Genomic DNA, 226,478 nt, shown 5'->3' on the forward strand with positions numbered 1-226,478 from the left:
TCCTGCGCGAAACGCCATCCGTCTCCACCGCATCAGTCGATTCGGCACCGCTCTGGTCATTTCTATCGACCATATCCAAGTCACAATATCATAGTATAAAAATATTACCGAAAGAGAGTATATTGAAGTGGCGACGGTTCGAGTACGAGAGTAGCTGACAGTAGCCGGGCGCAGTGGAAGACACGGTTGGATGGGAGAAGGCGACGAGACGAAGTGAGATCGGAGTCGCTCCAACGGCGTACGGTTCTAGCCGTGACCGGCACGATGGGCCGAATGAGGCCGATAAATGACACCGTAGCCGGTCGCAAGGGGACGGTACCGAGACCGAGCCCCGATGCGCGCTCCGTACCGGCACCATAACAACACACTCACGGGACCGCTGAACGGACGATGTGGCCCTGGGAACACGTCCTCGTCGGGTATCTCGCCTACTCGCTGTTATCTCACCTGTGGTGGCGCGACCGGCCGGGCGGGACCGAGACGGTGGCCGTCGCCGTCGGCGCGCTCCTGCCGGACCTCGTCGACAAGCCGCTGGCCTGGGAGTTCGGCGTCTTCGAGTCGGGGTACGCGCTCGGCCACTCGCTCCTCTTCGCCCTCCCGCTCTCGATCGTCGCCGGGGTGGTGGCGGGGCGCCTCGGACGAGTGCGAGCCGGAGTCGCCCTCGCAGTCGGCTACCTATTGCACCTCCCGGGAGACCTCCTCTACGGGTACGTCCAGGAAGGCGTGGTCCACACGAGCAGCCTGCTCTGGCCGATCGAGCGCGGTCCGAACCCGGCCACGCCGCCCGGCTTCCGGGAGCAGGTCGCGTACTTCCTCGGTGAGTACCGCGACGAACTCGCGAGCGGCGACCTCTCGACGTACGTCCTGATACAATTCGGACTGGCAGGACTCGTCGTGGTCCTCTGGCTCTACGACGGTGCACCAGTCCTTCGCGAGTTCTTCCGCGCCGCAAAGCGCCTGGGCCACCGGTTTCTGACGGTCATTGGGTGACGTCGGAACGGGAGGAGACGTAGCATCCGCAACCGCCAGTGCGGGCAGTGCCTGCGGAGGCGGCTGTTTCCTCGAAGTGTTTCGTCGAGGAAGTTCGGGCCAGCGGCCTGCAACTGAATGCCGTGGCGGCGTCGCCGCCACGCGGGTCGCGCGGAGCACGATCCCGTTCACGCAAACCGTTCGTCGTTAGTCGTCCGGGTACATCTCCTCGATACGATCTTCGAAGCGATCCGAGATCGTGCGACGTTTCTTCTTCATCGTCGGCGTCATGAGGTCGTTTGCTTCGGTGAACTCCGTCCCGACGAGGCGGAATTTCTTGATGGTCTCGTAGTCCTCGAAGTGCTCGTTGACGCGGTCGACCTCGTCCTGGACGTAGTCGCGAACGCGGTCGTGGGTGCACGCGGCCTCCGGATCGTCGGGCAGGTCGATGCCCTCCTCGACGGCCCACTCGCGGACGTGTTCCATGTTGGGAACGACCAGCGCGGAGACGAACTTGCGGCCGTCGCCGACGACCATGCACTGTTCGACGACGGAACTCGCGGCGAAGCGGTCCTCGATGGGCCCGGGTGCGACGTTCTTGCCCGTCGAGAGGACGAGGATCTCCTTCGCGCGCTCGCGGAACTCGATGTAGCCGTCGGGGCGCCGGTGGACGATGTCGCCGGTGCGGAACCACCGGCCCGCACGCTCCGGGTCGTCGAGTTCGCCCTGGATCTCGCCTGGCGCCTCGTCGACGAACGCGCGCTCGGTCGCGCCGGGTTTGTGCCAGTAGCCGTCGCTGACGTTCGGGCCGCGGACGACGAGTTCGCCGACCTCGCCGGGGTCGTCGGCGAACGCCTCGTCGTCGACGACGCTCTCGTCGACGGCCGTCTGGATGTCGACGACCGGCGGGCCGATCGTCCCCACCTTCGGGAAGCCCGGCGGGTTGACCGAGACGACGGGCGCCGTCTCCGTGAGACCGTAGCCTTCGTAAATCGGCAGGCCCATCGCGTGGTAGAGTGCACAGAGTTCGGCCGAGAGGCTGCCACCGCCGCTGATGAGCATCTCGATGTTTCCGCCCAGGGCCTCGCGAACGGTCGAGAAGACGAGTTTGTCCGCAAGTTTGCGTTTGACGTCGAGTATCGGGCCCGGCGAGTCGGTCTCCTGGTACTGGACGCCGACGTCGACCGCCCACTCGAAGATGCGCTCTTTGACCGCCGACTCGCTCGCTTGCTCGCGGATCGCGTCGTAGATCTTCTCGTAGACCCGCGGGACGCTCGTCGCGCTCGTCGGTCCGACGGCGGCGAAGTCCGCCTGGAGCGTGTCGGGTGACTCCGCGTAGGCGACGCTGGCGCCGCTCCCGAACATCAGGAAGTGACCGGAGGTTCGCTCGAAGACGTGCGCGAGCGGGAGGTACGAGACGACGCGCGTCTCCTCGTCGATCGACGGGACGTCGGCCGGGGTGTCCGGTTTGCGCGCCACGCGCTTGCGGATCTGGGTGACGTTCGACCGGAAGTTGCGGTGGGTGAGCTGGACGCCCTTCGGCTTGCCCGTCGTCCCGCTGGTGTAGATCAGGCTCGCCAGGTCGTCCACGTCGGGTTCGTCGAGCCACTCGCGGTAGGCGTCGGGGTCGAAGACCTCCTGGCCGCGGTCGTAGACCTCCGCCAGGGTGTAGATATCGTCACGCGTGTGGGTCGCGTCGACGACGTCCATCGTGACGACGACGGAGAGATCGAGTTCGTCCTCGACTTCGAGGACGCGTTCGAGCATGTCCTCGTTCTCGACGACGACGGCGTCCGCCTCGGCGTCGCCGAGGAGGTAGGATACCTTCGACGACGACGAACCGGCGTAGACGGTCGAGACAACCGCGCCAGTCGACAGCAGCGCGAAGTCGGTCTGGGCCCACTCCATGCGCGTGTTGGCGAAGATACCGACCCGATCGCCGACGTCGATGCCCAGGTCGCGAAAGCCGGCGGCGAGTTTACGAACGACGTCGCGCATTTCCCCGTAGGTGATCGTCTCCCACTCACCGGGATCGGGACGGGGGAGGATCTCCCCCGTCATCGTCCGGTCGTAGATCCCGCCCTTGTAGAGCTGGGCGGGTCGATCCGGGTAGCGCTCTGCGGCGTCCTCGAACAACCGCCCGAGGGTCGTCTCCCGGGTCACCTCGTCCTCGTACTCGCGTTCCGTCGCCAGGAGGTCCATACTCCCGTGAGAGTGTCTCACGCATGATAAAGCCTGAGGATCCGGTTCCCCATTTATCGACGTTTATTCGCCGCCTTCGGGCGATCGGGCTGAGGGAAAATCTGACGCGGTCCGAAACTACTGCCCGACCGCGCTCACCGGTCCAGGTACCCGAGGACGCCGCGGACGTTCATCGAGACCTCGCCGCGGGCTTTCTCCGTGCCCCAGACGCGGTCGAGATCGGTCGCGTCCGCGAAGTGCTCGATCACGGCCTCGTCGTCGCCCAGTTCCGCTCGTTTCTCTCGGACCGACTCGACCCAGTCTGAGAGCGTGTCCGCGTAGGCGTCTACGGCGTCGCCGGTTTCCCGCGGACCGAAGTGGGCGAAACAGAGTGTCGAGGGATCGAGCGCCCGAATCGTCTCCACGTCGTCGAGGCACTGGTCCAGATCGAACTGCGGCGGCGGCGAGGTCGGTCGGACCTCGCCGATGGCGGGTACCCAGATGCCGGCGCCGTCGGCAGTGAAGACGACGTCGTTCGCTGGGTCCTCGAAGACGAAGTGGTGCGGGGCGTGGCCCGGCGCGGCGTGGGCGCGCAACTCGTGCGTCCCGAGGTCGATCACGTCGCCGTCCTCGTAGGGCTCCAGTCGGTCTTCGGACACCGGCTTCGGTTCGACGTAGTAGCGCCACTGGTCGCCGACGGCGGCCTCCGTCCCCGCGACGAGTCGCGACGGATCGATCACGTGGCGCGCGCCATTGTGCGGCGCGTACACCGTCGCGTTCGGACACGCCTCGGCGAGGAAACCCGCCCCGCCGGCGTGATCGAGGTGGACGTGCGTCAGCACGATCGCCGCGAGGTCGTCGTGATCGATCCCCACCGCCGTCAGCGCGTCGAGGATGCGCTCGTAGTTCGTCCCGATCCCCGAGTCGACGATCGCCGGCCGCTCGTCGTCGACGAGGTAGACCGAACCGTACTCGGCCGTGTCGTACATTCCCGTGTCGACGTAGTGGAGGTCCGTGCAGTCCCCGACCGTCACCCGGGTCACGTCGCCGATTCCCATACGCCGACTGCGGCGCCGCGAGGCAAAAAGACTGGTTTCTCGGTCGGCGGCGCGAACGGCCCCGCTTCGGCGAAAGACTGATGTATGGTACCGTCGAACAGTGTGGTAATCGTGTACACGACCGACGTCCGCGAGGAGCCCGATCGAGGACGGACGGCCACGGGACCGCTCGACGGCGAAGGATGCGATCACGAGCGCACGGTGTACGTCGAGTCCGACGCCGGGGGGTCGTTGTCCTGCCAGGAGTGTGGGACCGTGATCCCCGCCGCCGACGAACGTGGCGACGCCGAACCGGGGATCTCGGCGTCCTGCCGCTGGGTGCTCACCCGCGTCGGCGGGCGATACTGACGAACCGCCGACTCGCTCTCGTTTCGGCTCGTTCACTCGCAAACGCACTCGAACTCTCGTTCTCGTCCACCTCGGGTTCGGTTACCACGTTCTCGTCCACATCGGTCACGAATCCACCTCAGTCACGCGTCCACAGCCGGGTCGTCCTCTCCCGGTCACGCGTCCGCCCCTGGGTCCCCCTCCCCCGGTCACGCGACCAGCCGAACGACGCTCTCGGGACCAGTAGTCTCATGTCGTCCATCTGCGAACGTACGGGCGACCGTGTCGTCAGCATCCGTCCTCGGCCGGCTCGAGACGGCCGCAATCGTCGCCGTCGGCGCCTTCGCAGGGGCGAACCTCCGGTTCGTCGCGGGAGACGCCGTCGGCTCGCTCGGCGGAACGCTCGCGGTGAACGTCCTCGCGAGCCTGCTGCTCGGGTTTCTCGTCTACGAGGCGCGGTATACGGGTCTAGTCGACCGGAAGTCGAGGCTGCTCTTTACCACCGGCTTCCTCTCGTCGCTGTCGACCTACAGCGCGTTCGTCCTGGAGACGGCGACGGCGGGTGGATCGGCGGGAAACGGACTGGCGCTCGCTGATCCGAGGGTCGCGATCGGCTACGTCGGAGTGACCTACGTGCTCGGCTTTGCAGCGGTGCTCGTCGGTAGATGGTTCGCGGGCGTCGTCAGGAACGGCCGCGAGGACGCGCCGGCGGGAGGTGCGTCGGCGTGAGCGGGTATCGGGGTGACGACGCGTGATCGAGGGTCTCCTCGGGTACGAGCCCGCGCCCGCCCACCTCGTGGGGACCGGTGCGGCGGTCGGCGCGCTCCTGCGTCACTGGATCTATACCGAGATCCCCGGCGACGAGTTCCCGTGGCCGACACTGGCCGTCAACGTCCTCGGGAGTTTCGCGCTGGGCCTCCTGGCGTTCGGCGGGGTCGACGCGGCCGCGACGCAACTCCTCGGCGTCGGGCTCTGTGGCGCGTTCACCACGTTCTCGACGTTCTCCGTCGAAACCGTCGGGCTGTGGGAGCGTGGCGAACGACGGGCGGCGACGGCGAACGCCGTCGGCAACCTGGTTTGCTCACTGGCCGGGATGGGGCTTGCAGCCGTGCTCGTTGGATGAAGGGAGTCACCGTCACCCGCCAGACGGCCACCCAGCGACCGAGTGCTGGCCGGTGACCGCCGCAGAGAGCGAGGGATATTTGGGCCGTCTGGCCCTCGATTCGGGTATGAACCTCACGCAACGCCCTCGCCGGCTCCGGAGCGACCCCGTCCGGGAGCTCGTCGGCGAGACGACGCTCTCGGCGTCGGACCTGATCGCCCCCATCTTCGTCGACGCGACGACGGACGAGCGCGTCCCTATCGAGTCGATGCCGGGTCACGATCGCGTCCCCGTCGACGAGAGTGTCACCCGCGTCGAGGAGGTGCTCGCGACCGGCGTCCAGGCCGTCATCGTGTTCGGCATCCCGCGCTCGAAGGACGGCGTCGGGACCCGCGCCTGGGCCGAGGACGGCGTCGTTCAGGACGCCGTCCGCCGCATCACCGCCGAGACCGACGCGACCGTCTTCACGGACGTCTGTCTCTGCGAGTACACCGATCACGGCCACTGTGGACCCCTCGAAGACGGGGTGGAAGGCGACGGATCCAGCACCACGGCCGCCGGTGGAAACACCGCGGCGGGCGACGAAGCGGCGACCGGGCACGAGGTGCCGGGCGCCCGCCACGGACAGACGCTCACCGTCGACAACGACGCGGCCATCGAGTCGCTCGCGCAGATCGCCGTCTCGCACGCCGAGGCCGGCGCGCACGTCGTCGCACCCAGCGCGTCGATGGACGGCATGGTCGGTGCGATTCGCGAGGGGCTCGACCGCGAGGGCTTCGAATCGGTGCCGATCATGTCCTACGCGGCGAAGTACCGGAGTGCCTTCTACGGTCCGTTCCGCGACGCCGCCGACGGCGCACCGTCCTTCGGCGACCGACGACACTATCAGATGGATCCCGGGAACGCCCGCGAAGCCCGTCGGGAGGTCGCCCTCGACGTCGAACAGGGCGCAGACGTGCTCATGGTCAAACCCGCGCTCCCGTACCTCGACGTGATCGCCGACGTCCGCCGCAAATTCGACCATCCCGTCGCGGCGTACAACGTCTCCGGCGAGTACGCCATGCTCCACGCGGCCGCGGAGAACGGCTGGCTCGATCTCGAAGAAACGGCGTACGAGTCGCTCCTGTCGATCAAACGCGCCGGGGCGGATCTGATTCTTACCTACTTCGCGGAGGACGTCGCCGAGCGCCTCTGAGCGGACGGCGACGGTACTCCTCTCACTCTCCGCACCACGCTTCCAGCCCCGCCGACCGACGCGAACGGCACGTCTCAGTCGTCCGGGGTACGTACGGGGTCGGCGGCGTCGTCCACCCCGTAGCGCGCAGCGAGCGAGCGAAGCGCCTGGCGTTTGACGAGGGCGAAACCGGCGAGAACGACGACGAAGCCGACGACCGTCGTCGGTTCGATCCCCTCGTTCAGAACGAGCCAGCCGGTCAACGCGGCGACGACGGGGCTGACGTAGTTCACGAGCGTGAGCTCGACCGAGCCGACCGCGTCGAGCAGGTAGAAGAAGAGCAGGTAGCCGACGACGCCGGCGACGAGGACGAGGAAGGCGAACGCGATCGCGACCCGAGGCGTCCACGCGACGGTCTGAGACTCGCCGAGGCCGAGGCTGGCGGCGTGCATCACCGCGGCGCCGGCGACCATCATCCACCCCTGGAGGGCGGTGACGGGCAGGTCGCTCCGCGTCGACTGGGTGAAGACGGTCCCCAGCGCCATGGCCAGCGCCGATGCGAGCAGGATAGCGACCCCGAGCGCGCGGGATCCGGACAGCGTCGCATCGGTGGGGCGGGCCACGATAGCCGCCCCCAGAAAGCCGAGCGCGAGGCCGACGCCGCCGAGGACGGAGAGGCGCTCGTCCGGGAGGACGAAGCGCGAGAGGCCGGCCGCCAGGATCGGGACGGTGGCGAGGACGACGGCGCCGACGGCACTCGTGACGTACTGCTGGCCGAGGAACCACAAGAGGTTGTGGACGCCGATCACCAGGACGCCGCCAGCGGCGATGCTCGCCAGGTCCGTCCGGCGGGGCCGGACACGGCCGCCGCCGAGGACGGCGACCGCGAGGACGACGAGGGCGATCCCGTCGAAGCGAAGCGCGGCGAACAGAACCGGTGGCGCCGTCTCCAGGCCGATCCTGGCGGCCGGGAACGAACTGCCCCAGACGAGCGCCAGCACGAGAAACGCCAGCGCGTTTCGCCGACTCATGGCCGCCCTTCGTCACGCGATGCCTTACCAATTACCATCGTGTTGATAGTTCTCACCACGGTCAGGACCGATCGTTCGTGTCGAACACCGACGCGGTGAGTTGACGACTCGACGCCTGAGAACGACCGAACTCTTGACGACTCGACGCTTGAGACCGACCGAGCGGCGGACGATCGACCGCCGACGGTCGAACCTCGATACACCTTTGCCGCCCGAGAAACTAGCCGCGCGTATGAAGCACGATCGCTCGCGCACGCTGTACGATCGGGCGCTCTCCGTCATGCCGGGCGGCGTCAACTCCGCCGTCCGCGCGGCGGTGGAACCGTACCCGTTCTTCGTCCGCAAGGGCGACGGCGGGCACGTCATCGACGCCGACGACAACCGCTACGTCGACTGGGTGATGGGCCTCGGACCGCTACTGCTGGGCCACGACATGCCCGAGGAGGTGCGCGCGGCGATCCAGCGGAAGGCGAGTGAGGGGCCGATGTACGGCGCGCCGACGGCGGTCGAGGTCGACCTCGCGGAGTTCGTCACGCGCCACGTCCCGAGCGTCGAGCAGATTCGCTTCGTCAACTCCGGAACGGAGGCGACCGTCTCGGCCGTCCGCCTCGCCCGCGGTCACACCGGCCGGAACAAGATCGTCGTCATGCAGGGCGGCTACCACGGCGCCCAGGAGTCGACGCTCGTCGAGGGCGACGCCGACCACCCACGGCCCTCCTCGGCGGGCATCCCGCAGTCGTTCGCCGAGCACACCCTGCCGGTTCCGTTCAACGACGAAGCGGCGATGCGGGACGTCTTCGAGACGCACGGCGAGGACATCGCCGCAGTCCTCACCGAGCCCATCCTCGGTAACTACGGCATCGTCCACCCGCGCGAGGGCTACCACGAGTTCCTCCGCGAGCTCACCGAGGAACACGGCGCCCTCCTCATCTTCGACGAGGTCATCACCGGCTTCCGCGTCGGCGGACTGGGCTGCGCGCAGGGGAGATTCGATATCACGCCCGACCTCACCACCTTCGGCAAGATCGTCGGCGGCGGCTTCCCCGTCGGCGCCGTCGGCGGGCGCGCAGAGATCATGGAGGACCTCGCACCCGCCGGCGACGTCTTCCAGGCCGGGACGTTCTCCGGGCACCCGGTCACGATGGCCGCCGGCCTGGAGACACTCAAGTACGCCGCCGAACACGACGTCTACGACCACGTCGACGACCTCGGCGAGCGACTGCGAAGCGGCCTCGCCGACATCGTCGCCGATCAGGCACCCGAGTACACCGTCGCCGGGACGGCGAGCATGTTCAAGGTCATCTTCACCCGAAACGGTGCGGAACCGACGTGCGCCGCCGACGTAAAACGCGCCGAAACCGACCGGTGGCGACGCATCTTCTGGGAGTCGATGCTCGAAGAGAACGTCTTCCTCTCACAGAACCAGTTCGAGTGCCAGTTCGTCAGCGCCGCCCACACCGAAGACGACGTCGAGCGAACGCTCGAAGCGTACAAAGAAGCGCTGTGAACCGGCCAGTGGGCCGGTCGTCGAGCGCGCGGTGTCTCTATCTCGGGCGGCCGCCGACACGGTGACAACGGTTCGGTAGGAGGAAGCGGTTTCGAGCGGCCGGACGGGGACCGACTGCGTCACTCCTCGTCCGAGGCGTTCCGCTGTGACCCCTCGTCGACTTCGGACGCACTGTCGGTCGCCATCCCCATCCCGACAGACGACCCGTCCGAGAGACGAACCGAGATGGATGCGTCGTTCGGCGGGTCGCCGGTCGTCGTCACCCGGACGACGCAGCCGACGGCCGTGATGGCCTGCGTGCACACGTCACCAGCGTCGTCGGGTTTCATCACGTGGGCCGAGACGGAGATGGTACCGTCGTCTAACGAGACGTCGTCGACGGCGAGCTCGTGACAGCCGTCCGGGGAGAACGCCTCGATCACGAGCGCGCGTTCGGTCTCGTAGTCGGTCTCGGTCAGGGTCGTCCCGGCCGGACTCTCCGGCTGGATCGGCGACGATTCGATCCAGGAGCGGGCGTCGTCCGCGTCGGTGAACAGGGACGCGTCCGCGTCGTCGGGCGGCTGCGGGTGGCTGTACTGGACGAACCCGGCAAATTCGATCCCCTCCGATGCGTCGATCGACGACAGCGAGTCCGCGCTCGCCCCACCGCCGTCCGAGCCGCCGGCGGCCGGTGAGTCGGCGTCGCCTCCGTCGCCGATGGCACCGCCATCGTTCAGACACCCGGCGCTCACCGCGACGAGTGCCGTCGTTCCCCCGAGGAGCTCGCGACGTGAGAGCGATCGCATACCTTCGCATACGTCCCCCTGCAATGAAGTACTATTCGTAGGTGAAACGATCGTTTCACCGATGGGGATCCGGTGGATCACGCCGGCCGAACCGTGTGCTCTGGTCGAGGACATCCGTTCTCCGGGCGACGGTTCTCGCCGGATCGAACGGTGACACCGCGCGCCCCCCTACTCGGTGACGGCACGCGGACTGGCTCTGCGACGGCCGTGACCGCGCCCGGCGAGCCGCGACCACGCTCGATTCCGTTTCCCGATCGGACCGGCGTTCGACGCTGCACGGTCTCGGCGGGCCTTTAAGTGCTTCTCGCGACAACGGTTCGTAGTAGAGGTTCTCCGTGCGTTCGACTCCCGAGCGTCTGGTATCGACGTGGACTCCGTTCCTGCACCAGTGAGAGGCATCGGGTGGGGTCACGGCGGCCACATCGTCCCGCTCGCCACGACGCACCGCCGCCGACGGGACCGCGAGCGTCTCCGAGTAGGTGGTGAACCGGTTCGCGCGTAGACGCTACTGATGATAATGATGATGAGAGACTGGTGAGAGAGTGGTGAAAGAATGAGAGAGACACTAGTGGTGAGGGGGGTTCCTTTAAGTCGTTCTCGCGACAACGGTTCGTAGTAGAGGGTTTTCGCGGGCATCTTCCACGGGTAGCCCGGCCGGTGGCGCTCGTGTTCGCCGATTCCGTCTGCTCTTTCCAGCGTGCTCGTGGCGATATCGGTGCAGTCGTCTCGCACGCAGCAGTCGTCTCGCACTCGCTCCACGTTTTGACGCACGTCGCGCGACTGTCGCTACCCTCCGCCTCGACGCTACCCGCCACCTCGACGACAACCCGACTTTCTTGAGGCCCGGTCGCCTACGCCGAAGGGATGACCGACGGGCCTCCACCAGGAGCGGATCCCCCGTTCGACGAGTCGGGCGATCCGGGAACGGAGCGAGACGAGCGTAGCGTATCACTCCGACGGGGGGACGGGTGGAGCGGAGGCGCACGGCCGGTGAGCGCGCGCCCGGGCGACGGATCGCTCTCGCGGCTCGAGGCCGTCAAGGACGAACGAACGCGGCGGTGGGACGTGACCACGCCGAGCGCGACGCTCATCGGCCGGCCGGACCGCCCCGCCGACGAGGTGGGCGAGACCGTCAGGCGGCTGCACGAGGAGCGCCACCCCGCGATGGCGGGCCACAGCGCGCGGATGCACCGGCTCGAGAAGGTTCGGATCGCCCACGCACTGTGTAACGCGTGTTCGCTCTCACACTGGGAGCGCGACCGTGTCCTCGGGATCGTAGCCGAGCTCGACCTGACGGCGTTCGGGAGCCGGCGTGCGATCCCCACGGTCTCGCTGGTCGTCGTCCAGTACGTGGTCGACCACGAGCGGCGTCGCCAGCTCGGCCTCCACGACCGCGAGTGGGTCGGTGAGCGGTCGCCGGACGAGCTGGAGGCGCTGTACGATCGCTTCGAGTCGATCACCGAGGACCCCCGATTTCGCGACCTGATGGACGTCCACGGGCTGGACACCACCGCCATCAACCGGCTCGACCGTATCCTCCAGGCACAGCTGGACGAACAGGACCTCCACGGTGCGGCCTTCGGGCGTGCGCCACACCGAGACCCAAATCTGCCCGCGATGGGCGATCGAAGAGCCGCCGAAGGGGAGGCCTGAGCCGACGCGCAACGACGACGGATCCTCCGATCACGACAGCGCGGCTCACCGGCAGGCGAGGGCCCGGTTTGTGCGCCGGTGACGACTGAGTCACAGCGAAGCGACGCGAGCCACCCGGCGTCCGGCGAGAGCGGGTGTGCCCCCACGCACACCGAGTCTCGGAAGGTTTATCCGCATTCCATCGCAGGTTGTGCGCAGACCTGTACGCGCAGGCGAGACGTCATCGACCGTGACCGGGATGACTGGCGGTTCGATGGCGTGAACACGCCGTATACGGGGCGAGAAACATGACAGGAGACAACACTACGGAGGGCGTCGCGAAGACGGACGGGGGCAGCGTCACGCGCGAGGAAGCGTCGTTCGTCGAGTACGGCATCGAGGACAAGCCGCCGCTCGGCGAGTCGATCTTCCTCGGGTTGCAACACTACCTGACGATGGTGGGTGCGTCAGTGGCCGTGCCGCTCATTCTGGCCAACCTGATGGGGATGCCGGACTGGGCGACGGCCCGACTCGTCGGCACCTTCTTCGTCGTCTCCGGGATCTCGACGCTCGCGCAGACGACCGTCGGAAATCGGTACCCGATCGTCCAGGGCGGGACGTTCGCGCTCCTGGCCCCGGCGACCGCGATCATCCTGACGTACAGCGGCCCCTGGGAGGCGACGATCCTGCAGTTGCAAGGGGCAGTCATCGCGGCCGCACTCGTGCAGGTGTTCCTCGGGTACTCGGGGTTGCTCGGACGGTTGACGAAGTACCTCTCGCCGGTCGTCCTCTCGCCGGTGATCGTCTTGATCGGGCTCTCGCTCGTGGGGGCACCCGACGTCACGCGACCCGACCAGAACTGGTGGCTGCTCGGGTTCACGCTCTTCCTCATCGTCCTCTTTTCGCAGTATCTGGACACGTACAGCCGGTACGCGAAGCTGTTCCCCGTCTTGCTCGGAGTCGCCGGTGCCTGGGTCGTCGCGGGCGTGCTGACGGTCCTCGGCGTCTTCACGGAGGCGACGCACGTTTCAGGCGCAGACGGGAGTAGTCTCGGTTACATCGACTTCTCGCAGATCGCCGACGCGACGCTCGTCCAGCCGATCGTCCCGTTCCAGTGGGGTCTGCCCGAGTTCACCGCCGCGTTCGCGATCGGGATGCTCGCCGGGATCTTCGCCTCGATCTTGGAGAGTATCGGGGACTACTACGCCGTCGCCCGGATCGCCGGCGTCGGCGCGCCGAGCCAGAAGCGGATCAACCACGGCATCGGGCTGGAGGGGCTCAGCAACATCTTCGCCGGCATCATGGGCACCGGCAACGGGTCGACCTCCTACGGCGAGAACATCGGCGCGATCGGCATCACCGGCGTCGCCTCGCGCTACGTCGTCCAGATCGGCGCGGTCGTGATGCTGGTCGTCGGGTTCTTTGGTCCGTTCGGCGCACTGATCACGACGATTCCGAGTCCGATCGTCGGTGCACTGTACATCGCCATGTTCGGCCAGATCGCTGCGGTCGGGCTATCGAACCTGCGGTTCGTGGACTTGGACGCCACGCGGAACGTCTTCATCGTCGGAATCGCGCTCTTCCTGGGCCTCGCGCTGCCGAACTACTTCGGCGGGTTCGAAAACGCCAGCGCCTTCCAGGAGAGCGCCGAGAGCGCCGCGATCGTCGGTCCGATCTTCGCCCAGCAGGTCGTCTCCGATACGATATACGTCGTCGGCTCGACGACGATGGCCGTCGGCGGCCTGATCGCCTTCATCCTCGACAACACCATCGAGGGAACCCGCGAGGAACGAGGGCTAACCGAGTGGACACGGCTGGCCGAGGACGAGTCCGAATTCCGGACGGTGTTCGACCGCCTCCGTTCGAGCGACGACACCGGCGTGGCCGAGACGGCCGACTGATCCGTCTCGCCGATCGCACTGCGATCTGCGTACCGATTCGAACCGTGCGCATTCTTTACCCGCCAGATCCGAGGGTGCGACGATGCCGAACAGGTCGGGCCTCGCACTCACGGCGGACGAGCGGTTGCGCTACCGCGGCGACCTCCGGCTCGGCGACGAAGTCGCCGTCACCGACGATCGACTGCTCGTCCTGCGCCCCGACGACCGGCTCAGCATCGGGTACGATCGGATCGAGGAAGTGTCCCACGAGGGCTTCGACTGGTTCCTCGGGCTCCTCAGCGCCGCACTCGTCGCGTTCGGCCTGTACGGACTGACGCGAAACCCGGCCCTGGGCGCGTTCTTCGTCCTCGCTGGCCTCTGGAGCGCCCACCGATCGTACCGGCACCGTGATCGCGTCCGGATCCACGTGCGGGACGAGGCGAAACCCGTCACCGTACACCCGACGGCGGTCGAAGACTGTTTTGCGGCGCTCGAGTCCGCGATAGACGCGGCTCGAGACGACGTCGACGCCGCGTGACGGCGAGGCGCACGGACCGCGAGTCGAGGAACTCCATAGCGTGCGGTTTTCGTACCCTCGGCCCGGAGAGGGGCCCATGAAGACACGGGGGACACTTCGGCTGGCGACGCGCGGCTCGCTCCTCGCGAGGCGCCAGGCCGCGATGGTCGGCGAGCGACTCGAAGAACGGCGCTACGACGTCGACCTCGTCACGGTCGAGACCACCGGCGACCAACTCGCCGACGAGTTGATCCACCGGCTGGGAAAGACCGGCGCGTTCGTCCGCGAACTCGACGAGCGCGTCCTGGACGGCGACTGCGACGCGGCCATCCACTCGCTGAAGGACGTCCCCACCGAGCAACCGGACGAGCTCGTCACCGCGGCCGTCCCCGAGCGCGGTCCCGCCGAAGACGTCCTCGTCACCCCGGACGGGCAGACGCTCGACGGGCTGCCGGACGGAGCCACCGTCGGCACCTCCAGCCTCCGGCGGCGCGCCCTCCTGCTCGACCGGCGGCCCGATCTCACGGTCGAACCCCTCCGCGGGAACGTCGACACGCGCATCGAGAAACTGCTCGCCCCGAGCCTCCAGGCCGAGCACGAGGCCCGAACCGAGGCGGACAAGGAGCGGAAGGGCCACGCCGGCGAGGAGGACTTCGAACCCGAGTACGACCGGACCGTCGAGGAGTGGTTCGACGACCGCACGGAACTCGAGAAGGCGGCGCTGGGCCGCGACGTCGAGACGGCGTACGACGCCATCGTCCTCGCCCGTGCCGGGCTCGAACGCAGCGGGCTCGCCCACGCCGTCGACTTCCACCCCTTGCCGACGACGACCTTCGTCCCCTCCCCCGGCCAGGGCGCCCTCTGCGTGACGGCGACCGACGGCGAGACCGCCCGCGAGATCCAGTCGGCCATCGACCACCCGCGTAGCCGGGTCGAAGTGACCGTCGAACGGACGATCCTCGCCACCCTCGGCGGGGGCTGCATCGCACCCCTGGGCATCCACGCCGTCGTGCAGGGCGAGTACGTCCACACCGCGGTTGCCGTCTACGATCGCGACGGCGAGACGTCCGTGACCGCGACGCGCGACCTCCCGATCGAGACGCACGCGACCGCTGCCCACGAGTTCGCCCAGGAGCTCGCAGACCGCGGCGCCGCCGACCTGATCGCGGACGCCAGGCGGGAACTCGAAGACGACGGCGAACCGGGGCCCGAAGACCAGCCGGAGGGGAAATAGATGACCGACGGCGCGGCATCGGTCCGTCGGACGGCGGGCGACCGCCCGCGCGTCGCCGTCTTCAGGCCCGACGACGAGCGACTCGACCGCGCGTCCGACATCCTCGGCGACCTCGGCGCCGAACCCGTCACCGACCCGATGCTCGCCGTCGAACCGACCGGTGACGCGCCCCGATCGGGCGCGGACTACGTCGTCCTGACGAGCAAGACCGGCGTCGAACTCGCCGCGGAGGCCGACTGGGTGCCCGGCGACGCCACCATCTGCGCCATCGGTCCGGCGACCGCCGACGCGCTCGAAGCGGCGGGCTACTCGGTCGACGTCGTCCCGGACGAGTACACGTCGAGCGGCCTCGTCGAGGCGCTCGTCGCCGAACCCGCTCTCGACGGGGCGTCGATCGAGGTCGCTCGGAGCGATCACGGGAGTCAGGTGCTCACCGACGGGCTCGCGGCTGCGGGCGCCGACGTTCACGAGACGATCCTGTATCGGCTCGTCCGACCCGACGGGAGCGGCGAGTCAGCCGACCTGGCTGCCGACGGGGACCTCGACGCGGCGTGTTTCACCTCCTCGCTCACGGTCGAGCACTTCCTCGCGGCGGCCGACGAACGCGGCGTGGGAGCGGCCGCTCGCGACGCGCTCGACGAGATCGTCGTGGGCGTCATCGGCGAACCGACCGCCGAGACCGCTCGCGACCGCGGGATCGACGTCGACGTCGTCGCGAGTGAGGCCACGTTCGAGGCGCTCGCGCGCGAGACGGTTGCGCGCCTCGGCGACCGGGCGTAACGAGACGCGAAAAACGAACGATTGCCGCGATTTTCGAATCAAGTGCGGAACGGATCCGGGCGACCGAGCGCCCGTGCTATCAGCGCTCGTCGGTGAGGTGACCAGTCAGGTACGATGCGGCGGGATCGACCATCTTCCACAGTGCCCGACCGATCAGCGCCACCGGGACGAGCGCCACGAGGAGGAAGACGCCATCGTAGAGCCACATCGGGCCGTCGACGAGGGCGGCAAGCGGGACGAACCCGCGGTGGACGGTCAGGACGGCCGCCAGCACGAACGCCCAGACGGCCGCGGTGACGCCCGGCTCCCGAACCTCGCGAGGGCCGTCGAACGCGCTGCGGACGTACCACGGGATAACCAGGGCGACGTACCCCAACACGGCCGCGAACGAGACGGCGAGGACGCCGCTCGCCACCGCCGCGAACGCCTCCCCGGTCGCGTTCAGACCGGGAAGCAAGCTCAACAGGAACAACACGACGACGATCGCCAGACCGCCCAGGACGGCGCTGGTTACCTTGCGGAGTGCTCGCTCGTCGTGCAGGGGTTTTCGCCACGATTCGGGTGTGAGCGGACCACGCCCAACCGGCTCGTCGGAGTCGGTCGGTGAGGCGTCGGACCCGGTCGGTGAAGCGTCGGACCCGGTCGGTGGATCGTCGTTGCCGGTTTCGGTCGGAGGACTATCGGTCGTGGACGTCGCGTCCGTCGACGCGTCGTCAGTGGATTCTGTACGGGGCATTGCATCTCTTCGGTGCAACTGTGTCGAATAAAAGGCACCGATCGTTCAGATGCGTTTTGCACACCGAACGGTCGTGAACGGTCCATCGTGTGCTAACTCAGGACACTGTCCGGCGACGGGTCGGCATCGACGCGTCCGACGAAGGCGGTGGTCCACGGGTTTATGACCGAAGCCGCCCGATACTCACCCGATGGCAGGACCGGTGGCAGCCCTCGAAGATCGCGCGGTCGCGTGCGCGAGACGACTGCAGACGGCCGACCGCGTCCTGCTCGCCTCGCACATCGACGCCGACGGCCTCACGAGCGCGGCGGTCGCGGCGAGCGCACTGGAACGCGCCGGACTCCCGTTCGAAGTCGTCTTCGAGAAGCAACTCGACGAGGACGCGATCGCACACGTTGCGCGGACCGACTACGAGACGGTCTGGTTCACCGACTTCGGTAGCGGCCAACTGGACGTCATCACCGACTACGCCGACGAGGCCGGCTTCACCCCCGTGATCGCGGATCACCACCAGCCCGCCGACGCCGACACCGAGTTTCACTGCAATCCGCTCCTCGAAGGGCTCGACGGTGCGAGCGAACTGTCGGGAGCCGGTGCCGCGTACCTCGTCGCGAGAGCGATGGCAGAAGAGACCGATCTCGCGACGGCCACCGAAGCGAGGGCCGACGGCGAGACCGTGGCCACGACCGTCCAGCCGGACAATCGCGACCTGGCCGCTCTCGCCGTCGTCGGCGCCGTCGGCGACATGCAAGCGTCGGGCGGCGAACTCCACGGCGCGAACGCCCAGATCGTGGCCGAGGGGGTCGACGCCGGCGTCCTGGAGGCCGGCACCGACCTCGCCCTCTACGGCACGCAGACGCGACCCTTGCCGAAGTTACTCGAGTACGCCACCGACGTCCGCATTCCCGGTATCTCGAACGACCAGGGTGGCGCCATGCGTTTTCTCGACGGCCTCGATCTCGACCTGCGCGACGGGGGCGAGTGGCGGTGCTGGGGCGACCTCTCCCCCGACGAGCAGCAAACGGTCGCCAGTGCACTCGTCAAGCACGCCATCTCCCGCGGCGTCCCCGCCGACAAGATCGACGGTCTCGTCGGGACGAGTTACCAGCTCACCGCCGAATCGCCCGGGACCGAACTCCGGGCCGCGAGCGAGTTCTCGACCCTGTTGAACGCCACGGCCCGGTACGAGCGCGCCGACGTCGGCCTCGCGGTCTGTCTGGGCGATCGCGGCGACGCGCTCGAACGCGCTCGCGAACTCCTCCGGTCGCACCGGCGCAACCTCTCCGACGGGATCGATCTCGTGACGACCGAAGGCGTCACCAGAGAGGACCACGTCCAGTGGTTTCACGCCGGCGACCGGATCCGAGAGACGATCGTCGGCATCGTCGCCGGGATGGCCCTCGGCAACGACGGCGTCGCTCGCGATCGACCCATCCTCGCCTTCGCCGAGAAGGCCGACGAACCCGACGCAGTGAAGGTTTCCGGTCGCGGCACCCACACGCTCGTCCGCCAGGGACTGGACCTCTCCGCCGTCCTCGGCGAGGCCGCACGCCACGTCGACGGCGACGGCGGTGGACACGACGTCGCCGCCGGCGCGACCGTTCCCGCGGGTCGCGAACCCGACTTTTTACAACGTGCCGACGTGCTCGTCGGCGAGCAACTCGGACGCCGCGGGTGAGTCGGTCCACGACGATCGGACGAAGTCGTCTCGTCGAAGCATCGTCCCGTCTGCTCGCCCCCGATGAATCTCATACCACGATACGAAATGTCGGATCATCCGACGCTACGCCGGTCACCGCGGCTCGCCGAACGCGTCTCGCGAGGGTCCGTCAGAGTCGGACGTTCGAACCGTCGTCTTCTCGATGATGACGAAAAACGTTCGTCGTCGGCTACGGATCCCTCCAGATACGGACGAGCGCCAGTAACGAACCGACCCTGACGAACCCGGGCTGGACGGGCAGTACGCCGTCGCCGGGTGTCGAACGGACGTCGAACCGTCGCGTCGGCAACGGGGCCGGTCGAACGCGGATGGCAAAGAGTCCGGGCGACCCCGACTCGAGCGCCCCACGCACGAGGGTGTACGGCAACCCCTCACCGTCGTCGAGAAGATAGAGCGAGGAAGAGAGTCGCCCGACGGGTACCGTCAGACCTGCATTTCGGTACAGAACAACCTGGACTCGCGCGTGTGTAACGACCCCACCCCACTGCAATCGATGTACTCGCACCGGTCGCCTGCGGACCCGAAATCGTCGCGACTGCCGACCGAGTACGCTTCTTCACGGCGAGGGTCTCGGTCGAAGCCCTGACCCTCGCTTACGACCGGCCCAGCCGGGGTGAGCGAGCGATCGATGCGGTGATGGCAAGTGGTGTCGTCGATGTCCGACTGGCGTACCCGCAGTTCGCGGACCGGTTCTGGGCGACACCAAAACGGAGTGAGCGTCCGCATCCCGGTCCGACGAGGTGCTTTCGTACAGACGTGTCATCGCCGACGCATCTCCTGTCGGTCGTAGACGACAACGGCACCCCAGGCAACGGCCGAAAGCGAAGCGGCAGGGTCGCCAGTGTGCGCAGGAGGCGTTCGAACGGGATCGTGACGGTTCCGATCGTCCCCACAGCACGGCGCGACCACCGTTCCGGTGCCGGCCGTCGATGTGACGATTCCGACCGGAGCGCGGGACGTTCGAAATTCAATATAGCAGTATACGATATAATATTTGAGTGAGTGGTCAGCACTACGGACCGGCTCGCGGAGACCCCGTCCACGGGTACAGCGACTATCGAGCGTAGCGCAACCGAGCCGACATCTGTAGATCGTCCAAGTCCGACCGAAAGCCGACCAACGTCGGCGTACCCCGGCGAATCCAAGGCCCTACGTCACCCGAGTGAGCGGAGCCCGATCAACCGGACGGCCACAACCCATCGTGTGTAGTCGACGATGTGCCGATCGTCCGACGTTCGACCGGGTCGCGAGGAGCAACACCGACCGAGCGGGAAGAGAACGCATCGAGCGCCCTGAGGCCGGAAATCGAGCTACCGGGCAGAGCATACCCAGCCATCGGACGAACAATCCGATAGTCGCCGATCGGCTACGCCTGCCAGCGAAGGAGCAGGCACTCCGGCACTTCAGACCGCCATTACGAGGGCGTGACAGGTCCCGGAGCCGCATCCGTTGGACCGACACCATCGTGGACGTACCCGACGAACAGTGGACGGTCGCGACCATCGGAATCTCTTCACTCGACACTTATAGTAAATCGTATATCGCGATATAGAATGTGAGTGGGTACGATCCAGCGGGGCGTCCAGGCGCTCACACCTCGTCGAATTCGGCGCGAAACAGGCGACAGACGCCGATCGGGTCGGCGACGTCGGGAAGTTGCCGGTGCAGGGATTCGAGGTGCGACCGAAGTTTCGCCTGTAACTCCGCGCGCGTCGCGGCACGTAGAAGCGGGTCGGTCACGGCACACTCGCCAACATCGTACCGGAGTCGCAGCTCCCAGCACCGATGGACGCCTAGTCGAGCGTCCGGATCATCGGTGGTGACACTGACCAGTTCCAACGAAAAATCGCCATCGTCACACCGGATCACCACACGCCCCGGCGATACGGGTCCGACGGACCACCCCGGCGGGAGGAGTTCACCGGGAAACCCGTCCCACTCCAGTGACATGGGTCGACCGATGCCAGCAGTCTGAATGTGGGTTGGGCTTGCGCACGCAACTCGATGGGTAAACAAGTCGTAGTACTCGTCCGACAGCGAGGGGGATGATTGGGCCCGTCCGATCGTCCGACTTTTAGCCGACTGGTACGTCGAGACGGACATGGCCGACTTCGATCCGGAGAAATTCGAGGACAAGTACGCGAACTACTTCCCCGAACTCCAGCAGGCGTACAAGAACGCGTTCAATCGGATGAACGACCGGTACGATTCGCAGCTGGTCCACGCGATCGACCAGCAGGTGTTGAACGAGAGCGAACCGTTCTACGAGGGTGACGGGGAGTTCCGCATCGAATTACCGGATGATCCGTACGATCGGCTTCAGGGCGTCGTCGTCCCCCAAGAGAAGTTCGAGGACGTCCTCGAGGTACACGTCGAAGAGATCGAGTCGGAACTCCGACGCGTGTTCGGATTCGCCTGATCGGACGACTGGCCTATCGGAACACACGTCCAACCTGCCCCTGCTGACTGCCAAGAGCTCGAACCGACACCCGACTGTCCGACACCACCCGAACGGGAGCGACGGAAGGCCTAAGGAGGTTCGCGCCCAAGCAAATTCTATGAGCACGGAGACCCAGGAGGGAGACGACCTGGAAGAGCGCGTCGCCAACTTCCTGCGACGTAACTTCCCGCAGATTCAGATGCACGGCGGCAGTGCCGCGATACAGGACATCGATCGCGAGACGGGCGAGGTCTCGATCGCGCTCGGCGGCGCCTGCAGCGGCTGTGGCATCTCGCCGATGACGATCCAGGCGATCAAGAGCCGGATGGTCAAGGAGATACCGGAGATCACGCAGGTCAACGCCCACACCGGCATGGACGACGGTGGCATGGGAGGCGGCGGGATGAGCCCGTCGTTCCCCGGCGAAACCGTCGACGACGAGGACGACGACGAAGGCCCGCAGGCACCGTTCTAGGGTTCGGATCGGTACGGCGGCGTTTTGCCACGATCGAAATCAGCCGAGAGCGGCGCACTCGTGCGTGCGAGGACGATATTCTCGAACGAGTTGCGTATCGACGAGGGCGTTCACCAGCCGGCGAGTCGAACGACAACCAGCCTTGTAGTCGAAAGAAACCCCCGCGCCGAATTCCGTATCGTCGCATAGAGTGTATTCACACCTTCGGGTGACGAAATTCTCGCGCACGCACTCTCGACGTCTTCGAGACCGGCAGGGACGACGCAGCAAAGCGTGCGGCGATACGAGCGCTGATCAGAGAAGCGAGGGGAGCCGGCACAGGAGACCCGGAGAGATAGGAGGGGCCCACGTTGTGCAGGGAGTTTCTGCGATGCACGCAGGAGCTCGCCTTCGCGGCGCTCACGTGGCGGCTTCGTCCCACGGCATTGGCGGTCGGTTTCACCGGCCGCCCTCTCGACGAACCCCGGCATCCGCAAGAACGGAAGGACCCTTTTCAAGATCACGAGAGGGCTGTGGAGCGTTGGTATGTAGAACGTTGGTAACACGAACGGTTCGCGCGCGCGTGTGAAACACTACTACCGACCCACGTTACCACCGATCCACGGATGCCCCCAACCGGTACTGCGACCGTCGATCTTCCAACCCTGGGACCCCAGGATCGAGTCGGGCCGGATCCCGCACACCCGGGCGAACTAGACGCCAGTCGACCGATCAGCCGAGCACTCCGATCACGACGGTGCCGGCACGAGTACGAGACAGTTCGTCCGATAACCGATATCGGTCGGTCCCGTTCGCGATCCGCCCGTGTTCGCTTACGAGACCCTCGTCCGCGTCGGAGTCTGGTGATGTCGTTTCGCCCAGTATCGGCCGTACCACCCACCGTACCTGGTCTGGATCGTTGACACTGCCGTTGAGGTCCTCGAACAATCCGCAGGGAGCGGACCGATACCGGCCAGACGCGCAATCCACTTATATATTGAAGCGTATTCCACTATACCAAAATATGTGGCGAAGCGAACGACGGGTGAGACTGGAGTCGAATTCTGCCCACAACCGAAATTCGGCTGGCAGTACAGACCACGGGGGCCGAATTGGTCACTGACGGGCGGGTTCGACCGGAGAGGTGAACGGAGAACGCGGCGTTCGTCGATGATGGTACCCGACGGATTCGCGAGCAAGTACACCCGTGGCGTCGTTACCGGAGTCCGCGACCGGATTCCCAGGCTCTGATCGCGCCTGCCAGCGTCCGGTTCGTCGGCGTTTTCACGTCCACCTCTTCCGCACGGTCTACCACGTAGCCCGAGATGGCGTCGACTTCGGTTCGAGAGTCGTTTTCGACGTCCTGAAGCATCGACGAGCGGTTGTCGGCCGTGGCCGACGCGACGGATTCGAGCGCCGCCACTGCATCGTGATCGGCCAGTTCGACGCCGTCCGCACGAGCGACGCGCGCCGTCTCGCGGGCCGCCGAAGCGGCGATGTCGGCCGCCGGCGAGTCGAGAATCGCCCCGTTCTCGACCCGTGCGAGTGCGGTGATCGGATTGATCGCGGCGTTGACGGCGAGTTTACGCCACAGGCGACGGGGCATGTCCGTCGCGACGGTCGTCTCGATCCCGGCAGCGTCGAACGCCGCGCCCGTGTGATCGGCGAGCGGGTCGGTGCCCCCGTCGCGTGGCCCCACCACGAGGTGGCCGATCCCCGTACACTCGACGCGACCGGGCGCTACGAGCATGGCACCGTACGTTATCGTGCCGGCGAGGACGGGACAGTCTATGTGGGACGCGAGCGTCGCCTCGTTTCCCATCCCGTTCTGCAACGAGAGTGCGGCGTCGAACGATCCGGTCGCGAGCGTTCGGGCGGCGGCGTCCGTGTCGAACGCCTTGACAGCCACGACGGCGAGGTCAGCGGTGAGATCAGTGCCGTCGGTCGTGGCGGTCGGGGTGACGCGGACGTCGAGCTGCCCGTCGATCGTGAGGCCGTCCCCCTCGATCCGCTCGACGTGTGGATTTCGCCCGACGAGCGTCACGTCGTGCTCGCGCGCGAGCAGTCCCCCGACGAGACTGCCGAGACTGCCCGCTCCGAACACGACGATGTCCATACCGGAGCCTACCGCCCCCGATCAATAGAAGATTCGGTCGCGTCGCCCCGATCCGGCCCTGCCGGAGGGATTCGGTCCGTGGACGACGTAGCCCTCGAATCGACTCAGTCCTCGGTCCAGTACATCAGGTCTTCCTTCTCGGTGCCACAGTTGGGACAGATTCCCGGAAGGCCGTCGCTGAGTTCGCCCATCTCGCCGCAATTCGTACAGCGCCACATGAGTTCGGCCTCACCGAACGCCTGCCCGGAGCGGACGTGCTCGACCGACAGCGAGTCGATTCCCTCCCGCGTCGTCACGTAGAAGCCGTCGTCGTCCACGCCGCGAACGGTGCCCAGAGAGACCCCGCGTTCGTCGTAGATCGACTGCCCGAGGGCGATCTTCGACGCGTCCTCGACCGGGTCGGGATCAGCCGTCGTGACGTCACCTGCGTCTTCCATGGCCGATGGAACGTCGAACGGCCGGGTAAACCTCCACCCGGAGTGGGCAAGGAGAAGGGATGTTGCAGCGATCGACGCATCGGTCGTCGATCGACGGGTCTCGATATCGACTCCCTCCGTCGTGTCTAGTACCTACTCCGTCACGTTTCACCCGCTCCGCCGGTGTCCTGTCGGACCTACACGTCCTCGCCCGAGACGTCCCCGTGGTGGAATTCCCGCGTTCCAATGCGGGTGATCTCGAAGATGCCGCCGACGTTCGGATCGGGGCCGGCGACCCTCGCGTCCGTCGACATCCAGTCGTTGTCGGCCGATTCGCGTTGCTTGGCCGGGAGCAAGGGTAACAGCGACGACAGGGCGTACATCGAGAAGGTCTGTCCCTCCGGGAAGACGAGTTCTTCGCCGTGTACCTCGAAGTAATCTCCCACCTCGTAGCTGGCGACCGGATCGCCGGTTATCTCGACGCACTCGACCCGCAGATCGTACAGCGTGAACGCGTCGTCGGATGTGTCTGTCATGGATCGTCCACCTCTCGATGGGTCGGTGTGGTACTTTAACGCACGGGCTAGAGTCGGAACGGTCCGGTGGTCGAACGGTCGGCGCGGCCGATGCCGTCGGGGCGTTTCGACTCCCACAACGAGGGCGACAGCGGTTGAAAGAGGTCGGTGACGTTCGATGCCCTGGTCGGTGGCGTTCGATGCCCTGGTCGGTGGCGTTCGATGCCCTGGTCGGTGGCGTTCGATGCCCTGGTCGGTGGCGTTCGATGCCCTGGTCGGTGGCGTTCGATGCCCTGGTCGATGGCGTTCGATGCCCTGGTCGACGGCGTTCGGTGCGTTACACCACCGTATCGACGCGGTCGCCGCCCTTGTACACGGCGGCGACAGCGTTCCTGGTGGCGCTGATGTCGTCGAGGGGGTTCTCCTCGAGGGCGACGAGGTCGGCCCGTCGGCCGGGTTCGACGGCGCCGATCGAGTCGTCCTCGATGGCGGCCGCCGCGACGCTCGTCCCCGCTTTGAGCGCGTCCATCCGGCTCATACCGGCCTGCTCGACGAGCAGTTCGAACTCGATCGCGTTGTCACCGTGTGGGTGCAGGTGTGAACCGTTACAGTCGGTTCCGAGGGCGACGGGGACGTCCGCCTCGTAGGCACGGATCACGGCGTCGGCGTGTTTGTCGACGTAGTCTTTCCCTTTCTGGACGTGGTAGTCCGGCAGATCGTGATCCTCACCCTCGTAGGCGAGACGGTAGATCGCGCTGAGCGTGGGGACGAGGACGGAGCCGTGTTCCCTCGCGAGGTCGACGCCCTCGCCGTGTTCGTCGAAGCCGATCGCGTGTTCGATCGTGTCGACCCCGTTCCGGATGGCGGCGTTGATGCCGGCCGCGCCCTGAGCGTGGGTGGCGACGGGGACGCCGAGTCGGTGGGCCTCCTCGGTGAAGACCTCGATTTCGGCGTCTGTGTAGTGGACGTGGTCGGGTGAGTCCTTCTGCGAGGCCATGCCGCCGGTCGTCATGATCTTGACGACGTCGATTCCGTCCCTGAGTTCCTGGCGGACCTTCTTTCGACACTCCGGAACCCCGTCTGCCAGCACGCCGAGCATGCGCTCGTGTTCGACCCACTCGTGGGGGAGCTGGTGGGTGTCGACGTGACCGGCCGTCTGGGAGAACGCCCGCCCCGCCGCGTAGATGCGGGGGCCGGGAATCTCGCCGGCGTCGACCGCATCTCGAAGCCCAACAGCAGAGCCGCTACCGAGGTCCCTGACGCTCGTAAAGCCCGCCTCGAGAAGTCGACGCAGATCGGCACTCGCCAGGGCCGTCTTGTAGGCCCTGTTCGTCCCGATCCGTTCCATCGGCTGGAACGAACGGGTTCCTTCGAGATGGATGTGCGCGTCGACGAATCCGGGCGTGACGACCCGGTCGGAGAGATCGACTCGATCCGCGCCGTCGGGGGTTTCGACCGCAGATCTGGGTCCGACCGCCCGAATCGTTCCGTCCTCGACGACGACGAGGGCGTCTTCGACGGGGTCGTCGGCCAATCCGTCGATCAACGTTCCACACTGAAAGACAGTTACAGCCATGCTGCTGTCCATCGAGGGCCCCCAAGTAAAGTTCCATCTGAACGTGATTCGTCGTCACGTGCCAGAGTAGCACATCAGCGGACATCGATCGTGTCGAACGACGGTATCTCGCTGTTGAACGCTGCCCCCGACCGTCGACGGGCACAAGTGACCTCGATTTTATGATAGTATGCGACATTGTATAAAGAGTGTGAAATAAAGTCCCTCGGAATAACAAATATTGCGGCGTAGAACGGTCAGCGGCGGAAGGATTTTAACCCTCCAAATATACCGGATGAGCAGACTGTGGGAGAGAAAACCATGGGAAATGACAGCGATATTCTCGACGGAGATCCCGAGATCACGACTGACGAACTGAGCGGTCCGGTGATCGACCGACGCACGACGATGAAACTTCTCGGTGTCGCCGGACTCACCGGGCTGGCGGGCTGTACCGGCGGAGATGACCCCGATGACGGAGGGTCGGGCGGAAGCCCGCAACAGGGCGGAACCCTCTCAGCCGGATGGAACGTCGGGCAATTCGACCAGATCGATCCGCACTACTCGACGTCGACGTACCGAACCCAGCTTCTGGGGAACATCTTCAGCGGACTGGTCGAGATCAAATCCGACTACACCGTCCAGGGCGACCTCGCAACGGACTGGGAAGTGACGGACGGCGGGCAGACGATCACGTTCACGCTCGTCGAAGACGCGACCTTCCACAACGGTGACGACTTCACCGCCGAGGACGTGAAGTACTCCTTCGAACGCGTCATCGACAACGAGACACCGCACACGAGCAAGTTCTCGTCGCTCCGTCCCGTAGATGACGGCGGCATCACGACCAACGGCGAGTACGAACTCGAACTCAACTTCAGCGAGGCGTTCGCTCCGATTCTCGTCTTCCTGACGCCCGACCTCGGAAACGCGGGGGCGATCGTCAGTCAATCGGCCATCGAGGAGCAGGGCGAGGATCAGTTCAAGATCACGCCGGTCGGAACGGGGCCGTTCCGCGTCGCCGAACACGAGCTCGGATCGACACTCGTACTCGAAGCGCACGACGGGTACCACAAGACGGACGACGACGGCGAGGCACTCCCGTACCTCGACACGATCGAGCTCGAACCGCTCGCCGAGGCGACGACGCGGACGAACGCGATCACGAGCGGCGACGTGAGCTTCGTCAACTGGGTCCCCTCCTCGCAGGCGCCCAGCCTCGAGAACAGTCCGGAAGTCACGGTCGAGGACGTCCTCGGCGTGAACTTCGGCGGTCTCGCGTTTAACACCAGAACCGAACCGTTCGACTCCCGGGACGTCCGCGTAGGAATCGCCAAGGTCATCGACCGCGACCGGTACGTCGAGAGTGCCTTCCGGGGGCTTGCGGTTCCGGATACGGGCATCTACAGTCCGGCCCACGAATGGGTGTACCGCGACGAGTACGGGGAGTCGGCCGATCAGAAGCCGCCCACGCAGCGCTACGACCTCGAGGGGGGACGCGAGCTGTTGTCGGACATCGAACCCCCGAGCGATCCGATTACGATCATGATCGGACCCCCGAACGCTCGAAAAGGGCGCGTCCTGCGAGGGATTCTGAACAACGCCATCGGCGACCTCGGCTGGGAGTTCGAAGTCGAGAGCTTCGACCAGGCGACGATCTTCGAGCGCCTCAGCCAGGGGCAGTTCGAGTGCATCCCCTTCGGGAACAGCGTCGCGCCGGATCCGGACGAGTTGACCCACGGCGTGTTCGGACCGCTCGAGACGACGAACAACTTCTGGGGATACGAAGGTGTCGCCGACCTCGCCGTCGAACAGCGGACCCAGCTAGACCGCGAAGAGCGAAAGCAGACACTCTGGGAACTCGAAGACAACGTCATCGAAGACGCACCGTACGCCCTGTGTGAACACGAGCAGGTGCTATCGGCCCACCGTGACGACGTCAACGGGTACACTCACTACGGGTTCGTCATGCGGTTCCGCGACGTCTGGCTGGACGGCTAACGACTCGATCGTTCCTCCATCACAATGAAGAAATACGTACTCAAACGTCTCATCCACGCCGTTTTCATCATGTGGCTCGTCGCGACGACGCTCTTTTTCGGATTGCGAGCGGTTCCCGGCGGCCCCGCCTACGCGATCCTCGGTCGCGATGCGAGCCAGGAGAACGTCGAAAACCTGCGAGAACAGCTCGGGTTGACCGATCCGATCCACGAACAGTACGTCGACTGGCTGGTGAACCTCGTACAGCTCGACCTGGGGTCGAGCCTCAGCACGGGGCAAGCGGTGGCCGACGTGCTGCTGACCGCGGCGCCCAAGACCGTCTCGATCGGAATTCTCGCCATCGGTATCGGGCTGGCCGTGGCGATACCCGCAGGCATCGTCAGCGCCACGCGACGCGGCGAACTGCCGGATACGATCGGAACGCTCGTCGCGTTCCTCGGACTCTCCGCGCCGGCGTTTTTCATCGGCATCGTCCTGATGGTCGTCTTCGGGGTGTGGTTCGACCTGCTCCCGGTCTTCGGATACACGCCGATCTCGGAGGGGCCGATCCGCTGGTTCCAGAGTATCATCCTGCCGGCCACGGCGGTCGGCCTCCCGTACGCGGCGATCATCATGCGAATGATGCGTTCGTCGCTGCTGGACGTGCTCAACGAGCCGTACATGAAGTCGGCACGGGCCAAGGGGATCGACAAACGGGTCCGTCTCTTCAAGCACGCGCTCCAGAATGCGCTCATCCCGGTCGTGACCGTCGCCGGCGTCCAGCTCGCGGTCATCGTCGGCGGGAGTGTCACCGTCGAGATCGTCTTCGGCATCCGCGGGATGGGGCGAGTGATGGTCGACTCGCTCACCACCCGCGACTATCCGGTGACGCAAGGCGCCATCCTGCTCATCGCGTTCGGTCTCATCATGATCAACTTGCTCGTCGATATCCTGTACACGATCATCGATCCGCGAATCGGCTACGACGGAGGGAACCGATGACCGACGACGGCGGTGACGCAGCCGAGTACGCCGCGTCGGGCGTCGAGATCCCACCCGAGTATCGAGAACGAGAGTACGTCGAGACACACCGACCGCTCTGGCGCCGGTTCGTCGCCGGCGTCCGGACGGACTGGCTTCGCACCCTGAGCGCAGGGTTCATCCTCGGCGTGATCGTCGTCGCGATCTTCGCCCCGGAGATCGCTCCACACGACCCGGACGCCACGTTCGGCCTCTTCCAGGAGCCGAACACCTACTCCGAGATGGACTACGACTACGACGGGACCGTAGAGCGTACGTGGCACCCGCTCGGAACTGATTCGTACGGCCACGACATCCTCTCGCGCATCATCTTCGGGACGCGAGTGTCCCTGTTGGTCGCACTCGCGACCGTCTCGTTCGCGTTCGTCGTGGGAACGACGATCGGCCTGCTCGCGGGCTTTTACGGCGGGTGGATCGACTCCCTGTTGATGCGATACATCGACTTCCAGTGGGCGTTCCCCGAGATCGTCCTGGCCATCGCGATCATCGCGTTCTCGGGCGGGATCGGCGTGTGGAACGTCATCATCGCCATCGGCATCGCGTACGTCGACGACTTCGCCAGGCTGGTCCGCGGCGAGGTGCTCTGGATTCGCGAAGAGGAGTACATCAAGGCCGCCCGCTCGATCGGGATGCCCGATCGACGGATCATGAGCCGCGAGATCCTCCCCATGTCGATCGGCCCGATCGTCGTCCAGGCGACGGTTCTGCTCCCGCTGGCCATCCTCTGGGAGGCGAGCCTCTCGTTCCTCGGACTCGGCGTGAAACCGACCACGCCGACGTGGGGACTGCTCATCGCCGACGGCCGGGACTTCATCGTCGAGGCCTGGTGGATCGCGATGATGCCCGGACTCGCCATCATGTTCACCGTCCTCGCGTTCAACATCATCGGTGACGGATTGCGCGACGCCTTCGACGTCCACGAAGGGGAGGGGATCGAACGATGACGCTGGTAGAGGTCGAGAACCTGCAGACGCACTTTCACACGGACCGTGGTATCGTACGCGCCGTCGACGGGGTGGACCTGGCGATCGGTGAAGGCGAGATCGTCGGCCTCGTCGGCGAGAGCGGCAGCGGAAAGAGCGTGCTCGCCGAGAGCATGATGGGGTTCATCGACGAACCGGGCGAGATCGTGAGCGGGGACATCCGACTGGCCGGGGATTCACTCCCCGTCGACTCGGAAACGCAAATGCAGTCGATCAGAGGCGATCGGATATCCATCATCTTTCAGGACCCGATGAACAGCCTCAATCCGACGCTATCGGTCGGCGAGCAGATCGCTGAAGCGGTCAGACTCCACCAGGACGTCGGCGAGTCCGTCAGTCTGTCCGCGGAGGTAAAACGGCGCATCTTCGGCGCCGTCACGGACAGCGAGTCCTGGCGTCGCGCCATCGAGATGCTGGAGACGGTGAAGATACCGGAACCCTCCAGTCGGGCGGCGGACCTGCCCCACCAGTTCTCCGGCGGAATGCGACAACGCGCGGCCATCGCGATGGCACTGTCGTGTGAACCCGACCTGCTCATCGCCGACGAGCCGACGACGGCGCTCGACGTGACGGTCCAGGCCCAGATCTTAGACGAGTTGCGTCTGCTCAAGGAGGAGTTCGACACATCGATCCTGTTGATCACGCACAACCTGGCGCTCGTCGCAGAGACGTGCGATCAGGTCAACGTGATGTACGCTGGCGAGATCGTCGAGCGGGCCGACGCGCAGGAACTGTTCGACAACCCACAGCATCCCTACACGCAGAGCCTGCTCGAGACCATTCCCAGGCTCGACGATCCCGAGCGATCTCTGACGGCGATTCCCGGCTCGATCCCGGACCTCATAGACATCCCGTACGCGTGTCACTTCGCGCCGCGGTGTCCGGAAGCGACGGAAGCGTGTTTCGAGACGCCGCCGGACTTTCGCTCCGTCGGCGAGGACCACGACGCCGCCTGTCTGTATCGCGGCGTCGAACAAGACCACCAGCACCCACAATGAGTCAGACAGCACATCCACCGAGCGACGACGGGCCGCTGCTCGAAGTGAGCGGCCTCCGAAAGCACTTCGTCCAGAACGACGACTTCCTCGACCGCCTGTTCGGCGACGCGGAGACCGTCAAGGCGGTCGACGGGGTCGATCTCACCGTCGACGCCGGCGAGACCGTCGGCATCGTCGGGGAGAGCGGGTGCGGAAAGAGCACGCTCGCGGAGACCGTGGCCCGGCTCCAGAACCCGACGGACGGCACCATCCGGTACAAGGGGACCGCCCTCGAGGAGCTCTCGGGTCGAAAGATGAAGCCGTACCGACGGGAGATCCAGATGATCTTCCAGGACCCCCTGTCGTCGCTGCACCCCCGGCAGACGGTCGGGGAGATACTGACGGCGCCGCTGGAAGTCCACGGAATCGGTGACAGCGACGAGGAGCGCCTCGATATCGCGAAATCGCACATCGAACGCGTCGGACTCGACCCGAGCCACCTGGATCGGTACCCGAACCAGTTCAGCGGGGGCCAGCAACAGCGGATCGGAATCGCCCGCGCGCTAACGCTCGAACCGGAATTGATTATCGCAGACGAACCGGTCAGCGGCCTGGACGTGAGCGTGCAGGCCCAGATCCTGTCGTTGCTGAACGACATCCAGTCGGAACTGGGGATCTCGATCGTCTTCATCGCCCACGACCTCTCCGTCATCCGATACGTGGCCGACCGTGTCGCGGTCATGTACCTCGGCGAGATCGTCGAGCGAGCCCCGACGGACGCCCTCTTCGAGGATCCAGCCCACCCCTACACGAGGGCACTGCTGTCGTCAGTCCCCCGGATCGAACCGGAGAAGCGGACCGACCGCATTCGCCTCCGCGGAACGGTTCCCTCGCCGCTCGATCCACCGAGCGGCTGTCACTTCCACCCCCGCTGTCCGGCCGTCATCCCGCCCGACGACTGGCCGGGCGACCAGGAGGCGTTCCGGGCGGGCCTCGAGTTCCGCAAGCAGTTACGCGTCGAAGAGATCGACCTGGACGCGCTCCGGGGCCGTCTCGACGCGTCGACCGAACGGATAACCGATGCCGACCTCCGCGACGAGTTGATCGCCGAGACGCTGTCCGTCCCGCTCGACCGACTCCCCGTGCCGGCCAGGGAGAGCGTCCAGGAGGCCGCGACTGCCGTCGTAGACGGAGAGGCGGAACGGGCGGCGTCGCTGCTCGCGGACCGGTTTTACACGCCCTGTGAGGAGCGGAAACCGGAGACGGTCGAGCCGACGCCCGGACACCGCGTCGCGTGTCACCGCGTCGATCCCGACGCGCCGGGCGACCCGAACCGGCCGGAGGGTGACCGGTGACGGGGTCCTCGACGGGCGACGAGCGCTTCGATCACCTTCGGGCGTTTCTGTACGCCATGTTCGACGAGGACGGCGTCCCGGACCTCGAGGCGTTCTGTACCGACTCGTTTCGACTGCACGACGGCGACGCCACGGCGACGAGGGACGAACTGGCGGCGAACCTTCGCGAGTCCGGTGACGTGTTCGATAAGCGCGTCGAGGACGTTCACGGGTTCGGCTGCGACGACTGGGCCGCCGCCCGGTTGGTGCGGACGTACGAACAGCACGGAACGCACCTCGGTGTCGAACAGTACGGCACGGCGGCGCGGTTCACGGCGACACTCATGGCCCGGTTCGACGGCGAGTCGATCGACGAACTGTGGGTCGACAACGACGCGCTCGGCTTGCTCCAGCGGCTCGACATCGTGGACCTGCCGGCGGAGGACGAACCCGAATGACCACCGAGTCACACGGCTGCCTCCGGGCACACGGCCGCCTTCGAGCACACGGCCGCCTCCGAACGGGAGTCGCTGTGATCGCGCCACCGGGAGGACCCACGGAGCGGTCCCCGCGGAAGCGTTTGGTATGACGGACCGCCGAGACCGGATCGTCGACGCCGCGTCCGCGCTCGACGCGGACGGGTACCTCGTCGACGCCAGCACCCGGTCGGCCACCCAGCACTATCTCGCCGGTTTCGACGCCGGCGAACCGTTCCTCTCGCTCGTGACTGCGGACGGGATCGCCCAGCTCTTCTGGGGCGTCGATCACGAAACCGCGAGAACGGACGGACTCGCGGACGACGTCTACCGAGGGAGCGACTTCGGGTACGACGGCTACGGCGACGCCGACGCGCGAAATCGCGTCGCCCGTCGGTTCGTCGACCACCACGACGTCGGTTCCGTGGCCGTACCCGATCGGTTCCCGCTCGGGACGGCACGCACGATCGAGCGCATCGCTCGGGTCGACGTGGTCGAGTCGGATCCGATCGCCGACCTGCGGGCGCGGAAGTCACCCGCCGAATGCGAGGCGATACGGGCGGCCGCCGGCGCGGTCGACGCCGCTCACGAACGCGTCGCGTCGGCGCTGGCCGCGGCAGCCGTATCGGACGGGCGACTGACGCTCGGCGGCGAGCCCCTCACCGGCCGATCCGTCGAACGACGAATTCGCGAGGCCGTCCTGGCCGAGCACTGCACGCTCGCCGACGCGGTGGTGGCCAGCGGGCCGGACGCCGCGAACCCACACGGCAGCACTGACGGGGCCCTCGGTGCCCGCGTTCCGATCGTCGTCGACGTCGTGGCCCGACACCGAGACAGTGGCTACCACGCCGACGGCTGTCGAACGTTCGTCGTCGGCGAACCGCCCTCGATCGTCCGCGACAGGCACGAAACGGTCAGGAACGCGCTCGACGAGGTCGCGTCGGTGCTCCGACCGGGGGTCGCCACCGCCGCCGTGAACGACACCCTCTGTGCGTTCTTCGAGGAGCGAGGGTTCGCCACGCCCCGAACCGATCCGGACGCCGAGGCCGGCGTCCTGCACTACATGGCACACGGCGTCGGACTCGACGTTCACGAGCGACCGCTGTGTACCCCGGACGGTGACGGCGTCGTAGAACGGGGACACGTCCTCGCGGTTGAACCAGCCGTGTACGGGCCCGACTGGGGCGGAGTCCGTATCGAGGACGTGTTCGCGATCACCGAAGACGGCTGTCGACGACTGAGTACATCCGATCGCGACCCGGAACCGCGCCCATCGTCCCGCAGCGACGGGTGACGACGCCTCCGCGGTCGACGACCGGACGCGTGGCCGGTCGCTCTGTGTCGATCCGCCCTGGCATGGCGCCAGCCACTCCTCGGTACGGTTGGCAGTCTCTCCTCTGTACGGTTGGCAGCCACCCCTCGTTCGGGTTGGCAGTCTCTCCTCGGTACGGTTGGCAGTCACTCCTCGTTCAGATTGTACTTCATGATCCGGGCGTGTTTTCCGGTCCCCCGTTCGAGGTCGTACACCCCGCCGGGCAGTTCGTCGAGGTTCGACCGGGCGTCCTCGATGCGGCGGTGATCCGCCTCGTCCAGGGAGAACTCGAGCGTTCGGAGGTTGTCGTCCAGGTGGGAGGTGTCTCGGGCTCCGACGATGGCCGCACAGACCTGGGGTCGTTCGAGGATGTACCGCGTGGCCACGTTCGCGATCGAGACGTCGTGTTTGTCGGCGATGGACTCGACGGTATCGAGCAGGTCCTGGTACGGGCCCCACCCGCCGGCGTCCTCGATGACGAGCTTGTACTTCGTCAGCGACCGGTTCTCGAGTGTCTCGGCCGCGCCCGGGTCCGGTTCACCGTGGTATTGCCCGGTGAGGAATCCGCCGGCGAGCGTCCCGAAGCACAGCATCTGAACGCCTTCCTCCCGGCAGCACTCGACCAGGTCCCGTTCCGGGCGGTCGTCGAGCAGCGAGTACTGGACCTGGTTGCTGACGACGGGGACGCCGGCGTCGAGCAGTTCTCGCAGGTGCGAGACGTCGAAGTTCGTCACGCCGACGTGGCGTATCTTCCCCTCGTCGTGCAGGTCGGCGAGGATCTCGGCCGTCTCGACGTAGTTGTCGACCGAGAAGTCCCACCAGTGAAACTGGACCAGGTCCAGCGCCTCGACGCCGAGGCGCTCGCGCGAACGATCGATGATCTGTTCGACGTAGGAGCGATCCACGGTCTCGAGTCGACCCCGGTCGGGGACGAACTTCGTGTGGACCTGGACGGGCGCGTCCTCGCCGCGCTGGCGGCGGTACTCCGCGCGGAACTCGCCGATCAGTTCCTCGACGCCGGTGTAGATGTCGGCGCAGTCGAACGTGGTGATGCCGGCGTCGACGAACGCGAACATGTCGTCGATCGGCGTCGCGCTCTTGTCGTCGCTGTGGCTCTCGGAGAGTTGCCACCCTCCTTTCAGAATCGGCGAGACCTCGTAGCCGTCCGTGAGTTCGCGTCTCATGTGCGCCAAATTCGCACACCACCACTTATCTCTGGCGCGTGGGCGCTCACCGGGTCCGAACACCGGCGTCCCGATTCGGATACCAGCGAACAGACCAGTACGGTGATCTGGGGGGAACGACCCGGGAGCAGCGCGGATTAGTGCGTGCACGGTTCGGAGGAAACGAGATACGGAGCGAGCGTAGCGACGTGAGAATATCGGACGCGCGAACGAGGAGGGACAGCGAGGCCGAGCGATAGCGAGGCCTCGAGTGGTGAACGGCGACCTGCGGGAGCCGTGAACAGCGACCCGTGAGCGCCGAAGGTGCGGGAACCGCGGAACAGCGAGTGAAGAGGACCGGCCTGTGAACGAAATGTGTGAGAACCGCGAGCGAAGCGAGCGGGCCGACGAGCGACCAACGGGAGCGAGGAGGCTTTTCATCGAAGTTTTCCCGAGGGCGCGACGTCGTCGCGCCCGCAGAGGAAAAGTTCGTTCTACATGAAGTCCTCGATGCCGGACTGCTTGTTCTTGTCGTTTTCGAAGATACTCTCCAAGGATTTCTCGAGGACTTCGAGGCGCTGTTTGGTGTAGTCGCGACAGCCGAACTCCTCGGCGACCCTGATGGCGGTGTCCATGTACTTGTTCACCGAGCCCTCGTGGACGGTCAGGTTGACGTTGCCGCCGCACTCCCGGCAGACCTCGGTCAGGGGCATCCGGCGGAACTTCTCGCCGCAGTCGAGACAGCGCGTCTCCTGGCGCGAGAAGGCCCGGAGGTTGCCGATCAGGTCCGGTAGGAAGTGATACTCGATGACGCGTTCGGCGACGTCGGTCTCGTCGACGGCCCGGAGTTTGCGCGAGATCTCGAGCTGGGCATCCATCTTGTCCATCATCGAGCCCAGCGTCTTGTACGCCGAGAGGTCGGGCCCCATCGCGATGTCGGTCGTGTCGTGGGTGTGCTCGAAACCGGTGTATTCGCCGTCGGTCCCGAGCGTATCCTCGCCGATTTGGATGTCGACCTCTCCCGGATCGGCCATCTCGAGGCTCGCCTCGTAGAACTCGCGGGGGTAGCGCGAGACGATGTCCATGTTGTGGGCCTCGTCGTCGATCTCCGAGGGATCGATTCGCGAGGACATAACCAGCGGGGCGTCCATCCGCCCACCGCGTTTGTCCGGGAGGAAGGCTTTGCTAAAGTTCAACAGTCCATCTAACAGGAGCATCACACAATCTTCGTCCCCGTCGCACTGGCCGACGAACAGGTCGTTTGCGACGAGTGTGTTCGTTTCGTCGACGGTGAGACAATACGTGTACTCAATATCACTCTCTACGATTTCGGTAGAGACGACTTCGTCAAGCCATATATCGCCTCCATCGGCGAACAACCGCTGGGTACGGACCTCTGTCGTCTCGAGAACGTTCTCCAGCGAACGTTGTTTCCGATCCAGGTGGAAGCCAATCTGCTCTGCAAAGCGTTCAGCATTCTGCGACGTGATTTTGAGAACGGTCGATTCAAATTCCGGTACTATTTCCTTGTCTTCGTAGTATTCCGCAACCACTCCGGTAGATGGACAGCGAGTCTCCTGATACGTCTTCATAGCGATTCCAAATCGCTTGAGGGCAGCTACGAGGTCCGACGCAAGTTCGTCGCTCACCGTGTGTGCTCGAATATCGATCCGGTCACCTGACGTGCTCCCATCGCCACTAAAGTAAGATGAGAGGAACGCCCGGAGGAGTGGACGTGGACTGTCGATGATACAATCTGGAATGCATTTCTCGTCGGCTGCCGAACCGACGCCGAGCACGTCCGAAAAGAGGGTAGAAACAAGGCGGCTCGATACCGTCACTTTCCATTCGTTTTCCTCGAAGGCATCAACCGATAGCGCATCGTCGAACGTGCCGATAATCACGTCGCGAGCGGCACGGTCTGGTATGCAGATGGTTGTTTGATAGAACGAACCTTCCTCTTTCCGTGTAAACCCTTCTGCGGCGTAATACCCAAGCAGAGTCGCAACTGCTTCATCGACTTCGAAGTGGCGTTGAATAGTTGCCGTATCCCGTTTAACACCGAGAGATGCGTCGTCAGGGACGAGTTCGAGAATCTCATCCCGAGAGAAGAGATCGAGGAGTGGACCGACAGGAATGCTGTCCCGATTGACCCAATTATAGACAGTTGATTGGGATACGTTCAGTTCCTGGGCAACGGGCTTGAGATACGCTTTTGCAGGAGTCGCGCGGTCGAGTAATTCCTTGATCCGGTCGGATCCGAGTCCGCGAACGACCAGTGACTCGCTTGGGAGCGAATCAATCTCGATGAATGCATCGAGCAAGTCGATCGTGGTATCGGCCCCGTCAAACTCAATCTTCTTTGGAGTGGGCAGTTCGTCTCCCGTCGAAAGAGAACGGGCATCTATTGCTTCCAGTCCGGACGGAGTCCACCGACGGAACGTGTGATCGGGTGTTACCGTCAACGACCGCCCGCTTCTCGTCTCGACTTCGATCAAATGATCAGGGGCTGGATGTTTCGAAATTGCTTCGACAGGGCGCGTGGATGTCGTACCGTCAACGGCGACCGACGGAACTGATACTCCGTCAACCTGTTGAACGAGGGCGCCAAAGTCGTCTTCTTGGGGATTCGTTAACCGGGACTCCACAATCGATTCGATCGAATTGTGTCGCCATCTCTCGTTTTCATCGCCAATCCACAGCTTTGTCTCAGGGTGGAAACAATTGCGTCTTTTTGCCGCGTGGAAGTACGGGTGTGCATACCCCACCGCCGCGCTCGTAAAGCCGATCACGCGGCCGACGGTCGCGGCGCTGGTATGTGGCGCCATCCCGAAGACGAGTTCGCCGACGAGTTCGTCGCGACCCTCGAGTTCGTAGTAGGGCTCTAGCCCGTAGTACTGTTCTAAGAGGTCGTCGATGAAGTCGGCGGTCTGCAGCATGTGCTCTGCGGCGCCGTCGGAGAGGACGAGGTCCTGGACCTTGAGCTCGACCAGCTGGTCCTCGTGAGTGAGCGACTGGCCGTGGATGTCTTCCTCGTAGCCGAGCGCCTCGAGTTGGCCGACGGTGACGTCGAGTTCGCTTGCACGGACGGATGTCACCGGGAGGTCGGTCATGTCGTAGCGGACGGTGCCGTCTTTGAACGAGGAGACGTCGTGTTTCGCCCGGAGGATGCCCTTCTCGATGGGTTCTGGGAGTTTGTCCGTCGAGGTGAGGCCCTTGACGCCTTTCAGGATGTCGTAGGCGTTCTCGCGCTCGCCGACGGACTCGAGGGCGTCCCGGTAGGCCGCGTTGAGGTCGATCGGTCGGGGCTCGACGCAGGTTGCGGTTTTCTCACAGCGGTCACACTCGACGCGACCCGCCTCGTCCGGCCGGATGCGTTCGTCGCACGACGGACAGCGGTAGTCGGGTTCGGTGCGGGCATCACACTCCGGACACCGATGGTCGTAGGATTCAGTGTCACACTCGGGACAGCGGGTGCGCCCGACCTGGATCTCGACGACGCCGGGCGTGTCCGACATGGTGTCCGCGTGCGACCCGGCCTTCGCCATATCGCGCTGGGCGCCGCCGGCCTCGCCGATGGGAAAGAGCGTGTGGACGGCGGGGCTCATGTCCCGGCTCTCTGACTTCTCCGGGCGACCCATCCGGTTGCCGACGCGCGTCGGCGCTCGCTCGCGGATCTCGAACGGCGCGACCTCGGTGACGGCCTCGACAGCGTTGTCGCCGGGTTCGGCCGTCCCCCACGTGCGTGCATGTTCCGAGAGATCGTCGTCGGCCCAGTCGCGCTCGATGCGGCCGGTCTTCGTGATTCGACAGCCCAGCGAGCGGACGAACGGGCGCGGGTCGTCGATTTCGATGTGGTCCTCGCGCTGCCGGTGCTCGATCACGATCGTCTCGAGCGCCGCGCGCGTGGCGTCTGTGTGGTCGAGTTCGAGCACGGGACCCGCGTCGGTGTCCTCGATCCGACCCGCGGCGACGGCGGCCGCCAGGTCGCAGAAGGCCTCGACCGAGAGGTCGTGCCAGAGGTAGGTGTAGGCGGGGTGCAGCGGCGCGTCGTAGGTCTCGGCCCACTCCAGCGCGCGCTCGACCGTCGGGTGTTCGAGGTCGATCGCCGGGTCGTCTCGCAGCGCCTGTACGTCGGCGCCCGCAGCCTTCAGATCCTGTATCCACCACTCGGGGACGTACGAAGCGGGCGCGAGTGGGTGGTTGTTCTCGACGAACTCGCCGTAGTTGACGAGGTACTCGCCCAGATCGAGGATCTTCTCGACGCCGTTTCTAAGTTCGAGGGCGACCTCGGGGTCGTCGATCTGCCGGACGTCGCCGTTGGCCAGCTTGACCGTCGGTCCCTCGATCGAGTCGACGGGGACGACGCCCGCCGCCTTCCCCGGGCGCTCGGTCTTGATCTGGGTCCCCGTCGCGAGGAAGTCGTCGAGCAAGTGCATCGCGGCCGGGTGGACGCCCGCGGTCGCGAACCCGTGATTGCGCGCACGGCCGTATCGCAGGCGAAACCCGCCTTCCGCACAGGGGTGCGAGAAAACCGGCCGGCCGGCGATCAGGTCCCGCAGGAACTTCGTCGACTCCTCGACGCGCTCGGGGCCGTCGAAGTCGACCGCTTCGGCCGGAGCGTCGTCCTCGGATTTCGTCGCCGCCTCGTCGTCACTCGGGTCGTCCTCGTCGCTGTCACCTCCCTCATCGCCGTCACCGTCTGCGTCGTCCGCCTCACCGTCCGCCTCGACCGCCCCATCGTCCGCGTCGTCGAAGTAGGTGCCGTCGATCAGGTCCTGCAGCCAGGGCCAGTCGACTTCGTCCAGCTGGGACGTGTATCGCTGTATCTTCGGCGCCTTGAGCGCGATCCCTTCCGCGAGGACGAGACACATCCCGCCGCGGGCGGAGTTGGTGTCGACGCGTTCCAGGTCGCGAAAGCCCGAGACCTCCTCGTCGCCGGTGGCCTCGCCGTCCAGCATGATCGGGAGGTTCTTCGCGATGAACTTCGTCTCCGCGTCCTTCGGCGTGTACTGGAGGCCCGTCTCGGAGTCGTACAGCGAGATCTCCTCGGCGTAGCGCTCGATCTCGTCGTCGCGGGCCTGGTAGGTTTCGAGGCCAACCAGTGCGCGCGTGTAGTCGGCGACGAGGACCGAGAGTGCCTGGGCGGTCCCGCCAGCAGATCGGATCGGCCCGGCGTAGTAGACGTTGACGAACTCCGTGCCGTCGCTATTTTCGAGGAACTCGACGCGGTCGATGCCCTCGATCGGTGCCGCGACGACACCCTCGGTAAGCAGGGCGACCGCGGTGCGGACCGCTCCTTCGACCTTGCCCGCCTTCGTCTCGTAGTCGCCAACGCGACCCTCCGCGAAGTCGACCGCGAGTTCGAGCGCGGCTTCTTCCCTGCTCATCTCGCCTTCCAGTTCGCGGACGCGCTCGGCCACGCCGTCGATGCCGAGGATGTTCTCGACGCGGTCGGCCATGTCGCGCGCGACCGGAATCTCGACTTCAGGTTCCGGATCGCCGCCGCGAGAGCGAGCGCGCTCGGCGACGTCGAGCGCCTCGTCGAGTTCGGCCTCCAGCGACTCGAAGTAGCGTTCGTCTTCCGCCCGCATGTCAGAGCGGCCAGAGATCGAGGTCGGTCGTCTCGTCGTGTTCGCGTTCGAGCGGCGTGTCGAACGCGCGCATATAGACCTCGCCGGCGAAGACCGTCGCGGCGTTGAGGTGGCCGGCGATCGACTCGCCGTCGGGACGCGAGAGGACGGCGTGCGTGTGGGCGAATCGCTCGCCGTCGAGAGAGGAGACGTTACCGACGCAGCTCGCCACCTCGAGTTCCTCGTCGAACGTGATCGGGTCGTAGGATTTCTCGTCCTGGTCGTAGAACCAGAGTTCGGCGTCCTGGACGGCGCCCAGCGCCGTGAACCACGCCGCGTCCGCGTCGACGTCGGCGGCGAGTGCTTCGATCTCCGCTCGCCAGTCCGCCCCCGTCTCGAGTCGGGCGACGTACTCGCCCGCGGTCTCGACCGATCGGTAGTGCATGGGAACAGTCACCCGCGCAGGGTGGAAAAAGTCTCCGCTTGGACTCCAGCCGACGGAACGGAGTCCGTCCGAGTGCGTCGATCGGGGTCCGTTCGTCCGGATGCGTTCGTTCAGATACCTTCACCCGGGGCGGACGAGACACCGAAGCGGTGGGTGGCGGGAGGGGCGTCGATACGCCGATCGGCTGCGCCGGGTCGTCGTGACGAGTTCGGCGGCGGTAGCCACCGATTACCGACGTGAGACGGCTCGATTGCGCCGGTGAGGGTGCGAAACTGTGCGTGATCGGGCAACCGTGCAGACCACCGGACGGCCGCCGCAGTACGCCCGGCGTACCCGGGAGAAGTCTCGCGTTTACCGTCCGTTTCTAAAATTACGGATTCGATACACCTTGAGTAATAATATCATATATAAGACCATCGATGTTGGGAGTGTGTGGCATGGTACGTCCGACAACGGTGTCGCGGCGGCGGCTGCTGGCCACCGGCGCGGCGGTCTCAGGTGCTGCGGTCGCTGGTTGCATCGGTGGAGACGGGAACGGCAGTGGTCCCGGTGATGGCGACGGGCTCGTCGACCCGGAAGACTTCCAGTACGATCGCGAGGAGCCCGACGACGAGGAGGCGGTCCGGGACAGCGAGATTCACTACACGCAAGAACAAGCACGTGCCGAGGACTTCGATCCGATCGTCTCGAACGACGCCTACAGTTTCCAGGTGTTCACCCAGGTGTTCGACGGGTTGTACGAGTACGACGACGGCCTCGGCCTCACACCCAAGCTGGCGACTGGCGAGCCAGCGGTCGAGAACGACGGGACCCGGTTCGTGTACGAGATCGTCGACGGGGCGGAGTTTAGCAACGGCAACCCGGTGACCGCGGCGGACGTCGAACACTCGTTCATCGCTCCCGTCCTGGAACAGACCGAGAACGCGCCGACCTACAGCGTCATCGAGTCGACGGAGGTCGTCGACGACCGCACTCTGCAAGTCGACCTGGCCGAGCCGTTCGGTCCGTGGCAGATCATGACCCAGGCCGTCACCGTCGTCAGCAAGGAAGACCGCCTGACCGACGTCGAGGCGTACGACGAGGCGACGCCCGATACCATCGAGGCGGCGCCCGACGCGGTGACCGAGTACGTCGACACGGCGTACAACGACGATCCGGTCGAGAACACGATCGGGAGCGGGCCGTTCGAGTTCGAGTCGTTCGAACTCAACGGACCGGCTACGCTCGTTCGCCGGGACGACTACTGGGGCGACCCGACGCCGTACCTGCAACGGGTCACGTTCGAAGCCGCTGCGGATCCGTCGAGCCGCGTCAGCCAGATCCAGGCGGACGATACGGACGTCATCTCGGGAATCCCCGACAACACGTGGCCGGAACTGGATCAGGACGGGATCCGTCGACACATGAGCGAGAGTCCCTCGTACATGTACCTGGCGTTTAACTGTACGGACGAGGCCGACACGAGTTCGCCCGAGGTGCGCCGGGCCGTCTGCCAGTCGTTCTCGATGCAGGACTTCGTCGAGACGAACGCCTCGAACACCGCTCAGCCCATCACGACGCCGGTCCCGCCGATCACCAACGAACAGTGGGGCTTCCCGATGGACGAGTGGAACGACGAGTACTACCCCGAGTACGATCCCGACAACGCCGAGTCGCTGCTCAACGAGCACGCACCCGACGACTTCAACCCGACGATCATCTGTCCGGAGGGGATTCGCGCGGATCTCGCCGAGCGCATCGCCACTCGCCTCGACGAACTCGGCTACGGTGCCCAGGTGCAGGTGCTCGACTTCGGCACGCTGGTGGATACGTACGTCACCGGTAACCCGGACGACTACGAGATGTACCTGCTGGGCTGGACCGGCGGCCCGGATCCGGATACCTACCTCTACAACCTCTTCCACGAGGATTCAGCCGGGTTGAATCAGGGCCACTTCTACGAGGGGAGTGATACGTTCCACGAGAACATCCTCGCCGCGCGCCAGACGGCAGACCAGGAGGAGCGCTACGACCTCTACGAGCCGGTCCTCATCGAGATCCTGGAGGAGTTGCCGGCACTCCCGGCGTTCACTCAGCACAACACGATGGCGGCCGGCACGCACGTCAAGGACCTCCACGCCCACCCCGACGTCAGCACAAACCCGCAGCTCGCCCGCGAGTACGGGAACGTCTGGGTCGACGACTCGTGAGGGGCAGATCGGGGCGACGGTCGTGATTCAGACGAGAGAGCGACGATCCGATCGACGACACACGACACGACTCACAGACACGCTACCAACCAATGGGACTCCTACGCTACACGCTGTTCCGGTTCGCACAGGCGATCCCGGTGCTGCTCGGCATCACCGTAATCCTGTTTCTGTTCATCAACATGACGCCGGGCGATCCGATCCGGATAATGACGGCCGGCCAGGAAGTCTCGGAGGCACACCTCGCGTACTTAGAGGAGCGCTACGGACTGGATCGGCCAATATACATCAGGTACTGGGACTACCTGTCCGGGTTCCTCACGGGCGACCTCGGACGGAGTATCCACTACGACCGGCCGGTCAGCGAGGTCATGTTGAGCCGCGTCGGTCCGACGCTGTTGCTGGTGCTCTCGGCCTTCCTCTTCGCCATCGTGACGGCAATTCCGCTCGGCATACTCGCGGCGAAGCGGCGGAACCAGCCGGCCGACCACGTCTCACGGGTCGTGGCGCTCTTCGGCGTGAGCACCCCGTCGTTCTGGATCGGCATCATGCTCATCATCATCTTCGCCGTCCAACTCGGCTGGTTCCCCTCCGCGGGACTGGTCATGCCGTGGGACGCCCCCAGCGACGCCGGCCTGTCCGGCTACTTTTGGCACATGGTCGACGTTCTCCATCACCTGTTCCTGCCGATGATCGCGCTGGGAACCCTCCAGATGGCGACGATCATGCGGGTCGAACGGACGCAGATGATCGGCTCGTTGCAGGGCGAGTACGTCAAACTCGCCCGGGCCTACGGCGTCTCGGAGCGGACGATCCTTCGCAAGCACGCCTTCCAGGTCGCCCAGCTCCCGGTCATTACGCTGGTCGGGCTGGGACTGTCGACGGCGCTTGGCGGCGCCGTGTTGACCGAGACCGTCTTCAACATCAACGGGATGGGACGCCTGCTCATCGACTCCATCCAGCAGAAAGACTACCAGGTCGTGATGAGCGTCGCGACGGTGCTCGCGGTCATCTTCGTCGTCGGCGTCATCATCACGGACATCGCGTACGCGTACGTCGACCCGCGCGTCACCTACGGGGAGGGTGAGTGACGATGGCGGCCTCCAGCGAATCTCAGGTCGAAGGCGGTGACGGCGCACGCGGCGAAGTCGCGGCGAAGACGTGGCGCGACACGCTCGGCCGGATCAAACGCGACACGACGGCGCGGTGGGGGTTGTACGTCATTGGTGTCGTACTGGTCGTCGGCCTCTACGCCTTCGTCGACACGTACCTGTCGACGCTCACCTTCGGCGCCCTGGACAGCTACACGATGGCGGAGGCGATCCCGTTCTTCGAGCACCCGGAACACCTCCCCGCACCGGGCGAATCGCAGCCGAACCAGCCGCCATTCTTCCACGTCGACGGCTCCGTCGAGTACCCGCTCGGGACGGACCCGGAAGGGCGCGACTACTTCACGAGACTGGTGTACGGGAGCCAGGTGTCGGTCAGCGTCGGGATCGCCGCGACGCTGCTCGGGACCGTCGGCGGGACGATCGTGGGCGCGGTATCGGGATACTACGGCGGCCGGGTCGACGACATCCTGATGCGCAGCGTCGAGACGCTCTACGCGATCCCGGGGCTGATCCTGATCATCGTCTTCACCGAGTTCGCGAGCGGCGGCGAACGGAACATCCAGTTCGCGATCATCGGCGTCTCGCTGACGACGATCCCGATCTTCGCCCGGATCATCCGCTCACGCGTTCTATCGGTCCGCGAGATGGACTACATCGAGGCCGCGCGGGCGGCCGGCGTGACGGACCGCTACATCATCGCAAAACACATCATCCCGAACAGTTTCGCACCGGTGCTGGTCTACGCGACGCTCGAGATCGGCGTCGTCATCCTCATCGTGGCCGGACTCTCGTTCCTCGGCTACGGCGCCCAGCCGCCGACGCCCGACTGGGGGCGAATGCTCGCCCAGTCGCACCGCTACATGCACTCGAACATCTGGCTCTCGATCTGGCCGGGACTCGCGATCGTATTCACGATTATGGGATTCAACCTCTTCGGCGACGGGCTCCAGGACGCCCTCGACCCGCGAATCGACGACTGACACCAACAGACAATGAGCTCCGAACCACTGCTACGCGTCGAGAATCTGAAGACGCAGTTCTTCACCGAGAGCGGTACCGTTCGCGCCGTCGACGGCATCTCCTTCGAGGTCTACGAGGGCGAGATCGTGGGCATCGTCGGCGAGAGCGGCGCTGGAAAGAGCGTCGCCTCGATGAGCCTCCTCAGGCTCATCGACAACCCCGGCGAGATCGTCGACGGCGAGATCACCTACAAGGGACAGACGATCTTCGCGGTCTCCGAGACCGCCGACGGCGAGCTCGAACCGCGTGCGGACATGCTCTCGAACGAGGCCGTCCGCCGGGAGATCCGCGGCAACGAGATCGCCGTCATCTTCCAGGACCCGATGGAGTCGCTCAACCCCGTCTTCACGATCGGGGGGCAGCTTCGCGAGTTCATCGAACTCAATCGCGACCTGGAGGGGAAGGCGGCCCGCGAAGAGGCGATCGACATGCTCCGGGAGGTCGGCATCCCCGACGCCGAGGAGCGCTACGACGAGTACCCCCACCAGTTCTCCGGCGGGATGCGCCAGCGCGTGCTCATCGCGATGGCGCTGGCCTGCCAGCCGAGCCTGATCATCGCCGACGAGCCGACGACCGCGCTCGACGTCACCGTCGAGGGCCAGATCCTAGATCTCGTCGACGAACTCCAGGCGAAGTACGGCACGAGTTTCATCTGGGTCACCCACGACATGGGTGTCGTCGCCGAGATCTGCGACCGCGTCAACGTCATGTACCTCGGCGAAATCGTCGAGCAGGCACCCGTCGACGAGCTGTTCCACGAGACCGGCCATCCCTACACGTCGGCCCTGCTCGACTCGATGCCGCGACCCGATCGGACGGTCGCGGACTTAGATCCAATCCGCGGCGTCATGCCCGAGGCGATCGATCCGCCGTCCGGCTGCCGGTTCCACCCGCGCTGTCCCGACGCGAGAGAGGTCTGTCGACGCGTCCACCCCGAACCGACGGAGATCGATCGGATCGACGGGTTCGCCCACCGATCAGCGTGTTTCAAGCGCGACGTCTTCGACGTCGGCTACGACGAGAGTCCGCCGATCGACAACCTGGCGCGGGGCGAGCGCGAACCGGACCGCGGCACGACGGAGATCGCCAGGGGGAGGGACGAATGAGTAGCGACTCGACGAGAGGCGGTGAATCGGTTCGCCAAGACCAGACGGACCAGGACGCCGGCACCGGGGAGGCCATGGTTCGCGTCGACGGCCTGAAGAAGTACTTCAGTTCGTCGTCCGGCATGTTCGGCGGCGTCACGGTCGACACGAGTACCTTCCCACCGATTCGCGTCGAGCGCGAGCCGGTCAAGGCCGTCGACGACGTCTCGTTCGACATTCGCGAAGGCGAGACGCTCGGCCTCGTCGGCGAGTCCGGCTGCGGGAAGAGTACGCTCGGGCGGACGATCCTCCGCCTGCTGACGCCGACCGATGGGAACATCTACTACAAGGGACGCAACCTGGCCGAACTGAGCGGCTCCGACCTGCGCGAGATGCGGTCGGACATCCAGATGATCTTCCAGGATCCACAGTCCTCGCTGGACCCGCGAATGCGCGTCGGCGATATCGTCGAGGAGCCGATGAACGCCCACGGCATGCTGGACGCCGAGGGGCGCGAGGACCGGGCGAAGATGCTCCTGGAGAAGGTCGGTCTCGATCCACACCACTACAACCGGTTTCCCCACGCCTTCTCGGGCGGCCAGCGCCAGCGGATCAACCTCGCGCGGGCGCTGTCGGTCGATCCGGACTTCATCGTCTGTGACGAACCCGTCTCGGCGCTCGACGTCTCGATCCAGGCGCAGGTGTTGAACACGATGGAGGAACTCCAGGACGAGTTCGGGCTCACCTACCTCTTCATCGCACACGACCTCTCCGTCATCCGCCACATCTCGGACCGCGTCGCGGTGATGTACCTCGGGAACATCGTCGAACTCGCGGAGAAAGAAGAACTCTTCGAGAATCCCGCACACCCCTACACGCAGGCGCTGCTGGAGTCGATCCCGGTTCCGGACCCGCGCGAAAGCGAGACGCGGGGCGTCCTCGAAGGGGAGGTACCGAGTCCGACCAATCCGCCGTCAGGCTGTCGGTTCCGAACCCGCTGCCCGAAGCTCATCGCACCCGAGACGTACGACCTGACCGACCGGGAGTGGGACGACGTCAGGCGCTTCACGCGGGCGGTCGAGCGCCACACGTTCGACACTGCACCGGCGGCCGACCTCCGGGCGACATTCTTCGAGCGCGGGGTCCCCGGCGGCGAGGCGGGCGCCATCGTCGAAGAGGCGATCGATCTCGTCGCGAGCGACACCGCGGACGGCGACGGAAAGCACACAGACGACCGTATGAAGTGGGACGAGGCGACCTCGTTGCTCGTCGGCTCGTTCGCCGAAGCGAGCATCTGTGCGCGCGAACGGCCCGCCTACGAGGTCGAGCCGGAGTACGGCGACGGGCGCCACGTTTCGGCCTGTCACCTCCACCAGTGACGGCGAACCGGCGCCCCGTCGGTCGAACTCGTCGCCAGGGCCGACACACGACGGTCATCAGTGCGTTACGACGCATACACAGCCGTCTCAGGCGTCGGCCTCGACGAGCGTGATCGTCGTCGCGTCGCTCGGTCGCGTCTCCGGGGAGCCTGTGGCCAGGAAGGCCGTGATCTCGCAGGGACCGGCCGGCGGCGCGATCGACTCGTCGCGATCACCGACGTGGCGGATCCGTCCGTTCCACTCGACGGTGAAGCGACGCCGCTCGCCGGGACGAAGCGCGAACGTGGCCGGGCGATCGCGGTGATAGCGTCGTTCCGTGGTCGCCTCCAGATGGCCGTCGACGGCCCACCCCCAGCGGCGCTGGGTCGGCGTCAACAGCGAGAGGGCGACGGGGAGCGGGTTGTGAATCGACACCGTGATATCGACCGGGCGACCGCGAACGTACCGCTCGCGCTCCGTCGAGACGGTCACGTCGACGACACGGCGTGCGATAGTGTCGGGAACGAAGCGACCCAGAAAGCGCGTCATACGGCCGGTACGGTGTTCGAGTTCTCGCTCTTCCCACGTGTACTCACGGCGACCGGTGGTCATCGGTTGCAGAAACATCGGCGACGGACAAATTCGTGCACACGCCTCGGCGATGGGCCCTATCGCCAGGCCGAGAGGGCGGGCGCCGCGTCCGCCGACATCGAGAGCCAGGCGTCGTCTGTGGAGATATCCGCGATTACGTACTCGTCTCCTGCGGTATCGGGGTCTATCGACGCGACGACCGTGTCGACGTCCGCGGACACGTCGGGAAGCGGATCCAGCGCCATGAGAGAAAGTCTCACGCAAGAGCGTATAAACCCGTCGAAATCGTGGTGTCGGTTCGCACGGGGTGCGGGCACGCGGAAACACTGGCTTTATACGGGTTTTGACCGTATCCCGTCGACATGAAGGTAGCCGACGCGATGACGCCTCGTGACGAGGTGGTGACGGCGGTGCTTCCGGGGACGCGCAGTGACGTCCTCGAGTACCTCCAGGAGCGGTCGTTCTCCTCGGTGCCGGTGATCTCGGAGACCGACGACGGTCCCGAGTACCGCGGTCTCATCTCCCGCCAGTCGCTGATCGACCGGCCCGACGAGGACCAGCTGGTGATGCTGATGGAGGACGTCCCGACGACGACGGCCGACACCGACGTCGAGGACGTCGCCGAGCTCATGGTGGAAGCGGGCGCTCGCCGAGTGCCCGTCGTCGACGGCGAGTTCGAGGGAATCGTCACCGTGACCGACGTCGTCGCCGCGATCGCCAGAGGGAACGTCGACGTCGACGCCGAGGTGGGCGACTACGCGTCCCCCGACGTCAACACGACCTACGCACAGACGCCGCTGCTCGTCGCCGAGGCCGAACTCTCGTACGCGAACGCTCCCTACGCGGTCGTCCTCGACGACGAGGGCACGATGTGCGGCGTCATCACCGAGGTCGACATCCTCGACGTCGCCCGCATCGTCGAGGGCGAGGAGTCGACCGGTGACAACTTCCCCGACCAGGACGCCGAGTGGTCCTGGGAGGGAATCAAGGCCGTCGGAAGCCGGTCGCTCCCGACCCGCGACATCGAACTGCCGACCGGACCGGTCAGCGAGTTCATGTCCGACGACGTCGTGACCGTGACGAAGCGCCGCGGTGTCGAGACGGCCGCCCAGGAGATGATCTCGAACGACATCGAACAGATCCCGCTGGTGACGGGCGAGCGGCTCGTCGGCGTGGTCCGGGACGTCGACCTGTTGAGGGCGCTCTATGACGACTGACGGCGACCCCGACCAGGCGGCGGGAGCGCCAGCCGACGACCGGACCGGCGAGAAACTCGTGGAACTCGCAAAGCGACGGGGGTACTTCTTCCAGGCGTCGGGCGCCTACGGTGGCGTCGGCGGCTTCTACACGTTCGGTCCGCAGGGTGCCGCGCTGAAGGGGAACGTCGAGGACGCCTGGCGCGAGCGATTCGCCGTCGCCGAAGGGAACATGGAGATCGACGCGCCGACGATCATGCCCGAACCCGTCTTCGAGGCGTCGGGCCACCTCGACACCTTCGACGACATGCTCGTCGAGTGTCCCGACTGCGGCGAGAGCCACCGCGCCGACCACGTCGTCGAGGACGACACTGAGTACGAAGACGCAGAGAGCCTCCCGATCCCAGAGGTCGAGGAGGTCATCGCCGAGTACGAACTCATCTGTCCGGACTGCGGGGCGGGCCTGGCAGGCCAGGCGGTCGAACCGTTCAACCTCATGTTCGCGACGACCATCGGTCCCGGCGACTCCCAGCCGGGCTACCTCCGCCCGGAGACCGCACAGGGCATCTTCGTCGAGTTCCCCCGCCTCAAAGAGTACGCACGCAACCAGCTTCCCTTCGGCGTCGCCCAGGTCGGCCGGGCCTACCGCAACGAGATCAGCCCTCGCCGGTCGATCATCCGTACCCGGGAGTTCACCCAGGCCGAACTGGAGTACTTCGTCGATCCCGAGGGCGAGGAACCGGATATCGACGACGTCGCGGACGTCGACGTTCGACTCTATCCGGCGGCCGAGCAAACGGCCGACGACGGCACCGTTCTCGAGACGACGATCGGCGAAGCGGTCGACGACGGAACGATCGCCGATCCGTGGATCGCCTACTACCTCGGAATCGCCCGCGAGTGGTACGAGTCGGTCGGCGTCGACATGGACCGATTCCGGTTCCGCCAGCACCTCGCGGGTGAGCGTTCACACTACGCCAGCGACTGCTGGGACGCCGAGGCCGAGCTCGACGGTAACTGGATCGAGCTGGCCGGTTTCGCCCACCGCGGCGACTACGACCTCTCGAAGCACGACGAGTACTCCGAGGATCGGTACACGATCTTCCAGCAGTACGACGAACCGAAGACCGTCGAGCGCGCCGTCGTCGACCCCGACATGAGCTACCTCGGGCCCGAGTTCGGCGCCGACGCGGGGGCGATCGTGGACGAACTCGAGACGCTCGCCGAGCGAGATCGGACCGCATTCGAGGGCGAGGCCGTCGAGGTCGACATCGAGGGCGAGAGCCACGAGATCCCGGTCGAGAAGACCGGGTTTGCGGTCGAAGAGCGGACCGAGGCCGGCGAACACGTGATCCCGCACGTGATCGAACCCTCCTTCGGCGTCGATCGCCTCGTTTACACCGTCTGCCACCACGCCTACCGCGAGGACGAGGTCGACGGCGAGGCGCGGACGTACCTCGCGCTCGATCCGAAAGTCGCCCCCACGTTCGTCGGCGTCTTCCCGCTACAGTCCGACGACGAACTGGAGGCGACGGCCCGTGAGATCGTCGACGAGTTGCGCGAGGCGGGGCTGGCCGTCACCTACGACGACTCGGGCAACATCGGTCGGCGCTACCGCCGCCAGGACGAGGTCGGCACGCCGTTCTGCGTGACGATCGACTACGAGAGCCTGGAGGACGACGCGGTGACCGTCAGAGAACGCGACTCGACCACCCAGAAGCGCCTCCCGATCGAGGAACTGGGGGACACCGTAGCCGCGCTTCGAGCGGGGGACGCCTCGTTCGAGGACCTGTAGCCAGCGCGTGAGACGGGGAGACGCTCCGCGTCCCGACCCGTCGAAGCGGACGCCGATCGCGACCGTTTGTGCCCCTCCCCGACCACGATCGATTGACTGAAGGGACCTCCGACGAAGCGTCGGGACGATGGCGGACGAACTGAAGCGCCGGCTGGTGCACGCGAGCGGGTCCGGACTCGTCGCACTCTACCTCCTCGCAGGAGTGCTCTCGCTCGGGCTCACCTGGCAGCGGTTCCAGTGGCTGGTCGGCCTGCTGGCCGCCGGCGCGGTCGGACTCGAGGTCCTCCGCTTGCTCTTCGGGATCGAGTGGTGGCTCTTCGACAAACTCACGCGCGAGTACGAGGCGGAGACGGTCGCCGGCTACGTCTGGTACATGGTCAGCATGGCCGTCGTCGTGCTGGTCTTTTCCGCCAACATCGCCCTGCCCGCGATGTTGATGCTCTCACTCGGCGACCCGATCAGTGGAATCATCTCCGCGGACTCGCTCCAGCGGGTCAAGGACCGGCGCACGCTCGTCGGTATGTTCGTCCTCTGCGCCGCGATCGCGACCCCCTTCCTCTACGAGTACCCCCTCGCCGTCCTCGCGGCCGCGTTCGGCGCGACGGTCGCCGACGGCGTGACGGTCAAACGCGGCGACTTCGTCCTGGACGACAACCTCACGATCCCGATCTACGCCGGGGTCGCGGCCTGGATCGCGATCCAGATCGGCCCGTTCTGGTAGCCGGTCTCGTCCGTAAACCGGTGCGAGCGTGGACCACGTCGGCGTACCGGATCGGTCCGCACGGCCCGGTTCGCCCCTCGACACCGATCACCTCGAATCGACTACGGCCGATTCGCTTATTCCCATCGGAAACGCACCGTCGGTCGAATGACCATCGTGGTTACCTTCTCCTCGGCGAACACCGACACGGCCCCCGATACCGTCACCCGTCGGCTCGTCACGCGTTTCGAGTCGATCGTCGTCGACGTCATCCACATCGAGCGAGACGGCTCGATGGCGATACCGTACGTCTGGATGGAAGGTGCTCCGTGCGACGCTGTCGAAGCGGAGCTAACCGCCGACTCCGATATCGCGATCGCCGAACGGATCGAGCGAACGGGCGACGGCGCCTTCTACAAACTGGCGTGGACGATAGACAGTCCGCTCGTCCAGTGCGTAAACGACGCTGACGGCATCATCCTCGAGGCACGGGGTACCCCGGAACGGTGGCGACTGCAGGTCTGGTTCGAGGACCGGGCGTCGGCGTCCGAATTTCAGGCGTGTTGTCGCGAGTGCGGCGTCCCGCTGACGATCGACCGCCTGACGTCGGTCGCAGAGCACTTCGAGAGGAAGACCGTTCGGCTCTCCGCACCCCAGCGCGAGACGCTCGCTCTCGCCCACGAACACGGCTACTTCGACGAGCCACGCGGGACCACCCAGGACGAACTCGCGTCGAAGCTCGGGATCTCGGCGTCGGCAGTCGGCAAGCGACTCCGACGCGGACTGGACTCGCTCGTCGACGAAGCCGTCGTCGAGTGACGAACACAGACGATTTTAGTAACCCCTGCTTGAATGGGTGTCTAACTTAACGTCCATTCTATTGGTGCGGGAGAAATATCGAAATCCATGAGTTCGAGTTCGGCGAACGACGGCGACCGCGGTGAGAGCCTGGCGATCGCGGTCGTCGACGCCGTCGCCGAGGCGGCGGGCTGCGACCCGATCCAGCTCGACCCGCTCTACGACGCCGTCGATCCCGACGCACTGAACGCCCTGTTCGACGGGCGTCGGGAGACGACGGGACAGTTCCGCTTCGAGTATCACGGCTACACCGTCGTCGTCGATGCGAACGGGTGCGTCACCCTCGAGGACGGTCACGACGTCTGAGACGCCGGACGCGACGACCGGAACGCGAGTTCCGACCCCACCGGCACCCACGGTGGGAATCGATCGACACACCCATCGGGAACCCGCCGGCACGACCGCCGAGTTCACGTTAATGCGCCCGGGATGGCCTCAGAACTGGCGTTCGAGGTCGATCGGGTCCGAGTCGGTGTAGTAGGGTCCGCCGAGTCGGCCCACGGTCTCGAGTTTCGTCGCGTCGATCTGTCCGTCCGTCTGGACGGCCTCGTCGACGTGAACGTGGCGGACGTCGCCGAGCGTCAAGAGACGGTCGTGGACGGTCATCGTCCCGTAGAGCGTACACTCCATCGTGACGGCGGCGTCGGCCACGCGCGGCGCGTCGATCGTCTCGCAGGGCGCGCGCTCGACCCCCGCGAAGTCGAACTCGTTCTCGTCCGCCTCGAGCGTCGCCGAGGTGGCGTCCATCTCCTCGGCGAGGGCCGCCGTGGCGACGTTCACCGCGAACTCACCGGTCTCCAGGACGTTCCGCGGCGTGTCCTTCAGGTCGGCGCGGTCGCCCGCCGGGACGCTGAACGAGACGACCGGCTCGGCCGAGGAGACGTAGTTGTACGCCGAGAACGGCGCGAGGTTGTCCACCCCGTCCGGACTCCGCGTCGAGATCCAGGCGATCGGGCGCGGCGAGACGGCGGTCTTGATGATGCGAGCGCGTTCGCGGGGCGAGAGGTCGGCGACGTCGTGTTCGGTCACGCGCGTGGATAGCGCCCGTGGCTACAAAGCGGTTGTCGAGGCGGGGATCGGAGCGGTCGATCGTCGAGGTGGATCGAGGCGTACATTGTCGAGCGGCGGGTACCGAGACAGCCGGTCGTCGAGGCGGCCGTCGAGCGGCCAGACCCGGACGAAACGGTGGCATCTCCAGTTGAAACGAAGGGGTCGTCGGCGTCACGTGGCGTTATATTGGTGGCTTCAGAACATTGATTCCGCGCTCATACCAGTAACTATATTGTCCATCACGTCAATCACCCACACGGAAGCCGCGTCCACACGGGCACGAAGTGCCCCGGGTGTTTGGGCACCCGAGGCGTGGCTTCCAAACCCACACGAGGGTTCTGGCAGCCATGATTGCGTACACACCACCACGACAAAAAGGTCTCGCCCGCTCTCGATCTAGAGAGTCGAAACGCTGTCCGCCGTTCACGTTCGATTTCCAAAGTCGGTGGTCGAGAGTCACCGAGTGGTCGGACGACCCCTCGGGGTGACCGCGGATGACGGCCGCCGACGCATCGAGCGACGCACCCGAGTACAAACCCCGAGGACGCGAGTGGTACCGGTGTAATCGCGACGTGGCGCCTCACTTCCTCTTTCGGGTCACCGTCGAGTCGCCGGCCACACTGTCGGAGAAGTACGCCGACGGCGTCCGATACTGCTGTGAGCACTGTGCGGCCGCGATGAACCTCTCGGACTTCTCCCGGCGGATGAAGCGACACGCCGGACGCGGCGACGAGGGGTCTGGCGCCTGAGGTCGACCGCCAATCGCCGTGGAACGCGGTTGAAACCGCCCTCTGACACGATACTCGAACGGTTGAACGAGGCAGGATGGCGACCGACGTGCTCAGTCGACCCGTATCCCGTCGAAAGGCGTGGTCGCGAACGTCGTCCGAAACACGAGCGCCCGTCCGGGGGACACGGTTCGACGGACCGACCGAACGGTCCGACCGTACGCACGACTCGCGATTCACTTTCACCGGGATACGCGAACCCTTATCCACCGAGACGGCCAACGCCGTCCAATGGCAGTGACGGACGAGGACGTGCCCTCCATCGACCACCCCTTGCTGGCGCCGGACTTTCTGGAGCGGCGGCTCTACCAACTCCAGCTCGCGGGGACCGCAGCGGCCGACCACACGCTCGTCTGTCTTCCCACCGGCCTCGGGAAGACGACCGTCAGCCTGCTGGTGACCGCCCGGCGGCTCGACGAGGTCGGCGGTACGTCGCTCATGCTGGCCCCGACGAAGCCACTCGTCCAGCAGCACGCCGACTTCTACCGGGAAGCCCTGCAGATCCCCGACGAGGAGATCGTGGTGTTTACGGGCGAGGTGAGCCCGGACGACCGGTCGGCACTGTGGGCGGAGGCGACGGTCGTGATGGCCACGCCGCAGGTGATCGAGAACGACCTCGTAGGGGGGCGCATCTCCATGGCCGACGTCACGCACCTCACCTTCGACGAGTGTCACCGCGCGACCGGCGACTACGCGTACAACTACATCGCCGAGCGCTACCACGCCGACGCGGCGGATCCGCTCGTCACGGGCATGTCGGCCTCGCCGGGCGGCGACGAGGAGGCCATCCTCGAGGTCTGTGACAACCTCGGCCTCCGCGACGTCGCGGTGATGACCCGCGAGGACGCCGACGTCGAGGAGTTCACCCACGACACCGACGTCGAGTGGGAGCGGATCGACCTCCCCGACGAGGTGCTGGAGATCCGCGACGCGCTGAACGAGGTGATCACCGACCGACTGGAGACGTTGAAGGAACTCGGCGTCGCCTCCTCGACCCAGCCCGACCAGTCCCAGAAGGACCTCAACCGGATGCGCGCGGAGTTGCAGAAACTGATCAACAACGACCAGTCGGAGGGCTACGAGGGGATGTCCGCCCACGCGGAGGTGATGAAGCTCCGCCAGGCGGTGACGCTGGTCGAGACCCAGAGCGTCGAGGCGCTCCGGCGGTACTTCGAACGTCAGCGCAACCAGGCCCGGACGTCGGGGGCGTCGAAGGCGAGCCAGCGGATGGTCTCGGATCCCCGGGTCCGCGAAGCGATGCGCAAGGCGGAGTCCTTCGACGAGCTGCACCCCAAGTACGGAAAGACGCGGATGTTACTCGCCGAAACGCTCGGCCTCGAGGGCGGCGAGCGCGTCATCGTCTTCACCGAATCCCGGGACACTGCGGAGGCGCTCACGGAGTTCCTGTCGGAGAGTTTCGACGCGCGCCGGTTCGTCGGCCAGGGCGACCGCGAGGGTTCGGACGGCATGACCCAGACGGAACAGCAGGCCGTCCTCGATGATTTTCGCGCCGGCGAGTTCGAGGTGCTGGTCTCCACCTCCGTCGCCGAGGAGGGCCTGGACGTCCCCGAGGTGGACCTCGTCCTGTTCTACGAACCCGTCCCGACCGCCATCCGCTCGATCCAGCGCAAGGGACGAACGGGTCGCCAGTCCGAGGGCCGCGTCGTCGTCCTGATGGCCGAGGACACCCGCGACGAGGCGTACTTCTGGATCTCTCGACGACGTGAGAAGGAGATGGAGTCCGAGCTGCGCCAGCTCAAGGGCATGGCCGACGACCTGGCCGACGAGCTAGACGAATCCCAGCGGTCGCTCGCGGACTTCGAGGCCGCAACGCACGAGGGGGACGCGACCGACGCGTCGTCGACCGACGCCGGTGACGGCTCGGCAGGCGATGGCGAGACGGCTGCCGGGACGAAACCGGGCCGTGTCGATGGCGACGGCTCCAGTCGAAACGGAGGGGTCGGCGCGCAACCTGGCCTGCAGGATTTCGCGGCAGAAACTGACGGCGACTCGGACGCAAACCCCTCCGTTTCGGGTGGAGATTCGACGGACACCCCGACGCCATCGGGCGATTCCGGCGCAGTCGAAATCGTCGCCGACCAGCGCGAGATGGACGCGAACATCGCGCGCGACCTCTCGAAACGCGAGGACGCCTCGGTTCGACTGGAGACCTTAGACGTCGGCGACTACGTCTGCTCCGACCGCGTCGTCGTCGAGCGCAAGTCGACGGCGGACTTCGTGGACTCGCTGGTCGGCGGCGAGCGCTCTGTCTTCGAACAGGTCGGTGCGATGGCGCGCCACTACAGCCGCCCCGTCGTCGTGATCGAGGGCGAGGGACTCTACGAGCAACGCGACCTCCACCCGAACGCGATCCGCGGCGCGCTCTCCAGTCTCGCCGTCGACTTCGGCGCGAGCGTACTCCGGACCGAGAGCGAGGACGACACGACCGAACTCCTGGCCGTCATCGCCAGCCGAGAGCAGGAAGTCTCGGATCGCGAGATCTCGGTCCACGGCGAGAAACAGGACAAGACCCTCGGCGAGCAGCAAGAGTACGTGGTCGGTTCGATCGCGGAGATCGGACCCGTGACCGCGCGGGCACTCCTCGACGAGTTCGGCACCGTCGAGGCCGTCATGACCGCCCGGGAGGACGACCTCCTCGAGGTCGACGGTGTCGGGCCAGTGACCGCCGAGCGGATTCGGGAGGTCGTTGGGAGCGACTATACCGGGTAGTTCGGCCGATCGGTAGCGCGATCCGAGTGGCACCCCACCGGCCGAATCGGTCGTCACCACTCGCGTTCCGTCAGCGGGAGGTATCGCACGAGATCCGCACCGGGAATGGGTATCCGTCCGATCGTCGTCCAGTCACCATCACGCCGGCCCAGGAGCGTTCCCCGGTGCGTCGCGCCCAGCAGGTCGTCGTCCAGGCTCTCCCAGCCCACGACGACCTCGTCGGGAACCGGCGACGAGAGTCGGTCCAGCGGTTCGTCGTCCCGAGCGGCGAACAGTCCGTGATCCGCGTCGTCCTCGTTCCACGAGGACGCCGAGCTTGGCGCCAGACCGGCGTAGATGTCACCGTCGTGAACGAACGATTCGCGCGCGTAGCGCTGGGAGTGGTCGGTGTCCAGCCGTCGCCAGGTCCGACCGACGTCCGTCGAGCGGTAGAGGCCGCTCCCGGTGGAGGCAACGATCGTCTCGCTATCGCCCAGTGCGAGGTGGTGAACGTCGTCGGTGTGCGGCGCGTCGAATCCCTCGATAGGACGGGCCACCCAGGTCTCGCCCTCGTCGTCGCTGACGTGGACGCCGCCCACCTCGACGCCGGCGATCAGTCGGTTCGGCGCGCCGGGGTGAATTCGGAGGCTCCGAACCTGCGAGAGACCGTCGTGGCGAGGAATGCCCCAGTCCTCGCGGTCGGCGAGAGCGCGAAAACCTGCGACCGGTTCCCAGTCGGCTTCGTCGGCCGGAACGGACTCGCCGCACTCGGCGACGTAGAGGTCGCTCGGCCGCGTGCCGGCGTACACTCGCTCGCCCGACGGCGAGATGGCCACGGCGTAGACCTGCCGTTTCGGCACGGGAAGCCGCGTCCAGTTCCGACCGTCGACGGTGTGGTACAGTCCCGATTCTCCGGCGGCGAGTAGGCCCGATAGCGCGCCCGTCGTAACGGAGTAGAGTCGATAGACCGGTTCCGTCTCGACGACGCGTTCGGTCTCGAACGATGACCCGGCGTCGAGACTGGAAATCCTGTAGACGCCGTCCGTACTCCCAGCGTACATCGTGGCAGACGGTACAATCTCGTCCGGGGAAAGGGTTCCCGAAACCGAAGTTTTGTACGGCCGTTGAGAGGTTCGCGCCGGCAGACCCGGGCGCGATCGACGGCTACGTCGCACGGGTTTCGAGGCAGGCCGCCGATATCGGACACCCCGATCGCGCCGAAACGGTTTCGGCGCTGGTCGGAGAGAACCCGGGCATGGACGACGAGACACGCCTGACCTACGGCTCGCTTCCGCCAGAGGCGGCGCTGTCGCTGCTCGGAAACGACGTCCGGACGACGATCCTGTGGACGTTGAGCGAGGCCCGCGGCGGCGACGGCCCGCCACCGATTCTCCCGTTCTCGACCCTCAAGGAGCGAACCGGTCTCGATATCGACAGCAGCCGATTCAACTACCACCTCCAGGAACTCACGGGAACGTTCGTCGAACGCGTCGATCCCGATACCCGTGACGACGCCCAGCTCGTCTCCGGGATGGCGGGTCCGAAAACCGACGGGTTCCGGCTCCGGCCCGAAGGAACGACCCTCATCCGAACCGTTCGGGCGTGGTCGATCGACGGGGACGGGTCGCGAGCGCGGGTCGAACTCGACCAGGAGTGTCACCACTGCGACGGGACGCTGATCGGGCGGTACGAAAACGCCATCTTCGCCGTCCAGTGTGACGATTGCGACTACCTCTACGACTACAACCTGACGCCGCCGGGGATCGTCGCGGCGTCGGACGGGCGACTCGACCGCGTCGCCGCCTTCAATCGCCAGCAGCGACGGGCGTTCGCGAGCGGTATCTGTCCGCTGTGTGCCGGCCCGCTCGATAGCGAATTCCAGGAACCGGCCGAGACCGGATATCCCCGCTCCGACCTGCGATCGGTGCTGATCAGACGCGGCTGTGCCCACTGCGGGAACAAGGACAACCTGACCGTCGGCGAGTTCCTGTGCGCCGACGCCGGACTGATCGCGTTCTGCCACGAGCGGGGACTCGACGTCACCACCACGCCGCTCTGGGAACTCCCGTTCGCCGCGACCGACCGCGCGGTGACCGTCGAGACGACCGATCCGTGGACCGTGACGCTGCAGATCGACCTGGCCGGCGATCGTCTCGTCCTCGGCGTCGACGAGTCACTCGCCGTGGTGAAACGCCGTCGGGCGTGATCGGGCCGTCGGCTATCGTGGCGGGCGTCGGCTATCGTGGTTTCAGCGGTCCGTTCGGACCGACGCGTCGATCGTCCTGGCGAGGCGGTTCGCGGCGCCGTCTGGAAGGTTCAGGTACGGTTCGATCAGTTCGAGTTCCATGAGGAGGCGGTCGGCGTCCCGACGCAGGAAGTCGACCCGGGCGTAGGGAAGGACAGCGGGATCGACGTCGAGCAGTTCGGTCGCCGTCAGGAGGACCGTTCTGGCCCACGAAATCGTGGCGTCCGTCGGTTCGTAAGGGTCGCTCTCGTCGAAGGTCGGCGAGAGGCCGAACGACTCGGGCGTCCGTAAACCCCGCCACGCGTGGCTGTACTCGCCGCCGAAGAACACGATCGAGTGCTCGCCGTCGGCCACCTCGGGGACGAACTCCTGGACGAGGGCCCCGCGTCGAGAGAGGCGAGCGCCGTCGTTGCTCCCTGCTGCGGTACCGGAGCGACGGGCGGCGGCGAACGGCCGTTCGAACCGGTCCTGATCCTCCGGGGCCGTCTCGCGCGTCGTCTTCCACGCGCCCGCGCCGCTCGTCCCGACGACTGGTTTCACCACCGCCGCGTCCCAGCCCCGGTGCTCGAGAATCCCCGCGAGACGCCGATCACGGGGCGGCGCGACGAACTCCGTCGGGACGACCGAGACGCCCGCCCCGGCCAGCGCTTCGAGGTACGATTTGTGGAGGTTCCAGCGGACGGCCGCCGGTGGGTTTCGAACCGTCACATCCACCTCCTCGAGTCCGTCGAGCCACTCGCGAAAGCGCTCCGGGTCGACGTAGTACTTCCAGCACGACCGCAACACGGCGACGTCGTAGCGCTCCCACGAGACGGTCTCGTCGTCCCACTGCACGCCGTCGACGCGATGGCCTCGCTCCCGTAGCGACCGAAGCAGCCGTCTCCCGTCGTCGGTCAGCGTCGGTGCGTCGGCCCCCGTGACGATGGCGATCCGGAATTCGTCGCGCATGTGGACACAGAGTCACGCAATCGGAAAAAGCGCTCCCGGTAGTCAGTTTGTGTTACGGACTCAACCGTTTGGCGGCCGGCGCGTTTCGCCACTGTATCAGACTCGGGCGGCGGTGAGATCGTCTGTCTTCGACTCGGTCGACGTATCGATCCACGATGATCGAGGTCCAAATTTGTGAGAAGTGAGATCCAATGGCGCTGCAATTTTCACAGCAACGGGACACCGCCGGTTTCAGTCCGATCGTTTCATTTCAACCGAGACCAATAAATTTATTATGTATTAATATCTACAAGCAATTGTGTATGGGAGTTGGTAACGGGGATGTGTGTCCCGAGTGTGGCGGGCGGCTCCGACGTGAGGAGATCGAAATTTGCTGTGAGGAGTGTGGCCTCGTCGTCGGCGAGGACGCCATCGATCGCGGACCCGAGTGGCGGTCGTTCGAAGACGGTCCGGATCGGCGACGGACTGGCGCCCCGCTGACCAGATCCCGCCACGACCGCGGCCTCTCGACGGAGATCGGGTACGAGGCACGCGGTCGCATCACCGGGCGAAAACGCCGCCAGCTCGCGCGGATGCGCCGCGAGCACGACCGGGCGCGGATCGCGACGAAGGCCGAACGCAATCGCGTCTCCGGGTTTTCGAACATCGCCGGGCTCGTCGACCGACTCTCCCTGCCGCTGGACGCCCGGGATCAGGCCTGCTGTCTCTTCGAATCCGCGCAGAACGAGAAGCTCCTCCAGGGGCGATCGGTCGAGGGGTTCGTCGCCGCCTGCGTCTACGCCGTCGCCAGAACGCTCGGCGTTCCGCGGACGATGGACGAGGTCGTCGCCCAGGCGGACGCCACCGCCGACGAACTGCAAGCCGCCTACGGTGCACTGAATCGCGAGCTCGACGTCCCGACAGGGCCGATCGAACCCGCGTCGTACCTCCCACGCTTCGCCTCGGAACTCGACCTGACGATCGACGAGGAACGACTCGCGAAGGAGTTCGTCGATCGGCTCGCGGAGACCGGCGCCATCTGTGGGCGCAACCCCAGCGGCGTCGCCGCCGCCTGCCTGTACGAGGCGGCGAAGCGACGGGACCGTCCGATCACCCAGGCCGACGCCGGCGACGTTGCCGACGTCGCCCCCGTCACGATTCGCAAGACCACCCAGGCGCTCGCCGAGCTATAGACCGATCACACCCGATCGCTCAGCCGACCACAACGGCTTTTTCAGTGCCATACGAACGGTGTACCATGCGCCGGTCCGACGCCAGCCTGATCGAACCCCTCATTCCGGTGATCGCCGTCGCGACGCTGCCGATCGGAGCCCTCGCACTCATCTTTCTGGATTCGTCGATCGGGATCGCCGTCTTCATCGTCGGCTGGTTCCTGCTCGTTCCCCTCCTCAGCGTGCTCTCCGGACACACCGACGAGGAGTGGGACACCGAATCGGGAGCGCGAACGGTCGACGACTCCAGCGAGCGACAAGATCCGCTCGAGACGCTCCGTGAGCGCTACGCCCGCGGCGAGATCGACGAAGCCGAGTTCGAACGACGCGTCGACGACCTGCTCGAAACCGACGCGACGGAACCGGATAGTCGCGTCCCCGATCGCTCGCGGGATCGGAACGTGGACGTAGAATAGTGCGGCCGTAGGTGGACGGACGAGCGCTACGTCGTCCGCAGGTGGTCCGTCTTGGGCTCGTAGACCTCGCCTTTCTGCTTGAGTTTCTCGATCTCGTGTTCGGCCTTCGACTCGTCCATGCCGATCTCGCCGGCGCGTTCTACGACGACGTCGATGGGGGCGCCGTCGTCGTACTCCTCCTCGACGTCGGCGATGAGCGCCTTGATGTTCTTGATTCGGTCGCGCTGGGACTTCGAGGTGCCGGCCTCGACGATGTCGGCGTCGAACTCGCCCGTCTCGGGGTCGACACCGATGTCCTGCAGACACGCGCGCGTTATCTCGATGATACGCTCGGCGTCGTCACGGCTGACGGTGTCGGAGAGGCGGATTCGCGCGCTGGCCTCCGCCAGTCGGACGAGCGCCTCGAGCTGGCGGGCGGTGACCGGGACCGGGGCATCCTCGTCGACACCCTTCGAACGGAGGTCGACGTAAAATTGCTGGATGGCCTCGCGGGCCTCCTCGGTCATCCGCGGGTGGCAGTTCTGCTTCGCGTAGGCGACGTACTTCCGGAGGAGGTCGGCGTCGATCGCCGGATCCACCGACGCGGTCATCTCGTCGATCTCCTCCGTACTGACGTCGGGCGAGGTCATCTCGGCCTGCTGGGTGGTCAACTCGCCGGCGTAGTTCGTCCGTAAGATGTGTTCCGCGAGGTTGGCGTCCTTCTCCTCGTCGGGCTGGTCCGTGACCGTGAAGATGAGGTCGAATCGCGAGATGAGCGCCGGTTCGAGGTCGATCTGCTCGCCGATCGGTTCGTACTGGTCGAACCGGCCGTACTTCGGGTTCGCCGCGCCCAGCAGCGAACAGCGAGATTTTAAGGTTGCATTGATCCCTGCTTTGGAAATCGAAATTTTTTGCTGTTCTAGTGCCTCGTGCATGGCCGACCGGTCCTCGGAATTGTGAACGACGATACCGTTCGCGACGAAGTTGTGCGTCCCCTCGACCGTGAGATCGTAGACACGGGGACGGTCCCGACGGTCGAGTTCGGCGAGGAGTTCGTCGATATTCCGTCGTTTCTCATCGATCAGTCGGACGCACGTGCGCTTTACTTCCTCGAAGTTGTTCACGTCTACAGCGCCAGAGAACCAGCGGGAGACGGTCGACCCATCGACCCCTACCTCACGAGCTACCGCCTGAAACGAGATATTGTATCGTTCGAGTTCCGAACGGAGCGATGTCCAGTCTGTCGCCTCGATCGGCTCGTTCACGAGAGACCGCGCCCGGGAGACCGCCTCAGCCGTTTCACGAACGTCGACGAGATCGGCGAGTCGCGACTTACAGACGTCGATCATCGTATCGCGGTGGTCTCGCGAGTCGATCTGTTGCACAGAATCGATACGTCGCCACTTGACGTCGGCTTCGATCAGTTGTTGGAGTGGCGAAAGATCGACAGCACGGACCGGATCCAGCACGTCACGAAGCCTGTGGCGAACCCGATTCCGCAGTTCGGTGTCGGTGCCCCAGCGCCGGGACAGTTGCTGCTGTGAGAGGGGCAATTCGGTGGCAAGTTCTCGCTGAGAGACGTGATAGCGATTCCGTAGCTCCTCTAGCCGCTCCCACGTCGTTTCAGATTCGAGTTCGTCGTAGTGGGCAGTTGCCTCTACGTTCCGCTCCTCGAACGCCTGGAGAATCGAGTCGGACAGGCGGAGTGACGCGTTCGCGTCGTCGTTTTCGAAGTTACAATAGGTTGCATCGCTCGCTATCCCGCATTCGGACTGATGAAGTCGGAGTGCACCCCTTGCCTGTTCGAAAAGATGTCCACACTCCGGAAGGACGTCGATGATAGTTCGCGTGCCTGTCGTCCGGCCACAGGCAGCATCCAGTTTGGTACGTTTTCGATCCAACGTGAACCCGATGTGACGTTCGAACGCTGCGAGAGAGGCGTCCGACGTTATTGTGAGCGCGTACACGTCACGGCCGCCGTCACGTTGTCGGGTCTGAATTTGGCTGGAGATTCCGAACTCGAGAAGGAGCATCTTCGTACCGAGGAGGAGTTCGTAGCTCGACGAATAGATTCTCACGAATCGCTCGTCGACCGTCCCCTCGGAGTCGGCAAGGGCCCGGACGAACGCCGCTTTCGTCTCACGCGAAGCCCGCGTGACCGCCTCGGGAAGACGCTTTCCGTCGAAAATCTCGAGGTTCGCACCCAGTTCGAGTAACTCGTCGACGTAGCGTTTTCCGTGAAGACGAACCGTCTCGACGCCGTCGTCACGCCGTTCACTGGGGTGACGAACCGGTTCCGCGTCGAAGGCGTCGCGACAGGCGCGTTCGAAATCGGCGAGCAACTGCTCTTCTTTGTTGATAAAACGGACGCCACAGCTCCCCTCAGTCCGGTCGTAGTATATATTCCCGTCACCGGCAACGTAACCGAGAATCGCCCCGTGCGCGGGCGAAACACTGTCGTCGTGGTCGGACCGATCGTCGGTCGATGGCAGCGTGGAGACGGCCCCACCGTCGGCGAGCGGTGTCGGTAACTCCCTCGGAACGTACGTCCAGTCGCCTTCGGATAGTTCCTCGGCCGGAACTTCCGTTCGTTCACCCCGTTCGAGGACGAAGAACGGGTGATCCGCGGTCGTCGTGATCCGCTCGCCCGATTCGAGCTCGACCCTCCAGAGTTCGGCTGGGGCATCGTATTCGTGGACGGCGCGGACCGGACGTCGTACGAGCGATCCGTCCTCGGACATCGTCCAGACGTCGACGTCGACATCCCGGATCGTGCGGCCGTTTTCGAGTGTTTCGACTGAACCGTCTCCGATTGCTTCGTGGGCCAGTTCACGGATCGGTTCGATACCAGTGCCAGTGTGAACGAGCGTCTCTCCCGTCACGCATCGCATCTTATCGAGTTCGTCGACTGCCGCAATCCCCTTGTCCGCGAGGACGAGCGCGCCCGCCTCGAGCGACCACTGATCGCCGTCGCCGAAGTCGTCTCTCACCGCGGCTGCGGTATTGTGTGTCACGATTCCGTTCCCGATGAAGTTGTGCGTCTCGGGAACGGATAGATCGAAGACTTCCTTCGTGCCGGAATCGGTCGCGGCGACTACTTCGTCCCATCGGAGGTCCGCGTCGATCACGTCTCCGACGGTCCGCTGTACAGAACCGAGGTCGATATCTTCGAGCATCCGGCGAGCCCGGGCCCGACTTGGATTGTCGCCCCTGCGAACGTTATTGTAATATTCGCCGACGACGCCTCCATCGGCAGCGACGAGTGCAGGGCCGACCGGCATCGTTTCGCCACGTCGGTGTCCGTCTTCGACGATTCGTTCGAGTGCACGACGTTTCGCCGTGGATTCGAACCCTATCGCGGCGGCGTATCTATCGATATCCGCACCAAACATCTCGACGAAGTACTGGACGCTCTTCGATTCGATCGTGCGGCCATCGGTCAGTTCGTAGGTCCCTCGTCGGTCCCGCTCTCGGATCCGAGCGCGGATACCGTACGATTCTAGCATGTGCAGAATCTGGGTCGCAAGACGGTCGCTAATAGTCGATATGAGGACGCTCGACCCGCCAGCGTCTCGCTCGGATACCGATCCATCCGCGTCCATCAACCCGCGGAGGAACGCGTCGGCATGTTCCGCGGTCGTCAATTCGGGTGCGAGCGAGAGTTCACGCTTCGGCGTCACCATCCCGACGTTCGCAAACAGTCTGGCGATCGTCGCGCTGCAGACGCGAATACAGGGGACACGGTCGGCTTGCCGTTCGATCTCCGGTCGTTTATCGAACTTCTCGGCAAAGATGTCCGCAGCTCGCTCGAGAAGTGCTTCGTTCCCGTTCGAGATTCGGACCAGTCCGCGATTGGCGTTCCGCCGGTTGAGTGAAATGTCACCGTCGCCGAATACGAGCCCGAGGAGATACAACAGGTCCGAATCGAACCGCTCGGGGATCGTTATGGAATCCCCGTGTCGAATCATCAATCGGTCGAACTCGACGTCCTCGCGACTCGCATCGATCGCATCGAGCATCCGATCTAGCTTCTCGAGCGGGACGTGTCGGTTCTTCAGGTGAAGGTAGATGAAGTCCTCGGAGAGATCGAGCTCGGTGGCGGCATCGCGGAGCGACCCGAACTCGTCGGTGAGCGACGTTCTGAGGAACTCGATGGAGTCGTCCCCGAGTTTGATCTTCTCCGTGCTGAGTTCTAGGAAGTCACGTACCGACGGGTCCGACCGGTCGAGATCGTCGTATTTCGGAACTGCGACGTGATCTCCCGGTTGGACGTCGGAAATTTCGGTCCATTCCATACCCGCCTCACCACAGGTCAGCACGGGCGTGTTGACCGACGCTTCGAGTTCCTTTCCACAACGTGTCTTTATTCGGCGACACGGCTTTTCGGGCATTCGCCAGACGTGCGAAGAGGTCGTATCGGCCATCTCTCCCGTGTCTCGGTCGAACGTCTGCAGGCCGATGCCCCGCGCGACCGCAGTTTCTTCCGAAACCGGTTCGGGGAGAGACTCAGACACGATGTCCTCGATCCGACGGAATCCACTGTCGGTGTGGATCATCGTGTCACCGGTAACGCAGAGCCCTGCGCTCGAACTGCCTTTCCCGGAGGTGTAGACCGACCGGGGCGCGATATTCTGTATATATGACAACATCTGGCTTTTTCCCGTACCAGGGTCACCGATCAACAGCATGTGGAGGTCGCCGCGAATGCGCGAGCCGTCGGGGAGGTGCTTGGTCACACCCGAGAACAGCTGGAGGATCATCGAGAGCTTCTCCTGGTCGTAGCCGTAGATCGAGGGGGCGATGGAGTCGACCATCGTCTCGTAGATATCGTCGCGTTGGGAGAGGTCGACGATCTCCGCTTTGTCCGCCTCGGTGATGTCCATGTCCTCGAACTGTTCTTCGTCGATTTCGACGGACATCCCCTCCATGTAGAAGTCGAAGACGGGCGATTTGTCCTGGTCCGAGCCCTGCTGTTCGAGGCGCAGGACGCCCGCCGCAGAGACGTGGTCGCCGGGTGTCACCTTCCCGGTGATGTCGTCCTCGATGTGGACGTCGACGGACTGAGGCGTCTCGCCGCCGCGGAGGCCCTCTGGACTCTCCTGGATGCGCAGCTTCTGGGAGTCGACGAACTCGGACTGGTCGAAGTTGACCTGGAAGGGTCCCTGTCGCTCACAGCCCTGACACTCGTGGGGCTCCTGGAAGTCGCTCGTCGACTGTGGTATGCGCGTCAGGGTCCCACAGAGCTGGCACTCGAAGGCCGCTTCCTCGACTTTGGGGCGCACGTCCGTCGCCTTCCGAACGATGCCGTGGACCTCCACGAGGCGGTTCATGTGCTCGGCGCGAATCTCGCGGATCTCCGGCGTCTCCGCCTCCGGCAGGTTCCGGATGCGGACGTGTGCCCGACCCAGGCTCACGTCGATCGGTAGGTCGTACAGTCGCAGCGCCTCCTCGGCGTAGCGCTGGAGCTGTTCGGGCTGGGCCAGGTAGTCGTCCGCCAGATCCGGGTCGAACCGGTAGAGGGCGTCCCAGTCGACGAACAGCGAGCGCCGTTCGGTCGGGTAGCGCTGGGCGAGTTCCTTGATCTCGGTGTCGTAGTAACTGCGGAAGAAGTCCTCGAAGGCGTCGATGAGTTCCGCATTCCCCGCTTGCGCCATTGCACTGGCCTAGGGTCCCCATCCGGTATAAACCCGCGTGAATCGTGGCGGTACTAGAGCGCGAGACTGTCCCGTCGACGGACACAACGTCGAGAGAGCATATCGAGAGTGCGTGAGCGGGTTTGAGGTGTATGCGGATGTGAGATGTTCGTGGGTAAAACCTCGTCCACGCAGGGGACGGCTAGCACGGTGGGATCACGACTCCAGCGTAGCGGGACCTGGCAACAGGCTTAAATAGGCGCCCGTCGGGAGTTCCCACCCATGAACGAGAAGACGGAGGAACTGCGGGAGATCTTCACCGAGGTGACCGACGAAGAGACGGTTACCGAGTCCCAGGAGGCGGGGCGCGGGTCACTCGAACAGGACGAACGCGACATCGAGGACCGGCTCGAGGGCGTCATCGAACGAATGCGCGAGCGGTACGAGTTCGATACGTCACTGACGACAGCCGAGTTACAGACGGTCGCGCGTGCGTTTTACGAGGGGGCAGAGGACGACGAGATCGCCGACGACCTCGACGTCGAACCCGGCGAGGTCTTCGATGCGCGACTGGCACTCCACCTGACGCGGACCGACGAGGTCGACGAGGTCGACCTGGTCGCCCTCCGAGAACACGACGGCACACCGACGGAGATCGCCGCGGAGTTCGACTGCGACGTCGACGAAGTCACCCGCTACCGGGCCATCGCCGAGGCCAGAGCCGAATCGCGCGCGGCGAACGACCGCTACCGCGACGAGTTCGACAGTATCCTGGCCGACACGGAACTGTCGACGCGCATGGCCAGTGACGTGCGCGAGGACGGTCTCGAGGACGCGACCGAGGGCATGGAAACCGACGTCTCGTTCTAGTCTGGCGGTCCGGCAACCGGCCCCTCGCCGCGACGAACCATCCGTGTCCGGCACCGACGGTGACGGGGAGCGGGTCGAGGGTTTATACCGAAAGACGCGCCCAGCCGGGCCCATGTCCGACGTCACGTTCGGCGACCTCCGCTCGGCGGCGTACTGTCCACGCCAGTGTTACTACGACTGGGTCGAGGGCGACCGCGAACCGCCGCCACGTATCGAGCGGATCACGTCGCTCGCGTTCCGATACGAGGAGCTCCTCGCCGCGGACCGGCTCTCGCTCGCTGCGGAGCCGATCGAGGTCGACCCCGCGATCTACCAGCGTCGACTCGCCGATGCGAAGGCTCGTCACGAGCGGTGGGGCGACTGCTGCCAGCCGACCCGTCGACGCGCACTGGTCGACGGTCGCGAGTGTCGCGGTATCGTCGACAAAGTGTTCGAAGGGCCGCTTGAGCCCGCCGTCGTCGCCGCGGGATCGCCGCCCGAGCGGGGCGTCTGGGAGAGTCACTCGATCGTCGCCGTCGCCGCGGCGAAAGGGCTCGCCTGGGAGTGTGAAGCACCCGTCGAGACCGCTTACGTCGAGTACCCCGCCCACGGTGTGATCAGGCGGATCGACCTCACGACTCGGCGCAAGGCCGCCTATCGGCGCACGCTCCGGACCGTCCGCGAGATAGACGGCCCGCCGCCGCGGACCGACGATCGTTCGAAGTGCGACCACTGTGAGTACGCGCCGAAGTGCGGTGTCCGGACGCGAACCCTCCGGTCACTGCTCCGGCGACGGTAGCCGACCGACACCCCGAGGTCAGGGGACACCGACGCCGCGACCGGCGCTCAGTGCGTCGAGAGCCAGTGGTCGACGTCGGTCGCACGCGCTCCGCGTCGGTGAATCGTGTCCGTCGAGACGTCGACGACGGTGCTCTCGGCGCCGTCGGTCTCACCGCCGTCGACGACGACCGCGACCGCGTCGCGGATCGATTCGTCGAGGTCGGCGACTCGGCGAGCGTTCGGCCGGCCGCTCACGTTCGCGCTCGTCGCCGTGAGTGGCGTCCCGGCGCGTTCACACAGTCGCAACGCCAGTGGGTGGTCGGGAACACGAATCCCGACGCGCTCTCGGTCGGCCGTGAGGACGTCCGGAACCGACGGTTTCCGGCGGCAGAGGACCGTGACCGGACCGGGCAAGAACGTCGCCATGAACCGACGTTCGCGATCGGTCGCCGTGACGTACTCGAGCGCCGACGGAACCGAGGGGACGGCCATCGAGAGCGGATTCTCCCGGTCCCGCTCCTTGGCCTCGAACACGCGTTCGACCGCACCAGGGTCGAGCGCGTCCGCACCGAGACCGTAGACCGTCTCGGTCGGATAGACGACGAGCTCGCCGTCTCCGATCGCGTCGGCGGCGTCCCGAATTGCTGGCATATCCCTCACTCCGGCGATTCGCGGCAAAAAGGTAGCGCTCCGGGGTGCGCGGCGATCGACCGTCCCGGGGCTCTCCGGCTACCGGTCATCCAGGACGGCTTCGAGTTCGTCGTAGTCGGGGAAGTCGGGCCACTCCGTGGCGACCCACGCGTACTCGATGGTTCGGTCCCCGTCGAGGACGAAGATCGCGGGTCTCGGTTCGGCGACGCCGGTCATCCCGTCGAGATCGTGGACGACACCGTAGGATTCGGCGACCGCGTTCGACGGGTCACTGAAGACGCCGTAGGGGAGGTCGTGTTCGCGCAGGAACGGCGCGAGTTCGTAGGGACTGGAGATGGAGACGGCGAGGACCGTCGCGTCGGCGAGCGCGGTCAGGGTACCGGAGTCGGCGGCGGATTCGGTTCGGGTGGCCCCGTCGTCGATGGCGGTGGATTCGCCGACGCCGATTCCTCGGTCCCAGAGTTCGGTCAGGGTGTACTCCGCCAGGAACGCGCCGGCCATCGTGGTGAAGACGAGGACGGTCGGCGAGCCGGCGGCGTCGGCGAACGATCGGTCTTCCCAGCCCTCGTCGGTGACCAGCGGGCGGGTGAAGTCGGATGCCGTCTCCCCGACGGAGACGTGGTCGGTCGGGCCGAGGTCGACGACGTCGAAGTCGACCATCAGGTCTCACCCTCGCCGTAGGTGCGTTCCAGGTACGAGACGATGTTCGCGCTTTCCGCCATCGTGACGCCCGTCTCGTCGTCGACGACGACCGGGACCGTCCGGACGCCGGCGACGCGTTTGACCGCGTTCCGTCGGGAGTGAAGCGGTTCGACGAACCGGGAGTGGTACTCGAGATCGAGTTCGTCGAGGACGCGTACGACGCGTTCGCAGTAGGGACAGCCCTGCAGGCGATAGAGCGTGATCGGTGCGGCGTCGTCCGTGGTCATGGGATCGACTAGGTGGGTCACGGCCGAAAACGGTTGGCTTCCGGCACGGCTCGCCGGCTCGGTGCGGCTGCGGTCCTGGAGTATGTCCCGTGCCGAGCGTGGTGGCGGACCCCACGTCAGCGATAGACACTCCGAATTGGGGAATCGGACGCGTACACGGTCGATTCGAGTGTAAACGGTTGGTTTCCCACATGACAAACGTTAATCGGGGCGAGTGCAAACTCCAGACAGCCAATGGTGCTTCGATCGCTTTCAGGGGTGGTCCTCGCGGCGTACGAGATTCCGTTCGTCGGAATCGGCCTGGATACGACGATGGTCACAGTCCTCGGGAGCGTCGCCGTCGTCGTCCTCCTGCTTGGCTCTGCCTTCTTCTCCTCGTCGGAGATTGCGATGTTCTCGCTCCCGAAACACCGGGTCGACGGGCTGGTCGAGGAGGGCGTCCCGGGCGCCGACCGCGTGAAGGCGTTGAAGCAGGATCCACACCGCCTGCTCGTGACGATCCTCGTCGGGAACAACATCGTGAACATCGCGATGTCCTCGATCGCGACGGCCGTCCTGTCGATCCACTTCGGCGGACTCCTCGGCGTGGTGCTCGCGACGTTCGGAATCACGGCCATCGTCCTCCTGTTCGGCGAGAGCGCGCCGAAGTCCTACGCGGTCGAAAACACCGAAACGTGGTCGGTCCGGGTCGCCGCACCCCTGAAAGCGACGGAGTACCTCCTGCTCCCGTTGGTCGTCCTCTTCGACTACCTCACCCGCCAGATAAACCGCCTGACCGGCTCGGGCGGCGAGATCGAGTCGCCGTACGTCACGCGCGACGAGATCCAGGAGATGATCGAGTCGGGAGAGCGAGAGGGCGTCCTGGAGGAAGACGAACACGAGATGCTCCAGCGCATCTTCCGGTTCAACAACACCATCGTCAAGGAGGTGATGACGCCGCGGCTCGACGTGACCGCCGTCGCCGTCGACGACAGCATCGACGAGGCCATCGAAACGTGCATCCAGAGCGGCCACGCGCGCATCCCCGTCTACGAGAACAGCCTCGACAACATCCTCGGCGTGGTCAACATCCGCGACCTGGTTCGCGATCGCAACTACGGCGAAACTGACGACGGCGATCTCGATATCGACGACGTCATCCAACCGACGTTGCACGTCCCCGAGTCGAAGAACGTCGACGAGCTCCTGACAGAGATGCGCGAGAACCGCCTGCACATGGCCATCGTCATCGACGAGTTCGGGACCACGGAGGGACTCGTGACGATGGAGGACATGATTGAAGAGATCGTCGGGGAGATCCTGGAGGGCGGGGAGGACGAACCCATCGAGACGGTCGACGACCGCACGATGCTCGTCCGCGGCGAGGTCAACATCGAGGACGTCAACGAGGCACTCGGCGTCGATCTCCCCGAAGGCGAGGAGTTCGAGACCATCGCCGGGTTCATCTTCAATCGCGCCGGCCGACTGGTCGAGGAGGGCGAATCCATCGACTTCGACGGCATCGAGATCCGCGTCGAGCGCGTCGAGAACACGCGCATTTTGAAGGCACGGCTTCGAAAACCCGAGGCGGCCGGACACGACGGAGACGCCGACGAGGTCGCCGCAGAGAACGGCGAGAGCGGGTGAGTCGCGACCGCGGGTGAACGGCGTTACTCGACGATCGATTCGAGTTCGCGAGCGACGCGTCGCGGCACGAGGAGTCGTCGTGGACCCGGGACGTACTCACCGTCCGGTGTCCGGTAGCGGAGTCGAACGAGCGACGTCCCGCCGATGGACCGAGAAGAGACGCCCGACAGTGTGTCGAGGGCGATCACGTCCTCGGGGTCGTAGAGGTAGAGGACGCCCTCCTCTCGGTCGAGGACGCCGGTCGAGCGCATGAAGACGGCAGCGAGCAAGAACGCGAGTGAAACCGGGATCGTCGCGGCCGCGAAAAACTGGCCAACGTTGCCGCCGACGACGGTGTCGAGCGCGAAGATGAGGCCGCCCACGAACACCGCCCCGACCGCGGCGTCGACGCCGCGCGAGAGGCGCGCGTCGACGTCGTCGCTCGGCGTGTAGTCGATGCCGGGAACGTACCGTGTCACCGCTGCCAGGCTGGCCGCGGGATCGTCCGTGAGCGCGAGGGCGAGGATCGTCACCGCGAGCCCCGCCAGGGCGGCCAACAGGAGCGATCGGCCGCCGACCTGCGAGGTGAGTCCGAGCAGTCGACCGAACACGACGAGCGTCAACGCGCCGAACAGCGTGCCGGCGCCGAGGCCCCAGCAGAGCCGGATCAGCGCCGACGTGTCCGCGTCACGGTGCCACTGGAGGCGTGCCGCCTGAGTCATACCACATCTCGTCGGCGAGGGAGGGTAGGCCCTTCGGTCCGCGGCCGATGGTCAGCCGACGAGCGCCCGGAATGCGGCGAAGCCACCGAAGCCGACGGCGAGGGCGCCGAGGAACGACAGAACCCACGCGAGGATCGTGAAGCCGACCTTCCTGGCGCTGACGCCGCCCCCGGCGCCGGCCGCCGCGAAGCCGCTGCCGATGATCGAGCTGACGACGATCTCGTTGAACGAGACGGGAATGCCGAACAGGACGGCGACCTGCGCGAGCGCGAACGAGGGGATGAGCGCCGCGATGGAGCGACGCGGTCCGAGCGAGGAGTAGTCCTGCGAGATCGCCTTGATCATGCGGGGTGCGCCGGTCCACGACCCGACGAGCAGGCCGACGCCCCCGCCGGCGAGTAAGGCGACGAGCGGGAGCCCGATGTCTTCGCCGAGCGGAACGAGCGGGCCGACCGCGAGGCCGACCTGGCTGCCACCGGCCGAGAACGCGACGAGTCCGCCCATGACGAGGAGGAACGTCCGTTCGGTCCGGACGGGATCGTTCCCCATCCCCACCGCGGTAGGAGCGGCCCAGACGAGGGCGACCAGAATCGTCACGAGGAGGGACCCGACGATCGCCGGCCCTGGAATCGGACCGCCACCGGCCACGGCGATCGAGGCGGCCTCGCCGCTGCTCGCGAGGACGGCGAACTCGATGTTGGCGACGATGATTCCGATCAGCGCGGCGAGGACGGTCACCATCGCGCGCTCGGAGATCGGCTCGTCCCGCAGAGCGCGCGCGATGAGGTAGGCGACGAAGCCGCCGACGAACGGCGTGAGGAGCCACATCGCCCCGATCTCGGTGTACTTCGCCCACGCCGGGTCGCCGCCGAGGGCGAGCCCGACGCCGATCACCGATCCGGTGACGGTAAAGGCGGTGGCGATCGGGTAGCCGGTGAAGACGCCGGTGGCGACGAGAACCGCCGCGATGGAGAGCGCGAGCGTCGCCGCGGCGGGGGTGAGCGAGACACCGGCGATGAGGTCGCGACCCATCGCCTCGGAGACGTTCTGTCCCTGCAAGATCGCCCCGGAGATGCCGAGCAGCCCGACGAGAAAGCCCGCTCGCATCACCGAGATGGCGTTTGCGCCGACGGCCGGGGCGAACGGCGTCGACCCACTGGACCCGGCACCGATCGACCACGCCATGAAGAGGCTGGCACCGGCGGCGAGGAGGAACGTCCCGAGCGTCGCTACGTCGACCATCTACCCGCCCGTACCGGTGGATCGTACAAGTGTGTGCCGACCGACGTGCGATAGTACGTGGAAAATCGCCGAGCCGAACGAGTCCGATGGTGCGTTCGCAGTGGTCCCGAACCCGCAGGCGCCCACGTGTCGAGTCGACGGCAGTCACCGCCGTCTCCGGTCGGGATGGCCGACACTACGTCGTGGTCGAGCGCGAACTGTCCTCCGGTTCCGGCGGCGGTTCGACCCCTTCGGCGGCCTCGACGGTCTCGGTGTCCTTCTCGGTCTCGACGTGCCAGCGGTCGACCTCGTCGTCGAGGTCGGCGAGCGTGTTCGAAACCCGTTCTTTGAGGTCGTCGTCGTTGACGTTGACCTCGAAGACGAACTCCTCGCCCCCGTTTCCCCGCCCGGATTGCTGGACGTTGGCGCTGATCAGTTCGTTGTCGAAGTAGTAGGGCGCGAGCTGTGTCATCACGCGCTGGTAGACGGTATCCTCGACGCGGCGGATCGCCTTCCGGCCGGCGGAGTCGGCCGCGCGGGCGACGTAGTCGATCGAGCGCCTCCAGTTGTCGACGGCTTCGTCCGCCTCGTCCTCTTCCAGGGCCTTGTAGGACTCCGAGAGTTTCTCACCGGCAGTCTTGATGTCGTCGTCGGGGCCCTTCCCGGCTTTCTCGCCCTTTCCCTCCTCGACGCGGGCCTGTTCGGCGGTCTTCTCGCTGACGTCGCTGTCGAGGCGCTCGTGGGTCTTCGGCCGCCACTCGTCCCACTCGGCGAAGGCGTCGGCGTACTGGCTGCCGACGTCAATCTCGGCGTCGTGGGCGCCCGCCTCCCGGAGGGCAGCAGTGATCCGTTCGCCGTGCTCGACGACGTCGCCCCAGTCGCCGCGGATCTTGAACCCGGAGATGCTCTCTTCCATCCGATTGGCGCGGGTCTATGAGTCGCGTCGATATAAACTTCGTCGCCGAAAGGGCCGGGCGTGGCATATGTGCGCACGGTCGTCGCCCCCGCGTCCGACCCGCGGTGCGTTGCGACGAGACTGCAAATCGCTCGTGAGCTCGCCGCCTCGGCGTGGAACCGGCCCGTAGCGGGAGACCGCAAGGTTGAGGCAGATACTGTTCGGAGTACCCTCCATGCCGATCGAAGATCGCGACGACGCCTACCTCGTCACGCACGCCCTGGCCAGGGACACGCTCTCTCGACTCCGATCGATCGAGACCGAACAGGTCGCGTTCCGGAAGGGTCTGGTGAAGCTCGGCCGGCTCTGTGGCTACGAGATCATCGACGGGCGGATGGAGACCGAGTACGTCGAGATCGAGACGCCGCTCGAACCGACGATGGGCGAGCGCGTCAAGGGCCTCGACGACGTCGTCATCATCAACGTCCTCCGCGCGGCGACGCCGTTCGTCGAAGGGCTACTGAAGGCGTTCCCGCGCGCCCGCCAGGGCGTCATCAGCGCCAGTCGCGACGAGGAAGGCGGGCGAACCGAGGATGGCTCGTTCCCGATCACCATCGACTACGTCAAGCTCCCCGAGATCACCGAAGACGACACCGTCATCGTCGCCGATCCGATGCTCGCGACCGGGTCGACCATGAACGCCGTCCTGGACCACGTCGTCGACAGCGCGCCCGACCCGGAGCACCTGATCGTTCTCTCGGCCGTCTCGGCTCCCGAGGGGCTGCTCCGCGTCGGCGACGCGTTCCCGCAGGCCGACCTGCTTACCGTCTCGATCGACGACTACCTCGACGACGACGGCTACATCGTCCCCGGCCTCGGCGACGCCGGAGATCGGGCGTTCCGGACGACCTAAGGGCGGTCGCCGTCGAGAGTGGATCCACCCTCTCGGACCCGCGGCCGCCCACGATCGGCCGTTACGTTCGAGCGCCAGAGTGTACCCAGCCGACGTTCTTCCCCGGGACGCGTGTCAGAGAGCAATGAGAAAAGTTATACCAATTGTGTAACCAGTGGGCGACATGGGTGCAAACACAACCTCGGTGACGAACGCGGGAGCGTTCAGGACGCGATCGCTCGGGAAGCAAGTACTGTTCTCGGTGCTCACGCTCGGGTTTTACTGGATATACTGGTACCACGTCACACACACGCAGCTAAACGACGGGACCGACGCCAATTTCGCCCCCCTGATGCGTACGGTCGGGCTGTTCATCCCGATTTACAACCTGATCGTCATGTGGCGGACGTCACACGACTGCGAGGCCGTCACCGACCAGGATGGTGTCCTCCTGTTCGTCCTGACCCTCGTCTTCCCCCCGGCGTTCTGGTTCCTCGTCCAGAGCGGCATCAACGACGTCGCGAAGTGAGGCGCCGGGACGACCGTCCAGGACGGTCACCGGTGTGAGACTGCGCCGACAGTCGCTCCGTCAACCGTCTACATCGGCGTCCTCGCCGTCGGCGGCGTCCTCGTCGGCGTCGCCAGCGGCCGACAGATCGGCGTTCGGGTCGCGTTCGAGTGCCGGTGGGACGTCTTTCCGGTCGGAGTAGCCGTCGAACCAGCGGACGATGCGCTCGATGCGGTCGACGACGTGGCCCGGCTCGCCCGAGCGCGACAGTTCGTGTCCTTCGCGAGGATAGCGGACGAGACGGGTTTCGACGCGGTGTTTCTTCAGCCCGGTGTAGTAAAGTTCGGCGCCGTTGGCGGGCGTCCGGTAGTCACGATCGGAGTGGATGAGCAGCGTGGGCGTGTCGATCTCGGGCACGAGCGAGACCGGCGAGTGGTCCCAGAGGAAGTCGGGTTCCTCCCACGGCGTGGTGCCGAAGTCGTACTCGACGAGCTTGTAGGCGCCGTCGGTCGACCCGTAGAAACCGGTGAGGTCGTAGACGCCGCGCTGTGAGACCGCGGCGGTGAAGCGGTCGGTGCGCCCGACGGCCCAGGCGGTCATGTAGCCGCCGAAACTGCCGCCGGTGACGTACTGCTCGTCGGCGTCGATCTCGGGGCGCTCGCTCACTGCGTCGGCGCCCGCGAGAACGTCCTCGAGCGTCTTGTCGCCCCAGTCGCGATACGTGGAGACGGCGTGGTCTTCGCCGTATCCCGTCGATCCCCGCGGGTTCGACCAGAAGACGGCGTAGCCGTTGGCGGCGAGTGTCTGGAACTCGTGCCACATCGTGCCCGACGTGGTCCACTGGACGTGCGGGCCGCCGTGGATCTCGACGACGAGGGGATACGGTTCCTCGCCGATGCGGTCGACGGCTGCGCCCGACGCGTCGACGTCCGTCGGTGGCGTCAGCAGCCACCCCTGGCACTCGGCCCCATCGCTCTCGAACCAGACCTCCTCGGGTTCGGCGACCGCGTGGTCGTCGAAGTACCCGGTGTTGACCGCGGTGAGGCGGGCCGCGTCGCCGCCAGATCGATCGGCGAGGAAGACGTCTCCGGGGTGGTCCCACTCGCTCTGGGTGACGGCCACGCGCTCGTCGCCGACGGAGAACCCGTCGACGTGGGCCCGATCGTCGTAGACGGACGTCGGGTCGGCGCTCGCGTCGCCGGGGACCGACCACACGCGAACCGCTCCCTCGTCGGGCGTCGCGAAGAAGAGCGACTCCTCGTCCGGTCCCCACTGGAAGCCGGCCCGCGAGAGCGTCCGGTCGAGTGGGTCCGTCGGAACGACCTCCTCGCCGGTCTCGGTGTCGTGGACGACGATGTCGACCTGTCGCATCGTCATCCGCTCTTCGGGCGTTCGCGGGAACGCGACCAGGCCGTCGGTCGTCGCCTCGATCATCCCGCCCCAGCCGATCGTCCGCGTGAGTACCTCGGGGTCGGCCTCGTCGGCGAGAGGATGTACGTAGATCTCGAGTTCGACCGAGTCGTCCGGAACGGCCTCGTCCGACGGCTTGCTCGCGTAGTAGATCGTCCCGTCGTCACCCCAGGCGGGACCGACGTAGTCCGCGTCGCCGTCGGTGAGTCGCGTGAGCGCGTCCTCGCGGGACGGGTCGTCGCCCGCCGCCTCGGCGGCCTCGATCGCCGTCTCGACGTCGAGAACGTAGACGTGGTTGCGCCGGCCGTCGGAGTACCGCTGCATCGACCGGAAGTTGAGCCGGTCGATGACCCGCGGATCCGGTGTCTCGGGTTCGAAGTCGGGGTCGACAGACAGGTCCCGGCCCTCCTCGCGGTCCTCAGGGGTCGACGCCTGCGTGAAGACGATGCGCGACCCGTCGGGACTCCACTCGATGCCGGAGACGCCGCCGGCGACCTCGGTCACCTGGCGGGCCTCGCCGCCCGTCGTCGGCAGGACCCACAACTGGGGGCGGTCGTCGTCGGCGCCGCGCGTGCTGACGAACGCGAGGTGCTCGCCGTCGGGGCTCCACCGGGGTTCGCTGTCGACGCCCTCGTCAACGGTGAACTGCCGCGCCTCGCCGCCCTCGGTCGGGACGACGTGGATCGTCGCCACCGACGTCTGCTCGTCGTCGGCCGTCGTCCGGACGAACGCGACCCGCTCCCCGTCCGGGGAGAGTCGCGGATCGCCCACCTGCACGAGGTCGTGAAAATCAGCCGCGTCAATCGGGTGCATACCCCGTGACACCGTCCGGCACCGATTATATGTTTCGCTTCGAAGGGTATCGGGAGCGCGAAGGGAGACGATTTTCTCGCGACGAGAACGACGCGACTGTACGACGATGGGCGACCGGGATCGAACCGTGGACGCGGATCGGCGCGTTCGCCTCGCCGTCGGCGCGTACGTCGGGTCCACACTCGCCGGTTCGGTCGCGGTCGCTACCGCGCTGACCGGCGAGACGTGGACGGCGATCGGTGCCACCGGCGGGATCGGGTTCGCCGGTCGGCCTCCTCGCAGGAGTCGGTCTCGCCGGCCGCAGTGGCCTCCTGTCGACGCATCTGGGAAAGAGCCTCCAACGTCGGGCGGCGCTCGCAGGTCCGGCGATCGTGCTGGGAGTGATCGCACTCGGCCCGATTGTGGCGGACGTGCCGGCACGGGTCACCGACGTGAGCCTGTGCGCGACCGTCGCTGTCGGACTCGCGGCCTGGGCCCTGGGGACGATGGCGCGAACGCGCCACGTAGACCGGATCACGCCGTCTACACCCGTCGCATCGGTCAGGTGGGAGGTTCCCAGCTCCGGCCTCGTCGACGTCGCACTCGTAGCGCTACTGGCGCTGATGGTCCTCGGGAACGGGTCCGAGGGGGACTGGACGACGATGGTCCTGTGGATCGGGTTGCTCGCACTATGGGCTGAGAGTGCCGTAGTCGAAGGGAGATGGCACCTCGGAAAGTGGGGTCGCGAACCCGAGATACGGATCTACGAGACGGGACTCGTAAAAGGGCGTCCCCACGCCCGGTCGTTCGTGCCGTGGTCGACGGTCAAACACGTTCGGGTACGGGATGGCGACATCGTCCTCGATCGGGGGCTGTTCGAGGTGCGATTCGAGGCGGGGGACCTAGGAGACCCGGGTGCAGTCCTGACAGCGATCGAACGAACGTCGGCGACACCGGTACTCCGGTAGCCGAAACGGCGACCGAGAGCCGGGTACGAGTGTGTATCCGAGCCGTGAACCGTCCGAGCCCGTCCACGGCTCGTCACTCGATATCTACTCGCCCGCTCGTCGCGCTCCGGAGTCGATCACGAAAGTCGTCCGCCTCCGGGACGGGAACGGCGACGTCGAACGTCACGGCCTCCGCGTACGCCGCGTCGAAGTCGTAGCCCTCGCTCTCGATGATTCCTCGAACCGTGCCGGAGTCGTCGTAGTCGACGCCGATCGCGACGCGCTCGTGCGGGCGCCGTTCGACGACGCCGGCCGCGTCGACGGCGTCCTTCACGGCCCGTGAGTACGCCCTGACGAGCCCGCCGACCCCGAGGTTCGTCCCGCCGTAGTAGCGAGTGACGACGACGGCGACGTTCTCGAGTGCTTGACCCTGCAGGACGGACAGTGCCGGCTTCCCCGCCGAGCCAGAGGGTTCGCCGTCGTCGCTCGAATACTCCCGGAGGAACTCGCCGTCGGGGTCCGTCCGGACCCGGTAGGCGGGGACGTTGTGCGTGGCGTCGGCGTACGTCTCGCGAACCTCGTCGACGAAGGTGTCGGCCGCCTCGACCGACTCGACGGGACGAACGTGGCCCAGGAATTCTGAGCCCTGGATCTCGAAGCTGGCGGTTGCGGGTTCGGCGACGGTGGTGTAGGAATCCATCACAGCGAGTACGGTGGTTCCGCGCGTCTCCCAGCGCTACTGTAGTTCGATCTTCCGGACGAAGGAGAGATCGCGCAATTCGGTGATGAGCGAACCGGGGATGTCCTGGTCGGTGACAAGGTAGAGGCGTGGTTCGTCCGTGAACTCCGGATCCTCGCTGATGGTCTGACGGATGGTGACGCCGCGGTCGGCGACGCAGCCGGAGACCGCCGCGACGATCCCCTCGGCGTCCGGGTCGTCGACTTCGATCGAGAGGACGGTCAGGTCGAGGACGGGCGCGAGGTCCATCAGACTCGGCACCTGTGAGATGTTCTGGAAGATGCGCCGGAGTTCCGGATCGTCGAGGATGGCGTCGGTGGTCGAGTCGACGACACGGCGATCGACGTCGATCTCGCGGGCGATACCCGTGTTGGGGATCTCGATCCCGCCGGAGACCACCCGCCCCTCGTCGCTGACGGAGAAGCCTCGCTCGAGCAGCAGCCGGATCACGTCCTGCTGGCTCGGAGACCCCTCGAACTTCTCCATGATCTCGTCGAACATGCCACTCCGTTTTGGTGCCACGCACATATCTGTCCCGGACGAGGAACGTCTCCGAGCGCGGATCCGACGTGGCTATCGCGAACAGCGACGTGGCGAGCGACGACGTGGAGGGACCCGACGCCGTGAGCGACGAATAGGTGAGGAACGAAGTTACGCGGAATCGACGAGCCACGGGGACTCGCCGATCTCGGCGGAGCCGACGAACGGGACGGTCGGTTTTTTGTGTTCGGTCGGCAATCACCACGCATGCACCAGCTCCGGACCTGCGACTTCTGCGGCGACGACGCCGCGGGTACGTTCGAGATCGTCCCGCCCGAACTGAACCCGACGGAAGCCGAACAGCGTCGAATCGTCCTCTGTACCGACTGCAAGCCGACGCTCGAAGAACTCGTTCAACCCCTGCTGGCTCGTGCCAGTGCGGAGTCGACGGCGGAGACGGACGCTGCACAGCCCGTCGAAAATCCTGCACAGCCAGCCGAGGACGCTGCACAGCCCGCCCACGCCACTCGCACCGCGACCGGCGCCGAACGGCAGGGCACCGACGCGGAAGGCGGACGCGCCTCCACCGAGTACACCGACGAGGCCGACGGTGGCGACGACGAAGCCACTGTGGACGAGACCGGTTCGGGCGGTCACGAGCCCGAGACGACCGAAAACAGCGGAACGCCGGGGATCGATCGGGATCGGGACGCGGCCGAGCCGGTGGTGACGCCGGACCGACCCGATCGGTCGACCGGGACGAGCGAAGGCGTCGCGATCCAGCCCGACGGGGCGAGCCGCGAACGGGACGATCGAGAGTCGGCGGCCACGGGGACCGATACCGACGACTCGTCGCCGACCGACGTCGCGTCCGCGACCGCGGCACGGACGGGCGAGGCGACGTCCGGCTCGGCACCGCGGGCGTACGGGAAGGTGCTTCGTCTCCTGCAGAACCGGGAGTTACCGATGGCCCGGGCGGACGTCGAGGCGCTGGCGGCCGGGGCCTACGACCTGGAGGACCACCAGGTCGAAGCCGTCGTCGACTACGCGATCGAACAGGGCGACCTGGTCGAGGACGGACGGAACGTCCGCCTGGGATAGCACACGTCCGTGGGCGACGGTGACGTGTGTTCGTCAGTGGGCGACGGTGACGTGTGTTCTGCGCCGACGAGATATCCGCCGACCTGGAACGATGTGTCGGACCGGGCCCGGAGCCGTCGGACCGAGCCAGGATGGGCGCGAACTCGCAGTCGGCGACGATGGCACAGCGTCCGCCCTCGCCCGTGAAGGTCGGCCACAACGTGGCGACTTCGGTCCGACAGCCGAATCCGCCACACCGATTCCTCTTTACCGTCGGAGCCTATTCCATCCGATATGAGTCGATTCGGCGAGGTCGCCGACCAGTACGAACCCCACGCCCTCGAGGAGTCGGTCTTCGAGTACTGGGACGAGGTCGACGCCTACGAGCAGACGAAAGCCCATCGGGCCGACGGCGAGCGGTTCTTCTTCGTCGACGGACCGCCGTACACCTCCGGCGCGGCGCACATGGGAACGACGTGGAACAAGACGCTGAAGGACGTCTACCTGCGATTCCTTCGGATGCAGGGCTACGACGTCACCGACCGCCCGGGCTACGACATGCACGGGCTGCCGATCGAGACGAAAGTCGAGGAACAGCTCGGCTTCGAGAACAAGAAGGATATCGAGGCCTACGGCGAAGACGCCTTCATCGAGGCCTGCAAGGAGTTCGCCGACGAGCAACTCGAGGGCCTCCAGTCCGACTTCCAGGACTTCGGCGTCTGGATGGACTGGGAGGACCCCTACAAGACGGTCTCTCCGGAGTACATGGAGGCCGCCTGGTGGGGCTTCTCGCGGGCCGCAGAGCGCGACCTCGTCGAGAAGGGCCACCGCTCCATCTCGCAGTGTCCCCGCTGTGAGACCGCGATCGCCAACAACGAGGTCGAGTACGAGGACGTCGAGGATCCCTCGATCTACGTGAAATTCGATTTGACGGATCGTGACGGCAGCCTCGTCGTCTGGACGACCACGCCGTGGACCATCCCCGCGAACACGTTCGTCGCCGTCGACGAGGCGGGCGACTACGTCGGAGTTCGAGCGGAGAAGAGCGCGGAGCCACGCTCCGCGGACCGGAGCGGCGAAGCCGCGGAGGATGGCGAAACCGAACTCCTCTACGTCGCGGAACCCAAAGTCGAGGACGTCCTCTCGGCCGGCCGCTACGACGACTACGAGGTCGTCGAGGAACTCACCGGCGCGGACATGCTCGGCTGGGCCTACGAGCACCCTGTGGCCGACGAGGTACCCGACCACCCCGACTTCGACGGCGCCTGCGAGGTCTACGCGGCGGACTACGTCGACACGCACGGCGACGGGACCGGCCTCGTCCACTCCGCACCCGGCCACGGGGAGGAAGACTTCGAGCGCGGCACCGAACTCGACTTCCCGATCTTCTGCCCCGTCGGCGGCGACGGCGTCTACACGGCTGAAGGCGGTGCGTACGAAGGGCAATTCGTCCGCGACGCGAACGAAGACATCATCGCGGATCTGGAGGCGAACGGGTCGCTGCTGGCCTCGGAGACGATCTCGCACAGTTACGGTCACTGCTGGCGGTGCGATACGGGCATCATCCAGATCGTCACCGAGCAGTGGTTCATCACGATCACCGACGTCAAAGAGGAACTGCTCGACAACATCGAGGACAGCGAGTGGCACCCAGAGTGGGCCCGCGACAACCGCTTCCGGGACTTCGTCGAGGAGGCCCCCGACTGGAACGTCTCCCGGCAGCGCTACTGGGGCATCCCGCTGCCCGTCTGGACGCCCGAGAGCGACGGTGGCGCCTCGAGCGACACAGGCGACGGCAACGGCGTCACCGTCGACGACATGATCGTCGTCGCGACGCGTGAGGAACTCGCCGAGCGCGTCGACCAGGAGATCGACCCCGAAACCGTCGACCTTCACAAGGACACCGTCGACGAGCTGACGATCACCGAGGACGGGACGACCTACACCCGCGTGCCGGACGTCTTCGACGTCTGGTTCGACTCCTCGGTGGCCACCCTGGGAACCATCGGCTACCCCGGCAACGAGGACGAGTTCGAAGCACTGTGGCCAGCGGACCTCATCATGGAGGCCCACGACCAGACCCGTGGGTGGTTCTGGTCCCAGCTCGGTATGGGGTCGACCGCGATGGGCGAAATACCCTACAAGGAAGTCCTCATGCACGGCTTCGCGCTGGACGAGGATGGCCGAAAGATGTCCAAGTCGGTCGGCAACGTCGTCCAGCCTCACGAGGCGATCGAGCGCCACGGTTCCGACGCCATGCGGCTGTTCCTGCTCTCGGCGAACCCGCAGGGCGACGACATGCGCTTCTCCTGGGACGGCATGGAGACGATGGAACGCCACCTCCGGACGCTGTGGAACGTGTTCCGCTTCCCGCTGCCGTACATGCGACTGGACGGGTTCGATCCCGTCGAGACCGACTTGGATGCGGTCGCTGACGACCTCGAACTCGTCGACGAGTGGGTGCTCGCTCGGCTGCAGTCGACGACGGCCGAGATGGCCGCCCACTTCGACGACTACCGACAGGATCGCGCCCTCGACGCGCTCATCGAGTTCGTCGTCGAGGACGTCTCCCGGTTCTACGTCCAGGCCGTTCGCGAGCGCATGTGGGACGAGGCCGACAGCGCCTCGAAGACGGCCGCCTACGCGACGATCTACCGGGTCCTCCGCGAGATCGTCGTCCTGCTCGCGCCGTACGCACCCTTCATCACGGAGGAGCTCTACGGCACCCTCACCGGCGACGGCGGCTTCGACACCGTCCACATGGAGGACTGGCCGACGGCGGACGAACGCTGGGCGGACGAGGAACTCGAGACCGACGTCTCACTGCTGCGCGCCATCGAAGAGGCCGGCGCCAACGCCCGCCAGCAGGCCGGTCGCAAGCTACGATGGCCGGTCCCGCGCGTCGTCGTGGCCGCGAACGACGGGCGTCTCGCCGAGGCCGTGGAGCGCCACGAAGGCCTGCTCGCCGACCGGCTCAACGCCCGCGAGATCGAGGTGCTCGGCGCCGACGAGCGCTGGGGTGAACTCGAATACAGCGCCGAGGCCGACATGAGCCTCCTCGGCCCCGCGTTCGGCGACCAGGCGGGGCAGGTCATGAACACGCTCAACGAGGCCAGCATCGAGGAACCGGACCTCGACGCACTCGAAGCGGCCGTCTCCGACGTGCTCGGAGAAGACGTCGACCTCGACGACGAGATGGTCTCGTTCGTCACCCAGACACCCGACGACGTGGCCGGGTCGACGATCACGATCGAGGGCGACGAACACGGCGTCGCCTACGTCGACGCCTCACTTTCCGCGGACATCGAGAGCGAGGGCTACGCCCGCGAGGTCATCCGTCGCGTCCAGGAGATGCGAAAGGACGCCGACCTCGACGTCGAACAACGCATCGCCCTCGAACTCGACGTCGACGACGACCGCGTCGCCGACCTCGTCGACGAGCGCATGGACCTCGTTCGCGACGAAGTACGCGCCGACGAAGTCCGTTCGATCTCCGACGGCCACCGCGAGACCTGGGACGTCGAGGGCGTCTCGATGGAGCTGGCGATCGAACCGCTGGCGACGGCGGAAGCGTCGGATTGACGCCCGACTTCCAGGCGCCGTTGTCGAGAGGAAGACGACGTCGTGTCCGACGATTCACAGACGGATCGGAGACGCCGTAGCGCCCACCGCACCCGCAAACATATTTGTTATTCGAAGTATACGAACGTATTTGACTCTCCGAGCCAAAATCAGCACGTACCAATGCCGGCGTACGTCGATCCAGCAGTCGAGGCCCTTCGTGAGAGCAGTGGTGAGGGGACTGTCCGACTGCTCCTCGGCGTTATCGGCGATCGAGACGAAATTACGTCGGCCGTTACCGACTCCGACGCGTCCGTGATCGATCGCATCGGTCACTCCGCGCTGCTCGTCGAGGCACCGAAATCGTCGGTCGAGGCGCTGTGTAGCCTCGATGGCATCTCATCCGTAGAGCTCGATCACGACGACGTGGCGGTTCTGAACCGGGGAAACGGGCGATCCCGCCCGCGTTTGACTCGATAGTCTCGCTCCGGGCGTTCGTCTATCGATCGTACTGTGAGACGCTCGCCGTCGGAACGGCCCGAAATGAAGGACGATTCATCACCGTCGGTATCGTCGATTCGATCCTGAGGCCGACGGGCGACCTCGCAGACGCCTACACGATCGACCGGCGGCGGAATTACATCGCCGACGACGAAGCCGATACGACCGGCCACGGGTCGGACGTACTCGAAATTCTCGGCTACTTCGCACCGCGAGCAACGTTCGAGGTGTACCGGGTCATCGCTCGAAACGGGAGAACGAGACGAAGTTCGCTGGCACAGGCGATCGCAGATGCCGCCGACGACGGTGTGGACGTGCTCAATCTCTCGGTCGGCCTCTATCATTCACACGAGCCGGCAAACACCTGTAACGGGAACTGCACGGTCGCGACAGAATCGAAATACGCTGCGAAGAACGGGACGACGATCGTCGCAGCGGCGGGAAACCGAGATGGGGAGTCGGTCAAGGGTGTGTATTGCCCGGCAGTGAACGACTCGGCAATCGGTGTCGGCGGTCTCGTCTCGCGTTGCCGGTCGAACGTCGTAGATACCCCCGAATCTGGGCAGTACTGGATCCGAAATCCGACAGTCGAAGGGCCGTTCTGTGGCCAGCGGGGATGCGACGTGAGTGCGTCCTGTCAGGAGAACCGACTCGAGCAACCGTGGCGAGGAAACGTCTCGTTTCACAACGGCGAACCCGACACGCTCGCTCCAGTGCACTATCCAGCAGGCGACGCCCGGGAGCCGCTCTTACAGAAGGGAACGAGCTTCGCGACGCCGATCGTTTCTGGAGTACTAGCCAGTATCTTCGGTGATTTACTCGAGGTGGGCCGGGATCCAGATCCGCAGACGGTACGACGAGCAGTCCGTCACAGCGCCAGGGAAATCGACGAGGGGCGGATTGGGAAGTTCGACGCGGAACGAACGTGGACGCACCTGGAGTCGGAATCCGCACCAGGTGACTGATCACGATCTCCGACGGCCACCGCGAGACCTGGGACGTCGAGGGCGTCTCGATGGAGCTGGCGATCGAACCGCTGGCGACGGCGGAAGCGTCGGATTGACGGAGGACAGTCGTTCCCTCACCGGGACGGGTTCCCGACGAACGCGGCCCGCAGCCGGACAACCCGGACACACAGTCTGCGTCGACGGTGACAGACGGTCGATACGAAGTCGTCTGCCACGACCTGAGAAGGGCCTTCGTCTGCGAGTCTCGCGAGAGACACATTGATGTGGCGTGACTGAGAGTACCAGCCATGTCAGAGGCGTTCGACTGGGAGCTGTTACGAGAATTGACCGAGGCCACCGGAATCAGCGGGTTCGAGGGCGACGTCCGAGAAATCGTCCGACGGGAACTCGAGGAGTCGACGGATTCAGTGTCGGCCGACGCCCTCGGAAACGTGGTCGGGACGGTCGACGGGACGTCGGCGTATTCCGTCGTCGTCGCCGCCCACATCGACGAATGGGGATGGATGGTCGAACGGGTCACCGAGGACGGCTTTCTCGAGCTCGAGACCATCGGCGGGACGAACCCCGCAACCCCGGTCTCCCAGCGAGTGACTGTTCGAACAGCGGACGGATCGATTCCCGGGATCATCGGAGCCGTTCCCCCGCACATGCTCACCGAGGACGTACTCGATTTACGACCGACCGAAGGCGAACACCCCGCTCTGAGCGACGACGTCTACGTCGAACTCGGGCTCCCCGCTGACGAAGTACGCGAGCGCGTTACTCCAGGTGACCAGGTCACGCTCCGGCGGACGACGGAACGGCTCGGTGAATGCGTGACGGGGAAAGCGTTCGACAACCGAGCGCTGGTTCACATTTTGCTCGAGGCGGCCAGGCGGATCGAAGACCCCGACGTGACGATTCACTTCGCGGGGACGAGCCAGGAGGAGATCGGGCTTCGGGGAGCGACGGGACTCGCGACCGATCTCGATCCCGACCTCGCCATCGCGCTCGACATTTCGGTCGCGAACGACCAGCCGTACTTCGACGAGGACGACCGGATCTCGTCGCTCGGCGAGGGGACGGCGATCAAGGTCAAAGACCGGGATAGCATCACGAATCCGCTCGTGACGCGACGGCTGCGAGACCTTGCTGAACAGAGAGGGATTCCGCATCAACTCGAGATAACGAACCAGGGGGGCACGGATACCGCCGCCTTTCAGCGAGCGCACGGGTCGAAACCGACCGGTGCGCTGCTGTTGCCGACGCGGAACATCCACTCCAACACTGCCTGTGCGTCCGTCGGCGACATCGAAGCGACGATCGATCTCCTCACCGCATTTCTGGAGACGGAGGCCGGAGACGAGTACATCGCTTGAACGGTTCCCAGTCCAGGACACACTCACCCGACGAGTACCGCACCAGTTCGCACCGTTCTGTACGACGAATCGGTCGTAGAAACGATACCCGTACCCGATCGCGTCGGGGAGCGTCGAGGTGGAGCGAGGGGAATTCCGTTCCCAGGGTCCGCGCTACCATCGAGAGAGAGAGAGAGAGAGAGAGAGAGAGAGAGAGACGCGTTCTCCAGGCTCCGCCTCGAGCCCCGCGGATCCGACGGGTTCGACTGCCACGTGCCGGTCGCCGCTCTCGCGGGATCGATCGAACCCACAAGGGATTTGCTCGCTCGCTTCCGACCACCCGTTCAGATGCGAGACCGTCTTGCGGTCGCGATCGTCTGCCTGCTCGTCCTGTCGCCGTCGCTGGCGGTCGGTACCGTCGCCGCCGACGGGGCGTCTATCGATGGTCACCGGGTCGCCGACGAGAGAGCGCTCGACGGGGAGCGACTCGCCGAGGGGGCGCCGTACGAGGACTGGCAGATCGACGGCGAGCAGGCGGAGGAGACGGAATCAGCGCTAGAGCGATCCGCGACGCCCGTCGCCGAACCGGCGGCGACGGCGTCGATGCACGCGATCGACCAGTCGACGACACTCCACCACCGGCCGGACGACGTCGGCACGTTTGGCGCGGTCGTGACCCTGTCGATCCCGGAGCCGGTACGCGCACTCTCCGTCCGGGTGCCGACGAGGGCGACGATCGAGTCGGCCGACGGCTTCGACGTCGTCGACGGGTCGACGCTTCGATGGAACGGCGAGACGGCCCAGCCGACGGTCACCCTCGGCGTCGAGACCAACCGTCGACAGCGACGGGGCGGCCACGCGAACACGGGCGATCCCGCCGGGGAACCCGCGCAGCAAGTCTTCGACGCGGGGACAGACCTCGACTTCGCCGAGACGCGCGAGTGGGGGATCGTCGCCGTTCCACAGCTCGCCCTCGACTGGGAGTACGAACGCGGCCACTCGATCTCGGTCGAGCGATCGGTGGACGTGGCCGGCGACGGTGCCGTCGGCGAGACCATCGTCGTCTTCGGCCCCGTCGAGGTGTACGAAGCCGAGGCGGGCGGCGAGCGCCACCGGCTGGTCGTCCCACAGGCGGCCGATCTCGCGGAATCACCGGACGCGATTCTCCAGGCACTGGACGAGGCGAGCAGGGCGTTGACCCTCGGCGCGCCGAACGACGAGTTCTTCGTCGTCGCGGCGCCCGTCGGCGAGGTCGACTGGCGCGCGGCCGGACTACAGTACGGCGACAGCGATGCCTGGGTCCGGGCCGACGCACCGCTCGACGACCCGGGGTCCGTCTGGCTCCACGAGTACACGCACTCGCGACAGCCGTTCGCCGGGGTCGGGAACGGCACGACCGAGGCCATCCGGTGGCTCGTCGAAGGGCAGGCCGACTACTACGCGGCGACGCTGGCACTCGAACTCGGGTACGCCGAGTACGACGAGTTCCGCCGATTCGTAGACCGCGGCTCCCTGTACCCGTACGACCAGGGCGTCCTGTCAGACCCCGACACCTGGACGGACCCGGAGACGCCCTACGCCCGCGGCCCGCCCGCGCTCCTCGCGATCGATCGCGAGATCAGGCGAGCGACCGACGGTGACCTGACACTGCAACACGCCTTCAGACGGGTGAACGTCGCGGAGACGCCGCTCGAATCGCGGGCGTTCTACGCGGCGGTCGAGGCCGTCGGCGGGGCCGACGCCCGGGCGACGGCCGAACGCGTCGTCGAGACCGAGACCGTTCCAGACACGCGCACCGAGTCGGCCTATCGGTCGCTGTTCGACGGCGAGCCGACCGCGTTCGACCACCGGTTTCGCGACGCCGCGATCACCGTCTCGGGGCCGTATCGCGGCGGCCAGCTCGGCGGGCTGGACGAACTCGTCCCGGGCGAGACGGCCGCGGTACCCATCGCGATCGAGAACGAGGACGCCGACACGGGCTACTTCGACGCCGCGCTCGTCGTCGACGGCGCCATCGTCGATGCGACCGCGGGCTCGCTCGACGCCGGAGATCGGGCGACCGGCACGGTGGCCTGGACGCCGACGGAACCGGGTACGTACGACCTGCGCGTCGGCGACGACCGTCGAACGGTGACCGTCGAGGCGGCCGCGACGGCGACCGTCTCGGATCTCGTCGTCTCCGACCGCAGCGTCGACCAGGGCGACGACGTTACGGCGACAGCCGTCGTGACCGGGCACCCGGACCGGCCGTCGCGAGCGGACGTGCACATCCGGACGCCGGGGGGCACCGTCGCCGAGGAAACCGTCCACCTCGCTCCCGGCGCGACGGCGCGCGTCGAGGCGACGTTCACCCTCGATCGCGACGGACTGAACCAGGTGACCGCAGGCGACCGGCAGGCGCTGGTCGGCGTGGGGACGCTCGCCGGCGGCGTCGCCGAGGTCGACGCGCTGGCCGAGTCGATCCCGACTCCCGCGATCGCGGGCGGAGCGGTGGTCGTCGCCGCGCTCGGCGGCGTGCTCGCCGCTCGTCGCCACGGTGGCGTGTGAACGACGGACAGCGCCTGGCAGCCTCCGTCCGACCCCTGCGTTCGACGTCGCCGCCGGGCGGGTCGACGCCGATCGTGTCCTCGAAACCGGTGACTGGTCACCTGTCGACGGCCAGGCCTAGCTCGGCGAACGACGGCTCACGGTCGACCGCCTCCCCGCACCGCGGGCAGTCGGTCATCCCCTCCGTGATGTACGTCCGCTCGCAATTCCCGCACGAGTACAGCGCGGTCGCGGACCGCTCGTCGGTCTCACGTTCGTCGTCGGGCGACGTCGCTCGCTTCGCTACGTACGCCCGGATCCCTTCGGTCACGGTAGATATCATCGGTCTGTGCTCCCTTCAGACTGGAGAGGTCCGGATAAACGCAGTGACTGTTCTCGGTGCGTGCACGAGACCGAGGTGGCGTGTGACACGAACTCGATAGGTTCGACAGCGATCCGACAACCGAGAGGGTGGGACGAGACTCACACGGTCTCTCGGTTCGTCACTCGAGCGCCTCGGCGAGCCACGGTGCCGCGGACACGGCACTGGCTGGACCCTCGATCGTATCGGTGCCGTAGATGGTCTCGACGCCAGCGCGAGCGAGGCGGGTGTAGGCGGCGCCGGCGAGTAGCGGGTGGACGCACCCGACGAAGAGACGCGCGGCGCCGCGGTCGTCGAGGACGCCGATCGCCTCGCTCATCGTCCCGCCGGTGGCGACGATGTCGTCGACGACGACCACGTCCCGGTCGGCGACGCGGACGTCGCTCGGCGCGATGTCGACCTCGGTTCCCGATCGACGAGTCTTCTCGAAGTAGTCGGTCGTCCCCGCCCCGTAGGCGTCGCGGACGGTCGTCGCGATCTCGACGGCGCCGGCGTCGGGCGAGAGGAAGACGGGATCGGCGAGGTCGTCGGGGAGCGGGTCGGCGAGAGCGGGGGCGGCGTCGACGGTCGTCGCAGGCGGGTCGAAGAAGTCACAGACGGCCGCCTCGTGAGGGTTTGCGGTCACAACCCGATCGGCACCGGTGGAGATGGCCCGGGCGACGGCCCGCGCCGAGATCGGCTGGCCGGGCTCGAACGCATCGTCCTGCCGAGCGTACCCCATGTAGGGGACGACGGTGACCACCTCGTCCGCGCCCGCTTTCCGGGCGGCGTCCTGCAACTGTAACAGTTCGACGTGCGCGTCGCTCGACACCGTGGAGGCGACGACCACGACTCGATCCGGTACCGCCCCGTCGGCCGCGAACTCGGGCACCGAGGCGAGGAGCTCGCCGTCGGGGAAGCGTTCGATCGAAACCTCGGCGAGCGGTTCGTCGAGTTCGGCGGCGATCTCGGCCGCGAGCGACTGCGACGAGGACCCACTGACGATCATGTCGGAGACGACTGGCGGCGGCTACGAACAGGTTTCGGTTGTCGACGGCACGGTTCGACGGACGGCGTGACGGGAGTCGGTACCATCCGATCGCGCGGTTCGCCAACGGGAAAATGAACGCCGGGCTACGCTGCGCAGAACCCGCCGGTCGTGTCACCCGCGATCCGAAGCGAACCGGCGCTGTCGATGACGACGATCAGCGAGATGCAGTCGGGTTCGTTCCAGTCGGCCGGCGTCACCTCGACGAACTCCGTCCCGTCGAGCCTGACCCGAACGCGGAACTCGCCGCCCGCGTCGGTCCACGATCGGTCCAGGGAGACGCTCCCGGTTCGTCCGTCGATGTCCTTCGAGACCCAGGCCGCCATCGAGCCGTCGAGTTCGACCTGGATGTCGACCGTGTGGCTCGCGTCGTGGAGGTTGTCGATCGAGATGTCACCGAGAATCGTTCCCTCGACGCTCGGCGACTCGTTCGACCCCCCCGGGTCCGAACCGTCCGTCGAGTCGCCCGAGCCGTCGTCGGTCGAACCGGATCCCGAGGACTCGTCCGCGTCGTCGGGGTCGTTCTCGTCCCCGCTCAGGCAACCGGCCGTCGCGCCGAGACCCAGCGCCCCAGCGACCGCGAGATACTGACGTCGTGTCCGCTGTGTCATAGGTGACTCTTCGGCCTGTCGCGGATAATCCTTTGTCAGACAATGGTAATATTTCAGATGTTTTCGCGACCGGGAAACGACGCCGACCGATCACGGCGAGAGAGTCACGTCGACGAACGCGATCCCAGCCGGGTCACGAACACCGATCGTGTGGCGACGAACGTCGTCCGGACCGGCCGCGACGACGGTACCGGTCGACGTGACGGCGTAGACGTACCCGTCACCGGAGACGAGGTCGACCAGCGACTCGTCGGTGGTGACGACCGTCCGCCGGGTCGGCACGTCGCTGCCATCGTCGAGATCGATGGCGAGGAGCGACGAGCCGGAGATCGCGTAGATGCGCTCGTCGGACTCTCCCGTCCCCGAGCCCGAGGCGACGGCGTCGACTGGGTCGTCGAGGAGTGTTCGCCAGCCGTCCTCGACCGCCTCGTAGAGTCCCGACGCGGTCCCGGCCAGCGGACGGCCGGTTGCGCCTACGTCCCGGACGTCGGTGAGACCGACGTCGACGAGACCGCCGTCCTGAATCCGCCAGACGCCCCGGTCGGTCGCGACGAAGGGGGTGTCGATCGCCCGAACGGGCGAATCGTCGGCGGTCGAGCGCGCAGTGGACGCCTCTCCGGAGCGTGACGCCGTCGCCCCCGAGTCGTCGAGAGGGCCGCCTGCCGGCGACACGGTCTCCCCGATCGTCGTCCACTGCGAGTCGGCCGATCGACTGTCATCGACGGCGAGCGTCCGAACCGCCCCGTCGGGAGATGCGGCGACGACCGAGCCAGCGGCGACGTCGACCGCGACCGCCGATCCGAATCCGGTCGGTCGGAGGGCGGCTGCGAGAGCTGTCGACTCCGCGTCGTCGGTCCCCGGCGAGGCGTCTCCGCCCCCGTCTAATCGACGCGGACGGACGCCGACGAGGACGTCGTCCGCGGTCGCGACGGCGACGACAACGCCGTCCGCACGTCCGGGGGCGAGATCGCGGTCGGGGGACGCGTCGGTTCCGGATGGCCCCACTGCCACGTCGCGTGCGGCTCGCCGGTCGAGCAGCGAGAACTCGCCGACCGCGGTCCCCGTCACACGAACGCCGACGAGACCGGTCTCACTCGCGACGAGGCAGGTGCTGGCGCCGCGTCGCTCGTCGTAGACGCGCTTCTCCTCGATGGTCTGCATGGGCGGAACTCGGGTCCGACCGGGAAAGGCGTGACGTCCGCTCCCCGAACGCGTCGCGTCCGGGGGCGTCTAGGCAACCCACCCGCTTCGGAGCGCCTTTGAGGTGGCCGCTTCGGAATCCCTTTGAGGTGGGCGGTCGGACTAGGGGTCGATGGAGGTATTCGGGTCGAGCGGGGCGCGGGGCGTCGCGAACGAGGAACTATCGCCCGCGTTCGTACTCCGCGTCGCGAAGGCGGCCGGGACGACGTGGGCGGCCCCGCGCGTCGCGATCGGCCGCGACACCCGTCACACCGGGCGGATGCTGGTCGATGCGGCGACCAGCGGCCTCGCGAGCGTCGGCGCGACCGTCGATCGGCTCGGGATCGTCCCGACGCCCGGCGTGCAGGCCTACGCGGAACGGGAGGGCGTCCCCGCCATCGTCGTGACGGCCTCGCACAACCCGCCGGAGTACAACGGCGTGAAACTCATCGGCGCCGACGGCGTCGAACTCACCGTCGACGACCTGGAGCGGATCGAAGAGACGCTCCTGGCCGAGGATTTCGCCAACGTCCCCTGGAACGAGATCGGCCGCGTCCGGTCGATCGACGGCGCTGGGCGTCGATACGTCGAGGGCGTGCTCGCTGCGGTCGATCGTGACCTGATCGCCGACGCAGACCTCACCGTGGCCATCGATCCGGGCCACGGCGCCGGCTCGTTGACGAGTCCCGAGCTCTTCCGGGCGCTCGGCTGCCGCGTCGTCACGGTCAACGCCCAGCCCGACGGTCACTTTCCCGGTCGAGATCCGGAACCAGTCGAGACCAATCTCACGGAACTCGGACAGCTCGTCCGTGCCGCCGACGCCGACGTCGGGATCGCCCACGACGGCGACGCCGACCGGGCCATCTTCTTCGACGAGACCGGTTCCTACCTGGAGGGGGACGCGACCTTCGCCGCGCTCGCCGCGGCGGAACTCGAAGCAGGCGACGCGCTCGTCTCCGCGGTGAACGTCTCCCAGCGTCTCGTCGACGTGGCACGTGAGGTCGGCGCCGACGTCGAACTCACGCCGATCGGCTCGACGAACATCATCACCCGCATCCGGGCGCTCGCCGACGACGGCCGTCACGTCCCGATCGCCGGGGAGGGCAACGGCGGGGTCTTCTTCCCCGACTACCGGCTGGCCCGCGACGGCGCCTACATCGCCGCGCGCTTTCTCGAGCTCGTCGCGGAGACGCCCGCGAGCGACCTGGTCGCACCCTACGACGGCTACGCCAACGTCCGGCGGAACGTCGAGTACACCTCGACGGGTGAGCGCGACGCCATGCTCGAGGCCGCCGCTGACTACGCAGAGCGCGCCGATACCGACCTGAACACCCGCGACGGCTACCGCCTCGACTACGGCGACGCCTGGGTCCTCGCACGCCCGTCCGGGACGGAACCGCTCGTGCGCATCTACGCCGAAGCCCGCGAGCGCGAGCGGGCCCAGGCACTCGTCGACGACGTCTACGAGACGCTGATCGCGGCGAGCGAGCGCGCGTAAACCGGGTGACGCACCGCACAACGGCCGTCACCAGGCGAGTGCGTCAGCGAACCGGACGCCGAGCCGTTCCGTCGCGAGGAGGACACGGTGGGCGACGACGAGGACGACGACCGCGAGTAGAATCGTCGCGCCCTCCCGAACCGTCGGGAGCAGACCGAGCGAGACGATGAGGGTGGTGGCACAGGCTGGCGGATGGCGGGTATCAGTCGCGAGCATCCCGCCGGCGGTGAGCGTCGTCGCGACGACGCCACTCGCACCGAGGCGCAGTCCCGCGATCGAACCCGGCGCCGTCGCGGTCGTCATGTCGGCACCGCCGGCGAGGAGCGTGTACGCGACGAGTCCAGCGACGACGCCGACGGCGTGACCGCCGATCACCCGTCTCGGGGACGTCGACTCGCCGCGTTCGAACAGTGCCAGGACGAACGCCGACGGACCGAGGCTCGGAAAGAGCATCGGGAGGCCCGAGAGCCACGCGAGTGCGGCCGTCGTCGAGAGGAGTGTGCCGGTGTGCAGCGTGGATCCGACGCGATCGTCCATCGGCCGTCAGTGCCCGCTACACGGCCAAAGACCCCGCGGTTTCACACGGCGTCGATCCGGGGCGGTACGCGCGACGCGATCGGTCGAGATGCGCTGTGGATACGATCAGTCGCCAACATCGCGATCGTCGGCGGGGACGATCGTCACCGGGACCGTCGACCGCCGTGCGACGGCCTCGGCGACGCTGCCGAGCAAGACCCGCGAGACGCCCGAACGGCCCTCGCTCCCCATGACGATGCCGTCGACGGGGTCGGTGCGAACGTACTCGACGATCGCATCCGCAGGAGCACCCTCTAGCACGACCGTATCCACGGCGGCGTCGCGCTCGTCGGCGATCGTCCGAACGTCCGCGAAGAAGTCCGGTTCACCGTCGGCGACGCCCGGGGCACCGCCGCCGTAGGCCACTTCGAGGTCGTCGACGACGTGGACGACGGTCACCGCGACCTCGCCGAACGCGGTGAGCGCGTACTCGAGCGCGGAGCGAGCGAGCGCCGAATCGTCCATCGGCACGAGGAGCTGCTGTGTCACGGACGAGGCTACGCAGTCGGACGGGTAAAAGTCGACGATCCGCGCCGGGCGGCCTCAGCCCACGGCGTCGGCCGTCTCCAGCGCATCCTGTAGCGCGCCACGTTCGGCTCGAAGGGCCTCGAGATCGGCGGTGACCTGCCCGGCTTCGATGCGCTCTCGTTCGCGCCCGGTCAGTTCGGTCCGCGCGGTCGCGGCCGTCTGGAGCCGGTCGTACTCCGGATCGCGGGCGAGGTCCGCGACGTCCCGGAGCGCGGCGACCGGGTTCACGTCGACGTCGATCGGGCCGCCGGCGAGACGGACGACGAGCGGGCGGCGTTCGCGCACGCGAAAGCGCAGTTCGTCGGCCGGCGCAGGCGGCCAGGAGATCGAGAGTGGCGCGGCGTCGAGGCGTTGCAGGTACGTCCGCTGCGTGGCCACCTGGCGTTTGAGGGCGTCGGGATCGTCGACGTGGTGGGCGAGCTTCGAGCGCGAGTACTCGGCGTACTCGAGGAGCCGTGGGATCGCCGACTCGCCGGCCGGATTCGTCTCGACGAACTCGCGGAGGTCCGCGGGCGGTCGATCGAAGTCGACCAGCGGATAGAGACGACTCCGTTCGAGGAGGGCGAAGACCTCGCGGGCCGACGCGGTCGACAGGTAGTCGGCGAACGCCGCCTCGACGGCCCGGTTGTACGTCTCGATCGGGTCGCGAATCCGATCGACCGGCGCGTCGAGGTCGACCGACGCGAGCTCCAGGAGGTGTTCGTGTCGGTCGACCTCGTCCGAGAGCTCGTCGAGTCGGTCGACCGCGGCCTTCCGGGCCTCGTGGAGGTCGCTCTCGGCGGCTTCGCGGTCGTCGAGGAGGGTGACGTAGCGCGCTGCGGGGTCGAGCGCCGCCTTCGCCGCCTCGAAGTCCTCGTCGTAGAGGCGACGCTTGTCGATGGCCTCGTAAGCCGCCTCGAACGCCGCCCGTTCCGTGAGGTCGTCTGCGAGTCCGTCGACGAGGGCGTCGAACTGCGCCTCGAACTGGACGTACGCCGCGAACGCCTCGCGGCCGGTGCCGACCGCCCGCTCGTCGTTGTTCTCGAGAAGTTTCCGGGCTCGGCGATACGCCTCGGCGCCGCGTTCGACCTCGTCCTCGCCGAGGTCGTCGATACGGGCCTGTACCGACTCGTACCGGTCGATCGCCGCTTCGAGAGCGGCCAGCGTGTCGCTGTCGATCTCCTCGCGGTTCCGCACGCCGCTCCCTGTCCCGTCGTTCGTCGCGCCGCCTTCGATCCCGTCGTCCGTCGTGCCGCCATGTGCAGAGCGTCCGTCCACCATGGTTACTCGTAGACGGCCTCGGGATCGAACACCCGCTCCCCCACGTGCTCGCCGTCGACGGTCCGGTAGAAACACGAGCGATGTCCCGTGTGACAGGCACCGCCCTCTTGCTCCACGCGGTAGAGGAGCGCGTCGGCGTCGCAATCGACCCGCACCTCGGCGACGCGCTGGACGTGCCCGCTCGAACCTCCTTTCTGCCACAACTCGTCGCGACTGCGCGAGTAGTAGTGCGCCAGCCCCGTCTCCCGGGTCCGCGCCAACGCCTCCGGCGAGACGTACGCGAGCATCAGCACCTCGCCCGATTCCGCGTCCTGGGCGACCGCGGGGACCAGCCCGGTCTCGCCGAAATCGACCTCGACGTCTGTCATACGCGACGTGTCGACCGGGACGGCGATAGGCCTTACGCCGAACTTTTTGCGCCTTGGGTTCCGCGCCTCGCGCGGAACCGCGCGGCGCAAAAACTTCGATGAAAAAGGGCCGGCGGTTCGGCCGCCGGCCTCACCGCCGGGGAACCGCTCGCTTCGCTCGCGGATGCACAACTCCGTTCTCGGAGTCAGGTATACTGATATACCGACCGAAAATGCCTGTACCGTAGTTTGGTCTGAATCGTCGAAACAGCCGCAACGGTTTCCAGCCAGCTGTCCGCTCGGAGTCAGTCGTTCTTCCCGTGCTCTTTCATCCGCCGGGAGAAGTCGGAGAGGTTCATCGCGGCGGCGCAGTGCTCACAGCAGTACCGAACGGTATCCGCGTATTTCGCCGACAGTGTGGCCGGCGACTCGACGGTGAGCCGAAAGAGAAGCTGTGGCGCGACATCGCGATCGCAGCGGTAACACTCCCGGCCCCGCGGTTTGTAGCCGTCATCGCCGCTCGACGCCTCGGCAGACGTCATCCCCGACCACCCCTGTCCGATCCGGTGGACCGTCCGTCGGCTCTCGGCCACCGACCCCGGAAATCGAACGTGAACGCCGGATATCGTTTCGACTCACTAGACCACAGGCGTGCGAGACCTTTTTATCTCGGTGGTGTGTTTCGTAACATGGCAACCAGGCCGCTCGTCTGGAAGCCACGTCTCGGGTGCCCTACCACCCGGGGCATTTCTACCCCTCGTGAGTCCGTGACTTCCAGTTCGCAGATCGACGCGTGTCGTAGTATAATTACTGGTGAGTGGTGTGTTCAATACGGTCTAACAGAATGAAAATGGAATCGGAGGAAGGGCAGCACTATCCCAACTGGAGTGGCGATTTCGCGATACGAAGGACGATCATATGGCCATCGCGCACTCGATATCGGATCGCGGACCGGCCGATGTGAGACGGCGACGGTGACGCGACCGGACGGCCACCGGTCGGTGCGTCGACGCGGTTTCGAACACATCGACTGTCGAGGCACGCCGAACGTAGACTATGTGAGGAGATCCTCGATGAGGCGAAAGCCGTTCACGTAGGTGACCGAGTCTCCGTACCCTTCAGTGGCGAAAACGTTCTCAACGCCTTCGCCCGCGAGAACGTCTGTAGTGTAGATGTACGCGTGGGTCGCCCGCCCCTCGACGAACGCCTGAGCTGTGACGCCAGCGAGGGGCGAGCGCAGCGAGGCCCTCGGAATTGGCGAACGGTGAAACCGCGAGCAGCGAGCGCCGAGTCGGCACGCTCGACGGCGTCGTGGTCTCGCCCGTCGGCGTTCGCGATGTATCGTTGGACGCCATCCATTACCCGCGAAACGAGAGGGTCCGTATATCGCAACGGTGGCGCGACACGGGCCCACTCCTCATCTATTGCCGCGTCGATCGGCGGCGCATCGAGATCTGGGACCGTCAATTCGTCGTAGACGCGCTCGGGGACGACGAAGGTGATCGCGTGCCGGCGCGCGAAGGTTCTAACGACTTGATATCGACGATTTACGGGCTGACCCATCGCGACGAACAGTCCGGAGTCCGCAACGTGGATCGAACTCACGGCTCGTCGTCACCGCGAACGTCACCGTTCTGGATCGTGTCGAGCGAGGCTCCTGCTGGCTCGATGTCGGTATATTCGTGGACGACCGGACGAAGCGCCTGGAGGACGAGTTCGGCAGCGAGCGGCGAGATGTCGAGGTCATCCGCCATCAGCCGGTGAGTAACCTCCCCGCGCTCCCGATCGACGGCGTACGTGAGCGCCGTCGCGAGACCCGCGATACCGTTCCTGTCGATATACGTATCGATGTCCTCGTCCGTCGTCCGACGTGCGACAGCGTCGACGAGAGCCGGGGTGATCGTGTACTCCCGTCCGCCGCCGTCGGCAACGGTGAGATCGATATCGCACGCGTCGAACCGACGGGGCTGGCCGTCAGTCGTCGTCTCGACGAGCCCAGCATCGAGCAACCGGTCGACGTCAGAATAGGCGGTCCCCTGGGCAAGACCTAGCGTCTCCGACGCGTCACGCACGGTAACCGACCCTTCGCGGGCGATATACGCGTAGAGTTGCGCGATCCGTGGCTCCTCAAGGAGGTCCGCGATCGAAAGGAAGTCCCGGATGACGTCGCCGTCGGCGCGGGATGGTGCGTGTGACATGATCGAACTGATTATAGATTACAGCGAATCCGTAAAGAGTGTTCGGGTCGGGTTCGTACATCGACGTCGATAGCCTCCCGGTGACCAAGTTGCGGATCCAGGGGGCGTCGACAGGCGTCGGTCGAAACGATTGTGGCTCTCGAAAGGCATCTCACGTCGGTTGCAGCCCCTTCGATCGGCAGACGCGGTAATCCGGTCGTATCGAGAAACAGACTCTCAATCTACACTAGGGCACTTGAATCCTTCAGTCTACCGGAAGCAGCGTACGGTAACGTCAGACCTTGTACCCCACAAATTGTAGCGAATCGTGCAATGAGCGAGTTGCCAGCGGACGAGCGGATCGAGGCGAGACTGGGACCCCGGTTCGAGCGGGTCGAGATCGAACGGCGCCTCCACGCGGTCCCACCCCACGAGGTGTACGAGGTGTCGGTCGACGGCCGTCGAGCAGTCTGGAAGGCGTCCGTCACCGATCGCGGGGCGGCCGGCGTGGAGGGCCGGGTCCTCCGGTTCGTCGGGCGCGAGACGTCGATTCCGGTGCCCGAGGTACGCGACGTCGGCGAGGACTGGTTTCTCGCGGCCTACCGCGAGGACGCCCCGGCGGAACCGGCCGACGACGAGCGCGTCCTCGATCGATCGTGGCTCCGGATCGCCGGCCGAACGCTCGCGACGCTCCACGACGAGGCCCGGTTCGATCGGCCGGGGTTGCTCACGATCGACGGCGACCCCGCCGACCCGGCGAGCGGGATCCGCGTCGAAGCGGCCACCGACGGAAACCGGAGTGGCGCGACCCCGGACGCGGCCTGGAGCGCCACCGCGGACACGACGTGGAGCGACGCGCTCGACGACCTGCTGAGGGCCTACGAGGCGTCGGTCGTCGGAACGGGGTACGAGAGCGCGATCGCCGACGCGCGTAACTTCCTGGTCGACCACGCGGACCGGTTCGACGTTTTAGACGGCGGGGCGGCGCTCTGTCACGGCTGGTTCACGCCCGACCACGTCGGCGTCGCCGGGGACGTCACGACCTGCGTCATCGACTTCGAACACGCCCTTGCCGGGAGTCCCGAGTGGGACTACTGGCGCACGGCCGTCCCGCTGTTCCAGGGAGGTGGCTGGGAGGGTCCGGACGACGCCGAAGGCACGTTTCGGGACGCCTACGAGTCCGTCCGACCGCTCCCCGACGGGTTCGACGAGCGGGCCGACGCCTATCGGGCGTTCGTCGCCGCCTCACACATAGACTCGCTGGCGACACAGCGGGGAATCGACGCGGAGACGCGCGAGGTGGCCGATTTTCTCGCGGCGTACATCGGGGACACGCTCGACACCGTGCGAAATTCGTGAGGAACGATGCCAGCCCCGCGAACTCACTGCCGAAGCGCCGCCAGCGCGTCGGCGGCCTCGTGGGCCGCTTCGAGACAGTCGCGAGCGTAGCGCGGGTCGTCGGCTGTCGCCGCTTCGCGGGCGAAGCGTTCGAGCGCGGTCCGAAGCGAGTCCGCCGCGCCGTCGAGTTCGCCGGCCGCGGGCCGCGACGGACGGCGCCGGTCGGGCGAGCCCGACGCGCCGTCGGATCCGGAATCGTGTCCGGCCAGTTCCGACGGATCGGGGGTGTCGACGCCGTCCGGATTCGTCGGTGAGGCTCCGGGCTCGAAACTGTGCGTCTCGACACCCCTCCGTGGATCCGGTGGTGTATCGGTCGGACCCGACGCCGTCTGTTTCGGCCCACTGGCTCCCGCGTTCGTGGCGTCGGCGGCTCCGACGTCGCCGTCGGAACGAGCGACCGCGGACGACGCGTCCGCACCGTTCTCGGCCGACGAGCCCCCGGCCGGGCCCTGCTCGGTCGACCCGTTCACGGGTGCGCCCTCGACGCCGCCGGGGCCGCCGTGACACGTGGGACAGAACGTCGTGCCGTTCTGCCGGAAGAGCGGATCCCCGCAGGTGTTGCAGTGGGAGTTGGTCATCGTCGCACCCTTCAACAGCAGGTCGCTCATCCGCTGTGTGGCCTCGCGCTCGGCGTTGTCCTCCCCGTACTTCTCTCGCAGTTCCTCCCGGAGGGCCTCCTTGTCGATTCCGCCGTCGTCGTCCTCCGTCTCACTCATATGCGGTGACAGGGGCCCCAGCGTCGAAAAGGCTACGACCCGCTGCAGGCCGACTCGTCGGCGGACAACTGACGTTACTTCGAGACGGCGTCTTCCAGCGTGTCGACCGCGTCGACCGGGCTCTCCGCGGTCTCCATCTCGAGGGTCGGTATCTCGACCGCGCCGAGACCGACGATCGGGCGGTCGTAGACCCGGGCGAACCCGATCTCGGAGAGCGTCCCGTCGCTGCCCGCGAGGGCGATCACCCCATCACCGTTCAACGGAACGAGGGCGTTGCGGGCGTGGCCCATCCCCGTCGCGATGGGCACGTCGACGTGCGGGTTGGCGTCGGTGACCGAGTTCGTCGGGAGGATACCGATGGTTCGCCCGCCGGCCTCGGACGCGCCGCGGCAGACGGCCCACATCGTGCCGCCGAGGCCGCCGCAGACGACGTCGTGGCCGCGAGTACCGAGTTCCCGTCCGACCGCCTCCGCGAGTTCGGACTCGGCGTCAGTGATCTCGCCGCCACCGATGACGCTGACTCGCATGACCGATGGAAGACGAGCGGGCCCCTTGACTGTTTGGTACTCCGATGCTGACGGATTCAATTTGGGACCGCTTCGGATATACAATCGCCGCCTCGCCACGAGGGCGGGCCGCACCCACCGGACGAAACGCAGGTAGCACACGAACGGCGAGTAGTCACCGCACCCGACGGTTTTACCATCTGGGGCGTGTACGAACGGGTGGTATGTCGAAAGTTAGCGTGGTAGGCGCCGCCGGGACGGTCGGCGCCGCCGCCGGATACAACATCGCACTCCGCGACATCGCGGACGAACTGGTCTTCGTGGACATTCCCGACCAGGAGGACGTCACGGTGGGCCAGGCCGCCGACACGAATCACGGCGCCGCCTACGACTCGAACACGGTCGTCCGCCAGGGAACCTACGAGGACACCGCCGGATCGGACGTCGTCGTCATCACGGCGGGCATCCCCCGCCAGCCGGGCCAGACCCGGATCGATCTCGCGGGCGACAACGCCCCCATCATGGAGGACATCCAGGCCTCGCTCGACGAGCACAACGACGACTACGTCTCCGTGACGACTTCGAACCCGGTCGACCTGTTAAATCGCCACCTCTACGAGGCCGGCGACCGATCGCGCGAGCAGGTGATCGGCTTCGGCGGCCGCCTCGACTCCGCCCGGTTCCGGTACGTCATCTCCCAGCGGTACGACGCGCCCGTCCGGAACGTCGAGGCCACTATCCTCGGCGAGCACGGCGACGCCCAGGTCCCCGTCTTCTCGAAGGTCCGCGTCGACGGCGAGGACCTCGCGTTCGACGACACCGAGCGGGAGGAACTGCTCGGCGAACTCCAGGAGAGTGCGATGAACGTCATCGAGAAGAAGGGCGCGACCCAGTGGGGACCAGCGACTGGCGTCGCCCACACCGTCGAAGCCATCCTGCGGGACACCGGCGAAGTCCTCCCGTGCAGCGTCAAACTCGAGGGCGAGTTCGGTCAGGAAGATACTGCCTTCGGCGTCCCGTGCAAGCTCGGGGCGGACGGCGTCGAAGAGATCGTCGAGTGGGACCTCACCGAGGACGAGCGCGACCAGCTCGGCGACGCGGCGGACAAACTCGCAGAGCAGTACGAGAAGATCGCGTAAGCGGTCGGTAACCTGAATCGGTCGTCACCGGGTTCGAGCCCGCCGCCAGGTCCATTTTCCGCCACCAGCACTTGCGGTTCTCGCTCGCTTCGTTCCCTGTTTCGCGCCGCTCACGGCTCGCTCACGCTCCCCGCTCTCCAGACCGAGGGTCTCGCTGTACTCGCCCCTCGCCGCTCGCGGGTCGTTCTCTGCTCACGGGCGCCTCGCGCCCGTTCGCACGGCTCGAGGGATCGGAGATCACTCGCTGCTCCCCGTTCGCGGTTCCGCGGTTCTCGGCCTTCGGCCTCCGAACTGCACAGCCTCCGAACCGCGCTCCTCGCGGTTCCCTCCGGTCACCGCTCGCCATTCCGCGGTTCTCGGCCTTCGGCCTCCGAACCGCGCTACCGTCGCTGATCGTGATCGAGCGCGGCCCGCAAAATCCGCAACCCGGGTGCGGTGATGCCGAAGTTCTCCATGCCGAAGGGATGCATGTTCGACTGGTTGGCTGGCGGCAGGAGACTGCCGACGACGGTGATCGAGCCAAGATCGCCGACGATCACGTCGCCACCGGTCGTTGCAGCCACGTCGCCGCCGGCAGACGTGAACGCGTTCTGGTTCACGGTGTAGACCGGCGACTCGTTGCTGGTCGTGTAGCCGATCGTCGGTCCCGTCCAGAGTTCGCTCTCGAGTGAACTGACGTGATTCACCAGCTCGTGGTTCGACGTGCTGTCGAGCTTGGCGAACTGCCGGGTTGTTCGGTTCACGTGGGAGGAGTTGATGTATCCCGCGCCCTCGACGTCGAGCGGACCGAGGAGCGAGAGGCCCGAATCGGTTAGAACGAGGTCGCCGCCCGCACTCACGTACTCCTCGATGGCGGAGACGTAGGCGGAGCTGTCGACGCCGTCGTCGTGGAGGAGCACCAGCTGGTCGTGGGCGGGCTCGCCGCCGCTTACTAGCGCACCGCTCTCGACGTCGCTCACCGAGAGCGTCGCCGCCGAGCCGTCGACGATGGCGTCGCCGTACTCCTCCAAGAAGGTGACCGGCGTCACATCGTACGCGCGCTGGTCGTAGTCCATGATGCCCGGATCGGGCTGGCCGACGGCCTCGACGGTCGAGAATCGAAGCGCGGCCGTGCCACCCTCGTCGTGAGTGCGTCCACCCTCACCTCTGGCACGGTCGCTCTCGCCGCGATCCTGCCCCTCCACCCCACGAGCACGCCCGCTCCCGCCGCGGACGCGAACCTCCCAGGTCCCCGGTTCGGGATCGGTCACCAGCCAGTCTGCCTCCCGGGTGCGCACCGGCGCGGACCTGACCTCCGTGCCGTCCGGTGCGATCAGCGAGGCCTCGGCGATAGGGCCCGTCGCTTCGGTGACGTCGATCGAGAGGGTGTGGACGTCACGACCGACGCGGATTCGGTGACGACCGCGCCCGCGCGTCGCGTCGATCGTCGCCTCGTCTCGCGAGAGTGTGGTCGCCGAATCGACCGCGACGTCGTTCGAACTGCGCGCGACCGTCGGACTGTCGACGATCGCGAGCGAGCGCCCGCCAGTCTCGATCCCGCCGTCGATCGGCTCGCCCGCGACGCGTGCGAGTTCGCGCATGCAAATCTGGTAGGCTTCGGATTGGACCGTGACGAGGCCGGCGTTGAAGGGGACGGAGCTCGCGGTCTGGGCGTTGTCGATCGCCATCTCGTAGCTGAGAACCGTCGCACCGAGGCCACCCATCTCGACCGTCTTGCCGAGCCAGCCACCCATGCTGCCGGTGACGTTGTAGTTGATCGTGTCCGCGGTGGTCCCCCACTCGTAGGGTACGGAGGGGACGTCGTAGATGCCCCGCTGGGAGGCCGCATCGGAGATATCGCCACTGTACTGGTCCATCAGCGGGGCGATCTCGGCCTCGTAGGCCTCGTTCGTCCGCTCGTTGAGCGCGTCGATCGCGGCCTGGGCGCGCGGCCCGTACTCGCCGTTGCCCTGCATCGAATTGACGAGGTGGTTCGAGCCGTACATCCCGTGGAAGTCGGAGGCGTAGGCGACGTCGTCGTACGCGCGTAGTTCGTGAACGAGCCAGAGCGCGTCCGGAACGTACTGTTCGTACTGGCTCTCGACGTCGTCGTCGGGCCCGCCGGGATCGTCGTTCACCAGATTCTGCCCGTTCGGTTCTGCGGGGTACTTGTTCGGGTCGACGAGCCCGGCGGTCGGGTACTGGCGATTCGGATCGAGGTTGGACCCGTTGACGCGCGTAAACGTATCTCGCGTGGAACTGGCAGCCGAGACCGTCTCGGGGTGACGGGCCATCCAGCCGTCGGGGTTCGAGAGGACGAAGACGAGGCCGATGTCGTCGAGCCACGACTCTACGTCCGGTTCCTCCCCCCGGAGGACGTTTTCGAGGAACCTGACCCCAGCCTCGACGCCGCTCCGTTCGTCGCCGTGAATACTGAGTGAGTTGACGACGACCGGCTTCTCCTGGATGGACGCGACGTCGTTCGAGAGTTCCGCGACGACGAGATCGTAGGCACTGTGTCCGCCGGTCCGTCGGTTGTCGAGTCCCGGCGTGTTCCCGAAGCGTTTCACGTTGACTCGGTCGGGGTATTCCGCCGCGAAGTGTTCGAGTCCGTCGATGGCTTCCTCGTAGGCGATGTAGTCGAGCGCGTTCTGCGGCTCGGGAAAGACCCGATCCGGATATCGGTAGTGCTTCCAGAACGGGTTCGCCCCGGGCGAGAATTGCAGACGCGTCACCAGGAAGTACTGTGAGATCTCGTCGATCTCGTTCGTCGTCAGCCTAGCGTACATCGCCGCGCCGGGACCGTCGGTCGTCCGGACGTCCGTCCCGTAGTCGGTCAGCTCCGGGAGCAGACGGTCGTCGTAGGCGCTGACGAGGGTCGGTATGCGCTCGCCCGAGCCGACGGTGTCGTACACGTACTCCAGTTCGTCCGTCAGTTTGTATCGCTCGACGGCCGTCGCCCCGGCGTCGGTCGTGGATTCAGTCGATTCGGCTGTCGTCCTACCAGCCGCCAACCCGGCCGTACCGGCGGCCCCGGCACTCGCGAGGAACGCACGTCGACTAACCGGGCTCGGGCGGCTGAACAGGTCTGAACCGTCTGCATCGTCGGTTGGAAACATACTACATCTATACGGTTCCCGCCGACAGAGTATATATTTATTCTAGACTCGTAGAAACAATATCAGTAAAAGCAGTCAGATACTATAGTAGTGGCTGTCGCCGGGGCTCGTTCTACGGGATCAACTGGTCGCCATCGTCGTCGTAGATCGTGATCGCGTCGACGGGACAGGCCCGAGCGGCGAACTTCGCGTCGAGTTCCGCATCGTCGGGAACCTCACGAACGAAGACGCTATCTTCGACCTCCTCCGACCCCTGGAGGACGGCCTTGCCACGATCCGTGTCTTTCTCGAACTCGCTCCACTCGGCGACGCACTGGTACATCCCGATACAGGTGTCCTCGTCGAACTCGACCTTCATGGAGTGACGTTGGGACGGTCGGCCTATAGCGCTGGCGGGAATGGGTGGAATCCGTCCGAACCGACGGACCGTGGAATCCGGTTGGGTTGGCAAATCGTGTTGTATGTTAGTCGGGACCACATATCATCGTGATTTTATGTTCCCGGCGAATCGAGTCGGTCGTATGGTCACGGACGCCGTAGCGACCACGAAACCGTGCGAGGACGCTCTGGGGCTCGCGATGTTGGACTATCAGCAGGGGCGGGATGGAACGCTTCTCTACCGCGACGGCCTGGCGACGAAGGATGGGAACGTCGAGGAATTCTACTTTACGCTCCCCGCCGAGTGGGCGGACGAACGAATCGCCCAGCTCCGGCGGCTGACCGATTCCGGCGGACCGGTGCTCGATGTCGGGTGTGGAACCGGCCAGCACGTTCGGTGGGTTCGGGACCAGGACGTCGATGCAGTCGGTATCGACGTGAGTTCGCGCGCCGTGGCGACCGCCCGCGAACGTGGGACACGACAGGTTCTCGTCGGCGATATGTTCGACCTGCCCTTCGACCGGGACCGGTTCCGAGCGATCAACTGCTCGGGAACGCAACTCGGACTCGGCGGCTCGCTCGCGGGCATCGCCGACGTCCTCGATCGGTTCGCCCGCGTAACGACCGACGATGCAATCGTGCTCGTCGACAACTACGATCCGAGGAAGCTCGACGACGACTTTTTCGGCTACCGACCGGATCCGCGCGAGGGGATCGCCCACCGGTGCTTCCACTTCGAATACGAGCGTGCGACGACGGGGGCTGGTCTCGACGCGATCAGTCGGTCACTCCACTTCCTGCTGTGCTCGCCGGATCGGCTCCGCGAGACCGTCGCCCGGACACCCTGGCGCGTCGACGAGGTGTTTCCCACCGACGACGAGACGTTTTATCGCGCACTGTTAGAGCGTGTCGACGGCCGCTTCGCAGAATGAACGATCGCCGCGTTGTGCCGGTAGGCGCGATCGAGACGGGTCGCGAAGCAACGTTTTTCCGCCCGGTCGGCCAACGACGACGGACGGAATGGTCGCACTGTCGTTCGTCGTCCTCGTCGGCGTCGCGATACTGACCTGTCTGTCGATGGCGTGGGTACTCGGCGCCAACAGCAATTCGCCGCCGTTCGCACCCGCGATCGGAGCGAACGCGATCTCGACGATGCAGGCGGCGTTCGTGATCGGGTTGCTCGCGGCCGCGGGGGCGCTCATGCAGGGCGGTAGCATCTCCGAGACGATCGGTGCGGACCTCATCGGCGGCGTGACGATCACGCCGCTCGCCGCAATCGCGGGCCTGCTCACCGCGGCGACGTTCATGGGGATCGGCATCTACACGCGCTACCCGATCCCCGCGGCGTTCGCGACGACGGGCGCGATGGTCGGCGTCGGGCTCTCGCTCGGCGGCGATCCGGCGATGGCGACCTACCGCCGGCTCGGTACATTCTGGCTGTTCGTTCCCATCATGTCGGGCGGCCTGGCCTACGCGACCGCGATCACGCTGCGGCGGGACGATATCCCCGAATCCGTCGGCGTCCCGGCGCTTGCGGGGCTGGTCGGGGCGATCATCGCCAACATCCGGCTGGGCGTCATCCCGGATCCCGCCGCCGACCAGGGAACCCTCGCCGGCCTCGTCTCTCGGCAGTTCGGCGGCGGGCCCTCGCTCGCAGGCGGCGTCGATCTCGGGATCGTCCTGGTGACCGTCGCGGCCGGGGCGATCGCCTTCGCCGTGGTCCGCCGGCGAGTCCTCGTCTCCGTCGAATCCGGCATTCGCTCGTTCCTGCTCGTCCTCGGCGGGATCGTCGCCTTCTCCTCGGGCGGCTCGCAGGTGGGCCTGGCGACTGGCCCGCTCGAGAACCTCTTCCGGGTCGAACTCGGATTGCCGGGGATCACCCTGCTCGCGCTCGGCGCCACGGGGATCCTCGCTGGCGCCTGGATGGCCGCCCCACGACTGTTGCAGGCGACCTCCCGAGAGTACGCCCAGCTCGGTGTTCGCCGGTCGATCGCCGCGCTCGTCCCCGGCTTCGTCATCGCCCAGCTGGCGATCTTCCTCGGCATCCCGATCTCGCTCAACAACATCATCCTCTCGGGCGTCATCGGCGGCGGCCTCGCGGCCGGCTCCGCGGGCGTCTCCCGACAGAAAATCGGCGTCACCGTCTCGTTCTGGCTGCTGACGCTCGGGAGTTCGATCGCCGCAGGATACGGGATCTATCGGGTCCTCGCGTTCGGATTGGGTAGGTAGTATCGAACCTCTGAGCCGGAGATTCCGTCCGGCACCGGCCTCACTCCAGAATCGTCACCGGGACGTCGGTCCCTTCGGCGATCAGTTGCGGAATCCCATCGCCGACGAGCCGACGGACGATGCCGCTGACGTCGTGCCCGGAGACGACGACGTGATCGACCCCGTTGCGGTCGACGTACGGGGGAACGAGTTCCGCCGGCGGTCCCTCGCGTATCTCGATCGCCACCCGCGACGGGGCCTCGACCGACGAGCGGAGTTCGTCGGCCCGGTCGCGAGCCGCCGAAAGACGTTCGTCGCCCCGTTCCAGAACTCGGCCCTCGCTCACACGGTGATCCAGCGGAGCAACCACCGAGAGGAGCGTCACCGTCACCTCCGGGTAGGCCTCGAGGGCGTGGGCCAGCGCGTCTTCATCGTCCGGGTCCCCGAGCGCGACGACGAGGACGTGATCGGGATCGGCCATAGCTCCAGTTGACCTCCAAGCCCCATCGGCCTGTCGGCGACGGTTGCCCCCGCCCGACACGACAGTTTAAACCGGAGCACGACCCAACCACGGGTAATGAATCTCGAGGAGCTGTCGGGGCTCCCGCCCGGCGCCGTCTCGCACTTCCAGGCCGAGGGGATCGAGTCGCTCTATCCGCCCCAGGCCGAGGCCGTCGAGGCCGGCGCCACCGACGGCGACAGCCTCGTCGCGGCCGTCCCGACCGCGAGCGGGAAGACCATGATCGCCGCCCTGGCGATGCTGTCGGCGATCGAACGCGGGGGCAAAGCACTCTACATCGTCCCCCTTCGCGCACTCGCGAGTGAGAAGAAGGCGGAGTTCGAGGCCTACGAGGAGTTCGGCGTCTCCGTGGGGGTAACGACGGGCAACTACGAGAGCACCGACGACTGGCTCGCGACGCGCGACATCGTCGTCGCGACCAGCGAGAAGGTCGACTCGCTCGTGCGAAACGGCGCCGACTGGCTCTCCGAACTCACCTGCGTCGTCTCGGACGAGGTACACCTCATCGACGACCGAAACCGCGGGCCGACGCTGGAGGTCACCCTCGCCAAACTGCGCGCGCTCAATCCCGCACTGCAGGTGGTCGCCCTCTCGGCGACGGTGGGCAACGCCGGCGAGATCGCCGACTGGCTCGACGCCGAACTCGTCGCCTCCGACTGGCGCCCGATCGACCTCCAGATGGGCGTCCACTACGGGAACGCGATCAGCTTCGACGACGGCGGAAAGCGCGAGGTTCCCGTCGACGGCTCGGAGAGCCAGGAGGACGCCCTCGTCAGAGACATCGTCGCCGAGGACGCCTCCGCACTCGTCTTCGTGAACTCGCGGCGCAACGCCGAGGCCGCAGCGCGCCGCCTCGCGAACGTGGTGGCTCCGGAACTCGACGCCGACGAGCAGGAGGCGCTCGAGGAACTCGCCGACGATATTCGGGACGTCAGCGACAGCGAGACGAGTACCGATCTGGCCGCTGCCGTCGAGAAGGGCGCGGCCTTTCACCACGCCGGACTCGCCAGCGAACACCGATCGCTCGTCGAGGACGCCTTCCGCGACCGCCTCCTGAAGGTCATCAGCGCCACCCCGACGCTCGCCGCGGGGGTCAACACGCCCGCTCGGCGCGTGATCGTCCGCGACTGGCGCCGGTTCGATCCGACCGCTGGCGGAATGGCGCCGCTGGACGTCCTGGAAGTCCACCAGATGATGGGGCGTGCGGGTCGACCCGGTCTCGACCCCTACGGCGAGGCCGTCCTGCTGGCCAAAAGCCACGACGAGCAGGACGAGCTGTTCGATCGGTACATCTGGGCCGACGCCGAAGACGTCCGATCGAAACTCGCGGCCGAACCCGCCCTCCGGACGCACGTCCTCGCGACCATCGCCTCCGGCTTCGCCCGCACCCGCGACGGCCTGCTCTCGTTCATGAACGAGACGCTCTACGCTAGCCAGACCACCGAACGGGGCCGACTCGAGTCGGTCACCGACACCGTCCTGGACTATCTGGAGCGAAACGACTTCATAGAACGAGAAGGCGGGAATTCCTCGACGTCCCAGTCCGCGGCCGACGACCCCTTCACCTCCGCCGCCGACCTCGCCGCCGAGGCCGACCGGGACGTCGAACTCCGGGCGACGAACCTGGGTCACACCGTCTCGCGACTCTATCTGGATCCGATGAGCGCCGCGGAGATCGTCCACGGCCTCGAGTCGGCGGACGCTCGCCCGACCGCGATGGGGCTCTACCAGTTGATCGCCCGCACGCCGGACATGTACGAACTCTACTTGCGCTCCGGCGAGGACGACAAATACGGCCAGCTCTACTACGAGCTCGAGGACGAACTACTGGGCGATCGTCCGAGCGAGTACGAGGACGACCGCTTCGAAGACTGGCTGGCAGCGCTGAAGACCGGTGCCCTCCTCAAGGACTGGGCCGACGAGATGGACGAGGATCGCCTCACCGAACGGTACTCCATCGGGCCCGGTGACCTCCGCGGGAAGGTCGAGACCGCCGAGTGGCTCCTCGGGGCTGCGGAGACGCTCGCCGCCGAGATCGAGTCGGACTGGAGCGTCGCCGTCCGCGAGGCCCGGGCCCGCGTCGAACACGGCGTCCGCGAGGAGTTGCTCGAACTCGTCGGCGTCCGCGGCGTCGGTCGCAAACGCGCCCGACAACTCTACCAGGTCGGGATCGAGACGCCCGCGGACCTGCGGACGGTCGACAAGGGCGTCGTCCTCGGGGCACTCCGCGGCACGAAGACGGCCGAGAACATCCTCGAAAACGCCGGCCGCGAGGATCCGTCGATGGACGGAGTCACGCCGGTCGACGTCGATCACGGCGCGACGCAGCGAGGGACCGACGGCGGAACCACCGGATCGGCATCCGAACACATCGGATCGGGCGGTGAGGCGGATGCAGACGAGGAGAACCAGTCGAGCCTGGGTGACTTCTGATGGAGGTCCTCTCCGGGCACCTCGCGATCGACGACCTGGACGCGTTCCTCGGGACAATCGATACGATCGGCGACCGGCACGGCGCGACGATCCAGGCGTTCGACGCCGACTACGTCGCGGGCCGTCGCCACCTCGTACGCGCCGTCGAAGCGGCCGAGCGGGCGGTCGCGAACGACGACGCCATCGCCCGGGACCCGGCCGTCGAGATCCTCCTGTACGCAGCCGGGCGCCGCCAGATCGATCGCGCGCTGGAGATGGGCGTCGACGAGGGCGAGGGCCCGGCCGTCATCGTCGTCTCGGGCGGCGACGAATCGGCGGCCGTCGCCGACCTGCATACCGAGCTGGCACTCGAAGATGGGGCTGTACTCGGCGCTCGGGACGATGCGACACTGCGTGCATTCTTCGACATCACCGAGCGGGAGGAGGCCGCGACCGACGCGAGTGTTCAGGAGCTGGTCTGCGAGCGCGTCGCGCTGCTCGCAGTCGTGAAGTAACGAGAGACCGCGCTGAACGGAGTCGTTCGGCCCGAGACGTCGGACGTTACAACTGGACCGTCCGGCCAGACAGGTCTCCGAGCGTGTCCTCGACCGTCCGGTCGGGGAGTGCGAGCTCGACCAGCGTTTCGTCGTCGACGTCGACGAATTCGAAGTGCATCGCCCAGGAGCCGTCGTCGTCGATCCGGGCGACGTACTGCTGGTGCGTCTCGGGTTCGCGGAGCCAGACCTGCTCGCCGGCGTGTGACGGGTCGGTCACGCCCTCGATCGCGTACGAGAGCGGCTGAGCTGCTCCGGAGCCGTCGGTCGGGTATCCACCGTTGACCCACGGCCCGAAGCCCTCGTCGATCGCGTAGACGGTCTGAAACCCCTGTGAGTACAGTTCCGCCGCGCGGGCGGTCGAGAGGTGGTGCGGGCAGGTGCAGTAGGTGACGATCCGGCGATCCGTCGCCACGTCCGTGGTCGGGTGGTCGAAGCCGGGCCGGCCGGCCGGGCTGAGTTTCGCACCAGAAATGTGTGATTGCTGATACTGTGGCTCTCCCCGCGCGTCGAGAACGAGCAACTCGTCGTCGTCCAGGTACGATCCGTAGACATCCTCGAGCGGCGCCAGCGGGACGTTGTAGCCGCCGGTCGGTGAGACATCGTACTCGGATGGGTCCGAGAGAGTGGTCCCCGGGTGCGGCGGACGGTCCTCCTCGTCGTCGGACAGGCACCCGCCGAGGACGACGCCAGCGGTCGCACTGCCAGCCGTCGCGAGATACGTACGTCGCTTCATACACGGGGTCACGAACCCAAGTTACGTAGCCGTTGCGGATGGACGTTATTCCAGTTACGTACCTGATACGGACGAGAGCAGACACGATCTCACCCCCATCATTTCGACTGGAGACACCGGTACTGTGAGTGGGTATTATTCCACTCGAACTCGATCCACCCACGACGGCAATCGATTCGTCGATGTGTCAGTCACACCACCGTTCGGCTGCTCCCCGGGCAGACCACGCACCCGGTCGATAACCGTCGGTCGGATTGTAAGCGTCGTCGATCGATTCTGACACACCTGTCGTCGCAGGTTGGGTGGCCCCGTACCCGGCATCGACGACCGACTGACAGTCGTCCCCGGAGGAACCGTACGGATTCGCACGGATGACCAATCGTCCATCCCGACGATGTGGCCCGAAGAATCCCAAGTCGCCGATCGACGGCGGAACGGATGACCCTCTCTCGAGTCCACCGGGTCCGCCACCGCTTTCGACGCACACCACACCGCAATCGCTCGACCGCTCCGAAACCGGCCGAAACGGCTGCCGGATGGACAACCCGTTTGGGCCTGCGGTCCCTTCCGTCGGCATGGATCTCTCTATCGTCGATCTCTCGCACGTCCCCGAGGGCGAGAGCGCGACGGAGGCCTACGAACAGACGGTCGAACTCGCCCAGCTCGCCGACGGAGCGGGCTACGAACGATTCTGGGTCGCAGAACACCACGGTATGGCCGGATATATCGCCGGCACGACCCCTGAGGTGTTGCTGGGACACCTGGCCGCCGAGACGGAATCGATCCGCCTCGGTTCCGGAACCGTGTTGCTCAACTACTATCAACCGTACAAGGTGGCCGAGGCGTTCAGCGTCCTCGATTCGTTAGCCCCCGGGCGGATCGACATGGGACTGGGCCGGGCCACGGGGCCCCCGGCCGCCGACCGAGCCATGGGCTACGATTCGAGCCCGAAGACGCCCGATGAGGCCGATTCCGAGCACCGTCGGAAGATCGAAGAGACGCTTCGCCACACCCTCGACGGATTCGATGACGATCACCCATACAGCGGCCTACAACTCGCACGGTCGGCCGACGACACCCCCGAACCCTGGCTGCTCGGATCCAGTCCGTCCAGCGCGAGCCTCGCCGGCGAACTGGGCCTCCGGTACTGCTTCGCGGGTTTCATCCGGCCACAATTCGCCGAACCGGCTTTCGAGGCCTACCGAGAGGCGTTCGAACCGTCCCCGATCGGCGCTGGCCCGGAGGATCCCGAGGGGATGCTCGCACTCAACGTCGTCTGCGACGAGACGGACGAGGATGCAGCTCGCCTCCGGGCTCCGACCGAGGCGGTCTACCAGCGCATGGCCCGCGGGACCATCGGCGACGGCATCCCCTCGATCGAGACGGCGATCGAGGAACTCGGAGGCGTTCCCGATCCCACGCCCGATCCGGTTCCAGCGGGGGAGTGGTCACGCTCCATCTCCGGCAGCCCGGAGACGATCGACTCCGTCCTCACCCAGCTCACCGACCGCGTCGGGGTCGACGACGTCATCGTCCAGCACACGATCCCGGACTTCGACGACGCGAAACGGTCCCACGAGTTACTCGCCGAGGGCGTGGGGATCTGAGCGGGCGCTGGGTGGGTCGGACCGGAGTGCAGGCGACGGCTCGCACACAGTACACCCGCCTCGTCCGAACGATCGGGTTTTTCGAATACAAGAGGTGCTCGGCACTGAGTTAGGAAAGTAAGGAAAAGTAGTCCATCCTGGATTCGAACCAGGGTCGAAGCCCCCAGAAGGCTTCAGGATTGGCCGCTACCCTAATGGACTGCGTTTGCGATCATAGATAGCCCAGTGCCCTATTTATTCTTGTCGGGTTCACTCGGATGCGATCGACCGTACTGTTCTATCCGGTGGCAGTTCGCACAGAGGGCGGTGCACCGTTCTATCTCTTCTCGAAAGTTCTGCCAGGAATAGTCGTCGTTGACCATATTCGAGACGTTTTTCGTCGTATCGTCCCGGTGGTGAAAGTCGAGGCAGGGCCTCCGCTCCTCCCCGCACTGGCGACACTCACACTGGGGTCTGTTTGTACTCGAACAACCGATCCCGCAGACGCTCCCGTCGTCGGTCCTTTCGCGCGATCCGGTCGGCTCGGTTCTTGTAGTACCAGCGTTGCCGTCCCGAGAGCGCTTCCCAGGTCGTATCCTCCGGTAGTTCGACCCAATCGGGTTGCGGTTGGACGGGAGTGCCGCCCGAAGCGGCGCGGTCGTACGTTTCGAGCCCCGCTATCGACTTCGCCTCGTCCCACCCACCCACACTCACAGTTTTCATAATCGTCGCCGAAGCGGGCGTCATCTCCAGTTCCTCGTACTGCGCTTTCGTCGGTGACTCACCCAGTTCGTCGGCCGCTCGTCGGAGGGCGTCGATACACTCGGAGACCGTCGGTGTCATCGTCCCACGTTCCGGTATACGAAAGAATAGCTCCTGCCCATTAGTTTCCGATTTTCCGATACAGGCCGTCCCCCGTCGTCGGAACGGTGCCGTTCCGCTCGTCGAATCGACACCAACTTACCCGGCTCCCGACCATGCACGCGTATGTACGTCGGACGCTTCGTCGTCGTCGGTCCGGAGACCGCCGCCTACCGGGTCTCCTCGCGCTCGTTTCCGAACCGCCAGATTACTGATCGCAGCGACGGAGACACGACCCTAACCGTCGGGCCGACGCCCGACGCGCCGGAGACGGACAATCCCTACGTCGCCTACAACTGCTTGCGCACGGTGGAGACGCCGGGCGGCGAGGCCGCCGCGATCGGCAACGGCTCGCACGTCGATCCGATCGCGGAGAAGCTGGAACTCGGCTACCCCGCTCGCGACGCACTGGCGACGGCGCTGCTCGCGCTCGACTTCGAGAAGGACGACTACGACACGCCGCGGATCGCGGGTGTGCTCGACGGCGACGGCGGGGCCACTATCGGGACCGTCCGTCGCGACGCCCTCCTCGTCGAACGCGTGGACGAACCGACGCTCGTCGCGACGTACGAACGCGACGCGCCCCAGGCGTTCGACTTCGCGGCGACCGATGCCGACGAGGCCGCGCGCGAGGCGTACGCGCTGAATTTCGAGCACGCCGTGTGCGCCGCGGGCGTCGCCCGCGACGGCGACGGCTTCGAGATCGGTATCGAAAACGGCGACGAGTGAGGCGACCGGCCGACGGTCGGCTACCGATCCGCCGTCGCATCGACGACGGCGCGTGCAAAAACACACATACGGCTGGCACCCGTCCGCCCCGACAATGCAGGTTGGGTTCATCTCCGACGTTCACGGCAACCTCGTCGCGCTGGAGACCGTTTTGGAGGATCTCCCGGCCGTCGACGCGCTCGTCTGCGCCGGCGACGTCGTCGGCTACAACCCCTGGCCCGGCGAGTGTATCGATGCGCTTCGCGACCGGGACGTCCCGACCGTGATGGGGAACCACGACCGCGCCGTCGTCACGGAGACTGGATTTCGATTCAACGATATGGCGAGTGCAGGCGTCGAACACGCTCTGACAGTCCTCGACGACGACCAGCGCGACTGGCTCGAATCGCTCCCGGACGAACGGACGCTGTTCGACGGCCGGGTGAAAGTCGTCCACGGGCACCCCGAGGACCCGGACCGCTACACCTACCCGGAGGAGTTCTCGCCGCGCATGCTGGCGGACGAGGTCGTCCTCGTCATGGGCCACACGCACGTCCAGCACGCCGAGACGTTCGCGGAGGGGATCGTCGTCAACCCGGGTAGCGTCGGCCAGCCACGCGACGGTGACCCGCGGGCGGCCTACGCCGTCTGTGACCTGGCCGCGATGACCGTCGAGACCCACCGGGTCGCGTACGACGTCGACCGCGTGCAGGACGCCATCGCCGACGTGGGACTCCCCGACAGGACCGCGACGCGGCTGGCCCGCGGCGAGTGACCCGACCGAGACCTGGTTGCGATGGTCTCGGTCCCGAACCGAGGATCCCGAAGCTCGTTCTCGCCGACGTGAACGTGACCGAACGGCTATCAGGGGTGACGTGGTAGGCCGGTTCGGGATGACGCCAAAACAACTCCTGACCGGAGATCCACGCCGAACCAGCCTCGTCTACATCGCCATCGGCGGTGTCTCGCTCGTCAAGGCCGTCGCCCTCAGGAACGATTCGACGCGCTTCCGGCGCGAGCTCAGAGACGCCGCGATCTTCATCGGCGTCGGCCTCGTCCTCCGGCGGTACGCGGCGATGCGAGACCAGCGTCGCGAGGAACTGGAATCGATGGTCCCCGACTGGATTCTCGGGGGCGACACAGCCGACGGTCCGACCGTTCCCTCGGTCGTCCAGGCGTTCTTCGGAGGACAGGACGAACCAGCCCGGGAGTCGGTGACGGATCGGGCCCGAACGGTGGTCCGCCGGTAGTCGGATCCGGTCGCGGTCTCCGGCCGACGATTCGCTCTCAGGATACCCCTCTCAGGATACCCACTCGAACACCGACGATGCGAGCTCGGTCTCGCGATCGGTGGCCGCGTCCGTATCGATCCGTGCCGGGTCAGGCCGCGTTTCGGGCCGTCCCCACGTCGACGGTCCGACGCCAGTGCCGTCGACCGTTGCCGGTTGGAACGCCCTCGGCCCGAACGACTCGTTCGACACCCGAGTCGCCGTGGGTTCTGGGCCCACGAGTACGAGATCGTCGTCCGTCGACGGTGCATCAGGAGAGTCGAGCCCGAGAAACGATTCGAGAGAGTCGCCGTCTCCTGGGAGAACGTCGACCGTGGCGCCGCCACCGACGGAATCGGCGGTGTATCGCGGACCGTCCGTCGCCCCATCGGCACGATCGGTCGTCACGGTGGCAGGTTCCACACGTTCGTCGTGGGATGCATCGCCGACGTCGACAGACTCGAGCGTCACGTCGGCGAGTTCGGCGAGACGATCGGCGGCCGCGTCGACGTCTCCGTCGAGGACGGGATCCGGGTGGGGATCGTGCTCACCGGGCCCCTCCACCAGGTCCTCGACGGAGTCGGCACCGTACGCAGCGATGATGGCGTCCGGATCGGCCTCGACGTCTTCGAAGATTTCGGTGACGGATACGTCCTCACTCATACTCACCGAGGCACCGATTACCCGCTTCGTTACGAGCCGGTTACCGTGATCGATTCGATACCACCGAGCGACCGGTCACGGGAAACGAGGCGTTTCCCCGTCGGAAACGGGTCTCAGAACAGGTCCTGGACGAGTTCGAGGCTGCGTTCGCGGTCCGGCCAGGCGACGACGATGGCCACGCTCGTCGCCGACGTGACGAGATCGTGGATCTGGATGCGCTCCTCCGCGAAGGGTTCGACGATCTCGTGGATGATCCCTGGCTGGGTCGGGAGTTCACCGCCGGTGAGCCGGATGATGGCGAGCGGTTCGTCCACGGTGACCGACGCGACTACAGGGTGTTCGATGACCTGTTGATGGAGGATGTTCTCCGCCTCGGCAGCCTCGTCCGTATCCACGTAGAGGGTGACGCTGTCGAGCCCGCTCGCGACCACGTCGATGTTGATGTCGGCGTCGCCGAGGGCGCCGGCGAGCGACTGGACGACGCCCGGTTCGTTGCGAATGGACCGACCAGCGACCGTGAGGCAGGCAAGCGGCCGCTCGCGGAGGTCGACGAGGTTCTCGAAGGTCCCCTCGATAGTCGTCCCGCCGGTGAGCAGGTCGCCGTGCTGGTAGTGGACGACGCGAACGTCGAGCGAGGCGTCCTTGTAGGAGAGTGCGGATGGAGCGACGACCTCGGCCCCGCGAAACGAGAGATTTCGCAGTTCGTCGACCGATATCTCGCCGACGTTGCGAGCGCCCTCCACCGCGTGCGGATCGCCCGTCATGACCCCTTCGACGTCCGTCACGATGACGACTTCGTCGGCGTCCATGTAGGTTCCGAGCATGACGGCCGTCGTGTCCGAACCGCCGCGTCCGAGCGTCGAGACGGTCCCGTCGGGGCCCTCCGCGAGGAATCCAGTGAGAACGGGAACGGTGTCGTCAAGCGTATCGAGCAGGGCCCGGGCCCGCTCGCGCGTCGTCTCCGCATCGACCTCACCGTACTCGTTCGTCACGACAGGCCAGTCGTCGGCACCCGGTTCGAGGAACGTCGCGTCGACCCCGCGAGCCGAGAGCGCCGCTTTCAGCATCCGAACCGAGGTGCGCTCGCCCATGCTGACGATCTCGGCCCGATCCGCCTCACTCGCGTCGAACGTGATCTCCTCGAGGAGGTCGTCCGTCGTCGACCCCATCGCGCTCGCGACGACGGCGAGTTCGTGTCCGTCGGCGACGGCTGCTTCGATCGAGTCCGCCGCTCTCGAGATCCGATCGCCGGTTCCAAGACTCGTCCCGCCGAATTTCGCTACGACGCGCACGAGATCACCCCCCACACCCTGGGACACCACGTTCGAGCCTCGTTCGACATAGCTACGGGTTATCGGAGACCGGTGATAACCCTGTCCCTCGGACGGAATCTTACCATTATTCCCGGCCAAGCTGCCGTCCGATGCTCGCCGACCGAACCGACGTGCACACGACGATCGCGGGGCTATCCCGCTACTCACACCACCGATCGCTGGGCACCCCCATACTCACACCACCGTACTCACACGGCCGGCGATACCTCACGTGACGAGAATCGACGACCGCGTTCGATCCTCGGCGGCAGGCGGTCCCGTCAACTGGCGACACGACGGGAAGCCTTTGACCCTGGCCCCCGTATCGGACGGCCGGATGAACGTCCGAACAGCCAGGGAGTCCGATGCCGCTGCGCTCGCGTCGCTGGCCGACGTTCCGGCGTCGGTGATCCGAACGCAGATTCACGATCGGACGGTCCGCGTCGCCGTCGAGCCGTCCGACGGCCCGACCGACGACCGCACCACCGGACGACGAGAGGGTGCTACCCCGTCACCCGTCGAGTTCGAGACGGAATCGAGCCGGGAGTCCGTCCACGGGTTCGTCAGTTTCGATGCCGGGCGAACGAGCGTCTTCGTGACGAGTCTGTGGGGGTCGACGCAGGCGATTCACCGGCTGCTCGACGAACCGATCAGTTTCGCGACCGTCGAATCGATGCCCGTCGAGACCGTGGTGTCACCGGATCGGACCTCGTGTATCGAGGCGCTCCTCGCGACGGGGTTCGAAGCGGTCGGCGACGGGCCGGCGTTCGACGGCGAACCGACGAAGCGATATCGGCTGGCGGAACCGGGCGACTCCACCCGAAACGATTCGTCGAGCACCTGATTCAGATTATACGAGTACGTCTCGAATCGAAGGATCGGGCTATCGTCACGGGGCCGTGACCGTCGACCAGAAGGATAGGTTTATTATGCAGGTCTTCATCTGGTTCGTCTGCATCAACTGGACCTGCGGACTCCCATCGAGATTCCGAATGTAGGTCCACAGCGTTCGTACCTCGGTACATCACCGGGTGCGGCCGATCGTTTCCAGATGAAACAAAGGGGATACGTACGACGGATGGCTGACGACGACTCACACACGACCGACGACGGTGGCATCGGCTCGACTCCCGGCTTTCGCACCGAACCGACGGAGCGCTCACTGACGGAAGACGGGTCGAACCAGGGGTTGTTCGACGACCTCTTGAGCGGCGAGCCCATCTTCGAGAACAAGGAAGTCCTTCGTCCCTCGTACACCCCGCACGAACTGCCCCACCGGTCGGATCAGATCAACAAGATGGCGACGATCCTCGTCTCTGCGCTCCGTGGCGAGACGCCGTCAAATATCCTGATCTACGGCAAGACGGGGACCGGAAAGACCGCGAGCGCCAAGTTCGTCAGCCAGGAACTCGAACAGACCTCCTCGAAGTACAGCGTCCCCTGCGAAGTCGAGTACATAAACTGCGAGGTGACCGACACGCAGTACCGCGTGCTGGCACAGCTCGCGAACAAGTTCATCGAGAAGAACCACGAGTGGATCGACGAGCGCGTCGACGAACTCGAGTCGCTCCGAGAACGGGTCGACGAGACCGATATCGATTCGCCAGCCGACGAATCCCCAGAATCGAGTCAGTCCGTCGACGTGGTCGGATCTCCACCCGAAACGGAGGGGGTCGACGACGAGAGCGATCCAGCGTCGCAGCGCGCGGAACGCGACGAGGAACCCACAGTTCAATTCCAGGAAGAAACCGACGTTGAGGCCGACGAAACACCCACACAATCGGATTCTGTAGTCGAAACTACGGGGGACGAACTCCGCCAGTCGACGCACCCACTCGCGGAGACGCCGTTCGACTCTGTCTCCGACGTATCCGAACGAATAGACGAACTCGAAGCCGATCGGGAGTCGTTCGAAGAGGTCCCGATGACGGGGTGGCCGACCGACCGGGTCTACAGCGTCTTCTTCGACGCGGTCGACTACTCCGAACGGGTGGTCGTGATCATGCTCGACGAGATCGACAAACTCGTCGAGAAGAGCGGCGACGACACGCTCTACAACCTCTCGCGGATGAACTCGGAACTCGACAACTCGCGGGTCTCGATCATGGGGATCAGCAACGACCTCAAGTTCACAGACTTTCTCGACCCGCGCGTGAAGTCCTCGCTCGGCGAGGAAGAGATCGTCTTCCCACCCTACGACGCGAACCAGCTTCGTGACATCCTGCAACACCGGGCCGAAGTGGCGTTCAAAGACGGTGCACTCTCGCCCGACGTGATCCCGCTCTGTGCGGCGTTCGCCGCGCAGGAACACGGTGACGCGCGACGCGCCCTCGACTTGCTCCGGACCGCGGGCGAACTCGCCGAGCGCTCTCAAACGGAGACCATCGTCGAGGATCACGTCCGGCAAGCCCAGGACAAGATCGAACTCGATCGCGTCGTCGAGGTCGTCAGGACACTGCCGACCCAGAGCAAACTCGTCCTCTTTTCGATCATCCTCTTAGAACAGAACGGCGTCCACAGCATCAACACCGGCGAGGTGTACAACATCTACAAGCGCCTCTGTACGGAACTCGATACGGACGTCCTCACACAACGCCGAGTCACCGATCTCATCAGCGAACTCGACATGCTCGGCATCGTCAACGCCGTCGTCGTCTCGAAGGGCCGCTACGGTCGGACGAAGGAGATCAGTCTCTCCGTTCCACTCGAAGAGACGGAAGTCGTCCTCCGTTCGGACTCCCGACTCTCCGACATCGACGACGTCCAGCCCTTCGTACAGGCCCGATTCGACAACTGACGCGACTGCGTTCGATCATCGAATATCCCCTTCCAGCGTCGAGAGTGTACCGGTTCGCAACCCCCAGTATTTCGGATGGAAATGACTCCAGTAGCACTCTTCGACAGTGCGGCCGGGACGTGAGCAAAACCGTGCTGTAGGAACGTGAGCATAAACCGATTTCGACAGGAGGGCCGTCGAGCGGTCGCTACCAGTGGACCAGGTAATCGATCGGTCCAGACCGTCAACTCGCTCGACGTGAGTGTACCATCCCGCTGACGCCGACCGCCGCGAGTGGCGTCAGTTCGACCGGCGCGTGGCCGTTTGCGAATAGCTCGTCGAACCACAGTCTGATGTTTCCGAGCAACGGAATCCGGTAGGCGGCTTTCCCCTCGACCCAGGACGGTTTGACGACGTCGTGGCGTTTGGCACCGTATCCCGGCACCTGATCGTAGCCGCGGTTGGCATCGCCTTTCGTCACGAACCCGGCGTAGGGGGCCGGGCAATTGGGAAGGTCCGAGCACGAGGCTCCATTCACGTACTGCGGATCGGCCTTCGTCTGCACCCAGTTTTCGCCCCGTTCGACCCAGAAGGACGCGCGGTGGATCACCGGCGTCGCGTAGTCACTCCCACCGGGCCGGAAGATGATGACGTCGCCTGGCCGGTTGAACTTCTCGTGGCCGGTTTCGCCCGCCACGCCTTGCGTGACGATGCCGGTGTCTTCGATGGCCCCGTCGCCGACGAGGCGTTCGTCTTCGACGACAAATATCATGTCGCCCGTCTGCATGTTCGGTTCCATGCTCCCGCTCTCGACGGCGACGAGTGGGGGCCAGACGCCGCTCACGCCGAAGAGAACGAGTGCGATTAGCATCACGAGTCCGACACTCGAGACGATATCGCGCGCGTACACGACGGCGCCCGAATCGGCCCGCAAGAACCAGCGGACGAGCCCGTCGTCCTCGATCGAGACCGATGCCGCGTTCAATCGGCCGGACGGTTCTGGAGCCGGTGGTGTCTGCGAGCGAGATCCGGACTCCGAACCCGGTAGTGGGGCGTCCGACGCCCCGTTCGTTCGAACGGTCGGTCCGTCGGTTCCCACCGGCGGATCGTCCGTACGCTCGCGATCGGGCTCGTCGGTCCGCTCGTCCGTTCGATCCGACTCGTTCGGCGTCGAGTCGGATCCCCTGTCGCTCATTGTCCACCCGTTGACGGGCCCCAAAAATCAACCTTCTGCTCCGGCACTGAATCGTTCCTCACGAACGCGCGCGAACGGAACGACCCACCACGGACCGACTACGAACGGACGTCAGTGCCCTCACGAGCCTCCAGTCCGGAGAATCCGTACAGTATCGCGTTCTTGGCTGTGAGGGCGATCCGGGTCGTCGAGTGCTCGACAGGTACTCGGTGTGTGGCTCTCGTGAACGTCGCGAGTCAATACGTTTTTGACCGCTGTCGCGAATTCCGTCCTGTGCCACTCGAGGGGCCGGCGCGGATCGTCCAGACGTTGACCGCAAGAGGATTCAACGCCGATCGCGAAGCGGTGACGCTGTTGGCCGCACAGCCCGATCCCGCAGCGGCGCTCGAACAGGTCCTCGAGGACGTTCCAGACGAAACGCTGGTTATCAGTGCCGAATCGGTGCGACAGATCGTCGAGACGACGGACACCCAGACGGGTGATTCGACGTCACTGACGGCCACTGATGACCGAGTCAACCAGTCTGATCGGAAACCGAGATCGGCCCGGACCCAGGACTCGTCGAACCCCGTGTCCGACGACCGAGAATCCCACGACCCCTCGATTTCGACTCCAGACGTCGATCGAACGGGGACGGACGATCGCGATCACGGTGCAGACGAACCGGCGGGGTTCGAACGATCGGGAGACGTCGACGAGCGGGACGTACGGATTCGCGGTGACATGACCGGCGAGAGTACCGGAACGGGAGCGTATCGCGATTTCGTCTCCATCTTTCGGGATCGGCTCGATCGCCTGCAGTCGAAGTTGAGCGGCCGCGTGAATCATCGACCTGCCAGTTCGATCGAGGGGATGCCCGGTGGGAGCGACGTCGCGATGATCGGTCTCGTCAACGACGTTCGTTCGACGGCGAGTGGACACTGGCTGGTCGAGCTCGAGGATACGACCGGAACGTTCCCGTTTCTGGTGATGAAGGATCGCGAGTACGTCGATCTCGTCGACGAGTTGCTTCGAGACGAGGTGATCGCGATGGAAGGGACGCTCGCGGACGACTCCGGCATCGCGTTCGTCGACAGTATGTACTTCCCGGACGTGCCGCGAACGCGCGAGGCCTCGACCGCGGATCGCCACGTCGAGGCGGCGCTGATCAGCGACGTCCACGTCGGTAGCGAGGAGTTCATGGCCGACGCCTGGAACCGGTTCGCAGACTGGCTCCACGGCGAAGACGCCCAGCACGTCGAGTACCTCTGCATCGCCGGTGACATGGTCGAAGGCGTCGGGGTGTACCCCAATCAGGACGAGGAACTCGACATCGTCGACATCTACGAGCAGTACGAGGCGTTCAACGAGTTCTTAAAACGCGTACCCGGCGACCTCGACATCGTCATGATTCCGGGGAACCACGACGCCGTCAGGCTCGCGGAACCCCAGCCCGGATTCGACGAGCACCTCCGCTCGATCATGTCCGCACACGATCCGCAAATCGTGAGCAACCCGTCGACGGTGGAGCTGGAAGGCGTCTCGATACTCATGTACCACGGCGTCTCGCTCGACGAGGTCATCGCCGAGCTGCCGGCCGAGAAGGCGAGTTACGACGAGCCCCACAAGGCGATGTACCAGTTACTCAAGAAACGTCACGTCGCCCCGCAGTTCGGCGGACACACCAGACTCGCGCCGGAAGAGCGCGACTACCTCGTGATCGACGACGTCCCTGACATCTTCCACACCGGTCACGTCCACAAACTCGGATTCGGGAAGTACCACGACGTCCTCGCGATCAACTCCGGGTGCTGGCAGTCCCAGACAGACTTCCAGAAGAGCGTCAACATCGATCCGGACGCCGGCTACGCGCCGATCGTCGACCTCCAGACCCTGGACGTGACGGTTCAGAAGTTCTCGTGACACCGAAATCCGCGGTCTACGCTGACGTATCGATCTCGGTCAGGTGACGTATCGATCCCGGACTGGGACCGATTGCGTGTACGAACGTCGATTGCGAGTGTGATCGTCCGTCGCGTGATCGAAGATGGATTGTACGTGACCGAGAATGGGCTATCGAGAGAGTAGGTAGACAGTCGAGAGATAAGGTAGATAGTCGAGAGATCGAGGGTGGATCCGCTTGGGGTCGTCGGCACTCACGAACCGACGGTCACCGGGTCGATGTCGACCGTCCAAACTCGTGATCGTGTGAATACCAAAGGGACCTCCAGTCAGGACTGACGGCGTTCGTCGGTCGTGATCGGCTCCGTTGTCGTGATCGACGCAGCTACGGGCCCGTTCTGATCCACCAAGGACATCGTTCTATCGTACACGCAGTTCCAGGAGATGTAGTCACTCCCGCATCCGGAGGAATGCCGTCGGAAAAGAGGAGGCCACCTATGCGAAGGTAGGTGGTCGATGAGAGGGTAACTGTCCGACGGACCAGGGTGGACGAGAAAGAGCTCTCGAAGTTTCGCGCGACGTAATCGGTCGCTGCGATCGTCTGGAGCGGTCCTGGGAGCGGCCCGTATTCCGTACGACACGTGACATCGCTGAGTGACTCGGTTCGTCGCGTGACGTCTCGATTGTCTTGTGTCAAATGCCGTCGAGACGTGTCGATGTCATCGTACCAAGCCACGTGATCCACGACGACCTCTTCCAAGCGACGACGAAGGGGTTCGAACCGCAATTGCGGATCGATCGAGAGGAGATCGACCGAGCCGCTCGCTGGATCGACTGACGGTACGACGAGGGAATCGTCACGTCCGCTCGGACGATGTTGTGGACCGTTCGGTACGACTGGATCGACGGCACCCGTGAGGTCAGATCGCCGGGAACCCCCCTACCCCTTCGTTTCGACTGGAACCGGAAGAGACCCACCCCGCGAGAGTGCTTTCCAATACAGAAATCTTTATACCTTTCCTTCTGAAACAGTATCCGTAATACAGACAAATAGGGTAGTTTGGTGGGTGTAGGTGTTTTTCATCTAACGTGTTCGCCCGACCGTCGACTCGAACGTCGGACTGAGTAGTTCGACTCTCACCCAGTCGCCGGTCGGTTGCGGGTTCCACCTGAAACAGGGGGGTGGGGGAGCAGTGTCGTCTGACGACGAAGCGATCTGACAGGCCACGTGCCGAACGGGATCACCGGACGGTCCAGCGTGATCCGTTCGTCTCATCATGCTTAGATTCGTTTCATCACGATCCGATCCGTCTCACCAGTTAGAACGAATCGAACCGGTTCCACTTCGACGGTTTCCCGAGCTAATGCTCGATTCGGAGCGTCCGCTCGTTTCGAGGTACACTCGTTCGGATCGTCTCGGGTTCCTCGTGCTGAGGGCGCCAGAGAGTCCGAGGAGTCCGCTCCGGTCCATTCTCCAGTTGAAATGGAGGGGTGTCACGATCGGTTGCGAGCGGAGACAATCGTCTGACGTAGGCTTAAGTGATTGCGAGACTGTCGTTTGGGCAGACGCACACGCGGGTGCAGGAGGTTCCCACAGATGGGTCTGTTAAAAGGATTGAAAGATAGCATCTCTCGGGCCACCGATCGGCTCTTCTCCGAAACCGAGCCGAAGCGTATCGGGATCTACGGTCCGCCGAACGCCGGCAAGACGACGCTCGCGAACCGGATCGCACGCGACTGGACCGGTGACGCCGTCGGGACCGAGAGCCGCATTCCACACGAAACGAGACGTGCGAGACGAAAGGAGAACGTCGAGATCGAGCGAAACGGCAAGACGGTGACGATCGACATCGTCGACACGCCCGGCGTCACGACGAAGGTCGACTACGAGGAGTTCACCGACGACATGGACAAGGACGACGCCGTTCGGCGCTCTCGCGAGGCGACCGAGGGGGTCGCCGAGGCCATGCACTGGCTTCGAGAGGACGTCGACGGGGTCATCTACGTCCTGGACAGCGCGGAGGATCCGATCACGCAGGTCAACACGATGCTCATCGGTATCATCGAATCGCGCGACCTCCCCGTGTTGATCTTCGCGAACAAGATCGACCTCGACGAGTCGTCGGTCAAACGCATCGAGGACGCTTTCCCACAGCACCAGACCGTTCCGCTCTCCGCAAAGGAGGGCGACAACATGGACGAGGTCTACGACAACATCGCGGAGTACTTCGGATAAACCATGCCACAGGCCAAACAACCGGACGACGGCGACGGCGTCCAGATCGACCTCGTGAGCGGCGAGCGAATGGAGGGGCTGACCAGCATGGAGAAGATCCGTCTCATCCTGGACGGCGTCCACGACGGAAACATCGTCATCCTGGAGGAGGGGCTCTCGCCCGACGAGGAGAGCAAGCTCATCGAGGTGACGATGGCCGAGATCAGCCCAGACGAGTTCAACGGCATCGAGATCGAGACGTACCCGCGATCTGATACGCGCGATACGTCGTTCCTCGGTCGTCTCGTCGGCGGAGACAGATCGTCGGCCAAACTCACCGCGATCGGCCCGGCGAACCAGATCGAGACGCTCCACAAAGACGAAACGCTCATCAGCGCGCTCGTCTCTCGCAACTGATGCCACACCAGTGTACGAACTGCGACCGGCGCTTTCCCGACGGCTCGAAGGAGATGCTCTCCGGCTGTCCCGATTGCGGCGGGAACAAGTTCCAGTTCACGCCAGCCGCGAGTGCATCGGACGACGGCTCCAGTGGCGAGGCGACCCCATCGTCGGAATCTGAACAATCGGCTGATGCGACGTCGGCTGCGGACCAGGCCCCGACGCCGAACACCGACACGTCGGTACAAGCCCCCGATCGCGAGTGGCCGGAGACGGCGCGCCGACCGGCCGAGAAGGACGGCCGACTCGGCGGATCACTTGCAGACGAGTCCGCCGCACGAGCGGGCACTGACGCGATGGCCGACGATTTCGAGTGGGTCGAGGGCGACGAGGACGACGCGCAGGCGTCCGCCCGCAGTTCCGTCGTCTCCCCGGACGAGCTCCCGTCACACGGTGATTCGACCGCCGATCGAGCCGGGGACGAGCCGCCGAATTCGACCGGACCGAACGCCGATGGGCGTCCCGGCGAAGACGCCGAGTCGACGTCCGACGATCACCACACTGCGCCGCCGGAGAACGGACGCGTGGTCAGCGAACCCGAAGCAGACCAGCCTTCGATCGAGCAACTCCGGGCGGAACTCAATCAGCAGTTCGAGAGCATCAAGATCGTCAACCCCGGCCAGTACGAACTCAACCTGATGGAACTGTACGACCGGGAAGAACACATCGTCTCCCTCCAGGAGGACGGTCGCTACGTCATCAACGTTCCCGAGAGCTGGCACGATTCCTGACGGACTCGCGGACATCACCTCTTGACGGACTCGCGGACATCGCCTCCTGACGGACTCGCGGACCCACCTCCACACGATCGCGTCTCGATTCGCCGAATCACGGTGCCATCGACGCCTGTGTCACTGTACGCGCCGTCCGGCATCCTACTCGGTGCTCGTGTCCTCGGTGTTCGATCGATTCCGACCGATCCAGACTCCGGACCGATCGTCGTGTGGACGAACTCGGACGTGATCACCCACCCCTCTGTTTCATCTGGAACTCTGCCAGCGACCGGTAAAACCGACGTGGGGACAGAACCGTGGAGGCGTGGGGTTGTTTCTCCACCCGAAATTGAGGGGTGGGTATCGATCGGTGTTCGGTTGGTCCGGTATTGCGACGAATCGGACACCCTGCGAATGCGGTGGTCGTGTCCGGCGGGTAGAGCGACCAATTCCCGAGGCGAGGGTGACTGATGGTCTCGCCACCGGTCGATCGAATTCGTCCATCGATCGCGGCGGACCTTCTGGCCGATCCGTCGTGATCGCGCCGAACGGATGGATTTATGCGAGCGGGTCGACTGCGTTCGGCCATGAGTCGCGCAACGAAGATCGTCACCTCGACGGTCGCGGTCGCCGCCGTGGTCGCACTCGCACTCGTCGTCCAGCTCGCCCTGGTGTGATGTTCGAAGAGCGTTCGCTCTCTGATCGCGTCGGGGCGGTTCGCGAGGCGTACACGCCCGACCTGCAGGTGTACGAGACGGCGGGCGATTTCGAGACGCTGCCGCCGGCGCAGGCGGAGGATCTGGGACTGCTGGTCGACGCGTTCGACCCGGTCTCGTATCCCGACGACTGGGTACCACCGGCCGGTCCCGAGGCCCTTCGTCGGTACGCGAGTACGACGTTCACGATCGGGATGCCGGGCGACGGGAGCGTCGTCTGGACCCGACAGACCGTGCCCCCGGTCGTCCTGGTCACGCCGCGCCTCGAGGGATCACCCGCCGGCTTCGTCGATTTCCTGCTCGCGGAAGCGTTCGTCGAATGTTCACTCGATGTCCCCGAACACTTCCTCGGATTCTTCGAGGACGGCTATCGCGACCTCGACGCCGCGGTCGACCTCGGGCCGGCGGGAACCTACCAGATCGCAGCCGCCCTGTTCGACGGCTGGGTCGGACTCCACACGCGCGAGGAGTTCTCGACGTGGGACGAGTCCCACCCCGAGCTGTCTGCCGAGTGGTGCGACGCTGGCAGGCGACTCGACGGCCGTGTCTCCGGTCTTTCTGGGGCCGTCGCGCGCGGCGAAACGTCGTTCCCCGACGCGACCGAGCTGGCCTGTAGCGCGATCAAACACGGGCTCGATCTACCGAAACCGTTCGACGCGCTCGACACTGCCGCCTATCGGGACCACGGCGCAGCGTTCGCCGTCGAGTGGGCTGACCGGACGTTCGACGCCCTCTCGGGTGCGGAGCGATCCTAGGTGGCACACACGTCGGGCCGAATCGGTCGCGCCTGCCGAGAACGGTCGTCGGGCCGAATCGGTCACGCACGCCGGACCGATAGCACGCCGTTTCAGATCAACTCGCCGGATACGGTCGTTCTGGGTCGGAGCGGGAAATCTGCGCCGAGCGCCGTCAGAAGTCGACCGCGACGCTTCCGTCCTCGTCGAGATCGATCACGCCGTCGAACAGGGTCGCGAACTCGTCCAAGACGTCCTGGTCGTGCACCTCGACGGAGAGGTGAAAGAGGCCGATCGCGTCGTGTTCGTCGAGGAGCGTCAGGATCTGCTCGGCGGCTGAGAGCGCCTCGGCCTCGTCGGCGTAGTAGGCGAGTTCGGTGAGCGAGTCGAAGCTAATACGGCGTTTCCCGTCGGTCCGACCGAGGAAGTCGGCGACGCCGGTCACGATCCCGTCGACGTTGTCGGGCGCCGCGACGTAGGAGACGTGGTCTTTCGATCGGCGCGAGTAGCCCCGCTCGATCGAGAGGGTGTCGAGGATGTCGGCGCAGCGTTCGTCGACGTCGTAGTGTTCTAGCTTCTGGCTCACCTCGCGGGCTGTGGTTCGAGTCGAGACGACGAGAAAACGATCGGTGTCCGACTTCAGAAAATCCGTGTCGATGCGATCCGTCTCACCCGTACTCGGGTGCAACAGGAGGATCCCCGTTCCCCCCGGAACGGTGTCGGGTGCCCCGTCGATATCGAGCGCGTACTCCATCGTGCGCGAAAGAGGCACGGGCCGGACTATAAACGGTTTGGGTCTGGATCCAGGCCGTGCCCGTCGGATCCCATCCATCGACTCACCCGTTGGTAACCGGCTGCCGTCTCCGGCCACCGATCGATCCCTCGTCGAATTCGGTGCCAGTTCGATGTCGAACCCGTTTTTACCCTCGCGAGGGCAGTCCACGTATGAGCGTCAGAGAGGAGTTCGACGCCTGGGCGGCCGACGGTCGAGACAGGGGGATGGAAGACCGCCACTGGGCGACCGCGAAGCACGCGCTCGGGCGAATGCCCGTCGAGCCGGGCGACGTCGTTTTGGACCTGGGCTGTGGTAGCGGCTACGCCGGGCGCGCGATTCGCGACACCTACGACGCCGGCCGGGTCTACGGTCTCGACGGTTCGCCGGAGATGGCGCGCAACGCGTCGGGATACACGGACGATCCGGCCGTCGGCTATCTCATCGGCGACTTCGGGGCGCTCCCGTTCGCCGACGATGCGATCGATCACGGCTGGTCGATGGAGGCGTTCTACTACGCGGCGGACCCACACGAAACGCTCCGGGAGATCGCCCGCGTTCTGCGTCCGGGTGGGACGTTCTTCTGTGCGGTCAACTACTACGAGGAGAACGTCCACTCCCACGAGTGGCAGGATCGGATCTCCGTGGAGATGACCCGGTGGGATGCGAGCGAGTACCGTGACGCCTTCAGGGACGCCGGACTCGTCGTCGCCGAGCAGGATTTCGTCCCCGATCGGGACGTCGAGATTCCGGACGAATCGGCCTTCCCGACCGACGACTGGGACAGCCGCGCGGATATGGTCGAGCGCTATCGGGAATTCGGTACGTTGCTCACCGTCGGCGTCGCGAGGTGACCGACGCGGTCGGAACCTCGTGACCAGCACGGCCCGGTGTACAGCCTGCGTGACAGAGTCCATCGCACTGGAGACGGACGCGGTTCGGCCAACCCCCTTATTTCACCTGGAAACGAGACACAGATTGACTCAGAACCGGAAATGAACGGCTTACAACGCTCGTCGTCGCGTCGGTCGTGCGTCTGACGCTCCATTTGAACGAGACGTCGAAATAGACGTGGAATCCGACGTCTGTGAGCACTTCAGGAGAATTCTGACCCCTCCTCTTCAGGTGGAGATTTGAGAGGTGGTGGCCAGGCCCGTGCGAACACGGTACACTGCGCACGACGAGGCGTCTGACGGACGGCTGACGTCCACCCGAAATGGGGGTGCTGGCCGCCCATCGTGTGTAGACGACCGTGAGGCGGATTTCGGACGGGACGGGTTGCGACTGGTGAACCCTCACTCGCTCCGCCCGGAACTCGATCGGGATCGAATCGATCGGCTCAGGGTGTTCGTTCGCCGGCTGGAATCGCCACGTCCACCCAGTTGGTCTCGGGCGGGAGCGGGCACTCGAAGGCCTCCGAGTACGCGCACAATGGCGTGTACGCGAGGTTGAAGTCGACGACGATCTCGTCCCCCGACTCCAGCGATCGGTCGGCGGCCAGCTCGATGTACCGACCGCCGTCGTATGTCTGTTGTCCGGTCGTCTTGTCGCGGAATGGGACGAACAGCGTCTCGCCCTCGGCGCCTTCCTGCCGATAGCCGTCGAGTTCGACGACGACGTCGTCTCGATCGGGGTCCGCCGAGGGGAGGTCCGTCGACAGCGTCGCGACCGCGAGGTAGCGCATCTCCCCGCCAGTCTGCGTGTCCATGTAGACCACGTCGGGGTCGTCGTGGACGGTCACGTCGGCCCTGACGCGGTAGGCGGGGTCCGGCTCGAAGTACGCGAGCCCGTCGAACTCGTCGCGCTCGTCCGGTGGGATCGGCGACTGCGGATGTTCGGCGAAGAAATCGTCCTTCTCGGTGCGTTTGGCCTCGAGTTCTCTCCGCCAGGTGTCGACGTCGAACTCGTCGCTCATACGATCCGTTGGCGCGGCGGTGGGGAAGGCGTTTCGCACTGGTATGGGCCGAGCCAGCCAGAGCTGGGGACCGGTCGAACCGATCGGCCGGTATCGACCCGACGGTTTATGTCGAATGACGCGGCAAGCCCGGTCCGTCAACCCTATGGCTGCCCATCGATGAGTACGGGAGAGATGGACACGTGGCGGGAGCTATTCGGTCACGACGAGCCCTACGACGAGCAGGTCGACGGCATCGAGACCGCAATCGCGACGGCTCGTGACGGTGGCTACACCGTGATCGAGGGTGCCTGCGGGACGGGAAAGACGATGCTCTCGTTGTCGGCCGGCCTCTCGCTGGTGCGCGATCCCGACTCGACGTACGAGCGCGTCCTCGTCCTGACGAGCGTCAAGCAGCAGTTACGCCAGTTCGAGACCGATCTACGGACGATCAACGAGAACCTGCCCGACGAACACGAGCCGGTCTCGGGGCTCACGCTGGTCGGGAAAGCGGACGTCTGTCCGTACAACCGCGAGCACGCCGCCGGCTTCGACGACAGCGTCGTCTACGACCGCTGTGAGACCCTCCGCGACCGCACCCGCGATCTGACGGGCGAGGGCGGGTCGACCACGACCGGTGACCTCACCGCCCAGGCGCGCAGCCAGCAGGTCGGCCTCGCCGACAGTGGGCGACGAGATCGCGGCGTTCGCCTCCTCGAGACGGCCGGTGAAACGGCCCCCTTCGCTCCCGACATGCCCGAATACGACGACGGACGAAGCGACGTCGAGTACTGTCCGTTCTACGCGCAGTACCTGGACGATCTGCCCGCCGAAGGCGAGGGCTCGCCGGCCGAGGCGGTGCCGTTCGATCTAACGAGCGCCGGGATGGTGACCCCGGATGACCTCGTGGCGAAGTCGGTTCGCCACGGGACCTGCCCCCACTCGGTGATGGGTGCGGCCCTCGGCGAGGTCGAGGTCGTGATCGGCAACTACTACCACGCGTTCGACCCGACGACGCTCTCGGCGTTTACGGGCGCGCTCGCCAGCGAGGAGACCTTCGTCGTCTGCGACGAAGCGCACATGCTCGAACCGCGTGTTCGTGAACTGGTCAGCGACGGCGTGGCTGACGCGACGATCCGCGACGCCGTCACGGAACTCTCGCGGGTGATCCGGCCCGTCCGCTACGAGCGCGAGGGTCGAGAGACGGAAGGCGGGTCGAAGACGGCGGATGCGGAACTCGTCCGTGCGGAACTGGCCGGCTCCGACGTCTCGTTCGAGGAACTGGAAGCGACCCTCGAGTTTCTGCAGGATCTACGCACGGAACTCGATCGTCGGGTCGAGGCCCACCTCGATACCGAATCGTCGGGCTGGCGCTCTGATCTGACGACGCTCTCCGACGACGAGATTCCCCTTCGGGACCCGTCAGAACCGGCCGTCGACTCCCTGTCAGAGTGGGCCGACCGGGCGGGCTACACCGACGTCGACTGGGTGCGAGCGGAGTCCGTGGGGGCCATCGTCGCCCGGATCCTGAACGAGGCCGAAGCCGAAGAGCGAACACGGGCGGCCCCCGCCGTGGGACGCCTGCTCGGCGAGTGGAACCGACGGGGTCACACCGACTACTTCCGCGAGATCGAACTGGAGCGTACCTGGGACGAGAGCGAGCCCGCCGACTCCTGGCGGCGGGCGTACACGGCTCGACTCTCTCTACACAACTGCGTCCCGAGCGGGGCGATCGGTGAACGGCTGGCCGCGTTCGGCGGCGGCGTCCTGATGAGCGCGACGCTCGCCCCGATGGACGCCTTCGCCGAGGTGACGGGCTTGCGCTATCTCGCCGACGAGGCCGATCGCCCGATCGTCGAACGCCGCTACGGCCTGCACTTCCCCGCTGAGAACCGCGAGAGTTTCGCCGTGGCGGCACCGAAGTTCACCTACGAGAACCGCGGTTCGCCGGGTGGAGCTGGCGACGAACCCACCGACGCAGCTGGTGATACGACCCCCACTCGCCGCGTGTACGCCGACGCCCTGGCCGAAATCGCCACCCTCCAGGGGAACGTTCTCGTCGGCATGCCGAGTTACGCCGAGGCCGAGTGGGCGGCGGGCGTCCTCGAGGGGCGAGTGTCCGGAAAGCCCGTCCTGCTCGACGTCGCCAGCGACGATCAGGCGACCGAATCGTTGAAAGACGAGTTCTTCGCCGGCGGCGGAAAGGTACTGGTCACGAGTCTGCGCGGAACGCTCACCGAGGGCGTCGACTACGGCGGCGACCGGCTGAACGCGGCGGTCGTCTGCGGCGTCCCCATCGTCAACACGTCGAGTCCACGAACACAGGCCGTTCGCCGGGCCTACGACGACGAATTTGGCGCCGGCTTCGAGTACGCCCTGACCGTCCCCGCGGTCCGGAAGGCCCGCCAGGCACTCGGCCGCGTGATTCGAAGCCCGGACGACGTCGGGGTACGCGTCCTGCTGGACGAACGCTACGCCCGTGATAGCTGGGACTCGGTTCGAGGGTACCTCCCCGACGCCGAGGAGTTCCAGCCGGTCAGTCCGGACATGCTCCAGCTCGGCCTGGATCGCTTTCGCGATCGGCTCGAGGTCGGCTGACGGTACGATACGGTGGCGTATCGATCCGGGTACGTCCTGAACTGGGACGATACACGATTCGAGACGGTGGCTCGGCCCGACCACACCGGGGCCTCGATCCAAAATACTTTTGACACGTCGCTCGCCCCATCGTGTATGCATCGCCGAACGACCCTCCACCTCGCGGGTACGGCGGGGCTCGCGCTCCTCGCGGGCTGCTCGGACGACGGTTCGTCGCCGGGCACGCTTTCGACGGACGGTACCGACGACGACCCGATCGAGGCGGATGCGAACGCACTCCTTCTCTCGACGACCGCGGCGGCGGACGTCGTCGGCGGGGACTGGGAACGAACCGAACCGCACCAGCAAACACCGATCACGCGTTCTTCGGACGCGACCGCCGGATACGTCCCCGTCGTCGCGGAGGGCGACTCCGGCCCAGCCGGGTGGATCAACGCGGGCGTCTGGACGTTCGACACCGTCGACGCTGCAAGGGGGGCGTTCGACGGACACGGGTACCAGACGGGCTACGGGTTCGACGAGCGGGATATCGCCGTCGAGAGTATCGCCGGGACCGTCGGTCGGAACGACGGTGTCGTCCTCTTTCGTGATGCCAACGCGATGGGCGGGGTAGCTCGTACCGATCCGCACGATTCCGGCGATTCCCTGGTGGAAACCTCCCTCGAACTCGCCGTCTCCATGCACTCGGCCTGGCGAGACGGGTGACGGCTGGGCGAGGGAGTCGTCTCGCGAGAGGCGAAGTATTATCCTCTAGCCACGTGACTATCTCGCATGGAGGTCCGCGAGATCATGTCGTCACCGGTGGTGACGATCGGACCGGACGCGACGCTCGCGGCGGCCGTCGATAGCATGCTCGACAACCGGATCGGCAGTATTGTCGTCCTCGACGACGGGCTCTCGGGAATCGTCACCGAGTCCGACGTGCTGACCACCCTCGCTGCGGACGAGTCCTCGTTCTCGGAACTCTCTGTCGAGGACGTCATGAGTACGGACCTGGTGACGACGACGTCGACTGTGAGCGTGACGAACGCACTCCGCACGATGCAAGCCGAGGAGGTAAAGCGACTCCCGATCCGCGGCGGCAGGAAACCCCTCGGCATCGTCACGCTCACCGACATCGCCTGGCACCTCCCCGACCGCCTGCGAGAGCGGCCGGGTCTGTCGACGCGCCGGCAGGGACGACGTCGCGACGGTCGGTGACCCTCGGAGCGGTGAGCAACTCGGCGGTGGGCCGGTCACCACGCACTCCGGGCCACTCCACGCACTCCGGGCCACTCCACGCACTCCGGGCCGACCACTCTCTTCGGCCTGCCCGCTCCTCTCGCGCTACGCGTCCCCGAGGTATCGAGATTCGAACGATCGAGCCCGTGCGTTCGGAGCGAGTCGATCCGGGCAAGCGGGAGCGACTGCGTTGATGGACGGTGACCGGGTGGCCCGCGATTACCGCGCGATCGGCGAGAAACGATCCGTCAGCGCGACGACGCTGGCCGCCGCGACGACGACGTGCATGACCATCAGGACGAGCACGGCACCGACGGTCGCGCCGGGCTCGTTCTGGAGGACCCAGTAATCCGGGCCGAACGACAGGAGGAGGACGGCCGCGGCGACGCCCATGAACGTTCGATCCGGTCGGTCGGATCGGCGCGTGAGCAGACCGAAGACGAGGGTCGCGCCGAGCACGCCGAGGACGGTAAAGAGCGCGACTGGGCCGACGGATAGCTGTTGAATCGACGCGACGAGGTCGGCCGCGCGGACGACGCCGAGGAGGAGACCGTTGCCCACCAGCGCGAGGACGAGGGCGACGACACCCCTGACGGCGAGCGTCGCGGTCGGGATCGATTCACCGGCGGCGTCGAATTGCGATGCCATGTGTCTATCCGGCGCGTTGTACGCAGGACGGTTAGAGTGTACCCATTTCGCTTCGGCGGTGACCCGCGAGGGTCGGAACACGGCCGTTGAAATACCGGCCCCGCGAACGGGCGTCCATGCGCGTGAGCACTGCGGTCGTCGACCGGCTCGCCGAGAGCGGGATCGAGGCCGTCTTCGGGATCCCGGGGAAGCAGACGTTGCCGTTAAACGAGGCGATCGGCGGGCGCGACGACGTCCGGTTCGTGATGGCCCGCCACGAGACGGCCGTCTCACACCAGGCGTGGGGCTACGCCGAGACGAGCGGGAAGACCGCGGCGACTGTCGTAGTCCCGGGTCCCGGCGATATGAACGCGATGAACGGGCTGAAGAACGCGTACAACGACTGTACGCCGCTGGTCCACATCGCCGTCGAGACCGAACCCGAGATCCGCGGCGGCGAGGGCATCCACGAGACGCCGCCGGACACCTACGACAACGTCGTCAAAGAGAACGTCCTCGTCGAGCGCCCGGAGGGCGCGATCGCCGCGCTCGAGGAGGCCATCGCCATCGCCGAGACGGCGCCGACGGGTCCCGTCCGGGTTGGAATTCCGAAGAACTTCCTCGGGAAGGACGTGGCCGTGGCCGAGCCGCCCAAATTTTCGCGGGACGGGCCGTCCGGCGCCGCGGAGGGGGACGTCGCGGCCGCCGCGGACCTCCTCGCCGACGCCGACGAACCGGTCGTCATCGCCGGCGGTGGCGTCCGATCGGCGGACGCGAGCGTCGACCTGGAGGCCGTCGCGACACGACTCGACGCGCCCGTCGTGACTACCTACAAGGGCAAAGGGACGATCCCGGCCGATCACCCGCTCTCGGCGGGCACGCTGTCGGGAAGCGCCCCGCCCGCACTCCTCTCCTTGCTTGCCGACGCGGACGCCGCGCTCGCCGTCGGAACGAACTTCGACGCGGTCGCGACTCGCGCCTGGTCCGTCGAGGTGCCAGACGAGCTGGTCCACGTCACGCTCGACCCGGACGATCTGGGAACGGGCTACGAACCCGCCGTCAGCCTCCTCGCGGATGCCGCCGATGCGCTCCCGGCGTTGGGGGAGGCGCTGGCCGAGCGCGACGTCTCCGGCCCGACCGGCCCCGACGAGACGCCGGGGATCCGGCGCGCCCGAGCCGTTCGTGACGACTTCGCCGACCGCGTCGTCGAGCTGCAGGTGACCGACGCCCCGCTCACCTCCGTCACCGCGCTCGAAACGGTCCGCGATGTGCTCCCCCGTGACACTGTCGTCGCGGCCGACGCCGGCGGGTTCCGCGTCTGGGGGCTCAACGCCTTCCCCGCCTACGGCCCGCGATCCTACGTCAATCCCGGCTCCTGGGCGACCATGGGAACCGGTCTTCCGTCGGGCATCGGCGCGCAGGTCGCGAACCCGGACGACGACGTCGTCGTCCTCACCGGCGACGGCGGGTTCATGATGTGTATCCACGAGATCCACACCGCCGTCGCCGAGGCCCTCCCGCTCACGATCGTCGTCTTCCGTAACGAGGACTACGCGATCATCAGCGAGGAGGCCGAACGCTCCTACGCACTCGCCGAGAGCGCCTACGGCTGGCCCGACGCGCCGATCGACTTCGTCGCGATGGCCGAGAGCATGGGGATGACTGCGACGCGAGCCGAGGGTCGGGACGCGGTCGCCGAGGCGGTCTCGGAGGCCGTTTCGACCGACGAGCCGGTCCTCGTCGAGGTTCCGACGGATCCGCACGAACCGCAGGCCAGTGAGTGGCTCGCGACGTAGCGAGGACGGTCCGAGTCGGCTCGGCGATCGCGTCCGTCGGAAGACGACTGGTTTTTTGCCTGTTCCGCCCCCACCGCCAGATATGAAGGCGGGTGACGGCTCGGCCGAGGCGAAGCGCCGGGCGGGGCACGCGGCGGCCGAAGCCGTCGAGGACGGCACGATCGTCGGCCTCGGGACCGGGAGCACGGCGGCCTACGCCATCGAGGCGATCGGGCGGGCCGTCGAGAACGGCCTGGACGTCCACGGCGTCGCGACCTCCGCGGAATCGGCCCAGTTGGCCCGCGAGTGTGGAATTGCGCTGACCACACTCGCAGCCGTCGACGGTGTCGATCTCGCGATCGACGGCGCCGACCAGGTGGCCGATGGCGACCTGATCAAGGGGGGCGGGGCCGCCCACACGCGCGAGAAGCTGATCGACGCGGCGGCAGACCGCTTCCTCGTGGTCGTCGACGACTCGAAACTCACCGAGACGCTCTCCTGGCCGATCCCCGTCGCCGTCCTCCAGGGGGCCGAATCGGTCGTCGCCGACCGGCTCCGTGACCTCGGCGGCGAGCCCACGTTGCGCGAGGCCGAGCGAAAGGACGGACCGGTCGTCACCGACGACGGCCACCTCGTCATCGACTGCGACTTCGGCGAAGTCGACGATCCGGAGGAACTCGCGACGGCGCTGTCTGCGATCCCCGGCGTCGTCGAACACGGCCTGTTCGTCGATCTCGCTGACGAGATCTACGTCGGCAGCGCGGACGGCGTCGACGTACTTCGGTGAGCGCACTCACAGAGCGTGTCGCACGGCGAGGAACGGGTTCTCGTCGGACGGGCGGAATCGTGTGGGTATCGTCTGCCCGTGTAGGGTCGGGTTTGGCATCGAAACGAACGGTTTTTGCGGAGGTGTGCCGATCGGTGGGCTAGATGCCCGAGACAGCCGATCGGAAGGACGACCACATCCGGATCATCGAGGAAGAAGACGTCGAGACCAGCGGAACCGGCTTCGCCGACGTCGAACTCGTGCACGAGGCGCTTCCGGAGATCCACCGCGACGAGATCGATCAGTCCACTTCGCTGTTCGGGCACGAACTGTCGGCACCGATCGTCATCGAGAGTATGACGGGCGGTCACCCCAACACGACGAAACTGAACCGCAACCTCGCGGCGGCCGCCCAGGAGACGGGCATCGCCATGGGCGTTGGCAGTCAGCGCGCCGGGATCGAACTCGACGATCCCGACCTGCTCGAGTCATACACCGTCGTTCGCGACGTCGCTCCCGACGCCCTCCTCTACGGCAACGTCGGCGCGGCCCAGCTCTCCGAGTACGGGGTCGAGGCGGTCGAACGGGCCGTCGAGATGATCGACGCCGACGCGATGGCGATCCACCTGAACTTCCTCCAGGAGGCCGTCCAGCCCGAGGGCGACGTCGACGCGCGCGGGTGTCTCGACGCGATCGAGCGCGTGGCGGACGGGCTCTCGGTCCCGGTCGTCGTCAAGGAGACCGGCAACGGCATCTCGCGCGAGACGGCCGCGCGACTCGCCGACGCGGGCGTCGACGCCATCGACGTCGCCGGTAAGGGGGGAACGACCTGGTCGGGGATCGAGGCCTACCGCGCCAGAGCCGTGGGGGCCGATCGACAGGCGGGTGTCGGGGACCGGTTTCGGACCTGGGGACTTCCGACGGCGGTGAGCACGGTCGAAGCGGTCGACGCACACGACTGTGTGATCGCCAGCGGGGGCGTCCGCTCCGGCCTCGACGTCGCGAAGGCGATCGCGCTCGGAGCCCGTGCCGGTGGGCTCGCCAAACCGTTCCTGGCTCCGGCGGGTCGGGGCCGCGAGGCCGTCGTCGACCTGATCGAGACGCTGCAACTCGAACTCGAAACCGCGATGTTCGTCACGGGGTCGGACACGGTGCCCGCGCTCAGAGAGACGACCCCCGTCGTGCTCGGTCGAACGAGAACGTATCTGGATCAGCGACGGGCCTGAGTACCGTCGGCGATCGATCGGCTGAACGCCACAGTGGAATCCGGACCCGGGTCGGGGTCGGGCGCGTCGATCGGATCCGTAGACCGCAAACTACGATCGATTGAACGCTCTCAAGAGATGCCGTCGTCACCTCAACACGGGCTTGAAAGCCGGTGGCTGATACTTTTATTGATTTTTTGAGCAAAATTTATAACCGTACACCCGGTCGTGTTTGGCTGAGAATGGGGTCACGTATCGAGGACGACCGTTGCGAGGACCCGGTTCGACGATCCGAGTCGCTCGAGACCCTCATGGAGTCGACCGACCGAACCACGGAGGAGATCGTCGAGGCGCTGCGCGAGAGTGGTCCGCGACGGCACGTCTCCGAGACGAACGTCGACGACGTCCTCGACGATCTCTCAAGATCCCTGGAGACGGACGCCGACGGCGCGTTCTCGCTCTCCGGTGGCCCGACGCGCACCATCTCGACGACCGGCATCGACGAGGTGTTCGAAACCCTCGAAGCGGAGGCTCCACCACTGTCGCCCGACACGTCTCAACCCGAGGTGGATCCGTCGGAACAACGCGCCTCCGTGACGCACCGACGGGTCGACGCTGCTCGCGAACGGTCGCTGGACGACGAACCCACGGAGTCGTTCGGCTCACTCTCGGGCGGTGATCCCACGCGGACGGTGTCCGACCAGAGTGTCGACGACATTCTCTCCCTCATAGAAGAGGGTGAGGCGTCCGATGTCGACGCCGACGATCCGGGCGACGACACTGCGGCTGCCCTCAGACCACCCGATGCAGGCGAACAACTCGCCTCGCTACTCTCGGACGTCGACGAGCCACTCGGCGATCCGGACGTACCGCCAACTGCCGGATCAGACGACCCTCGGGCTGACTCAGCGGGACGCGAGCCGGAGGACGACCGCGCAACCGGTGCGACCGTCGACCGCTCGAGCGCGATCGACATCGAGACCGCGGCGGCCGAGATGGACAGTCTTCGCTCACCGGGGGTCGACCCGGACGACGAACGGACGGCAGGTTCGGACCCCGGCGAACCGGCCGCCGAACGAGACTCGTGCGACGGGAGCGTCGAGACGGAACCTGTGGACCTGCCCGCACAGCCGTCGTCGAAACCGCCGTCGGACGGCGGCTCGGGGACGGCGACCGAGGCGACCCCGCCGTCGATAGATCCAGCCGCACCGACCTGCGAGTCGAACGTCGCCGACGGACCACGGCCACTCGTCACGCGCGCCGAACTCGAAGAGATCGCCTCGCTGGTCTCCGACGCGAACCCCGACGAGACGATCGCGAACTCCCGTCAGCCGGCGTCGACGCCGGAACCGTCCGTCACGGCGGTGGGCGCTGGCTCGACGCCGACTGCGACCGTGGACCATCTGGCGGGGTCAAATTCGGCGGGCAGTGCGGTTACCGTCGCCGACGTCGAACCCCCGACGGACGGCCGGCCAGCCCACGCGACCGACTCGCGACCCGCGACGACCAGCGACGCACGACCCGATACGACCGCCGACGATCCTCGGGACGTCGCCGAAACCGAGGATTCGTCCAGCTCTCGGGAACCCGACGGTTCCTCCGGCGTGGACGCGACCGACCGGTCGTCCGCGTCGCGAACGCTCGTCGCGCGGATCCGGACGTTCGGTCGGCACCTTCTCCGACGTGTGCGACGGTAGTCGTCGGTGCGTGGCAGAGACACTGCTCGAGAGGCTGCGATCGCGAACGCGGTGGCTCTCCTGTCGGCGTCCGAAGAATGTGGTCGATGTGACCTTACAGGTCGCGCGGCTGGACGGTCTTCCGGTCGTTCGCTTCGGCTCGCCGAGCGGCGTCGTCGAGGAGGGCCTCGACTTCGTCGTCGAGCGCGTCGTAGAAGTCCGAGGCGACGTTTTTGTCATCGAGCGCTTCTTTCACAGCGGCCTTGACGATAAGGTCTGCCATACGATTACCCCGTTCTGCCCACCCCCTTATAAGCGTTCTGTTTAATACACGCTCTAGCGCCCCTGAGGATGGCACGAGCGCGCGTGTGGCGCGTGTTCTCACCGAAACCTATATGCCGGATGAGCATTCGCAGGGGCGATCGGTCCGCCGAATCACGTGTTCGACGCTCGCGCGCGCTCACGGCGGTGTTGGCGAGCACCGTGCGGTCGGTGTCTCGACATCGACGTGACGAGAGGATTTTTGCCGACCCGCGCGAGAATCGATCCATGTCCCGACACGCGGTCTACGTCCTCCAGTGTGCCGACGGGACGCTCTACACCGGCTACACGACCGACGTCGACCGTCGTGTGGCCGAACACAACGCCGGCGAGGGAGCGAAGTACACACGATCTCGGACGCCCGTGGAGGTGGTTCACGTCGAGCGATACGACTCGCGATCTGACGCGATGGCCCGTGAGTACGAGATCAAACAGCTCTCGCGGACGCAGAAAGAACGGCTCGTCGGGCTCTCGTGAGGGTGGCGGCTCCGTGCGACCGACCCGCCCGACGCTGTCCGATGCACGCCGTCAGTCGTCGTCGGCGGTGATCGGCTCCCGTGCCGCCGCGCCGTCGATGAACGCGTACTCGACGAGTCGTTCGCCCAGGGTCTCGACGCGGTCGTCGAGCGTGGGGTCCCGAAAGGCGCGGCCGTCGATGGCGTCCGGATCGGCGACGAAGGCGTCGCTCGCGTTCCTGATGCCGACCTGGTGGGGGAGCGCCCATCCGTGGACGTTGCGAACCGTCGAGCGCATGTGGTCGAGCGTCGGGCCGAAACTGCCGCCGCCGGCGGTGGCGAGCAGGCCGACGGTGGTGTCCTCGTACTCGGTCTTGCCGCAGTAGTCGTGAAAATTCTTCAGCGCACCCGAATACGACCCGTGGTAGACGGGCGTGCCGAGGGCGACGGCGTCGGCGTCGCGGACGAGCTGGCAGACCGTCTCGGCGTCCCCCTGTTCGTCGAGGTCCGGATCGTACACCGGGAGATCGTACTCCCGGAGGTCGAGGAGGTGTGTCTCGGCGCCGGCTCGTTCCGCGGCGTCCAGGACGTACCGGAGGGCGGTCCGCGTGTAACTCCCGTCGCGAAGGCTACCGACCACCGCGAGCACGGTCGGAGAGGGGGTCATGGACGTCCTTCGGCGGCGCTTCGTATAGGCACGTCGTCTTCGAGGTGGCACGCTGACGGGACCGGCCTGTCGTGAGCGCGATCGCGTTGCTGGCCGTCCAGGTCTGTCCGTCGTCGTCTTCGCGACAGGGTAGCGACGGTCGGTGCGATCGCTCGCGCCGGATCCGGTCGGCGAACCGTCGAGCCCCGTTTTCGATCGGATAACCGACACTATTAGTTCCGCGCCCTCCTATCGCCTCCCAATGCACGGAGAGGACGGTTCGTACCGCGGGGCGCGAGCCAGGTTCTACGACGAGCAGCTACGAGAGACGGACCGCCCGGACGTCGCGTACTACCGCGACCTGGCGACGTCGGTCGACGGCCCGGTGCTGGAGACGGCCTGTGGCACCGGCCGGATCTACCTCCAACTGCTCGCGGCGGGCGTGGACGCCGATGGCTTCGACCTGTCAGCCGACGCGCTCGCCGTCCTCCGCGAGAACGCGGCCGAACGCGGGCTCGACCCCGCCGTCTGGACGGCCGACCTCACCGACTTCGCGGTCGATCGCGAGTACGCCCTCGCGACCTGTCCCTTCAACGCGATCCAGCACCTGGAGACCGTCGACGACCAGCTGGCGGCGCTCGAGTCGGTCCACGACGCCCTCGCACCGGGCGGGCGCTTCGTCTTCGACACGTTCGTCCCGGGCTTCGACGTGATCTGTGAGACCTACGGCGAGTGGCAGGAGCGCACGGTCGCGTACCGGGGCGTCGATCACGAACTCCGGACGCGGACGCGGGTCGTCGACGAGGTCGAACAGCGCTTTGCGGTCGAGACGGAGCTGTCCGATCCGGACGGGGAGCCCGTGTTCGCCGAGACCGACCGGCTGTCGATGCTGCCCAAACAGCAGGTCGAGGTCCTGGCCCGGAAGTCACCGTTCACCGAGTGGTCGGTCACCGGGGACTTCACGGACGAGCCGATCGAAGACGGTCACTCGATCCAGGTGTGGGAGCTGCGGCGGGAGGCGTGACCCGGACGCGGGCGTGCGTCGGATGCGTTCTGAACCGGCGCGTGCGAAACCGGCGTTCCTGAATCGGCGCGTTCGAACCGCGCGTTCGGGCCGCACTCGCGACGCAGCGTCGACTTTTTGTCACGGGCGGTGGACCGTCGAGTATGGACGAAATTTCTTTCGGAACCGACGGCTGGCGGGCCACGCTCGACACCTTCACCGCCCCGCGAGTCCGGATGGTTGGGCAGGCCGTCGCGACGTACCTTCGCGACGAGGGTGAGACGGCGCCGGTGGCGGTCGGCTACGACGCCAGGGAGACCTCGCGCGGATTCGCCGAAGAGCTGGCGCGCGTCCTCTGTGCGAACGGCTTCGACGTGGTCCTCTCAGAGCGGGACTGTCCGACGCCGGTCGTCGCACACGCGATCGTCGATCGCGAACTGGCCGGGTCCCTCGTGGTGACGGCTTCGCACAACCCGCCCGAGTACAACGGTGTGAAGTTCCTCCCGTCGGACGGTGCGCCCGCGCTCCCGGCCGTGATGGACGCCATCGCGGACCGCCTCGCCGAACCGGCCCCACTCCCGGAATCGGCCCACGGTACCGTTCGGCGGGTCGACTTCCGCGAATCACACGCTGTGGCCGCCCTGAATCTGCTCGCATCGATCGCACCGGACGCGACCGATACCATCGGGACCCTGACGATCGCCTACGACGCCATGTGTGGCTCCGGTCGTGGATTCACGGACGCCCTGCTGGAGCGAGCCGGTGCGTCCGTCGAGCGCCGTCGGTGCGAGCGAGACCCGGACTTCGGCGGGACGCCACCGGAGCCCGCGCCGGGGAACCTGGAGGAGCTGGCCCGGACGGTGCGAGCCGGCGACGCCGACCTCGGGATCGCCAACGACGGCGATGCGGACCGGTTGGCCGTCGTGACGCCCGATCGCGGCCTCCTCGACGAGAACCTCTTCTTCGCGGCGCTGTACGAGTGGCTGTTGGCCCACGAGGGGGCGACCGAAGCGAGCACACCCGATGGAGCCGGCGACGACCGACAGGGGCACACGAACCGCGGATCGGGAGCGGCGGTTCGAACCGTCTCGACGACGTACCTCGTCGACCGCGTCGCCGCGGCACACGGCGAGTCGGTCCACGAGGTGCCGGTCGGGTTCAAGTGGGTCGCCGAGGCGATGGCCGAACACGACGCCCTCGTCGGCGGCGAGGAATCCGGCGGCTTCACCGTCCGCGGACACGTCCGCGAGAAGGACGGCGTCCTCGTGGCACTGCTGGCCGCGGCCATGCACGCCGAGGAGTCGTTCGACGACCGGATCGATCGCCTTCTCGATACACACGGGACGATCGTCCAGGACAAGCGTAGCGTCGCGTGTCCCGATCCGGCGAAAGGGCGCGTCCTCGCGGACCTCGAAGCCGAGATCCCTGACGCGGTCGCCGGCGTCGCCGTCGACGACGTCGTCACCGCCGACGGGTTCAAACTCCTGCTCGCCGACGGCTCGTGGCTGCTCGTCCGCCCGAGCGGGACCGAACCGGTGATGCGCGTGTACGCAGAGGCGGCCGATCGCGAGCGGGTCGACGCGCTCCTGGAGGCTGGGACGGCGCTCGTCGAGCGCCTCGTCTGACCGTCGTCGGCCGGTACGGCGTGAGTGCCCGGTCCGACGCCGATCGGTCGCACGGTTGCTGTGCCGGCCCGGCGTTTACGGCGCCCTGTGCCGTGACGGAGCGTATGTCACCCGAGGACGACGCCGCCCGGATGGAACTCGGCGCGGACGCCTGGCACCAGGACGAGGAGGGAAACTACTACGTCGATTGTCCTGAGTGTGGCTCGGCGGCGACGCTCTCGAACGTCGTCACCCGCGGGCGCTGTAATGGCTACCTCGATCGAGACGAATCCGACACGGCGGTCGACGAGGCCGCGATGAGCTGTACGGCGATACTCTCCTTCGAACTGGTGTACACGTCCGATCCGTCCGCGTCCGGCGCCGAGGAGGACGTCGGGGGGAGTGATGCGATCCCGCGGCCTCGCGCCGCTCGCTGATCCGGCGGTGACGGGCGACGAGACGGTCCTCGAGTCGAACGGTCACGACCGCCGTGGAATTTTGGATTCGGCAAACGGATTTACATAGGGGCACCCGGAAGGTACGCCCAATCTCGATGTCGATTTATTATCCTAAATCTGGTGTGGAGTGCGATCTGGCTGGACCGGCTGGCGCCCACGGCGATCGGGTCGGCGCTCGCGATCGGCCGTCGACGGGAAGGGTTGACGCGCGATGACCGACGCGTCCGACGTCCCGTACGATCCCGACCGCGTGACCGTCGAGGAGACGACCCATTCCGCGCCGGACGGGACCCGTCTCGCGATCACCGTCTTCCGTCCGGAGACCGCGACGGCCGACGACCCCGCGCCGCTGCTGCTCCAGCGGACGCCGTACGGCAAGCCCTCGGACCCGCCTGCAGGCGGATTCGCGGCGGCCGCGCTCGCCGACGGGTACGCGATCGCGTTCGAGGACGTGCGCGGCCGCGGCGAGAGCGACGGCGCGTTCATGCCGTGGGTCAACGAGACCGAGGACGGCGCGGCGACGATCGACTGGCTCGGCGCGAAACCCTGGGTCTCCGCCGTCGGGATGTTCGGCGGCTCTTCGCCCGGCCAGGTCCAACTGTTCGCCGCGGCGGCGCGACCCGACGCACTGGGGGCGATCGCGCCCACGTTCACCCCGAGCGACCTCCAGCGCAGCGACTTCTTCCAGGACGGGGCGATGAGCGCACTCACGCTCCTGACGTGGACGCTCGACGACGCCATCGCGGGCCACAGCGTGGACCGGCTGGAACGACGCGGGGAGATCGACGCGGAGGCGGCCGAGGCGCTTCGAACGGCGCTCGAATCGGGGCTCGAGCGGTTGCCGGCCCTGGCGGCCCACCGCCCGCTCGTCGACGTCCCGGCGAACGTCCTGGCCGACGCCCCGGACGACGTCGACCCGACCGACCTGATCCCGTTCTGGGAGGAGTGGACGTCCCGACCGTCCTACGACGACTTCTGGGGCTCGTTCGACCCCGAGATGGACTACGATCGGATCGCGGTCCCCGGGCTGCACACGACCGGGTGGTACGAACTCTGCCAGCACGGGACCGTGACGAACTTCCGGATGCTCTCCCGACGGTCCCCGGCGCCCCAACACTTGGTGATCGGGCCGTGGTCGCACCAGAACCAGGGCAGCGTCCTCGGCGAGGTCGACTTCGGGACCGACGCGAGCGCGGACGCCTACGGGCGCGACGAGCAATTGCTGGCCTTCTTCGACACCTACCTGCGCGACGACCCGACGCCGCCGTTCGCCTCGTCCGGGGAATCGCACGTGGAGACGTTCAGGGCGAGCATCCTCGACCGGTCGGAGGCCGCGCCGTCGCCATCCGAGGGGTCCGACGCTCCGGGGGCAACCGACGACGAAGCCGCCGTCGCCGGCGCCGGCCGCTGGATCGCCCACGACGGCTGGCCGCCCGCGGACGCCAGTCGGAAACGATGGTTCCTCTCGAGCGGCGGCGAGGCGGTGACGGATCTCGCGGACGGGCGCCTCGTGCGCGATCTGCCGGAGAAGTTCCAACCGTCTGACACCTGGACTCACGACCCCGCCGACCCGGTGCCGACGCGGGGCGGCCCGCTTTGTTGCGGCGAGCACTCCTCGGAGCCCGGCGCTTTCGACCGGCGCGACCTGCAGCGACGGGACGACGTCGTCACGTTCACCACCGACCCCTTCGAGACGCCGGTCGAGCTCGCGGGGCCGGTGTCGTTGCGACTCACGGCCGCGACGACCGCGCCCGACACGGACTTCACGGCGACGCTGTCCCACGTCCTCCCCGACGGGCGGGCGTACAACCTGTGCGAAGGGATCCGTCGCGCACAGTACCGCTACGGCCGCGACCGATCCGTCCCGGCGCCCGAGGCCGAGGCACCGATGACGGTCGAGATCGACATGTGGAACGTCCACTACGCGGTCCCCGCCGGCGGTCGCCTCCGCCTCGAGGTCGCCAGCAGCAATTTCCCGCGCTTCGACCCGCATCCCGGGACGCTCGATCCGTGGACGGCGACCGACGACGAGGTGCGGACCGCCGAGCAGACGCTCTTTCACGAACTTGACCGCGAGAGCGTCCTGACCGTGTCCGAGCGGTAGCCCGTCGAACCGACCGGGCGACGCACCGATTCAGTACGCCTTTAGGTCACCGTCTTGACTATTCGTCCATGCTGGATGCGTATGGCTACGTCGTCAACGTCGACGGAGCGGTCGTCCGCGACGGCGAGTACCTGTTCATCGAACGCGGCGTCGAAGAGGCACACGCGGCCGAAACCCTGGCCTTCCCCGGCGGAACGCTGGAGTCGCCGCCGGGTACCGACGACCCGATCGCCGACACCGTGCGCCGCGAACTCCGTGAGGAGGTCGGGATCGAGGTCGGACGCGTCTCGTACGTCTGTAGCTCGGTGTTCGAGATGGACGGCGGGACGCCGTGTCTGAACGTCGTCACCCTGTGCGAATACGCAGGCGGCGAGGCCCGGCCTCGCGATCCGGACGAGGTCGCCGCGGTCCACTGGCTGTCGATAGCGGACCTGCACGCGCGGGCCGACGCGCCGCCGTACCTGCTCGAGTACGTCGATCGGGTCGAGGCCGCGCGGGCGACGCCATAACCGAGCCGATCGCTGGGACGCTGTTCACGACTCCTACGGGTCACCGGTGCCCACACGAGGCCTCGGTATCGCTCGGCCTCGCCGTCCCTCCCAGTTCCCGTTTCCGCGGTTCTCGCGCCTTCGTGCTCGCGGTTTCACCGCTCGCAATATCGCGGTTCTCGCGCCTTCGTGCTCGCGGTTTCACCGCTCGCAATATCGCGGTTCTCGCGCCTTCGTGCTCGCGGTTTCACCGCTCGCAATATCGCGGTTCTCGCGCCTTCGGCGCTCCGAACCGCGCACGCTCCGAACCGCGCACGCTCCGAACCGCGCACGTTCCGAACCGTACTGCTCTCACTCTCGCCTCTCTCGAACCCCCGCGTACCGGTCGCTGTCGAGGGCGACGATGTCGAACCCGAGCCCCTCGTAGAACGGGCGCACTCCCACGTCGAAGTGTGCGGTCAGTCGGCCCTCTCGTTCCAGCGCCGCCTCGACGAGCGCCGTACCGATCCCACGGCTGCGGTGGCTGTTCCTGACCGCGATGGCGTCTATGTGGGCGCCCCTATCGTCGAGCCGCTCCGACCCGGTGCGTTCCGGGGAGGGTTCGATGCCCTCAGTTACCGCCGCCGACGCTGCCGGTTCCAGGACGATCACTCCGCGAACCGTCCCCGCGTCGGTCGTCGCGACGAGGACGTCGTCCGCGTCGATTCGCGGCTCGAGGGCGGCGAATTCGAGCACGGCCGCGTCGAGGATCCGTCTGACGTCGAGGGAGTCGTCGGTCGTGGCGGGGCGAACCCGCTCGGACGAACGGGCCACGGTGACTCACCCGCCTTTGATCAGGCGGAGGACGGTGATCTCGTCCGCCTCGACGGGCTGGTCTTCGGGGACGGGGCGGCCGTCGACGAGGACGCTCACCTCGTGCGGGCTGTAGTCGATCGCCGTAAGGAGGTCGGCGTAGGTCGCGGGGGGATCGGACGCATCGGCGGTCGCTCCCTCGGCGGCCGTCGTCGAATCGCCGGTAACCTCGCTGAGATCGACCTCGTGCGTTTCCTCGCCCGTCACGTCGACGGTCACGCGCATGGGTCCAGTTCGGGCTGCAGGGGCTTGAGGGCGTCGTCTGCGCGCTTCTCGCTGCGTTCGAACTGCGAGAACGCATACGGTGTGGCCGTGCGCGACGTGAGCGGCCGGCTCGGGGTCAGTCCTCGTAGGCCGCGTCGAAGAAGGCCGCCTCGAGGTCGACCGTTCGATCGAATATCTCGGCGACGCGGATCTGTCGTCCGGGAGAGAGTCGCGGCCCGTAGGTGTCGAGCTGGTCGATCAGCCAGCCGGTGTAGGCGTCGAACTCCTCGTTGTCGTGGATCTCGATCCACTCGTCTATGTACCAGCGGTCGAGATCGGTCTCGGCCGTGGCGACGTAGCCACACCAGTCGCGATAGACCCACTCGGCGGCCGCGGTGACCGCCAGGCTCTCCTCGTAGGCCCCGTCGGTCGCCGCCCGGAGCATGAAGTCGTTGAACGCGGCCGTCGTGGGGTGGATCTCCGGCGCCTCGCGTTCGGCTTCGGAGACGTCCAGTTCGTCGAACGCGCGCTGGAAGTAGTCGTTCTCGCCGCCGGTGAGGACGGTCAGCGACTCGGCCAGCCGGTTCATCTCGGCCATCGTGTGGGCCTGGCTCGCCGCGTGGGCGGTGAGGCGGGCGCCGGCCTCCAGGAACTGGTAGTCCTGGACGAGGTAGCGTTCGAAGACGTCGTCCGCGAGGTCGCCGTCGACGTACTCCTCGACGAAGCGGTGGCGCGTCGCCGCCTCCCAGTCGGAGCGCTCGCGGAGCCACGCCGAGAAGGGGCCGTCGCGGTCGGGGTCGTAGGGGTCATCCGCGGCCGTCCGCCCCGCGGTATCAACCCCGCTCGCGCCATGGTCGCTCATACGTCCCACCCCTCCTGGGTGTAACACATCTCCCAGAAATCGTGTTCGAGGCGGGCGCTCGTCAGGAACGCCTCACGCATGGCCTCGTGCTCACCGGGGTTGCGCTCGGCGCAGTCGTCGACGAGGGTGCGCATCCAGTCGACGGCCTCGTGGAACTCGTCGCTGGTGTACTTCGCGATGAAGGGCGTGTAGCGGTGCTCTTCGTCGGCGCGTTCGGCCATGTGTTCGGCGACGTCGAGGTAGCCCTGCCCGCAGGGATAGATCGCGGCGGCGATCTCGGGAAGGGTGCCCTCGTGGGCGGTGCGCACCAGGAAGTTGGTGTAGGCGACGCAAGTGGGCGCTTTCGTGGTCGATTCGAGGTCCTCGCGGGCGATGCCGTAGTCGGCGGCGAACTCCCGGTGGAGGTCCATCTCGTAATCGAGGACCGTGTGTGCGACGTTCAGCAGACCCGCCATCGTCCCTTCCCGCCGGGCTTTCGTCCCCGCGATGGCGAACGTCCGTGCGTAGTCGAGCAGGTAGCGGTAGTCCTGCTCGACCCAGTGACGGAACGCTGCGGGATCGAGCGTTCCGTCCGCGAGTTCCGTGACGAACGGGTGGTCGTACTGTGCCTCCCAGATCTCGCTCCCGTCCGCGAGGAGCTCGTCGCTGAAGGTCATGTACGCGGTGGTTGGTCGGCCAGCGTAATATACGCTAGTGGTATAACTGGGTTATCGCTGGTGGGACGACGGCCGGTCGTACGCAGGGAACGAGCCCGTCGAATCCGCGACGTGCTGAACGTTTTAGTCACCGCGCGAGAACGACCCGTCATGACCGCCGACGAGTTCACCGTCCCACCCGCGCTTTCACCCGGCGACCGGGTCGCGATCGTCGCCACATCCTCCGGCGCGGCGGCGCAGTTCCCACACGTCTACGAGCTGGGCCTGGAGCGAATCCGCGAGGAATTCGGCCTCGAACCGGTCGAGTACCCGACCGCGACGGCGGACCAGGAGACGCTGTACGCCGACCCCGAGATGCGCGCCCGCGACGTCGAGGACGCCTTCCGCGATCCCGAGATTTCCGGCGTGATCACCACGCTCGGCGGCGACGACCAGATCCGCTTCGTCGACTCTCTGGACCCGGACGTCCTCCGGGAGAACCCGACCCGCTTTTTCGGCTACAGCGACAACACCGTCCTCGCGTCGTCCCTCTGGCAGCTGGGGATCGTCTCGTACTACGGCCCGAGCGTGCTGACCGAGTTCGCGATGCAGGGCGAGATGTTCGACCACACCGTCGAGTACAGCCGCCGCGCACTGTTCGAGGGAACTATCGGCGAGATCGAACCGGCCGAGTACTTCTCGGATCACGACCTCGAGTGGGCCGATCCCGACACCCTGGATCGCCGGCGCGAGACGGAGCCCTCGGACGGCTGGCGCTGGGCTGGCGGGGCCACTGCAGAGACCGAGGGCGCCGCCGACGCGGGCGGATCCGACGGCGACGCTGTCACGGGCCGCACCTGGGGTGGCTGCCTGACCGTTCTCGATCAACTCCTCGCGGCGGACGTCGCCGTACCTGAACCGAACGATCTGGACGGCGGGATCTTCCTGCTGGAGACGTCGGAGGTCCTCCCGCGGCCCGGGTTCGCGAAGCAGTTCTTGATAGCCATGGGCGAGCGCGGCCTCCTGGAGCGCTTCGACGCCGTCGTCGTCGGCCGCGCGAAGGCCCGGAACCCGTTCGAGGAGCCGCCGGCCGAGGAGCGCCGTGAGTACCGCGCGGACCTCCGGGCGGCGATCGAAGACACGATCGAGCTGTACAACCCAGACGCGCCGATCGTCTTCGACGTCGAGTTCGGCCACTGCGCGCCGACGGTCCCGGTCCCAGTCGGGGCGATGGCGACCGTAGACCCCGCTGCGGAACGCATCTCGTTCGGAGGTGCGTGAGTCGGATGTCTCGCCCTGGCTCGGAATCGACCGACGCGCGGTCGCTCGCGACCGGTCTCCGTTCGCTCGGCGACCCGTCGATCACGTATCCGCTGTCGCCGCCGCTCACCGCCGGCTGTCCGGAGACGAGCACCGACGCGGTGCAGTACCCGCTCGAAGTCGCGTACGACTACGACGCCGTCGACCCGGGGCTGTTCGCGGTCGGCGGGCCGGCCGGAGACGGCGGCCGACTCCCGTCCGGTCTCGACCGCTGGGCGCCGCTGCTGCCGCCGCTCGCCCCGATCGGGCTGGGGGAGGGCGACACACCGCTCCTGTCCGCGGTCGACGTCGCCGACGCAATCGGCCTCGATACCGACTTGGTCTGCAAAGACGAGAGTCAGAACCCGACCTGGAGCCAGAAGGACCGGCTGGCCCGGTGTGTCGTGAGCGCGGCGGTCCGGGAGGGCGCCCGCGGCGTCGTCGCCTCGTCCACCGGCAACCACGGGGCTGCGGTGGCCGCATTCGCCGCCCGGGCGGGGATCGAGGCGGTCGTGGTCACGTCCCCCGAGACGCCGGCGGCCGTGAAGCGTTTCGTCGACGCGTACGGGGCGACGGTGCTCGCCGTGCCGGACGCGGCCCTGCGCCGCGAGACCGTCGACCGTCTCGCCGACGAGGGCTTTCACCCCGTCAGCACGCGAACGCCGGTCCACACCGGCCACCCGTACGGCCCGGAGGGCTACAAGACGATCGCGTACGAGCTCCACCGCGACCTCGGACGAGTCCCGGCCACGGTGGCGGTCCCCACGTGCTACGCCGAGTTGCTCTACGGCGTCTGGAAGGGCTTTCGAGAGCTCGATCGGCTGGGCGTCGCCGACGGGACGCCGCGGATGCTCGCGTGCGAGCCCGCGGCGCGCGGACCGTTACGCGAGGCGCTGGCGACGGACGAGCCCGTCGCGTCCGTCCCCGACGACCCGACCGAGGCGTACTCCATCGCCGCCACGACGAGCAGCGTTCGCGGACGCCGCGCAGTCTCCGAGTCCGGCGGGGCGGCGATCGGCTTTTCGGAGGCCGACCTCGCGAGCGCCGAGGAGCGCCTGGCACACCGCGGCACCTGGCAGGAGTCCGCCGGCGCGGGCGCCGTCGCAGGACTCGCGCGAGCGGTCGCAGACGGACGGGCGTCGGAACTGGGACTCGACGAGGGCCCCGTGGTCGCGATCTGTACCTCCAGCGGGTTCAAGAACGGCGAGGGACGAGCGAAGCGAGTCCCTCGGACTGGAGAGCGGGGAGCGAAACGAGCCGCGGACGGCGAGGGACGAGCGAAGCGAGTCCCTCGGACTGGAGAGCGGGGAGCGAAACGACCCGCGAGCGGCGAGGGACGAGCGCAGCGAGAGCCTCGGACTGGAGAGCGGGGAGCGAAGCGACCCGCGAGCGGCGAGGCTGACGCTTCTGCGAGCGGAGACGGCAGTGTGGTGCCCGTCGTCGACCCCGACTGGGAGTCGGTGGCGGCGGCGCTGGCCGCGGCTGGTCACCTGGATCGCGAATAACGCGGCGATCGCCTGCAGGCAGACCTTACCGCAGATCGTGTTCGCGAGCGTTCGGTCCCGCATTCGCAAGCGCGGGTGTGCGAATCCGTCCGCCTGCCGAGTCGTGTTTCCGGACGAGGAGTCTGGCGAGTTCTTCCTGGGTATGATTCCGACAGAGATGATCTTCGAGGGTCCGATCCGGGGCGAGCGTCGTCTCGCAGACTGGACAGTCGACGGCTGGTTCGAATGCCATTGCTGACTGCGTTCACTCGATCGACCGATATGGATATAGCTTGCATATGCACGAGAAGTGGTGGCGTACTCGGTCGGTACCGCGTGCCCGGTTGTCGGAGACGACGCGACCGACGGGCTGTCAGAGCCGACGAACGCCGGTTCTGATCTCGTCCGGACGTGTTCAGCCTCTCGAACTGGTCACGGTAGTGAAATATATGAGGGTGAATCGAGAACGGTCCGGTAGCAATGGTGCTACAGTGGACCACCCTGGACGCCGCGTCAGACGATCCCGACGCCGTCTACGCGGCCGTCTCCGAGGCGTACGCCGACGAGCGGGTGGACGTCGAACGGGCCGAACCCGCCGACCCAGCGCCAGATCGACTCCGGCTGGACCTGACGGGCGCGACGGACACCCCGCTCCGATCAGCGATCGAAGCCGAGGCGGTCGGGCCGCTCGACTGGGCGGTGGTCCTGTGGCAGTCGGACGAGATGTGGGGGAGTATGGCGTGGATATATCGTGGGCAGGAAGCGATCGACACCTATCGTGGATCGGTCTCCGGGTCAGCGGACACGATCGCGTATCTTGAGCGATTTCACGGCGTTCGCGTCTCTCCGTGTACGCCGGCGACACCCGATTCGGACTACGTGCCGGCGCTCGACCTCGCGACCACCGAGTACCCGGACGATCGCCTGTCGCTCGAGACTCCGTCGTCGTTCGCTATTACGGGCCCAAACCGGTGGCTCAGCGTTATCGCCGAGACGAACGATCCGGACGCGTTCGTCGACTGGCTCGAAGCTGAGTTCGCGGAGCGTTCGCTCACGCTCGCCTCGCCGGGCGACGTGATCGACGCGCCGTGGGTGACCGACGGTCCGACGACGCTCTCACAGGAACCGGCGGCAGTCGAGTCGGACACCCGCGTTCGTGTCCGGGTTCCGTATCAGGGATCGCTGTTCGAAGGTGAGCTGGGCGTCGACCTGCCCGTCGACCATCGACGCCTGGAGACAGCGTGCAGATGGGCGGTCGTGCTCCGTGGCGACGACGACCGCGAGCAGGTCAGCGCTTGGGTGTACGAACCGGAGCGGCTGACGTTCGATGCCGTCGACGCGATCGACCGCATCGACGGCGACGACGGTCGTCGGGGTGTCGACGTCGCCGCCGCGCTGGAGCGTGTCCACGGGATCAGGATCGGTCCGACGCCGCCCGGCCGAGACGTGACCGAAGCCACAGGAGACGTGACCGAAGCAGCCGACCGACGTCCGGAGGGGTACGAACCGAAACGACGATTGCCCGAGGTGTTGGGCGACCTATCGCTCCGGATTGGAGAGACACAGGGACGTGTAGACGGGTCGATTCGGCGGCGCACGCTCCAGTCGCTGTGCGACCACCTCGACAGAATCGGAGACAGTGACGCCGTTCGCTGTCTCGTCTCCGAAGACGGGATCGACGTTCGTTCGATACGCGACGGCGGTTCGCCCGCGCTTCGGGTAACCGTCGAGGCGGCGGCGATCGAGGTGGCAAGCGCTACCGACGGCCCGATCGTCCTGGAGCTCGATCGGCTGCTGGACGCACTTCGAGCGGTGCCCGACGCGGACCGGGTTCACGCGGACCTCGACCAGTCGAAACGAGTCGGAACGCTCGAGGCCGGCGGTTCGTCGACGCGATTCGAACTGCCGTGGCTCACGGCCTGTGAACCCGTGTCATCGGAGGTGTGGTCGCTCGATCACGGGTTCGCCGCGACAGTTCAGCTCCCTGGCGATGCGTTCCGACGGGCACTCGAGTCGGCTCGCTCGGACTCGGTGTGTCGCCTGCGGCTCCACATCGAAGGGTCTGGCACCGACCGGACGGTCGAGTTCGAGATCGTACAGGAGGAGTTCGAGTCAGACGACTCGAACGAGGCGGAGTCGACTACCGTTGGGGCGGCGCACGTCGTCGATTACGACCCGGAATCGAGCGAGATGGCCCTCATCGAGCCGCGGGTGTGGACGGAGACCCTGGAGCGAGTCGCGTCGCTCGTTCCCGACGGGGAGCCACTCACCATTCGGCTCGGACCCGCGTTTCCGGTAGAACTTTCCTATCCACTCGATACCGCTGCCGAGGGGCGCGTAACCGTGGTACTCTCACCGGTACTGAATCTGTGACCGGGACGTCGTTCGCGGGTTATCGACCGTGACTGCCGGATCGTGACCCCGGCGAGAGGGTGCAGGTACGGTCCAGGTCGGTGAGGCGCCTCGGGCGAGGGGGCGGACCGACCGTCCCTCGCTTTCGTCTACCGCCCGAATCGGCCTTCGGTCGTTTTATCTTCGGGCCGACCCAGGCACTTCCTATGACCGAGGCCGACGCCGAGACGGAGTCGTCGCCCGACCCCACCGGCATCTGGATCGAGAAGTACCGGCCGGAATCCCTGGACGACGTCAAGGGTCACGAGAACATCGTCCCGCGCCTGCGGAAGTACGTCGAGCAGGACGACCTCCCCCACCTCATGTTCGCGGGGCCGGCCGGCGTCGGGAAGACGGCCTCAGCGGGAGCCATCGCCCGGGAACTCTACGGCGACGACTGGCGCGAGCACTTCCTCGAACTCAACGCCTCCGACGAGCGCGGGATCGACGTCGTTCGCGACCGGATCAAGAACTTCGCACGCTCGTCGTTCGGCGGCGTCGAGTATCGCATCATCTTCTTGGACGAGGCGGACGCGCTCACGTCTGACGCCCAGTCGGCGCTGCGCCGGACGATGGAGCAGTTCTCGCACAACACGCGCTTCATCCTCTCGTGTAACTACTCCAGTCAGATCATCGATCCCATCCAGTCCCGGTGTGCCGTCTTCCGGTTCACACAGCTCTCTGACGAGGCGGTGGAGGCCCAGGTGCGCGAGATCGCCGAGACCGAGGGGATTTCCCTCACCGACGACGGTGTCGACGCGCTCGTCTACGCCGCCGCGGGCGACATGCGAAAGGCGATAAACGGGTTGCAGGCGGCCGCGGTGATGGGCGACGAGGTCGACGAGGAGGCCGTCTTCGCGATCACCTCGACCGCGCGACCCGAGGAAGTAGAGGCGATGGTCGAGCAGGCCATCGCCGGCGACTTCACCGCCGCGCGGGCAAGTCTCGACGACCTGCTGACCGACCGCGGACTGGCGGGCGGCGACGTCATCGATCAACTGCACCGCTCGGCCTGGGAGTTCGACCTCGGTGAACGCGAGACCGTCCGACTACTAGAGCGGCTGGGCGAGGTGGACTACCGGATCACGGAGGGCGCGAACGAGCGTCTGCAATTGGAGGCGATGCTCGCGGCGCTGGCACTCGCGAGTGACGAGTAGACCGAACGGATACGAGGATGGTCAAGGGGAGTTCGTAGCGCCATCCGTCCGGAAGACGAAGCGCGCACCGCCCGATTCGCTCGTATCGGCGTCGACGGTCCAGCCGTGACCGTCTGCGATTTCGGCCACGATGGAGAGGCCGAGCCCGGTACCGTCCTGGCTGGCGGTGTAGCCGAAGTCGAAGACGTTCTCGCGGTCGACCGCCTCGTCGAACCCGGCACCGTCGTCAGAGACTGCGAAGCCGTCCGGCGTGTCGGCGACGGTGACCGTCAGGACCTGGTCGTCTGCAGCAGTAGTCGCTTCTGAGCGGCTCGTCGAGCCGTGCTCGACGGCGTCTTCGGAAGCGCCAGATTCTACACGGCTCGTCGAGCCGTGCTCGACGGCGTTGCGAAAGAGGTTCTCGAAGAGCTGGCGCAGTCGGCCGCGGTCGGCCCGAACGGAGTCGGCCGCGGGGATGTCGAGGCGGGCGTCGTCGGTGTCGACGTTCGCCCAGGCGTCGCTCGCGACCGCGGACAGCTCGACGCGTTCGGTTTCCGTCACTTCGCCGCCGGTTCGGGCGAGCGTCAGGACGTCGTCGATGATGTCGAAGGTTCGCTGGTGACTGCGTTCGACCTCGTCGAGAAGCGAGAGGTCCCCCGTCTCCCTGGTTCGTTCGAGGTAGCCCGCGGCGACGGAGAGCGGGTTTCGTAGATCGTGGCTGACGACGCTCGCGAAGCGGTCGAGCCGTTCGTTCTGGTCGCGGAGTTCTCGCTCACGCCGCTTCTGATCGGTGATGTCGGTGTAGATGGAGAAGCCTTCGGGGCTGTGCTCGCCACGCTGGAGGGGCACGACGTCGATCTTGACGTCTCTGATGCCGTCGGTCGTCTGTCGTTTGGACGTGTGCTGGACCGGCTCCCCGGCCATGAGCGCCCGGTTCAGGTCCCGGCCCTCGTCCTCGTAGCCGGGCGGCAGGATGTAGTCGTCGACGGACTCGCCGAGTATCTCCTCGTGGTCGTAGCCGAAGACGTCCTCGAAGGCGTCGTTGACGTCGCGGACGATGGGTTGGCCGTCGACGAACTCGTACCGGACGGCAGGGTCCGGGACGTTGTCGAACAGTGCCGACAACCGGTCGCGCTCTTCGACGACCTCGGACTCGGCGCGGAGGCGGGCGAGCGTCTCGGCGACGTGTGCGGAGAGCAGCTCGACGAGTTCGAGATCGGTCTCGTCGTACGTGTCGGGTGTCGTCGAGATAGCCTGGAAGACGCCGAAGTCGCCGACGGGGACGCTGATGACCGCGCGGAAGTCACCGGTGGTACTGTGGGTGCGGTCGTCCGCGGTCGCGTCGGCGATCAGGAACGAGTCGCCCGTGTCGTGGGTCTCGCCCATGAGCCCGTAGTCGAGCGGGAGCGAGCCGATGTCCTCGCGGATGGGCCACGACGGACGTCCTTTCGGGACGAACTCACCGTCCTCGACGATGCCGAGGTAGCAGACGTCCATTTCCAGGATCCCCTCCGCGGCGTCGACGGCCCGCTCGAAGAGTTCGTCCTCGGTGTCGGCGCCGGTGAGCCCGAGCGTCCCTTCGTGGAGTCGTGTGACGGTCTCGCGGCGCTCGCGCAGTCGGTTCTCGACCCGGATTCGCTGGAGGGTCTCCGCGACGTGGGAGGCGAGGATCTCGGCGAGTTCGTGATCGGTCTCGTCGAACCCGCCAACCTCGGTCGAGATGGCCTGGAAGACGCCCACGTCGCCAATGGGGACGCTGATGGCCGACCGGAAGCGGTCGCTCGCCGGTCGAGCGACGTCGTGCTCGTCGGCGTCGTCCACGCGGAAGCTCTCGCCAGTCTGGAAGGTCTCGCCGGCGAGGCCACGTGTCGGCCGGAACTCCGTCTCGTAGTCGATCGGATAGGCGGAGGTGCCGGCCCGCTGGACGAGCCAGTCGCCGTCCTCGCGCTCCTCGTGAATCAGTATCGCGGAGGTGTCGAACGCGAGGACGCCCTTCGCCGTCTCTACGGCCAAATCGAACAGTCGCTCCTCGTCGCGGCAGGCGACGATCTCCGTCGCCATCTCGTGCAGTTGTGCGATCTTCGAGCGGTCGTCTGCGTGTGCCGTCCCGGTGGCCGCGGGTGCGACGCGTCTCTCCTCGCCGCCGTCCGTCCGGATCCTATCGGTGGCGATGCTGCCGTCACCGTCGGCAGTCGCCCCGTGTTCCGTGTGATCTGCAACAGCTGGTGGCGTTCGTCTATCGCCGCGTTCGGTTTCGTCTGTCATACTTCCTGTCCGGCGGTCCTGCGAGTGAGCGTGATAGGTGTCCAATCAGGAACCTGATCGTTATGAATCTGCCGGGAAACGTGGCGTTTCCCTCCGAGCCAGCCGTTCGTAGATACGTAATGAAGACAAAATTTACTCGCACCTCCGTGGAATACCACCCGGCGATCAGTAGTAGTTCGGCCACTGCGCTCAGTGTTCAGTCCCACAGGCTGATCGAAGTGTAAACTGACACACTCCCGACCGTCGTCGCTCGCTGTGCGAGGGCACAGCAGTGGCGGACTCGGTTGGGCTGATCCGTCACGGGTCGGGTGCCGACGGAGACTGCGGGGCGGCGTCCCGATCCGGGGGTTCGTCCAGCCGTTCGGGTGCGAGCAGTACCGTCTCCAGGTACGTCACGTTCTTCGCGGCCGTCGAGTACGACCCGTCGGCGACCGTCGCGAGGACGTCCGTCGAGAGGACTGACGCGTGGGGCTCGGGCCGTTCGACGGCTCGCCGAAGCGTCGCGCGGGTCGCCGAATCTCTCTCTCTCTCTCTCTCTCTCTCTCTCTCGATCGGATCGAACGAGGGAGTCGTTCGCCCGTTCGCGCAGGCGAGAGAATCTGGCGGCGACAGACGGTATCGGCCGCGGAGTCGCGGTCGTCGGCGAGGGTTGACTCGATTCCCGTCGCGGTTGTCGCCAGAGGCGATCTCTGACGCGGGCTCACTCGCGTCTGTGCCGACATCCTACCGTCACGTCCATTTATTATTTTCCGGAAGAAACAACCGTTCATGCAATCGGACGTCCCCCGGATTGTCTACTTCTTGATTGCCGGTGTGATGGTGGTCGGTACCGGGTGGCTCGTGGTTCGGTTAGTCAATTATAGCGCCACCCACGGTCCGAACGTATGGTTCTTCGCTGCCGGGACCGCAGCCGTCTTGTTCCTGGTAGGGGGGCCGATCGCCTGGGGGGTCCGCGTGCGGGTTCCCGTCGATCGACGGCGGGAACTCAAACCTCGGTTTCAGCGGGTCCTCCTCGTGATCGCTGTCCTCGTCGCGTACCTGCTGGCGATCAACCTCCCCGACACTGAGTGGACAGACACGGTCGTAGAGGCCGTAATGCTCGGGTACTTTCTCTCGTTCGGACTGGTAGTACTCGTCGAGCGATTGGTCGTTCCAGACTCCCTCCGGTTGCCCGGGAATCGAACCGGGTAGTCGTCGACCGACTGTTGGAGTCGGTGCGCTCTCGTGTCCAGCCGTTTGTTCGCACTGCCGCCTTGATTTTCGGCGTAACCTCGTCGTTCGAATCGGCCACCTGACGGTGAACTGAGATGGGCCGTTACGAGTTCGACGAGCCGCGGCCGGACGACCCGTGCTCGCGCTGCGGGCAGGATCTGGCAAAGACGTACTGGGCGTACGTTCAGGCGGTCCACGAGGGACCGCTCTCCGATCGAGACGAGGATGTCGAGGCGCGGCCGTACGTCATCGGGACCGACCACCGCCTCGTGACCCCGTCGTCTGCCACTGCCTGACGGATTTGGCGGGCACCAAATCTGACTGCACCTTTATTACCCCGACGGAACGTTGTGCAATCGCTGACACGATGTCCACGATTCCGCCCTGGATCGAGCGCCGGATCGACCGGTCGCTCGATAAGACGCTCACGCAGCGCCACGTCGTCGAGGTGATGCTCGACGCCGAGCGGCCGTACTTCTCGGCCGAGCAGATTCGCGCCCGGGCCCGTCCCGACGTGAGCAAGGAGACGGTCCGACTCCGGTTGAACGAACTCCGGGAGCTGGACGTGGTCGTGGCCGACACGTATCCGGAGTCGATCACGCTGTACTACGTCAATCACCCGGAGTCACACTGGCCGCTCTCGCCGGAGGGGAAAGCGGCGCTCGCCGGTGAGCGGCCGCTGGACACGCTCTCGGCGGGCGAATTCGTCCGGCTCCGGAACCCGGCCGGTATTCGGACCCTCGTACTCGCGGGCTTTCAACTGACGCTCGTCCTCTTCGCGATCGGTATCGCTGCCTCGCTGCTCGCTTCGGCCCTCCCGCCCGTGCCGGACACGACCGCCTTCGTCGACGCCGCGGCCACCCTCTTCGCCGTGTGTCTCGCCCTCATGACCGCCGAGCGGTTGGCGAGAGCGATTCGAACCAGACGGGCGACGCGCGGGGGCGTTCGGACCGAAATCCGCCAGGGCAACCTGACCGACTGATGCACCCGATCACTGTGGGGCACGTACCGGGAACCGGCCGATTCCGCCCGGCGAATCACGCCCCGGCCGCACTCGAACCGACGACGACCGACTCGAAATCGATCGAACACTCCACCACGAATCCATGTCGACGAACCATCGATCCACGACCGACTGCACCGCGACGACGACCGAGACGGACGCACAACCGGGACCACGAATCCTGGCCGACCGGACTCTGGGCGGCATCTTCGTCCACCTCCTCGGCCTCGTAAGCGGGTTCGTCCTCCCGACGGCCGTCTACCTCGTATCGGATCACGACTTCACGCGAACGAACGCCCGGAACGCGATCAACTGGCAGTTCCTGTACGCGGGGCTGTACGTCGTCCTGTTCGGATTGCTGGGCGTCGCCGTGGCGATCGACACAGTCGCGCCCGAGAGCACGATCGCGTCGACCGTCGCGTTCGCCTTCGCGCTCGCGTTCGCGATCGGGTTCGTCGGAACCACGATCTTGTTGCTCGCGAACCTCGCATTCGGCCTGATCGCCACGGGGACGGCGATCTTCGGAAGCGCCTGGTCGTACCCGTTCGCACCGGACTTCGTCGGCTGGTTCGAGGCCAGCGTCGGCGGCGCTCGGACCCGCCGGGTAGCCCTCGTCGGGTACGCCCTGACAGCCCCGATCGCGTTCGCGGCCGTCTTCCGGATGGTCATGTCGGAAACCGCCACCGGAGAACTCATCGCTGCAGGCTTCGCAGGCGCCACCTTCCTCGTCGTCGCGTCGTTCATCGCGCCGGCGATCGTCGTCCGCGACGTCAGAGCGGCGGGCGAGACGCGATCCGTGTCGCCGACGGCCTGGGTCGCGTCCGTCGGGGTCCCGCTCGCCGTCGCCGGCCTGACGTACCTCCTCGCGACGCTGCAGTTCGAGTCGACGTACCCCGCCGGTGACGCGATCTACGCGTTCGCCGGGGCGGTCTGGGTCGTGACCGTGGCGTTCCTGCTCTGGCGCGCGATCAGGTGAGTATCCGACCCTGTCACTCTTGTACTCGTTGAGGAATTCGGATTAGAACTACCCTATTCCTGGAAGCCTGACCCTCGTAGATGACGAATCTCGTGGTAACGACACCCGGGAGGCTCCTGCAGTAGACCGTCCACTGAAGGTGGAGATCGGGAGGCTTGGTACAACACGTGGAGCGACGTTCAGTCCGAGACCGTTTCGAACCCCTCCAACGTACACTGTTACTGAACGAAACACTATCTTTACTGTGCGTTGTAACGATTGCCGAGTCACATGGTTTCCCGCAGATCGGTCCTCTCAGTGCTGGCAAGCACGTCTACTGCCGGGTGTACATTGCTCGCCACGGAAACTGGTCAGCAGGGCCTGGCGTTCACCGCCCCCGAATGCGACGAATCCGCTCCATGGCCGACGTTTCAAGGCGGTCCTCGACGGTTGGGCCGGACCTCGACCAGCATCGGAACGAGTCCGAGAACACGATTCGTCGCCTCGGAGGCGTTCCCGGCTGGCCGTGAGGGAATGGTGGTCTGCACCGACGACGTAGCGGTGCTGACGTGGGAGGGAGGTCGGACCGTCTTCCGATATCACCCGTCGACCGGGACGATAGACTCGATCGAACTGGACCACCCCGCACAGGTCTATCCCGCGCTTTACTGTTCGAACTTCGTCGTTTCTACCAACAGCGTTCGGTACAACATTGCCGGGGACGACTTTGAAATCCTCCAGGAAGAATCGACCGCGACACCCCACGCCAGCCCGCTATTCGACGGTGATCGGCTCTACGCGACGGGATCGGGCGGACTACAGGCATTCGACATCGGTGTGGGGGTACGTTGGACGCACTCGAACGACCGCCTGGTGACGGGTATCGCCAGTACTGAGGACGCGGTGTACGCCATCGAAAGTAATGCTGGCGGCGGCCAGCTCGTTGCGCTCGACGCTACTACCGGGGACGTTCGCTGGCGGACGGACCGAATCGGCGAGACGTACGCCGACCCCGTCGTCGGCCGACACGTCTACGTGACGAACGCGGCTGGGCGGATTTTCGCTCTCGATCGGGCCGACGGTCGCGTGCTGTGGACCCATCAGACGGGAACGCGCGACTCGCGGTTCACCGTTCCTGCCGTGGGCGACGGCGTGCTCTTCGTCTCGGACGATGGATCGGGGAGCGTCCGCGCCGTCGAAGCGACGACCGGCGAGATACGCTGGGAAACGCCTCTCTATCGAGACGAAGACGGACAGACTCGAACGGGGACGTTGTTCGCCCCACTCCTGACTGAGGAACACGTCGTGGTGAGTGCCGGGTCCGCAGGACTCGTCGGCCTGGGCCGGACCGACGGACGGCGACGGTTTCGGGCCGCCTCGGAACCCGTCGTGTCTCCGCTCGCAGTCGCTCACGAAACGATTTACGGTGCGACTCCCTCGGGTCTCCTCCTGGTGGAACCGTCGGGTTGAGCCTCGATACCTGCCACTGAGCGGTCCGACGCAGCTTCGGTCTCAGTGTTAGCGCCACTTCGTACGGGGGTGACATACTCCCTGCCCGCCAGGAGCCGCCAACGTGGAGCACATCGCCGGGTTGGCCCTCCCGTTCGAGTAGCGCTGGATCGCGGTCGGTACCCGCGAAAACGGTACTATCGGCCCGTAGGCCCGTCTCGGTCCCGCGCTGGCGGTGTGTCTCACCGGTATGCGGTATCAGCGCCGGACATCGGATATTACAACCACCAGTAGCTATATATTATCTCCCGTCAATAGTCGGAACGGAAGCCACGCGCTCCAGAGCACGCGCGGGGACATGCGCTTAGGAAATGTCCCGGGTGGAACCAGCACCCGAGACGTGGCTTCCCCCTCTAACGAGGGCCGTGAAAGAAGCCATGCTTACAAACACACTACCGAGACAAAAAGGTCTCGCCTACCTGTGGTACCGAGAGCACAAGCTATGCCCCGAATTCGTCTGGGAATCTAAACTGCCTGAGCGTCTGGTTCTCAGAGTCGGTCACCTCAAGGTGAACTGAGATGGGTCGCTACGAGTTCGACGAGCCGGGGCCGGACGATCCGTGTCCGCGCTGCGGACAGGATCTGCAGAAAACCTACTGGGCGTACGTCCGGACGGCTCACGAGGGACCGCTCTCGTACCGGTACGAGGATACGGAGAAACGACTGTGCGTGGACTGTATCGCGGCGATCGGGATGCTGGAACTGGCGATGGACGGTGCCGCTGGAGGTGGACAGGAGCCGGTGTAGGTCGGGGTGACAGTTGGGTTGGGGACCTATCTGGTACCGTCCTCGAGGATCGACGGGTGTGAACGCGACCGTTCGATTTGGGTTTCTCGTGATTGTGACGGTGTGTTTGCTCTTTTCCTCCCTCTCTGATGGCTGGTATTGGGATAGTCTGTTGGAGGGCAGCGAATTACTGTCGATTGAACACAGAATACTTCGCGTCGTGTGTCGATTCGGGAAACGGATTGTCTCGACGAACGACCTCAGGGACTCGTGACCGATCGGTCCTCCAGGCGTCTCGGCGTGCCCGCCCAACCACCGTTTCGCCTGCTTCAACTGGAGATTTGCGGAGTGGGGCGGGAGCGAGGTAATTTTTTGGCTCTGTATCTTAGGGACACGCCGTGCGACGCTGTTACGGTTGCATTCCCGCTCTAGCGCACCTTTTCCCACGCCAAACCCCTCCGTTTCGACTGGAGTAGCCATAACCACTCCTCACGTCGTGGCCGGCGTCCCGTTTCTGACTCGAAACACGTTGCAGAAACAATTATAGCAATCTAAATTGAACTGACTACATATAATGCGTTTTCGGAACCCACTACGCTCCAAAACCCGCACTGTCCCCGCGGAGGGCCGGTAGATGGGCCGGCGGGATCCTATCGCCGACCGGGAGAGTGCGACCGCACACAGTCGTCCTCGATGCGTTCGCGACCGGCGGTGGTCACGCCCTCGATACCCGGCCGGTCACCGACGATACCGCCGTCGGCTTCGTCCAGGATGGTCGGCCCTGAGACCGGTGTTGTCTTCCGACCACAACGATTATCGTGGTGGCGACCGTTGTCCTCGGTGGACAACGCCGGTGGTCTGATGCCGGCGACGAAACGGTTCGAGGCCGGCGACGAGTTTCCGGCGGGCGACAGATGGGAAGCACTCGCCTGGGACGTCCCACGAAGTGACGCGTTCCCCGAGGGGCTGAAGTACAGCTTTCAGTACCTCGGTCCCGCCGACGACGCGATCCTCCGGTACGACAACGCGAACGACGCCCACGGCGTCGGCCGCCACCACCGCCACTATCGTGGCACGGTCGAAGGAATCGAATTCGAGGGCCTTCGGTCGCACGTCCGGACATTCCTCGACGAGGTCGAAACCATCCATGACCGAGAATTCGCCTGACCACACCGACGATCCCCCGGTAGACAGTGAGTCTCCCTCGACCCTTCGCATCACGTCGAAGCCGTTCGAGGAGCACAGAGAGTCTGTCCTGGACCGAGCGGAGCGCTGGGAGCAGGGCGAAGCGGTCCCGCACGTCGTCAACTTTCAGGACGCGAGCCGCCTCCAGCGCATCCTCACGCCGCGACGCCTGGAACTCGTGCGAAGTCTGATGGAAGCGCCCGCCGAGAGCATCCGCGACCTCGCCGCCCGCCTCGACCGGGACGTTCGACAGGTCCACGACGACCTCCACCTCCTGTCCGACTACCGCATCGTCCACTTCACCGAATCTGGCGGTGCCAAGCAGCCCTCGGTCCCCTACGACACGGTCCAGATCGACATCGAACTCTCGACCCCATCGGCGGACGCGACCGAATCGCAGGCATCGGCGTAGCCGGGTCTCCGGGGTCGAACCCGCTCGGTTCGAGGAACGGCGATCTTCCGGTTTGGGAACCGTCTATCGGCCCGACTGGTGTGACTGTTGTACCGTGAGCATCCTCGAACTAACCCAGCGGTTCTCATCTAGGAAACAATTATAGGACACTAAATTGAACCCATCTCTCACGATGGGTTCTCCAATTCCCTCCACATCGAAAAGCCGCACTACCCCCACGGAGGGCGGGTAGATGGGCCGGCGGAAGCGCCGGCGGCGCGCAGATCGGGAGCGCGCGGCCGAGCGCGACCAGGCCGACGGCGAAGACGAGCGCGCCGCAGCGTCGACCAGTGGGACCCCGCTGGGCGTGCCGGACGCGCCGATCCCCGATTCTCCGATTCCCGACGCGGGCGTTCCGGACGTGGGCGCTCCCGATATGGGGATGGGCGGGGCGGCGACACCAGGCGCAGCGATGGGCCAGGAACACGGGCGTGGGGCGACCCCGTCGCTGTCGATGCGCGGCTACGGCCCCGAGGCCCAACAGCACATTCACCGTGCGACGACGGACGCCGGGACCGATCCGGACGCGGTTCCGGATGCCGTCCTGGACGTGCTCGCAACTGGCTCTGGGCAGTCGCTCGACGCCTCGACTCAGCGAGCGCTGGAAGAGCGGATGGACGCCGACTTCTCGGACGTGGAGATTCACACCGGCCCGGAAGCGGCGAAGGCCGCCGACGCGATCGATGCCCGGGCGTTCACGTGCGGCACCGCGATCGTGTTCAACGACGGTGAGTACGATCCCGAGAGTGCGGAAGGACAGCACCTCTTGGCGCATGAACTCGCCCACGTCAAGCAGCAGACGGGCGGCGCGAACGGAGTGAGGGCCGCCGGATCAGCGAGCGGGAGCGAAGCGACACGCGAGCCGGGTGCGGCAATCTCGATGATGCCGCAGGTGGATGCGGATCTGGAGATTGACCCTGATCCGCAACTGGAGCGGGAGGCCGATCAGATGGCCCAGCGAGTACTAAATAGCGAAACGTTGGGGCTGGAAAATATCCAGAATACATCGATTCACATTCAACGTTCAGAGAAACAGACTCAAACTGACGATGGATCTGATGACGCGCCTGTCGACGTCACGTTCTCGGATACACAACTTCAATCGAAATTCAAGCACGCACCCGTGTTTGGTGTTGAAGAGAACTGGAATATGGATAGCAAAGAACGGTTCAAAAGCGCCTTGAAAGAGCACATTTCAGATGCGGAGACAAGAATTATTGAAGGAAAATATCAAGATCAACCGGCGATACACTACTATAACAGCCAGACCAAAAACGTGGTAATCACTAAGCCAGATCGGAGGTTTTGGACGTGTTGGAAGCTTTCGCCTGCACAGGAGAACTATCTTCTTAATACAGGTAAGATTGGAGGAAGGTAACCGATGAACGAAGAATACGTCCGAAAGTATATGGACTTGATCAGAGAGTTCGTGCGTGGAGAGGCCACTGCCACCGAGTTCTCTACGAAATACATGAACGAATTTTTGGATGACGACGAGATACCTGAGGATGAGGTATTCAAACCTCTCGACTATCTCTTTGCGGAGGCTGATGCGTATTGCGAGCCGGAACTCAGAGACGATGTTATCGGCGGCATCGGGGAAGCGGAACTCGAAGCGTCTGCAACGGAAGTATTAGAAGAGCTGAAAGAACTCCTGGACGAAAACGACAGTTAACCCTCGCCCCATATGGAGGCGAGATACCAATGACAGCGGCTGACCAGTCCATTGGCGAGCAGGCAGTCGCCCATCTCGTCGAACACGGTGCTGATCCCCACCACGAGAACGACGCCGGAAAACGCCACTCTCGATCGTCCGCGAAGCCGACGCGGAGGTACCCGAATTCCTCGAACGGCCGTCGGACGAGGCGTCGTCGACAGACGCGTGAACGACAATACCGGTTCACTGGCCGGCTCAGTCCCGGCCAATTCGAGATGGACGGTACGCTCGAAGCACTGCTGGAGGGCGACAAATGACGCAGGTCCAGTACGACGACAACGTGTTGACGATCGACGGCGAATCGATGGCCCTCGAATATGAGATTACGCAAGTGATGGAGGCGGATGGGATTATTCTCGTGGTCCTCTACCCACCCGAGGGTGAACAACACGATGGACGGAACGTCATTGCCTTCGATACGAACGGCACCCGGCTGTGGCGATCCGAGCGCCCAGAAGACGCGACGAGTCACTGCTTCGGCGAACTCTACAAAGAGGGCGAGGAGGTGATCGGCTGGAGCTGGAACTCCAACGAGTACAAGATCGACCTCGAAACGGGGGAACTCGAAAACCTCGGCTACGGCGGGAAGTAACTCACTCCAATGAGATCCATTTCGATGCGCATTGACGGTTCGAGGTGACGGTTCCGTGCCACCTGTCGCGTCCGATGCGAATCTACTCACGATCGGTGAAATGGACATCGAAGTCGAACATCCGATCGGTCAGGTACTCGAGTTGGAAGACCGAGTCCTCGTCTTGCTCTCTCCCAGTCAGGACGCCGGTCGAGACCGGCAAAACGTCCTCGCATTCTCCTACGATGGGGACCTGCTGTGGAAGTCGTCTATCCCTGAAAAATCAGACAGACACATGTTCGGCAGTTTGACGACGGAGGATGGCGATATCATCGGCTGGAGTTGGAACAAGCAGGAATATCGCATCGATCCCGAGACGGGCGAACTGGAAGATCGAGGCTTTCGAGGAAAGTAGTCACCGACTATCCTCGCCGCACTCCTGAGCACTCCCAAAATGACCACGATAGACGAAAGCGGTACCGAACTCCGCATCGACGGCGAGACGGTCACCCTCCCGGAACCCATCGAAGACGTCGAGGAGGTCGACGACACGGTCGTCGTCCTCTTCGGCGATGGATCGAGTGAACCGAGCGACACGAACGTCTGGGCGTTCGCGACTGATGGGGCCAAACTGTGGGAGATCGAGGCCGCGACCCTCCCGACCGGAGACGCCTACCGCTACACTGGCATCGCGGTCGAAGACGGTGCGCTTCGCGCGTCCAACTGGAAGGGTGGGACGTATCACGTCGACCCGACCGACGGGTCGATCGTCGAAAGTGAGCTTACGAAGTGAGCTACGAACGAGTTCGTCGGAGGCGTCGTCGACAGAAGCGTGAACGACAATTCCGGTTCACTGGCCGGCTCAGTCTCGGACAATCCGAGATGGACGAACCGCTCGAAAAACTGCTAAAGGAAACTGAATGACGCAAATTCACTACGAAGATAACGTGCTCACCATCGGTGATGAATCGATCAGTATGGAGTACACGATCAGCCAGGTGCTGGAAGAACCAGACATCGTGATCGCGGTCCTCTACCCTCCCGAGGGTGAGCAACACGACGGACGGAACGTGGTTGCGTTCGATACGGATGGAAACCAGCTGTGGCGGTCAGCACGCCCGGAAGATGCCACCAGCCATCTCTTCGGCGAGCTCTACAAAGAGGGTGGAGACGTAATCGGCTGGAGCTGGAACCACAACGAGTACAAGATCGACCTCGAGACGGGCGAACTCGAGAATCTCGGGTACGGCGGGAAGTAATCCCCACAGTGAATACTCGCACCTCCACGGGTCCGAGTCTACAGCAAATTCGCAGCGGGACGACGGATTTCGGGACCGATCCGGATGCGGTTCTTGACCCGGTCATCGATGTGTTCACAATTGGTGGCGGGCAGTGCTCCACGCCTCGATCCATCTTCTCAGCTTCGTCGGCGGGACTTACTCGTTGTAGTAGATGTGGAGGTCGGCGAAGTCCTGCCAGTTCTGAAGGAGGTAGTCTCGCATCCGTCGAAAGGAATAGTCGTCGTCGAGCCACACCTTTTTCTGCTCGTCGATGTCGGGTGGCAGATACTCTTTGTCGAGATGGGGTTGACCGTGGCGCGTATCCATCCCGACAATTTCGTCGTTTTCGTCCAGTGGTGTCTCGGCTTTCTGGACGAGGGACCACCCGTAGTTCTCGGCGTCTGCTGCTGGGTCGTATTCCTCGTCTCTATGAGGGTCCGGCTCGACGTACCCGACGAGGAAATAATTGTCTCCCCGATAGGTCCCGAGGTCGATACTGTCAAAGCGTTCCATCGAACACCACCTGTTTACCGGTCGTCGTAGCGTTTGTGTTCATAGTAGCGTGAATCACCTGAGAACTGGATGCTCGCGCGCGACCGTCGAACCAGCGTAGCCTTCGCTCCGAAACTCGTGATTTCCCGACGAAGAAGACCACTACTTAGCTAGTAGGTGGATAGAACGCCGGCCGGCGAAGCAGAACTGTCCTCACTCTAGTATTATATTCTCGGAAACTTAAAAGTTACGGTTTCTAACGCGTGTCGGGGCCCAATCTAACTCCACCGCATCCGTACTATCGAAACACTTTTGACCGTTGCAGTCTGAACAACGGTTGAGGAGAATTGCATATGCCCGAGTTGGAAGAACCATCGACGTCGGTCCCCGATCCGAACGATTTCGAGAGCGATGTGGCGGCTGTCGACGACCGTCTGGCACTCCGTGCTGCGTTTTCGGAAACGCTCACACAGCACGGCTTCCCCGATACGCTCGTCCTCGCCCGGGAGCGCGCCGAGGACGTCTTTCACGACCGCCGCCTCGATCTGCTCGATCACTTGAACGAGCACGAACCCGACTCGGTCCGTGCCCTCGCTGCGGAACTCGGCTACGACAAAGGTGTCGTCAGCCGCGACTTGCAAAAGCTCGCTCGGATCGACATCGTCGAATACGTCGAAGACGGCCGGGCGAAAGCGCCGCGGCTCAAGCACGACCACGTCGCCATCGAACCGGTCGTCTGATCGGTTTCCGGACGTCTATCCGCCAGCCCGCTCGTCTACGACTACGGTTCGTACCCTCTGCCATTCTGCGGTTTGCCGCTCGCGTTCGGCGACTGGCCCCACTATCGAACTCCCTGCGACGACCGTTTCGGGACTCGCCGTTCGATTCCGCTCCCGTGCCGCCACCAACATGAGCCCGTAGGCGTACCGTACCGCCCCGAACCGCCGGCCTAACAAGGAGTTTCGAGCGCGTCGGCCACGCTGACAGTCATGGCGGAACACTTCGGGGTCCTCGCACTGGCACCGCCACTGCTGGCGATCGTGCTGGCGATGACGACGCGACAGGTGCTGGTGTCGCTGTTCGCCGGCGTTTGGGTCGGGGCGTTGCTCGTCGCCGGGTGGAACCCGATCGCGGCCACGGCGCTGACGATGGACTGGCTCGTCGAGGTCGTCCGGGCGCCGTTCGACACGAAGTTCATCATCCTGATCCTGTTCATGGGCGCGGGAGCCGCGTTCATCTACCGGTCGGGCGGCGTGCTGGCGCTCGAACGCGCGATCGGCGATCGCGTGAACACCGCGCGCGACTCGCAGATACTCACCTGGGTGATCGGGGTGTTCATCTTCTTCGACTCGTACACGAGCACCGTCGTGACGGGCAACGCGACGCGCGAACTCGCCCAGGACAACCGCTCGTCGCGGGAGATGCACGCCTACGCGCTCGACTCGACGACCTCGCCGGTCACGACGTTCGGCCCGGTCTCGAACTGGGTCGGGTTCCAGGTGTCGATGATCATCGTGGGATTCGAGGCGACGGACGTCACCACCGAGAGCCTCGACGTCACCGCGTTCGGCCTGTTCCTGCGGTCGATCCCGTGGAACGTCTACTGCTTCATGGCGTTCTTCATGGTCGGCTTCATCGCGATCACCCAGCGATTCTACGGGCCGATGCTGTCCGCCGAGTGGCGCGCCCGTTCTACGGGCCGGACGATACGCGAGGACGCGACGCCGCTGTCGGACGTCTCAGCCGACGTCGGCGAACCGAGTGAGAAGAACCCCACGCTGGTGAACTTCTTCGCGCCGATCCTCGTCTTGCTCGTGGTCGGCCTCGTCTCGATGTGGTACCTGGGTGGCGGGCACCAGCCCGGCGTCGACGTCTCGACGGCCTTTCAGGAGACCGACGTGGCGCTCGGGTTGCTCTACGGCGCGTTCGCGTTCATGCTCGTCGGGTTCGTCGGCTCGCTCGCCTACCGGACGATGGACCTGGAGGAAGCCAGCGAGACGATCCTCGACGGCTTCAAGACGATGGTGATCGCGCTCGCGATCATCGTCCTCGCGTGGGCCATCGGCGTGGCCGCCGAGAACGTCGGTACGGCCGATTTCATCGTGGACGTGATGGTGGGCAGCGGCGTTCCCGGGGGCTTCCTCCCGCTGATCATCTTCGCCGCGGCGATGTTCGTCGCCTTCACTACCGGGACCTCGTGGGGCACGATGTCCATCCTGACGCCGCTCGCCATCCCACTCGGCCTCGAACTCGTCGGCTCGTCGGTGCTCCCGGTCGTGATCGCGATGCTGTTCGGCGGCGCCATCTGGGGCGACCACAGTTCGCCGATCAGCGACACCACGGTGATGTCTTCGATCTTCGCCGGTTCTGACCACATCGACCACGTCAACACGCAGATCCCCTTCGCCGCGACGGCTGCCGGCGTCACCGTGATCGTCCTCCTGCTGTACGGCTTCGGGCTGCGGAGCCCGCTCGTCGCCCTGCCGCTCGCGCTCGGACTGACGATCGTGGCGGTCCTCGCGCTCAACAAGATCGACGCGCGGCGCAAGGGGCTCCCGGAGGTGATGCCGACGGCCGAGGCCATCGAATCTGGTACCGTGGACGTCGATCGAATCGAGCGCGGCGACCGCACCGGGAGCGACGGCCGGTACGATCACCTCTCGGCGATTCCGATCGCGGCGGTCACCATCACCGTCGCGTACGTCGCGCTCGTGTTCGCGTTCGCGGCACTCGGGGGGTGATCCTGGGTTCGCTGAGACCGTACTCGATCACGATTCGCGTTCGACGTCGACGCCGCGGAACGCGATCGCCGTCCCCTCGCGGCTCTCCGCGACGCCGACACGCCAGCCGTGGGCCGCGGCGACGCGTTCGGCGTCACGTCGGGGATCCGTTCCGTCGCGGGCGCCCACCTGACCCGCGAACGGGTTCCCGTCGGCGGCGCTGCTCGCGACGTAGAATCCGTCGTCTGTCGCTCCGACGGAGACGACGATGGCGTCGTCCGGGTTCGGTTCGTGGTCGACGTCCACACTCTGTCCGCCCGACTCGTCGGTTCCGGTCCGAGCGGTCGCCGCCGCGAACAGGCGTTCGAACGCGTCGCGGAGCTGGTCGCTGTCGGCCTCGAGGCGGGCGCCGGGACCGAGGTCGAGGCTCGCGTCGGTGGTTTCGACGTCGGCCCAGGCCCGGCGAGCGAGGTCGTGGAGGTCCACCGCCTCGCGGGAGACGACGACGGCGTCGCGACCGACGAGCCTGCCCAGGTGGTCGACCGCCTCGCGCAGCTCCTCGTGGGCGGCGTCGATCTCGGCGAAGTGTTCGGGGTCGCCGGTCTCCTCGGCCACTTCGAGGTATCCGCGAGCGACGCTGAGCGGGTCGCGAACGTCGTCTAGCACGTCGCCGATCGTCTCCAGTCGGTGCGTCCGGGACGCCAATTCCCGCTCGGCCCGCCGTCGCTCGGTGACGTCCGCACAGACGACGAGCCCGACGGCCGGCCCGGAGTCGTCGGTGTCGCTCCCGGACGGGACGACCGTGACGTCGTACGTTCGAATTCCCTCGTCCGTCTCGTACCGTCCGGAAAGCATCACCTCCCGTCTTCTCCCTGGCGCGACGACGCCGTCGGGTACACTACCGTCGATGGAGGCACCTCCGCCCCGGTCGCCTGGCGGTTCGCGATCGACGCCCGGTCCGCCAGCGTTCCGTCCGGAGGCAACCACGTCGCGATCCGACCGCCTGGGATCGAGGGCGGACCGGAAGCGGTCGCCGTCGACGTCGATCCCAGCTGCGTCGAAGACGTCGGTGACCGGCCGATCGACGGCCGCTCCGGAGCCGATCCCGAAGGTCGCCCGGAAGGTGTCGTTCACGGCCGTGACGATCGCCGATCCTGTCGATTCGACGGCGTAGGCGCAGGCGGGTTCGGGCGTCGCGTCGAACGCCGCCCGGAAGCGGTCGCGCTGGTCGGCCGTCCGTTCGAGGCGATCATGGAGGTGGGTGCGAGCGTCGTCGAGCCGGTCGCGTTCTCCCGTTCGATCCGCGAGCGTCTTCGCGAGCGACGCGTAGTCGCTCGCGAGGTGCTCGGCAGCCCGACGGTGTCGGGGGGCGCTCGCAGTCGACCGATCCGCTTCGGGCGCGCTCGAACCCGAACACACCCAGGCGATCTCGTCCGCCAGGTGGGTCGTGGCGTCGCTCGCGTCCCGGCGGACGTAGCCCGCGATGCCGTCGGTGGCACGGGCTACCGCCGGTTCGAACGAGTCCTCGGTAAAGAGCACCACCGGGGTGTCGTCGGCGTCGTCGATCACGTCGAGGAGAGCGGCGCCGTCGGCCGTCGTCGGCGTCTCGGCGAAGACGATGCAGTCGGCCATCCCGGCGGCGTAATCCACGTCGTCGGGCGTCGCCGGTTCGACGTCGAGTCCGTCTCCCGCCGCTTCCAGGGCTACCGCACCGCTCGCTGCGGCGTCCGACGTTACGGCGACGTAGATGACCGTTCGGCTGTCCGCCATCGGAGGTCCGTCCTGTCACGTATGTTGGGTCCGGGTAATGTATGTATTGTCTGTGTGAGTGGAGGAGTCGACCGATAATTACCGCAACCGGTGATCGCGTGTCGTCGGTCCGACGTGGGACGCCGCGGATCGGTGGTGGGACGCCGTGGCTTCGTTGTGGGTGGACGCCATAACTTCGTTGTGAGTTGATGACGTGGCTGCGTTTCGCACGGGCAGCGATCGAGTGCCAGTGAGCGAACGATCCGGGCGCGTCGAGCGACAGGTTCGAGCGAGAATTCGCCCGACAGATCCGAGCGAGAATTCGATCGGCGGGACGGGAACGGACGCGTCCGCCGCGCCGGTGCGGAACTGTTTTACCCGCTGCGGCGCCACAATCGCACGATGAGCGACCTCGAGGAGGAGTACCGTCTCGAGTACTTCAGGGAGGAGGGATTCGAGCGCGTGGAGTGTGTCTCCTGTGGGAATCACTTCTGGACGCGCGATCCCGAGCGCGAGGTGTGTGGGGAACCGCCGTGTGCGACCTACGACTTTATCGACGACCCGGGATTCGACGAGGCGCACTCTCTAGAAGAGATGCGAGAGGCGTTCCTCTCGTTTTTCGAGGACCACGACCACGAGCGCATCGAACCGTACCCGGTCGCGGCGAACCGCTGGCGCGACGACGTCCTGCTCACACAGGCGTCGATCTACGACTTCCAGCCGCTGGTCACGTCGGGCCAGACGCCGCCGCCGGCGAACCCGCTGACCATCTCGCAACCGTGTATCCGGATGCAGGACATCGACAACGTGGGCAAGACGGGTCGGCACACGATGGCCTTCGAGATGATGGCCCACCACGCGTTCAACGCCCGCGAAGACATCGACGATCCCGGGCAGTACGCCTTCGAGGGCGAAGTCTACTGGAAGGACCGCACCGTCGAGCTCTGTGACGAGTTGCTCGACTCGATGGGCGCGGACATCACCGAGGTCACCTACATCGAGGACCCGTGGGTCGGCGGCGGGAACGCCGGGCCCGCGATCGAGGTCATCTACAAGGGCCTCGAACTCGCGACGCTGGTCTTCATGTGCATGGAGCAAGATCCCGACGGCGAGTACGAACTCAAAGACGGGAACACCTACTCCTACATGGACACCTACGTCGTCGACACCGGCTACGGCCTCGAACGCTGGACCTGGATGAGCCAGGGCACCCCGACGGTCTACGAGGCCATCTATCCGGAGACGATCTCGTTCCTGACCGACAACGCCGGACTCGACTACACCGACGACGAGTCCGACCTCGTCGCCCAGGCGGCCAGGCTCTCCGGCAACCTGGACATCGACGACGTCGACGACGTCGAGGCGGCCCGCGGCGACATCGCGGCGGAACTCGGCGTGGACGTCGAGGAACTGCGCGATCTCGTCGAGCCGTTAGAGCACATCTACGCCATCGCCGATCACGCCCGGACGCTCGCGTACATGTTCGGCGACGGCATCGTCCCGTCGAACGTCGCCACGGGCTACCTCGCCAGGATGGTCCTTCGGCGGATGAAGCGTCTCTGCGACACCGTCGGCGTCGACGCGCCGCTCGACGAACTCGTCGATATGCAGGCCGACCGACTCGGGTACGAGAACCGCGACACGATTCGAGACATCGTCCGCACCGAGGTCGAGAAGTACCGCGAGACGTTAGAACGCGGCCGTCGCCGCGTCGAGGACCTGGCGCGCGAGTACGCCGAACGCGACGAGCCGATCCCCGTCGACGAACTGATCGAACTCTACGACTCCCACGGCATCCAGCCGGACATGGTCGCCGAGATCGCCGACGACCACGGCGCGACGGTCGACGTCCCAGACGACTTCTACGGGCTGGTCGCCTCACGCCACGACGATGAGACCGCGGGCGGGGTCGAGGCGAGCGGCGCCGAGGAGCGCTTCGCCGACCTTCCAGAGACGGAGAAACGCTACTACAACGACCAGGAACGCACCCAGTTCGAGGCGGTCGTCCTCGACGTCTTCGAACGCGAGGAGGGATACGACGTCGTTCTCGACGGTACCCTCTTCTATCCCGAAGGCGGCGGACAGCCGGCCGACACCGGGACGCTCGCGACCGACGAGACGACGGTCGAGGTGACCGACGTACAGGCGGTCGACGACGTCGTCCTCCACCGAACCGACGGCCCGATCGGCAAGGGCGAGTTCGTCACCGGTCGGATCGACGCCGACCGCCGCCGCCAGCTGATGGCCCACCACACGGCGACGCACATCGTCGGGCACGCCGCCCGCGAGGTGCTGGGCGACCACGTCCGTCAGGCCGGCGCCCAGAAGGGCGTCGACTCCTCGCGGCTCGACGTCCGCCACTACGACCGCATCTCCCGCGACCAGGTCGAGGAGATCGAGCGGGTCGCCAACGACCTCGTCACGGCGAACGTCCAGGTCTCCCAGGAGTGGCCCCACCGCAACGAGGCCGAGGCCGAACACGGCTTCGACCTCTACCAGGGCGGCATCCCACCGGGCGAGCACATCCGCCTGATCCACGTCGGCGAAGACGTCCAGGCCTGCGGCGGCACGCACGTCGCCCGCACGGGCGATATCGGCGCGATCAAGATCCGCTCGACCGAGCGCGTCCAGGACGGCGTCGAGCGCCTCGTCTTCGCCGCGGGCGAGGCTGCCATCCGGGCCACCCAGGAGACCGAGAACGCCCTTTACGAGGCGGCCGACGTGCTCGACGTCGATCCGCAGGACGTCCCCGAGACGGCCGAGCGCTTCTTCGATGCCTGGAAGGATCGCGGCAAGCGCATCGAGGATCTCGAATCACAGCTGGCCGAAGCCAGAGCCGCCGGCGCCGACGACGCTGCGGAGGTCGAGGTGGGCGAGACGACGGCCGTCGTCCAGCGCATCGACGCCGACGTCGACGAACTCAGGGCGACCGCCTCTGCTTTCGCCGAGGAGGGCCAGATCGCCGTTCTCGGCAGCGGTCTCGACAGCGCGCAGTTCGTCGTCGCGGTCCCCGACGGCGTCGGCGTCAACGCCGGCGAGGTCGTCGGCGAACTCGCCGCGAAGGTCGGCGGCGGTGGTGGCGGGCCCCCGGACTTCGCCCAGGGTGGCGGCCCCGACGTCGACGCGCTGGAGGACGCACTCGCCGATGCACCCGACGTGCTCAAGGCGGTACGAAACGCCTGAACGGGCCCGCTGTCGGCGGTCGTCGCGGGGTCACCGCGGTCGATTTTCCGGGTAGTCGTGACCGAGGACGAGCGCGACCACGTTGAGCGCCAGCAGCGAGACGAGCAGGCCGAACCGCCCCCCGGAGTCGATTCCGGACACGAGGAGCGGCAGGTAGACGACGGGTAAGAGCGTACCGAGCCAGAACGAGACGGTCGTGATGGTGGGTGCGTTCGGCATGGGTGGCGACGTGTGCCTACGCGGCATCGGTAGGGGAGTGGTTACACTCGGCGGTCGGACCGCCGATACGGGCGGGGTTCGAGCGTTCACTGCGCTCGGTCGGTTCATCGACGGCTACCGCGAACGGGTGGTTGTCGGGTGCGCTGTGCATGTGGACTCGGGCCACCCCTGCTACGGTAGCGTCGGCCATTGTTATGGAAGAACTACTGGACCCGGGCCTGGGCCGTACGCGGTGCCATCCACCCAGAATGCCTCGCGTACTCGGAGGCGGGCACCGACGCGGATCGAGACGGAGTTGGAGCCGTCGTCACTCCGGAACTCAGGGATCGGTCGGTCGGGCGCCGAGTTCGAGGTCGACGGTCGTCGACTCGCCGTCGCGACGCACCTCGACGGGGACGGTCTGGCCGGGACTGGCCTGGAGGGCGAGGACGCGAGAGAGGGCTCCGCTGTCCGGGATCGGTTCGCCGGCGAGTCCGACGACGACGTCGCCGCCGACCGGGATACTGACTCCCTCGTAGGTAACCTGGTCGGTGCTCCCCTGGAGCACGCCGGCCGCCGGCCCGTCAGCCGGGACGTCGACGATCAGAACGCCGGTCGCCTCTGCCAGGTCGTTCGCCGTCGCGACGGCCGGCGTCACCTCGCGGAGTGTGACGCCCATGCGCGGGTGGTCGTACCGTCCGGCCTCGATCAGGCTGGGGAGAACGCGACTCGCGAGCGCGGCCGAGATGGCGAAGCCGACGCCCTCGACGATGCCGGCGTTGACGACTCCGACAACGCGCCCGTCGATGTCTAGCAGCGGCCCGCCGCTGTTGCCGGGGTTGACGCCCGCGTCGGTCTGGACCGCGTTCGGGATGTCGTAGCCCTGCGGGCCGGGAAGCGAACGGTTCACGCCGCTGACGATGCCCTGGGACATCGTCCCCTCGAGCCCGTAGGGGTTGCCGACGGCCAGGACCTCCTGGCCGACGGTCGGGAGGACGTCGGCGAACGGGAGCGACGCGGCGGAGTCGGGCCGGTGAACCACGTCGAGGGCGGCCAGATCGCTGTAGACGTCGGTGCCGACGACCTCGGCTTCCGTCCAGTCGCCGTTGGTGTACTGCAACTGGATCAACTCCGCACCCTCGACGACGTGGTTGTTCGTCACGAGGTGGTCGTCGAAGACGAACGCCGACCCCTGTCCGGCACCCTCCCCGCCGTCTTCGGTCTCGACGCCGCTGACCGTCACCATCGCAACCGAGTCGATCACGTCCGCGTAGATCTCAGTGTAGACCGTCCCGTCGGCCCGCTCCTCGAGGTCGACGGTACTGGGGAGGGAGGAGTCGCCGCGGCCCGACCGCGCGCGGGAGCCGGGTTCGGCGCAGCCGGCGACGGCGGCGAGGAATCCTCCGCCACCGGCCGCGAGAAATCCCCTGCGAGAGATAGCCGGATCGTCCATACGCCGGCAACGACCCGGACCGTCTTCAAGTCCGTGATCCGGAACTTCGAGTGATGGCGAGAGCAGGAGAGCGCCGTGTGAGAACGCGGGACCGGAACTGTCGTGACGACGCGGTCCCGAAAGCGTGAATGGAAAGCGTGTTACGCCCCACGACCTCACCTAGGTGCAATGACCATCACGGATGCGGCGGCCGACCTGCTCGCGGGCGGTCCCGTCTGTGACGCCTGCCTCGGGCGGCCGTTCGCCGACCGAAGCTTCGGCCTGCGAAACGAGGAGCGCGGCCGGGCGCTTCGGACCACGCTGGCCCTCGAAGCGGACGAGCCGTACGAGCCCGTCGACCCGGTCGAGTGCTGGGTCTGCGAGGGCTACTGCGGGACGTTCGACGCCCTGGCCGACGCCGTCGTCGAGACGCTGGACGGAGTCGACTTCGCCACGTATCAGGTCGGGACGGTCGTCCCGCCGCTGGTCGAGGAGAACGACCGCTTGCTCCGAGAGGACGCCGGCATGGAGCCCGACGCCGGCGAACCGCTCAAGCGCGAGGTCAACCGCGAGGTGGGTCGGCGCGTCGGCGCGCGGACCGGTGCCGAGGTCGACTTCGAGCGCCCGGACGTCCTCTGCGTCGTCGACCTCTCGGCGTTCGACCCGTACGCGGTCCTCGAGGACGGCGACGCCGTCACGGCCCACGCCGTCGACCGCCAGATCAACCCCGCGTTCGTCTACGGCCGCTACCGCAAGATCGAGCGCGACATCCCACAGACGGAGTGGCCCTGTCGAGAGTGTGGCGGCAGCGGCACTCAGCTCGCCGACGACGGTGAGGAGCCCTGTGACTACTGCGGCGGCTCGGGCTACCTCTACGATACGAGCATCGAGGAGACGGTTCGCCCGCACGTCGTCGACGCGATGGAGGGTCGCGAGGGTACCTTCCACGGGGCGGGCCGGGAGGACGTCGACGCCCGGATGCTCGGCACCGGCCGCCCGTTCGTCCTCGAAGTCAAACACCCCTACCACCGGACACCCGACGTCTCTGCACTCGAAGCCGAGATCAACGAGGCCGCAGCGGGCGCCGTCGAAGTCGAGGACCTCCGCCTCGCGACCCACGACATGGTCGAACGCGTCAAGGAACACGACGCCAGCAAACGCTATCGCGCCGCCGTCCAGTTCGACGAGCCGGTGAGCGTGACTGCCCTCGACGCACTCGCCGAACTCGAAGGAACCACCGTCGAGCAGTTCACGCCCCAGCGCGTCGACCACCGCCGGGCCGAGTTGACCCGCGAACGGACCGTCTACGCCATCGACGGCGAGCCGGGGATCGTCGACGAGATGGTCGACAGCGTCGACGAAGCCGTCCTGGGTGACGGGGAAGTGAACGCCGCCACCGCCACCATCGAGGTCCACGGCGCCGGCGGCCTCTACATCAAGGAACTCATCAGCGGCGACGACGGACGAACGGAGCCGAGCGTGGCCGGACTGCTCGATACCGGCGCCGAGGTGATCGCCCTGGACGTGCTCGCTGTCGAGGGCGAGGACGAACCGTTCGAACGCGCCGACTTCTTCGTAGACGAGTCCGACGCCGACGGCGAATCCGGTGGTGACGCGTGACCCCCTCCGACCGACAACTCCACATCCTCTACCTCGTCGGTATCGCGCTCAACGCGATCGGGCTGGCCTACGCCATCGATTCGGGCGAGTACCTCTTCGCTGGCACATTCGTGTTGATCCTCGCGTACATCGTGTTCCGGTTCCGGCTGACGCGGTGAGGTCTCCGAGTCCCGACCGACGCGCAGCCGCCGAGGATTCGTTTCGTTCGGTGCTACTCACTCGCGACGTGCCGACGGCGATACCACCCGACGGCCTCGTCGAAGAGTTGCCGTCCAAGAACGAGCAGTGCGAGCGGGATACCGGCCGAGAGTGTGAGCAGGCCGCCGAAGAAGACGCAGCCGCCGGTATCGGCGTACAGGGCAGGGAGACTCACAACCGACAGAAAGAGCGTCAGTGCGGCGAGAAGCCCGATCATGCCAGTCCAGCGGGCGCGAGCGCTCTTGATGGCGGCGACGCCGCCCGATCCGATCGAGACACCCTCTCGGACCACGTCGACGAGCACGACGACGGCCAGCGCGCCGGGCACGAGCAGTTCCGGATCGGCCGGAAATCCGGCCACCTCCGGCCACGAGGGGTACTCGATCGGGACGCCCGTGCTCATCACCCAGACGACGAGGAGTACGCCGACGGCGAGGGCGGCTTCGACCGTTCTCGCGATTCCGCACTTCAGTTTAGGTATCTGGACGTTCAGTATACCGGTCAATACGCGTTCGGTCGGGCCGAGCGGAGTCACAACGATTTTGCGCCAGTCCGACGATGGCTCACCAACATGGTCTTCGGCGTCGACGAGGCGGGGAAGGGGCCAGCGCTCGGTCCGATGATCGCCGCGGCCGTCCACGTGGACGATCGTACCCGACTCCCCGACGGCATGGCCGATTCGAAGGACCTCGCCCCCGACCGGCGCGAGGAACTGGCGGCACGCCTTCGGTCGGCCGACGACGTCGCCGTCGGCGTCCGTGCGATCACGCCGGCGACGATCGACGACCCGGAGACGGACATGAACGGGCTCGCCGTCGCCGCCCACGCGAAAGCGATCGAGGCGGCACTGGCCGACGCGGGCCTGGCCGATTCGAGCCTGGATGGCTCGGGAGTCGACGACGATCTTCCCACGGGCACCTGTGACGCCTGCGATACGGACGCGGACCGCTTTGCCCGGCGGGTGACCGACGCCTGCTCGCACCCGATCGACGTCGCGGCCGAACACGGCGCCGACGCCGACGACCCACTCGTAGGCGCGGCGAGCATCGTCGCGAAAGTCGAGCGAGACGCTCGCATGACCGACGTCGCCGACACCTACGCCGACGCCGGCTACGGCGATCCGGGGAGCGGCTACCCGAGCGATCCGAACACGCGCGCGTTCCTCGAGGCCTACGTGGACGAGACGGGCACCCTTCCCGACTGTGCCCGCCAGTCGTGGGCGACGTGTCGGGACGTGCTCGCCGACGCCCAGCAGTCGGGCCTCGGGGACTTCGCGAGCGAGTGAGCGGTTGTGTCGAGGCATCCGATACGCGGCACGTGAAGGCAGTTTTTTGCCGACCCCGCCCGCACGCACCGACATGGAACACACTGCCGAAGCGTACGGCGAGTACTGGGGTGGCGCCGTCCGGATCGCTGTCGGCGGGCTACTCACGTGGATCGGACGCACGGTGGCCGGTCCGTTCCTGGCACTGGACGGACTGGGCCCGACCGCCGTCGGGTTCGCCGTCTTCGCCGGAATGCTTGTCGTCGGGACGTACGTCGCCGTTCTCGGACTCGCGCGGGTGATTCGGACAGCGGTCGCCGCCGAACGCAGTCGATGACACGGCGAGTCGTCCCGGCCACGATCGATATGTGAGTCGCTCTGGCGACGCCACCCACTATACCCGTTACAAACCCCGTCACACGGCCGATCCAGCCGCCTGGCGTGACCGCACTTCGTCACGCTTTACCCATTGCGATTCGAAAACCGGTGCATGAGTGACGTTCCCTCGCGCGAGGAGGTCCCCGCGGAGCACACCTGGGATCTGAGCCGCATTTTCGACTCTCCTGAGGACTGGCGCGACGCCTACGACGACGTCTCCGACCGCCTCGACGAACTGACCGCCTACGAGGGTGAGACGGTATCCGACGCCGAGACCCTCCGCGTGGTTCTCGAGACGCGTGACGCCCTCATGCGAGAGGTCGAGCGCGTCGGCGCCTACGCGCGGATGCGACGCGACGAGGATACGACCGATCAAGACCGGCAAGCGATGGCGGCACGGGCCGAGTCGCTCGTCGCCGACGCCCAGTCGGCCGCCTCGTTCGTCGAACCGGAGATCCAGGACCTCACGACGGAGGCGTTCGAATCCTACGTCGACGAGGAACCCGACCTGGAGCGGTATCGTCAGTACGTCGACGACGCCCTCCGGATGAAACCCCACACCCGCTCGCCGGAGGTCGAAGAACTACTCGCCGACTTCGGCGAGGTCACCGGCACCGCGGGCACCGTCTACTCGATGCTCGCGAACGCGGACATGACGTTCCCGACCGTAGCGGACAGCGAGGCGCGACGCGCCTCGGACGAATCGAGCGATGACGAATCGCGAGACCCCGACGGTGGGGAGGTCGAGATCACGCAGAGTAACTTCGTCAACCTGCTCAAACGCCCCGACCGGGACTTCCGCGAACGCGTCTACGAGGCGTACTTCGAGGAGTGGGGCGACGTGCGAAACACGGTCTCGACGGCCTACGCCAAGAGCGTCACCGCCGACGTCCGGCTGGCCGAAGCCCGCAACTACGAGACGGCCCGCGAAGCCTCGCTGGACGACGCGAACGTCCCCGTCGAGGTCTACGACACCCTCGTCGACACCGTCACCGACAACCTCGACGCACTGCATCGCCACGCCGAACTCAAACGCGAGGCGCTCGGCGTCGACGAACTCCGACCGTGGGACCTCTACATGCCCCTCACCGGTGGCGAAGGTCCGGAGATCCCCTACGACGAGGCCTGCGAACACGTGATCGAGGCCGTCGCGCCGCTCGGCGAGGACTACCAGGACCGGCTCGCCGAGGGCCTCGAGTCGCGCTGGGTCGACATCTACGAGAACGAGGGCAAGCGCGCCGGCGCCTACTCCGCCGGCACGTACGACACCGAGCCGTTCGTCCTGATGAACTACCAGGACGACGTCGCCTCGATGTACACGCTGGCCCACGAACTCGGCCACTCGCTGCACTCTGACCGCACCCGCAGGAACCAACCGTACGTCTACGCGAGCTACGAACTCTTCGTCGCCGAGGTCGCGAGCACGGTCAACGAGGCACTCCTGACCGAGCACCTCTTAGAGACCGTCGAGGACCCCGAGTTCCGCGTCCACATCCTGAACGAGTTCTTAGAGCGCGTTCGCTCGACGCTCTTCCGGCAGACCCTGTTCGCCGAGTTCGAACACCGCGCACACGAACTCGAGGAGGCCGGCGAACCCCTGACCGCCGACCGGCTCGACGACCTCTTCGGCGACCTCAAGGCCCGCTACTACGAACCCGCGGCGCTCGACGATCACATCGCTCGCGAGTGGATGCGCATCCCGCACTTCTACCGCGCGTTCTACGTCTACCAGTACTCGACCGGTATCTCGGCCGCGCTCGCGCTCGTCGACGACATCGTTTCGGACGGCGACGACGCGGCCGCCGACTATCTCGAGTTCCTCCGCCTCGGCTCCCGGGAGTACCCACTCGACCTCCTCGAGACCGCCGGCGTCGACATGCGCTCGCCCGACCCCGTCGAACGAGCGATCGACCGCTACGCGGATCGCCTCGACGAACTGGCCGAGATCGTCGACTGACCCCGAACACCGCTGATCCTCTCGATCTGTGGCCGTACGCACCCTCGCCGGACGTGCTTGAATCGCGGTCGACGACGCGTCGCGGGTCCCCAAACGATCGCTCGACCCTGAACCGGCGACCGACAGCCGGGATTTCGCCACACCCACGGCTGTCTGTCTACCGACCATCGGTTCCCGGCCCGCGACCCAAAGGCACATTTACGTCGGCCGATTATCCACCGCTCGTCAGAATGGCCCGAAGTCCGTCGCTGCCCGACCGACCGACACGCGACATCGATCCGAACCTCCCCGACGAGGAACGGCTCGACGCGCTTCGGTCACATCACGCGGAACTCCACGAGGTACGGGAGAAACTCGCCGATCAGCTCGAAACCGCCGAACGCCGCCGCGAAACACTGCGCGATCGCGTCGACCGCGTCGAACGCGAGAACGAGTGCCTGAAGGACTCGCCGCTGTACGTCGCGTCCGTCGAGGAGTCCTTCGACGGCGAGGTCGTCGTCAAACAGCACGGCAACAACCAGGAGGTCCTGACAGAGGTCTCCCCGCGGATGGCCGACCGCATCGAACCCGGCGATCGGGTCGCCGTCGACGACTCCTTCGGCCTGCAGACGGTCCTCTCCGCCGAGACCGACGCCCGCGCCCAGGCGATGGAGATCACCGAGAAGCCGGACGTCTCCTACGCGGACATCGGCGGCATCGACGACCAGGTCCGCGAGGTGCGCGAGGCCGTCGAACAGCCCCTCGCCGAACCCGAGCTGTTCGAACAGGTCGGCATCGAACCGCCCTCGGGTGTCCTGCTCTACGGCCCGCCGGGTACCGGCAAGACGATGCTCGCCAAAGCCGTCGCCACCAAGACCGACGCCACGTTCATCAAGATGGCCGGTTCAGAACTCGTCCGCAAGTTCATCGGCGAGGGCTCCCGGCTCGTCCGCGACCTCTTCGACCTCGCTCGCGAGCGCGAACCCGCCATCATCTTCATCGACGAGATCGACGCCGTCGCCGCCCGCCGCACCGACTCGAAGACCTCCGGCGACGCCGAGGTCCAGCGGACGATGATGCAGCTGTTGAACGAGATGGACGGCTTCGAGAACCGCGGCGAGATCAGCATCATCGCCGCCACCAACCGCTTCGACATGTTAGACCGCGCCATCCTCCGGCCCGGCCGCTTCGACCGCCTCATAGAGGTCCCCGAACCCGACGCCGAGGGCCGTGAACGCATCTTCGAGATCCACAGCCAGGATCTCTCGCTCGCCGACGCCGTCGACTACGAGGCCCTCGCCGGGCGCACCGACGGCTACTCCGGCGCCGAGATCGAGAGCGTCACCACCGAGGCCGGCATGTTCGCCATCCGCGACGACCGCACCGACGTCACCATGGCCGACTTCGAAGCCGCCATCGACAAACTCGAATCCGACGAGGGAAGCGAGTACATCCCGTCGGAGAACTACTTCTTCCACTAACGAACTTTTTCTCTGCGCTCTGGCGAGACGGCGCCAGTGTGCTGGCGCACGTCTCGCCGACGCTCGGAAAAACTTCGATGAAAAGCACTCCTCCCTCCGTTGCAGCCGCGCACGGCGCGGCTTTCACATCGGTCGTCGGCCCGCTCGCTCACTTCGTTCGCTCACGGAACACGGAACTAGTGTAAACCAGCCTTTCCCCGTGCTCGCGTGCCCGGTGGGCACGCTCGCGGCCACGGCACCGTTGGTGTCCACTCTCGTCCATAGTGGCTGCTTTCATCCGTTGCTACGAGCCGATGGGCACTGACGGCTGTTCCGAACTACATGCTACCGATACATGGTGCCATTTATGTTATACTGGACACCCAGTTTGGGTGGTGAAAACCCGCAGGCGATGCCCTCCAAACGAACCCTCGTCCGATCACTCTCCGTGTTCGTCTACGGACTGGCGATCTTTCTGGTACTGTCCCTCTTTACCCCGCCTGGTGGGGCGCTCGTCGCGATTCCGATGGCGACGACGCTCGGCGTGATTGCCCATGCCACACGGACCGGCCGAATAGCCGAACTCGGCTACGCCACCATCGGACTGTGGGCGGGGTTGCTCGTCTTCATCGCGTCCCTCGGGATCTGGACGGAACTCGTAGCGCCCCGCGGAGTCCGGCCGTTCGACCCGGTGGGGGTCCCGGGGATGAGCGGGGCGGTCGGCTGCGTGGTCGGTGCCTATCTACTCGCGAGCCGGAGTGTCGGTCGCGATGAGGGCGCAGTCTGACGAACGGCCCCACGGCGGGGGATCTGCACGGTGTCGGATCGCAACGCCTTACGCCGTCGGGGCCCGAGGGCGGGTGATGAGTACGATTCGGGTCGTCTGGGGGTCGGCGACGGGGCCGACGGAGATGGCGGCCTACGACGCGGCGCTGTCGGACGCGGGTATCGAGAACTACAACCTCGTGGCCGTCTCGTCTGTGATTCCCGCGGACGTGCCCGTCGAGGCGGTCGGGACGGCACCCGATCTCGGGCCGGCGGGCGAGCGCCTGACGGTCGTCGAGGGGCGAGCGCGGGCGGCCGGGCCGACGAGCGTGAGCGCCGGCCTCGGCTGGGTGGAGTCGGTCGACGGCGGGCCGGGGTTGTTCTACGAGGCGGTGGGCGAAGTGGGTCCGGACGACGTCGAACGCCGCGTGCGGGAGGGGCTCGACGCCGGGGCCGACCTCAGGGACTGGGAGTTCGGCGAGCCGACGGTCCGCGTCGAGGAGGCCAGCGCCGAGTCGGGCGAGTACGCGGCGGCGGTCGTCGCGGCCGCCTACGGCGAGAGTGAGCCCATCGTGTAGGCCCTGTGGCGCCTACCGCCCAGTGTTGGGAGCCAAACGCTTTTGGCCAGGCGACTCGTTGGGTCGGTACCGACTTCTCATGAACGCGAACACACCGTACGCCGGCCGCCCGGGAACCACGCAGGCAGGGCACCGATCGGCGGACGATCTCACGGAGGTGACGCCCGTCCAGCGGCGGGCCCTCCGGCGAGACGTCTCTCGCGTCGCCGCCCGGACGCGCGACCTTCTCCCCGACGAATACGTCGTCGACAGCGATATCACCCGCGGCGTCAGCGGCCCGCAACTCACCGTCGCCGTCCAGCCTCCAATCGGCCACCCCGTCAGTGCCGGTTTCGCCCCCGACGTCTCACTCGTCGAAGATTCCGAATCCGTCATCGACGACGACGAGTGCGCCGAAGTCGCCCGCGGCCTCGCCGCGAGCGCAGCGCTGCAGGTCAAACAGGCCATGGGAAGCGAGTTCACGCCGACCGCCCGCTGACTCCGCTCACTCTCGCGTCGTTCACTCCTCGAAGAACGTCCAGCCGTACGCGCCGCCGAGCACCGTTGCCACCAGAATGACTACGAACAGCAGAAAGTACAGCAGGGAGTCGCGATCGCCCGCCTGTACCTCGTTCGACACGACCATGAACGCGGCGACGAGACTCACCACGACCACGAAGCCGGCGATGCCACGCCGGCTGTCGAATCGCTCCAACACGTCTCTCATACCGCCCACCACAGAGCCGTGTGTCAAAACAATTCTGGCAGATTCGACGTACCAGCCGCTTCTGGAACGTGAGTTTCGTTGGGAACGCGGGTCTCGATGGGAATCCGGTTACCCGTTCGGGACACAGCTCTCGGTGGGAATGCAGCTATCCGTTCGGAATGCGGGACACGGGGCAGCCGATCCACCGCGAAACCGTTTTTCCCGTCCAGCCCGGAGTCCGTGTTATGTGGCGTCCCTTCCGAAACGCGGGTGACTCGCCGTGTACTCCCCGCCTTCGGTGCGAGATGGAGCCGGACGGGGCACGGCTCCGTCCCCACCCGGGTGATCGTCGGTGACCGCCGACGCCGATCCCTCGTCCGACGCCACGTGTACGCTGTGCGATCTCCCACTCGAAGCCACGGCGGTTACGGACGACGCGGGCAATCGCTACTGCTGTGCCGGGTGCAAGCACGTCGCCGGGACACTCGACGACGCGACGGACCCGGCCAGCCTCGATGGCGCCGATATCGGGGCAGGGACGGCGTCTGAGCCGGAGGAACCGACCGCTGCGCCGCCGGGGACCGAGCGCGCGTTCTTCCAGATCGAGGGAATGCACTGCTCGACGTGTGAGCTGTTCATCGAGGGTGTGGGGACCGACACCGACGGCGTCGCGGACGTCGCCGCGAGCTACGTCTCCGAGACCGTCCGCGTCGATTACGACCCCGACGAGACCGATCCCGACGCGGTCGCCGACGAACTGACCGGTCTCGGCTACACGGCCTCTCCCCGGGGGGACGCCGTGGCGAAGCGGACCGCGGCGGACAGAAACGAGATTCGCCTCGTCGTGGGGGTCCTCTTCGGCATGGTCGTGATGATGCAGTACCTCCTGCTCGTGTACCCCCTGCACGTCAACCTCTTCTACCCCGAACGCACGCACGCGTTCCTGGTCGAGATGGTCACGAGTTCGGCCTCGGTACCGTTCTTCCTCGTCCTCTTCGCGCTGACGAGCGTCGTCCTCTTCGTCACCGGCGGACCGATCCTCAGGGGCGCCTACGTCAGCCTCAGGACGCGAAACCCGAACATGGATCTGCTGGTCGCGCTCGCGGCCACTGCGGCCTACGTCTACAGCACGCTCGCGGTCGTCTTCGGCCACCCCTCCGAGATATACTACGACGTCACCGTCGCGATCGTCCTCGTCGTCACCGTCGGGGGCTACTACGAGGGGACGATCAAGCGCCGGGCGACCGCGGCGCTCGCGGACCTCTCGGCCGCGCAGGTCGACACCGCCGAGCGCTACGACCGGGACGGCTCGACGACCACCGTCGACGTCTCCGACCTCGCCGACGGCGACCGATTCCTCGTCCGCGCCGGCGAACGGATCCCGGTCGACGGGATCGTCGAGGAGGGCGAGGGCGCGGTCGACGAAGCCGTGATCACCGGCGAATCGCTGCCCGTCTCGACGGCTTCCGGCGAATGCGTCGTCGGCGGCGCCATTCTGGCCGAGGGCTCGCTCGTCGTCGCCGTCGACGGCGAACCGACGAGCGGCGTCGACCGCATCGCCGACCTCGTCTGGGATCTCCAGAGTGCTCGCGGCGGCATTCAGGGGCTGGCCGACCGCCTGGCGACGATCTTCGTCCCGGTCGTGGTCTCCCTGGCCGTCCTCGTGACGGCGGGCTACCTCGTCCTCGGTTCCTCCGCACCCGACGCACTGCTCGTCGGTCTCACCGTACTCATCGTCTCCTGTCCGTGCGCCCTCGGCCTCGCGACGCCGCTCGCGGTCGCGTCGAGCATCCGCGAGGCCCTAGAACGCGGAATCGTCGTCTTCGACGAGACCGTCTTCGAGCGGGTCCGGGACGTCGACGTCGTGGTCTTCGACAAGACGGGGACGCTCACCACCGGCGAGATGACGGTGCGAGACGCCGAGGGATCGGCGGAACTCCTCGAACGCGCGGCCCTCCTCGAGGGGCGCTCGGTGCATCCAGTCGCCGGTGCGATAGCGGACGCGTTCGGACCCGACGCCGGTGACGGCGGAGCGTCCGCCGACGCGACGCCCGGAACCGAGCCGGCCACCGACGGCGGCCTCCCGGCCGGTGCGTCGACGCCGGCGGAGACCGCGGACGCCGACACATCGTCCGACTCGCCGACGAACGGCCGGTCCGATGCCGACTCGGCCACCGATCCCAGCGCGGACGAGTGGTCCGATTCCAGTTCGGCTGCCGAACGCGCCGCGGACGACCGTCTCACTACCTTCGAGTCCTACGCGACCGGCGTCGGTGGCACCGTCGACGGCGAGGACCTCCTGGTCGGCCACCCTGACCTGTTCGCCGACCGCGGCTGGACCGTCCCCGGGCCCCTCTCCGAGCGAGCCGCCGCCGAGCGGGCCGCGGGTCACCTCCCGATTCTCGTGGGCAGCGACGGCGCGGTCGGGGGGCTCGTGATCGTCGGCGACGAACCGCGCGAGGGCTGGGACGAGACGGTCACCGACCTGGCCGACCGCGGCGTCGAGGTCGTCGTCCTCACCGGAGACGAAGCACAAGCTGCGACCCGATTTCGGGAACACGACGGTGTCGCCGAGGTCTTCGCCGGTGTCCCACCCGAGGGGAAGGCCGAGACGGTCCGCCGGCTCCGCACCCGGGGGAAGACGGCCATGGTCGGCGACGGGACGAACGACGCACCCGCCCTCGCCAGCGCCGATCTCGGCATCGCGCTCGGCGGCGGGACGGCGCTGGCGGCCGACGCGGCCGACGTCGCCATCGTCGACGACGACCTGTCCTCGCTTTCGACGGTCTTTTCGATCGCGAACGCGGCGCGCAGTCGCGTTCGCCAGAACATCGGCTGGGCGTTCGCTTACAACGCGATCGCGATCCCGATCGCGGTGTCGGGCCTGCTCAACCCGCTGTTCGCCGCCGTCGCGATGGGCACGTCGAGCCTGCTCGTCGTGACGAACTCCTCGCGAACGTTGCTCGACGACGCGTAGTCCGGACGTCGTCGGCTGTACGGGGCGGTCGACGGTAGACTCCGTGGGTCGGGGATCTCTCTCTCTCTCTCTCTCTCTCTCTCGATACTGGATCCGATGCCCAGCGCCAGCTGTCCCGATGGGCATCGGAACGGATCCGTTCGATTCAGAGAGCGGATGCTTCGCACCGCGAGAACAGGCTACGTCGTAAACCACAATATCCCAACGGGGGTCGGGAATACTCGCCCTTCAGGGCGGGGAGGAGGTCAAGCAGCGAGAACTTCGTTCGCGTGCATGACCAGTTTCCGGTAGCCGACGGCGTAGATCCCGGCGTACAGCATGACGAAGCCGATCGCGGCGAGCCAGCCGGCGAGGAAGAGGTCGTTGCCCCCGAGGTGCTGGAGGCTCGCACTCTCTGCGAGAACACCGACCACGGTGAACACCACTGCGAGGACGGCGTACACCGCGAGCGAGACGATCTCCACGAGTAGTTCCGATCCAATGAGCGTCATAGCGAGAGTGATGAACTCGGGCGATATAGCCCTGACGCTCCGGTCGTATGCTGGGGCGTTCCGTTCACGCCGCCAGGTCGAACGCGACGGCGATCGACGCCTCGTCCGGCAGTCCCCAGTACCGGAACCGGTAGCGACCGGTCTGGAGGTCGGGACAGACGCGCAGTCTCCTGGTGGTGTCCCTCTCCTCGACCAGGCCATTCTCGGTCAGTTCGACCGTCCAGTCGAATCCCCCACCGGGTGGGTGGGTCGCCCTCTCGTCCGTGTACCCCACCGCCGCTTGCGAGTCCGTGCCGCGAACCTCCCGCCAGCCGTCTTCCGTCTTCACCTCGACGGCGTACGTGTGCTCGTTTCCGGTCGTCTGCTCCCTCGTAGAGACGTTCCACAGCGATATCCGAACCCCGTCGCCTCGATCGAACGTCAGGTCGTCGGTCGCGTCACTGCTGTCTCCGTACCCGGCGCCGTCACCGCTCTCGTTGGTGCTCCCTACACCGTCGCCACCGCTCTCGCCGTCGTCGCCGGTGCCGTCACCCTCGTCGAACGCGTCGGCCCGCATCGCGAACGCGGCGGCGCCGCGCTCGTCGACCGTTTCACCCCACGCGACCTCGCCGCCCGCCGTCGAGGGGAGGCGCTCGAAGTCCTCGTCGTCGCACACGAGCGCCGTGGGTACGGCGGGCGGTTCGCCGTCCGGGCGGACGCTGCCGGGGAGGGTCGCTGGGTCGATCAGCGGGTCGGTCGAGTTCACGTCGGTTTCCTCTCCCCAGCCGTCGGTGATCGCGAGCACGGCGACGGACGGGAGGTCCTCGCCGGTCACGCGGACGTACGCCGTCGGATACGTGATCACCTGAGCGCAGCCGACGTCGCCGCCGGCGTCGTCGACCGCGGCGGCCGCACCGGTGATCGCCCCGATCTCCTCGTCGGCCGTCGTCTCGGCCGCCCTGCGTTCCGATGGAATCTCGACCGTCGAGACGGCGAGGTCGGTGACTTCGATCGTCTCGTAGCACGCGTTCGGAGCGACCGTCTGGACGCCCAGGATCACCGACGCCTCGAAGTCGGTCTCCCGCACCCACGACGCGAGTTCCTCGTCCACGTCGTCTCGCTCTTCGGACCCGACGACTCGCGTGGCGAACGTCTCGACGTCCGTCTCTGACTGGAGGACGGCCACGAGTCCCGTCCGCGACTCGTCGTCGGCCCACCGCGGTCGCGACGACGTCTCGTCCGCCTGGAAGACCGTCGCCTCGATGTCCTCGTCCGCCGTTGTGTCGTGCTCACCGCCGTCGCTCGGATCGCCGTCGTCGCCCGTGTCGACGTCGAGCGAATCGAGACACCCGCCGAGCGAGACGCTCGCTCCCGCCCCGACCAGCCGAAGGATGGTACGCCGCCAAATCGGTCGCATACCGGCTCTACGTGACCTCGACTTACCAACCTTACAGTGGGGTACAGAGCGGGTCGGAGTGCCATCCCGGGACGCTGTGGTCTGAATTCCGTTCGATCACGCGTCTTCCTCCTCGAAGCGCGTCGTTCGCGCGTCTCCCCCGAAGCGCGTCGACCCCGTCGGGACCGACACGCCCTTCGTCGTCCGATCCCTGCATCCTCGCGTGTCCTCCGAATCGTCCGCCGGCCCCGACGATCCTGCCTTTCCGACGTCGCGTCACGTCCTCCAACCGGACTGTGATCGCTGTCCGCAACTCGCCGCCTGTCGCGAGCGAATCTCGTGGGGGACTGGGCCGATAGACGCCGCCGTCCTCGTCGTCGGCGAGGCGCCGGGCGCCGGCAACCCCGACGCCGCCCGCTGGCGCGGCGGGAACTGGACGGGGATGGCCTACACCGCGCGCCACTCCGGCCGGCGGATCCGCCGGATGATGGCCGAGGTAGGGTACGCCGAGGAGAGCTACTTCACGAACGCGGTGAAGTGCATGCCAGCGGACGAAACGCACGAGGCCGCTGCCGAGTCGGACACCGATTGCGCGAGTGAGTCCGCCGACTCGGTGAGTACGCGCGAACCGACCGTCGAGGAACTCGCGGCCTGTCGCCCACACCTCCTGACGGAACTCGATCGCGTCGAGCCCGCTGTCGTCGTCGCGACCGGCAAACACGCCACCACGTCGGTGCTAGCAGCTGACGACCGCTCGCTCGACGACCTCGAGGGATCAGGCTTTCTCGACACCGTTCTCGAACCTACCCGCTGCGACTCGCTGGAGACCTGGCTCCTGCCGATCCTCCATCCGTCCTATCAGGACGTCTGGATCAGTCGGATGGGGTACGAGGCCGACGAGTACGCGATCACACTCCGCGAAACGTTGGTCGAGTTGTGTGGCCACTGACCGCTCGCGACCGGATTTCCCCTCAGGCCAACGCGACGATTCCGTCCGCCACCTCGACGATCACTAAGCCGTCGGCGACCAGCGTATCCCCGGCGCCGGGCGGGAGGTCCCAGGACGACAGCCGTGCCCCGTCGTCGAGTGACAGGCGAAGTACCGTGCTCCGCTGGGAGCCGGCCGCGCTGACGTAGACGTGGTCCCCGACGACGGTGGGCGCGCCGAATCCGGCGGTCCCGCTCGGCGGCGCGATACGCCAGCGGCGTTCGCCCGTGTCGGCCTCGACCGCGTGAAGCCGCCCGGCACTCGAATCGGCGCGGCGCTCTCGAACGACGACGACCGCCGACGTCGCCGCCCCGATTTCGTACCAGCGCCGGGCGCGCCCCTCCGGCGTGTCCCCATGGACCTGTGAGAGCGGGTACTGCCACTGCTGTTCGCCGGTCGTGGGATCGAGCGACAGGAGGTCCATCCCATCGGTCCATTTGGTGATGAACACCCGGCCGTCGGGGACGACAGGTCCCGATTTCGTGTGACTCGAAACGCCCCTGTCCCAGCGGACCGATCCGTTTGCGGGATCGAGTGCGTACAGCGTTCCGTCTCCGGACGCGAATACCCCCACTTCGGGATGAAACGATCGGACGAAGAGCCGCTCGTCGTCGACGGGGGTTACCCACAGGTGGTCGCCGGTCCGGACGTCGTACGCGTGGAGATCCCCGTCGATCGTGTCGGTGTGGTAGAATCGTCCGTCGCCGATCACCCAGTTTCCGTTGGGCGGATCGCTATGGTTCCACACCCGTTCGCCGGTGGCCGCGGCGAACGCACCGACAGGCGTTTTCCAGTCCTCGATCCGATAGTAGAGGGCACTCCCCGGTGCGGCGAGAGACGGGCCCGTTCCGCCGTCCCCGAGGTATTTTCGGCTCCACTCGACGTCCCCGTTCGCGATATCGACGGCCCAGAGGGCGACACCGCGCGATTCGGCGCCTGCGACGAACACCTGGCCGTTCGCGACGATCGGGGGTGCCCACTCGTTGGCGTACAGTGAGTCGTCTCGAACGTCCCACACGCGCTCGAGATCTGCATCGGGGGCACTCTCAGGGGGCGGGTTGCGCGTCAGTGCTGGATCGTAGTCCGGGAATGGCCACTCGGTGTCGGCCCACGCCAACGGGGCGTGGCCGGGAACGTAGTCGGCGTCCGGTTCGCCGAGATGCGACTGCATCCCGAAGGCACCGGCGCAACCGGCGAACAGACTGCCAGCACCGATGATCATGTCACGTCTCGAAGGCAGGGTGATCACCCACTCCTCCTTTCGTGTTGCTATGTAAATATCTTAATACAATCTACTAGCGTATCGTTCTCTGTAGGGTACGGCCGACTGATCGGGTGCTGGACGCGCTCCGGTGGACCGAGTGACGCGGTCGCGGGTAACCTTCATACGACGTGGCGACACAGCCACAGACATGCCCACGATCTTCAGCCAGATCGTCGACGGGGAGATCCCAGCCCGCACCGTCTACGAGGACGAGACCACGTTCGCGTTCCTGGACGCGAACCCCCTAGCGCCGGGCCACACGCTCGTCATTCCGAAGGACGAGTACGAGCGGTTGAACGACGTCCCCGACGACGTCGCGGCGGACCTGTACGCGACGATCCACGACCTCGTCCCGGCGGTCGAGGATGCGGTCGACGCCGACGGGACCACCGTCGCGTTCAACAACGGCGAGGCTGCCGGCCAGGAAGTGCCCCACGTCCACTGCCACATCGTCCCGCGCTTCGAAGGCGACGGTGGCGGTCCGATCCACGCGATCGCTGGCGAGACGCCAGATCTCGCGGACGACGAACTCGACGACATCGCAGCGGATATCGAGTCGATCGTCTGAGCGACCCGGGTGACCGGGGCGTACGGACGGCGACGGCGGCGGTCCGGTCCACGTGATCGCCGGCGAGACGCCAGCGCTCGCGGACGATCACTGGGCGGTGCGTCGACGCGGATGCAAGCCATTTTGTGCCTCCCGTTCCCGTTCGATTCCATGACCAGGGGCGTCGGCGAGCACGCGCTGGTGAACGAACTGCTGCCGGACTGGCTGGCCGTCGTCTTCGGTGTCCTCACCCAGCTCGGCGACATCTGGCTGCTGTCGATCCTCCTCGCCACACTCTTCGTCCTCGGGATCCCATCCCGAACGGACGTCGCGTTCGTCGGCGGTGCGTGGCTCGCCGGACTCTCCGCGTATCGGGGGTTGAAGGAACTCCTGGCGTGGCCGCGGCCGACCGCGACGCCGCTCGACCCGGGGTCGCTTCCGGGCGTCGTCGAGACCGTCTACGAACTCACGGCGTTTAGCGCGGGGTACGGCTTTCCGAGCGGTCACGCGACGAGCACGACGGTGGTTTACGTCGGACTGGCGTCCGTCCTCACCGTGAGCTCGGCTCGCCGACGGTACGCGGTCGCCGGCGCCATCGTCGGCGTCGTCTGTCTCGCGCGGATCGTCCTCGGTCTGCACTACGTCGTCGACGTGGTTGCCGGTGTCGCGCTCGCCCTCTCGCTACTCCTCGGGATTCGGATGCTCGCCGGTCGCAGATCGCTGGACCGTGCGACCGCTGCCTTCGCCGTGGCCGTCCCCATCGGCGTCTGCTACCTCCTCACGAGCGCCGCGGAGCCCAAGGCCGTCCTGGTTCTCGCGGCCTCGGTCGCCGGACTCCTCGGCTGGCGTCTGTACGACGAGGCCGCGTCGGCGTAACCCGGTTCACCGTACTCGAAATGTCAGGGGGCGGTCTCACCGGATGGATCGGTCGAGATGAATGTTGTTATCGTTCGCGAGCACGTTCGGGCCGGTAGACGGTCCCGTCCGACTCGACGGAGGGGGCCGAACTCGAGTGATCCACCATGTCAGTCTCACTGCAGGAGGAGTACCAGCTCTTCATCGGCGGCGAGTTCGTACAGGCGGCGGAGGGGGAAACCCGCGACACCATCGACCCGGCGACGGGCGAGACGCTCGCGACGGCCGCGGAGGCGACCGCGGCGGACGTCGACCGTGCGGTCGAGGCCGCCAGCGAGGCCCAGGCCGAGTGGGAATCGATGCCGGCCGGCAAGCGCGGCCGGATCGTCTCCCGGCTGGGCGAACTGATCTCCGAGCACTCGGACGAACTGGCCGAACTCGAGAGTCGAGATCAGGGCAAGCCGCTCACCCAGGCCCACCACGACGTGTCGGGTGCCGCCCGCTTCTTCGAGTACTACGGCGGCGCAGTCGACAAACTTGAGGGGCGGACGGCGCCGACGGGTGACGGCAAGCTGGCGTTCACCGAGCGCACGCCCTACGGGGTCAGCGGGCAGATCGTCCCGTGGAACTTCCCGTTCAACCTGACCGCTCGCGGCGTCGCGCCGGCGCTGGCCGCCGGCAACAGCGTCGTCGTGAAAGCGGCGCCGACGACGCCGCTCACCGCGATCCGGCTGGCGGAACTGGGCAAGGAGGCCGGCCTGCCCGACGGCGTCCTCAACGTGCTTACCGGCGGCGGGGAGCCGGGTGCCGCCCTCTCCGAACACGAGGACGTCGACGTCCTCACCTTCACCGGCAGCGTCCCGACGGGCCAGGCGGTCATGGAGTCCGCCGCGAAGACGATCACGCCCGTCACGCTCGAACTCGGCGGCAAGAACGCCTCGATCGTCACGCCGGAGGCCGACCTCGGTTCGGCCGTCTTCTGGACCTCGCTCGGCATCTTCACCAACGCCGGCCAGATCTGCTCGGCGGCCGACCGCGCGGTCGTCCACGAGTCCATCTACGACGACTTCGTCGACGCGATCGTCGACCGTGCCGAGTCCTACGACCTCGGCCCCGGCGTCGAGGACCCCGGGATGGGCCCGCTCAACTACGAGGAACACTACGAGAGCGTCCTCGAGTACATCGACGTCGGCGTCAAGGAGGGCGCGACGCTCGCGACCGGCGGCGAACCCGCGGATCGCGACGGCTTCTTCGTCGAGCCGACGGTCTTCACCGACGTCGAACCCGACATGCGAATCGCCCAGGAGGAGATCTTCGGCCCGGTGCTCACAGTCATCCCCTACTCCGACCCCGAGGAGGCCGTCGAGATCGCCAACGGCGTCGAGTACGGCCTCACCGGTGGCGTCTTCTCGCAGGACATCGACGAGGCGCTCTCGCTCGCCCGCGACGTCGACGCCGGTACCGTCTTCGTCAACGAGTGGTTCGGCGACGGCGTCGAGACGCCCTTCGGCGGCACGAAGAAGAGCGGTATCGGCCGTGAGAAGGGTATGGAAGCGCTCGACTCGTACCTCCAGACACAGTCGATCACCGTCAACATCGACAACTAGGCGGTGCGGGCGCTTCGTCACGCCCAGTCGTGATCGTCCCAGCCCTCGTAATGTTTGAGCTTCGTCGTGATCTCCCAGGCCGGCCAGTCGCACTCTTGGTAGAGAAAGTCGGCGAGCCGTCCGAACGTCGAGCTGTCGAGCCTGATTCCCCGGGTGTCGAAGGACTGGATGAACGGTTGCGTCCGCAAATACGAAATTGCGTCTCTGACGGCACCTTCTTCGTGTTTCTCGAACGCTGTTTGCCGAATCAATTCATCTTCCGAGAGTGGCGCACCGTACCGGTGTTTACTCACCAACGGTCGCAGGAGGGCACAGAGGTGCCGTGTTCTTCTCACACCGTTCTATTCTGTATCCATACGTCTTCAATGTTACTGCGAATTAACGTGGAGGTGAACAAGACTTAACCGCTATCCCCGTGTACGAGCGATATGGCCCAGCGTGAACCGGAGACCCGCATGGATGCGGGTACGAAAGAAACGCGACTCGCGAACCCGAGCGGGTGGTTGTACCTCACTCGCCACGATGGGATCCCCGTTCTCGTCGATGCGTTACTGGACTGGCCGACGAACCGCGAATTCACGATTCAGGAGTTCGCAGACCACTCGGGGCTCGTTCGCCAGACCGTGAGCAAGCATCTCGATCTCCTCCTCGAACTGGATCTCGTCGACGAAATTCCGGAGACGCATCCACAGCGGTATCGGATTCGGGACAGTGAGGTGACGCGTACGTTGTTCGAACTGAACAGCGCGATCAACGCGGTCGGAGACCGCTAAGTGAAGCGGCTGGGTCCGTGTGATCTGGTGGAATTCACCGTGAATATTTTGCCGTTTCCTTCTAACCGATACCTATGAACATCGCATCGTTCGCGGCCGCCATCCGCGACCGGCCCGTCGCGGCCGCGCTCGAACTGGGGAGCCTCGCGGTCTCGGTCCTCTTGCTTTTCGGCGTCGTCGCGGCGCTCGCGACGGGGTCGCCGGGCAGGTCCGGCGGGCTCTGGCTGCTCGTCGTCGCCGTCGGCGCCGCGTTCGCCTGTTTCTGGACCGTCGTCTGGCCGCTGTACGAGCGCCTGTGCGATCGAATTACCGTCTGACGCGCCTCCTCTGCTACCCCATCAGCGAGACGAGCACGTCGCCGTAGCCGAGTGCGACGAGCAACCCGAGAAAGAGCGGGACGAGAAACGGCGTCCCCGGCGAGTACCAGACGCGGTCTTCGGTCGCGAGCACGTCGAGACCGTTGCGCAGATCCTCAGACGACGTCCCGTAGGCCGTGCCCTCGATCGAGTCGAGGAACGCGTCGGCGCCCCAGGGGTCGTCGAAATCGTCCGCGGCCGGTTTCGGGTCGCCGTCGATGGACACGCCGACGTCGGCCTCGTCACCGTCGGTCGCGGCGGCCGAGGCGGTGGTCTCGTCGGCGTCGACGGTGCCGCCGTCGGCGACGGGCGGGTCGACGTCGATCGCACCATCCGTCGGGGGGTTCGGTTCCGCGGGCAGTGTCTCGGGATCGCGGAGCCGCTCCGGCTCGGCCCTGAGGTCGGCGAACGTGAGCCCGCGCCAGCGAAGGTACATTCTGAGCGCGTCCAGATCCAGTCCGGAGAGCGTGTAGCCGTCGGTCGTCTGGAGGAGTTTGCCGTGGCGGTGCGGGACGTGATCGACGGCCGTCGGCCAGCCGAGCGGAGCGATCGGGGTGAGCCGTCCGGCGAGGGCGTTTCGAAGCCCGAGCGCGACCGGAATCGCGAGTCCGACGAGGACGCCGTTGCCCAGGATCGCCAGCGAGAAGGGCAAGAGCTGGTCGCCGCCGACGAGCGGGAACATCCAGTCGCCGACCGCGTACGACGGGGTGACGGGAAAGAGCAGTGCGAGGACGAGCAGTGCCTTCGCGTCGGCGCCGCCGAAGCCACCGAACCACCAGAAGAGGTACGCGAGCGGGACGACGAAGCCGACGCTGAACGCCGTCGGGATGAGGAACGACTGCCAGGCGTGGAGATCGGCGGTGTAGGCGACCCAGCCGTCCCAGGCGAGCAGGGCCGCGCCGAGTGCCCCGAGGGGAATCCAGACCGCGCTCGGAACCCGTCGGGTTCGAACGTCTAGTACCGCCACCCACGCGAAGACCGGAACCGCCAGCAGGCGGAGGAGATCGGGGACCGAGGCGGGGAGACTCGACAGCACGAGCGTTCGTCTGCGCGCCACTCGTGTTAGTGTTTCGGGGCTGCGGTGTCGTCCGCGACATCGACGCGAGTTTTCGCGTTCGAGTGTAGCGACTGGGCCGGTTCGATCGACGGACGCGGCCTTCTGGAAAGTCTTCTCCCACCCGATCGTCCACCCCGAACACTTATTAGATATTCAATACGATTTGGTCGTCTCTTTCATCCCCGGCATGCGGCCCGCGTCGGCGAGTCGGACTTCGCCCGTATCACGTGGCCAGAACGTTTATGGGGGAGGTTTGTCTCCGTTCTTATAAGAAAGAATGGATGGTTCACTTTCCACTACGATCTCAGCACTATCACGGGGTACGCTACAACTATCTAGGATAATGGGGAAGTGACAATTTTCCGATGATCGAACTGCTTTCTCAGGCGACAGTGGACACGATACTGATCGGGTTGAGTTACGCACTCGTCGCCGTCGGGCTGGCACTGATCTGGGGCGTCGCCGACATCGTGAACTTCGCCCACGGTCCGTTCATGGTCATCGCGATGGTGACGACGGCATTCGCCTCGAATAGCTACGGCGTCGACCCGATGATCATGATCCCCATCAACGCGATACTGCTCTTCGCGATCGGGTACGTCACGTATCGCGCGGTCATCAGGCCGGTGATGAACGAGTCGATGGAATCCCAAATTTACGTCACGTTCGGTCTGTTTGTATTCCTGTCGTACTCGTTGCTAGTGCTGGTTGGCCCGTCGCTCATCGAAGTGGACCACTTCGTCTTCGACGGTACCACGCAGATCGGGGGGACGTTCGTTTCCCATCCACGGCTCGTCACCTCGATAGTGTGTCTCGCATCGCTCGGGTTGCTGTTCGGATTCCTCGGTCGAACCCGGACCGGAAAGGCGATCCGCGCGACGGCACAGGACCGCGAGGTCGCTAAAGTGATGGGTATCGATACCGACCACATTCTCTCGATCACGTGGGGACTCGGAACCGCAGCCGTGGGCATCGCCGGGACGATGGTGATCACGTTCGCACCGGCACACGCCGAGACGACGCCGATCACCTGGACGTTACTCGCCTTCGCCGCGGTGGCACTGGGTGGATTCGGAAACATCCTGGCCGCCGGGCTCGGTGGTATCGCCGTCGCGTTCGTCGAACAATTCGGGATCCGGCTGCTCGACCCCTCCTACAACCAGATTTACGTCTTCTCGGCGTTCTTCATCGCGTTGATCGCCCGCCAGGTGTACGCTGATACGCAATCATGATCGACCACATTTCCGCTCGGCTCGAATCGGCTACCGATCGATACGTCGACCTCCCGCTGGTCGTCCAGGTCGCGATCCCGGTCCTGGCCCTCGCCATCGTTCCGCTGTTGAATCCGGGGTTCTTCGTCATGCACGTCCTCATTTACGTGTTCATCTTCGCGGCGTTCGGCCACTCCTGGAACGTCCTCGGCGGCTATACCGGGCAACTCTCGTTCGGCCACGCCGTCTTCTTCGCGGTCGGCGCGTACGCGCCGATGATTCTGTTCGTCTTTTACGACATCTCGCCGATTATCGGGATCTGGATCGGCGGGCTTCTCGGCGCGTTCATTGCGCTCTGCGTCGGCGCCGTCACGTTCCGCCTGCAGGGCCATTACTTCGCCATGGGGACGCTCGCCATCGCGCTCATCTTCAGACAGCTTTTCATCCGGTGGGAGTGGATTCAGGCGTCCCGCGGTATCTCGATGCCTCTCGAGGATATCGGGACGCTCGTGTCGCTGACATTTACGAGCCGAGAGCCGTACTTCTACCTGATCGGTGCGTTCGCGCTGGCCGTCACCGTCGCCGTGTACGTCATCGACGGGTCGAAACTCGGACTCTACCTGAAGGCGATCAACATGGACGAGGAACTGGCCGAGAACGCCGGGTTGAACACGTTCTATTACAAGATGTACGCCAGCGGGATCAGCGGGTTCATCGCCGGAGTGACGGGCGGCTTGTACGCGCTCTACAGTACCTTCGTCGATCCCAACTCCGTCCTCGATCTCTTTCGCAACATCGAACCGGTGATCGTCGCGCTGATCGGCGGCGCTGGCACCGTCCTCGGCCCGGTGATCGGCGCCTTTCTGTTCGTCCCGATCCACGAGTACTCGCGATCCTTGCTGTCCGGTCCCTACACCGGGCTCGGCTGGGTCGTCATGGGGATCGTGATCGTCGCACTCGCGATCTTCAGACCGGGCGGCGTGCTCGGCGGCCGACTGCCGCTCGTGGGCGACCAGGGTGAGAACGAATGACGACCGAGCGAACGGAGACCGATCCGGTGTTACGGGTCCGCGATCTCCGGAAGCACTTCGACGGTATCGTCGCCCTCGACGGCGTCGATCTCGAGGTCCGGGACGGAGAGATAGTCGGATTGATCGGCCCGAACGGTGCCGGGAAGTCGACGACGTTCAACTGTATCATGGGCGATCTCCCGGCGACCGACGGCAGCGTGTACCTCCGCGAGGAGAACGTGACGGACAAGCGGACGTCCGCCCTCGTGAACGAGGGTATCACGAGAGCGTACCAGATTCCGCGCGTGTTTCCGGATCTCACCGTACACGAGAACGTGGTCATCAATATGCGCCATCGAACCGAACCCGTTCTCCCGACCGCGTTTACGTCTCCGAAATCGGACGTCTCCGAGCGGGCGCACGAACTAATCGAGTTCGTCGGAATCGATCACCTCCGTCACGAACCGGCGGGGGATCTCTCGACCGGTCAGAAGAAGCTACTCAACATCGCCGCGACGATCATCGGAGATCCGGAGATCGTGCTGCTGGACGAACCGACCGCAGGCGTCAATCCGGGCCTGATCGAGACGATTATCGACACGATCGACGAACTCAACTCGAACGGGACGACGTACCTGATCGTCGAACACAACATGGACGTCGTAAAGCAATTGTCCGATCACCTGTACGTCCTCGCGAACGGGACGAATCTTGTGCAGGGGCCGCCACAGGAGGCGCTCGACGATCCCCAGGTGTTGAACGCGTACTTCGGTGAGTGACACATGAACTCAATGTTACACGTCGACGGACTTCACGCCGGCTACGGTAAAGCGCTCGTACTGAATGGTGTCGATATCGAGGTCGAGGAGGGTGCCATCGTCTGTTTGATCGGGCCGAACGGGGCCGGTAAATCGACCGTGTTTCGGTGTATCTACAATCTCCTCTCCCCGTCGCGGGGATCGATCACGTTCAAAGGTGAAGAGATAACCGGACTGAGCCAGCGCGAGCTCCTCGACCGGGGACTCGGATACATGTTGCAACGCGACGCCGTCTTCCCGGAGATGACTGTCCGGGAGAACCTGGAACTCGGTGGATATACGGCTCCGGACGGGGTCGATACCGACGACCGTCTGGCCGAGGTATACGACCTGTTCCCGAAACTGTCGACCCGCGAATCGCAACAGGCCGGTACGTTGAGCGGCGGTGAACGGCAGATGGTCGAATTCGCCCGCGGATTGATGCAGGATCCGGATATGTTGTTGCTCGACGAACCGTCCGCGGGACTGTCCCCGAAGAACATCGACACCGTCTTCGAAAAGGTTCTCGAGATCAACGAACTCGGCGTCACGATTTTGATGATCGAACAGAACGTCAACACGGCCCTCGACTACGCCGACCGAGGGTACGTCCTCGAAAACGGCCAGACGCGATTCGACGGCCCGGCCGAGACGCTGCTCGACCAGCCGGAGATCCGGGATGCGTACCTCGGTGGCTGATCTGACTGCTACGGTCCCGTGCGTCGTGTGTCCTGTCGTTCCCGAACGCCTGTCGGAGGCGGCACCGTCGATCTGTAGAACAGTACGCGACCGGAGAGTGCAGGTTGACGGACGTGTCTCGGGTCTGCCGACGAATGGACGCGCCCGGGTGGCGGAACAGTCCCTAGCCGCTCCACTCCGGCAGCGGGTAGACGAGCGGGTTGTCGTCGACGAGGTCCTCCGGCCAGACGATGCGGGTACCGCCGTCTTGGGCCTGTAATATGAGTGCCGAGGCGAGGGTGTTCTGACCGCGTTCGTCGAATTCGACACCGTAGGCGGCTCCGGCTTCCTCGTTCGACATCTCGAGGTCGTTCATCGCGGCCTGGATCTCCTGCGGATCGGTGCTCCCGGCTCGATCGAGGCCCGTCAGGGCGGCCTGAAACATCGTCGTGACCCGTGACGGGATGCCACCGAACTCGATTTCCGCCTCGTCGTTGAGCGCCTGGGCGAACGCTTCGACGCCCGGAATACGATCCTGGAGTTCGTCCGAATACGTCGATCGCATGGTGATGTTGCTGGCGAGCTCCGCTCGCTCCGAGTAGAACTCCGGACCCGAGAGGTCGCCGGCGACGTTCAGCAGCCTCGGCATGTACTCGCGTTCCTGGAACGTCTCCAGGATCAAGATCCCGTCCGCGAAGTGTGAGGTGAGGAAGACGACGTCCGGGTCCGCACTCGCGAGGACGTCCGTTTGCGCTTCGAACGAGGTCAGTTCCTCGGCGGTATAGGAAATATCCTCCACGATTTCGATCCCGGCCTCCTGGGCCTGCCCCTGGTGTTCGCGGGCCGCCGAGGACCCGAATTCGGAATCTTCGTAGACGACCGCTCCGGTTTCGACCGCCGGATCCGATCGAGCGGCCGCGAACTCGACCTGTGACGCGGCGAATACTGCGTCGCTCGGGGTCGGGCGCCACAGCCACTCGTTATCCGTGTTAATGAGGTCGGGTGCGGTCGAACTCGTGACCATGGGCACCTGACTCGTCGCAGCGAGCGTACCGATCGACTGCGTGACGGGACTCTGGATCGCCCCGATAATCATGGCGACGTCGTCCCCTTCTATCAACTGTTCGGCCTCGGCGCGACCCTCGCCCGGATCCGCACGGTGGTCGACGAACAGGGCTTCGACTTCAGCGTTCCCGTGGTTTGGCAGCCCCGCTTCCTCCGCCAGGGTCAACGGCGCGAGATCGGGGCGCTCTCTGTTCACCACTTCGTCGACGATGAACTCGTAAATCCCCTGGACGAACTCGCCGGTCTGCCCGGCGGGCCCGCTCAGCGGCATCGGTACTCCTACCTTGATGCTATCTCCGTCGTCACCACCGACGCAGCCGGCGAGGCCGATCGCCGTCGAAGCGCCCGTCGCCTGGAGAAATCGTCGCCGGGAGACGTCCTGCGAACTCCCGAGTATCCGTGCCATGAGTAATCAGGTCGGGACCTGCCATTATAAAAAATTTGGTAGTTCCTCAACATCTACATTTGGAATATAGGTCAGCTGATAAATTTTCACAAAGCACGCACATTTTCCCGGATAATCCCGGTCTGGCCGTTGCCTACCGCTCCGAGAGGATTGTATTTCTTCTAATGTATTACACATGTAACCGTGAGTGTTGTGTCGTCTCGTACCGCCACTCGTCCGATGAGGGACCGGTTCTCCTACCGGCTGGCCGTCACTCCAGACCGTCGATGAGCGTCTGCAACTGCTGGACGTGGTCTTCGAAGAGCGTCAGACCGTCGTCGGTGAGCGCGGCGCTCGTCTGCGGGCGATCGTCGACGAACTGCTTCGTAATCTCGACGGCGCCGGCGTCCTCCATCCGCTGGAGGTGGCTGGAGAGGTTCCCCTCCGTCAGGTCGAGCGCCGACGTGAGGTCGGTGAAGCTCGACTCCCCGTGCCGGTAGAGGTACGCGAAGATCTGTAATCGCGTCGGCTGGTGGACGAGTTTGTCGAGTTCCATCTTAGGGACGCGAGAGTACCCAGTACGAGCCGAGGGCGTACGCCAGGTAGACGCCACCGAACACTGCGAACCCCCATACGTGGAGGGAGTCGACGGTCGTGATGGCGACGCCGAGTACAACGAGGAGCAGACCGCCGGCGTGGAAGGCGTACCGGTCGCGGTCGCGGATGTGATAGGCTTTCATCGTCTCGCCGGCGACTACGTACGCCGTTCCGAGCAAGACGAGGACGATTCCGAGCACGAACGCGCTCTCCTCAGTGTAGGAGAGCGCGGGGAGAAACGACGCAGCGACGATCTGGACGGCGAAGGCCGCCACGTAGAGGACGAGGATTTGAAACCCGACGTTCGGCCGGTTCGACCCCGGCTCGAATGCGTAGCCGTATCGCCGATTGAGGACGACGCCGACGGCCGCGAACAGCCCGATCCAGATCACGAGGAACCAGTACGTGGGGAGTCGTTCTACGACGACGTACTGTGAGAGCGCACAGGCGACGGCGACGACCACCCCAAATCCGAGCCACTGCTCGGGCGCGTTCTCGTACCGTTCGGCGATCCCCATCGCCTCCTTGATACGGTCTAAATCGCGCTGGAGGTCGGCGCGGTCGACGTCCTCACTCATCGCTTTCACCTGCGTGGACGTGGTAGTTGAACGCGTCGGTGTAGCTCGGTTCGACCGTCTCGACCGTCACGTCCGCTGCCGCCGCGCGTTCGAGGTCGGCGACAACGACGCCATCGTCGAGAAAGCCCCGGAGTTCGTCACCGTGGTGGAACAGTCGGCTGCCCGCGACGTGAGATTCGAGCGTTTCGGCGGACGGGCCGGCGCCGACGACCCGCACGACGGTGGGTACGTCGTCGAGCAGGTCACCTGGGGTCCCGATGGCCGTGACCTCGCCGCCGGTGACGAACGCGATTCGATCCGCCAGGTCCGCGTCGACGGGACGATGACTCGTCGTCACGACCGTCCCGCCCGCTGCGACCCGCTCGCGGATCGCCCGGTGGAACAGCTGGACCGTCGAGAGGTCGACGCCGGCGGTCGGCTCGTCGAGCAGGTACAGCGGCGCGTCGACCGAGAGCGCCAGCGCGAGCTCGAGCTTTCGCTTCATCCCCTCGGAGTAGTATTTGATCCGCTTTTCGAGATCATCGGGGAGGCCGAACTCCTCGACGAGGTCGCGCCAGCGGTCCGTAAACTCGGGGTGGAGACGGGCGTAGAACGCGGCCGTTTCCCGGCCGGAGAGCGTGTCGACGCTCGCCCCGTTTTGCAGGAGCAACGAGAGTGCGTGTCCGTCGTCGTCAGAGATGGGTGTCTCGAAGACGCGCACCTCGCCGGCGCTCGGTTCGAGGCCCCCGGCCAGGCACGAGAGCAACACCGTCTTGCCGGTGCCGTTCGGTCCCATCAGTAGGAGGACCTCGTTCTCGTGAACGTCGAGATCGACGCCGTCTAGCACCCCGTCCGCGCCGAATGTCTTGCGGAGGTTTCGTGCTTCGAGGGCGAGCGCCCCTCCGTCGACTCGCGACTCGGCGCTCATTTGACCTCACCCCGGTAGAGCGACCGGCGCGTCACTGCGACGGCCATCACGAGGCCGACGCCGACGTAGCCGACGAGCAGGCCGACGTACTTCGGTCCCGTGGGTGCGGTGGGCGCGGCGAGCCCGGTCGCCGACCAGTCGGGAATTGCGACGAGGTGGAAGACGGCGAGTCGGGTGGCGAGCGCGTTCGGCACGTAGTTGACGAACGCGGGGTTCGACGCGACCATACCCGGCTGGACGCCGTTGTAGCCCGTCAGGAAGAACGCGAGCATGACCAGGCTGATGGTGATGATGCTCGCGAACTTCGCGTCTGGGACGATCGAGACGAGCAGGACCGCGAGTCCGGCCGCAAACAGCCCGAGCGCGAGCAGAGCGAGGAGGGAGATCGGAACCGAGGCGATCGACCGGAGTTCGAATGTCGCGCCGGTCGCGACGCCGACGGCGAGGACGGCGCCGACGGCTCCGAGCGCGAGGACGAACGCGGCGGCGAATCGACCGACGAAGTCCGCGCTCGGTGAGACCGGCAGCGCTCGAAACTGCGCGTAGCGCCCGTCCTCGATATCCGCGACGAGCGATTGCGAAAACGTGTTCAAGAACACGACGAGCGCAGCGAACCCGCCGTATGAGACGGCGTTCGTCGCCTTCAGCACGCCAATCGCCTCGGTCGAGAGCCCGCTCGTGTCGACGAAGAGGTAGACGGTCATGAGGTAGAACAGCGCCGGGAACGCAACCGCCCAGAAGACGACGGCCGCGTTTCGTCGGAGCGTCCGCGCGCTCCTGAGGGCGAACGCGATGGTCTGATCGAGGAACTGACCCGGAGCGATGCCGGGCACCGTTTCAGTGTCCATGTCACCCGATTGCATCTTCTGGCACAAGTATGTTTGCAACACAAACTAACTTTATACCACAAACCACTACTTGGCCCAACGACAGGACCTGGATACGGGGCGTAGGGATCAGGAACTGATCTGCGGTCCTCGTGAAGCGGTCCACGGAACGCCTGGACAGTAACGCTTGCCGGTCGTCTCGTGGCGAAGCTATCGGCTGGAGAACGCCGGAATCGGCGACCACCGCGAGTCGACGGAAGGGCAGCGGTTCGTCGGCGGAAGACCGTAATTTCGTGTCGGCACCGTCGGATCGAGACTCGTAGCTAGTGACCGGCGGCGCTCCGAAGGTCCCCTGGATACGTTCGTACAGAGGTGCGCTTTGGACGATTTGGACGATGCGCGATCGTCATACGGCCTCGTCATCGGCCCGTCTCTCCTGGTAGCATCCGATCGTGAACCGTGGGTACTAGTGGGAACGTATTCTCTAGTTGTGGGTACTAGTGGGCGCTGCCATGAACGTAGATGCCCGCGAGTTCCAAACCAATCAAACCGACGACCGAGGGCGGCTCCCCCTCGGGACAGGGGAGGCGTGGAGTGGACTGTCAGAACGAGCGAACAGACGATCGTTCGGCGTGGCGACGTCGTCATCGTCAGGCTCGATCCCGTTGACGGACACGAGAAGAAAACGACTCGTCCGGCGGTCGTCGTTCAGAACGACGTCGGGAACGCGAACTCGGGCACGACCATCGGTGCGCCCGCGACCGGACGGTACCGCGCGTATCCGTTCGAGGTGCTGGTAAGAGCGGCCGCTTCTCCGTTCGAGAACGACTCGTCGGTTCGTCTCGATCAGAGTCGAGACGTCTCCATCGACCGTCGTATTCACTCAGTACTGGGGAGCCTAGACGCAGACACGATGACGCAGATCGACGATGCGCTGAAACTGAGCCTCGGTCTCGATTGAGCGTTGGCCGGAACCGGCCACAGATTTGCGGTTCGAGGCGTCTCCCAGGTACCTTCAAGTGTTGGCGTCAGTATTATTGCCGTCTCGTCGGGCCCTCTACACGAACGAGTGTCTATGGTATCTGGTGACAAACTAGAAATATTCAGACATCAATTGCAGGGTATCGTCGAGGAGATGGGGGTCACCCTCGAGCGGACCGCCTATTCGACGAATATCAAGATTCGACAGGACTACTCCTGTGCCCTCTTCGACGCCGAGTGCCGTCACATCGGACAGTTCACCGCGGCGCCCTCCCAGGTCGCGGCGCTTCGATACGCCACGCCTGCGATCGTCGAGGACCGAGGAAGTGATATTGCGCCAGGTGATGGGTTTCTCCTGAACGACCCGTCGCAGGGTGGCGCGGTCCACCTGCCAGACATCATGCTCATTTCGCCCGTGTTTAGCGGCGACGAGTTGATCGGGTTCGTTGGAAACGACGCCCACCACGTCGATATCGGCGGCGAAGTACCGGGGGGAATCCCCGCAGATAGCACGAGCCTGTACGGGGAAGGTGTGATCATTCCCGGAATCAGGGCCGTCAGTGACTGGGAGTACGACGACGAGATCCTCCGCTTTCTCACCCGTAACGTTCGCGGGTCCGAGATGCGCGTCGGCGACTACCAGGCACAACTAGGCGCGAACCGAATCGGTGCGAGACGGTACGAGGAACTCCGCGAAACGTACGACGACCGGTCCATCTCCGAACACGTCGACGCGCTGCTAGACTACACCGAACGCCGCGTTCGAACGGAGATCGAGCGGCTCCCGGACGGCCGCTACACTGCGGTGGATCGGCTCGACGGCGACGGTATCGCCGACGAACCCATCCCCGTCCGGTTGGCGACGGTCGTCGAGGGCGACGAGATCTCCTTCGACTTTACTGGAACGGGAGACCAGAACGAGGGGCCGCTTAACTCCAATCCGTCGACGATATTCGCGGCCGTGATGATGGCGATTCGGAGCCTCTTCGTCGAAGATCTTCCCCAGAACGAGGGGTTCTACCGGCCGTTCGACCTCGTCACGCCGGAGGGAACGATGGTAAACCCAGACGAGAACGCGCCGATCGCCGCCACCGGCGAGATCGCCGGACGGGTCCCCGATCTTGTGATCAAGAGCCTCGCCGAAGCGATCCCCGACCGCGTCATCGCGGCCACGAAGGGGACCGTGGTCAACGTGGCCTACGGCGGCACGGACCCACGCGACGACGACGAATACGTCTACTACGAGACGTTCGCCGGCGGCTACGGTGGGCGACCGACCAAGGACGGCATGGATGCCGTGCAGCCCCATCTCCAGAACACGGCCAACAGTCCCATCGAAGAGATCGAAGGGGAGATTCCGCTGTACGTACGCAAGTACGCGCTTCGGCAGGATTCGGAGGGTGCAGGTCGGTTTCGTGGTGGACTCGGCGTCAGACGCGATATGGAGTTCTACGACCACGACGCGTCGGTCACCGTGTTATCCGATCGCTCGAAATTCCCGCCGTGGGGGCTGTTCGGCGGCCGGTCCGGCGCGACGGCCAGGTACGTCGTCGATCCAGAGACGGACAACGAACGGGATGTCGGTTCGAAATCGACGACGCGGCTGAATCCGGGACAGGTCGTGAGCGTGCAGACACCGGGCGGGGGCGGTTACGGCGATCCCCTGGAACGCGATCCGGAACGTGTCCTCCGTGACGTGATCGACGGAAAGATTTCCGAAACGAAGGCCCAGGATGTTTACGGGGTCGCCGTCGACCCTGAGGACCGGACCGTGGATCGCGACGAAACCGATCGCCTTCGGCGAACTCGTCGAGCTGGCGAGCAGTCGAGAACAGACGATTCGGCAGTGAACAGTGTCGCAACGGTGGACGAATCGTCGGTGGATAGTACCTCGACGTCGGACGATTCGTCGACCGTCGGGACGGGCCCTGCTTCCGGACGAGGCCACTCCGCCGGGGGTGACGGTTCGTGAGCATCTGGCTCGGGGTAGACATCGGCGGGACGTTCACGGATATCGTCCTGTACGACGAGGCTGCAGAACGGATCTACACGACGAAAACGCCGTCGACGCCGGCGGCGTTCGAGGAGGGCGTCCTGGACGGCATCGAACGCGTCCTTTCGGAGCGGGGCGAACGGGCGGACGCGGTCACGTTTCTCAGCCACGGGACGACCGTCGGGACGAACGCAGTACTGGAGGACGACCTCCCGAAGATCGGCCTCGTGACGAACGCCGGACTCCGGGACGTCGTCGAGATCGGTGACCAGACCAGGCCAGATCTGTACGACCTGTTCACCGACAAACCGCCCGCGCTCGTCCCCCGCCACCTCAGAAAGGGCGTTCCCGGTCGTCTGAATCACGTCGGTAACGAGATCGAACCGCTCGACGAGAGTGCCGCTAGCGCGGCTATCGACGCCCTCGCGGACGAGGGCGTCGAGTCGATAGTCGTCTCGTTCCTGTACTCGTATCTCGACGAGAGTCACGAACGACGCGTCGGTTCTCTCATCGAGGAGCGCACGGATGGAACCGCTTATACGCTCTCTTCGGAGGTGTACCCGGAAATCCGCGAGTACGAACGGACGATAACCACGATCTTGAACGAAGCGGTCAAGGTGGAGATCCGCGAGTACATCGAGAACCTGGAGACGGATCTGGCGAGCGTGGGGATCGACGTTCCCCTGAATATCATGCACATCGGTGGGGGCGTGCTCCGCGCCGGGCAAGCGACGGAGAACGCGATCAGGACTGTCCTCTCTGGACCGGCAGCCGGCGCTGTTGCGACCCGGTACGCGAGCGAACGCGAGGCCTATTCCAACGCGATCGGAATGGACATGGGCGGGACCAGCACCGACGTGAGTATCGTCCGCGACGGTGAACTGATCCGGACCACGGAAGGAACGATAAACGACCTGCCGATCAAGACGCCGATGATCGACCTGAATACGGTCGGCGCTGGTGGTGGCAGCGTCACCTGGATCGACGACGGGGGCGCGCTTCGCGTTGGTCCAGAGAGTGCTGGTGCCCGCCCGGGGCCGATCTGTTACGGGCACGGTGGCACGCAGCCGACGCTGACGGACGCGAACCTCCTCCTCGGTCGGCTCGATCCGGACGCGGTCCTCGGGGGCGACGTCGAACTGGTGCGTGACCGCACGCGCGAACTGTTCAGGGACCGAATCGCCGAACCGCTGGGACAGTCGGTCGAGGAAGCAGCACAGAGCGTCGTCGACGTATCGAACGCCAGTTTGACGCGAGAAATTCGGCGCGTTACCGTCGAACGGGGTGAGGATCCTGCTTCCTACGCTTTGGTCGCGTTCGGAGGCGCGGGCCCATTACACGCCGTCCCCGTCGCCGACCGACTGGATATGGATGGCGTCTTGGTCCCGAACACGCCCGGCGTGTTCTCCGCGAGCGGCCTGCTCGTCGCCGACGTTCGCGTCGACGAGTCTCACTCCTACCGGGCGGCCGATGTCGACCACGAGGTGCTGACCGATCAGTTCGACGAACTCGTCACCGACGTTTCCGACCAGCTCTCCGAGCAAGGGTTCCAACTGGACGACGTGGTCCTCGATCGGGCGCTCGACATGCGATATCGCGGGCAGTCGTACGAACTCACGGTTTCGCTTCCGGAACCGGCGGACGCGCCGATCGACGGGGAGATGATGGCCTCCGCCAGGGAGCGGTTCCACGAGAAACATCGACGACTGTACGGCCACGCGCGGCCGGACGAACCGATCGAAGTCGTCATCCTCCGGGTCTCCGGAGTCGTCGAATCGCCGACGCCGGACTACCGGGTTGACCCGGCCGACGGCGACCCCCGCCGTGGAACCCGGAACGTCTACTTCGCCGACCGCGGCTTCGTCGAGACCGATATCTACGCCCGACCAGCCGTTCCGACCGGCGACACTATCGACGGACCGGCGATCGTCGAAGAGTCCAGTTCGACGACGTTGGTACCACCCGAGTCGGCGGCAACCGTCACCCAGTTCCGGAACCTGTTGATAGAGTGAGCGTTGTCTCGCCCATCGCGTTTGGGCGTCGCTTTCGACCTGATCGGCTTCCGCGGTCGTCACGGACGACACCAACCGGGCGGCTGTGGCGGTCGTCGCTACGTCGACCGCGGCGTCGCGACGTCGGCGATCGCGTCCACGACGGCGTCGATCTCTTCTTCGAGCGTAAAGAAGTGCGGCGCGATGCGGATCCCACCGCCGCGGCTGCTGACGTTGAACTTCCGGTCGTGGAGCGCGTTCGTCACTGCTTCCGGATCTTGCACCTGGACGTTGACGACGCCGCCACGATGGTCGACCGCGTGTGGAGTGGCGACGGAGAACCCGTCTCGGTTCGCTGCCTCGATCGTTCGGCCGGTGTGTTCGACGACCCGTTCTCGAATGGTTTCGACGCCGACGTCCCCGATCACTTCGAGGCCCGCCGTCGCCATGTACGCGTTCGGGACGGGCGGCGTTCCGAGTTCGAACCGGCGGGTTCCAGGCGCGTACGCTGGGTCGTGAATGTTGAATTCGAACGGATTCGCGACGCCGAACCAGCCGCGATTCGTCGGTTCTAGCTCGTTCGCCACGTCGTCGTCGACGTAGAGGAACGCGATTCCCGGTCCGCCGAGCAAGAACTTCAGTGTTCCTGTGGTCAGCATGTCGATATCCTGTCTTTCGACGTCGATAGGGACGTGGCCGGCCGTCTGGTACGCGTCGAGGAACAGGTAGCCCCCGCGATCGTGGACGGCGTCGGCGACGGCGTCGACGTCGATGAGACCGCCGGTGAACGATGAGGCGTGAGCCGTACAGACCATGAGCGTCTCGTCGCGTATCTGCTCGGCATACGACGCTGCCGGGACGTACCGCCGGTTCCCTGGCTCCGCGAATCGCACCGTCGCACCGCGAGTTCGCTGTGCGTGCCAAAATTGCGGGACGGTGGGAAAGTCGAGCGTCGAGGTGACGATCTCGTTTCTGGCCTCGTAGTCGAACGCGCTGGCTACCTGTGCGATGGCGCTCGTCGCACTCGAGAACGTGGCGATTTCGTGGGGGTCGGCGTTTATCAGGGCAGCGAACGCAGCCTTGGCTCTGTCGACCGCTTCCAGCCAGTCGTCCCACGGTCGTGCCCGCTCGATCCAGGCTCGCTGGTACGCTTCGTGTGCCGCCAACCCGCTTCGCGGGACCGGTCCCACGGAGCAGTTTCGCAGGTGTGTCCACCCTTCGTCGGCGATCGCTGGAAATCGGTCCCGCCAGGATGAGAGTGACATCTCACCCCACGGTCGAGACGTGAGACCCATAAATCGATCCGCTTCATATGTCGCACCCGGCCGACGTGCGTCGGCCGTTCCACGGGAGCGGACGGGATGCCCGGTTCCACCGGCCCTAGCTCCGCCGGAAGTGATGCGACGATGACTGTGGCCGATTCGATCGTTCTACCAGGGACCGACGACGGCGCTAAGCCGTGACAAACATTCGGGAAGGCGCCCACGATGGTCGCCGTGGAAGAACTCAGCCCCTTCCAGAGATGGACGAGGAACCGAGACGGCTGTTCGACGGATTTGCCGCCGTGTACCTACAAGTGATGGCATCATCAATAACTACAGTGACTGTTTCTGATCCGCCGTACTATGGTACGCGCAATCATACCACGAAAATGGGAAGGGAAACTGGCGGTCGCACTCTTGGTGGTTGCTCACGCCGCGCTGGCACCGCCGCTGATCAGCGTCGCAGATTCCGCGTCCCTCGTCGCAGGGTGGGCGCCACTGTATCTGTGGACGCTATTCTGGGGGTCGGTAATGGGCGTCGTACTCCTGTGGGCCGCCAAAGTCGATGCGTGGGGGATCTCGATGGATCAGGTCCCGCCGGAATTGCGCGACGAAACGGGCGTCGTTGGATTCAACGACACCGATCGATCCGACGTGACGCCTCCGACTGCCGACCGGACGGCCGGGGGTGACGAGTGATGGTGTCGGTACAGGCGCTCGTCGCACTGGTAACCATCGGGTTGTACCTTCTCGTCGTCCTGGCGATCGGGTACCAAGGATGGCGGGTAGGGAAGCTTGAGATCGAAGACTGGATGGCAGCCGATCGGAGCCTCGGGATCACGGCGCTAACCTTCACCGTCGCGGCGACCATCTTCTCCGCATTCGCGTTCCTGGGCGCGGGCGGGATCACGTATATGACGGGCCTCCCGGCGATGGTCGGGTTGACGTTACAGCTCTTCTTCGCCGGGATCGTGTTCTGGATCGTCGGCTCCAGAATGTGGATCGTCGGCGCCAAGTATGGCTACATCTCACCGTCTGACTTCCTCGAGGACTTCTACGACTCGAAACCGCTCGCACTGCTCGCGAGCCTGGTCCTCATCCTCTTTTCGTTCCCGTACGTCGCGATACAGCTACAGGGTGCGGGGATCATCTTCGAAGTCGCGACGGAGGGGCTCGTCAGCTCCGAAGTCGGTGCCGCCATTCTGCTCGCAGTCGGCGTCGTCTACGTCTGGCTCGGCGGGCTTCGTGCACTGGCGTGGACCGACATCGTACAGGGTGTCTTCATGATCGTCGCCATGTGGCTCTCTGCAATCGTTATCCTCGCGACCGCCTTTCAGGGGCCAACCGATCTCTTCGCCCAGCTGAGCGCGGAGTTCCAGGCTCACTTCGTCCTTCCCGGGCCCGGGGGCGTGTGGACGCCGACCTACACGTTCACGTGGTTTATCGTCGCCGTGCTCGGCCAGATGATGCTCCCGCAGATGTTTTTACGGTACTTCGGCGGCGGCTCGCCGGCCACCATCAAGTGGTCGGGCGTTAGCGCGTCGATCTACCTGTTCGTGTTCTACCTGGCGGTGCCGTTCATCGCCCTCGGCGGACTGATCTACTTCCCCGAGATATCGAACCCCGACAACATCGTTCCGGAGATGCTGTTCGAGTTCGCACCAGCCTGGTTCGCGTCGATCGCCGTCGCGGGTGCGATCGCCGCCGCGATGAGCACCAAGGACTCGCAACTACACGCCGTCTCCGTCCTCTTGACGCGAGACTGGTACGAAGAGTTCGTCGCCGACGGCGAGATCGACGAACGGAGGGAGACGCGGTTCGCGAAGCTCCTCGTCCCGATCATCGCGATCATCGCCTACGTCATCGCCATCCAGGAGTTCGCCATCCTGTTCTGGCTCCTGACCTTCGCGCTCGAGGGAACGGCCCAGCTCGCTCCCATCGTCGTCGGCGCCCTCATCTGGAAGCGCGCCTCCGCCGCCGGCGCGATCGCCGGCCTCGTCACCGGCGTGACGCTGGTGAGCTTGCTGTTGCTCGAACGGGTCGCGATCCCAGCACCACTCGACGTCGGGATCTTCTCCGGCTTCTACGCGTTGCTTGCCAACACCATCGTGTTCGTCGTCGTCAGCTACTTGACGTCACCGGTCCCGCAGGAGAACGTCGACCGCATCCAGGGGTACCTCTCCGACGCCCAGAACAGGCGCTGGGAGGACGAGGGCCCCTCGACCCCCGCGGACGATTAGGGCGTCAGATCCACGTTCCCGTTCGCGACGTCCCGATCGCCTCGCCGGGAGCGTTCGCCGCTATCTCTCGAAGCGTCGTTCGAACGTCTTCCGCTGGGCGGCCCGGAGATGCTGGAGAAACGTCGAGTGGCTGATCCCGAGTGATTCGCCGACTTCGGTGGCCGAACTCCGTCGCGGCTGCTCGAAGTAGCCGCGATGATAGGCGGCCTTCAGCGCCGTCGCCTGTTTCTCCGTCAGCGCCTCAGCCCACGTCGCAGCGTCCGCGGCCGCGGTCGTTCCGACCGAGCGGACGGACACGTTCTCGAACCGGTCTTCGATCGCCTCGACGATCGTTCGAACGGCTTTCTTCGCCGGCGCTTCGAGCGTTATCGTCGCGCCGTCCGGGTCGATAACCGTCGAGTGAACGGTCGCGCCGCGCGACGCCAGGACGGCCTCCGGAACGCTCTCCCCGACGACCACCTGGAATCGGCTCGGCTCGTCGGGGTCGACGACGCTGACGTCGCTCACGTGCGGGTGCTCGGCGAGCGCGTCCCGAACGGCCCCGTTCGATCCGCCCTCGACGGTGAGGTACTGGAGGACGGACGCGGTTCCTCGCTGGATCGTTCCGCGAACGCGGACGCGATCGCAGGCCTCGAAGCCGCCGTTCCGGGCCACCGAGACGAGATAGTACGCGTCGGAATTCACCGTGAGTGAGACCTCCTCGGTGTGGTCCGAGGCGAGCGCCCGCTCGGTCTCGAGACTGTGGACGGCGAACGCGACGTTGTCGGCCAGATCGCCGAGCAGTCGCCGCTCGTTCTCCGTGAACCAGCCGGCCCGGTCGTGGTAGACGCCGAGCATCCCGTAGGCGACGTCGTTGTACGTCAGGGGAATCCCTGCGCAACTTCGGAACCCGGCCTCCTCGGCTGCCGCGGACCACGCTCGGTCCGGGAGCGCCGATACGTCCTGGATGAACGTCGCCTCACCGCTCCGGCTCGCGTCCAGACACGGCTCGCGTTGGAGCCCGTCGGCGGACACCGAGCGGTCGAACCGATCGAGGAGTCCCTCGTCGCCGCTGGCGATACGCGGTTCGAGCCGATCTTCGACCCGCTCGGCGATCCAGGCTAATCCGTACCCCTGCTGTAGGAGCTGTTCGACGATCGCCCGTTCCAATTCTGAACGCCGGTGGGACGTGATCAGGGCCTTCTGGACACCGCGGTTGAGCGCACGTTCCCGTTCGAGTTCCCGTTCGTGTCGCTTTCGATCCGTGACGTCCGTCTGGATACCGAGCACTCGTGCCCGGTCGTCCCCGGTGCTGACGCCGCGGGCGCGGATCCACCGAAGCGGGCCGTCGATCGATTGCACGCGGAAGTCGACGTCGATCGTCTCCTCCCCGTCGCTTGCCGATGCCATCGCCGCTTCGACGGTCGGTCGATCCGTCGGGTGAACGCGATCCAGGAACGTTTCACAGGAATTCGAAAACTCGCCGGGTTCGAAGCCGTACAACCGCTCGGACGCGTCGTCCCAGACGACCTCGGCGGTGTCGGCATTCCACTCCCAGACGCCGGTATCGGTCGCCTCGAGGGCGAGCTGAAGGCGCGTGTTCACCTCCTCTAGTTTTCGCTGGGTCTCCTGGCGCTCCGTAATATCCACGTAGACGCCGATAGATTCGACCCTCTCTGCGTCCTGTTGATCGTGCAGCGGTAACGACCGAAACAGGAAGTCACGTTCCCCCTCGTCCGTGACTCGCTTGACTTCTTTTTCCACCGGGCGCCGTCGTTCACGGTCGTCGATCGGACCGAGATCGGGTTCGTAGCCGGGTACGATGGCTTCGTTCAGGTTCTCGTTTACGATCGCCGCTTCCTCGAACCCGAACGTCTCCGAGAATGCCTCGTTGACCGCGAGGACGATCGGCCGCTCGTCGACGAACTCGACGTGGACGACCGGTTCCGGAAACGCTTCGAAGAGGGTGGTGATCAGGTTCCACTCCCGGCGCAGCGTTCGCTCTTCCTGTTCGCTGATGTCGCGGACGCGGTACAATCCGCTCTCTGTTCCGTCGACAGTCACTGTTGTGAGTTGGAGATCAGCCGGGAGCGACGTTCCGTCTGCCCGTCGCAGTTTACACTTACACTGTATCGAGTCCGAGTCCCCGACCCTGCGACGGTCTCTCGCCCTGGCGAGCGTACCCGCTGAATCCCCTGCGACGATCCGATCGATCTTAGAGCCCAGTAGTGCGTCTCGAGCGTATCCGAGTAACTCCAGACACGCCGGGTTGACGTCGAGAACTTCGCCGCTCCGGACGTCCGTTACGAGCAGACCATCAGAGAGACTCTCGAAGAGACTCGTGTACGCGTCGGATCCGTTGGAATTCCCCGTCACCGTCGAGTACAGATACTTCCGAGCCGTCGACAGCGTGATCGACGCGTCGAACCGCCGGTCAACGTAGGCGGCGACCCACTCTGCGCTCCAGTGGTCGCCGTCGAACCCGTATTCCTCGCACTCCGCTCGAGTACGTCGTCGAGGTGTGCACACTCGTCGTCAGACAGGGGTATTTCGAACCCTTGGCGTTCGTCCATTGCTGTTCTCTGACACGGGTAACGTAGCGGACGATGTTAGGTGCTTTGCCCGTGACGGAACGCCGTACTACAGTCTCGGCTCTGAAAATCCAGGCTCTCACGAATCGTTCAGGTGAACGCCAGGTGGTGACCAGAATCGTATTCGTCGGTATCCGTCGCGCCGTTTTTCTATCTGAACTGGCACACTGGTCGCTTCGATCGTGTGAATCGCCACCGCTGATACGAGGGAGAATCCGCACGACTATCGAATAGAACGGAGCCGCTGAACAGACGAGAGTCGCTCAGATGACGCGGTTTTGCAGGTAGTCCAGGTGCTTCGCGTTGTAGACGATCCTGACCTCGTCGGTGAGGGCGTGCCCGATGCAGGTGAGACGGACGTTCTTCTCTTCGACCTCCTCGTCGGAGAGGATCTGTTGCATGTCCATCTCGAGTTCGCCCTCTTTGAGGATGGCCGCGCAGTTCGCGCAGGCGCCGGCGCGACAGGAGAAGGGCCAGTCGTAGCCCTGAGCTTCGGCGGCTTCGAGGATGTACTCGCCCTCGTTGACCTCCAGTGTGCCGTAGTCCTCGTCGTCGAGGCCGGCGTCGGCGGCCTGGTCGAAGAGGTCGTCGTCGTCCATCTCCCAGCCGTGATCGTCCAGCACTTCGTAGTTTAAGTATTCTACCGTGGGCATCAGCGGAGGATTCGGCACCCGCCCTGTAATACCTTGCTGTTGCGACTTGCATCGTAAATCACGTAGGATATCTCGAGAATCGACGGCGTGACGCCCGTTTCCCGCAGAATCGAGGGTAGCCCGTCACGCGCTGCCCGGCGATTGCGGGGACGGCCCCGATCGATTGCTGCCCACGCTGACGTCGGCTAGAACCCGAAGAGCGGCACGAACCGGAATGTGAGGTAGGCGCCGATGGTCGAGATGGCCGGGACGACGTTCTGCATGATGATCACGCGGGCGGTCGTCCCAGGGTCGAACAGGTCCGAGGCACGGGGGATGTCGGTGGGTTCCTCCTCGCCGATCTCCGGCGGCGCCTCGCCCGCCTTCTCCGCTGCCAGTGCGCCGACGGAGACGTGCGTCTCCTCTCCGCGCGCGGCCTCGGACAGTCGCGTCGTCCGGGTGGCGCGACCCCAGCCGAGGCCGATGATGCTCATCGTGGCGATGACGACGAAACTCGCGGGGACGCCGAGCGAGGAGAGGACGATGACGATGGAGGAACTCACGACGGCGACGACGATCGCTGCGGTCAGCGGCAGATTCGTGATGTCGTTGCCCAGCGTGTCGAGCGTGCGGCGGGCGATGGTGAAACAGCCGACGGCGACCGCGACGGAACCGAGCAGGATCAGCGGGATCATCTCGACCTCGCCGGTCCCGTAGATGGGGGCGATCGCGTTCGCGATGTTGCTCGTCCCCGAGGAGAAGGCCATCAGACAGCCGATAGCGACGACGACCAGCGCGCCCGTCTTCTCGCGCCGATCGGCCGTCGGTCCGAACTGGATTCGGGGGACGATCCCGTGCCACGCGATCTGCACCATGAGCTCGTCTTCGTCGTCACTACCCTCGATCGCGATCCAGGCGTTGATCCGCGGGTAGAAGTACCGCCCGATGACGCCGGAGACCCAGAAGCCGAGGATCGGGGCGACGATCCACCAGCTGACGATCTCGCCGAGGACGACCCAGTTCACCGCGTCCGTCGCGAACCCAAGCGCGGCGATGGCGCCGACGGCGGTCATCGACGTCGAGGCCGGGACGCCGGCGTAGTTGCCGACGAACAGGGCCCCGCCGATGAAGAAGAGGACGGCGACGTTCGCCCGCATCGTGAAGATCCCGGTGTTCGTGACCAGTTCCTCCCCGAGGGTCGTGACGACCTGGGGGCCGATCGTGATAGCGCCGAGGAAGAAGAACACGGCCATGAGGCCGGCGGCCATCACCTTCGAGATCACGTTCGCGCCGACGGCCGGGCCGAAGGCCGGGCCGGTCGTGGCGCCGCCGATGTTGTACCCGACGAAGACGGCGACGCCCAATCCGACGACGAGGAGCGGTTCCAACACGGTATCTATCTCCACCCACACCGTCCGCTCTCAAAAGAACGTCCATCTGCACTGACCGGGGGCGACGACCCTGGGGAATTGCTCGCCTTCGCCGACACGACGATCGCCCGCATCGTTCGCCGACGATCGCCAATCCAGAGGTTTTACCGGGGTACGACGCAAGGTCGTAGCCATGAACCCGGTCCGCATTGATGCGATCGTCGATCTGACCTACGGCGCCTTGATCGTCCTCTCGATCGGGCTGATCGCCACCGGTGATACGAACGTCGGCCTCGCGTTCGGGGTCGGCGTCTTCGCCTCGTACGTCGTCCACGTCGTCTGGAAGATGTCCCGATTCGATCCCGACTGGATGACGACCGCCGTCCGCGAGTCCGTCGAGAAGGAGGTCGGTGCGACGATGGACGAGACGGTGGGAAAAACCGTCGAGGAGACGGTCGAGAAGACTGTCGACGAGAAGGTCGGCGAAACGGTCGAAGAGACTGTCGGCGAAACGGTCGAACAGAAAGTCGGCGAAACTGTGGAGGAGACAGTGGAGAAGACGATGGACGAGAAGGTTGGCGAGACGGTCGAAGAAACGGTTGGTGAAACCGTCGAGCAGAAAGTCGGTGAGACGGTCGAGGAAACGGTCGGGGAGACCGTCGAAGAGACGGTCGGTGAGACGGTCGCCGAAACCGTCGAGGAGACGGTTCCGGACACCATCGAAGAGGCCGTCGGCGAGCAGATCGAGGAGGTACAGAAGCAGGTCGAGTCGGTCGAGGAGCGTGTCGACCGCCGACCACGTGAAGACGAAGTCGAGGAACTGATCGAAGAGACCGCCGAGAACGACGAGGCGCAGGAGTAACTCGTTCGGTCAGTCGATCGAATCGACGCTCGTCGTTCGCGCGTCGGAATCGCGTCCACACCCTCACCGGATCGGTTCGATCACCGGACCGACGTGACGGGGACGGGCGACCGGCGGAACACTTCTTTCGCGACGCTGCCGACCAGAAATCGCCGTGTGACGTCCGCGCTGTGTTCGCCGTGGCTGCCCATCACGAT

General features: G+C 65.9%; 209 protein-coding genes, 1 tRNA gene and 1 pseudogene (2 of these 211 only partly in view). 128 read left to right on the top strand and 83 right to left on the bottom strand.

Features of this window, described 5'->3' with window-relative positions:
- Nucleotides 1-73, bottom strand: partial view of a hypothetical protein gene (locus NO366_RS04270; RefSeq protein ID WP_256533084.1) — the start only. The gene continues 965 nt to the left of window position 1, outside the view; the window shows 73 of its 1,038 coding nt (coding positions 1-73); the start codon lies at nucleotides 71-73; its stop codon lies beyond the left edge, outside the window.
- A 317-nt stretch (nucleotides 74-390) separates the two neighbouring features.
- Here NO366_RS04270 and NO366_RS04275 point away from each other — a divergent pair, with 317 nt between their 5' ends.
- Complete coding sequence (locus tag NO366_RS04275; protein WP_256533085.1) at nucleotides 391-990, top strand: metal-dependent hydrolase; 600 nt, start codon at nucleotides 391-393, stop codon at nucleotides 988-990.
- A 186-nt stretch (nucleotides 991-1,176) separates the two neighbouring features.
- On the opposite strand, the gene NO366_RS04280 is transcribed toward NO366_RS04275, so the two are convergent.
- Both NO366_RS04280 and NO366_RS04285 read right to left on the bottom strand, forming a co-directional pair.
- Nucleotides 1,177-3,171, bottom strand: a complete 1,995-nt coding sequence (locus tag NO366_RS04280; RefSeq protein ID WP_256533086.1) for an AMP-dependent synthetase/ligase — start codon at nucleotides 3,169-3,171, stop codon at nucleotides 1,177-1,179.
- A gap of 134 nt (nucleotides 3,172-3,305) precedes the next feature.
- On the bottom strand, nucleotides 3,306-4,208 hold the full coding sequence (locus NO366_RS04285) for an MBL fold metallo-hydrolase (protein ID WP_256533087.1): 903 nt from the start codon (nucleotides 4,206-4,208) through the stop codon (nucleotides 3,306-3,308).
- Between the two features lie 111 nt (nucleotides 4,209-4,319).
- Here NO366_RS04285 and NO366_RS04290 point away from each other — a divergent pair, with 111 nt between their 5' ends.
- The 4 genes from NO366_RS04290 to hemB all read left to right on the top strand — a co-directional run bounded on the left by NO366_RS04290 (nucleotide 4,320) and on the right by hemB (nucleotide 6,832).
- Entirely contained in the window at nucleotides 4,320-4,556 is a 237-nt protein-coding gene (locus NO366_RS04290; protein WP_256533088.1) for a hypothetical protein, read from the top strand.
- 261 nt (nucleotides 4,557-4,817) lie between these two features.
- Nucleotides 4,818-5,264 carry a fluoride efflux transporter FluC gene (locus tag NO366_RS04295; protein WP_256533089.1) on the top strand — a complete coding sequence of 149 codons (447 nt, stop codon included), beginning with the start codon at nucleotides 4,818-4,820 and terminating at the stop codon, nucleotides 5,262-5,264.
- Nucleotides 5,265-5,286: 22 nt separating this feature from the next.
- A complete protein-coding gene (gene crcB / locus NO366_RS04300) occupies nucleotides 5,287-5,658 on the top strand; it encodes a fluoride efflux transporter CrcB (protein ID WP_256533090.1) in 372 nt (123 codons plus the stop codon).
- Between the two features lie 106 nt (nucleotides 5,659-5,764).
- The gene (gene hemB / locus NO366_RS04305) at nucleotides 5,765-6,832 is read left to right on the top strand and encodes a porphobilinogen synthase (protein WP_256533091.1); all 1,068 of its coding nucleotides are present in this window, start codon (nucleotides 5,765-5,767) and stop codon (nucleotides 6,830-6,832) included.
- A gap of 74 nt (nucleotides 6,833-6,906) precedes the next feature.
- On the opposite strand, the gene NO366_RS04310 is transcribed toward hemB, so the two are convergent.
- Complete coding sequence (locus tag NO366_RS04310; protein WP_256533092.1) at nucleotides 6,907-7,842, bottom strand: DMT family transporter; 936 nt, start codon at nucleotides 7,840-7,842, stop codon at nucleotides 6,907-6,909.
- Nucleotides 7,843-8,074: 232 nt separating this feature from the next.
- Between NO366_RS04310 and hemL the strand changes: the two genes are divergently transcribed.
- Nucleotides 8,075-9,349 (top strand): glutamate-1-semialdehyde 2,1-aminomutase, encoded by a 1,275-nt coding sequence (gene hemL, locus NO366_RS04315; protein WP_256533093.1) that lies wholly within the window; start codon nucleotides 8,075-8,077, stop codon nucleotides 9,347-9,349.
- A 119-nt stretch (nucleotides 9,350-9,468) separates the two neighbouring features.
- On the opposite strand, the gene NO366_RS04320 is transcribed toward hemL, so the two are convergent.
- The gene (locus NO366_RS04320) at nucleotides 9,469-10,134 is read right to left on the bottom strand and encodes a hypothetical protein (RefSeq protein WP_256533094.1); all 666 of its coding nucleotides are present in this window, start codon (nucleotides 10,132-10,134) and stop codon (nucleotides 9,469-9,471) included.
- A 990-nt stretch (nucleotides 10,135-11,124) separates the two neighbouring features.
- Between NO366_RS04320 and NO366_RS04325 the strand changes: the two genes are divergently transcribed.
- The 5 genes from NO366_RS04325 to NO366_RS04345 all read left to right on the top strand — a co-directional run bounded on the left by NO366_RS04325 (nucleotide 11,125) and on the right by NO366_RS04345 (nucleotide 16,177).
- Complete coding sequence (locus NO366_RS04325) at nucleotides 11,125-11,787, top strand: DNA-directed RNA polymerase subunit epsilon (protein ID WP_256533095.1); 663 nt, start codon at nucleotides 11,125-11,127, stop codon at nucleotides 11,785-11,787.
- Nucleotides 11,788-12,074: 287 nt separating this feature from the next.
- On the top strand, nucleotides 12,075-13,667 hold the full coding sequence (locus NO366_RS04330) for a uracil-xanthine permease family protein (RefSeq protein ID WP_256533096.1): 1,593 nt from the start codon (nucleotides 12,075-12,077) through the stop codon (nucleotides 13,665-13,667).
- A gap of 82 nt (nucleotides 13,668-13,749) precedes the next feature.
- Nucleotides 13,750-14,184 carry a hypothetical protein gene (locus tag NO366_RS04335; protein ID WP_256533097.1) on the top strand — a complete coding sequence of 145 codons (435 nt, stop codon included), beginning with the start codon at nucleotides 13,750-13,752 and terminating at the stop codon, nucleotides 14,182-14,184.
- A gap of 76 nt (nucleotides 14,185-14,260) precedes the next feature.
- Nucleotides 14,261-15,397 carry a hydroxymethylbilane synthase gene (gene hemC / locus NO366_RS04340; protein WP_256533098.1) on the top strand — a complete coding sequence of 379 codons (1,137 nt, stop codon included), beginning with the start codon at nucleotides 14,261-14,263 and terminating at the stop codon, nucleotides 15,395-15,397.
- Nucleotides 15,398-16,177 carry a uroporphyrinogen-III synthase gene (locus NO366_RS04345; protein WP_256533099.1) on the top strand — a complete coding sequence of 260 codons (780 nt, stop codon included), beginning with the start codon at nucleotides 15,398-15,400 and terminating at the stop codon, nucleotides 16,175-16,177.
- Between the two features lie 79 nt (nucleotides 16,178-16,256).
- Here NO366_RS04345 and NO366_RS04350 read toward each other — a convergent pair whose 3' ends face one another.
- Entirely contained in the window at nucleotides 16,257-16,913 is a 657-nt protein-coding gene (locus NO366_RS04350; RefSeq protein WP_256533100.1) for a hypothetical protein, read from the bottom strand.
- A 190-nt stretch (nucleotides 16,914-17,103) separates the two neighbouring features.
- On the opposite strand from NO366_RS04350, the gene recJ reads away from it, so the two are divergent.
- Complete coding sequence (recJ, locus tag NO366_RS04355) at nucleotides 17,104-18,591, top strand: RecJ family nuclease (protein WP_256533101.1); 1,488 nt, start codon at nucleotides 17,104-17,106, stop codon at nucleotides 18,589-18,591.
- 1,632 nt (nucleotides 18,592-20,223) lie between these two features.
- Here recJ and NO366_RS04360 read toward each other — a convergent pair.
- Nucleotides 20,224-20,583, bottom strand: coding sequence for a hypothetical protein (locus NO366_RS04360; RefSeq protein WP_256533102.1), 360 nt, complete (start codon nucleotides 20,581-20,583; stop codon nucleotides 20,224-20,226).
- Between the two features lie 151 nt (nucleotides 20,584-20,734).
- On the opposite strand from NO366_RS04360, the gene NO366_RS04365 reads away from it, so the two are divergent.
- Both NO366_RS04365 and NO366_RS04370 read left to right on the top strand, forming a co-directional pair.
- The gene (locus tag NO366_RS04365) at nucleotides 20,735-21,052 is read left to right on the top strand and encodes a DUF5783 family protein (protein WP_256533103.1); all 318 of its coding nucleotides are present in this window, start codon (nucleotides 20,735-20,737) and stop codon (nucleotides 21,050-21,052) included.
- Between the two features lie 139 nt (nucleotides 21,053-21,191).
- On the top strand, nucleotides 21,192-21,548 hold the full coding sequence (locus NO366_RS04370; RefSeq protein ID WP_256533104.1) for a NifU family protein: 357 nt from the start codon (nucleotides 21,192-21,194) through the stop codon (nucleotides 21,546-21,548).
- 1,195 nt (nucleotides 21,549-22,743) lie between these two features.
- Here NO366_RS04370 and NO366_RS04375 read toward each other — a convergent pair.
- From NO366_RS04375 to NO366_RS04390, 4 genes are all read right to left on the bottom strand, one after another.
- Nucleotides 22,744-23,643 carry a ketopantoate reductase family protein gene (locus NO366_RS04375; RefSeq protein ID WP_256533105.1) on the bottom strand — a complete coding sequence of 300 codons (900 nt, stop codon included), beginning with the start codon at nucleotides 23,641-23,643 and terminating at the stop codon, nucleotides 22,744-22,746.
- Nucleotides 23,644-23,747: 104 nt separating this feature from the next.
- Nucleotides 23,748-24,080, bottom strand: coding sequence for a TFIIB-type zinc ribbon-containing protein (locus NO366_RS04380; RefSeq protein ID WP_256533106.1), 333 nt, complete (start codon nucleotides 24,078-24,080; stop codon nucleotides 23,748-23,750).
- 176 nt (nucleotides 24,081-24,256) lie between these two features.
- A complete protein-coding gene (locus NO366_RS04385) occupies nucleotides 24,257-24,595 on the bottom strand; it encodes a TIGR04076 family protein (protein WP_256533107.1) in 339 nt (112 codons plus the stop codon).
- A 316-nt stretch (nucleotides 24,596-24,911) separates the two neighbouring features.
- Complete coding sequence (locus NO366_RS04390) at nucleotides 24,912-26,150, bottom strand: metal-dependent hydrolase family protein (protein ID WP_256533108.1); 1,239 nt, start codon at nucleotides 26,148-26,150, stop codon at nucleotides 24,912-24,914.
- Between the two features lie 300 nt (nucleotides 26,151-26,450).
- Between NO366_RS04390 and NO366_RS04395 the strand changes: the two genes are divergently transcribed.
- From NO366_RS04395 to NO366_RS04425, 7 genes are all read left to right on the top strand, one after another.
- Nucleotides 26,451-28,130: an ABC transporter substrate-binding protein gene (locus NO366_RS04395; protein ID WP_256533109.1), complete on the top strand. Its 1,680-nt coding sequence runs from the start codon at nucleotides 26,451-26,453 to the stop codon at nucleotides 28,128-28,130.
- Between the two features lie 24 nt (nucleotides 28,131-28,154).
- Nucleotides 28,155-29,111, top strand: coding sequence for an ABC transporter permease (locus NO366_RS04400; RefSeq protein ID WP_256533110.1), 957 nt, complete (start codon nucleotides 28,155-28,157; stop codon nucleotides 29,109-29,111).
- A complete protein-coding gene (locus NO366_RS04405) occupies nucleotides 29,108-30,094 on the top strand; it encodes an ABC transporter permease (protein WP_256533111.1) in 987 nt (328 codons plus the stop codon). The genes NO366_RS04400 and NO366_RS04405 overlap by 4 nt, the downstream gene beginning before the upstream one ends.
- Complete coding sequence (locus NO366_RS04410) at nucleotides 30,091-31,131, top strand: ABC transporter ATP-binding protein (protein WP_256533112.1); 1,041 nt, start codon at nucleotides 30,091-30,093, stop codon at nucleotides 31,129-31,131. Before NO366_RS04405 ends, NO366_RS04410 begins: the two co-directional genes overlap by 4 nt.
- The gene (locus NO366_RS04415) at nucleotides 31,128-32,465 is read left to right on the top strand and encodes an ABC transporter ATP-binding protein (RefSeq protein WP_256533113.1); all 1,338 of its coding nucleotides are present in this window, start codon (nucleotides 31,128-31,130) and stop codon (nucleotides 32,463-32,465) included. Before NO366_RS04410 ends, NO366_RS04415 begins: the two co-directional genes overlap by 4 nt.
- Complete coding sequence (locus NO366_RS04420; RefSeq protein ID WP_256533114.1) at nucleotides 32,462-32,902, top strand: ester cyclase; 441 nt, start codon at nucleotides 32,462-32,464, stop codon at nucleotides 32,900-32,902. The genes NO366_RS04415 and NO366_RS04420 overlap by 4 nt, the downstream gene beginning before the upstream one ends.
- A gap of 127 nt (nucleotides 32,903-33,029) precedes the next feature.
- Nucleotides 33,030-34,214: a M24 family metallopeptidase gene (locus tag NO366_RS04425; RefSeq protein WP_256533115.1), complete on the top strand. Its 1,185-nt coding sequence runs from the start codon at nucleotides 33,030-33,032 to the stop codon at nucleotides 34,212-34,214.
- A gap of 164 nt (nucleotides 34,215-34,378) precedes the next feature.
- Here the strand turns inward: NO366_RS04425 and NO366_RS04430 are convergent, their stop codons facing one another.
- The 3 genes from NO366_RS04430 to NO366_RS04440 form a co-directional block, all read right to left on the bottom strand.
- Nucleotides 34,379-35,416, bottom strand: a complete 1,038-nt coding sequence (locus NO366_RS04430) for an aldo/keto reductase (protein ID WP_256533116.1) — start codon at nucleotides 35,414-35,416, stop codon at nucleotides 34,379-34,381.
- A 473-nt stretch (nucleotides 35,417-35,889) separates the two neighbouring features.
- Nucleotides 35,890-40,989: a DNA polymerase II large subunit gene (gene polC / locus NO366_RS04435; protein WP_256533117.1), complete on the bottom strand. Its 5,100-nt coding sequence runs from the start codon at nucleotides 40,987-40,989 to the stop codon at nucleotides 35,890-35,892.
- A 1-nt stretch (nucleotide 40,990) separates the two neighbouring features.
- Complete coding sequence (locus tag NO366_RS04440; RefSeq protein WP_256533118.1) at nucleotides 40,991-41,413, bottom strand: PPC domain-containing DNA-binding protein; 423 nt, start codon at nucleotides 41,411-41,413, stop codon at nucleotides 40,991-40,993.
- A 437-nt stretch (nucleotides 41,414-41,850) separates the two neighbouring features.
- On the opposite strand from NO366_RS04440, the gene NO366_RS04445 reads away from it, so the two are divergent.
- The 5 genes from NO366_RS04445 to NO366_RS04465 all read left to right on the top strand — a co-directional run bounded on the left by NO366_RS04445 (nucleotide 41,851) and on the right by NO366_RS04465 (nucleotide 48,198).
- Nucleotides 41,851-43,602 (top strand): ABC transporter substrate-binding protein, encoded by a 1,752-nt coding sequence (locus tag NO366_RS04445; RefSeq protein ID WP_256533119.1) that lies wholly within the window; start codon nucleotides 41,851-41,853, stop codon nucleotides 43,600-43,602.
- A gap of 92 nt (nucleotides 43,603-43,694) precedes the next feature.
- Nucleotides 43,695-44,693 carry an ABC transporter permease gene (locus NO366_RS04450; protein WP_256533120.1) on the top strand — a complete coding sequence of 333 codons (999 nt, stop codon included), beginning with the start codon at nucleotides 43,695-43,697 and terminating at the stop codon, nucleotides 44,691-44,693.
- Between the two features lie 2 nt (nucleotides 44,694-44,695).
- Entirely contained in the window at nucleotides 44,696-45,694 is a 999-nt protein-coding gene (locus NO366_RS04455; protein WP_256533121.1) for an ABC transporter permease, read from the top strand.
- A 12-nt stretch (nucleotides 45,695-45,706) separates the two neighbouring features.
- The gene (locus tag NO366_RS04460; protein WP_256533122.1) at nucleotides 45,707-46,840 is read left to right on the top strand and encodes an ABC transporter ATP-binding protein; all 1,134 of its coding nucleotides are present in this window, start codon (nucleotides 45,707-45,709) and stop codon (nucleotides 46,838-46,840) included.
- A complete protein-coding gene (locus tag NO366_RS04465; RefSeq protein ID WP_256533123.1) occupies nucleotides 46,837-48,198 on the top strand; it encodes an ABC transporter ATP-binding protein in 1,362 nt (453 codons plus the stop codon). Before NO366_RS04460 ends, NO366_RS04465 begins: the two co-directional genes overlap by 4 nt.
- An 87-nt stretch (nucleotides 48,199-48,285) precedes the next feature.
- On the opposite strand, the gene NO366_RS04470 is transcribed toward NO366_RS04465, so the two are convergent.
- Nucleotides 48,286-48,789, bottom strand: coding sequence for a DUF7974 family protein (locus tag NO366_RS04470; RefSeq protein ID WP_256533124.1), 504 nt, complete (start codon nucleotides 48,787-48,789; stop codon nucleotides 48,286-48,288).
- Between the two features lie 56 nt (nucleotides 48,790-48,845).
- Nucleotides 48,846-49,013: a DUF7556 family protein gene (locus tag NO366_RS04475; protein ID WP_256533125.1), complete on the bottom strand. Its 168-nt coding sequence runs from the start codon at nucleotides 49,011-49,013 to the stop codon at nucleotides 48,846-48,848.
- A gap of 117 nt (nucleotides 49,014-49,130) precedes the next feature.
- On the opposite strand from NO366_RS04475, the gene NO366_RS04480 reads away from it, so the two are divergent.
- The 5 genes from NO366_RS04480 (at nucleotide 49,131) to ddfA (ending at nucleotide 53,623) form a co-directional block, all read left to right on the top strand.
- Complete coding sequence (locus NO366_RS04480) at nucleotides 49,131-49,985, top strand: CBS domain-containing protein (RefSeq protein ID WP_256533126.1); 855 nt, start codon at nucleotides 49,131-49,133, stop codon at nucleotides 49,983-49,985.
- Nucleotides 49,975-51,759, top strand: a complete 1,785-nt coding sequence (glyS, locus tag NO366_RS04485; protein WP_256533127.1) for a glycine--tRNA ligase — start codon at nucleotides 49,975-49,977, stop codon at nucleotides 51,757-51,759. The genes NO366_RS04480 and glyS overlap by 11 nt, the downstream gene beginning before the upstream one ends.
- 127 nt (nucleotides 51,760-51,886) lie before the next feature.
- On the top strand, nucleotides 51,887-52,480 hold the full coding sequence (locus tag NO366_RS04490; protein ID WP_256533128.1) for a diacylglycerol/polyprenol kinase family protein: 594 nt from the start codon (nucleotides 51,887-51,889) through the stop codon (nucleotides 52,478-52,480).
- A 147-nt stretch (nucleotides 52,481-52,627) separates the two neighbouring features.
- Nucleotides 52,628-53,278 carry a helix-turn-helix domain-containing protein gene (locus tag NO366_RS04495; protein WP_256533129.1) on the top strand — a complete coding sequence of 217 codons (651 nt, stop codon included), beginning with the start codon at nucleotides 52,628-52,630 and terminating at the stop codon, nucleotides 53,276-53,278.
- An 87-nt stretch (nucleotides 53,279-53,365) separates the two neighbouring features.
- Nucleotides 53,366-53,623 (top strand): DdfA family disk-determining factor, encoded by a 258-nt coding sequence (gene ddfA / locus NO366_RS04500; RefSeq protein WP_256533130.1) that lies wholly within the window; start codon nucleotides 53,366-53,368, stop codon nucleotides 53,621-53,623.
- A gap of 129 nt (nucleotides 53,624-53,752) precedes the next feature.
- Here the strand turns inward: ddfA and NO366_RS04505 are convergent, their stop codons facing one another.
- Entirely contained in the window at nucleotides 53,753-54,346 is a 594-nt protein-coding gene (locus tag NO366_RS04505) for a flavin reductase family protein (protein WP_256533131.1), read from the bottom strand.
- A gap of 515 nt (nucleotides 54,347-54,861) precedes the next feature.
- On the opposite strand from NO366_RS04505, the gene NO366_RS04510 reads away from it, so the two are divergent.
- On the top strand, nucleotides 54,862-55,116 hold the full coding sequence (locus NO366_RS04510) for a hypothetical protein (protein ID WP_256533132.1): 255 nt from the start codon (nucleotides 54,862-54,864) through the stop codon (nucleotides 55,114-55,116).
- A 270-nt stretch (nucleotides 55,117-55,386) separates the two neighbouring features.
- Nucleotides 55,387-57,885 (top strand): DEAD/DEAH box helicase, encoded by a 2,499-nt coding sequence (locus NO366_RS04515; RefSeq protein ID WP_256533133.1) that lies wholly within the window; start codon nucleotides 55,387-55,389, stop codon nucleotides 57,883-57,885.
- A 53-nt stretch (nucleotides 57,886-57,938) separates the two neighbouring features.
- Here NO366_RS04515 and NO366_RS04520 read toward each other — a convergent pair whose 3' ends face one another.
- Nucleotides 57,939-58,925, bottom strand: coding sequence for a WD40/YVTN/BNR-like repeat-containing protein (locus tag NO366_RS04520; RefSeq protein WP_256533134.1), 987 nt, complete (start codon nucleotides 58,923-58,925; stop codon nucleotides 57,939-57,941).
- A gap of 194 nt (nucleotides 58,926-59,119) precedes the next feature.
- On the opposite strand from NO366_RS04520, the gene NO366_RS04525 reads away from it, so the two are divergent.
- A complete protein-coding gene (locus NO366_RS04525) occupies nucleotides 59,120-60,070 on the top strand; it encodes a DUF7351 domain-containing protein (RefSeq protein ID WP_256533135.1) in 951 nt (316 codons plus the stop codon).
- 42 nt (nucleotides 60,071-60,112) lie between these two features.
- Here NO366_RS04525 and NO366_RS04530 read toward each other — a convergent pair whose 3' ends face one another.
- The gene (locus NO366_RS04530; protein WP_256533136.1) at nucleotides 60,113-61,057 is read right to left on the bottom strand and encodes an ATP-grasp domain-containing protein; all 945 of its coding nucleotides are present in this window, start codon (nucleotides 61,055-61,057) and stop codon (nucleotides 60,113-60,115) included.
- Between the two features lie 302 nt (nucleotides 61,058-61,359).
- Here NO366_RS04530 and NO366_RS04535 point away from each other — a divergent pair, with 302 nt between their 5' ends.
- The gene (locus NO366_RS04535) at nucleotides 61,360-62,229 is read left to right on the top strand and encodes a transcription initiation factor IIB (RefSeq protein WP_256533137.1); all 870 of its coding nucleotides are present in this window, start codon (nucleotides 61,360-61,362) and stop codon (nucleotides 62,227-62,229) included.
- A 65-nt stretch (nucleotides 62,230-62,294) separates the two neighbouring features.
- The gene (locus NO366_RS04540) at nucleotides 62,295-62,684 is read left to right on the top strand and encodes an SHOCT domain-containing protein (RefSeq protein ID WP_256533138.1); all 390 of its coding nucleotides are present in this window, start codon (nucleotides 62,295-62,297) and stop codon (nucleotides 62,682-62,684) included.
- A gap of 26 nt (nucleotides 62,685-62,710) precedes the next feature.
- Here the strand turns inward: NO366_RS04540 and NO366_RS04545 are convergent, their stop codons facing one another.
- Nucleotides 62,711-68,317, bottom strand: coding sequence for an LAGLIDADG family homing endonuclease (locus tag NO366_RS04545; RefSeq protein WP_256533139.1), 5,607 nt, complete (start codon nucleotides 68,315-68,317; stop codon nucleotides 62,711-62,713).
- Between the two features lie 261 nt (nucleotides 68,318-68,578).
- Between NO366_RS04545 and NO366_RS04550 the strand changes: the two genes are divergently transcribed.
- Both NO366_RS04550 and NO366_RS04555 read left to right on the top strand, forming a co-directional pair.
- On the top strand, nucleotides 68,579-69,166 hold the full coding sequence (locus NO366_RS04550; protein ID WP_256533140.1) for a conditioned medium-induced protein 4: 588 nt from the start codon (nucleotides 68,579-68,581) through the stop codon (nucleotides 69,164-69,166).
- 112 nt (nucleotides 69,167-69,278) lie between these two features.
- Complete coding sequence (locus tag NO366_RS04555) at nucleotides 69,279-69,944, top strand: CRISPR-associated protein Cas4 (protein WP_256533141.1); 666 nt, start codon at nucleotides 69,279-69,281, stop codon at nucleotides 69,942-69,944.
- Between the two features lie 47 nt (nucleotides 69,945-69,991).
- On the opposite strand, the gene NO366_RS04560 is transcribed toward NO366_RS04555, so the two are convergent.
- The 3 genes from NO366_RS04560 to NO366_RS04570 form a co-directional block, all read right to left on the bottom strand.
- Nucleotides 69,992-70,576 (bottom strand): L-threonylcarbamoyladenylate synthase, encoded by a 585-nt coding sequence (locus tag NO366_RS04560; protein WP_256533142.1) that lies wholly within the window; start codon nucleotides 70,574-70,576, stop codon nucleotides 69,992-69,994.
- A gap of 78 nt (nucleotides 70,577-70,654) precedes the next feature.
- A complete protein-coding gene (locus NO366_RS04565) occupies nucleotides 70,655-71,236 on the bottom strand; it encodes a redoxin domain-containing protein (RefSeq protein ID WP_256533143.1) in 582 nt (193 codons plus the stop codon).
- Complete coding sequence (locus tag NO366_RS04570) at nucleotides 71,236-71,505, bottom strand: glutaredoxin family protein (protein WP_256533144.1); 270 nt, start codon at nucleotides 71,503-71,505, stop codon at nucleotides 71,236-71,238. Before NO366_RS04570 ends, NO366_RS04565 begins: the two co-directional genes overlap by 1 nt.
- 234 nt (nucleotides 71,506-71,739) lie before the next feature.
- On the opposite strand from NO366_RS04570, the gene NO366_RS04575 reads away from it, so the two are divergent.
- On the top strand, nucleotides 71,740-73,131 hold the full coding sequence (locus tag NO366_RS04575; protein WP_256533145.1) for a hemolysin family protein: 1,392 nt from the start codon (nucleotides 71,740-71,742) through the stop codon (nucleotides 73,129-73,131).
- Nucleotides 73,132-73,154: 23 nt separating this feature from the next.
- Here the strand turns inward: NO366_RS04575 and NO366_RS04580 are convergent, their stop codons facing one another.
- The 3 genes from NO366_RS04580 to NO366_RS04590 form a co-directional block, all read right to left on the bottom strand.
- Entirely contained in the window at nucleotides 73,155-73,832 is a 678-nt protein-coding gene (locus NO366_RS04580; RefSeq protein ID WP_256533146.1) for a hypothetical protein, read from the bottom strand.
- Nucleotides 73,833-73,883: 51 nt separating this feature from the next.
- Nucleotides 73,884-75,074: an inorganic phosphate transporter gene (locus NO366_RS04585; protein ID WP_256533147.1), complete on the bottom strand. Its 1,191-nt coding sequence runs from the start codon at nucleotides 75,072-75,074 to the stop codon at nucleotides 73,884-73,886.
- Nucleotides 75,075-75,249: 175 nt separating this feature from the next.
- A complete protein-coding gene (locus NO366_RS04590) occupies nucleotides 75,250-75,969 on the bottom strand; it encodes a DUF5828 family protein (protein WP_256533148.1) in 720 nt (239 codons plus the stop codon).
- Between the two features lie 214 nt (nucleotides 75,970-76,183).
- On the opposite strand from NO366_RS04590, the gene upp reads away from it, so the two are divergent.
- Both upp and NO366_RS04600 read left to right on the top strand, forming a co-directional pair.
- The gene (gene upp / locus NO366_RS04595; RefSeq protein ID WP_256533149.1) at nucleotides 76,184-76,861 is read left to right on the top strand and encodes a uracil phosphoribosyltransferase; all 678 of its coding nucleotides are present in this window, start codon (nucleotides 76,184-76,186) and stop codon (nucleotides 76,859-76,861) included.
- Between the two features lie 163 nt (nucleotides 76,862-77,024).
- On the top strand, nucleotides 77,025-77,369 hold the full coding sequence (locus tag NO366_RS04600; protein WP_256533150.1) for a DUF4234 domain-containing protein: 345 nt from the start codon (nucleotides 77,025-77,027) through the stop codon (nucleotides 77,367-77,369).
- Between the two features lie 60 nt (nucleotides 77,370-77,429).
- Here the strand turns inward: NO366_RS04600 and NO366_RS04605 are convergent, their stop codons facing one another.
- The gene (locus tag NO366_RS04605; protein WP_256533151.1) at nucleotides 77,430-79,571 is read right to left on the bottom strand and encodes a S9 family peptidase; all 2,142 of its coding nucleotides are present in this window, start codon (nucleotides 79,569-79,571) and stop codon (nucleotides 77,430-77,432) included.
- Between the two features lie 239 nt (nucleotides 79,572-79,810).
- Between NO366_RS04605 and NO366_RS04610 the strand changes: the two genes are divergently transcribed.
- Nucleotides 79,811-80,518 carry a hypothetical protein gene (locus NO366_RS04610; protein WP_256533152.1) on the top strand — a complete coding sequence of 236 codons (708 nt, stop codon included), beginning with the start codon at nucleotides 79,811-79,813 and terminating at the stop codon, nucleotides 80,516-80,518.
- A 73-nt stretch (nucleotides 80,519-80,591) separates the two neighbouring features.
- On the opposite strand, the gene NO366_RS04615 is transcribed toward NO366_RS04610, so the two are convergent.
- Together NO366_RS04615 and trpY are read right to left on the bottom strand one after the other, a co-directional pair.
- On the bottom strand, nucleotides 80,592-81,197 hold the full coding sequence (locus NO366_RS04615) for an IMPACT family protein (RefSeq protein WP_382274626.1): 606 nt from the start codon (nucleotides 81,195-81,197) through the stop codon (nucleotides 80,592-80,594).
- 36 nt (nucleotides 81,198-81,233) lie between these two features.
- Nucleotides 81,234-81,737 carry a TrpY family transcription regulator gene (gene trpY, locus NO366_RS04620; RefSeq protein WP_256533154.1) on the bottom strand — a complete coding sequence of 168 codons (504 nt, stop codon included), beginning with the start codon at nucleotides 81,735-81,737 and terminating at the stop codon, nucleotides 81,234-81,236.
- Nucleotides 81,738-81,983: 246 nt separating this feature from the next.
- On the opposite strand from trpY, the gene NO366_RS04625 reads away from it, so the two are divergent.
- The 6 genes from NO366_RS04625 (at nucleotide 81,984) to NO366_RS04650 (ending at nucleotide 91,710) form a co-directional block, all read left to right on the top strand.
- Nucleotides 81,984-82,817, top strand: coding sequence for a hypothetical protein (locus NO366_RS04625; RefSeq protein WP_256533155.1), 834 nt, complete (start codon nucleotides 81,984-81,986; stop codon nucleotides 82,815-82,817).
- A gap of 273 nt (nucleotides 82,818-83,090) precedes the next feature.
- Nucleotides 83,091-86,378, top strand: a complete 3,288-nt coding sequence (ileS, locus tag NO366_RS04630) for an isoleucine--tRNA ligase (protein WP_256533156.1) — start codon at nucleotides 83,091-83,093, stop codon at nucleotides 86,376-86,378.
- A gap of 162 nt (nucleotides 86,379-86,540) precedes the next feature.
- Nucleotides 86,541-86,837, top strand: a complete 297-nt coding sequence (locus NO366_RS04635) for a hypothetical protein (RefSeq protein ID WP_256533157.1) — start codon at nucleotides 86,541-86,543, stop codon at nucleotides 86,835-86,837.
- A gap of 89 nt (nucleotides 86,838-86,926) precedes the next feature.
- Nucleotides 86,927-87,823, top strand: coding sequence for a S8 family serine peptidase (locus NO366_RS04640; protein ID WP_343217329.1), 897 nt, complete (start codon nucleotides 86,927-86,929; stop codon nucleotides 87,821-87,823).
- A 290-nt stretch (nucleotides 87,824-88,113) separates the two neighbouring features.
- The gene (locus tag NO366_RS04645) at nucleotides 88,114-89,184 is read left to right on the top strand and encodes a M42 family metallopeptidase (protein WP_256533158.1); all 1,071 of its coding nucleotides are present in this window, start codon (nucleotides 88,114-88,116) and stop codon (nucleotides 89,182-89,184) included.
- A 327-nt stretch (nucleotides 89,185-89,511) separates the two neighbouring features.
- Nucleotides 89,512-91,710: a CARDB domain-containing protein gene (locus tag NO366_RS04650; RefSeq protein ID WP_256533159.1), complete on the top strand. Its 2,199-nt coding sequence runs from the start codon at nucleotides 89,512-89,514 to the stop codon at nucleotides 91,708-91,710.
- Nucleotides 91,711-91,807: 97 nt separating this feature from the next.
- Here the strand turns inward: NO366_RS04650 and NO366_RS04655 are convergent, their stop codons facing one another.
- From NO366_RS04655 to NO366_RS04670, 4 genes are all read right to left on the bottom strand, one after another.
- The gene (locus NO366_RS04655; RefSeq protein ID WP_256533160.1) at nucleotides 91,808-92,020 is read right to left on the bottom strand and encodes a hypothetical protein; all 213 of its coding nucleotides are present in this window, start codon (nucleotides 92,018-92,020) and stop codon (nucleotides 91,808-91,810) included.
- 172 nt (nucleotides 92,021-92,192) lie between these two features.
- Nucleotides 92,193-93,059, bottom strand: a complete 867-nt coding sequence (locus NO366_RS04660) for a ribose-phosphate diphosphokinase (RefSeq protein ID WP_256533161.1) — start codon at nucleotides 93,057-93,059, stop codon at nucleotides 92,193-92,195.
- A gap of 125 nt (nucleotides 93,060-93,184) precedes the next feature.
- Nucleotides 93,185-93,709, bottom strand: a complete 525-nt coding sequence (locus NO366_RS04665; RefSeq protein ID WP_256533162.1) for a hypothetical protein — start codon at nucleotides 93,707-93,709, stop codon at nucleotides 93,185-93,187.
- A 90-nt stretch (nucleotides 93,710-93,799) separates the two neighbouring features.
- Entirely contained in the window at nucleotides 93,800-94,870 is a 1,071-nt protein-coding gene (locus NO366_RS04670; protein WP_256533163.1) for an HVO_0234 family beta-propeller protein, read from the bottom strand.
- 151 nt (nucleotides 94,871-95,021) lie between these two features.
- Here NO366_RS04670 and glmM point away from each other — a divergent pair, with 151 nt between their 5' ends.
- On the top strand, nucleotides 95,022-96,386 hold the full coding sequence (gene glmM, locus NO366_RS04675) for a phosphoglucosamine mutase (protein WP_256533164.1): 1,365 nt from the start codon (nucleotides 95,022-95,024) through the stop codon (nucleotides 96,384-96,386).
- 27 nt (nucleotides 96,387-96,413) lie between these two features.
- On the opposite strand, the gene NO366_RS04680 is transcribed toward glmM, so the two are convergent.
- From NO366_RS04680 to NO366_RS04710, 7 genes and pseudogenes are all read right to left on the bottom strand, one after another.
- On the bottom strand, nucleotides 96,414-96,923 hold the full coding sequence (locus NO366_RS04680) for an HPP family protein (RefSeq protein ID WP_256533165.1): 510 nt from the start codon (nucleotides 96,921-96,923) through the stop codon (nucleotides 96,414-96,416).
- A 105-nt stretch (nucleotides 96,924-97,028) separates the two neighbouring features.
- On the bottom strand, nucleotides 97,029-97,451 hold the full coding sequence (locus tag NO366_RS04685; RefSeq protein WP_256533166.1) for a universal stress protein: 423 nt from the start codon (nucleotides 97,449-97,451) through the stop codon (nucleotides 97,029-97,031).
- 54 nt (nucleotides 97,452-97,505) lie between these two features.
- A complete protein-coding gene (locus NO366_RS04690) occupies nucleotides 97,506-98,750 on the bottom strand; it encodes a DUF7118 family protein (protein WP_256533167.1) in 1,245 nt (414 codons plus the stop codon).
- 2 nt (nucleotides 98,751-98,752) lie between these two features.
- Nucleotides 98,753-99,118: a phosphoribosyl-AMP cyclohydrolase gene (hisI, locus tag NO366_RS04695; RefSeq protein ID WP_256533168.1), complete on the bottom strand. Its 366-nt coding sequence runs from the start codon at nucleotides 99,116-99,118 to the stop codon at nucleotides 98,753-98,755.
- 284 nt (nucleotides 99,119-99,402) lie between these two features.
- Nucleotides 99,403-99,639 (bottom strand): hypothetical protein, encoded by a 237-nt coding sequence (locus NO366_RS04700; protein WP_256533169.1) that lies wholly within the window; start codon nucleotides 99,637-99,639, stop codon nucleotides 99,403-99,405.
- A 512-nt stretch (nucleotides 99,640-100,151) separates the two neighbouring features.
- Nucleotides 100,152-100,702 (bottom strand): annotated as a pseudogene (locus NO366_RS04705) (PIN domain-containing protein).
- Nucleotides 100,699-101,295, bottom strand: a complete 597-nt coding sequence (locus NO366_RS04710) for a DUF7437 domain-containing protein (RefSeq protein WP_256533170.1) — start codon at nucleotides 101,293-101,295, stop codon at nucleotides 100,699-100,701. The pseudogene NO366_RS04705 and the gene NO366_RS04710 overlap by 4 nt, the downstream one beginning before the upstream one ends.
- A gap of 312 nt (nucleotides 101,296-101,607) precedes the next feature.
- On the opposite strand from NO366_RS04710, the gene NO366_RS04715 reads away from it, so the two are divergent.
- Nucleotides 101,608-102,633, top strand: coding sequence for a phosphotransferase family protein (locus NO366_RS04715; RefSeq protein WP_256533171.1), 1,026 nt, complete (start codon nucleotides 101,608-101,610; stop codon nucleotides 102,631-102,633).
- Nucleotides 102,634-102,656: 23 nt separating this feature from the next.
- On the opposite strand, the gene NO366_RS04720 is transcribed toward NO366_RS04715, so the two are convergent.
- Both NO366_RS04720 and NO366_RS04725 read right to left on the bottom strand, forming a co-directional pair.
- Nucleotides 102,657-103,388, bottom strand: coding sequence for an Sjogren's syndrome/scleroderma autoantigen 1 family protein (locus NO366_RS04720; RefSeq protein WP_256533172.1), 732 nt, complete (start codon nucleotides 103,386-103,388; stop codon nucleotides 102,657-102,659).
- A gap of 74 nt (nucleotides 103,389-103,462) precedes the next feature.
- Nucleotides 103,463-103,915 (bottom strand): SLOG cluster 4 domain-containing protein, encoded by a 453-nt coding sequence (locus NO366_RS04725; RefSeq protein ID WP_256533174.1) that lies wholly within the window; start codon nucleotides 103,913-103,915, stop codon nucleotides 103,463-103,465.
- Between the two features lie 203 nt (nucleotides 103,916-104,118).
- Here NO366_RS04725 and mdh point away from each other — a divergent pair, with 203 nt between their 5' ends.
- Nucleotides 104,119-105,033 carry a malate dehydrogenase gene (gene mdh, locus NO366_RS04730; protein WP_256533176.1) on the top strand — a complete coding sequence of 305 codons (915 nt, stop codon included), beginning with the start codon at nucleotides 104,119-104,121 and terminating at the stop codon, nucleotides 105,031-105,033.
- 380 nt (nucleotides 105,034-105,413) lie between these two features.
- Here mdh and NO366_RS04735 read toward each other — a convergent pair whose 3' ends face one another.
- On the bottom strand, nucleotides 105,414-108,131 hold the full coding sequence (locus NO366_RS04735; RefSeq protein WP_256533177.1) for a M14 family zinc carboxypeptidase: 2,718 nt from the start codon (nucleotides 108,129-108,131) through the stop codon (nucleotides 105,414-105,416).
- Nucleotides 108,132-108,243: 112 nt separating this feature from the next.
- Nucleotides 108,244-108,489, bottom strand: a complete 246-nt coding sequence (locus tag NO366_RS04740) for a ferredoxin (RefSeq protein WP_256533178.1) — start codon at nucleotides 108,487-108,489, stop codon at nucleotides 108,244-108,246.
- A gap of 163 nt (nucleotides 108,490-108,652) precedes the next feature.
- On the opposite strand from NO366_RS04740, the gene NO366_RS04745 reads away from it, so the two are divergent.
- Together NO366_RS04745 and NO366_RS04750 are read left to right on the top strand one after the other, a co-directional pair.
- Nucleotides 108,653-109,441, top strand: a complete 789-nt coding sequence (locus NO366_RS04745) for a class I SAM-dependent methyltransferase (protein ID WP_256533179.1) — start codon at nucleotides 108,653-108,655, stop codon at nucleotides 109,439-109,441.
- Between the two features lie 88 nt (nucleotides 109,442-109,529).
- The gene (locus NO366_RS04750; protein WP_256533180.1) at nucleotides 109,530-110,738 is read left to right on the top strand and encodes an inorganic phosphate transporter; all 1,209 of its coding nucleotides are present in this window, start codon (nucleotides 109,530-109,532) and stop codon (nucleotides 110,736-110,738) included.
- 40 nt (nucleotides 110,739-110,778) lie between these two features.
- Here NO366_RS04750 and NO366_RS04755 read toward each other — a convergent pair whose 3' ends face one another.
- The gene (locus NO366_RS04755) at nucleotides 110,779-111,198 is read right to left on the bottom strand and encodes a universal stress protein (RefSeq protein WP_256533181.1); all 420 of its coding nucleotides are present in this window, start codon (nucleotides 111,196-111,198) and stop codon (nucleotides 110,779-110,781) included.
- A 96-nt stretch (nucleotides 111,199-111,294) separates the two neighbouring features.
- On the opposite strand from NO366_RS04755, the gene NO366_RS04760 reads away from it, so the two are divergent.
- Together NO366_RS04760 and cgi121 are read left to right on the top strand one after the other, a co-directional pair.
- Nucleotides 111,295-113,670: an ATP-dependent DNA helicase gene (locus tag NO366_RS04760; protein ID WP_256533182.1), complete on the top strand. Its 2,376-nt coding sequence runs from the start codon at nucleotides 111,295-111,297 to the stop codon at nucleotides 113,668-113,670.
- On the top strand, nucleotides 113,670-114,164 hold the full coding sequence (gene cgi121 / locus NO366_RS04765; protein ID WP_256533183.1) for a KEOPS complex subunit Cgi121: 495 nt from the start codon (nucleotides 113,670-113,672) through the stop codon (nucleotides 114,162-114,164). The genes NO366_RS04760 and cgi121 overlap by 1 nt, the downstream gene beginning before the upstream one ends.
- Before the next feature lie 46 nt (nucleotides 114,165-114,210).
- Here cgi121 and NO366_RS04770 read toward each other — a convergent pair whose 3' ends face one another.
- On the bottom strand, nucleotides 114,211-114,939 hold the full coding sequence (locus NO366_RS04770; RefSeq protein WP_256533184.1) for a rhodanese-like domain-containing protein: 729 nt from the start codon (nucleotides 114,937-114,939) through the stop codon (nucleotides 114,211-114,213).
- A 575-nt stretch (nucleotides 114,940-115,514) separates the two neighbouring features.
- Between NO366_RS04770 and NO366_RS04775 the strand changes: the two genes are divergently transcribed.
- The gene (locus tag NO366_RS04775; RefSeq protein ID WP_256533185.1) at nucleotides 115,515-116,546 is read left to right on the top strand and encodes an LLM class flavin-dependent oxidoreductase; all 1,032 of its coding nucleotides are present in this window, start codon (nucleotides 115,515-115,517) and stop codon (nucleotides 116,544-116,546) included.
- 128 nt (nucleotides 116,547-116,674) lie between these two features.
- Here the strand turns inward: NO366_RS04775 and NO366_RS04780 are convergent.
- Both NO366_RS04780 and NO366_RS04785 read right to left on the bottom strand, forming a co-directional pair.
- Nucleotides 116,675-116,747, bottom strand: a tRNA-Gln gene (locus NO366_RS04780).
- A gap of 240 nt (nucleotides 116,748-116,987) precedes the next feature.
- Nucleotides 116,988-117,368, bottom strand: coding sequence for a homing endonuclease associated repeat-containing protein (locus tag NO366_RS04785; RefSeq protein WP_256533186.1), 381 nt, complete (start codon nucleotides 117,366-117,368; stop codon nucleotides 116,988-116,990).
- Between the two features lie 144 nt (nucleotides 117,369-117,512).
- Between NO366_RS04785 and NO366_RS04790 the strand changes: the two genes are divergently transcribed.
- The 3 genes from NO366_RS04790 (at nucleotide 117,513) to NO366_RS04800 (ending at nucleotide 119,344) form a co-directional block, all read left to right on the top strand.
- Nucleotides 117,513-118,115, top strand: a complete 603-nt coding sequence (locus NO366_RS04790) for an IMP cyclohydrolase (protein WP_256533187.1) — start codon at nucleotides 117,513-117,515, stop codon at nucleotides 118,113-118,115.
- 94 nt (nucleotides 118,116-118,209) lie between these two features.
- Entirely contained in the window at nucleotides 118,210-118,869 is a 660-nt protein-coding gene (locus NO366_RS04795) for a metallophosphoesterase family protein (protein WP_256533188.1), read from the top strand.
- Between the two features lie 118 nt (nucleotides 118,870-118,987).
- Nucleotides 118,988-119,344 (top strand): hypothetical protein, encoded by a 357-nt coding sequence (locus NO366_RS04800; protein WP_256533189.1) that lies wholly within the window; start codon nucleotides 118,988-118,990, stop codon nucleotides 119,342-119,344.
- Nucleotides 119,345-119,395: 51 nt separating this feature from the next.
- Here NO366_RS04800 and NO366_RS04805 read toward each other — a convergent pair whose 3' ends face one another.
- Both NO366_RS04805 and NO366_RS04810 read right to left on the bottom strand, forming a co-directional pair.
- A complete protein-coding gene (locus NO366_RS04805; protein WP_256533190.1) occupies nucleotides 119,396-120,025 on the bottom strand; it encodes a hypothetical protein in 630 nt (209 codons plus the stop codon).
- Between the two features lie 113 nt (nucleotides 120,026-120,138).
- On the bottom strand, nucleotides 120,139-121,317 hold the full coding sequence (locus NO366_RS04810; RefSeq protein ID WP_256533191.1) for an aspartate kinase: 1,179 nt from the start codon (nucleotides 121,315-121,317) through the stop codon (nucleotides 120,139-120,141).
- A 358-nt stretch (nucleotides 121,318-121,675) separates the two neighbouring features.
- On the opposite strand from NO366_RS04810, the gene NO366_RS04815 reads away from it, so the two are divergent.
- Both NO366_RS04815 and NO366_RS04820 read left to right on the top strand, forming a co-directional pair.
- Nucleotides 121,676-122,182 carry a hypothetical protein gene (locus tag NO366_RS04815; RefSeq protein ID WP_256533192.1) on the top strand — a complete coding sequence of 169 codons (507 nt, stop codon included), beginning with the start codon at nucleotides 121,676-121,678 and terminating at the stop codon, nucleotides 122,180-122,182.
- Nucleotides 122,183-122,416: 234 nt separating this feature from the next.
- The gene (locus tag NO366_RS04820) at nucleotides 122,417-124,135 is read left to right on the top strand and encodes a Cdc6/Cdc18 family protein (protein WP_256533193.1); all 1,719 of its coding nucleotides are present in this window, start codon (nucleotides 122,417-122,419) and stop codon (nucleotides 124,133-124,135) included.
- Nucleotides 124,136-124,358: 223 nt separating this feature from the next.
- Here NO366_RS04820 and NO366_RS04825 read toward each other — a convergent pair whose 3' ends face one another.
- Nucleotides 124,359-125,309 carry a S26 family signal peptidase gene (locus tag NO366_RS04825; RefSeq protein WP_256533194.1) on the bottom strand — a complete coding sequence of 317 codons (951 nt, stop codon included), beginning with the start codon at nucleotides 125,307-125,309 and terminating at the stop codon, nucleotides 124,359-124,361.
- 273 nt (nucleotides 125,310-125,582) lie between these two features.
- On the opposite strand from NO366_RS04825, the gene NO366_RS04830 reads away from it, so the two are divergent.
- The 6 genes from NO366_RS04830 to NO366_RS04850 all read left to right on the top strand — a co-directional run bounded on the left by NO366_RS04830 (nucleotide 125,583) and on the right by NO366_RS04850 (nucleotide 132,048).
- Nucleotides 125,583-127,211, top strand: a complete 1,629-nt coding sequence (locus tag NO366_RS04830) for a DNA-directed DNA polymerase II small subunit (RefSeq protein ID WP_256533195.1) — start codon at nucleotides 125,583-125,585, stop codon at nucleotides 127,209-127,211.
- Between the two features lie 1,576 nt (nucleotides 127,212-128,787).
- On the top strand, nucleotides 128,788-129,426 hold the full coding sequence (locus tag NO366_RS04835) for an Era-like GTP-binding protein (protein ID WP_256533196.1): 639 nt from the start codon (nucleotides 128,788-128,790) through the stop codon (nucleotides 129,424-129,426).
- Nucleotides 129,427-129,429: 3 nt separating this feature from the next.
- Nucleotides 129,430-129,822, top strand: a complete 393-nt coding sequence (locus NO366_RS04840) for a DUF2073 domain-containing protein (protein WP_256533197.1) — start codon at nucleotides 129,430-129,432, stop codon at nucleotides 129,820-129,822.
- Nucleotides 129,822-130,595, top strand: coding sequence for an OapC/ArvC family zinc-ribbon domain-containing protein (locus tag NO366_RS04845; RefSeq protein WP_256533198.1), 774 nt, complete (start codon nucleotides 129,822-129,824; stop codon nucleotides 130,593-130,595). Before NO366_RS04840 ends, NO366_RS04845 begins: the two co-directional genes overlap by 1 nt.
- 569 nt (nucleotides 130,596-131,164) lie before the next feature.
- Complete coding sequence (locus NO366_RS18615; RefSeq protein ID WP_382274639.1) at nucleotides 131,165-131,254, top strand: adenosine deaminase; 90 nt, start codon at nucleotides 131,165-131,167, stop codon at nucleotides 131,252-131,254.
- Nucleotides 131,254-132,048 carry a DUF7089 family protein gene (locus NO366_RS04850; protein WP_256533199.1) on the top strand — a complete coding sequence of 265 codons (795 nt, stop codon included), beginning with the start codon at nucleotides 131,254-131,256 and terminating at the stop codon, nucleotides 132,046-132,048. Before NO366_RS18615 ends, NO366_RS04850 begins: the two co-directional genes overlap by 1 nt.
- A 154-nt stretch (nucleotides 132,049-132,202) precedes the next feature.
- Here NO366_RS04850 and NO366_RS04855 read toward each other — a convergent pair whose 3' ends face one another.
- Nucleotides 132,203-132,781 carry a DUF7090 family protein gene (locus NO366_RS04855; protein ID WP_256533200.1) on the bottom strand — a complete coding sequence of 193 codons (579 nt, stop codon included), beginning with the start codon at nucleotides 132,779-132,781 and terminating at the stop codon, nucleotides 132,203-132,205.
- Nucleotides 132,782-132,972: 191 nt separating this feature from the next.
- On the opposite strand from NO366_RS04855, the gene NO366_RS04860 reads away from it, so the two are divergent.
- Entirely contained in the window at nucleotides 132,973-133,653 is a 681-nt protein-coding gene (locus NO366_RS04860) for a class I SAM-dependent methyltransferase (RefSeq protein ID WP_256533201.1), read from the top strand.
- A 485-nt stretch (nucleotides 133,654-134,138) separates the two neighbouring features.
- Here NO366_RS04860 and NO366_RS04865 read toward each other — a convergent pair whose 3' ends face one another.
- Nucleotides 134,139-134,714 (bottom strand): DUF1684 domain-containing protein, encoded by a 576-nt coding sequence (locus tag NO366_RS04865; RefSeq protein WP_256533202.1) that lies wholly within the window; start codon nucleotides 134,712-134,714, stop codon nucleotides 134,139-134,141.
- 174 nt (nucleotides 134,715-134,888) lie between these two features.
- Here NO366_RS04865 and NO366_RS04870 point away from each other — a divergent pair, with 174 nt between their 5' ends.
- The 3 genes from NO366_RS04870 to NO366_RS04880 all read left to right on the top strand — a co-directional run bounded on the left by NO366_RS04870 (nucleotide 134,889) and on the right by NO366_RS04880 (nucleotide 138,491).
- Complete coding sequence (locus NO366_RS04870) at nucleotides 134,889-137,291, top strand: ATP-dependent DNA helicase (protein WP_256534001.1); 2,403 nt, start codon at nucleotides 134,889-134,891, stop codon at nucleotides 137,289-137,291.
- 135 nt (nucleotides 137,292-137,426) lie between these two features.
- Nucleotides 137,427-137,996 (top strand): hypothetical protein, encoded by a 570-nt coding sequence (locus tag NO366_RS04875; protein ID WP_256533203.1) that lies wholly within the window; start codon nucleotides 137,427-137,429, stop codon nucleotides 137,994-137,996.
- Between the two features lie 66 nt (nucleotides 137,997-138,062).
- The gene (locus NO366_RS04880; RefSeq protein ID WP_256533204.1) at nucleotides 138,063-138,491 is read left to right on the top strand and encodes a CBS domain-containing protein; all 429 of its coding nucleotides are present in this window, start codon (nucleotides 138,063-138,065) and stop codon (nucleotides 138,489-138,491) included.
- Between the two features lie 240 nt (nucleotides 138,492-138,731).
- Here the strand turns inward: NO366_RS04880 and NO366_RS04885 are convergent, their stop codons facing one another.
- Nucleotides 138,732-139,160, bottom strand: coding sequence for a DUF6069 family protein (locus NO366_RS04885; RefSeq protein ID WP_256533205.1), 429 nt, complete (start codon nucleotides 139,158-139,160; stop codon nucleotides 138,732-138,734).
- A 116-nt stretch (nucleotides 139,161-139,276) separates the two neighbouring features.
- Between NO366_RS04885 and NO366_RS04890 the strand changes: the two genes are divergently transcribed.
- From NO366_RS04890 to NO366_RS04905, 4 genes are all read left to right on the top strand, one after another.
- Entirely contained in the window at nucleotides 139,277-140,935 is a 1,659-nt protein-coding gene (locus NO366_RS04890; protein ID WP_256533206.1) for a thiamine pyrophosphate-binding protein, read from the top strand.
- A gap of 82 nt (nucleotides 140,936-141,017) precedes the next feature.
- On the top strand, nucleotides 141,018-141,701 hold the full coding sequence (rpiA, locus tag NO366_RS04895) for a ribose-5-phosphate isomerase RpiA (RefSeq protein ID WP_256533207.1): 684 nt from the start codon (nucleotides 141,018-141,020) through the stop codon (nucleotides 141,699-141,701).
- Nucleotides 141,702-141,844: 143 nt separating this feature from the next.
- Nucleotides 141,845-142,906, top strand: a complete 1,062-nt coding sequence (fni, locus tag NO366_RS04900) for a type 2 isopentenyl-diphosphate Delta-isomerase (RefSeq protein ID WP_256533208.1) — start codon at nucleotides 141,845-141,847, stop codon at nucleotides 142,904-142,906.
- Between the two features lie 221 nt (nucleotides 142,907-143,127).
- Complete coding sequence (locus NO366_RS04905) at nucleotides 143,128-144,582, top strand: hypothetical protein (protein WP_256533209.1); 1,455 nt, start codon at nucleotides 143,128-143,130, stop codon at nucleotides 144,580-144,582.
- Between the two features lie 94 nt (nucleotides 144,583-144,676).
- Here the strand turns inward: NO366_RS04905 and NO366_RS04910 are convergent, their stop codons facing one another.
- Entirely contained in the window at nucleotides 144,677-144,844 is a 168-nt protein-coding gene (locus NO366_RS04910; RefSeq protein WP_256533210.1) for a DUF1931 domain-containing protein, read from the bottom strand.
- Between the two features lie 266 nt (nucleotides 144,845-145,110).
- Here NO366_RS04910 and NO366_RS04915 point away from each other — a divergent pair, with 266 nt between their 5' ends.
- On the top strand, nucleotides 145,111-145,359 hold the full coding sequence (locus NO366_RS04915; RefSeq protein WP_256533211.1) for a GIY-YIG nuclease family protein: 249 nt from the start codon (nucleotides 145,111-145,113) through the stop codon (nucleotides 145,357-145,359).
- 51 nt (nucleotides 145,360-145,410) lie between these two features.
- Here the strand turns inward: NO366_RS04915 and NO366_RS04920 are convergent, their stop codons facing one another.
- Nucleotides 145,411-146,004, bottom strand: a complete 594-nt coding sequence (locus NO366_RS04920; protein WP_256533212.1) for an NADPH-dependent FMN reductase — start codon at nucleotides 146,002-146,004, stop codon at nucleotides 145,411-145,413.
- Nucleotides 146,005-146,245: 241 nt separating this feature from the next.
- On the opposite strand from NO366_RS04920, the gene NO366_RS04925 reads away from it, so the two are divergent.
- The 5 genes from NO366_RS04925 to NO366_RS04945 all read left to right on the top strand — a co-directional run bounded on the left by NO366_RS04925 (nucleotide 146,246) and on the right by NO366_RS04945 (nucleotide 151,661).
- A complete protein-coding gene (locus NO366_RS04925; RefSeq protein WP_256533213.1) occupies nucleotides 146,246-147,007 on the top strand; it encodes a class I SAM-dependent DNA methyltransferase in 762 nt (253 codons plus the stop codon).
- Between the two features lie 143 nt (nucleotides 147,008-147,150).
- On the top strand, nucleotides 147,151-148,611 hold the full coding sequence (locus NO366_RS04930; protein ID WP_256533214.1) for a phosphohexomutase domain-containing protein: 1,461 nt from the start codon (nucleotides 147,151-147,153) through the stop codon (nucleotides 148,609-148,611).
- Between the two features lie 104 nt (nucleotides 148,612-148,715).
- Nucleotides 148,716-149,027 (top strand): hypothetical protein, encoded by a 312-nt coding sequence (locus tag NO366_RS04935; protein WP_256533215.1) that lies wholly within the window; start codon nucleotides 148,716-148,718, stop codon nucleotides 149,025-149,027.
- Nucleotides 149,028-149,259: 232 nt separating this feature from the next.
- Nucleotides 149,260-151,152: a CocE/NonD family hydrolase gene (locus tag NO366_RS04940; RefSeq protein WP_256533216.1), complete on the top strand. Its 1,893-nt coding sequence runs from the start codon at nucleotides 149,260-149,262 to the stop codon at nucleotides 151,150-151,152.
- A 68-nt stretch (nucleotides 151,153-151,220) separates the two neighbouring features.
- Nucleotides 151,221-151,661 (top strand): NUDIX hydrolase, encoded by a 441-nt coding sequence (locus tag NO366_RS04945; protein ID WP_256533217.1) that lies wholly within the window; start codon nucleotides 151,221-151,223, stop codon nucleotides 151,659-151,661.
- 330 nt (nucleotides 151,662-151,991) lie between these two features.
- Here the strand turns inward: NO366_RS04945 and NO366_RS04950 are convergent, their stop codons facing one another.
- The 4 genes from NO366_RS04950 to tenA all read right to left on the bottom strand — a co-directional run bounded on the left by NO366_RS04950 (nucleotide 151,992) and on the right by tenA (nucleotide 154,214).
- Entirely contained in the window at nucleotides 151,992-152,453 is a 462-nt protein-coding gene (locus NO366_RS04950) for a GNAT family N-acetyltransferase (RefSeq protein ID WP_256533218.1), read from the bottom strand.
- 6 nt (nucleotides 152,454-152,459) lie between these two features.
- Entirely contained in the window at nucleotides 152,460-152,717 is a 258-nt protein-coding gene (samp2, locus tag NO366_RS04955; RefSeq protein ID WP_256533219.1) for a ubiquitin-like small modifier protein SAMP2, read from the bottom strand.
- Nucleotides 152,718-152,832: 115 nt separating this feature from the next.
- Nucleotides 152,833-153,558, bottom strand: coding sequence for a TenA family protein (locus NO366_RS04960; RefSeq protein WP_256533220.1), 726 nt, complete (start codon nucleotides 153,556-153,558; stop codon nucleotides 152,833-152,835).
- The gene (gene tenA, locus NO366_RS04965) at nucleotides 153,555-154,214 is read right to left on the bottom strand and encodes a thiaminase II (protein WP_256533221.1); all 660 of its coding nucleotides are present in this window, start codon (nucleotides 154,212-154,214) and stop codon (nucleotides 153,555-153,557) included. The genes NO366_RS04960 and tenA overlap by 4 nt, the downstream gene beginning before the upstream one ends.
- Before the next feature lie 150 nt (nucleotides 154,215-154,364).
- Here tenA and NO366_RS04970 point away from each other — a divergent pair, with 150 nt between their 5' ends.
- Both NO366_RS04970 and NO366_RS04975 read left to right on the top strand, forming a co-directional pair.
- Nucleotides 154,365-155,474, top strand: coding sequence for a S66 family peptidase (locus NO366_RS04970; protein WP_256533222.1), 1,110 nt, complete (start codon nucleotides 154,365-154,367; stop codon nucleotides 155,472-155,474).
- A gap of 5 nt (nucleotides 155,475-155,479) precedes the next feature.
- Complete coding sequence (locus tag NO366_RS04975) at nucleotides 155,480-156,997, top strand: threonine synthase (RefSeq protein WP_256533223.1); 1,518 nt, start codon at nucleotides 155,480-155,482, stop codon at nucleotides 156,995-156,997.
- A 25-nt stretch (nucleotides 156,998-157,022) separates the two neighbouring features.
- On the opposite strand, the gene NO366_RS04980 is transcribed toward NO366_RS04975, so the two are convergent.
- Entirely contained in the window at nucleotides 157,023-157,229 is a 207-nt protein-coding gene (locus tag NO366_RS04980) for a hypothetical protein (protein ID WP_256533224.1), read from the bottom strand.
- A 227-nt stretch (nucleotides 157,230-157,456) separates the two neighbouring features.
- Between NO366_RS04980 and NO366_RS04985 the strand changes: the two genes are divergently transcribed.
- Nucleotides 157,457-159,349: a beta clamp domain-containing protein gene (locus NO366_RS04985; RefSeq protein WP_256533225.1), complete on the top strand. Its 1,893-nt coding sequence runs from the start codon at nucleotides 157,457-157,459 to the stop codon at nucleotides 159,347-159,349.
- A 185-nt stretch (nucleotides 159,350-159,534) separates the two neighbouring features.
- A complete protein-coding gene (locus NO366_RS04990; protein ID WP_256533226.1) occupies nucleotides 159,535-160,524 on the top strand; it encodes a replication factor C small subunit in 990 nt (329 codons plus the stop codon).
- Nucleotides 160,525-160,545: 21 nt separating this feature from the next.
- Here the strand turns inward: NO366_RS04990 and NO366_RS04995 are convergent, their stop codons facing one another.
- Nucleotides 160,546-162,768 (bottom strand): GAF domain-containing protein, encoded by a 2,223-nt coding sequence (locus NO366_RS04995; RefSeq protein ID WP_256533227.1) that lies wholly within the window; start codon nucleotides 162,766-162,768, stop codon nucleotides 160,546-160,548.
- A 768-nt stretch (nucleotides 162,769-163,536) separates the two neighbouring features.
- On the opposite strand from NO366_RS04995, the gene NO366_RS05000 reads away from it, so the two are divergent.
- From NO366_RS05000 to NO366_RS05065, 14 genes are all read left to right on the top strand, one after another.
- Entirely contained in the window at nucleotides 163,537-163,959 is a 423-nt protein-coding gene (locus tag NO366_RS05000) for a hypothetical protein (RefSeq protein ID WP_256533229.1), read from the top strand.
- 116 nt (nucleotides 163,960-164,075) lie between these two features.
- Nucleotides 164,076-164,276, top strand: coding sequence for a hypothetical protein (locus tag NO366_RS05005; RefSeq protein WP_256533230.1), 201 nt, complete (start codon nucleotides 164,076-164,078; stop codon nucleotides 164,274-164,276).
- A 71-nt stretch (nucleotides 164,277-164,347) separates the two neighbouring features.
- On the top strand, nucleotides 164,348-164,962 hold the full coding sequence (locus NO366_RS05010; protein WP_256533231.1) for a helix-turn-helix domain-containing protein: 615 nt from the start codon (nucleotides 164,348-164,350) through the stop codon (nucleotides 164,960-164,962).
- A gap of 124 nt (nucleotides 164,963-165,086) precedes the next feature.
- Complete coding sequence (locus NO366_RS05015; protein WP_256533232.1) at nucleotides 165,087-165,959, top strand: DUF4870 domain-containing protein; 873 nt, start codon at nucleotides 165,087-165,089, stop codon at nucleotides 165,957-165,959.
- A gap of 513 nt (nucleotides 165,960-166,472) precedes the next feature.
- Nucleotides 166,473-167,408, top strand: coding sequence for a PQQ-binding-like beta-propeller repeat protein (locus tag NO366_RS05020; RefSeq protein ID WP_256533233.1), 936 nt, complete (start codon nucleotides 166,473-166,475; stop codon nucleotides 167,406-167,408).
- Nucleotides 167,409-167,966: 558 nt separating this feature from the next.
- Nucleotides 167,967-168,194, top strand: a complete 228-nt coding sequence (locus NO366_RS05025) for a hypothetical protein (protein WP_256533234.1) — start codon at nucleotides 167,967-167,969, stop codon at nucleotides 168,192-168,194.
- A gap of 840 nt (nucleotides 168,195-169,034) precedes the next feature.
- Nucleotides 169,035-169,340 (top strand): toxin-antitoxin system TumE family protein, encoded by a 306-nt coding sequence (locus NO366_RS05030; protein ID WP_256533235.1) that lies wholly within the window; start codon nucleotides 169,035-169,037, stop codon nucleotides 169,338-169,340.
- Nucleotides 169,321-169,770, top strand: coding sequence for an HVO_A0114 family putative DNA-binding protein (locus tag NO366_RS05035; protein WP_256533236.1), 450 nt, complete (start codon nucleotides 169,321-169,323; stop codon nucleotides 169,768-169,770). Before NO366_RS05030 ends, NO366_RS05035 begins: the two co-directional genes overlap by 20 nt.
- A gap of 232 nt (nucleotides 169,771-170,002) precedes the next feature.
- The gene (locus NO366_RS05040) at nucleotides 170,003-171,187 is read left to right on the top strand and encodes an eCIS core domain-containing protein (protein WP_256533237.1); all 1,185 of its coding nucleotides are present in this window, start codon (nucleotides 170,003-170,005) and stop codon (nucleotides 171,185-171,187) included.
- A 3-nt stretch (nucleotides 171,188-171,190) separates the two neighbouring features.
- The gene (locus NO366_RS05045) at nucleotides 171,191-171,484 is read left to right on the top strand and encodes a colicin immunity domain-containing protein (RefSeq protein WP_256533238.1); all 294 of its coding nucleotides are present in this window, start codon (nucleotides 171,191-171,193) and stop codon (nucleotides 171,482-171,484) included.
- 295 nt (nucleotides 171,485-171,779) lie between these two features.
- A complete protein-coding gene (locus NO366_RS05050) occupies nucleotides 171,780-172,118 on the top strand; it encodes a DUF7957 family protein (RefSeq protein WP_256533239.1) in 339 nt (112 codons plus the stop codon).
- Between the two features lie 55 nt (nucleotides 172,119-172,173).
- Nucleotides 172,174-172,512, top strand: a complete 339-nt coding sequence (locus tag NO366_RS05055; protein WP_256533240.1) for a DUF7957 family protein — start codon at nucleotides 172,174-172,176, stop codon at nucleotides 172,510-172,512.
- A gap of 39 nt (nucleotides 172,513-172,551) precedes the next feature.
- Nucleotides 172,552-172,890 (top strand): DUF7957 family protein, encoded by a 339-nt coding sequence (locus NO366_RS05060; RefSeq protein ID WP_256533241.1) that lies wholly within the window; start codon nucleotides 172,552-172,554, stop codon nucleotides 172,888-172,890.
- Nucleotides 172,891-173,017: 127 nt separating this feature from the next.
- Nucleotides 173,018-173,356, top strand: coding sequence for a DUF7957 family protein (locus NO366_RS05065; protein WP_256533242.1), 339 nt, complete (start codon nucleotides 173,018-173,020; stop codon nucleotides 173,354-173,356).
- A gap of 177 nt (nucleotides 173,357-173,533) precedes the next feature.
- Here the strand turns inward: NO366_RS05065 and NO366_RS05070 are convergent, their stop codons facing one another.
- Complete coding sequence (locus NO366_RS05070) at nucleotides 173,534-173,890, bottom strand: hypothetical protein (RefSeq protein WP_256533243.1); 357 nt, start codon at nucleotides 173,888-173,890, stop codon at nucleotides 173,534-173,536.
- 332 nt (nucleotides 173,891-174,222) lie between these two features.
- On the opposite strand from NO366_RS05070, the gene NO366_RS05075 reads away from it, so the two are divergent.
- Both NO366_RS05075 and NO366_RS05080 read left to right on the top strand, forming a co-directional pair.
- Nucleotides 174,223-174,609: an HVO_A0114 family putative DNA-binding protein gene (locus tag NO366_RS05075; protein WP_256533244.1), complete on the top strand. Its 387-nt coding sequence runs from the start codon at nucleotides 174,223-174,225 to the stop codon at nucleotides 174,607-174,609.
- Nucleotides 174,610-174,918: 309 nt separating this feature from the next.
- Nucleotides 174,919-176,610 (top strand): Na+/H+ antiporter NhaC family protein, encoded by a 1,692-nt coding sequence (locus NO366_RS05080; protein WP_382274680.1) that lies wholly within the window; start codon nucleotides 174,919-174,921, stop codon nucleotides 176,608-176,610.
- A 27-nt stretch (nucleotides 176,611-176,637) separates the two neighbouring features.
- Here NO366_RS05080 and NO366_RS05085 read toward each other — a convergent pair whose 3' ends face one another.
- Entirely contained in the window at nucleotides 176,638-178,359 is a 1,722-nt protein-coding gene (locus tag NO366_RS05085; protein ID WP_256533246.1) for a nitrogen regulation protein NR(II), read from the bottom strand.
- A 381-nt stretch (nucleotides 178,360-178,740) separates the two neighbouring features.
- Here NO366_RS05085 and alaS point away from each other — a divergent pair, with 381 nt between their 5' ends.
- On the top strand, nucleotides 178,741-181,521 hold the full coding sequence (gene alaS, locus NO366_RS05090; protein WP_256533247.1) for an alanine--tRNA ligase: 2,781 nt from the start codon (nucleotides 178,741-178,743) through the stop codon (nucleotides 181,519-181,521).
- A 30-nt stretch (nucleotides 181,522-181,551) separates the two neighbouring features.
- Here alaS and NO366_RS05095 read toward each other — a convergent pair whose 3' ends face one another.
- Complete coding sequence (locus NO366_RS05095; RefSeq protein WP_256533249.1) at nucleotides 181,552-181,740, bottom strand: DUF8028 family protein; 189 nt, start codon at nucleotides 181,738-181,740, stop codon at nucleotides 181,552-181,554.
- A 319-nt stretch (nucleotides 181,741-182,059) separates the two neighbouring features.
- Entirely contained in the window at nucleotides 182,060-183,172 is a 1,113-nt protein-coding gene (locus NO366_RS05100) for a S1C family serine protease (RefSeq protein WP_256533250.1), read from the bottom strand.
- 168 nt (nucleotides 183,173-183,340) lie between these two features.
- Here NO366_RS05100 and NO366_RS05105 point away from each other — a divergent pair, with 168 nt between their 5' ends.
- Together NO366_RS05105 and NO366_RS05110 are read left to right on the top strand one after the other, a co-directional pair.
- A complete protein-coding gene (locus tag NO366_RS05105) occupies nucleotides 183,341-184,771 on the top strand; it encodes a tRNA pseudouridine(54/55) synthase Pus10 (protein ID WP_256533251.1) in 1,431 nt (476 codons plus the stop codon).
- Entirely contained in the window at nucleotides 184,768-184,929 is a 162-nt protein-coding gene (locus NO366_RS05110) for a hypothetical protein (protein ID WP_256533252.1), read from the top strand. The genes NO366_RS05105 and NO366_RS05110 overlap by 4 nt, the downstream gene beginning before the upstream one ends.
- A gap of 53 nt (nucleotides 184,930-184,982) precedes the next feature.
- On the opposite strand, the gene NO366_RS05115 is transcribed toward NO366_RS05110, so the two are convergent.
- Nucleotides 184,983-185,474, bottom strand: coding sequence for a hypothetical protein (locus NO366_RS05115; protein WP_256533253.1), 492 nt, complete (start codon nucleotides 185,472-185,474; stop codon nucleotides 184,983-184,985).
- 66 nt (nucleotides 185,475-185,540) lie between these two features.
- Between NO366_RS05115 and rnhB the strand changes: the two genes are divergently transcribed.
- From rnhB to NO366_RS05150, 7 genes are all read left to right on the top strand, one after another.
- Complete coding sequence (gene rnhB, locus NO366_RS05120) at nucleotides 185,541-186,254, top strand: ribonuclease HII (RefSeq protein WP_256533254.1); 714 nt, start codon at nucleotides 185,541-185,543, stop codon at nucleotides 186,252-186,254.
- Nucleotides 186,255-186,327: 73 nt separating this feature from the next.
- On the top strand, nucleotides 186,328-186,570 hold the full coding sequence (locus tag NO366_RS05125) for a hypothetical protein (RefSeq protein WP_256533255.1): 243 nt from the start codon (nucleotides 186,328-186,330) through the stop codon (nucleotides 186,568-186,570).
- A 153-nt stretch (nucleotides 186,571-186,723) separates the two neighbouring features.
- On the top strand, nucleotides 186,724-188,568 hold the full coding sequence (gene pepF / locus NO366_RS05130) for an oligoendopeptidase F (protein WP_256533256.1): 1,845 nt from the start codon (nucleotides 186,724-186,726) through the stop codon (nucleotides 188,566-188,568).
- Nucleotides 188,569-188,798: 230 nt separating this feature from the next.
- The gene (gene pan2, locus NO366_RS05135) at nucleotides 188,799-190,028 is read left to right on the top strand and encodes a proteasome-activating nucleotidase Pan2 (RefSeq protein WP_256533257.1); all 1,230 of its coding nucleotides are present in this window, start codon (nucleotides 188,799-188,801) and stop codon (nucleotides 190,026-190,028) included.
- 391 nt (nucleotides 190,029-190,419) lie between these two features.
- The gene (locus NO366_RS05140) at nucleotides 190,420-190,794 is read left to right on the top strand and encodes a hypothetical protein (RefSeq protein ID WP_256533258.1); all 375 of its coding nucleotides are present in this window, start codon (nucleotides 190,420-190,422) and stop codon (nucleotides 190,792-190,794) included.
- A 76-nt stretch (nucleotides 190,795-190,870) separates the two neighbouring features.
- Nucleotides 190,871-191,350, top strand: a complete 480-nt coding sequence (locus NO366_RS05145; RefSeq protein WP_256533259.1) for a pyruvoyl-dependent arginine decarboxylase — start codon at nucleotides 190,871-190,873, stop codon at nucleotides 191,348-191,350.
- Between the two features lie 79 nt (nucleotides 191,351-191,429).
- Nucleotides 191,430-191,828, top strand: a complete 399-nt coding sequence (locus tag NO366_RS05150; RefSeq protein WP_256533260.1) for a DUF5811 family protein — start codon at nucleotides 191,430-191,432, stop codon at nucleotides 191,826-191,828.
- Nucleotides 191,829-191,849: 21 nt separating this feature from the next.
- Here NO366_RS05150 and NO366_RS05155 read toward each other — a convergent pair whose 3' ends face one another.
- The gene (locus tag NO366_RS05155) at nucleotides 191,850-192,056 is read right to left on the bottom strand and encodes a hypothetical protein (RefSeq protein ID WP_256533261.1); all 207 of its coding nucleotides are present in this window, start codon (nucleotides 192,054-192,056) and stop codon (nucleotides 191,850-191,852) included.
- A 331-nt stretch (nucleotides 192,057-192,387) separates the two neighbouring features.
- Here NO366_RS05155 and NO366_RS05160 point away from each other — a divergent pair, with 331 nt between their 5' ends.
- A complete protein-coding gene (locus tag NO366_RS05160; RefSeq protein ID WP_256533262.1) occupies nucleotides 192,388-195,012 on the top strand; it encodes a heavy metal translocating P-type ATPase in 2,625 nt (874 codons plus the stop codon).
- A gap of 245 nt (nucleotides 195,013-195,257) precedes the next feature.
- On the opposite strand, the gene NO366_RS05165 is transcribed toward NO366_RS05160, so the two are convergent.
- Complete coding sequence (locus NO366_RS05165) at nucleotides 195,258-195,503, bottom strand: DUF8151 family protein (RefSeq protein WP_256533263.1); 246 nt, start codon at nucleotides 195,501-195,503, stop codon at nucleotides 195,258-195,260.
- 64 nt (nucleotides 195,504-195,567) lie between these two features.
- A complete protein-coding gene (locus tag NO366_RS05170; protein ID WP_256533264.1) occupies nucleotides 195,568-196,899 on the bottom strand; it encodes a hypothetical protein in 1,332 nt (443 codons plus the stop codon).
- A 202-nt stretch (nucleotides 196,900-197,101) separates the two neighbouring features.
- Here NO366_RS05170 and NO366_RS05175 point away from each other — a divergent pair, with 202 nt between their 5' ends.
- Nucleotides 197,102-197,827 carry a uracil-DNA glycosylase gene (locus tag NO366_RS05175; RefSeq protein WP_256533265.1) on the top strand — a complete coding sequence of 242 codons (726 nt, stop codon included), beginning with the start codon at nucleotides 197,102-197,104 and terminating at the stop codon, nucleotides 197,825-197,827.
- Nucleotides 197,828-197,849: 22 nt separating this feature from the next.
- Here the strand turns inward: NO366_RS05175 and NO366_RS05180 are convergent, their stop codons facing one another.
- Complete coding sequence (locus NO366_RS05180; RefSeq protein ID WP_256533266.1) at nucleotides 197,850-199,088, bottom strand: PQQ-binding-like beta-propeller repeat protein; 1,239 nt, start codon at nucleotides 199,086-199,088, stop codon at nucleotides 197,850-197,852.
- A gap of 190 nt (nucleotides 199,089-199,278) precedes the next feature.
- Here NO366_RS05180 and NO366_RS05185 point away from each other — a divergent pair, with 190 nt between their 5' ends.
- From NO366_RS05185 to NO366_RS05195, 3 genes are all read left to right on the top strand, one after another.
- On the top strand, nucleotides 199,279-199,698 hold the full coding sequence (locus NO366_RS05185) for an HIT family protein (protein ID WP_256533267.1): 420 nt from the start codon (nucleotides 199,279-199,281) through the stop codon (nucleotides 199,696-199,698).
- Nucleotides 199,699-199,848: 150 nt separating this feature from the next.
- Nucleotides 199,849-200,553, top strand: a complete 705-nt coding sequence (locus NO366_RS05190) for a phosphatase PAP2 family protein (protein WP_256533268.1) — start codon at nucleotides 199,849-199,851, stop codon at nucleotides 200,551-200,553.
- A 146-nt stretch (nucleotides 200,554-200,699) separates the two neighbouring features.
- The gene (locus NO366_RS05195) at nucleotides 200,700-202,139 is read left to right on the top strand and encodes an aldehyde dehydrogenase family protein (protein ID WP_256533269.1); all 1,440 of its coding nucleotides are present in this window, start codon (nucleotides 200,700-200,702) and stop codon (nucleotides 202,137-202,139) included.
- Between the two features lie 17 nt (nucleotides 202,140-202,156).
- Here NO366_RS05195 and NO366_RS05200 read toward each other — a convergent pair whose 3' ends face one another.
- The gene (locus tag NO366_RS05200) at nucleotides 202,157-202,474 is read right to left on the bottom strand and encodes a hypothetical protein (RefSeq protein WP_256533270.1); all 318 of its coding nucleotides are present in this window, start codon (nucleotides 202,472-202,474) and stop codon (nucleotides 202,157-202,159) included.
- Between the two features lie 93 nt (nucleotides 202,475-202,567).
- Between NO366_RS05200 and NO366_RS05205 the strand changes: the two genes are divergently transcribed.
- Together NO366_RS05205 and NO366_RS05210 are read left to right on the top strand one after the other, a co-directional pair.
- A complete protein-coding gene (locus NO366_RS05205; protein WP_256533271.1) occupies nucleotides 202,568-202,912 on the top strand; it encodes a hypothetical protein in 345 nt (114 codons plus the stop codon).
- A 74-nt stretch (nucleotides 202,913-202,986) separates the two neighbouring features.
- On the top strand, nucleotides 202,987-203,229 hold the full coding sequence (locus tag NO366_RS05210; RefSeq protein WP_256533272.1) for a hypothetical protein: 243 nt from the start codon (nucleotides 202,987-202,989) through the stop codon (nucleotides 203,227-203,229).
- A gap of 13 nt (nucleotides 203,230-203,242) precedes the next feature.
- On the opposite strand, the gene NO366_RS05215 is transcribed toward NO366_RS05210, so the two are convergent.
- A complete protein-coding gene (locus tag NO366_RS05215) occupies nucleotides 203,243-204,304 on the bottom strand; it encodes a prepilin peptidase (protein ID WP_256533273.1) in 1,062 nt (353 codons plus the stop codon).
- A gap of 386 nt (nucleotides 204,305-204,690) precedes the next feature.
- On the opposite strand from NO366_RS05215, the gene NO366_RS05220 reads away from it, so the two are divergent.
- The 4 genes from NO366_RS05220 to NO366_RS05235 are packed head-to-tail and all read left to right on the top strand — an operon-like array spanning nucleotide 204,691 to nucleotide 208,042.
- On the top strand, nucleotides 204,691-205,557 hold the full coding sequence (locus NO366_RS05220) for a branched-chain amino acid ABC transporter permease (RefSeq protein WP_256533274.1): 867 nt from the start codon (nucleotides 204,691-204,693) through the stop codon (nucleotides 205,555-205,557).
- Nucleotides 205,554-206,567, top strand: a complete 1,014-nt coding sequence (locus tag NO366_RS05225) for a branched-chain amino acid ABC transporter permease (protein WP_256533275.1) — start codon at nucleotides 205,554-205,556, stop codon at nucleotides 206,565-206,567. The genes NO366_RS05220 and NO366_RS05225 overlap by 4 nt, the downstream gene beginning before the upstream one ends.
- Entirely contained in the window at nucleotides 206,564-207,325 is a 762-nt protein-coding gene (locus tag NO366_RS05230) for an ABC transporter ATP-binding protein (RefSeq protein WP_256533276.1), read from the top strand. Before NO366_RS05225 ends, NO366_RS05230 begins: the two co-directional genes overlap by 4 nt.
- Nucleotides 207,326-207,328: 3 nt before the next feature.
- Nucleotides 207,329-208,042 carry an ABC transporter ATP-binding protein gene (locus NO366_RS05235; RefSeq protein ID WP_256533277.1) on the top strand — a complete coding sequence of 238 codons (714 nt, stop codon included), beginning with the start codon at nucleotides 207,329-207,331 and terminating at the stop codon, nucleotides 208,040-208,042.
- A 163-nt stretch (nucleotides 208,043-208,205) separates the two neighbouring features.
- On the opposite strand, the gene NO366_RS05240 is transcribed toward NO366_RS05235, so the two are convergent.
- From NO366_RS05240 to NO366_RS05260, 5 genes are all read right to left on the bottom strand, one after another.
- Complete coding sequence (locus tag NO366_RS05240) at nucleotides 208,206-209,492, bottom strand: ABC transporter substrate-binding protein (RefSeq protein WP_256533278.1); 1,287 nt, start codon at nucleotides 209,490-209,492, stop codon at nucleotides 208,206-208,208.
- 250 nt (nucleotides 209,493-209,742) lie between these two features.
- On the bottom strand, nucleotides 209,743-210,027 hold the full coding sequence (locus NO366_RS05245; protein WP_256533279.1) for a transcriptional regulator: 285 nt from the start codon (nucleotides 210,025-210,027) through the stop codon (nucleotides 209,743-209,745).
- Between the two features lies 1 nt (nucleotide 210,028).
- Complete coding sequence (locus NO366_RS05250) at nucleotides 210,029-210,646, bottom strand: hypothetical protein (RefSeq protein ID WP_256533280.1); 618 nt, start codon at nucleotides 210,644-210,646, stop codon at nucleotides 210,029-210,031.
- A complete protein-coding gene (locus tag NO366_RS05255; protein ID WP_256533281.1) occupies nucleotides 210,639-211,553 on the bottom strand; it encodes an ABC transporter ATP-binding protein in 915 nt (304 codons plus the stop codon). Before NO366_RS05255 ends, NO366_RS05250 begins: the two co-directional genes overlap by 8 nt.
- Nucleotides 211,550-212,401 carry an ABC transporter permease gene (locus NO366_RS05260; RefSeq protein ID WP_256533282.1) on the bottom strand — a complete coding sequence of 284 codons (852 nt, stop codon included), beginning with the start codon at nucleotides 212,399-212,401 and terminating at the stop codon, nucleotides 211,550-211,552. Before NO366_RS05260 ends, NO366_RS05255 begins: the two co-directional genes overlap by 4 nt.
- Nucleotides 212,402-212,969: 568 nt before the next feature.
- Between NO366_RS05260 and NO366_RS05265 the strand changes: the two genes are divergently transcribed.
- The 3 genes from NO366_RS05265 (at nucleotide 212,970) to NO366_RS05275 (ending at nucleotide 217,366) form a co-directional block, all read left to right on the top strand.
- Nucleotides 212,970-213,341 carry a type II toxin-antitoxin system PemK/MazF family toxin gene (locus NO366_RS05265; RefSeq protein WP_256533283.1) on the top strand — a complete coding sequence of 124 codons (372 nt, stop codon included), beginning with the start codon at nucleotides 212,970-212,972 and terminating at the stop codon, nucleotides 213,339-213,341.
- A 114-nt stretch (nucleotides 213,342-213,455) separates the two neighbouring features.
- Nucleotides 213,456-215,333: a hydantoinase B/oxoprolinase family protein gene (locus NO366_RS05270; RefSeq protein WP_256533284.1), complete on the top strand. Its 1,878-nt coding sequence runs from the start codon at nucleotides 213,456-213,458 to the stop codon at nucleotides 215,331-215,333.
- Nucleotides 215,330-217,366: a hydantoinase/oxoprolinase family protein gene (locus NO366_RS05275; RefSeq protein WP_256533285.1), complete on the top strand. Its 2,037-nt coding sequence runs from the start codon at nucleotides 215,330-215,332 to the stop codon at nucleotides 217,364-217,366. The genes NO366_RS05270 and NO366_RS05275 overlap by 4 nt, the downstream gene beginning before the upstream one ends.
- 98 nt (nucleotides 217,367-217,464) lie before the next feature.
- On the opposite strand, the gene NO366_RS05280 is transcribed toward NO366_RS05275, so the two are convergent.
- The gene (locus NO366_RS05280) at nucleotides 217,465-218,610 is read right to left on the bottom strand and encodes an aminotransferase class V-fold PLP-dependent enzyme (protein ID WP_256533286.1); all 1,146 of its coding nucleotides are present in this window, start codon (nucleotides 218,608-218,610) and stop codon (nucleotides 217,465-217,467) included.
- 360 nt (nucleotides 218,611-218,970) lie between these two features.
- Between NO366_RS05280 and NO366_RS05285 the strand changes: the two genes are divergently transcribed.
- Both NO366_RS05285 and NO366_RS05290 read left to right on the top strand, forming a co-directional pair.
- Nucleotides 218,971-219,306 (top strand): hypothetical protein, encoded by a 336-nt coding sequence (locus tag NO366_RS05285; protein WP_256533287.1) that lies wholly within the window; start codon nucleotides 218,971-218,973, stop codon nucleotides 219,304-219,306.
- The gene (locus tag NO366_RS05290) at nucleotides 219,306-220,847 is read left to right on the top strand and encodes a sodium:solute symporter family protein (protein WP_256533288.1); all 1,542 of its coding nucleotides are present in this window, start codon (nucleotides 219,306-219,308) and stop codon (nucleotides 220,845-220,847) included. Before NO366_RS05285 ends, NO366_RS05290 begins: the two co-directional genes overlap by 1 nt.
- A 60-nt stretch (nucleotides 220,848-220,907) precedes the next feature.
- Here the strand turns inward: NO366_RS05290 and NO366_RS05295 are convergent, their stop codons facing one another.
- From NO366_RS05295 to NO366_RS05305, 3 genes are all read right to left on the bottom strand, one after another.
- Nucleotides 220,908-223,355: a PAS domain S-box protein gene (locus tag NO366_RS05295; RefSeq protein ID WP_343217315.1), complete on the bottom strand. Its 2,448-nt coding sequence runs from the start codon at nucleotides 223,353-223,355 to the stop codon at nucleotides 220,908-220,910.
- 325 nt (nucleotides 223,356-223,680) lie between these two features.
- Nucleotides 223,681-224,070 carry a ferredoxin Fer gene (fer, locus tag NO366_RS05300; RefSeq protein WP_256533290.1) on the bottom strand — a complete coding sequence of 130 codons (390 nt, stop codon included), beginning with the start codon at nucleotides 224,068-224,070 and terminating at the stop codon, nucleotides 223,681-223,683.
- Between the two features lie 185 nt (nucleotides 224,071-224,255).
- Nucleotides 224,256-225,440: an inorganic phosphate transporter gene (locus NO366_RS05305; RefSeq protein ID WP_256534002.1), complete on the bottom strand. Its 1,185-nt coding sequence runs from the start codon at nucleotides 225,438-225,440 to the stop codon at nucleotides 224,256-224,258.
- A gap of 172 nt (nucleotides 225,441-225,612) precedes the next feature.
- Between NO366_RS05305 and NO366_RS05310 the strand changes: the two genes are divergently transcribed.
- Nucleotides 225,613-226,281: a DUF485 domain-containing protein gene (locus NO366_RS05310; RefSeq protein ID WP_256533291.1), complete on the top strand. Its 669-nt coding sequence runs from the start codon at nucleotides 225,613-225,615 to the stop codon at nucleotides 226,279-226,281.
- 80 nt (nucleotides 226,282-226,361) lie between these two features.
- On the opposite strand, the gene NO366_RS05315 is transcribed toward NO366_RS05310, so the two are convergent.
- Nucleotides 226,362-226,478, bottom strand: the 3' end of a protein-coding gene (locus NO366_RS05315; RefSeq protein WP_256533292.1) for a universal stress protein. It continues 312 nt past the right edge of the window; the window shows 117 of its 429 coding nt (coding positions 313-429); the start codon falls outside the window, past its right edge — the gene reads right to left on this strand; the stop codon is at nucleotides 226,362-226,364.

It is taken from the genome of Halovivax cerinus, from assembly GCF_024498195.1.
Classification (GTDB): domain Archaea; phylum Halobacteriota; class Halobacteria; order Halobacteriales; family Natrialbaceae; genus Halovivax; species Halovivax cerinus.

What these genes read in the sequence shown, in the direction of transcription:
- NO366_RS04275 (WP_256533085.1), top strand. Translation starts at nt 391, where the DNA reads ATGTGGCCCTGGGAACACGTCCTCGTCGGGTATCTCGCCTACTCGCTG.
- NO366_RS04280 (WP_256533086.1), bottom strand. Translation starts at nt 3,171, where the DNA reads ATGGACCTCCTGGCGACGGAACGCGAGTACGAGGACGAGGTGACCCGG.
- NO366_RS04285 (WP_256533087.1), bottom strand. Translation starts at nt 4,208, where the DNA reads ATGGGAATCGGCGACGTGACCCGGGTGACGGTCGGGGACTGCACGGAC.
- hemB (WP_256533091.1), top strand. Translation starts at nt 5,765, where the DNA reads ATGAACCTCACGCAACGCCCTCGCCGGCTCCGGAGCGACCCCGTCCGG.
- NO366_RS04310 (WP_256533092.1), bottom strand. Translation starts at nt 7,842, where the DNA reads ATGAGTCGGCGAAACGCGCTGGCGTTTCTCGTGCTGGCGCTCGTCTGG.
- hemL (WP_256533093.1), top strand. Translation starts at nt 8,075, where the DNA reads ATGAAGCACGATCGCTCGCGCACGCTGTACGATCGGGCGCTCTCCGTC.
- NO366_RS04320 (WP_256533094.1), bottom strand. Translation starts at nt 10,134, where the DNA reads ATGCGATCGCTCTCACGTCGCGAGCTCCTCGGGGGAACGACGGCACTC.
- NO366_RS04330 (WP_256533096.1), top strand. Translation starts at nt 12,075, where the DNA reads ATGACAGGAGACAACACTACGGAGGGCGTCGCGAAGACGGACGGGGGC.
- NO366_RS04335 (WP_256533097.1), top strand. Translation starts at nt 13,750, where the DNA reads ATGCCGAACAGGTCGGGCCTCGCACTCACGGCGGACGAGCGGTTGCGC.
- hemC (WP_256533098.1), top strand. Translation starts at nt 14,261, where the DNA reads ATGAAGACACGGGGGACACTTCGGCTGGCGACGCGCGGCTCGCTCCTC.
- NO366_RS04345 (WP_256533099.1), top strand. Translation starts at nt 15,398, where the DNA reads ATGACCGACGGCGCGGCATCGGTCCGTCGGACGGCGGGCGACCGCCCG.
- NO366_RS04350 (WP_256533100.1), bottom strand. Translation starts at nt 16,913, where the DNA reads ATGCCCCGTACAGAATCCACTGACGACGCGTCGACGGACGCGACGTCC.
- recJ (WP_256533101.1), top strand. Translation starts at nt 17,104, where the DNA reads ATGGCAGGACCGGTGGCAGCCCTCGAAGATCGCGCGGTCGCGTGCGCG.
- NO366_RS04360 (WP_256533102.1), bottom strand. Translation starts at nt 20,583, where the DNA reads ATGTCACTGGAGTGGGACGGGTTTCCCGGTGAACTCCTCCCGCCGGGG.
- NO366_RS04365 (WP_256533103.1), top strand. Translation starts at nt 20,735, where the DNA reads ATGGCCGACTTCGATCCGGAGAAATTCGAGGACAAGTACGCGAACTAC.
- NO366_RS04370 (WP_256533104.1), top strand. Translation starts at nt 21,192, where the DNA reads ATGAGCACGGAGACCCAGGAGGGAGACGACCTGGAAGAGCGCGTCGCC.
- NO366_RS04375 (WP_256533105.1), bottom strand. Translation starts at nt 23,643, where the DNA reads ATGGACATCGTCGTGTTCGGAGCGGGCAGTCTCGGCAGTCTCGTCGGG.
- NO366_RS04380 (WP_256533106.1), bottom strand. Translation starts at nt 24,080, where the DNA reads ATGGAAGACGCAGGTGACGTCACGACGGCTGATCCCGACCCGGTCGAG.
- NO366_RS04385 (WP_256533107.1), bottom strand. Translation starts at nt 24,595, where the DNA reads ATGACAGACACATCCGACGACGCGTTCACGCTGTACGATCTGCGGGTC.
- NO366_RS04390 (WP_256533108.1), bottom strand. Translation starts at nt 26,150, where the DNA reads ATGGCTGTAACTGTCTTTCAGTGTGGAACGTTGATCGACGGATTGGCC.
- NO366_RS04395 (WP_256533109.1), top strand. Translation starts at nt 26,451, where the DNA reads ATGGGAAATGACAGCGATATTCTCGACGGAGATCCCGAGATCACGACT.
- NO366_RS04400 (WP_256533110.1), top strand. Translation starts at nt 28,155, where the DNA reads ATGAAGAAATACGTACTCAAACGTCTCATCCACGCCGTTTTCATCATG.
- NO366_RS04405 (WP_256533111.1), top strand. Translation starts at nt 29,108, where the DNA reads ATGACCGACGACGGCGGTGACGCAGCCGAGTACGCCGCGTCGGGCGTC.
- NO366_RS04410 (WP_256533112.1), top strand. Translation starts at nt 30,091, where the DNA reads ATGACGCTGGTAGAGGTCGAGAACCTGCAGACGCACTTTCACACGGAC.
- NO366_RS04415 (WP_256533113.1), top strand. Translation starts at nt 31,128, where the DNA reads ATGAGTCAGACAGCACATCCACCGAGCGACGACGGGCCGCTGCTCGAA.
- NO366_RS04425 (WP_256533115.1), top strand. Translation starts at nt 33,030, where the DNA reads ATGACGGACCGCCGAGACCGGATCGTCGACGCCGCGTCCGCGCTCGAC.
- NO366_RS04430 (WP_256533116.1), bottom strand. Translation starts at nt 35,416, where the DNA reads ATGAGACGCGAACTCACGGACGGCTACGAGGTCTCGCCGATTCTGAAA.
- polC (WP_256533117.1), bottom strand. Translation starts at nt 40,989, where the DNA reads ATGCGGGCGGAAGACGAACGCTACTTCGAGTCGCTGGAGGCCGAACTC.
- NO366_RS04440 (WP_256533118.1), bottom strand. Translation starts at nt 41,413, where the DNA reads ATGCACTACCGATCGGTCGAGACCGCGGGCGAGTACGTCGCCCGACTC.
- NO366_RS04445 (WP_256533119.1), top strand. Translation starts at nt 41,851, where the DNA reads ATGGTACGTCCGACAACGGTGTCGCGGCGGCGGCTGCTGGCCACCGGC.
- NO366_RS04450 (WP_256533120.1), top strand. Translation starts at nt 43,695, where the DNA reads ATGGGACTCCTACGCTACACGCTGTTCCGGTTCGCACAGGCGATCCCG.
- NO366_RS04455 (WP_256533121.1), top strand. Translation starts at nt 44,696, where the DNA reads ATGGCGGCCTCCAGCGAATCTCAGGTCGAAGGCGGTGACGGCGCACGC.
- NO366_RS04460 (WP_256533122.1), top strand. Translation starts at nt 45,707, where the DNA reads ATGAGCTCCGAACCACTGCTACGCGTCGAGAATCTGAAGACGCAGTTC.
- NO366_RS04465 (WP_256533123.1), top strand. Translation starts at nt 46,837, where the DNA reads ATGAGTAGCGACTCGACGAGAGGCGGTGAATCGGTTCGCCAAGACCAG.
- NO366_RS04470 (WP_256533124.1), bottom strand. Translation starts at nt 48,789, where the DNA reads ATGACCACCGGTCGCCGTGAGTACACGTGGGAAGAGCGAGAACTCGAA.
- NO366_RS04475 (WP_256533125.1), bottom strand. Translation starts at nt 49,013, where the DNA reads ATGGCGCTGGATCCGCTTCCCGACGTGTCCGCGGACGTCGACACGGTC.
- NO366_RS04480 (WP_256533126.1), top strand. Translation starts at nt 49,131, where the DNA reads ATGAAGGTAGCCGACGCGATGACGCCTCGTGACGAGGTGGTGACGGCG.
- glyS (WP_256533127.1), top strand. Translation starts at nt 49,975, where the DNA reads ATGACGACTGACGGCGACCCCGACCAGGCGGCGGGAGCGCCAGCCGAC.
- NO366_RS04490 (WP_256533128.1), top strand. Translation starts at nt 51,887, where the DNA reads ATGGCGGACGAACTGAAGCGCCGGCTGGTGCACGCGAGCGGGTCCGGA.
- NO366_RS04495 (WP_256533129.1), top strand. Translation starts at nt 52,628, where the DNA reads ATGACCATCGTGGTTACCTTCTCCTCGGCGAACACCGACACGGCCCCC.
- ddfA (WP_256533130.1), top strand. Translation starts at nt 53,366, where the DNA reads ATGAGTTCGAGTTCGGCGAACGACGGCGACCGCGGTGAGAGCCTGGCG.
- NO366_RS04510 (WP_256533132.1), top strand. Translation starts at nt 54,862, where the DNA reads ATGACGGCCGCCGACGCATCGAGCGACGCACCCGAGTACAAACCCCGA.
- NO366_RS04515 (WP_256533133.1), top strand. Translation starts at nt 55,387, where the DNA reads ATGGCAGTGACGGACGAGGACGTGCCCTCCATCGACCACCCCTTGCTG.
- NO366_RS04520 (WP_256533134.1), bottom strand. Translation starts at nt 58,925, where the DNA reads ATGTACGCTGGGAGTACGGACGGCGTCTACAGGATTTCCAGTCTCGAC.
- NO366_RS04525 (WP_256533135.1), top strand. Translation starts at nt 59,120, where the DNA reads ATGGACGACGAGACACGCCTGACCTACGGCTCGCTTCCGCCAGAGGCG.
- NO366_RS04530 (WP_256533136.1), bottom strand. Translation starts at nt 61,057, where the DNA reads ATGCGCGACGAATTCCGGATCGCCATCGTCACGGGGGCCGACGCACCG.
- NO366_RS04535 (WP_256533137.1), top strand. Translation starts at nt 61,360, where the DNA reads ATGGGAGTTGGTAACGGGGATGTGTGTCCCGAGTGTGGCGGGCGGCTC.
- NO366_RS04540 (WP_256533138.1), top strand. Translation starts at nt 62,295, where the DNA reads ATGCGCCGGTCCGACGCCAGCCTGATCGAACCCCTCATTCCGGTGATC.
- NO366_RS04545 (WP_256533139.1), bottom strand. Translation starts at nt 68,317, where the DNA reads ATGGCGCAAGCGGGGAATGCGGAACTCATCGACGCCTTCGAGGACTTC.
- NO366_RS04550 (WP_256533140.1), top strand. Translation starts at nt 68,579, where the DNA reads ATGAACGAGAAGACGGAGGAACTGCGGGAGATCTTCACCGAGGTGACC.
- NO366_RS04555 (WP_256533141.1), top strand. Translation starts at nt 69,279, where the DNA reads ATGTCCGACGTCACGTTCGGCGACCTCCGCTCGGCGGCGTACTGTCCA.
- NO366_RS04560 (WP_256533142.1), bottom strand. Translation starts at nt 70,576, where the DNA reads ATGCCAGCAATTCGGGACGCCGCCGACGCGATCGGAGACGGCGAGCTC.
- NO366_RS04565 (WP_256533143.1), bottom strand. Translation starts at nt 71,236, where the DNA reads ATGGTCGACTTCGACGTCGTCGACCTCGGCCCGACCGACCACGTCTCC.
- NO366_RS04570 (WP_256533144.1), bottom strand. Translation starts at nt 71,505, where the DNA reads ATGACCACGGACGACGCCGCACCGATCACGCTCTATCGCCTGCAGGGC.
- NO366_RS04575 (WP_256533145.1), top strand. Translation starts at nt 71,740, where the DNA reads ATGGTGCTTCGATCGCTTTCAGGGGTGGTCCTCGCGGCGTACGAGATT.
- NO366_RS04580 (WP_256533146.1), bottom strand. Translation starts at nt 73,832, where the DNA reads ATGACTCAGGCGGCACGCCTCCAGTGGCACCGTGACGCGGACACGTCG.
- NO366_RS04585 (WP_256533147.1), bottom strand. Translation starts at nt 75,074, where the DNA reads ATGGTCGACGTAGCGACGCTCGGGACGTTCCTCCTCGCCGCCGGTGCC.
- NO366_RS04590 (WP_256533148.1), bottom strand. Translation starts at nt 75,969, where the DNA reads ATGGAAGAGAGCATCTCCGGGTTCAAGATCCGCGGCGACTGGGGCGAC.
- upp (WP_256533149.1), top strand. Translation starts at nt 76,184, where the DNA reads ATGCCGATCGAAGATCGCGACGACGCCTACCTCGTCACGCACGCCCTG.
- NO366_RS04600 (WP_256533150.1), top strand. Translation starts at nt 77,025, where the DNA reads ATGGGTGCAAACACAACCTCGGTGACGAACGCGGGAGCGTTCAGGACG.
- NO366_RS04605 (WP_256533151.1), bottom strand. Translation starts at nt 79,571, where the DNA reads ATGCACCCGATTGACGCGGCTGATTTTCACGACCTCGTGCAGGTGGGC.
- NO366_RS04615 (WP_382274626.1), bottom strand. Translation starts at nt 81,197, where the DNA reads ATGGATTCCTACACCACCGTCGCCGAACCCGCAACCGCCAGCTTCGAG.
- trpY (WP_256533154.1), bottom strand. Translation starts at nt 81,737, where the DNA reads ATGTTCGACGAGATCATGGAGAAGTTCGAGGGGTCTCCGAGCCAGCAG.
- NO366_RS04625 (WP_256533155.1), top strand. Translation starts at nt 81,984, where the DNA reads ATGCACCAGCTCCGGACCTGCGACTTCTGCGGCGACGACGCCGCGGGT.
- ileS (WP_256533156.1), top strand. Translation starts at nt 83,091, where the DNA reads ATGAGTCGATTCGGCGAGGTCGCCGACCAGTACGAACCCCACGCCCTC.
- NO366_RS04635 (WP_256533157.1), top strand. Translation starts at nt 86,541, where the DNA reads ATGCCGGCGTACGTCGATCCAGCAGTCGAGGCCCTTCGTGAGAGCAGT.
- NO366_RS04645 (WP_256533158.1), top strand. Translation starts at nt 88,114, where the DNA reads ATGTCAGAGGCGTTCGACTGGGAGCTGTTACGAGAATTGACCGAGGCC.
- NO366_RS04650 (WP_256533159.1), top strand. Translation starts at nt 89,512, where the DNA reads ATGCGAGACCGTCTTGCGGTCGCGATCGTCTGCCTGCTCGTCCTGTCG.
- NO366_RS04660 (WP_256533161.1), bottom strand. Translation starts at nt 93,059, where the DNA reads ATGATCGTCAGTGGGTCCTCGTCGCAGTCGCTCGCGGCCGAGATCGCC.
- NO366_RS04665 (WP_256533162.1), bottom strand. Translation starts at nt 93,709, where the DNA reads ATGACACAGCGGACACGACGTCAGTATCTCGCGGTCGCTGGGGCGCTG.
- NO366_RS04670 (WP_256533163.1), bottom strand. Translation starts at nt 94,870, where the DNA reads ATGCAGACCATCGAGGAGAAGCGCGTCTACGACGAGCGACGCGGCGCC.
- glmM (WP_256533164.1), top strand. Translation starts at nt 95,022, where the DNA reads ATGGAGGTATTCGGGTCGAGCGGGGCGCGGGGCGTCGCGAACGAGGAA.
- NO366_RS04680 (WP_256533165.1), bottom strand. Translation starts at nt 96,923, where the DNA reads ATGGACGATCGCGTCGGATCCACGCTGCACACCGGCACACTCCTCTCG.
- NO366_RS04690 (WP_256533167.1), bottom strand. Translation starts at nt 98,750, where the DNA reads ATGGTGGACGGACGCTCTGCACATGGCGGCACGACGGACGACGGGATC.
- hisI (WP_256533168.1), bottom strand. Translation starts at nt 99,118, where the DNA reads ATGACAGACGTCGAGGTCGATTTCGGCGAGACCGGGCTGGTCCCCGCG.
- NO366_RS04700 (WP_256533169.1), bottom strand. Translation starts at nt 99,639, where the DNA reads ATGACGTCTGCCGAGGCGTCGAGCGGCGATGACGGCTACAAACCGCGG.
- NO366_RS04710 (WP_256533170.1), bottom strand. Translation starts at nt 101,295, where the DNA reads ATGTCACACGCACCATCCCGCGCCGACGGCGACGTCATCCGGGACTTC.
- NO366_RS04715 (WP_256533171.1), top strand. Translation starts at nt 101,608, where the DNA reads ATGAGCGAGTTGCCAGCGGACGAGCGGATCGAGGCGAGACTGGGACCC.
- NO366_RS04720 (WP_256533172.1), bottom strand. Translation starts at nt 103,388, where the DNA reads ATGAGTGAGACGGAGGACGACGACGGCGGAATCGACAAGGAGGCCCTC.
- NO366_RS04725 (WP_256533174.1), bottom strand. Translation starts at nt 103,915, where the DNA reads ATGCGAGTCAGCGTCATCGGTGGCGGCGAGATCACTGACGCCGAGTCC.
- mdh (WP_256533176.1), top strand. Translation starts at nt 104,119, where the DNA reads ATGTCGAAAGTTAGCGTGGTAGGCGCCGCCGGGACGGTCGGCGCCGCC.
- NO366_RS04735 (WP_256533177.1), bottom strand. Translation starts at nt 108,131, where the DNA reads ATGTTTCCAACCGACGATGCAGACGGTTCAGACCTGTTCAGCCGCCCG.
- NO366_RS04740 (WP_256533178.1), bottom strand. Translation starts at nt 108,489, where the DNA reads ATGAAGGTCGAGTTCGACGAGGACACCTGTATCGGGATGTACCAGTGC.
- NO366_RS04745 (WP_256533179.1), top strand. Translation starts at nt 108,653, where the DNA reads ATGGTCACGGACGCCGTAGCGACCACGAAACCGTGCGAGGACGCTCTG.
- NO366_RS04750 (WP_256533180.1), top strand. Translation starts at nt 109,530, where the DNA reads ATGGTCGCACTGTCGTTCGTCGTCCTCGTCGGCGTCGCGATACTGACC.
- NO366_RS04755 (WP_256533181.1), bottom strand. Translation starts at nt 111,198, where the DNA reads ATGGCCGATCCCGATCACGTCCTCGTCGTCGCGCTCGGGGACCCGGAC.
- NO366_RS04760 (WP_256533182.1), top strand. Translation starts at nt 111,295, where the DNA reads ATGAATCTCGAGGAGCTGTCGGGGCTCCCGCCCGGCGCCGTCTCGCAC.
- cgi121 (WP_256533183.1), top strand. Translation starts at nt 113,670, where the DNA reads ATGGAGGTCCTCTCCGGGCACCTCGCGATCGACGACCTGGACGCGTTC.
- NO366_RS04770 (WP_256533184.1), bottom strand. Translation starts at nt 114,939, where the DNA reads ATGAAGCGACGTACGTATCTCGCGACGGCTGGCAGTGCGACCGCTGGC.
- NO366_RS04775 (WP_256533185.1), top strand. Translation starts at nt 115,515, where the DNA reads ATGGATCTCTCTATCGTCGATCTCTCGCACGTCCCCGAGGGCGAGAGC.
- NO366_RS04785 (WP_256533186.1), bottom strand. Translation starts at nt 117,368, where the DNA reads ATGACACCGACGGTCTCCGAGTGTATCGACGCCCTCCGACGAGCGGCC.
- NO366_RS04790 (WP_256533187.1), top strand. Translation starts at nt 117,513, where the DNA reads ATGTACGTCGGACGCTTCGTCGTCGTCGGTCCGGAGACCGCCGCCTAC.
- NO366_RS04795 (WP_256533188.1), top strand. Translation starts at nt 118,210, where the DNA reads ATGCAGGTTGGGTTCATCTCCGACGTTCACGGCAACCTCGTCGCGCTG.
- NO366_RS04800 (WP_256533189.1), top strand. Translation starts at nt 118,988, where the DNA reads ATGACGCCAAAACAACTCCTGACCGGAGATCCACGCCGAACCAGCCTC.
- NO366_RS04805 (WP_256533190.1), bottom strand. Translation starts at nt 120,025, where the DNA reads ATGAGTGAGGACGTATCCGTCACCGAAATCTTCGAAGACGTCGAGGCC.
- NO366_RS04815 (WP_256533192.1), top strand. Translation starts at nt 121,676, where the DNA reads ATGAACGTCCGAACAGCCAGGGAGTCCGATGCCGCTGCGCTCGCGTCG.
- NO366_RS04820 (WP_256533193.1), top strand. Translation starts at nt 122,417, where the DNA reads ATGGCTGACGACGACTCACACACGACCGACGACGGTGGCATCGGCTCG.
- NO366_RS04825 (WP_256533194.1), bottom strand. Translation starts at nt 125,309, where the DNA reads ATGAGCGACAGGGGATCCGACTCGACGCCGAACGAGTCGGATCGAACG.
- NO366_RS04835 (WP_256533196.1), top strand. Translation starts at nt 128,788, where the DNA reads ATGGGTCTGTTAAAAGGATTGAAAGATAGCATCTCTCGGGCCACCGAT.
- NO366_RS04840 (WP_256533197.1), top strand. Translation starts at nt 129,430, where the DNA reads ATGCCACAGGCCAAACAACCGGACGACGGCGACGGCGTCCAGATCGAC.
- NO366_RS04845 (WP_256533198.1), top strand. Translation starts at nt 129,822, where the DNA reads ATGCCACACCAGTGTACGAACTGCGACCGGCGCTTTCCCGACGGCTCG.
- NO366_RS18615 (WP_382274639.1), top strand. Translation starts at nt 131,165, where the DNA reads ATGAGTCGCGCAACGAAGATCGTCACCTCGACGGTCGCGGTCGCCGCC.
- NO366_RS04850 (WP_256533199.1), top strand. Translation starts at nt 131,254, where the DNA reads ATGTTCGAAGAGCGTTCGCTCTCTGATCGCGTCGGGGCGGTTCGCGAG.
- NO366_RS04855 (WP_256533200.1), bottom strand. Translation starts at nt 132,781, where the DNA reads ATGGAGTACGCGCTCGATATCGACGGGGCACCCGACACCGTTCCGGGG.
- NO366_RS04860 (WP_256533201.1), top strand. Translation starts at nt 132,973, where the DNA reads ATGAGCGTCAGAGAGGAGTTCGACGCCTGGGCGGCCGACGGTCGAGAC.
- NO366_RS04865 (WP_256533202.1), bottom strand. Translation starts at nt 134,714, where the DNA reads ATGAGCGACGAGTTCGACGTCGACACCTGGCGGAGAGAACTCGAGGCC.
- NO366_RS04870 (WP_256534001.1), top strand. Translation starts at nt 134,889, where the DNA reads ATGGACACGTGGCGGGAGCTATTCGGTCACGACGAGCCCTACGACGAG.
- NO366_RS04875 (WP_256533203.1), top strand. Translation starts at nt 137,427, where the DNA reads ATGCATCGCCGAACGACCCTCCACCTCGCGGGTACGGCGGGGCTCGCG.
- NO366_RS04880 (WP_256533204.1), top strand. Translation starts at nt 138,063, where the DNA reads ATGGAGGTCCGCGAGATCATGTCGTCACCGGTGGTGACGATCGGACCG.
- NO366_RS04885 (WP_256533205.1), bottom strand. Translation starts at nt 139,160, where the DNA reads ATGGCATCGCAATTCGACGCCGCCGGTGAATCGATCCCGACCGCGACG.
- NO366_RS04890 (WP_256533206.1), top strand. Translation starts at nt 139,277, where the DNA reads ATGCGCGTGAGCACTGCGGTCGTCGACCGGCTCGCCGAGAGCGGGATC.
- rpiA (WP_256533207.1), top strand. Translation starts at nt 141,018, where the DNA reads ATGAAGGCGGGTGACGGCTCGGCCGAGGCGAAGCGCCGGGCGGGGCAC.
- fni (WP_256533208.1), top strand. Translation starts at nt 141,845, where the DNA reads ATGCCCGAGACAGCCGATCGGAAGGACGACCACATCCGGATCATCGAG.
- NO366_RS04905 (WP_256533209.1), top strand. Translation starts at nt 143,128, where the DNA reads ATGGGGTCACGTATCGAGGACGACCGTTGCGAGGACCCGGTTCGACGA.
- NO366_RS04910 (WP_256533210.1), bottom strand. Translation starts at nt 144,844, where the DNA reads ATGGCAGACCTTATCGTCAAGGCCGCTGTGAAAGAAGCGCTCGATGAC.
- NO366_RS04915 (WP_256533211.1), top strand. Translation starts at nt 145,111, where the DNA reads ATGTCCCGACACGCGGTCTACGTCCTCCAGTGTGCCGACGGGACGCTC.
- NO366_RS04920 (WP_256533212.1), bottom strand. Translation starts at nt 146,004, where the DNA reads ATGACCCCCTCTCCGACCGTGCTCGCGGTGGTCGGTAGCCTTCGCGAC.
- NO366_RS04925 (WP_256533213.1), top strand. Translation starts at nt 146,246, where the DNA reads ATGCACGGAGAGGACGGTTCGTACCGCGGGGCGCGAGCCAGGTTCTAC.
- NO366_RS04930 (WP_256533214.1), top strand. Translation starts at nt 147,151, where the DNA reads ATGGACGAAATTTCTTTCGGAACCGACGGCTGGCGGGCCACGCTCGAC.
- NO366_RS04935 (WP_256533215.1), top strand. Translation starts at nt 148,716, where the DNA reads ATGTCACCCGAGGACGACGCCGCCCGGATGGAACTCGGCGCGGACGCC.
- NO366_RS04940 (WP_256533216.1), top strand. Translation starts at nt 149,260, where the DNA reads ATGACCGACGCGTCCGACGTCCCGTACGATCCCGACCGCGTGACCGTC.
- NO366_RS04945 (WP_256533217.1), top strand. Translation starts at nt 151,221, where the DNA reads ATGCTGGATGCGTATGGCTACGTCGTCAACGTCGACGGAGCGGTCGTC.
- samp2 (WP_256533219.1), bottom strand. Translation starts at nt 152,717, where the DNA reads ATGCGCGTGACCGTCGACGTGACGGGCGAGGAAACGCACGAGGTCGAT.
- NO366_RS04960 (WP_256533220.1), bottom strand. Translation starts at nt 153,558, where the DNA reads ATGAGCGACCATGGCGCGAGCGGGGTTGATACCGCGGGGCGGACGGCC.
- tenA (WP_256533221.1), bottom strand. Translation starts at nt 154,214, where the DNA reads ATGACCTTCAGCGACGAGCTCCTCGCGGACGGGAGCGAGATCTGGGAG.
- NO366_RS04970 (WP_256533222.1), top strand. Translation starts at nt 154,365, where the DNA reads ATGACCGCCGACGAGTTCACCGTCCCACCCGCGCTTTCACCCGGCGAC.
- NO366_RS04975 (WP_256533223.1), top strand. Translation starts at nt 155,480, where the DNA reads ATGTCTCGCCCTGGCTCGGAATCGACCGACGCGCGGTCGCTCGCGACC.
- NO366_RS04980 (WP_256533224.1), bottom strand. Translation starts at nt 157,229, where the DNA reads ATGGCATTCGAACCAGCCGTCGACTGTCCAGTCTGCGAGACGACGCTC.
- NO366_RS04985 (WP_256533225.1), top strand. Translation starts at nt 157,457, where the DNA reads ATGGTGCTACAGTGGACCACCCTGGACGCCGCGTCAGACGATCCCGAC.
- NO366_RS04990 (WP_256533226.1), top strand. Translation starts at nt 159,535, where the DNA reads ATGACCGAGGCCGACGCCGAGACGGAGTCGTCGCCCGACCCCACCGGC.
- NO366_RS04995 (WP_256533227.1), bottom strand. Translation starts at nt 162,768, where the DNA reads ATGACAGACGAAACCGAACGCGGCGATAGACGAACGCCACCAGCTGTT.
- NO366_RS05000 (WP_256533229.1), top strand. Translation starts at nt 163,537, where the DNA reads ATGCAATCGGACGTCCCCCGGATTGTCTACTTCTTGATTGCCGGTGTG.
- NO366_RS05005 (WP_256533230.1), top strand. Translation starts at nt 164,076, where the DNA reads ATGGGCCGTTACGAGTTCGACGAGCCGCGGCCGGACGACCCGTGCTCG.
- NO366_RS05010 (WP_256533231.1), top strand. Translation starts at nt 164,348, where the DNA reads ATGTCCACGATTCCGCCCTGGATCGAGCGCCGGATCGACCGGTCGCTC.
- NO366_RS05015 (WP_256533232.1), top strand. Translation starts at nt 165,087, where the DNA reads ATGTCGACGAACCATCGATCCACGACCGACTGCACCGCGACGACGACC.
- NO366_RS05020 (WP_256533233.1), top strand. Translation starts at nt 166,473, where the DNA reads ATGGTGGTCTGCACCGACGACGTAGCGGTGCTGACGTGGGAGGGAGGT.
- NO366_RS05025 (WP_256533234.1), top strand. Translation starts at nt 167,967, where the DNA reads ATGGGTCGCTACGAGTTCGACGAGCCGGGGCCGGACGATCCGTGTCCG.
- NO366_RS05030 (WP_256533235.1), top strand. Translation starts at nt 169,035, where the DNA reads ATGCCGGCGACGAAACGGTTCGAGGCCGGCGACGAGTTTCCGGCGGGC.
- NO366_RS05035 (WP_256533236.1), top strand. Translation starts at nt 169,321, where the DNA reads ATGACCGAGAATTCGCCTGACCACACCGACGATCCCCCGGTAGACAGT.
- NO366_RS05040 (WP_256533237.1), top strand. Translation starts at nt 170,003, where the DNA reads ATGGGCCGGCGGAAGCGCCGGCGGCGCGCAGATCGGGAGCGCGCGGCC.
- NO366_RS05045 (WP_256533238.1), top strand. Translation starts at nt 171,191, where the DNA reads ATGAACGAAGAATACGTCCGAAAGTATATGGACTTGATCAGAGAGTTC.
- NO366_RS05050 (WP_256533239.1), top strand. Translation starts at nt 171,780, where the DNA reads ATGACGCAGGTCCAGTACGACGACAACGTGTTGACGATCGACGGCGAA.
- NO366_RS05060 (WP_256533241.1), top strand. Translation starts at nt 172,552, where the DNA reads ATGACCACGATAGACGAAAGCGGTACCGAACTCCGCATCGACGGCGAG.
- NO366_RS05065 (WP_256533242.1), top strand. Translation starts at nt 173,018, where the DNA reads ATGACGCAAATTCACTACGAAGATAACGTGCTCACCATCGGTGATGAA.
- NO366_RS05070 (WP_256533243.1), bottom strand. Translation starts at nt 173,890, where the DNA reads ATGGAACGCTTTGACAGTATCGACCTCGGGACCTATCGGGGAGACAAT.
- NO366_RS05075 (WP_256533244.1), top strand. Translation starts at nt 174,223, where the DNA reads ATGCCCGAGTTGGAAGAACCATCGACGTCGGTCCCCGATCCGAACGAT.
- NO366_RS05080 (WP_382274680.1), top strand. Translation starts at nt 174,919, where the DNA reads ATGACGACGCGACAGGTGCTGGTGTCGCTGTTCGCCGGCGTTTGGGTC.
- NO366_RS05085 (WP_256533246.1), bottom strand. Translation starts at nt 178,359, where the DNA reads ATGGCGGACAGCCGAACGGTCATCTACGTCGCCGTAACGTCGGACGCC.
- alaS (WP_256533247.1), top strand. Translation starts at nt 178,741, where the DNA reads ATGAGCGACCTCGAGGAGGAGTACCGTCTCGAGTACTTCAGGGAGGAG.
- NO366_RS05095 (WP_256533249.1), bottom strand. Translation starts at nt 181,740, where the DNA reads ATGCCGAACGCACCCACCATCACGACCGTCTCGTTCTGGCTCGGTACG.
- NO366_RS05100 (WP_256533250.1), bottom strand. Translation starts at nt 183,172, where the DNA reads ATGGACGATCCGGCTATCTCTCGCAGGGGATTTCTCGCGGCCGGTGGC.
- NO366_RS05105 (WP_256533251.1), top strand. Translation starts at nt 183,341, where the DNA reads ATGACCATCACGGATGCGGCGGCCGACCTGCTCGCGGGCGGTCCCGTC.
- rnhB (WP_256533254.1), top strand. Translation starts at nt 185,541, where the DNA reads ATGGTCTTCGGCGTCGACGAGGCGGGGAAGGGGCCAGCGCTCGGTCCG.
- NO366_RS05125 (WP_256533255.1), top strand. Translation starts at nt 186,328, where the DNA reads ATGGAACACACTGCCGAAGCGTACGGCGAGTACTGGGGTGGCGCCGTC.
- pepF (WP_256533256.1), top strand. Translation starts at nt 186,724, where the DNA reads ATGAGTGACGTTCCCTCGCGCGAGGAGGTCCCCGCGGAGCACACCTGG.
- pan2 (WP_256533257.1), top strand. Translation starts at nt 188,799, where the DNA reads ATGGCCCGAAGTCCGTCGCTGCCCGACCGACCGACACGCGACATCGAT.
- NO366_RS05140 (WP_256533258.1), top strand. Translation starts at nt 190,420, where the DNA reads ATGCCCTCCAAACGAACCCTCGTCCGATCACTCTCCGTGTTCGTCTAC.
- NO366_RS05145 (WP_256533259.1), top strand. Translation starts at nt 190,871, where the DNA reads ATGAGTACGATTCGGGTCGTCTGGGGGTCGGCGACGGGGCCGACGGAG.
- NO366_RS05150 (WP_256533260.1), top strand. Translation starts at nt 191,430, where the DNA reads ATGAACGCGAACACACCGTACGCCGGCCGCCCGGGAACCACGCAGGCA.
- NO366_RS05155 (WP_256533261.1), bottom strand. Translation starts at nt 192,056, where the DNA reads ATGAGAGACGTGTTGGAGCGATTCGACAGCCGGCGTGGCATCGCCGGC.
- NO366_RS05165 (WP_256533263.1), bottom strand. Translation starts at nt 195,503, where the DNA reads ATGACGCTCATTGGATCGGAACTACTCGTGGAGATCGTCTCGCTCGCG.
- NO366_RS05170 (WP_256533264.1), bottom strand. Translation starts at nt 196,899, where the DNA reads ATGCGACCGATTTGGCGGCGTACCATCCTTCGGCTGGTCGGGGCGGGA.
- NO366_RS05180 (WP_256533266.1), bottom strand. Translation starts at nt 199,088, where the DNA reads ATGATCATCGGTGCTGGCAGTCTGTTCGCCGGTTGCGCCGGTGCCTTC.
- NO366_RS05185 (WP_256533267.1), top strand. Translation starts at nt 199,279, where the DNA reads ATGCCCACGATCTTCAGCCAGATCGTCGACGGGGAGATCCCAGCCCGC.
- NO366_RS05190 (WP_256533268.1), top strand. Translation starts at nt 199,849, where the DNA reads ATGACCAGGGGCGTCGGCGAGCACGCGCTGGTGAACGAACTGCTGCCG.
- NO366_RS05195 (WP_256533269.1), top strand. Translation starts at nt 200,700, where the DNA reads ATGTCAGTCTCACTGCAGGAGGAGTACCAGCTCTTCATCGGCGGCGAG.
- NO366_RS05205 (WP_256533271.1), top strand. Translation starts at nt 202,568, where the DNA reads ATGGCCCAGCGTGAACCGGAGACCCGCATGGATGCGGGTACGAAAGAA.
- NO366_RS05210 (WP_256533272.1), top strand. Translation starts at nt 202,987, where the DNA reads ATGAACATCGCATCGTTCGCGGCCGCCATCCGCGACCGGCCCGTCGCG.
- NO366_RS05220 (WP_256533274.1), top strand. Translation starts at nt 204,691, where the DNA reads ATGATCGAACTGCTTTCTCAGGCGACAGTGGACACGATACTGATCGGG.
- NO366_RS05225 (WP_256533275.1), top strand. Translation starts at nt 205,554, where the DNA reads ATGATCGACCACATTTCCGCTCGGCTCGAATCGGCTACCGATCGATAC.
- NO366_RS05230 (WP_256533276.1), top strand. Translation starts at nt 206,564, where the DNA reads ATGACGACCGAGCGAACGGAGACCGATCCGGTGTTACGGGTCCGCGAT.
- NO366_RS05235 (WP_256533277.1), top strand. Translation starts at nt 207,329, where the DNA reads ATGAACTCAATGTTACACGTCGACGGACTTCACGCCGGCTACGGTAAA.
- NO366_RS05240 (WP_256533278.1), bottom strand. Translation starts at nt 209,492, where the DNA reads ATGGCACGGATACTCGGGAGTTCGCAGGACGTCTCCCGGCGACGATTT.
- NO366_RS05245 (WP_256533279.1), bottom strand. Translation starts at nt 210,027, where the DNA reads ATGGAACTCGACAAACTCGTCCACCAGCCGACGCGATTACAGATCTTC.
- NO366_RS05250 (WP_256533280.1), bottom strand. Translation starts at nt 210,646, where the DNA reads ATGAGTGAGGACGTCGACCGCGCCGACCTCCAGCGCGATTTAGACCGT.
- NO366_RS05255 (WP_256533281.1), bottom strand. Translation starts at nt 211,553, where the DNA reads ATGAGCGCCGAGTCGCGAGTCGACGGAGGGGCGCTCGCCCTCGAAGCA.
- NO366_RS05260 (WP_256533282.1), bottom strand. Translation starts at nt 212,401, where the DNA reads ATGGACACTGAAACGGTGCCCGGCATCGCTCCGGGTCAGTTCCTCGAT.
- NO366_RS05270 (WP_256533284.1), top strand. Translation starts at nt 213,456, where the DNA reads ATGGTATCTGGTGACAAACTAGAAATATTCAGACATCAATTGCAGGGT.
- NO366_RS05280 (WP_256533286.1), bottom strand. Translation starts at nt 218,610, where the DNA reads ATGTCACTCTCATCCTGGCGGGACCGATTTCCAGCGATCGCCGACGAA.
- NO366_RS05285 (WP_256533287.1), top strand. Translation starts at nt 218,971, where the DNA reads ATGGTACGCGCAATCATACCACGAAAATGGGAAGGGAAACTGGCGGTC.
- NO366_RS05290 (WP_256533288.1), top strand. Translation starts at nt 219,306, where the DNA reads ATGGTGTCGGTACAGGCGCTCGTCGCACTGGTAACCATCGGGTTGTAC.
- fer (WP_256533290.1), bottom strand. Translation starts at nt 224,070, where the DNA reads ATGCCCACGGTAGAATACTTAAACTACGAAGTGCTGGACGATCACGGC.
- NO366_RS05310 (WP_256533291.1), top strand. Translation starts at nt 225,613, where the DNA reads ATGAACCCGGTCCGCATTGATGCGATCGTCGATCTGACCTACGGCGCC.